General features: G+C 46.0%; 146 protein-coding genes, 1 pseudogene and 1 riboswitch (1 of these 148 running past the window's edge). Of the genes and pseudogenes, 83 read left to right on the top strand and 64 right to left on the bottom strand.

Features of this window, described 5'->3' with window-relative positions; translation table 11 throughout:
• Positions 1 to 687 precede the first annotated feature (687 nt).
• Positions 688 to 906: a VF530 family DNA-binding protein gene (locus tag R7E51_RS07125; protein ID WP_025768615.1), complete on the bottom strand. Its 219-nt coding sequence runs from the start codon at positions 904 to 906 to the stop codon at positions 688 to 690.
• 132 nt (positions 907 to 1,038) lie between these two features.
• Here R7E51_RS07125 and R7E51_RS07120 point away from each other — a divergent pair, with 132 nt between their 5' ends.
• A complete protein-coding gene (locus R7E51_RS07120) occupies positions 1,039 to 1,962 on the top strand; it encodes a LysR family transcriptional regulator (RefSeq protein ID WP_005374928.1) in 924 nt (307 codons plus the stop codon).
• On the opposite strand, the gene R7E51_RS07115 is transcribed toward R7E51_RS07120, so the two are convergent.
• A complete protein-coding gene (locus R7E51_RS07115; RefSeq protein ID WP_017820150.1) occupies positions 1,959 to 2,249 on the bottom strand; it encodes a putative quinol monooxygenase in 291 nt (96 codons plus the stop codon). The genes R7E51_RS07120 and R7E51_RS07115 overlap by 4 nt on opposite strands.
• A 69-nt stretch (positions 2,250 to 2,318) precedes the next feature.
• Entirely contained in the window at positions 2,319 to 2,972 is a 654-nt protein-coding gene (gene nfsB, locus R7E51_RS07110; RefSeq protein WP_206957646.1) for an oxygen-insensitive NAD(P)H nitroreductase, read from the bottom strand.
• 167 nt (positions 2,973 to 3,139) lie between these two features.
• Between nfsB and R7E51_RS07105 the strand changes: the two genes are divergently transcribed.
• Together R7E51_RS07105 and R7E51_RS07100 are read left to right on the top strand one after the other, a co-directional pair.
• Positions 3,140 to 4,597, top strand: a complete 1,458-nt coding sequence (locus R7E51_RS07105) for a helix-turn-helix domain-containing protein (RefSeq protein ID WP_206957644.1) — start codon at positions 3,140 to 3,142, stop codon at positions 4,595 to 4,597.
• 129 nt (positions 4,598 to 4,726) lie between these two features.
• A complete protein-coding gene (locus R7E51_RS07100) occupies positions 4,727 to 7,384 on the top strand; it encodes an alpha-amylase family glycosyl hydrolase (protein WP_206957642.1) in 2,658 nt (885 codons plus the stop codon).
• 85 nt (positions 7,385 to 7,469) lie between these two features.
• Here R7E51_RS07100 and R7E51_RS07095 read toward each other — a convergent pair whose 3' ends face one another.
• On the bottom strand, positions 7,470 to 8,627 hold the full coding sequence (locus tag R7E51_RS07095) for a D-alanyl-D-alanine carboxypeptidase family protein (protein ID WP_029803147.1): 1,158 nt from the start codon (positions 8,625 to 8,627) through the stop codon (positions 7,470 to 7,472).
• A gap of 210 nt (positions 8,628 to 8,837) precedes the next feature.
• Between R7E51_RS07095 and R7E51_RS07090 the strand changes: the two genes are divergently transcribed.
• The gene (locus R7E51_RS07090) at positions 8,838 to 10,133 is read left to right on the top strand and encodes an alpha/beta fold hydrolase (protein WP_206957641.1); all 1,296 of its coding nucleotides are present in this window, start codon (positions 8,838 to 8,840) and stop codon (positions 10,131 to 10,133) included.
• A 455-nt stretch (positions 10,134 to 10,588) separates the two neighbouring features.
• On the top strand, positions 10,589 to 11,569 hold the full coding sequence (gene trhO, locus R7E51_RS07085; RefSeq protein ID WP_005374899.1) for an oxygen-dependent tRNA uridine(34) hydroxylase TrhO: 981 nt from the start codon (positions 10,589 to 10,591) through the stop codon (positions 11,567 to 11,569).
• A 68-nt stretch (positions 11,570 to 11,637) separates the two neighbouring features.
• Here trhO and R7E51_RS07080 read toward each other — a convergent pair whose 3' ends face one another.
• Positions 11,638 to 11,943 (bottom strand): DUF6482 family protein, encoded by a 306-nt coding sequence (locus R7E51_RS07080; RefSeq protein ID WP_005374898.1) that lies wholly within the window; start codon positions 11,941 to 11,943, stop codon positions 11,638 to 11,640.
• Positions 11,944 to 12,051: 108 nt separating this feature from the next.
• On the opposite strand from R7E51_RS07080, the gene R7E51_RS07075 reads away from it, so the two are divergent.
• The 3 genes from R7E51_RS07075 (at position 12,052) to gbpA (ending at position 16,049) form a co-directional block, all read left to right on the top strand.
• Positions 12,052 to 13,533, top strand: a complete 1,482-nt coding sequence (locus tag R7E51_RS07075; RefSeq protein ID WP_017820144.1) for a cryptochrome/deoxyribodipyrimidine photo-lyase family protein — start codon at positions 12,052 to 12,054, stop codon at positions 13,531 to 13,533.
• 80 nt (positions 13,534 to 13,613) lie between these two features.
• Complete coding sequence (locus R7E51_RS07070) at positions 13,614 to 14,114, top strand: fasciclin domain-containing protein (protein ID WP_186585072.1); 501 nt, start codon at positions 13,614 to 13,616, stop codon at positions 14,112 to 14,114.
• Positions 14,115 to 14,386: 272 nt separating this feature from the next.
• Positions 14,387 to 14,487, top strand: a riboswitch (cyclic di-GMP riboswitch).
• Between the two features lie 98 nt (positions 14,488 to 14,585).
• On the top strand, positions 14,586 to 16,049 hold the full coding sequence (gene gbpA / locus R7E51_RS07065; protein ID WP_206957640.1) for an N-acetylglucosamine-binding protein GbpA: 1,464 nt from the start codon (positions 14,586 to 14,588) through the stop codon (positions 16,047 to 16,049).
• A gap of 53 nt (positions 16,050 to 16,102) precedes the next feature.
• Here the strand turns inward: gbpA and R7E51_RS07060 are convergent, their stop codons facing one another.
• The gene (locus R7E51_RS07060) at positions 16,103 to 16,975 is read right to left on the bottom strand and encodes a patatin-like phospholipase family protein (RefSeq protein WP_017634445.1); all 873 of its coding nucleotides are present in this window, start codon (positions 16,973 to 16,975) and stop codon (positions 16,103 to 16,105) included.
• Positions 16,976 to 17,165: 190 nt separating this feature from the next.
• A complete protein-coding gene (locus tag R7E51_RS07055; protein ID WP_005374889.1) occupies positions 17,166 to 17,807 on the bottom strand; it encodes a MarC family protein in 642 nt (213 codons plus the stop codon).
• A gap of 195 nt (positions 17,808 to 18,002) precedes the next feature.
• On the opposite strand from R7E51_RS07055, the gene nfsA reads away from it, so the two are divergent.
• Positions 18,003 to 18,725: an oxygen-insensitive NADPH nitroreductase gene (nfsA, locus tag R7E51_RS07050; protein WP_053307959.1), complete on the top strand. Its 723-nt coding sequence runs from the start codon at positions 18,003 to 18,005 to the stop codon at positions 18,723 to 18,725.
• Positions 18,726 to 18,794: 69 nt separating this feature from the next.
• Here nfsA and R7E51_RS07045 read toward each other — a convergent pair whose 3' ends face one another.
• Positions 18,795 to 19,688 carry a hypothetical protein gene (locus R7E51_RS07045; protein WP_017820140.1) on the bottom strand — a complete coding sequence of 298 codons (894 nt, stop codon included), beginning with the start codon at positions 19,686 to 19,688 and terminating at the stop codon, positions 18,795 to 18,797.
• A gap of 458 nt (positions 19,689 to 20,146) precedes the next feature.
• Between R7E51_RS07045 and R7E51_RS07040 the strand changes: the two genes are divergently transcribed.
• The 3 genes from R7E51_RS07040 to R7E51_RS07030 all read left to right on the top strand — a co-directional run bounded on the left by R7E51_RS07040 (position 20,147) and on the right by R7E51_RS07030 (position 24,055).
• Positions 20,147 to 21,265, top strand: coding sequence for a polysaccharide export protein (locus R7E51_RS07040; protein ID WP_017820139.1), 1,119 nt, complete (start codon positions 20,147 to 20,149; stop codon positions 21,263 to 21,265).
• A 129-nt stretch (positions 21,266 to 21,394) separates the two neighbouring features.
• Positions 21,395 to 21,835: an arsenate reductase/protein-tyrosine-phosphatase family protein gene (locus R7E51_RS07035; protein WP_017820138.1), complete on the top strand. Its 441-nt coding sequence runs from the start codon at positions 21,395 to 21,397 to the stop codon at positions 21,833 to 21,835.
• A 51-nt stretch (positions 21,836 to 21,886) separates the two neighbouring features.
• A complete protein-coding gene (locus tag R7E51_RS07030) occupies positions 21,887 to 24,055 on the top strand; it encodes a polysaccharide biosynthesis tyrosine autokinase (RefSeq protein WP_176311351.1) in 2,169 nt (722 codons plus the stop codon).
• A 65-nt stretch (positions 24,056 to 24,120) separates the two neighbouring features.
• On the opposite strand, the gene R7E51_RS07025 is transcribed toward R7E51_RS07030, so the two are convergent.
• Together R7E51_RS07025 and R7E51_RS07020 are read right to left on the bottom strand one after the other, a co-directional pair.
• Positions 24,121 to 24,492: a hypothetical protein gene (locus R7E51_RS07025; protein WP_206957660.1), complete on the bottom strand. Its 372-nt coding sequence runs from the start codon at positions 24,490 to 24,492 to the stop codon at positions 24,121 to 24,123.
• 7 nt (positions 24,493 to 24,499) lie between these two features.
• Positions 24,500 to 24,808: a monooxygenase gene (locus R7E51_RS07020; RefSeq protein WP_171344800.1), complete on the bottom strand. Its 309-nt coding sequence runs from the start codon at positions 24,806 to 24,808 to the stop codon at positions 24,500 to 24,502.
• 109 nt (positions 24,809 to 24,917) lie between these two features.
• On the opposite strand from R7E51_RS07020, the gene R7E51_RS07015 reads away from it, so the two are divergent.
• From R7E51_RS07015 to R7E51_RS07005, 3 genes are all read left to right on the top strand, one after another.
• Entirely contained in the window at positions 24,918 to 25,808 is an 891-nt protein-coding gene (locus R7E51_RS07015; RefSeq protein ID WP_206957639.1) for a LysR family transcriptional regulator, read from the top strand.
• Between the two features lie 280 nt (positions 25,809 to 26,088).
• Complete coding sequence (locus R7E51_RS07010) at positions 26,089 to 27,354, top strand: DUF1835 domain-containing protein (RefSeq protein WP_206957638.1); 1,266 nt, start codon at positions 26,089 to 26,091, stop codon at positions 27,352 to 27,354.
• Between the two features lie 389 nt (positions 27,355 to 27,743).
• Positions 27,744 to 29,048, top strand: a complete 1,305-nt coding sequence (locus R7E51_RS07005) for a dicarboxylate/amino acid:cation symporter (protein WP_206957637.1) — start codon at positions 27,744 to 27,746, stop codon at positions 29,046 to 29,048.
• A 104-nt stretch (positions 29,049 to 29,152) separates the two neighbouring features.
• On the opposite strand, the gene R7E51_RS07000 is transcribed toward R7E51_RS07005, so the two are convergent.
• The 4 genes from R7E51_RS07000 to R7E51_RS06985 all read right to left on the bottom strand — a co-directional run bounded on the left by R7E51_RS07000 (position 29,153) and on the right by R7E51_RS06985 (position 32,034).
• Positions 29,153 to 29,527 carry a YkvA family protein gene (locus R7E51_RS07000; RefSeq protein ID WP_206957636.1) on the bottom strand — a complete coding sequence of 125 codons (375 nt, stop codon included), beginning with the start codon at positions 29,525 to 29,527 and terminating at the stop codon, positions 29,153 to 29,155.
• Between the two features lie 165 nt (positions 29,528 to 29,692).
• Positions 29,693 to 30,817 (bottom strand): M20 family metallopeptidase, encoded by a 1,125-nt coding sequence (locus tag R7E51_RS06995; protein WP_042522182.1) that lies wholly within the window; start codon positions 30,815 to 30,817, stop codon positions 29,693 to 29,695.
• A 9-nt stretch (positions 30,818 to 30,826) separates the two neighbouring features.
• Complete coding sequence (locus tag R7E51_RS06990) at positions 30,827 to 31,294, bottom strand: YjiG family protein (RefSeq protein WP_005374849.1); 468 nt, start codon at positions 31,292 to 31,294, stop codon at positions 30,827 to 30,829.
• Positions 31,294 to 32,034, bottom strand: coding sequence for a nucleoside recognition domain-containing protein (locus R7E51_RS06985; protein WP_025768634.1), 741 nt, complete (start codon positions 32,032 to 32,034; stop codon positions 31,294 to 31,296). Before R7E51_RS06985 ends, R7E51_RS06990 begins: the two co-directional genes overlap by 1 nt.
• Positions 32,035 to 32,482: 448 nt before the next feature.
• Between R7E51_RS06985 and R7E51_RS06980 the strand changes: the two genes are divergently transcribed.
• Together R7E51_RS06980 and R7E51_RS06975 are read left to right on the top strand one after the other, a co-directional pair.
• Complete coding sequence (locus R7E51_RS06980) at positions 32,483 to 32,770, top strand: hypothetical protein (protein WP_049872671.1); 288 nt, start codon at positions 32,483 to 32,485, stop codon at positions 32,768 to 32,770.
• Between the two features lie 96 nt (positions 32,771 to 32,866).
• Positions 32,867 to 33,583 carry a DsbA family protein gene (locus R7E51_RS06975; RefSeq protein WP_206957635.1) on the top strand — a complete coding sequence of 239 codons (717 nt, stop codon included), beginning with the start codon at positions 32,867 to 32,869 and terminating at the stop codon, positions 33,581 to 33,583.
• A gap of 67 nt (positions 33,584 to 33,650) precedes the next feature.
• Here R7E51_RS06975 and R7E51_RS06970 read toward each other — a convergent pair whose 3' ends face one another.
• From R7E51_RS06970 to R7E51_RS06950, 5 genes are all read right to left on the bottom strand, one after another.
• Entirely contained in the window at positions 33,651 to 35,711 is a 2,061-nt protein-coding gene (locus tag R7E51_RS06970; RefSeq protein ID WP_017820128.1) for an alpha-amylase, read from the bottom strand.
• A gap of 180 nt (positions 35,712 to 35,891) precedes the next feature.
• Entirely contained in the window at positions 35,892 to 36,566 is a 675-nt protein-coding gene (gene mtgA / locus R7E51_RS06965) for a monofunctional biosynthetic peptidoglycan transglycosylase (RefSeq protein WP_017820127.1), read from the bottom strand.
• A 136-nt stretch (positions 36,567 to 36,702) separates the two neighbouring features.
• Positions 36,703 to 38,898: a 1,4-alpha-glucan branching protein GlgB gene (glgB, locus tag R7E51_RS06960; protein WP_017820126.1), complete on the bottom strand. Its 2,196-nt coding sequence runs from the start codon at positions 38,896 to 38,898 to the stop codon at positions 36,703 to 36,705.
• 267 nt (positions 38,899 to 39,165) lie between these two features.
• A complete protein-coding gene (gene malQ, locus R7E51_RS06955; RefSeq protein ID WP_005374838.1) occupies positions 39,166 to 41,346 on the bottom strand; it encodes a 4-alpha-glucanotransferase in 2,181 nt (726 codons plus the stop codon).
• A 117-nt stretch (positions 41,347 to 41,463) separates the two neighbouring features.
• Positions 41,464 to 43,917 (bottom strand): glycogen/starch/alpha-glucan phosphorylase, encoded by a 2,454-nt coding sequence (locus R7E51_RS06950; protein ID WP_053307964.1) that lies wholly within the window; start codon positions 43,915 to 43,917, stop codon positions 41,464 to 41,466.
• A 734-nt stretch (positions 43,918 to 44,651) separates the two neighbouring features.
• Between R7E51_RS06950 and malT the strand changes: the two genes are divergently transcribed.
• The 7 genes from malT (at position 44,652) to sstT (ending at position 53,374) form a co-directional block, all read left to right on the top strand.
• On the top strand, positions 44,652 to 47,360 hold the full coding sequence (gene malT, locus R7E51_RS06945) for an HTH-type transcriptional regulator MalT (RefSeq protein WP_005374834.1): 2,709 nt from the start codon (positions 44,652 to 44,654) through the stop codon (positions 47,358 to 47,360).
• Between the two features lie 578 nt (positions 47,361 to 47,938).
• Complete coding sequence (locus R7E51_RS06940; protein WP_031778872.1) at positions 47,939 to 48,856, top strand: DUF368 domain-containing protein; 918 nt, start codon at positions 47,939 to 47,941, stop codon at positions 48,854 to 48,856.
• Between the two features lie 243 nt (positions 48,857 to 49,099).
• Positions 49,100 to 49,525, top strand: a complete 426-nt coding sequence (locus R7E51_RS06935; RefSeq protein ID WP_031778871.1) for a hypothetical protein — start codon at positions 49,100 to 49,102, stop codon at positions 49,523 to 49,525.
• A 9-nt stretch (positions 49,526 to 49,534) separates the two neighbouring features.
• The gene (locus R7E51_RS06930) at positions 49,535 to 50,149 is read left to right on the top strand and encodes an SCO family protein (RefSeq protein WP_065275515.1); all 615 of its coding nucleotides are present in this window, start codon (positions 49,535 to 49,537) and stop codon (positions 50,147 to 50,149) included.
• On the top strand, positions 50,139 to 50,447 hold the full coding sequence (locus tag R7E51_RS06925; RefSeq protein ID WP_005374825.1) for a glucose PTS transporter subunit EIIB: 309 nt from the start codon (positions 50,139 to 50,141) through the stop codon (positions 50,445 to 50,447). The genes R7E51_RS06930 and R7E51_RS06925 overlap by 11 nt, the downstream gene beginning before the upstream one ends.
• Before the next feature lie 276 nt (positions 50,448 to 50,723).
• Complete coding sequence (rsgA, locus tag R7E51_RS06920; RefSeq protein WP_005374823.1) at positions 50,724 to 51,800, top strand: ribosome small subunit-dependent GTPase A; 1,077 nt, start codon at positions 50,724 to 50,726, stop codon at positions 51,798 to 51,800.
• Between the two features lie 356 nt (positions 51,801 to 52,156).
• Positions 52,157 to 53,374, top strand: coding sequence for a serine/threonine transporter SstT (gene sstT / locus R7E51_RS06915; protein ID WP_005374821.1), 1,218 nt, complete (start codon positions 52,157 to 52,159; stop codon positions 53,372 to 53,374).
• 65 nt (positions 53,375 to 53,439) lie between these two features.
• Here sstT and pdxY read toward each other — a convergent pair whose 3' ends face one another.
• From pdxY to R7E51_RS06900, 3 genes are all read right to left on the bottom strand, one after another.
• Complete coding sequence (gene pdxY, locus R7E51_RS06910) at positions 53,440 to 54,309, bottom strand: pyridoxal kinase PdxY (protein WP_042522192.1); 870 nt, start codon at positions 54,307 to 54,309, stop codon at positions 53,440 to 53,442.
• Between the two features lie 101 nt (positions 54,310 to 54,410).
• Positions 54,411 to 54,599, bottom strand: coding sequence for an AbrB/MazE/SpoVT family DNA-binding domain-containing protein (locus R7E51_RS06905; protein WP_031780908.1), 189 nt, complete (start codon positions 54,597 to 54,599; stop codon positions 54,411 to 54,413).
• A 140-nt stretch (positions 54,600 to 54,739) separates the two neighbouring features.
• A complete protein-coding gene (locus R7E51_RS06900) occupies positions 54,740 to 55,936 on the bottom strand; it encodes a tetratricopeptide repeat protein (protein WP_206957634.1) in 1,197 nt (398 codons plus the stop codon).
• 545 nt (positions 55,937 to 56,481) lie between these two features.
• Between R7E51_RS06900 and pulA the strand changes: the two genes are divergently transcribed.
• Complete coding sequence (gene pulA, locus R7E51_RS06895) at positions 56,482 to 60,471, top strand: pullulanase-type alpha-1,6-glucosidase (RefSeq protein ID WP_206957633.1); 3,990 nt, start codon at positions 56,482 to 56,484, stop codon at positions 60,469 to 60,471.
• Positions 60,472 to 60,570: 99 nt separating this feature from the next.
• On the opposite strand, the gene R7E51_RS06890 is transcribed toward pulA, so the two are convergent.
• The 5 genes from R7E51_RS06890 to R7E51_RS06870 all read right to left on the bottom strand — a co-directional run bounded on the left by R7E51_RS06890 (position 60,571) and on the right by R7E51_RS06870 (position 67,257).
• The gene (locus tag R7E51_RS06890; RefSeq protein WP_206957631.1) at positions 60,571 to 62,187 is read right to left on the bottom strand and encodes an endonuclease; all 1,617 of its coding nucleotides are present in this window, start codon (positions 62,185 to 62,187) and stop codon (positions 60,571 to 60,573) included.
• A 331-nt stretch (positions 62,188 to 62,518) separates the two neighbouring features.
• Positions 62,519 to 64,132, bottom strand: a complete 1,614-nt coding sequence (locus tag R7E51_RS06885; protein ID WP_017820115.1) for an alpha-amylase family glycosyl hydrolase — start codon at positions 64,130 to 64,132, stop codon at positions 62,519 to 62,521.
• A 120-nt stretch (positions 64,133 to 64,252) separates the two neighbouring features.
• On the bottom strand, positions 64,253 to 64,759 hold the full coding sequence (locus tag R7E51_RS06880) for a hypothetical protein (protein ID WP_017634473.1): 507 nt from the start codon (positions 64,757 to 64,759) through the stop codon (positions 64,253 to 64,255).
• A 316-nt stretch (positions 64,760 to 65,075) separates the two neighbouring features.
• Positions 65,076 to 65,885, bottom strand: coding sequence for a MalM family protein (locus R7E51_RS06875; protein ID WP_005374786.1), 810 nt, complete (start codon positions 65,883 to 65,885; stop codon positions 65,076 to 65,078).
• 100 nt (positions 65,886 to 65,985) lie between these two features.
• Complete coding sequence (locus R7E51_RS06870) at positions 65,986 to 67,257, bottom strand: maltoporin (protein WP_005374784.1); 1,272 nt, start codon at positions 67,255 to 67,257, stop codon at positions 65,986 to 65,988.
• 446 nt (positions 67,258 to 67,703) lie between these two features.
• Here R7E51_RS06870 and glgX point away from each other — a divergent pair, with 446 nt between their 5' ends.
• Positions 67,704 to 69,695: a glycogen debranching protein GlgX gene (gene glgX / locus R7E51_RS06865; protein ID WP_206957630.1), complete on the top strand. Its 1,992-nt coding sequence runs from the start codon at positions 67,704 to 67,706 to the stop codon at positions 69,693 to 69,695.
• Between the two features lie 78 nt (positions 69,696 to 69,773).
• Here glgX and R7E51_RS06860 read toward each other — a convergent pair whose 3' ends face one another.
• On the bottom strand, positions 69,774 to 71,144 hold the full coding sequence (locus R7E51_RS06860) for an L-serine ammonia-lyase (protein WP_206957629.1): 1,371 nt from the start codon (positions 71,142 to 71,144) through the stop codon (positions 69,774 to 69,776).
• Positions 71,145 to 71,155: 11 nt separating this feature from the next.
• Positions 71,156 to 72,697 carry a sodium:solute symporter gene (locus tag R7E51_RS06855; protein WP_158173274.1) on the bottom strand — a complete coding sequence of 514 codons (1,542 nt, stop codon included), beginning with the start codon at positions 72,695 to 72,697 and terminating at the stop codon, positions 71,156 to 71,158.
• A gap of 339 nt (positions 72,698 to 73,036) precedes the next feature.
• Between R7E51_RS06855 and R7E51_RS06850 the strand changes: the two genes are divergently transcribed.
• The 3 genes from R7E51_RS06850 to R7E51_RS06840 all read left to right on the top strand — a co-directional run bounded on the left by R7E51_RS06850 (position 73,037) and on the right by R7E51_RS06840 (position 76,713).
• Positions 73,037 to 74,332: an MFS transporter gene (locus R7E51_RS06850; RefSeq protein WP_005374774.1), complete on the top strand. Its 1,296-nt coding sequence runs from the start codon at positions 73,037 to 73,039 to the stop codon at positions 74,330 to 74,332.
• A 101-nt stretch (positions 74,333 to 74,433) separates the two neighbouring features.
• Positions 74,434 to 75,450: a nuclear transport factor 2 family protein gene (locus R7E51_RS06845; protein ID WP_005374772.1), complete on the top strand. Its 1,017-nt coding sequence runs from the start codon at positions 74,434 to 74,436 to the stop codon at positions 75,448 to 75,450.
• 177 nt (positions 75,451 to 75,627) lie between these two features.
• Positions 75,628 to 76,713: a porin gene (locus tag R7E51_RS06840; protein WP_017634480.1), complete on the top strand. Its 1,086-nt coding sequence runs from the start codon at positions 75,628 to 75,630 to the stop codon at positions 76,711 to 76,713.
• A gap of 69 nt (positions 76,714 to 76,782) precedes the next feature.
• Here R7E51_RS06840 and R7E51_RS06835 read toward each other — a convergent pair whose 3' ends face one another.
• Genes R7E51_RS06835 through hisD form a run of 4 tightly spaced genes read right to left on the bottom strand, consistent with a single transcriptional unit; the run spans position 76,783 to position 80,578 of the window.
• Positions 76,783 to 77,496: an alpha/beta fold hydrolase gene (locus R7E51_RS06835; RefSeq protein ID WP_182016037.1), complete on the bottom strand. Its 714-nt coding sequence runs from the start codon at positions 77,494 to 77,496 to the stop codon at positions 76,783 to 76,785.
• A gap of 1 nt (position 77,497) precedes the next feature.
• Complete coding sequence (locus tag R7E51_RS06830) at positions 77,498 to 78,502, bottom strand: cupin domain-containing protein (RefSeq protein ID WP_186585589.1); 1,005 nt, start codon at positions 78,500 to 78,502, stop codon at positions 77,498 to 77,500.
• A gap of 47 nt (positions 78,503 to 78,549) precedes the next feature.
• On the bottom strand, positions 78,550 to 79,284 hold the full coding sequence (locus tag R7E51_RS06825) for an SDR family NAD(P)-dependent oxidoreductase (RefSeq protein WP_206957628.1): 735 nt from the start codon (positions 79,282 to 79,284) through the stop codon (positions 78,550 to 78,552).
• A 1-nt stretch (position 79,285) separates the two neighbouring features.
• Positions 79,286 to 80,578: a histidinol dehydrogenase gene (gene hisD / locus R7E51_RS06820; protein WP_186585588.1), complete on the bottom strand. Its 1,293-nt coding sequence runs from the start codon at positions 80,576 to 80,578 to the stop codon at positions 79,286 to 79,288.
• A 289-nt stretch (positions 80,579 to 80,867) separates the two neighbouring features.
• On the opposite strand from hisD, the gene R7E51_RS06815 reads away from it, so the two are divergent.
• From R7E51_RS06815 to R7E51_RS06760, 12 genes are all read left to right on the top strand, one after another.
• Positions 80,868 to 81,617: an HpcH/HpaI aldolase family protein gene (locus tag R7E51_RS06815; RefSeq protein WP_053307977.1), complete on the top strand. Its 750-nt coding sequence runs from the start codon at positions 80,868 to 80,870 to the stop codon at positions 81,615 to 81,617.
• Positions 81,618 to 81,767: 150 nt separating this feature from the next.
• On the top strand, positions 81,768 to 82,724 hold the full coding sequence (locus R7E51_RS06810; protein ID WP_206957627.1) for a LacI family DNA-binding transcriptional regulator: 957 nt from the start codon (positions 81,768 to 81,770) through the stop codon (positions 82,722 to 82,724).
• 267 nt (positions 82,725 to 82,991) lie between these two features.
• Positions 82,992 to 83,987, top strand: a complete 996-nt coding sequence (locus R7E51_RS06805) for a TRAP transporter substrate-binding protein (protein WP_182016039.1) — start codon at positions 82,992 to 82,994, stop codon at positions 83,985 to 83,987.
• Positions 83,988 to 84,045: 58 nt separating this feature from the next.
• Positions 84,046 to 84,609 carry a TRAP transporter small permease gene (locus R7E51_RS06800; protein ID WP_206957626.1) on the top strand — a complete coding sequence of 188 codons (564 nt, stop codon included), beginning with the start codon at positions 84,046 to 84,048 and terminating at the stop codon, positions 84,607 to 84,609.
• Positions 84,606 to 85,886, top strand: coding sequence for a TRAP transporter large permease (locus R7E51_RS06795; RefSeq protein ID WP_005383432.1), 1,281 nt, complete (start codon positions 84,606 to 84,608; stop codon positions 85,884 to 85,886). The genes R7E51_RS06800 and R7E51_RS06795 overlap by 4 nt, the downstream gene beginning before the upstream one ends.
• Positions 85,887 to 86,399: 513 nt before the next feature.
• Positions 86,400 to 87,374 carry a nuclear transport factor 2 family protein gene (locus R7E51_RS06790; RefSeq protein WP_064376319.1) on the top strand — a complete coding sequence of 325 codons (975 nt, stop codon included), beginning with the start codon at positions 86,400 to 86,402 and terminating at the stop codon, positions 87,372 to 87,374.
• A 49-nt stretch (positions 87,375 to 87,423) separates the two neighbouring features.
• The gene (locus R7E51_RS06785) at positions 87,424 to 88,419 is read left to right on the top strand and encodes a nuclear transport factor 2 family protein (protein WP_017634491.1); all 996 of its coding nucleotides are present in this window, start codon (positions 87,424 to 87,426) and stop codon (positions 88,417 to 88,419) included.
• Positions 88,412 to 90,145 carry a sodium:solute symporter family transporter gene (locus R7E51_RS06780; RefSeq protein WP_005374733.1) on the top strand — a complete coding sequence of 578 codons (1,734 nt, stop codon included), beginning with the start codon at positions 88,412 to 88,414 and terminating at the stop codon, positions 90,143 to 90,145. The genes R7E51_RS06785 and R7E51_RS06780 overlap by 8 nt, the downstream gene beginning before the upstream one ends.
• Before the next feature lie 217 nt (positions 90,146 to 90,362).
• On the top strand, positions 90,363 to 91,370 hold the full coding sequence (locus tag R7E51_RS06775) for a LacI family DNA-binding transcriptional regulator (RefSeq protein WP_017820101.1): 1,008 nt from the start codon (positions 90,363 to 90,365) through the stop codon (positions 91,368 to 91,370).
• Positions 91,371 to 91,516: 146 nt separating this feature from the next.
• Positions 91,517 to 92,161: a recombinase family protein gene (locus R7E51_RS06770; RefSeq protein ID WP_054576561.1), complete on the top strand. Its 645-nt coding sequence runs from the start codon at positions 91,517 to 91,519 to the stop codon at positions 92,159 to 92,161.
• A complete protein-coding gene (locus R7E51_RS06765; RefSeq protein WP_158173280.1) occupies positions 92,158 to 93,342 on the top strand; it encodes a multidrug effflux MFS transporter in 1,185 nt (394 codons plus the stop codon). Before R7E51_RS06770 ends, R7E51_RS06765 begins: the two co-directional genes overlap by 4 nt.
• 77 nt (positions 93,343 to 93,419) lie before the next feature.
• A complete protein-coding gene (locus R7E51_RS06760) occupies positions 93,420 to 94,064 on the top strand; it encodes an START domain-containing protein (RefSeq protein WP_170889931.1) in 645 nt (214 codons plus the stop codon).
• 80 nt (positions 94,065 to 94,144) lie between these two features.
• Here R7E51_RS06760 and R7E51_RS06755 read toward each other — a convergent pair whose 3' ends face one another.
• On the bottom strand, positions 94,145 to 95,899 hold the full coding sequence (locus R7E51_RS06755) for a hypothetical protein (RefSeq protein WP_206957625.1): 1,755 nt from the start codon (positions 95,897 to 95,899) through the stop codon (positions 94,145 to 94,147).
• Between the two features lie 427 nt (positions 95,900 to 96,326).
• Between R7E51_RS06755 and R7E51_RS06750 the strand changes: the two genes are divergently transcribed.
• Both R7E51_RS06750 and R7E51_RS06745 read left to right on the top strand, forming a co-directional pair.
• Positions 96,327 to 97,280 (top strand): M23 family metallopeptidase, encoded by a 954-nt coding sequence (locus R7E51_RS06750; RefSeq protein WP_005374721.1) that lies wholly within the window; start codon positions 96,327 to 96,329, stop codon positions 97,278 to 97,280.
• Positions 97,184 to 97,636 carry a bactofilin family protein gene (locus R7E51_RS06745; protein WP_080659230.1) on the top strand — a complete coding sequence of 151 codons (453 nt, stop codon included), beginning with the start codon at positions 97,184 to 97,186 and terminating at the stop codon, positions 97,634 to 97,636. The genes R7E51_RS06750 and R7E51_RS06745 overlap by 97 nt, the downstream gene beginning before the upstream one ends.
• Before the next feature lie 88 nt (positions 97,637 to 97,724).
• Here the strand turns inward: R7E51_RS06745 and R7E51_RS06740 are convergent, their stop codons facing one another.
• Positions 97,725 to 100,475 carry a M16 family metallopeptidase gene (locus tag R7E51_RS06740; protein WP_033906636.1) on the bottom strand — a complete coding sequence of 917 codons (2,751 nt, stop codon included), beginning with the start codon at positions 100,473 to 100,475 and terminating at the stop codon, positions 97,725 to 97,727.
• A gap of 364 nt (positions 100,476 to 100,839) precedes the next feature.
• On the opposite strand from R7E51_RS06740, the gene R7E51_RS06735 reads away from it, so the two are divergent.
• Entirely contained in the window at positions 100,840 to 102,726 is a 1,887-nt protein-coding gene (locus R7E51_RS06735) for a methyl-accepting chemotaxis protein (RefSeq protein WP_025768674.1), read from the top strand.
• Between the two features lie 117 nt (positions 102,727 to 102,843).
• Here R7E51_RS06735 and fecE read toward each other — a convergent pair whose 3' ends face one another.
• From fecE to R7E51_RS06705, 6 genes are all read right to left on the bottom strand, one after another.
• Positions 102,844 to 103,608 carry a Fe(3+) dicitrate ABC transporter ATP-binding protein FecE gene (gene fecE, locus R7E51_RS06730; RefSeq protein WP_017634499.1) on the bottom strand — a complete coding sequence of 255 codons (765 nt, stop codon included), beginning with the start codon at positions 103,606 to 103,608 and terminating at the stop codon, positions 102,844 to 102,846.
• 2 nt (positions 103,609 to 103,610) lie between these two features.
• Entirely contained in the window at positions 103,611 to 104,582 is a 972-nt protein-coding gene (locus tag R7E51_RS06725) for a FecCD family ABC transporter permease (RefSeq protein ID WP_017634500.1), read from the bottom strand.
• Positions 104,579 to 105,538, bottom strand: a complete 960-nt coding sequence (locus R7E51_RS06720) for a FecCD family ABC transporter permease (protein ID WP_373417389.1) — start codon at positions 105,536 to 105,538, stop codon at positions 104,579 to 104,581. The genes R7E51_RS06725 and R7E51_RS06720 overlap by 4 nt, the downstream gene beginning before the upstream one ends.
• Before the next feature lie 74 nt (positions 105,539 to 105,612).
• Entirely contained in the window at positions 105,613 to 106,536 is a 924-nt protein-coding gene (locus R7E51_RS06715; RefSeq protein WP_206957624.1) for a Fe(3+) dicitrate ABC transporter substrate-binding protein FecB, read from the bottom strand.
• Between the two features lie 101 nt (positions 106,537 to 106,637).
• The gene (gene pvuA, locus R7E51_RS06710; RefSeq protein ID WP_206957623.1) at positions 106,638 to 108,776 is read right to left on the bottom strand and encodes a TonB-dependent siderophore vibrioferrin receptor PvuA; all 2,139 of its coding nucleotides are present in this window, start codon (positions 108,774 to 108,776) and stop codon (positions 106,638 to 106,640) included.
• 120 nt (positions 108,777 to 108,896) lie between these two features.
• Positions 108,897 to 110,933 carry a TonB-dependent receptor gene (locus tag R7E51_RS06705; protein ID WP_206957621.1) on the bottom strand — a complete coding sequence of 679 codons (2,037 nt, stop codon included), beginning with the start codon at positions 110,931 to 110,933 and terminating at the stop codon, positions 108,897 to 108,899.
• 250 nt (positions 110,934 to 111,183) lie between these two features.
• Here R7E51_RS06705 and R7E51_RS06700 point away from each other — a divergent pair, with 250 nt between their 5' ends.
• From R7E51_RS06700 to R7E51_RS06680, 5 genes are read left to right on the top strand one after another with little or no spacing between them, the layout of a single operon-like run.
• Complete coding sequence (locus R7E51_RS06700) at positions 111,184 to 112,395, top strand: ATP-grasp domain-containing protein (protein WP_170889926.1); 1,212 nt, start codon at positions 111,184 to 111,186, stop codon at positions 112,393 to 112,395.
• Positions 112,392 to 114,224, top strand: coding sequence for an IucA/IucC family protein (locus R7E51_RS06695; RefSeq protein WP_170889925.1), 1,833 nt, complete (start codon positions 112,392 to 112,394; stop codon positions 114,222 to 114,224). The genes R7E51_RS06700 and R7E51_RS06695 overlap by 4 nt, the downstream gene beginning before the upstream one ends.
• A 6-nt stretch (positions 114,225 to 114,230) precedes the next feature.
• Positions 114,231 to 115,436 (top strand): MFS transporter, encoded by a 1,206-nt coding sequence (locus R7E51_RS06690; RefSeq protein WP_206957619.1) that lies wholly within the window; start codon positions 114,231 to 114,233, stop codon positions 115,434 to 115,436.
• On the top strand, positions 115,408 to 117,237 hold the full coding sequence (locus R7E51_RS06685) for an IucA/IucC family protein (RefSeq protein ID WP_206957617.1): 1,830 nt from the start codon (positions 115,408 to 115,410) through the stop codon (positions 117,235 to 117,237). Before R7E51_RS06690 ends, R7E51_RS06685 begins: the two co-directional genes overlap by 29 nt.
• Positions 117,230 to 118,432 carry a type III PLP-dependent enzyme gene (locus R7E51_RS06680; protein WP_017820086.1) on the top strand — a complete coding sequence of 401 codons (1,203 nt, stop codon included), beginning with the start codon at positions 117,230 to 117,232 and terminating at the stop codon, positions 118,430 to 118,432. Before R7E51_RS06685 ends, R7E51_RS06680 begins: the two co-directional genes overlap by 8 nt.
• 82 nt (positions 118,433 to 118,514) lie before the next feature.
• Here R7E51_RS06680 and R7E51_RS06675 read toward each other — a convergent pair whose 3' ends face one another.
• Positions 118,515 to 118,961, bottom strand: a complete 447-nt coding sequence (locus R7E51_RS06675) for a DUF302 domain-containing protein (RefSeq protein ID WP_017820085.1) — start codon at positions 118,959 to 118,961, stop codon at positions 118,515 to 118,517.
• Positions 118,962 to 119,183: 222 nt separating this feature from the next.
• Here R7E51_RS06675 and R7E51_RS06670 point away from each other — a divergent pair, with 222 nt between their 5' ends.
• The 6 genes from R7E51_RS06670 (at position 119,184) to R7E51_RS06645 (ending at position 126,415) form a co-directional block, all read left to right on the top strand.
• Complete coding sequence (locus R7E51_RS06670) at positions 119,184 to 121,175, top strand: U32 family peptidase (RefSeq protein WP_017820084.1); 1,992 nt, start codon at positions 119,184 to 119,186, stop codon at positions 121,173 to 121,175.
• A gap of 105 nt (positions 121,176 to 121,280) precedes the next feature.
• Positions 121,281 to 121,526 (top strand): DUF3297 family protein, encoded by a 246-nt coding sequence (locus tag R7E51_RS06665; RefSeq protein ID WP_005374689.1) that lies wholly within the window; start codon positions 121,281 to 121,283, stop codon positions 121,524 to 121,526.
• A gap of 226 nt (positions 121,527 to 121,752) precedes the next feature.
• Positions 121,753 to 122,463, top strand: a complete 711-nt coding sequence (locus tag R7E51_RS06660) for an ABC transporter ATP-binding protein (protein ID WP_017820083.1) — start codon at positions 121,753 to 121,755, stop codon at positions 122,461 to 122,463.
• Positions 122,450 to 124,960: an ABC transporter permease gene (locus R7E51_RS06655; protein ID WP_054578598.1), complete on the top strand. Its 2,511-nt coding sequence runs from the start codon at positions 122,450 to 122,452 to the stop codon at positions 124,958 to 124,960. Before R7E51_RS06660 ends, R7E51_RS06655 begins: the two co-directional genes overlap by 14 nt.
• On the top strand, positions 124,960 to 126,069 hold the full coding sequence (locus tag R7E51_RS06650) for a lipocalin-like domain-containing protein (RefSeq protein WP_017820081.1): 1,110 nt from the start codon (positions 124,960 to 124,962) through the stop codon (positions 126,067 to 126,069). The genes R7E51_RS06655 and R7E51_RS06650 overlap by 1 nt, the downstream gene beginning before the upstream one ends.
• Before the next feature lie 79 nt (positions 126,070 to 126,148).
• Entirely contained in the window at positions 126,149 to 126,415 is a 267-nt protein-coding gene (locus tag R7E51_RS06645) for a DUF2999 family protein (RefSeq protein ID WP_004746427.1), read from the top strand.
• A 111-nt stretch (positions 126,416 to 126,526) separates the two neighbouring features.
• Here the strand turns inward: R7E51_RS06645 and R7E51_RS06640 are convergent, their stop codons facing one another.
• Positions 126,527 to 127,114: a GNAT family N-acetyltransferase gene (locus tag R7E51_RS06640; protein ID WP_017820080.1), complete on the bottom strand. Its 588-nt coding sequence runs from the start codon at positions 127,112 to 127,114 to the stop codon at positions 126,527 to 126,529.
• A gap of 91 nt (positions 127,115 to 127,205) precedes the next feature.
• Positions 127,206 to 128,069: a helix-turn-helix domain-containing protein gene (locus R7E51_RS06635; RefSeq protein WP_206957615.1), complete on the bottom strand. Its 864-nt coding sequence runs from the start codon at positions 128,067 to 128,069 to the stop codon at positions 127,206 to 127,208.
• A gap of 184 nt (positions 128,070 to 128,253) precedes the next feature.
• On the opposite strand from R7E51_RS06635, the gene R7E51_RS06630 reads away from it, so the two are divergent.
• Positions 128,254 to 129,153 carry an AraC family transcriptional regulator gene (locus R7E51_RS06630; protein ID WP_009706616.1) on the top strand — a complete coding sequence of 300 codons (900 nt, stop codon included), beginning with the start codon at positions 128,254 to 128,256 and terminating at the stop codon, positions 129,151 to 129,153.
• Between the two features lie 56 nt (positions 129,154 to 129,209).
• Here the strand turns inward: R7E51_RS06630 and R7E51_RS06625 are convergent, their stop codons facing one another.
• Positions 129,210 to 129,632, bottom strand: coding sequence for an organic hydroperoxide resistance protein (locus tag R7E51_RS06625; protein ID WP_054700584.1), 423 nt, complete (start codon positions 129,630 to 129,632; stop codon positions 129,210 to 129,212).
• Between the two features lie 137 nt (positions 129,633 to 129,769).
• On the opposite strand from R7E51_RS06625, the gene R7E51_RS06620 reads away from it, so the two are divergent.
• The 4 genes from R7E51_RS06620 (at position 129,770) to R7E51_RS06605 (ending at position 134,337) form a co-directional block, all read left to right on the top strand.
• Complete coding sequence (locus tag R7E51_RS06620) at positions 129,770 to 130,228, top strand: MarR family winged helix-turn-helix transcriptional regulator (protein WP_005374637.1); 459 nt, start codon at positions 129,770 to 129,772, stop codon at positions 130,226 to 130,228.
• Between the two features lie 305 nt (positions 130,229 to 130,533).
• The gene (gene ahpC, locus R7E51_RS06615; protein ID WP_005374632.1) at positions 130,534 to 131,091 is read left to right on the top strand and encodes an alkyl hydroperoxide reductase subunit C; all 558 of its coding nucleotides are present in this window, start codon (positions 130,534 to 130,536) and stop codon (positions 131,089 to 131,091) included.
• A 334-nt stretch (positions 131,092 to 131,425) separates the two neighbouring features.
• Entirely contained in the window at positions 131,426 to 132,994 is a 1,569-nt protein-coding gene (gene ahpF, locus R7E51_RS06610) for an alkyl hydroperoxide reductase subunit F (RefSeq protein ID WP_005374617.1), read from the top strand.
• Between the two features lie 923 nt (positions 132,995 to 133,917).
• Positions 133,918 to 134,337, top strand: a complete 420-nt coding sequence (locus R7E51_RS06605) for a VOC family protein (protein WP_005374615.1) — start codon at positions 133,918 to 133,920, stop codon at positions 134,335 to 134,337.
• Positions 134,338 to 134,410: 73 nt separating this feature from the next.
• Here the strand turns inward: R7E51_RS06605 and R7E51_RS06600 are convergent, their stop codons facing one another.
• Together R7E51_RS06600 and R7E51_RS06595 are read right to left on the bottom strand one after the other, a co-directional pair.
• Complete coding sequence (locus tag R7E51_RS06600) at positions 134,411 to 134,950, bottom strand: CAP domain-containing protein (RefSeq protein WP_017820077.1); 540 nt, start codon at positions 134,948 to 134,950, stop codon at positions 134,411 to 134,413.
• Between the two features lie 127 nt (positions 134,951 to 135,077).
• Complete coding sequence (locus R7E51_RS06595; protein WP_017820076.1) at positions 135,078 to 136,034, bottom strand: LysR family transcriptional regulator; 957 nt, start codon at positions 136,032 to 136,034, stop codon at positions 135,078 to 135,080.
• A gap of 126 nt (positions 136,035 to 136,160) precedes the next feature.
• Here R7E51_RS06595 and R7E51_RS06590 point away from each other — a divergent pair, with 126 nt between their 5' ends.
• From R7E51_RS06590 to R7E51_RS06580, 3 genes are all read left to right on the top strand, one after another.
• A complete protein-coding gene (locus R7E51_RS06590) occupies positions 136,161 to 136,847 on the top strand; it encodes a DJ-1/PfpI family protein (RefSeq protein ID WP_005383525.1) in 687 nt (228 codons plus the stop codon).
• 120 nt (positions 136,848 to 136,967) lie between these two features.
• Positions 136,968 to 137,498: a sigma-70 family RNA polymerase sigma factor gene (locus R7E51_RS06585; protein WP_255209459.1), complete on the top strand. Its 531-nt coding sequence runs from the start codon at positions 136,968 to 136,970 to the stop codon at positions 137,496 to 137,498.
• A 166-nt stretch (positions 137,499 to 137,664) separates the two neighbouring features.
• The gene (locus R7E51_RS06580) at positions 137,665 to 138,360 is read left to right on the top strand and encodes a VC0807 family protein (RefSeq protein ID WP_017820075.1); all 696 of its coding nucleotides are present in this window, start codon (positions 137,665 to 137,667) and stop codon (positions 138,358 to 138,360) included.
• Positions 138,361 to 138,433: 73 nt separating this feature from the next.
• On the opposite strand, the gene R7E51_RS06575 is transcribed toward R7E51_RS06580, so the two are convergent.
• Entirely contained in the window at positions 138,434 to 139,426 is a 993-nt protein-coding gene (locus tag R7E51_RS06575; RefSeq protein ID WP_017820074.1) for a zinc-dependent alcohol dehydrogenase family protein, read from the bottom strand.
• A gap of 88 nt (positions 139,427 to 139,514) precedes the next feature.
• The gene (locus tag R7E51_RS06570) at positions 139,515 to 140,330 is read right to left on the bottom strand and encodes an AraC family transcriptional regulator (protein ID WP_206957658.1); all 816 of its coding nucleotides are present in this window, start codon (positions 140,328 to 140,330) and stop codon (positions 139,515 to 139,517) included.
• A gap of 111 nt (positions 140,331 to 140,441) precedes the next feature.
• On the opposite strand from R7E51_RS06570, the gene R7E51_RS06565 reads away from it, so the two are divergent.
• Positions 140,442 to 141,146, top strand: coding sequence for an MOSC domain-containing protein (locus R7E51_RS06565; protein WP_206957613.1), 705 nt, complete (start codon positions 140,442 to 140,444; stop codon positions 141,144 to 141,146).
• Between the two features lie 53 nt (positions 141,147 to 141,199).
• Here the strand turns inward: R7E51_RS06565 and R7E51_RS06560 are convergent, their stop codons facing one another.
• On the bottom strand, positions 141,200 to 142,438 hold the full coding sequence (locus tag R7E51_RS06560) for a DEAD/DEAH box helicase (RefSeq protein WP_206957611.1): 1,239 nt from the start codon (positions 142,436 to 142,438) through the stop codon (positions 141,200 to 141,202).
• 265 nt (positions 142,439 to 142,703) lie between these two features.
• On the bottom strand, positions 142,704 to 143,705 hold the full coding sequence (locus tag R7E51_RS06555) for an arginine deiminase-related protein (RefSeq protein WP_206957609.1): 1,002 nt from the start codon (positions 143,703 to 143,705) through the stop codon (positions 142,704 to 142,706).
• A gap of 404 nt (positions 143,706 to 144,109) precedes the next feature.
• Between R7E51_RS06555 and R7E51_RS06550 the strand changes: the two genes are divergently transcribed.
• Together R7E51_RS06550 and R7E51_RS06545 are read left to right on the top strand one after the other, a co-directional pair.
• The gene (locus tag R7E51_RS06550) at positions 144,110 to 145,960 is read left to right on the top strand and encodes an ABC transporter ATP-binding protein (protein ID WP_005374597.1); all 1,851 of its coding nucleotides are present in this window, start codon (positions 144,110 to 144,112) and stop codon (positions 145,958 to 145,960) included.
• Positions 145,961 to 146,551: 591 nt separating this feature from the next.
• Complete coding sequence (locus R7E51_RS06545) at positions 146,552 to 147,259, top strand: DUF445 domain-containing protein (RefSeq protein ID WP_206957607.1); 708 nt, start codon at positions 146,552 to 146,554, stop codon at positions 147,257 to 147,259.
• Between the two features lie 103 nt (positions 147,260 to 147,362).
• Here the strand turns inward: R7E51_RS06545 and R7E51_RS06540 are convergent, their stop codons facing one another.
• Both R7E51_RS06540 and R7E51_RS06535 read right to left on the bottom strand, forming a co-directional pair.
• A complete protein-coding gene (locus R7E51_RS06540; protein ID WP_005374595.1) occupies positions 147,363 to 147,839 on the bottom strand; it encodes an Lrp/AsnC family transcriptional regulator in 477 nt (158 codons plus the stop codon).
• 292 nt (positions 147,840 to 148,131) lie between these two features.
• Positions 148,132 to 148,380 (bottom strand): hypothetical protein, encoded by a 249-nt coding sequence (locus R7E51_RS06535; RefSeq protein ID WP_081007959.1) that lies wholly within the window; start codon positions 148,378 to 148,380, stop codon positions 148,132 to 148,134.
• A gap of 358 nt (positions 148,381 to 148,738) precedes the next feature.
• On the opposite strand from R7E51_RS06535, the pseudogene R7E51_RS06530 reads away from it, so the two are divergent.
• Positions 148,739 to 149,014 (top strand): annotated as a pseudogene (locus R7E51_RS06530) (GNAT family N-acetyltransferase); the annotation flags it as partial.
• 5 nt (positions 149,015 to 149,019) lie between these two features.
• Positions 149,020 to 149,454 (top strand): hypothetical protein, encoded by a 435-nt coding sequence (locus tag R7E51_RS06525; protein ID WP_033906609.1) that lies wholly within the window; start codon positions 149,020 to 149,022, stop codon positions 149,452 to 149,454.
• A gap of 91 nt (positions 149,455 to 149,545) precedes the next feature.
• Here R7E51_RS06525 and R7E51_RS06520 read toward each other — a convergent pair whose 3' ends face one another.
• Positions 149,546 to 149,785: an RNA recognition motif domain-containing protein gene (locus R7E51_RS06520; RefSeq protein ID WP_005374587.1), complete on the bottom strand. Its 240-nt coding sequence runs from the start codon at positions 149,783 to 149,785 to the stop codon at positions 149,546 to 149,548.
• Between the two features lie 148 nt (positions 149,786 to 149,933).
• Here R7E51_RS06520 and R7E51_RS06515 point away from each other — a divergent pair, with 148 nt between their 5' ends.
• A complete protein-coding gene (locus R7E51_RS06515; RefSeq protein ID WP_042522265.1) occupies positions 149,934 to 150,467 on the top strand; it encodes a GNAT family N-acetyltransferase in 534 nt (177 codons plus the stop codon).
• Positions 150,468 to 150,591: 124 nt separating this feature from the next.
• On the opposite strand, the gene putP is transcribed toward R7E51_RS06515, so the two are convergent.
• The 4 genes from putP to R7E51_RS06495 all read right to left on the bottom strand — a co-directional run bounded on the left by putP (position 150,592) and on the right by R7E51_RS06495 (position 157,291).
• On the bottom strand, positions 150,592 to 152,085 hold the full coding sequence (putP, locus tag R7E51_RS06510) for a sodium/proline symporter PutP (RefSeq protein ID WP_005374582.1): 1,494 nt from the start codon (positions 152,083 to 152,085) through the stop codon (positions 150,592 to 150,594).
• A gap of 136 nt (positions 152,086 to 152,221) precedes the next feature.
• Positions 152,222 to 152,929, bottom strand: a complete 708-nt coding sequence (locus R7E51_RS06505) for a 1-pyrroline-5-carboxylate dehydrogenase (protein WP_172563667.1) — start codon at positions 152,927 to 152,929, stop codon at positions 152,222 to 152,224.
• An 11-nt stretch (positions 152,930 to 152,940) separates the two neighbouring features.
• Positions 152,941 to 156,072 carry a bifunctional proline dehydrogenase/L-glutamate gamma-semialdehyde dehydrogenase PutA gene (putA, locus tag R7E51_RS06500; RefSeq protein ID WP_138939518.1) on the bottom strand — a complete coding sequence of 1,044 codons (3,132 nt, stop codon included), beginning with the start codon at positions 156,070 to 156,072 and terminating at the stop codon, positions 152,941 to 152,943.
• A 406-nt stretch (positions 156,073 to 156,478) separates the two neighbouring features.
• Complete coding sequence (locus R7E51_RS06495) at positions 156,479 to 157,291, bottom strand: AraC family transcriptional regulator (protein ID WP_171342408.1); 813 nt, start codon at positions 157,289 to 157,291, stop codon at positions 156,479 to 156,481.
• Positions 157,292 to 158,263: 972 nt separating this feature from the next.
• Here R7E51_RS06495 and R7E51_RS06490 point away from each other — a divergent pair.
• Complete coding sequence (locus R7E51_RS06490; protein WP_206957605.1) at positions 158,264 to 158,983, top strand: helix-turn-helix transcriptional regulator; 720 nt, start codon at positions 158,264 to 158,266, stop codon at positions 158,981 to 158,983.
• Between the two features lie 73 nt (positions 158,984 to 159,056).
• Here the strand turns inward: R7E51_RS06490 and pdxH are convergent, their stop codons facing one another.
• The gene (pdxH, locus tag R7E51_RS06485) at positions 159,057 to 159,692 is read right to left on the bottom strand and encodes a pyridoxamine 5'-phosphate oxidase (RefSeq protein WP_005374570.1); all 636 of its coding nucleotides are present in this window, start codon (positions 159,690 to 159,692) and stop codon (positions 159,057 to 159,059) included.
• A 115-nt stretch (positions 159,693 to 159,807) separates the two neighbouring features.
• Here pdxH and R7E51_RS06480 point away from each other — a divergent pair, with 115 nt between their 5' ends.
• The 7 genes from R7E51_RS06480 to R7E51_RS06450 all read left to right on the top strand — a co-directional run bounded on the left by R7E51_RS06480 (position 159,808) and on the right by R7E51_RS06450 (position 170,397).
• Positions 159,808 to 161,682: a sensor histidine kinase gene (locus R7E51_RS06480; protein ID WP_017634535.1), complete on the top strand. Its 1,875-nt coding sequence runs from the start codon at positions 159,808 to 159,810 to the stop codon at positions 161,680 to 161,682.
• On the top strand, positions 161,675 to 162,898 hold the full coding sequence (locus R7E51_RS06475; RefSeq protein ID WP_005383565.1) for a sigma-54-dependent transcriptional regulator: 1,224 nt from the start codon (positions 161,675 to 161,677) through the stop codon (positions 162,896 to 162,898). The genes R7E51_RS06480 and R7E51_RS06475 overlap by 8 nt, the downstream gene beginning before the upstream one ends.
• Positions 162,899 to 163,071: 173 nt before the next feature.
• The gene (locus R7E51_RS06470) at positions 163,072 to 164,463 is read left to right on the top strand and encodes an HlyD family type I secretion periplasmic adaptor subunit (protein ID WP_005374562.1); all 1,392 of its coding nucleotides are present in this window, start codon (positions 163,072 to 163,074) and stop codon (positions 164,461 to 164,463) included.
• Positions 164,464 to 164,577: 114 nt separating this feature from the next.
• Positions 164,578 to 165,261, top strand: coding sequence for a transglutaminase-like cysteine peptidase (locus R7E51_RS06465; protein WP_005374561.1), 684 nt, complete (start codon positions 164,578 to 164,580; stop codon positions 165,259 to 165,261).
• Between the two features lie 5 nt (positions 165,262 to 165,266).
• A complete protein-coding gene (locus tag R7E51_RS06460; RefSeq protein WP_005383568.1) occupies positions 165,267 to 167,180 on the top strand; it encodes a bifunctional diguanylate cyclase/phosphodiesterase in 1,914 nt (637 codons plus the stop codon).
• Between the two features lie 15 nt (positions 167,181 to 167,195).
• Positions 167,196 to 169,310 carry a type I secretion system permease/ATPase gene (locus tag R7E51_RS06455; RefSeq protein WP_005374556.1) on the top strand — a complete coding sequence of 705 codons (2,115 nt, stop codon included), beginning with the start codon at positions 167,196 to 167,198 and terminating at the stop codon, positions 169,308 to 169,310.
• 493 nt (positions 169,311 to 169,803) lie between these two features.
• Positions 169,804 to 170,397 carry a mechanosensitive ion channel family protein gene (locus tag R7E51_RS06450; RefSeq protein ID WP_017820061.1) on the top strand — a complete coding sequence of 198 codons (594 nt, stop codon included), beginning with the start codon at positions 169,804 to 169,806 and terminating at the stop codon, positions 170,395 to 170,397.
• 300 nt (positions 170,398 to 170,697) lie between these two features.
• Here the strand turns inward: R7E51_RS06450 and R7E51_RS06445 are convergent, their stop codons facing one another.
• Positions 170,698 to 171,036, bottom strand: coding sequence for a hypothetical protein (locus R7E51_RS06445; RefSeq protein ID WP_017821886.1), 339 nt, complete (start codon positions 171,034 to 171,036; stop codon positions 170,698 to 170,700).
• A gap of 231 nt (positions 171,037 to 171,267) precedes the next feature.
• Here R7E51_RS06445 and R7E51_RS06440 point away from each other — a divergent pair, with 231 nt between their 5' ends.
• Positions 171,268 to 171,852 carry a flavodoxin family protein gene (locus R7E51_RS06440; RefSeq protein WP_017821885.1) on the top strand — a complete coding sequence of 195 codons (585 nt, stop codon included), beginning with the start codon at positions 171,268 to 171,270 and terminating at the stop codon, positions 171,850 to 171,852.
• A 63-nt stretch (positions 171,853 to 171,915) separates the two neighbouring features.
• Here R7E51_RS06440 and R7E51_RS06435 read toward each other — a convergent pair whose 3' ends face one another.
• Positions 171,916 to 173,541, bottom strand: coding sequence for an ABC transporter substrate-binding protein (locus tag R7E51_RS06435; RefSeq protein ID WP_017821884.1), 1,626 nt, complete (start codon positions 173,539 to 173,541; stop codon positions 171,916 to 171,918).
• A 141-nt stretch (positions 173,542 to 173,682) separates the two neighbouring features.
• On the opposite strand from R7E51_RS06435, the gene mpaA reads away from it, so the two are divergent.
• Entirely contained in the window at positions 173,683 to 174,393 is a 711-nt protein-coding gene (gene mpaA, locus R7E51_RS06430) for a murein tripeptide amidase MpaA (protein ID WP_017821883.1), read from the top strand.
• 19 nt (positions 174,394 to 174,412) lie between these two features.
• Here the strand turns inward: mpaA and R7E51_RS06425 are convergent, their stop codons facing one another.
• A complete protein-coding gene (locus R7E51_RS06425) occupies positions 174,413 to 175,264 on the bottom strand; it encodes an SIS domain-containing protein (RefSeq protein ID WP_021707579.1) in 852 nt (283 codons plus the stop codon).
• 242 nt (positions 175,265 to 175,506) lie between these two features.
• Here R7E51_RS06425 and murQ point away from each other — a divergent pair, with 242 nt between their 5' ends.
• The 3 genes from murQ (at position 175,507) to R7E51_RS06410 (ending at position 179,096) form a co-directional block, all read left to right on the top strand.
• Complete coding sequence (murQ, locus tag R7E51_RS06420) at positions 175,507 to 176,409, top strand: N-acetylmuramic acid 6-phosphate etherase (protein ID WP_017821881.1); 903 nt, start codon at positions 175,507 to 175,509, stop codon at positions 176,407 to 176,409.
• A 28-nt stretch (positions 176,410 to 176,437) separates the two neighbouring features.
• Positions 176,438 to 177,892, top strand: a complete 1,455-nt coding sequence (murP, locus tag R7E51_RS06415; RefSeq protein WP_017821880.1) for a PTS N-acetylmuramic acid transporter subunit IIBC — start codon at positions 176,438 to 176,440, stop codon at positions 177,890 to 177,892.
• Positions 177,893 to 178,040: 148 nt separating this feature from the next.
• A complete protein-coding gene (locus tag R7E51_RS06410) occupies positions 178,041 to 179,096 on the top strand; it encodes a porin (protein ID WP_017821879.1) in 1,056 nt (351 codons plus the stop codon).
• 89 nt (positions 179,097 to 179,185) lie between these two features.
• On the opposite strand, the gene R7E51_RS06405 is transcribed toward R7E51_RS06410, so the two are convergent.
• Together R7E51_RS06405 and R7E51_RS06400 are read right to left on the bottom strand one after the other, a co-directional pair.
• On the bottom strand, positions 179,186 to 179,851 hold the full coding sequence (locus R7E51_RS06405) for a peptidase E (protein WP_017821878.1): 666 nt from the start codon (positions 179,849 to 179,851) through the stop codon (positions 179,186 to 179,188).
• Between the two features lie 37 nt (positions 179,852 to 179,888).
• A complete protein-coding gene (locus tag R7E51_RS06400) occupies positions 179,889 to 180,800 on the bottom strand; it encodes a LysR family transcriptional regulator (protein ID WP_017821877.1) in 912 nt (303 codons plus the stop codon).
• Positions 180,801 to 180,888: 88 nt separating this feature from the next.
• Here R7E51_RS06400 and catC point away from each other — a divergent pair, with 88 nt between their 5' ends.
• A protein-coding gene (gene catC / locus R7E51_RS06395) for a type C chloramphenicol O-acetyltransferase (RefSeq protein WP_017821876.1) crosses the window boundary here: on the top strand, positions 180,889 to 180,905 show its beginning. It continues 643 nt past the right edge of the window; the window shows 17 of its 660 coding nt (coding positions 1–17); it begins with the start codon at positions 180,889 to 180,891; the stop codon falls past the right edge of the window.

The following is a 180,905-nucleotide window of genomic DNA, read 5'->3' as shown; positions in this document are numbered from 1 at the left end:
TCAATACAATCTGAGGGTAGATTCTGAATCACGCTCGTTCCTCGCGGTTCAGAATGACGGTTCGAGTTTGGCTCTGACCTCTACAAAACCATCTAAAAAAGCGATTCCAGACAAGCCTAAGTGACCATCCGAAATCTCGCTTGAGACGCATCAGCAGCGCGACTCTTCCAGCCGACGCGATAAGAAAAGCTGCGTCATTCTAGCGAGCCATAGCGAGACTAAGAATCTACTTACCGCTTGCTGCAGGCCATAGAGCTATGAATAAACTCAATACAATCTGAGGGTAGATTCTGAATCACGCTCGTTCCTCGCGGTTCAGAATGACGGTTCGAGTTTGGCTCTGACCTCTACAAAACCATCTAAAAAAGCGATTCCAGATAAACCTATGTGACCATCCGGAATCTCGCTTTAGACGCATCAGCAGCGCGACTCTTCTAGCCTACGCGATAAGAAAAGCTACGTCATTCTAGCGAGCCATAGCGAGACTAAGAATCTACTTACCGCTGCTGTAGGCCCATAGAGCTATGAATAGACTCAATACAAGCCTGAGGGTAGATTCTGAATCACGCTTTAAACGTAACAGCAGAGCGACTCTTCTAGCCTACGCGATAAGAAAAGCTACGTCATTCTAGCGAGCCATAGCGAGACTAAGAATCTACTTGCCGCTTGCTGCAGACTATAGAGCGGTTAGCAGAATGTCTCGATGTACAGCGCTTCGACTTTGTCTCTTGCCCATTGCGTTTTACGCAAAAACTTCAGAGAAGATTTGATCGACGGATCTTTCTTAAAACAGTTCACTCGAATGCGCTCATACAGGCCATTCCAACCAAAGTGTTCAACTAGTCGGGTGACGATTTTTTCTAAACTCAACCCGTGAAGTGGGTTATTCGGCTGCTGTTGGCTCATGCTATTGATCCGGTAAAGTGAAGTTTCGCGCTAATCTAACTCAAACTCGCCGTGCAACCTAATGTTTTAACCTTGAATTGGCCTACGACTCTCCCCTATAGTAGCCCAAACTTCTTAAAAGCCCTTTTCATTATGAAAGCCCTCAACGACCTCAATATTTTTGTCGAAACCGCGCGCCAAGGCAGCTTTTCAAAAGCCGCTAACAGCATGGACATGACACCAGCCGCCATTAGCGCATCGATTAAGCGTCTTGAAGGGCAAATCGGTTTCCCGTTGTTTGTGCGTTCCACCCGAAGCCTGCGTTTAACCTCAGAGGGCGAACTGTTTTTAGACAAAACCACGCAAGCGTTGGCAACATTGCAAGAGGGGTTGGATCAGATCTCAAGTGCGCGCGGGGAGTTGTCTGGTCAGCTGCACATTACTGCACCCTCCGATTTTGGTCGCAATATGTTGCTCGATTGGGTGGATGAGTTCATCGATCTCTACCCAAATGTTTCCATTAAACTAGAGCTGTCCGATAGCTTGACGGATATGTACACCAAGCCTGTCGATATTGCGATTCGCTACGGCGAACCGGCCGACTCCAATCTGGTCGTATTGGCATTATGTGGGTCAAACGAACGGATATTATGTGCATCGCCAGAGTACGTAGCTACACATCCAGAACTCGCCTCTCCTGCCGATTTAACGCAACACAACTGCTTGTGCTACATGGTCGCGGATTCGGTCTACAACAAATGGACGCTCACGCGTGGCAGCGAGAAAGAACAAATCGTGGTCAGCGGTAACTTGTTGAGCAACGATAGTGACTTGCCACACCGGTTAGCGATCAAAGGCAAAGGCATTGCGAATAAATCATTGATGGACATTAGCCGAGACTTAATCGAGGGAAGATTGGTGCGAGTGTTACCAGAGTGGGATTGCGGCCCAGTGCCGCTCTACATGGTGTGCGCCGATCGTCGGTTACTAACGCCAACGATTCGGACTTTCCGCGACTTTATCCAACAAAAATGCTGCCAGCAACGCGCCAACGTGCTGGCAACCTTCTGTCATTAGGCGATAAATCGAAGAGGACGAATCTGGGTATATTCAACCCAATCGTTCTCTTCTAATGTTTCAAGAAACGTCGCCATGTGCGGGCTTTGCAAATGCTTATCCAAGGCCTCTTGCGATGCCCAGATTTCTTGGAACATAAATAGGCCTTCAACTTTCTCGTCAAGATACAACTCGTATTGGCAACAGCCTTCTTCTTTGCGAGTTGGCTCTAGTAAACCAGAAAGCAAATTCGCCACCTGATCCTTACGGTCTGGATAGGCTTTAACTTCTGCGACTAAGTGGATCATCGTTTTATCACTCTTTTGCGATTTATATATTGATTACAGGGTTCTACGTAACCTGCAAGTAAGCTTGAATTAGATCTCGGTGAATACGGTTTCTGCGTCCCAGCGAGACTTTGGCGTTTTCGCGTTGAAGTCATCTTCCGCGTGGTAGCCAAGCGGCACGATCACAACACTGGTATAACCTTTTTCACGCAAGCCAAATTCTTCATCCAGCACTTTTGGATCAAACCCTTCAATTGGTACTGCATCAATTGCTAGCGTCGAAGCACCCAACAGCAACGTACCCACGTTGAGGTAAACTTGTTTCTCCATCCAATGGTTTGCATCTTTCAGATCAAAACGGTGCATGTTCACAAAGTAGCTACGACCACCGCGTACAGCCGCTTTCGCTTCTTCAGTTGGGAATCGACCATCTTTTTCTTCTTGCACCATTAGCGCTTCAATGTAGTCGTTATCAATGCCTGTTTTCGCACAAAACACCAATACGTGAGAAGCGTTGAGAATCTTCGCCGCGTTAAACGCGTAATTCTCTTGCGCCGCTTTAGCGATGCGCTGTTTGCCTTCTTCTGTGCTTGCCAGAATGAAATGCCAAGGCTGGGAGTTCACACTCGATGGACTAAAACGAATCAGCTCTTTAACTGCGTCGATTTTTTCTTGAGATAGCTTGCGCGTTGAGTCAAACACTTTCGTTGAGTAACGAGATTTTGCAGCTTGTACGATATCCATGAGGTTCTCCAATTAATGAATTTAAGCTGTGTAACAGCATAACCTCATGAGATAAAGGGAAAAACCGATTTCGATTAAAAACATTTTCAAAATAAATTTGAAAATAAAACGATAAGAAAGGCTTTGAGCGTTCTCACTGAATTTCTTCATCTTTTCGGCAATAATGCATGTTTGCTCGCAACCAAACTCAACTCATGCAGCCTCAAGATAACGTTATTACATCCTTTCTGTGCAAAAAGCTCGGTCACAATCACCTTCGAATTGCCGGCGAATATTGGCACATTGAGAAGTTGGTGGCCTTGCAATGCATGATGTTGAAAGAAGCGCCTAACCTCCAGGAAGGGCTGCTTTGGTGGAGTAAAAGTGTCTCATTATTCGACCGCCGTTTGTACGTCACATTTCAACATGGTGATGCCCAAATCCATCTGCAAGTAGAATGCAGAACAGCCGATATGCCAAATTGGGCGGAGTCGGTGTTTGGCTTGCTCAAAATGCAGTTGGAGACGCTTGAGCTAAGTGAATCAATACAAGTTCAAGCCAGCAATCCACTCGCGGCCGATATTTTTCTAGGGGAAACGCGAGATTCTAAAACCAGTTCAAGCGTGTTTGAACTGGTGAAACATGTTTATTTGCTGCTTTCTCACCAACCAATTGAACAGCCAGAATTGCTGAGTGTTTTGAACGCCTTGTTCATCAAAAACAGTAATTACGCGCTCAAGTTAGAGCAAGCGGCAAGGCAACTGGGCGTCTCCAAACGCACCTTGCAACGTCGACTGCAAGAAAAGCAAATGAGCTACTCTCAATGCGTTGATTTCGCTAAAAGAAAGCAAGCACTCACTTTGCTTGCCGACACCCAACTCACAACGCAGCAAATCGCCTATCAACTTGGTTATGAAGAACCTTCGAACTTTCACCGCACTTTTCGTCGTTGGTATCCGTTTTCACCCATGCAATATCGCCAGCAGTGCTTAGATAACCGCACTCATCTCAACAACCAACCCATCCGCTTGTACTACGCCAAAGCGAATACTTTAGCCGATAACGACATTGACCAACCCGTCGGTAAAATCTGGATGGAAGTGGATAATATTGCGTTTGAAAAAGTGGTCTCGGTAGAATGCCGTGACCGTGATGGCGCATGGCGGCGCTACCCCGCCTTCTTCGAGCGTTTTTTAAGTCATGGCACCGAACTCTGGGCAACGACCGAACTTCCGGTGGCGCATCCCCTGACCTTTCGCCTGTGTTACGAAGTCGATGGGGAGCGTTACATTGAGAATAACCACCAGCGTGACTATGTGGTTTCTAAGGGGCTTTTAATAGGCGCAACGGAATATATTGTCCCGACTCGGCAGCTTATTAATATTGGGGCGCAATACACGCTCTTTGTCGAACTGGCATGCCGACTTGAAAACGTTGCGAGGATAGACTGTTACGTCGATGATAACCCCACACCTCACGCAATGCGCTTGACCCAACACTCGCTACATTATGCTTGTTGGGTGCTACAATTATCGCTCACTCAAACTGCAAAGCAGTGCCGTTTCCGCCTTTATGATGAATACGACAACGAGCTCGCGAAAGAGCATTACCCGATACAATATCCTATTGTGCAACCGCTCAATTAAAACTGTCGGTCAGATCAAAGTCGCCGCTTCGTGACATCATTTCACGTCTTTTTTGGCGTGAAATGACACCCTCAATTTCAAACCTTTGCTTTATCGTTTCTGCATTGCTGCATAACGGAGGCAAAAACTGTGTTTGAAACTCTACCTAACCCAATGAATAAAATAAAAATACTTCCTTTAGCGATCGCTCTTGCTCTTTCTGGCTGTGGAAGCGACGAAACCACACCAATCGATACAGGCAGCCACGTGGCATCCCCTGATTGGCAAGATCAAATCATTTACTTCCTGATGATCGACCGTTTTAACGACGGCGACAGCGCTCTCAATGATCAAGGGCAAAACGAATTCGATCCGACGTCGGATAAAAAATTCAGCGGCGGCGACCTCGTTGGCGTGAGTGATAAGTTAAGCTACATCGAAGATCTCGGTGCCACATCGATCTGGATTACTCCGCCAGTTGCAAACCAATGGTGGGATGCAGAGCAAAACTACGGCGGCTACCACGGGTACTGGGCGCGCGATTTCCAAAAAGTGGATGAGCACTTCGGCGACCTAGAAAGCTACCAAGCGTTAGCACGCGAAGTGCATGCGCGTAACATGTTCTTAATTCAGGACATCGTGACCAACCATGTAGGCAACTTCTTCACCTACGATGATCCTTACAGTTATGATCCAAGCCTACCTTGCCAAGGCTTCCGTTTGATAAAAAATGCACTACCCGCCGGGCAAGAACTGCCATACCCACTCAACATGAACGAGTGTAAAACAGACGGCACAGGCAGCTACCACTGGACGCCAACCATCACCGACCACAACGATCCGGTACAAGAAAAAACCTGGCAACTCTCTGATTTGGATGACCTTAATACGTCCGATCCCGAAGTGCGCGCTTACTTAAAAGAGAGCTACCGAAAATGGATTCGCGAAGTCGGCGTCGACGGATTCCGTATCGATACGGTGAAGTTTGTTGAACACGACTTCTGGAACGACTTCCTACATGCCGACGATGGTGTGATGACGCAAGCGGTTGATACCGGTCGTGACAACTTCCTCACTTTTGGTGAAGTATTCGAAACATCGACGCCTTACCACACCGAAGGCGAAGAGAAGATGTTGACTTACATCGGTGAAAGTGGCTCGCCGAAACAGCTAACCTCGGTACTGAACTTCCCATTGCAAGCGACCATGACGCGCGTATTTGCAGCAGGGCAACCGACCGACTATTTGCGTTTCCGTCTTGAGAAAATGATGGAGATGTTCCCAAATCCATACATCATGCCGAACTTCATTGATAATCACGACATGCCGCGCTTTCTGTCGCAAGGTAGCGTGAATGACATGAAACAAGCACTGATCACCATGATGAGCGTGCCGGGTATTCCTGTGATTTACCAAGGTACTGAACAGGCGATGTCAGCAGCGCGCGATGCGATGTTTGCTGGCGGTTACCGTGAAGATGGCGACTACGTAGACTCATTCGACCAAAACAGTGAGATGTACTTGTTTATTCAAGAACTTGCCAAGCTACGTACTGAAAACAAAGTCATGACACGTGGCGAAATGAAAGTGATTGGCAGCGATAAAGCGGGCGCGGGCGTGTTCGCCTTTACTCGAACGTTGGATAACGACGAAGTCTTGGTTGTGATGAATACATCCAACTCGCCGATGTTGATGAACCAACTCGATGTAGAACAAGTTGGTGGCACCGTCTTCAAACAACAAATCATGTCGAACTGGGTAGACGCTCCAGAGCAGTTAATCGCAGATGAAAACGGTCACGTAACCCTTGAGCTACCAGCCAAATCTGCCGTGATTTACTCTAAAACTAACGATACCCAATCGGTAGATACCCCAGACCTCAACATCCAACTGGCGCAGGATTGGGAAGGAAAAACCATCACTGGTGATATTGTTATCGCGGGTAGTGCGAACGCCAACGAGAAGTTGAACCTTGTCGTCGATGGTAACTTAGAAACAGCGCAAGCCATTACTGCAGGCGCTGATGGTCAGTTTAGTGTCACGCTGTCGACTCGTCACTTTGCAATTGGCGAACAACAACACCGCTTCGCGATTTATTCTACTGAGAAAAAAGCTGGCATTGAAGATGTTAACTTTGTGTCGGACTTAAGCTGGTCAAACACGCCAGACGACACTATTGATGACGCGGGTGATGCGCAAGATGGCATGGGCGGTCCTAACGGTAACTATTCGCTACCAACGGATCCAACATTCGATAAAAACAATAGCCAACTCGCAATCAACAAAGCTGAGGTATTTACCGTTGGCAGTAACGTACGTTTGACCTTCACCATGGACAACATCACCGACACTTGGTTGCCACCAAACGGCTTCGACCACGTAGGTTTCACCATCTTTATGGATTTACCTGAAGAAGCCGCAACTAACTTGTCTGAGCTACCGAAGATCAACGCTTCTATGCCAAGCGGAACCTGGAGTCGTAATGCGGTTGTTTTTGGCTGGCAAAGCTCGATTTACAACACCAAAGGAGCAAATGCGACGACATGGGGAGAAGCGGTCACGCCAGCACCAACAGTGACAGTAGACAAAGCCAATAACACTATTTCGATGGACTTTGCGAGTGACGCGCTGGGTCGACCTGATTCACTGGATGGCATTCGATTCTATGTGACGACTTGGGACTTAGACGGCCTTTCGGCAACTTACCGTCCGCTAGAACAAAACAAAGGCCCTTGGAACTTCTCCGGTGGCGCATCGGATGAAAGTAAGATTTGGGACGATTTACCAATCATCACCTTGTCGGAATAAACCGTTAAATAAGACACCGCCCAGCGTTATGACTGGGCGGTCATCAACAAAAGAATGCAGAAAGAAACTTCTGCTCGTTTTTATTCTAGCTAAAGAATGATTTCACCCACAGCACCAAACTGTCCCAAAGCTGACCAAACCACGAGCCCTCTTCTACCGCTTGGCTGCTGACCAAGGGATAACTCGCCACGGTACTGTCATCGCTTTTCCAAACGACCTTACCAATCTCATCTCCTTGCGCGATCGGCGCAATCAACGGTTCATTTAACACCACACTCTTATCAAGCCCAGCCGTCATTGAACGAGGCAGAGTGAGATAGGCATCTTTAGCAAAGATCGCCTCAACTTGATTAGCATTTCCCTTCCAAACGCGAACTTTAGACTCAACTTCCCCCTGTTTAGCAACTTGCTTGGTGTCATAAAAGCGAAAACCATAGCTGAGTAGATTCTTCGATTGGCTGATCCGAGCCTGTTTACTTGGCGTACCCATCACCACCGAGATAAGGCGCATTCTTCCTTCTTTGGCCGAGCTCACCAAGCTGTATCCGGCATTGCTGGTGTAGCCGGTTTTTCCCCCGTCGACATCAATGGAATTGTCCCACAACAACTTATTGCGGTTGTACTGCGTAATGTCGTTCCACTTGAAGACTTTCTCACTGTATAGCGCGTACACATCAGGAACATCGCTGATGATCGACTGCATGAGTCTTGCCATATCGGTTGGTGAGGTTTGGATGCCATCACTATCAAGACCATGGGAGTTCACAAAATAGGTGTCTTGCAGTCCTAATTTCTCCGCCCAACCATTCATCAAGGCGACAAAGCCGCGTTCACTGCCTGCAACATGCTCAGCCAGTGCAACGCACGCGTCATTTCCTGATTGGATGATCACGCCGCGCATTAAGTTCGCAACACTAATTTCATCTTTCGGTTTGATGAACATTTTAGAAGAACCGGGAAACTTGGCCGACCACGCGTTTTCACTCACGGTGACAACATCATCCCATTTCAAACGCCCCGCTTTGATTTCTTGTCCAACTACATAAGCGGTCATCAACTTGGTTAAACTCGCCGGAGCAAGGCCTGCTCGCCCGTTATGCTCGGCAATAATGGCACCGGATTGAAAGTCCATTAATACGTAGCCTTTTGCCTGTAACTGAGGTGGGTTGGGCGTAACAACGGCAAAAGTAGGTACGCTTATTAAACAAGTCACAATTGTCCATCGAGCCAGTGACACTTTCATCCGACTTCCTCCATGCTCTTACTTTGTCGCAACTCTATTGAGCATAGCTCACTCAACCAGTTGCACCAGTCGCTAATCGTTTCATTTTCTTGAACTTACATTGATTTGATCAAGGTACAGAACTGAAGAGGCAATTGGGAAATAGCATTGGTTCTTCATGCCATTCGCAGTAAAGTAGCGCTACCCCTCAATAAGGAAATAAAGATAACAATGAACGCTCAATCATTTATCGACGCAGGATTGCATTACACTCCCCACAGTTTTACCGTTCCTCTGGATTACCAAGACGCGAGCAAAGACACCATTGAAGTCTTCGCCCGTGCGGTTTGCCTAGTTGGCGATGAAGAATCGACCAAACCTTGGTTGGTTTACTTTCAGGGCGGACCTGGCTTTCCCTCTCCACGTCAAAACGGCAATAACGGCTGGGTAAAACGCGCCCTGCAAGAGTACCGAGTTTTGCTCCTCGACCAGCGCGGTACGGGCAATAGTTCAGTGATTAATCATCAGACTCTGGCTCATTTCACACCGCAGCAACAAGCAGACTACTTGAGCCACTTCCGCGCAGACAACATTGTTCGTGATGCGGAATACATTCGTGAGCAATTTGGCGTCGAAAAATGGGCGATCTTAGGTCAAAGCTTTGGTGGGTTTTGCTCCCTCACCTATTTGTCTTTGTTCCCAGACAGCTTGCTACAAAGCTACATCACAGGTGGCGTGCCATCAGTCTCGCGTCATGCCGACGATGTGTATGAAGCCACCTTCAAACGCACCATGGAGAAAAACCAAGCGTTCTTCCAACAATTTCCAAGTGCGCAACAACTTTGCCAAAACATTGCGAATCACTTGCTGGAAAATGAAGAGTACCTACCAAATGGTCAACGCTTCACGGTGGAGCAATTTCAACAAATCGGCATCAACTTTGGTGTGAGTGATACTTTCTTGCCGACTTACTATTGGCTAGAAAGCGCGTTGATTGAAGTGGACGGCAAACCACAACTTCGCTATGAGTTCTTGAACGATATGTTGGCGCAGCAAAACTTCCAAACCAACCCGATCTACGCCATTTTGCATGAATCGATTTACTGCCAAGGCTTTGCGTCGAGTTGGAGTGCGCACCGTGTTCGCCAAACCCGACCAGAGTTTAATTATGAACTTGGCCAGCCATTTTACTTTACGGGGGAAATGGTCTTCCCGTGGATGTTCGACCAATACGTCAACCTTAAACCACTAAAAGACGCCGCAGAAATATTGGCCGCGAAAGACGATTGGGCTGCGCTGTACGATCAAAATCAACTGGCTCAAAATAAAGTGCCTGTCAGTTGCGCCGTTTACGCCGATGATATGTTTGTTGAAATGGATATCAGCCGAGAGACGCTCGCGTTAATCCCAAATTCAAAAGCGTGGATCACCAACGAGTACGAGCACAACGGTTTGCGTGCCGACGGTGAACGCATTCTCGACAGGCTCATTGCCATGGGTAAACAGACCGCAGCTGCGTTGAAATAAGCAGGACAGACGTTAGAAATACGCCTTTTTAGTATTTGATGAAAAGGCGTTTATAGCGGTTTATGAACAATGGCGATCAGTCATTCACTCTTTGTCCCTAAACCTTTATCCCTCACCACCTCATGTATAAAACTGCGACATGTCCTTTCCTTGTCAATGACTCCGGTGATTACTTGGTGCTTCTTGCGCCTAACTTTTTTGAAGGGCCCAAAACAGCATAAATTTAAACCAAAAGTATCGGCTCCAACCTACCTAACCCACTATAATTAATGATTATAATTTGAACACATAGCGGCTTCACCTGCGGACATGCTCCCCCTATCAAAGACCGCCAGGCCCCGCCTACTCATAATATCCGTATAATTTGTCCGTATTTCCGACTGGTTTAGTCAGGTATACTTCGTGCCGCTAAAATTTTAAGGTCGTTGACCACCTGTATTTTTAAAGGAAACCTCATGAGTCAGTATGTAGTTTGTGCGCTGTACAAGTTTGTTGAGCTGAATAACTATCAAGAGCTACGCGAGCCATTACTTGCGTTGATGGAAAAACACCATATTCGCGGAACATTACTACTGGCAAGTGAAGGTATCAACGGTACTGTTGCATCTGATCGTGCAGGTATTGATACGCTACTGGAGTGGCTAAACAACGAACCTCGTTTGACTGGCACCGTATACAAAGAGTCGTATTCTGAGACCCAGCCATTCAATCGCACCAAAGTGAAACTGAAAAAAGAGATCGTAACATTAGGTGTTGAAGGTATAGACCCTCGCCACGTAGTGGGTACTTACGTGAAACCTCAAGAGTGGAACGATCTTATTGCTGATCCTGAAGTGTTTGTTGTCGATACACGTAATGATTACGAAATCGAGATCGGGACATTCAAAGGCGCTGTAAACCCAAATACTGAAACCTTTCGTGAATTCCCAGACTATGTAAAAGAAAACATGGACCCGGCAAAACACAAGAAAGTTGCGATGTTCTGTACCGGTGGTATCCGCTGCGAAAAATCAACGGCTTACATGAAAGAACAGGGCTTTGATGAGGTCTACCACCTAGAAGGCGGCATTCTTAAATATCTTGAAGAAGTTCCTCAAGAAGAGAGCATGTGGGAAGGCGATTGTTACGTATTTGACGGTCGTGTTGCAGTGAACCACCAGCTAGAAAAAGCAGATTACGATTTATGTAACGCTTGTCGTCTACCGATCACTGAAGAAGACAAACAGTCAGAATTGTTCGAGCAAGGCGTGAGCTGTCCAAAATGTCACGGCACACACTCAGAAGAACAAATTGCTCGATTCCGCGAGCGTGAAAAACAAGTTGTTCTTGCAGAGCAGCGAGGCGAGCAGCATGTTGGTGGTGAAAGTGCCAAGCAAAGAGAAGCCCGACGTGCCGCTAAGTACGCGCAAAAAGAAGCGCAGCGTAAACAAGACTAAGCCCAACTCTCCTTATATTTAGCGAGCTGCCGTAAGGTGGCTCGCTTTTACTACGCAACAATACTCTTTCAATACAATTTTGTATCCCTCACCAATACCTCTAGTTGATTGTCTCTTTTGCCTTCGGGTAGCCCCACCATTTCATCATAAGCACTTTGATGTACTAAAACCTGCTTATTTGCTTTGATATTCCTGCACTTCTTTTGCATCTCGATCAGGGAATGAGCCCTCAAAAAGATACCGTTGTCATCAGTGATAAATTGCGCTTCTCCATCAATCACGACAGATGCCTGGTACAATGCGAGATCAAGCGAATGAATGACCAATTTGTCTACATAGAAGTATTTTTGTAACTTACTCAATGGTATTGCCATGTGTCACCTCCCTGAAAGTTACCTCTACGTTTTGTAGAATAAAACCGATCATTGGATGAGATTTCTTCGGTTTACTTGCGTACAACATCGGAAACAAAGAGGATTCCGATGCAAACAATCAATGTCGTGTGGTTAAAGCGAGATTTAAGGCTGACTGACCATCAACCACTAACTCAAGCATTATCAACAAAGCACCCAACTGTGCTTTTGTATATTGTTGAACCATTGCTATTGAACAACCCACACTATTCTGAGCGCCACTGGCGATTTGTTTGGCAATCACTGCAAGACATGGATGAAACGCTCAAAGCGTATGGGCATCGAATCACGGTGCTGTTTGACGATGCCTTAGCATGTTTCCAATCAATTCAAGCGCAATATCAAATCAACGCTGTTTTTTCTCACCAAGAAATAGGACTCAACTGCACCTTTGAACGAGACCGACAAGTTGCCGCTTGGCTGTATGAGCAGAACATCGACTGGTTTGAATTCGAACACGGTGCTGTAATCAGAGGTGCAATAAACCGGCAAGGTTGGGACAAACATTGGGACTCTGTCATGAGAGCCTCAATAAGCCCTATTGAGCTCCAAACCGACTTATTGCATTCATTGGATGCAGAAGCTCTCGGCTGTTCGTTTTCGCCACCATCATCCTGGCTATCAAAATGCAAAGGAATGCAAACGGGAGGAAGCCGGCTCGCTTGGAAAACACTAGAGGACTTTTTCCATCGTCGAGGTCGTGATTACTATCGAAGCATTTCTAGTCCCACAGCCTCACGCACAGCCTGTACTCGACTTTCTCCATATCTCGCTTGGGGTAACATATCCTTGCGTGAAGTTTATCAATACCTTTTGAAACACTGGCAAGTCGCTGGGTTTCGTCGCAGCTTAATTGCATTGTCTTCACGGCTTCATTGGCACTGTCACTTCATCCAAAAATTCGAATCGGAATACGACATGGAGTTTTACTGCGTTAATCGGGCTTACGAACCATTGATTAAACAAAGTAGTACTTTCGATGAAGAAAAGTTAGCAGCATGGAAATCCGGGCATACTGGCGTACCTTTGATTGATGCCTGCATGCGCTGTTTGCACCACACTGGTTACATTAACTTTCGCATGCGTGCCATGCTGGTTAGCTTTCTTACTCACCACATGAACATGAATTGGCGAGTAGGTGTAACGCATTTAGCGCAACTGTTTCTCGACTTTGAGCCCGGAATTCATTACCCACAATTCCAAATGCAAGCAGGAGTAACCGGGACTAACACAATCCGTATTTATAATCCGATCAAGCAAGCCCAAGAACATGATCCTGACGGCACGTTCATCTACAAGTGGGTACCTGAATTGCAAATGGTTCCTCCCCCTCTTTTATTCGAGCCTTGGACAATGACCCAGATGGAAGCTGTCATGTATCAGTTGCAGCCAGATAGCCGTTACCTTGCACCTATTATCACACCAGACAACGCAGCTAAGGCAGCAAGAGAGCGCTTATGGACGTGGCGGAAACGAGCCGATGTGAAACAAGAAGGCAGACGAATTCTTGCGCGACATGTTAGACCCTCAAAAGAAAGTAGGACGCGATGATCATCTCTCAATCACAATGCGTACAAATGCAAACACACTCCAGGGAACCAGTTGTACCCTCAACTAGTAAGGAACACATTATGTTCAAACGTATCTTAGTTATCGCGGCGACACTGATGGTGACGTTATCTTTTATGCTTCCCGTCAAGGCTCATGAGCATGGCATGATGAAAGCCGATATTGTCGACGTTGCCGCTGAAAACGGCTCTTTCAATACGCTTGTTGCTGCGGTAAAAGCAGCGGGCTTGGTTGACACTCTCAAAGGGGAAGGCCCATTTACTGTTTTTGCACCAACGGATGACGCTTTTGCAAAACTGCCAGACGGCACAGTCGACATGCTCTTAATGCCGGAAAACAAAGACAAGTTAGTATCTGTTTTGACTTATCACGTCGTCCCAGGGAAAGTGATGGCTGCCGATGTTGTTAAGCTAGACAAAGCGACTACGGTTCAGGGGCAAGATGTGATGATTAAAACCATGGGCGATAAAGTCATGGTTAACGATGCAAATGTCATTGCAACCGATGTGAAAGCTAAAAACGGTGTCATTCACGTGATTGATACTGTCATCATGCCGAAATAACACCATTCAAAGGGCGGTACACTCCGCCCTTTAGACAGAACTTCTTCCACCCTTAGCACGATTCCTCTCCACTTATCCCCAACAAACCCCCACTCATTCACGATGACTATAAAAAAGATAAAAACAAAATTAAAATCAATACCTTGCAAGACAACACTGCACAATATTGACGAGGTTAAGATATCGTTATCTTTCAATTTGAGAACAGGATTCCATGTCAGTGACGTTTACTTTTCCACATGTAAATTCTTAAGCTAAATTTTGGCTGCTCAATCACATTTCGGCAAACCATTCGAAAGGGTGGGACGCAAAGCTTCCGGTCTGTCAGCATTTAAAAATCTAAAAGAATGCTCATGATAGCGGGGTTACCATGACGCAGTGTTACAGAAGTCCAATTTCTGTAGAGTTGCTTTATGCTCAGCATGCGCCGGAGTGTGACATTAGTTTGTCAGCCATAACAGAGGACATGTGATGAAATCATTTCCAACCAAATCCGTACTCGCGTTAGCACTTGCAAGCATTAGCTCAGGTGCTGCGGCTCACGGTTATGTATCAGAAACCAATGGTGGTGTCGCTGCAAGTCGCTCGGCACTATGTAAGTATCCAACGCCAGATACTAACGAAAAAAATAATAACTGCGGTGCGATTCAATATGAACCGCAAAGCGTTGAAGGCCCTGATGGCTTTCCCGAAACAGGGCCTCGCGATGGTAAAATAGCGAGTGCCGAAACCGCTTTAGCAGCTGCCCTTGATGAGCAAACTGCCGACCGTTGGGTAAAACGTCCTATTCAAGCAGGCACACAAACTTTTGAATGGACATTTACCGCTAACCACGTGACGCGCGACTGGAAATATTACATCACCAAGCCTGATTGGAACCCAAACGCTTCACTATCACGAGACTCTTTTGATCTAACTCCTTTCTGTGTCGTCGACGGCAATATGGTTCAACCCCCGAAACAGGTAAGCCATCAATGTAATGTGCCTACTCGCGAGGGATACCATGTCATCCTGGCAGTATGGGATGTTGGCGACACTGCAGCCTCATTTTATAACGTGATCGATGTGAAATTTGATGGTGACAGTCCCGTTATTCCAGATTGGAAGCAAGGCGGTCAAATTATTCCTACAATGGATTTAAATATTGGGGATTCGGTTTATACGCGCGTATTTGATCAAGCAGGTGAAAACATAGCGTATAGAACTGAACTAGAAATTACCGATGCAGCAATGGGCCAAGCGAAAAACTGGTCTTACGCACTCGCGACTAAGCTAAACCAAGAACAAGCAAAACTGCAAGCCGGGCAGTATGCAGAGGATAAATTCACTCCTGTTTATGGTACTAATCCGGTGTATCTGCAAGCAAATAGCAGCCTTGAGCGAGTAGAGATCGGTTATAACATTGAAACTCCTGTTCCAGAATACTCACTCACAGTAGATGGCTTAGCAGACGAATATATCATTGAGTCAACACCGACAACGTTGGATCTGACACTAACTGCTGAAGGCGATTTAAATGCAGAACTCACCGTTTACAATCACCATCGCGAACCACTTGCAAGTTGGGCAAACGAAATGAAAGACGGCTCGGTAGAGGCGATATCGCTCGCTTTAAGTAAATCGGAGCCGGGTCACCATATGCTCGTGACACGTATTAAGGATAAAGATGGCAACTTGGTGGTTCAGCAAACACTCGACTTTCACTTAAAAGAAGAGTCAGTTACTCCGCCACCATCTGGTGAGTACGATTTTGTCTTCCCTGAAGGACTATCTAGCTACACGGCGGGCACAAAAGTGCTTGCCAGCGACGGGGGCATTTATCAATGTAAACCTTTCCCATACTCTGGTTACTGTATGCAGTGGAAAGAAAGCGCAAACCATTACGAGCCTGGAATAGGTTCACACTGGGAGATGGCTTGGGATAAAGTCAACTAAATCACCCTTCGAACGTTAAGTAAAAAGAGCCTCACTATGAGGCTCTTTTATAATCAAACGCAAAAATGACAATTTTCCCGGTCTAAACCATGAACACCAGATAAACTAGTGAGATGCGCTCGCCCCTCAATCAGCCCCATTTCATACCCTTCTAGTAAAACGGATTGTCGCATTGATAAGCGCTGAACATGAAAATTATCTGGTGGGGCAATTACCCTAACATGTGTTCCTGGTGGAGGGTTACGAATAAACTCTAATGATTGATTATAGTTATCTGCACGTCTTAACATCGCATCCGCCATTTTGGGGTGCTCCGCAAACAGTTTCTTCATCAGCCATGTGGTCTTAACTGGCTTTTTGGCATAATTCAGCGGGTGAGAGAGTACTACGGTTATGTCGCGAGCCCCTCGACGATAAGCCTCACGCACTGGTATAGAGTCAGCGACCCCACCATCGGTATAACAACCGCCAGAAAAACAAGGGGTATGCTTGTAGGCAATCGGTAATGCTGTTGTCGCTTCAATCGCATGGTGAAAATTATCACGTGTCACGCGATAGTAATCTGCCTGCCCTGTATCTACATTTGTTGTCGCTGCGAGAAAAGGAACGCCATTAAACAGTTTATTTTCATCGACGGGATACAAGCGATTAGATTCTTCAAACAACCACTTCACATCGATGAGGTCCCCACCTTTAACGAAGCGAGTCGGGTCAAAAAAGCGTTTACTTGTGGCCAGCTTAGTAATGACGTTAATACTGCGATGCGGGTAGTCGGTCAAATACCCAATCAAATTTGATGCACCAGCAGATACACCGATTGCAAAATCAAACGGTTTATAACTCTGCTCTAAAAACGCATCTAACACTCCGCTTGCGAAGACGCCTCGCATCGCGCCACCTTCTACTACAATTGCTTTTGTTGCCATATTTCCCCCATTCTCCTTGCCAAAAGAGTAATGAAATTCGTGCAATCACAACAATTGAATATTCTTATTATTGAAATAGGTGAAGTCTATTTATTTCTCTCTTAGAAAATGAAAACTAAAGTTCAAAAAATCCGTACCCGTTAGAAATGTAATTGCGGGCTTAACCAAGGTGGCAAGGTCTAAGAGAAATCTAGGAGAAAACCGTTTTATAGGCTTCGCCCGCGCCATCAATGAACATTTGAGTACCAATAACCGCTAGAATTAAGCCCATCATTTTAGTCACAACATTTAGAGCACTTGGTCCAACCGCTTTGACCAATTTGTCTCCAAATAAAAACAGTACATAGGTGATCACACAGAGGACAGCGAAAGAAACGATAGTAATAATGGTTTGATCGAAACCACCCGCTGTCGCAAAGTTCATCGCGGTAGCAATCGTTCCAGGCCCAGCTAATATTGGCATCGCCAGTGGAGACACTGCAATACTCAATGCCGCCCGTTGCTGAGCTGGTGAATACGCCTTCTCTTTGGTTTTCTGATGCGTCGAATCACCTTGAAGCATGTTAAAACCTATCAAAAACACCAAAATACCGCCTGTTATTCGCAATGCATAAAGCGTGATACCAAACAAATCAAAAATTAACTTACCGGCAATAGAAAATATCGCGATGATAATAAATGCAATAAAAACCGAGCGAAGCGCAATGGAACGGATGGTTTCTTTATCTTCATCAGCAGTTAAACTCAAAAAGATGGGAATATTGGCGATAGGGTTCATGATGGCAAAGAAGCCCATAAACACCGTAACTGTATGAACAATGAGTTCTTTCATATTTTCCACTGCATTTAAATTATTGATTCTAAAAACAGTATATACGCTCTCAAACAGAACGAGTGGTGTATTCTCGATTCGCCTTCACACTTATGCGCCAAGCATTGTTTTTCTTTTGAGATAGTTTACCGACTCATCAAATGTCGCTAAGGTGAGTCTTCAGCCTTTACACGTAACAGGGGATGTTAAGTCACCATGAACAGCACGATTCAAACAATTCTCAATCACCGCTCAATTCGAAAATTCACCTCACAACCGATTGAGAGCGAACAATTAGATGCCATTCTTCAAGCCGGCCTTGCGGCGTCCTCATCAAGCATGTTGCAAGTCGTTTCAATTATCCGCGTGACCGACAAAGAAAAACGTACGCTATTAGCTCAATATGCCGGAAATCAAGGGTACGTTGAAAGCGCGGCTGAGTTTTTGGTGTTTTGTATTGATTACCAGCGCCATGCCAGTATCAACCCAGATGTTCAAGCTGATTTTACCGAGTTAACGCTAATAGGCGCTGTAGACTCGGGGATCATGGCACAAAATTGCTTGCTTGCGGCGGAGTCGATGGGACTAGGAGGCGTGTATATTGGTGGTTTACGAAACAATGCCCCAAAAGTAGACGAATTATTAGGTTTACCTAAAAATACCGCCATTTTATTTGGTATGTGTCTTGGTCATCCAGATCAAGCCCCTGAAGTAAAACCTCGCCTACCTAAGCATGTCGTGGTGCATGAGAATCAGTATCAAGACCTAAACTTGGATGATATTCAGACGTATGACCAAACCATGCAAAACTACTATGCAAACCGTTCGAGCAATCAAAAACAGAGTACTTGGTCGCAAGAAGTCACCAGTAAACTGGCTGGCGAATCACGTCCGCACATCCTGCCTTACTTAAACAGAAAAGGGCTCACTAAAAGGTGATGACTACAATACGATAGGATCAAAAAAGGCCTCTGAAGAGGCCTTTAGAATTTATCAGCAAAAACTTGCTTAGTTACCGCCTGTCGCGCCAGTGCCTGGACCCGGTGGATCTTCAGGTTCAATTGGCTCACCGACTTCCGCATCTGGGATTTGTGGTACTTCAGGTTCGATATCTTCTAGTGGAGTGTCGTTATCAATAGCCTCTTGTACATCAGCAACAACTTTCTGAGTATCTTCAGCTGGAATCGTTACGTAGATAACATCACCCGAATCATTCTCAGGATAATTTGGGTTCGCCGCGATTACATCTTCTGTTATTGCTTTTGCAGCAACAGCTACAGCTTCAGGCGAAGCTGTTGGGTTCGCTTTGATGATATCTGATACAACGTTTGCTGTTGCAACTAGCTGAGTAGCAAGTGCGCTGTTACCACCCTCACTACCAAGTCCTGCTACTACAGATTCTGTATCACGAAGGATTTCGTCAACTGTTTTACCACTTGCATTGATATCGATACCCAAATTCTCGAATACTTTTTCAGCGATATCAGAAGAGTATACTTCACCATCTTTTAAAGAGTTAGCAACCAAAGTCGTAAATGGAGAGCCTGTTACCAATGAATCCGTCTGGGCTAGGCCTTGAGGGATTTTGTAGTCAGATGTAATAGGTTTACCATTTGACGCGTCTTTACTATCTTCTGTGTGCGTTAATACGAAAGCACAATCACCTGGCGCATTTACAACGTTGATATTTTCAAAACGCGCTTTACCAACCATACCTTCATAGTTTGTTGTATTTTCAATAGCGTCGTATGTCTCACCACCACATACTGCTTGAACTTTCATGCCGATAACAGCTGGGTCATAAGCCTGAACTGAGTATCTTTTTACCTCAGGATCGCTGTCACTACCACAACCTGCTAGTAGGACTGCTGCCACACTTGCCGTTAAAAGTTTGATTTTCAAAATTAGCTCCAATATTTGTTGTTATATCCGACCGCAACAGGAAGCATAACGGCAGTTGCATATAGTGTAAATAGGATGCATACAACTTTGGCATGAGTTTTTTCACATTCTTGCCTGTTTGCTTGTGCAAAATCATGCATTCATCTCAGTAACGTTAAATAGACACAATTTTGTCATGTATTCGTCAGTATTTTTTCAAGTAACTTGTTGCCTTTATTGCAACCAGATGGATAATAGTTGACTATTTTTTGTGGGTCGGATTTTCACACCTTCATTAATGAAACTAAGAGCTCTAAGTCGCTAGCAGCCATTTGGAGTGTTTATTACACAAATAATTCTGAATGGACTCGCTTTCTAAAGGCTTAAAACTGCAGTAAATCATCAATATTGATGAAATGCAGTTCAATTAGAATGAATCAATTTCAGTCGGCAAACTTTCTTTCGGTAGTTATAAACCAATGAACACATTTAATAAATTTTTGGGGATATCAGTACTTCCTATCCTTCTTACAGGGTGTACTTTGCCTGGTAGCCACCTTTCGGTCAGTGACAAAACAGTCATGAGCACTGAATCGAGTGATATAGAGTCTCAGGTTACCGTTTATCCCTTAACTTTGGAGCGCGTAACGTCTTTAAATTCAGTGGACCCTTTTTCAAAACCAAACCCAGAGTTAGATATTGAAATCGCAAAATATGAATACGAAGTAGGACCTGGCGATATCCTAAATATCACTATTTGGGATCACCCAGAGCTAACGATCCCAGCGGGCTCATACCGAAGCTCAGCCGAAGCGGGTAACTGGGTGCATTCGGATGGCACGATCTTCTACCCTTACATAGGTGTCGTACATGTTGAAGGCAAAAACGTACGTCAGATTCGTGCAGACATTGCAAGCCGCCTTGCAAAATACATTGAGAGCCCACAGGTCGATGTAAGCGTTGCGGCATTTCGCTCTAAAAAGACTTATGTAACTGGCGAAGTTAACAAGCCAGGACAACAACCAATTACAAACATCCCCCTTACACTTCTAGATGCTGTGAATAGAGCTGGCGGACTGGCTGCCGAGGCTGATTGGCGTAATGCGACACTGACACGCAATGGCGTTGTTGAAAACGTCTCTTTGTATGCTCTGATGCAACAAGGCGATTTAACTCAAAACCGCCTTCTAAAGCCTGGCGATATTGTTCATATTCCTCGAAACGATGCGCAAAAAGTATTTGTTATGGGCGAGGTTAACGATCCGAAATTACTCAAAATTGATCGTAGCGGCATGAGCCTTACTGAGGCTCTTAGCAGCGTTGGTGGTATCAGTGAAATCTCCGCAGATGCTACCGGTGTGTTTGTCATCAGACGTTCAAAAGAAGAAGCTAAAATGGCGGACATTTATCAGCTAGATGTTTCTGACGCTTCTGCTTTGGTGATTGGTACTGAGTTTGATCTCAACCCTTACGACATAGTCTATGTGACGGCTGCACCTGTTAGTCGTTGGAATCGTGTGATTGCTCAGCTCGTTCCAACCATTTCCGGCTTTAATGAACTAACCGAAGGTGTACTACGAGTACGCACTTGGCCGTAAAACAACGTGCCGCAAGAAAATTATCTCTTGCGGCACGTAATCGATAGCTACTCAGCTCAATTGCGCAATATAAAGAAGCCAGCAATTCAGTTGAGATCATAAGCATACAACTTAAAGTAGGGTAAGCATTTGTTTTCTAATATTCTTGTCGTCTGTGTCGGTAATATTTGCCGCTCTCCAACAGGAGAGCGGCTTTTGCAGTCTTTACTACCAAACAAACATGTCGCATCAGCAGGAATCGCAGTAGATAAGAGCCATCTAACGGGAAAAGCTGCTGACGAGATGGCAACCACTATCGCGAACGAACATGGCGTAAGCTTAGATGGACACGAAGCACGACAATTAACACCTGAGCTTTGCGCTCAATACGATCTGATATTGGTTATGGAAAAAGGTCATTTAGAAGCCTTAACCAAAATCGCTCCTGAGGCACGAGGTAAAACGATGCTGTTTGGACAGTGGATAAATGAACAAAACATCCCTGATCCATACAGACAAAGTAGAGAAGCTTTCGAACATGCATATACGCTTATAGAAAAAGCAGCAAAAGCGTGGTCTCAAAAACTATAAGCCGCAAGGCTAAATAAACGCCAATGGCAAGGTATTTAAGAAGTTAAAGTAATGACAACACAAACTATTAAGCAATCACGTCAAGCCGACGATGAGATCGATTTGGGAAAGTTATTTGGGATCATTCTCGATGCCAAATGGCTCATTCTATGTACCGTAGTCCTATTTTCAATTATAGGCGTCGGCGTTGCCATTCTATCAACACCTATCTATAAAGCTGACGCTCTTATCCAAATCGAAAGTAAGAGTTCAGGTGGTATTTCAGCGATGGTTGGTGATATGGGAGAGCTGTTTTCAGCAGAATCATCAGCGACAACAGAAATAGAGATCATCAAATCTCGTATGATCTTGGGCGGTACTGTTGATAAGTTCAACTTAACGACTGTCGTTTCTCCAAACTACATGCCAATTATTGGTAAAGGCCTAGCTCGACTACAAGGTGAGCAAATCAGTCTGAGCGTTTCACGATTTAATGCTCCTTCTTACGCAGTTGGCGTTCCTTTAACTCTTGAAGTTATTGATTCTGAAAAACAGATGTTCAGGCTCTTAGAAGATGACAATAACGTCATTTTAGAAGGTAAAGTTGGTGAACTGCTTGAGAAGAATGGATACCAGTTTTTGGCGACTGAACTTGTGGCTCAAACTGGTGACTCATTCACGGTCAGCAAAATCAGTAAATTAGATGCAATTAATAAACTTCAAGAAAACTTATCGATTAGCGAACGTGGTAAGCAAACCGGGATTATATCTTTAAGCTTCTCTGGTGAAGACCGAGCTAAGATTCAAGATATCTTGAACGACATTAGCCAAAACTACTTCTTACAAAACGTTCAAAGAAATTCTGCAGAGGCAGAGCAAAGCCTCGAGTTCTTGAAAGGTCACCTCCCAGACATCAAAACAAAACTGACCGCTTCTGAAGACGTTTTAAATCGGTTCCGTCAAGAAAATGAATCTATCGACTTAGGCCTTGAAGCTCAGTCAACGCTGAAAGTAATGGTTGAGTTAGAAGCACAGCTAAATGAGCTTACATTCAAAGAAAGTGAGATCAGCCAACGCTTCACACAGGATCACCCAGCTTATAAGTCGCTACTTGATAAACGTGAAACACTATTAAAAGAGAAAGAACGTCTTAATAAACAAGTTCAAAAGTTACCGAAAACACAGCGTGAAGTTCTACGTATGACACGCGATGTAGAAGTAAACCAACAAATCTACATCCAACTATTGAACAAGGTTCAAGAGCTCAACATTATTAAAGCCGGAACAGTTGGCAACGTTCGAATCTTAGATAACGCTCAATCTTTCTCTAAGCCAATTAAGCCGAAAAAAGCGCTTATCGTTGTGCTAGCAACACTGCTTGGCGGTATGGCAGGCGTTGCTTTCGTATTAATTCGTGCAGCATTCCACCGTGGTGTGGAAACACCAGATCAAATTGAACAGATTGGCATGCCAGTTTACGCAAGCGTTCCAAAATCTATTCAACAACTGGAATTTGCAAACAAGCTTAAGCGCAACAAAGGCAGCAACAATGAGCTAGTCCTTCTAGCGGAAGCTAACCCAGCCGATCTTTCCATTGAGGCTCTACGTAGTCTTCGCACTAGCTTGCACTTTGCAATGATGGAAGCGAAGAATAACGTTCTTATGATTTCAGGTCCTGCACCATCTATCGGCAAAACATTTGTATCGACCAACTTTGCGGCCGTCGCTGCGAAAACCGGTCAGAAAGTGCTGCTTATTGATGCGGATATGCGTAAAGGTTATTTGCAGCAATGCTTCGGTCTACGTTGGGACAACGGTCTTTCTGATTACTTGAGCGGTAAGACATCCCTTAGCAACATCATTAAATCTACATCCATTGATAATTTAGATGTTGTGACTCGCGGCCAAGTACCACCAAATCCGTCAGAACTTCTTATGCACCCTCGCTTCAAGAGCTTTGTTGACGAGATGTCTGCACAATACGATCTAGTCATCATCGATACACCGCCTGTACTCGCAGTTACCGACCCAAGCATTGTTGGCGCGCTTGCAGGAACAACTCTGATGGTCGCTCGTTTTGATCAAACGACTTTGAAGGAGATTGAAGTCGCGCAAGGTCGCTTCGAGCAATCAGGCGTTGAAGTTAAAGGTGTGATTCTCAATGCAGTTGAGAAAAAAGCATCTAACTCATACGGCTATGGATACGGCTACTATAACTACGCGTACAAAAGCGAATCATAACTTGAATTTAGATCGCTGATTAAACCAAATATGACAAAGCCCTGCTAGAAACAGCAGGGCTTTTTCTATTGCACTCTTAATTGCTTGTACGTAATCAAACTAAGCAAGACAAAGAATATTGGGTCACTCCAACCAAAACCGACAAATACTCCGATAATGCCGGCATAGGTAGTAATCACTGCCCCTAAGCCATTAGTAATCAATAATGCTTTAAACAGCTGTTTCGCAGTATGCCCTGATTCCACATTACGTAACATCAAACTCACCGCAGCGATTCCACCTAAAAAGATCGAAGTATGCTGCGATAAAAACAGCGCGTACTGGTCGTTAATTTGTACTCCATACATCGGCCACATTATGGTTGGTACAAAAAACAACGCAAAAGCGAATACCGTATATACGACAACATGAACGGTTAGAAAAGTGCGGTTGGTCATCATCTCCTTATCCTCTAATAGGCCCTTGATTGAGCGTCGTTAACGGCACATTGATATCGAAAATTTGACCTCGTACTTCGACTACGCCCATTTTTCGTAAGCGTGCGGCATGCATTTCGAGATACGCTTGCGCCGTGGCTTCATCTTCAAAAAGATAGATACCACCACCGAGTTTGTCTTTTTCGCTTTCCGTCCAGATTTTCCAAATCATGCCCGGCTCTTGGTTAATCGACTTAGCTAAGTCGACCAAAGCATTCGACATCTCTTCACCAAACGGACCATGAAATTCAAAATCAACTTGTAATAATTTCGCCATCTTGAGTCTCCTCTTCTTATTGACTCGTTTTCGATGACAAGATTATTACCTTTATAAAACTGACAGAAAAGTTCATAATTTCGCCATTAACTGTCTAAAAAATTGACTCATGAGACTAAAAACGACCTTAGAACAATGGCAAACGCTACAAGCGATTAATCAAGAAGGCAGCATTCAATCCGCAGCTTTACTGCTCAACAAGAGCCATACCACATTGATCTACTCGGTGAGGAAGTTAGAAGACCAACTTGGTATTCAACTTATCGAAGTACGAGGGCGCAAAGCGGGTTTGACAGAGCACGGCAAAACCATACTGCGTCGTGCACAATCCATGCTTGAACAAGCGCGGGAACTAGAAGTCATCAGCGAGCAGTTAAAAAGTGGGGTGGAATCTCAAATCACGGTCGCAATAGATCATCTTTGTGACCCTTGTTGGCTTTATGCACCACTCAGCCAATTTTTGGAGGACAACAACACGACCTCCGTTCAAGTGGTCGAAACGTCACTGAGCAAAACAACCGAAATGGTCGTAAATGAGCTCGCTGACATCGCAATCATCAACTTACCGATAACCAACTACCCTGCCGAAGCATTTGGCGTAACAACCATGCTGCCTGTAATCGCAGCACACCATCCACTCGCTAAAAAGCCGCATGTTTCCATCGACGATTTTGCAACCACCAGCCAAATTGTCATCCGTGACTTAGGTGATTCAGACAAAACGAAAAGAGATGTGGGTTGGTTACGCGCACGTCAGCGTATTACCGTCGATAACTTCGACCACGCTTTTCACGCCGTAGAGCAAGGCGCTGGACTTTGTCGGCTACCAGCGCACTTAGTCGCAGCCCGCAAGAGCGATAAAATTAAAGTATTGGAGATCGAACACTCCCATCAATATCAAGTTGCGCTGCACCTCACTTTACCCAAAGGAGCCAAAAGTGGTCCTGCGACTCAAGCGCTTTATCGTACTTTACTCAAAAGTGTAGAAACTCGAATCTAGCAACAGTGGTATTGAGTTGAATCGCTAGTGTTATCGCCTATTGATTCTCCCTAAATATAGAGAAACGGCCATTTTGTGACGCTACACTCTCACAAAAGGTTGCACGAAGGATAGCGACCACCTACTATCACTCTGCTCATGCCTAAAGCACCCAACACTCGCGGAAAGAACTCGGTTCACGGCAATATCCTCACCTGCTTGGTTTAGCAGGCACAATCTGTTTTTACCTTCTTTTTAGCTTCTATATAGGCGAGTGTGGAAGAGATAAGAAAGGTGAAATATGAACTCTACAAATAGCTTCTCGATCAATATCAATCAGCAAAAATCCATTGCTAAAAAAAGGCTCAAAGCTATCCGCCTATACGATGACGCCACGTTGGAGTTAGTTAAGCGATTTCACTCCAAACCAGAATCTTTGGCTCCCAATACAATTCAATTGGCTGACGTTCAACATGCACTCGCAAGAGAACTGGGCTTATCCAGTTGGAGTAAACTAAAAGCTCATGTCGAAGAGCTAGAAGCGCACAAACTAGCCATCAAAGAACAAAAACCGCCCCTAGATGCAAAAGTAAAAACGCTACACGTTCGTTGTGGCCACGACATTCAACAACAACTTAAAGCCAGCGGATTTGAAGGGACATTTTTAGCCCTGATCGATCCGCTTTGTATTGGCCCCATACCAGCAACACCACAGAACTTCCTTGCCATTCGTGCCCAATATGTCGTAGAGACTCTGCTGCCTGTGATGAAGCGTGAAGACTCGGTTCAAGATATAGTCACATTGGAACAATCAAACCTCGATCTGTTGCAAAGTGATGTATTTGAACGAATCGTCTTTTGGGTCGAACATGACAGCTATGATCAATTGATTCTAATTCGTACTCTAACACAGTTAGAGAATGTAGAGAATAAAGTGATAGAGATCATTGAGTTGAACCAGTTCCCGGGCACTGAGCGATTCATCGGCTTTGGGCAGTTGCCTGAAGAAGCTATTCGTTCTTGTTGGCGATACCGTAAACCTGTGACAGCAAAATTATTCAGTCAGGCTAAACGGTGTTGGCACGCTATTACATCACCGACACCTATTTCCATAGTTAATTTGATTCAGCAGCATAACCTGGATTGCTTGCCCAATATACTCGACGTGCTTAAACGCCATTTGCAAGAGTTACCTAATTCACAAACTGGATTGAGCTTGACACAACACCTCGCACTAAAGGTTTTGAACTCGCAAAATCGTTCAATTCCCATCAAAGATTGGTTTGAGCAATATCAACAACTAGAACCTCTTCCTTACCTAGGAGACGTGATGTTTTACGCGTTACTCCTCCCTCTAGCACAGTGTCAAACACCTTTGATCACGATTGAGTCACGTGAAAGGCACTGGTGGGAACAAAGCGTCCGTATCACTGAGGCTGGCAAGCAGTGTTTGGAGGGTTTAATACGAGCGAAACAATGCTATTGGGTTGGAGGGATTAAAAATACCAGTCAAAGTTATTGGAGCTGGGATCACCTCCAACTAACTACACTTGCCAACCATCATTGAGTTGACAAATATGAAAGCATAAAAGGTTCGTTGGCTCTGATGAACACTCAATACTAAAGTATCGCTAAAGAAGCGACCGCTAGTCTGAATACAACTTAAATAGTTATGCAGAAATGCATCCACTCAAAGAGAGTATGCACTCTATCTCTTATTAAAATTTATTGTAAATCCTCTTTGTTATCGGTTGTATATTCGATAAAAGTGTTAAAATACAAACTTTTCACCCGACCAATTCGTTAATATTTGGTTAAAATCCCATTTTTATTAGTGATAAAGTTCACATCTATTAACCATTTAGAGAATTATTCTTTCGTATTTTCTCACTCCGCTGCTAATCTGCTCGCCGCTTTGAAGTGAACTCAAGGTGCATAACTATAAGGAGTGTTCTCATGAATACCAAGAAACCGATGTCGCTTACCAGCCGCGTAATTTTAGGTATGGTTGCGGGTATCTTGACAGGATTTGCAATTCGCACACTTTTTGCCGACAACGGATTTGTCGACGCATACATTGTTAATGGATTATTCGAAGTTGGTGGACAGATCTTCGTTGCCAGCTTAAAAATGCTTGTTGTACCGCTAGTATTTGTTTCGTTAGTTTGTGGTACTAGCTCTCTCAAAGACCTCTCTACACTGGGTCGCATGGGCGGTAAAACCCTCGCTTTCTACGTTACGACAACGGCTATCGCGATTACGCTTGCTCTAACTATGGGTACTCTATTCCAGCCAGGGGCAGGGGCAGATCTAACGGCAGCAAGTTCATTCAAATCAGCCGAAGCGCCATCTTTAGGTCAGGTGATCATCGATATGTTCCCGACCAACCCAATCAGCGCAATGGCAGAAGGTAAAACTCTGCAAGTTATCGTGTTCGCCGTGCTATTCGGTATCGCGATCAGTGCAGCGGGTAAACCAGGCGAACGCATCGCAGCATTCTTCTCTGATCTGAATGAAGTGATCATGAAACTGGTCGCGATTTTGATGAACTTGGCGCCTTATGGAGTGTTCTTCTTAATGGCGAAGCTATTTACTGGTCTTGGTCTGGGCGCGATCGTCAATCTGGCAGAGTACTTCTTAGTACTGACTGGTACGCTTGTCCTACACGGTCTAGTTACTTACAGCTTAATGTTAAAAGGTTTCACAGGTCTAAACCCAATTACGTTCCTACGCAAGATGGAAGACGCGATCATGTTTGCTTTTTCTACAGCATCATCGAACGCGACGATTCCAGTGACAATGGAAACAGCAAAGCACCGCATGGGTGTTGAGAACCGTGTATCATCGTTCACTGTACCACTTGGTGCAACCGTGAACATGGACGGTACGGCGATCATGCAAGGCGTAGCAACTGCGTTTATTGCTCAAGCTTTCAATATTGATTTAACTATGGGCGATTACCTAATGGTTATCATGACGGCAACTCTGGCGTCTATCGGTACCGCAGGTGTTCCTGGTGTGGGTCTAGTAATGTTGGCAATGGTATTGAACCAAGTAGGCCTGCCTCTAGAGGGTATTGCACTTATCATGGGTGTTGACCGTCTTCTTGATATGATTCGTACCGCGGTAAATATCACTGGTGATAGTGCTGTGACCGTCATCGTTGCGAAATCAGAAGGTGCATTGGATGAAGCTCGCTTCAACGACCCAATGGCAGGCGTAGCCGAAGAAGAAGTGCACCTGAAACGCGCTGACGCCTAAATCGTTCTACGATTACCATCCTGAAATTATATAGTCCTGTCTAAAAGAAAACCCCGATGGAAACATCGGGGCTTTTGTTTTCTCCGCGTCTAGAAATGCTCTTTCTAATCCACCATCGAATTCAGCTTTTCTCTCGCTTGTTCTTCATGCTCGTCGGTGATGGCATTGCCGACCGAGTTCGCCGCCAGAGTCAGTGCCGCCATATCATCAGTAAAGCCGACGCCTGCTAGTACGTCTGGCACCATATCAGTTGGTAGGACGAAGTAAGCCAGCGCGCCACCTAGTATAGCCTTGTGGCGAACTGAGGTGTTGGAATCTGCCATCGCGAGCCATGATTTTATGCCCATTACGGCAATTTCTTCACCCGCTTTCTTAACCGACCCTTTCATTTTTCGCCAGAATGTTTTCTCATCTGGCGCTTGCATCGTTTGATCTTTGGCGTCTTTCGGCGCCGATTTTACAGACATTGTTGTGCTCATCGTTGCCTCCGAAATTTATGACTGTGGCCAACATATTAATAAATCGAACCTGAACGCAAGATTAATAACAAGAAATGATAGTAAAGTGAAACAAAAACACAGATAGAAAAATCCCCAAACCGAAGTCTGGGGATCGTGATGTTGGGAACTAAGTTGCCGAGGGCGCTACTGAGCTATCTTCTCCAGTACACGCATCAGCATTTTGATACGTGGTTCGATAGACTCAAGCAACAAGTACTCTTGGTCACTGTGGAAACCTGCACCGATAGGTCCTAGACCATCCAAAGTTGGAATGCCAAGAATTGCCGTATTGTTTGCATCAGAGCCGCCACCCACTTCTTTCCAGTTGATGTCGATAGCCAGTTCACTTGCGGCTTCTTCAACTAATGCCATCAGGCTTTCCGTTTGCGCACTTGGCACCATAGAAGGTTTGTAAGCTTCACGAACCAACTCGATACTCACACCATCAACGAATGGTGTTTCCAGCATGCCGTTTAGCTTGCTGTCGACATCATCGTATTCTTCGTTGCTCCAGAAACGTACATCCACGATCGCTTCAGCGTGCTCAGGGACGATGTTCGCACCGTTGCCGCCAGAAATAATACCGACGTTCAGAGTAGTACCAGATTCAAAGTTGGTCATTGCATTGACTGCGAGAATCCAATTCGCCATCTCAGTGATTGCGCTGCGACCGTTTTCTGGCTCGTTACCTGCGTGAGCAGCAACGCCATTAAAGGTCATTTTGTAGCGAGCCATGCCTTTGCGCGCTTTCACTAAACCGCCATCTGCACGTGCTGCTTCTGCAACCAGTACATTCTTAGCGTTTTTCGCTACTGATTGAATCCAATCCACAGAGTCCAGAGAGCCCGTCTCTTCATCTGGGTTCATGCAGATAGCGATAGACAACTTATCCAACACCGCTTGGTCTAGATTGCGCATCGCGTATACGATGTTCAGCAAGCCAGATTTCATGTCCGAGACGCCCGGACCGTAAGCTTTCTCTGCATCTTGAGACATTGGACGAAGCTCAGCAGTACCCACAGGGAACACGGTATCCATATGACCAATCAGCATCACGTCGATTTGCTCAGCTTCCGGCTTATTTCGAACTTCAAGACCGATGCCCGCTCTGCCACAGTCAATGCGTTTTACGCTCCAACCTGACATCGCTTGGTACTTCTCTTCAAATTGAGAAGCGATGTACTCGATACCATCAGTGGTGTAAGTACCACAATCCACATTCATTAGCGGACGTAGCTCTTCTAGATATTCATTTAGAGAGAATTGCATAACTCACTCCTAGACAAACAGATTCATCACCAGCATTGCGCCAAACGCGTTCAATACTGAGATTGCAATCATAACTGGGATATAACGACCTTCAGTGCCGATTGGGCCCATGATACGACCCATGTACTGAACTTGAGAGCCCATTAGGTAGATAGCAGGCGCAAGAATCGCAATGTGCGTACCGTTCAGGATACCTTGGTCAAATAGCGTAATAACTACGCCCACCGCGCCACCCATCGACATCCAAGCACCGATCAATACCGCTGCTGCTTCACCCGGAAGACCAAACACCGCCATGATTGGAGAGAACACCGTGCCCATCAGATCCAGTGCTCCCGTGATTTGTAGCGCTTTGATGATAACAAACGCCATCAATACGTTAGGCACCGTAGAGGTAGTCGCAATCACCCAACCTTTCTTAGCACCTTCGACGAAGATATCCGTCACCATTGGTTTTTTCGCTTTAACGTCACCCATTATGCCGTCTCCTCTTTTAAGTTCCCTGATTTGTTTTGGTCTTGCTTGTCTTCTTTACCTTCCGTCATGTTCAGGTAGATACGGAACAGGTTCGCGCCGATGATCTTAAATGCGAACATCACCACAACTGCTAAACCAATAGAAGACGTTACTGCTAGAGAGCCGTCAGCCATCGTCAGTGTGAACAGCACAGCACCCGATGAGAAGAAGTTCACGATGGTTGCACCTGCAGTGAACTGGAACATGGTAAATACGTCCGTTTCACGCTTAGTTAGGTGACCTTCATCTTTTAGCTGACGCGTCATTGCCGCACCTGCATCGGTACTTTGTAGAGAAGCAATTAAAGCCAGACCAGAGTTACCAGGGATGCCCATTAGAGGACGTAGAAGAGGAGTAAGAAGCTTACGAGCTGCTTCAAGTGCACCGTAGTGCTCAAGTACGTTGATCATACCTAATGCGAACATAACGGTTGGAATCAAAGTAAGTGCGAAAATGAAACCGTCACGAGCACCGCTACCGCCAGTACCACGGAAAGATGTGGTCGCAGCTTGTACCTCGCCATCCGCACCTTCCGTTACGCCGTAAGCCACTTTACCGAAAGAGCCATTAAGCGTTGTAAAATCGAATACACCGTACCATTCGCTAGATTGCATCAGGCCAGAAAAGAACACAACCGCAAACGCCAGAGCAACGTAGCACCCCAGTGTAACTTTACGCTCAGTTTGAACAGGAATTTTCATAACATTACCTACACATGTGGAACTTAACACATATGTTCACCTGAATAATGTGCTAGAGAGATGATCAAAATCAATCCGCCTGCCGAACATTATCGCGACTCAGTTATGAAGTTTTGTTTTATGATTCCAATCACAATTGAAAGATAATAAAAATTTGTGCTAACAATTAGGTATATTAATCTATGTCGATAGCTCACGACTTCTTCATCAACTCAACAAATGATTCTGACGAATATTGCTTTCTACAACATTCATGACGTACTTCATACTTTGGCATTGAGGCAATATCGATTAACTCGAAAGTAACATTCAGCCACGAAATTTAGGTTAGGATGGCCCGGTCATATGTAAACGGTATAAACCAGAATTAACAGGACTATACGACCCATTGTTACGCTCACAATATAAAATAGCCAAATGGACACTCGCCCTCGTTCTTTGGGTGGTGATGATATGCTTAAGCCAAAATTCTGGTTTCTCGAAAAGCTGCCCGAAGGCTCACCAAATACAGAGTCAGCAAGATGAAAGCGTGAATTTATCACCATCTTGCGACCTTTCAGAAAAGCTGGTTCAAGCTTACCAACATCAGTTTGATCATATTCTTATTCCATTTTTTCTGTTTGCTTTGATTGTGGCGCTGCCGATGACAACCACAGCAATTCGCTATCTGGAATACACAGAACCGATACCGGAAAAGTATCGGGTTCACCTAAAACTTTGCGTGTTTAGAGAATAAAGCCAGCAAGGCGAGAGACCTTTCTGCCTGACTTTTGTACATATTTTATTCACTTCACATAACAAACAACGAAATTTAAAAGTTTTAGGAAATATTATGACATTCACTCGTACACTTTTGGCGTTAACGATGGCTATCGTATCTGCCGTATCTTTCGCATCAGAAAAGACCGCAGAACAAAAGCTAGAGGAAGTTACTCAGATACTAAAAGAAAACCCTCAAATTCTTGATTCATTGCACCAAAACCTTCAAGAGTACATTGCGTATCAACAGTCATTTGGCGACACCTTGAAGGAGGTTCGTCAATATCTAAGTGATGGCAAACATTCCTCTTTTGGTGCTGAAAACCCTGAGTTAACCATTATTAACGTAACAGACTACAGCTGCCCTTTTTGTAAACGTTTAGAAGGAGAGCTGGTCAAAGTTGGTAAGGAATATCCGCAGGTAAAAGTGCTTAACCTCAATGTCTCTTTTAAAGAACAATACGAGAAAAACGGCTACAACTCGGCAAGTTACGCATTAAATGTTTGGCAAAACCAGCGAGATAAGTACGAACAAGTGCATGAGTTATTGGTGAAAAAACCGGGCGCACATGACGCACGTTCCTTAAATCAAATCGCGAAAAAAACGGGGACAGAAGCACAGCTTGTCGACGACAAAGAGACCAAAGCGCTGCTTGATAAAAACTATCAGTATTTCACGCAACTTGGTTTACGCGGCACGCCCGCGTTGATCATTAATGATCAGATCATTCCTGGTTATGTGCCGTTTGACGAGCTAGAAAAAGTCATCGACCAAGAACTGGCGAACTAAAACAACAAAGCCCTTCCCTGATAACTCAAGGAAGGGCTTTATATTTACCGACATAAAGAGCGTTTAGTTACTTATCACGTCCAACAAACGCCACGACGACTTTGTCATTGCCAAGCGAACGAGAGAAAACGTACGCGCCTTCCTGTGCAATCACTCGATGCTGACCTGCGCCAATGGCAGGGTGTGCTTGACGGAACTGACCAAGGATTTGCCAATGTTTCAGCAAAGCTTGTTTATCATCAGATAGCTTCCAAACCATGTCTGAACGTGTGCCTTGGTGGAAATCATCCGCGTAAGGGCCAATGTTACGGCCTACTTCATCGCCATAATAAACCTGAACCGCTCCTGGGCTAAGGAGCAATGCGTTCGCGGCGTTACGTTGCATGCCGTAATCTTTAAAACGTGAGAAAAACAACTCCGTATCGTGAGAAGACATGTAACTGACTGGGTTGAAGTCTTTCTCGTTCGCGATAGTGTCCGCATAGCTTTGGTAAGTGTCTGCCATTTGGCTAAAGCACGCCGCGCCTTTGTCTAGCTTCTTCTGCATATCGAAGTTGATCAACGCGTCAAAACCATCATCGAAATAAGGGCTACGATACGCAGTGTGTCCCCAGACTTCGCCCATCATCCAGAACGGCTGACCTGACTTACCATTCTCTTTACGCCACTGCTCAAGACTGCTTGAAGCCTCTTCTTTCAAGCGTTTCCACACATCGCCTTCAACGTGCTTCACCGTATCGACACGGTAACCATCAATGCCAAAGCGTTTCACCCAATCAGTTTGCCACTCAATCAAGTAATCCGCCACGGTGTAGTTGTCACGAGCTTCTACGCGAGTGCCAGGGTTATCCAATAGCCACTGCGCGGGCTTCACTGCTTTGTCTGATTCAGTGATGAAATCTGGCAAGCCAGCAAGAGACATCGTAATGTCGCTACTGCCCGGAGCTGGGTAACCCGGCAAGCCGGTTCTTACCCAATCGCCGCCCCACCACTTCGCCCAGTTCGGACTCTGATAATCAATGTTCTGGTGGTAGCTATGCCAATTTTCGCCTGCTTTTGGTTGCCAGTCGCCCCATTTCTTGGGCAGTTCGGCATTAGGCTTTAACACATCGATACCGTCGAACTGTAGATCTGCCAATGTTGAGTAACCAGAATGGTTGATAACCGCATCCATCAAGACTTTGAGGCCACGCTTGTGCGCCTCTTCCACCAGCGTTTTTAAATCTTCTTCGTTACCGAAGTTCTCATCAATCTTGGTGAAATCGCGCGTCCAGTAGCCGTGGTATGCATAAAACGGGAATGAGCCACTATCGCCACCACCGACAAAGCCGTGCACTTGTTCAACGATTGGCGACAACCAAATCGCGTCTGTACCTAGGCTCTTGATGTAATCCAGTTTCTCAATTACACCTTTAAGGTCACCGCCGTGGAACGTGCCAACTTCATCTTTGCCGTCTTTTTTACGCCCATAACTGTTGTCGTTACTTGCGTCTGCGTTGTTGAAACGATCAACCATCACGAAGTAAATGTTCGCGTTTCGGTAATCAAATAGCACCGCCTCTTTGGTTTTCTGCACAGGCTCTAGCAGCACTAGGCCACCAGAGTCTTTACTTGGCGTCAGCGATACTTTCTGCTCTTTCACTTCAACCATTTGACCTGAATAAGCATCGCGTAACTTGGTGCCTTCAGGAAAGCTATCCCCCACAGCGATCGTCACTTCACCGCCTTGGTAGACTTCACATTGTACTTGCGGGATCGGGCGTTTAAATTCGGTTTTTGCTGCTTTTTTCGGCTCTCGCTTAAACAGCAACGTCTTAGCCGCGTCGTCATAAGCGAAGGAATAGTCGCCAGTAAAGCGAACTTTGAGTGGCAGTTCGGTCGGCTTGCCACAATTTAGCGCGATAGGTTTGTTGAATTTGACCTTCTGGCCATCAGGCGCGACACAGTCGCCTTCAACACCCGTGATTTTGAGCGTGTATCCGTCTTTGGTTAAGGGCACAACCAAAGGCTGCTCTGCACTTAACGGAAAGTCACGGCTGTTGGTCGTGGTAGAAATGGTGATGTTAGGCTCGGCGATGGCACTTGCCGACGCAAGCAGTAAAGTAGTGGTAATCAGGTTCAGTTTCATCGTTCAGTCCATTGGTTGCGCATAGGCGCAGTATTCGTGTTGTAGTTTTATTCACACTAATAGTAAATGGATGAAAAACTGAGCACATCATTCTGAAAAGCTACGCCCTAAAGCTTGTGACGCTTCACATTTTGCTTTTATGGGGGCGTAGTTCTACTTATGAGCAGGGTAAAAAGGAGTTTAAAGCTGAACGCTACCAAGGTTACGCATTTGTCTCATCGCCCAATTGACGCGGCTGATGGTGTAAGAAGTCTGAGGGTAAACTTTGATGCGATACGGATTTGGCAGCACCACCGCAAGCCTTGCTGCTTGGCGTGTTGAAAGTTGTTTAGCAGGAATACCAAAGTAGTTTTGCGCAGCGGCTTCCGCGCCATAAATACCTGGACCAAACTCCACCACATTCAAATACACTTCAAGAATGCGTTTTTTACTCCACATTGCTTCCATCAGCAGAGCAAAATAAAGCTCATACGCTTTGCGCACATAAGAGTGTGAAGGAAACAGAAACACGTTCTTTGCAGTTTGCTGAGTAATCGTGCTCGCACCGCGAGAGGGACCGCTCTCGCCAGACTCTGAGATCACTTTAAACAAGGAATCAAAATCCACTCCGTAATGGGTCGGGAACTTTTGATCTTCTGTCGCAATCACGGCCAGTTGAATGTGTTTAGAAATATCACTCAAAGGCACCCATTCATTTTGACTCTCTTCAGGAAATCCTTCAGGAGGAGAAATCATGCGGCTGATCTTCCATCCCCAAATTGGTGGATCGATGTATTTCACTATGCCAACGAGCATCACTGGTAAAAGCAAAAGCACCAATAAGATATTGAACAGAAGGGATTTAATCTTTCTCAAAGTCCGACCTAGCCTGATTTAATAAAACAATATGATGCAAGTATAGAGTATGCAGTCTGTTTATCGTTAGTGAAAACTTGGTCAAAAAAAGCCCGATTTACAATGTAAAACGGGCTTAGAATTTGATTAGACTAAATTATTTGTGCAGCTTGTAGAACACGGTTGAAAGTGGAGGCAAACGAAGCTCAAGTGATTGAGGCAGTGATTCACTTTCAACTTTTTCCGTTTTCACACTGGTCAGCACTTTAAAATCGCTGCCGCCGTATTTGCTGTCGTCTGTATTCAGTAGCAGTTCGTATTGACCTGCATTTGGAACGCCTAAACGAAAGCGCTCGTGTGGTACGGGCGTAAAGTTGGTGATGATCAGAATACGCTCACCTTCTTTACTAATACGCTCGTGCGCTAGGATGCTCGCATCCGCTTCGTCTTGTAGACGCCACTCAAAACCAGCAGGAACACAATCTTGATCGTGCATCGCCGCTTCATTTCGGTACAAGTGGTTCAAATCTCGCATCAGCTTTTGGACACCTTGATGACGCTCATATTCCAGCAAGAACCATTGCAACTGATCATCGTGGTTCCACTCCGCCGTTTGGCCGATTTCCGCGCCCATGAAGTTCAGCTTTTTGCCCGGTTGACCATACATGTAACCGTAGTATGCACGTAGGTTTGCGGTTTGCTGCCATTCATCACCCGGCATCTTGTTATGGATAGAGCCTTTGCCGTACACCACCTCATCGTGAGAGAGAGACAAGACGTAGTTCTCGCTGTGCGCATAAACCAGCGGGAATGTGATGGTATTGTGGTGGTATTTGCGGTGAACAGGATCTTCTTTGATGTATGAAAGACTGTCGTGCATCCACCCCATATTCCACTTGAAGCCAAAACCTAAACCACCCATAAAGGTTGGCGCAGACACCCCAGGAAACGCCGTTGACTCTTCCGCAATCGTCATCGCATTCGGGAAGTGCTTGTACACTTCTTCGTTCATCCATTTTAAGGTTGCGATTGCGTCGTAGTTTTCATTGCCACCGTCGACGTTCGGTACCCACTGATCGTGGCTACGTGAGTAGTCGAGGTAAAGCATCGATGCGACTGCGTCCACGCGAATGCCATCAATATGGAATTGTTCAAACCAGTACAGCGCATTCGATACAAGGAAGCGACGCACATGTTCACGGCCTAAATCATAGATGTATGAGTTCCAATCTTGGTGCCAACCGCGACGCGGGTCCGGGTCGTGGAACAACGGTGTGCCGTCAAAGTTTGCTAAACCGTGGTCATCCGATGGGAAGTGCGCCGGAACCCAATCCAGCACCACACCGATACCAGCTTGGTGACACGCATCCACGAAGAATTTGAAATCATCAGGAGAGCCGTAACGGCTGGTTGGCGCAAATAAGCCAACGGGTTGATAGCCCCATGAACCATAGAATGGATGCTCAGACACAGGCATCAGCTCAACGTGGGTGTAGCCCATATCCACAAGGTATGGCACCAACTGCTCCGCGAGTTCGCGGTAGTTGAGGAAATCACCTTTCTCGTCGCGTTTCCATGATCCAGCATGCAGCTCATAAAACGATAGCGCTTCATCACGCTTTTGTGTCACTGCGCGGTTTTGCCACTTCGCATCTTGCCATTGGTAACGCTTGTGATCGTAAGTAATGGATGCGAACGATGGGTATTGCTCAGAGTAGAAACCCCAAGGGTCTTGTTTGTGTGGCAGCCCTTCCCCATTTGGCCCTTTGAGCTCAAATTTGTACTGAACGCCTTCTTCTAAACCAGGAATGAACAAACCCCAAATGCCATAATCTAAACGTTGCATTGGGTGACGACGACCATCCCATTGGTTAAAGCAACCCACAAGGCTAACAGCCGATGCATGTGGAGCGTAGACAAGGAAACGAACACCGGAAATGTTTTCACCGCCACGTTCTAGCGTGACAAAGTGCGCGCCCATGTAGTGATACATGTCTTTTGGCGTATGCAGATGCTCGTACTCTTGGTAGATATTGTGGTACTGGTACGGGTCATCAATAATTTGTTCAACACCATTCCAATCGACCGCTAAACGGTAGTGGGTCAGGTGTAAGTCGCGTTGCTCTTTTAAGATAAAACCGCTGTCGCCATCGCGTTCAAGCGCCACGCGAGGTTCACCATTAACAAGCAGTTCAACCTTGTTTGCGCCTGGCATCCACACTCGCAGCGAACCTTCGCCGTCATCAATGAATGGGCCCAACGCCGCAAATGGATCTGAGTAAGCCGCCTCAGCAAGCAGTTCGTACGCGCGTTCGTGTTTTTTCTTTATTTTCTTTGTTTTGGTGATTTTCAAATCTTTCTCCCTAGAGCCAATATTCGTTTGAACCGAATGTTGGTTTCTCCACAGCCAACGTTGTGAACTCACAAAAGACTCCGCTTCTCACGTTCGTCGCGTAAACGGCGTCAAAATACAAAAATGCCCGCTATTGTCGCGGGCATAATAACGGTACTTCATCCTAACGGATTGTGTGGGTTGAATGAGTGACCTAGACGGAACTTTCGTACCTCTGAGCTAACAAAATTAGTAATCCGCTCATTCTTCTACGTCACTCTACGCATCTTATTTGCTCGCCTGTGCGCGAACTTCTGTAAGGCGTTTAGAAATGCGATTCACGTCTTCACGACTGAAGATTTCATCTAGGTTCATCGACAGCTTACGACGCCAGTTTGGATACTCATCAACCGTGCCAGGAATGTTGACCGGTTGATCCATTTCTAGCCAGTCTTCAAGCTGAACGCTAAGCAGTGCAGAATCACCCGCCGCAACGTGCAATTGAAGCGCTTCGCTTAGGTATGAATCCATTGGCACGTACTGAGCATCATGACCAATGCCTTCTGGCAGATAGCCATGCCAGCGAACACTGTCTAGAATGCCTTGTTTGCACTTCAAGCGGTCAGCGAATAGGCCTTCCAACTGCTGCTCATCAGGGTACAGACCAATCTCACGCCCCATCTTCAAGTCATCACAGTGCCAGAAACCGCGTAGTGTTGGCATATCGTGCGTACACAGCGCAGCCATAGACTGCTCAGCGTAGTGCTTCGGAGAAATAAAGCCACCGTCGTCTTTTGATGTTTCGAAGAAGAAGACTTTGTACGAATGCACACCCGCATCACGAAGGATATCAACGATTTCATCAGGTACAGTACCCAAGTCTTCACCGATTACAGAACACTGATGACGGTGAGATTCCAACGCTAGGATTGCTAGCATGTCTTCCACTGGGTAGTACAAGTATGCGCCTTCTGTCGCTTTCTCGCCTTTTGGAATCCACCAAAGGCGAAGCAGGCCAAGTACGTGGTCGATACGCAATGCACCACAATGCTTCATGTTAGCACGTAGCAATTTGATGTAAGCGTCGTAGCCAGTCGCTTCTAAAACCTGAGGGTTAAGCGGAGGCAGACCCCAGTTTTGGCCTAGTGGACCAAGTACATCTGGTGGCGCACCGATGCTTGCATCCAATACTAGCGCGCCTTCATCAGCCCATGTTTCACTACCAGAATCAGCAACACCAACCGCAAGGTCACGGTACAAACCCACAGCCATGCCTTTTTCTTCGGCTAGCGCTTGCGCTTCTTTGATTTGATCGTCTGCGATCCATTGCAGGTACATGTACAAGTGAACACGATCTTGGTTATCCTTGATGTACTTCTGAGTACCAGCTGCGTCGAATGTGCGGTATTTCTCAGGGAATACAGGCCAACCCCACATGTTTGCATCTTCTGCATGTAAATCAGCATGAAGTGCATCGAATGCAGCTTGATGTAGCAAGCTGTCGCCGCCTTTTTCAACAAAGTCCAAGAAGGCACGAGCGCGATCGGTGTTTTTGTCTAAATGGCGAGCTTTAAACTCACTGAATAGTAGCGGAAGAACGCTCATTTTTAGTTGCGAAACTTCGGTGTAATTCACCCAATGAGAGTCTCGCGCTTTTTGTAAACGTTGTTGGAACTCTGCGCTACCAACACGCTGTTGTGCTTCTGCACTTAGCGCGAATTCAGGTACAGAGCTTACGTCGATGTACATGATGTTCAACCAACGACGAGAAGACGGGCTGTATGGGCTTGCCCCTTCTGGATTCGCAGGGAACAGCGAGTGAATAGGGTTCAAGCCAATGAAGTCACCGCCACGAGAGGCAATATCACTCACCAGTTGTTTTAGGTCGCCAAAATCACCGATGCCCCAGTTATGCTGAGTACGCAGTGTGTAAAGCTGGATACTAGGACCCCATAGCTTTTTGTGTTGGTTTAGATCGTCTTGTTTGAAACACGCTTTCGGCGTAATGATCAATGACATCTCGTAAGGTGTTTTACGACGCTTACGACTGATGATCAGTTTGTGATAACCCCAAGCCAAGTTCTTTGGCAATGCAAACACTAGAGGGCCACCCTCAGCACGCTCATCACGAACAATTTGGGACTGAAGATAGCCTTCAAGTACCTCTCCTTGTTCTGTTTCTAAACGCCAGCTGAATTCACTCTCACGAGCACTCGTACCTAGGTTTAGTTCCACTTCGACTGGTTCGCCGTCGCGTAAAACAAGAACAGGGGCTAGTACGTCTTTTTTATGTTTCTTTTCAGCAGAAGCCAGTAGTTTTTCATCACTGCTAGTATCGTAGCCAAGCGAAGCGAGCAAGCGGCGTAGCGTCTCCTCAGACACTTTAGCCTCATCTCCCCAAGCACTGACATAGCTATCAGCCAATCTCGCCATTTCCGCGACTTTCTTTAATGCTGTTTGTTCTTTCATCGCTTTCTCCGAAGGTAATACCAACACCTTCCATGTAGGGTTTTATTGTTATCAATAACTTCTTTTGGAAAATGACCAAAGGTAGCGCTTGGCTACCTTGGTCTTAACTAGGTTCTATTAGCGTTTCACCGCTTCAAGTTTCCAGATATTGTTCACGTAGTCTCGGATTGAGCGGTCTGACGTGAACTTGCCAACAAGGGCGGTATTAAGAATGGCCTTCTTCGCCCAGCCAGCTTGATCTTTATATTGTTCGCTCATGTCTTCGTGCGCTTTCACATACGATGCGAAGTCCGCAAGACATAGGTATGGGTCACCGCCATCCAGCAGGCTATCGTACGTTGCACGTAGTAGGCCCGGTTGACCTGGAGTGAATTCTTCACCCAGTAGTAGGTCCATGGACGCTTTGAGTAGGTGATCCGCGTTGTAGTAGTCAAATGGGTTATAACCTTGAGCTTTTAGCGCTTTCACACCTTCAACGTCTAGACCGAAGATGTAGATGTTCTCATCGCCCACTTCTTCACGAATTTCAACGTTCGCACCATCCATCGTACCGATAGTTAGGGCACCGTTTAGCGCCATCTTCATGTTACCTGTACCTGATGCTTCTTTACCCGCTAGCGAGATTTGTTGAGAAACGTCAGCCGCAGGGATAATGATTTCAGCCATGCTCACGCGGTAGTCAGGGATGAATACCACTTTCAGCTTGTTACCGATGCGAGGATCGTTGTTCACCTTGTCTGCAATCTTGTTGATTGCGAAGATGATTTCTTTCGCTAGGTGGTAACCCGGTGCTGCTTTTGCTGCGAAGAACACAACGCGTGGCGTACACTCAAAACCTGGTTCATTAAGAATACGGTGGTACAGAGACAGTACGTGTAGCAAGTCTAGATGCTGACGTTTGTACTCGTGCAGACGCTTGATTTGAACATCGAAGATTGCATTAGTATCGAGCTCGATACCCATGTTCTCTTTCACCCAAGTTGCTAGGCGTTCTTTGTTCTCTTTCTTCACTGCCATGAATTCTTTTTGGAATGTCGCGTCAGTAGCGTACTTCGCAATACCTTCAAGTTGCTCTAGTTTCGCTGGCCATTCTGGGCCGACTTTCTCAGTGATAAGCTGAGACAGACCTGGGTTACAGAACTTCAACCAGCGACGTGGCGTAATACCGTTCGTTACGTTGTGTAGACGTGTCGGGTACATTTCGTGGAACTCTGGGAATAGGTCTTTCTTAACCAATTCAGAGTGAAGTGCTGCTACACCGTTTACTGCGTAAGAGCCGATTACACATAGGTTTGCCATGCGAACCATGCGGTGGAAACCTTCTTCGATGATAGAAAGCTTCTGTTGCTTCGCGACATCACCCGGCCACATTGCACGTACGTCTTGTAGGAAGCGGTGGTTGATCTCGTAAATGATCTCCATGTGACGTGGTAGCAGGTGCTGGATTAGCGACTCTGGCCATGTCTCTAGTGCTTCTGGAAGTAGCGTGTGGTTGGTGTACGCAAATGTCTTAGAGCTGATTTCCCAAGCCGCTTCCCAAGTTAAACCTTTTTCATCCATCAGGATGCGCATTAGTTCAGGAATCGCAATCGTTGGGTGTGTATCGTTAAGCTGGATAGTCTCTTGCTTAGGTAGATCCGCTAGCGAGTAGCCCGCAGCTTCGTGGCGACGTAGGATGTCACGTACAGACGCTGCTGAGTGGAAGTACTGCTGCATTAGACGCAGTGTTTTACCTTTCTCGTGGTTGTCGTTCGGGTAAAGCACTTTAGTGATGTTACCTGCGTCGATCAGTGCGTGCTGAGCTTCGAAGTAATCACCATTGTTAAAGCTTGCTAGTGAGAATGGTGCAATCGCCTGACATTCCCAAAGACGTAGCGGGTAAACCGTGTCTGATTCGTAACCCACAATTGGAAGATCCCAAGGCATTGCTCTTACTGTCATGCCTGGTACCCATTTGCGAACTTCTTTACCGTTCTCGTTAATCACTTCAACGTGACCGTAGAAACCGATCTCTTGCGCAAGTTCTGGACGCGCAATTTCCCAAGGGTAGCCTTCTACACCGCGCCAAGCGTCAGGTGCTTCTTGCTGGCGACCATCTTTGAATGACTGTTTAAATAGACCGTATTCGTAATGTAAACCATAGCCGACAGTTGGGAATTCTTGTGCCGCACATGAATCCATGAAACACGCAGCCAGACGACCAAGGCCACCGTTACCCAATGATGGGTCGCGCTCTTCTTCTAGCAGATCAGTTAGGTTGTAACCCAGTTCAGCCATTGCTTCTGTTACTTGTTCATACAGACCCATGCTGATTAGGTTGTTACCCGTCAAACGACCGATAAGGAATTCTAGCGAAAGGTAGTTAACGCTCTTCGCACTTTTAATGCGTGGATCTTCTTCTGTCGCAAGCAAATCTAGAGTAGTAAATTCAGCCAGAGCATGCCCCATTGCTAGGTACCATGCGCGGCTGTCTGCGTTTTCAATCGTATGAGCGTAAGTTACAGATAAGTGTTTCTTTACGCTTTCTTGGAACGACTTCTTGTCAAATTGTTTTTGTTGAGTAGGTTTCATTACGAAATTCTCACGTCTTTTGGTAATTCATCTGCCATACATCGTGCATTTACCTCTGTGAATAAACATCCTCCTAATTCTCATCCTTTGAAGGAGGAGGGCTGAGGGCGTAGAGGGGGTACCATTGCTAGGTTAGTGATCCAAATCTCAACAAAGTGAACTTTGCACCAGTTCTTAGTGATTTTGATCACAATGGAATGTGAGAAAGGTTAAAACCCGTTCATGACGCTTTTTATAGTCCACTCATCTGATGATGTGAAAATTGTAATATCGGTCACATTAACTCGGTCAGCGTAGAAGAACTTTTCGTAATCTATGTGCAACGCGATCTTAACGCTAACGAAACAAACGACATTTAAGTGACGACAATCACAAATAAAGGGCGTAGTTGATGGTAAATCCATCAACCCTTGAGAATTAGGAAGTGGATCAAAGTAACGAACATTTCTGATGTCGTAACATCCCTCTCAGCTCACAGGATTGTACGCTTTTTATACAAACTAGAATTAGGCGATGTGAGTTATTTCTAGTTTTCGCTAGCTTTTATATCTAAGTGACCGTATGGAATGGTTTTTCAGACGGACGCAAGCCCCAATAGTAGCGACATTATCCGGTATTCAAACAGTGTTTTTGATGCTGATGACATCATTCAGTAAGACGGCTTTCAAGGGGGCTTTACTAGAATGATCACGTTGCTGTCATTTGGGTATACATAAATAAGGACATAACTACTAATGTGGATTCCATCTAAGCTTACTCGACCAGGACGCCTGCACAATGCCATCGTGCGCCCACGAGTGTTGGACTTACTACAGCAAGCGCCTTACTACAAATTGGTTTTATTCCGATCCCCAGCAGGTTACGGAAAAACAACAATGGCAGCGCAGTGGCTATCCGATAAGCCAAACGTCGGTTGGTACAGCATTGATGACAGCGATAACGACGGCTTTCGCTTTGTAAACTATCTGCTTCAAGCATTAAACAAAGCCACCAACTTCAGTTGCGCTAACGCACAAAAACTGGCGGAAAAACGTCAGATCTCGTCTTTACGCTCCCTATTTAGCGAAGTATTCGCTGAAATGGCTGACTTTCATCAAGAATGCTACGTGGTGCTTGATGACTACCATTTAATCACGAATGATGAAATCCATGAATCCATGCGTTTCTTCTTAAAGCACATGCCAGACAACCTCACCGTTGTGGTAACCAGTCGTGCAGCGCCGCCTCTGGGCACTGCAAACTTACGTGTTCGTGATTTAATGATCGAAATCGGCAACGAGATGTTGGCGTTTGATACCGAAGAAACCACTCGCTTCTTTAACCAGCGTATCGCCGATGGTATTGATGAAGACATGGCGAACAGCCTAAGAACCTATGTTGAAGGTTGGCCATCGGCGATGCAGTTGATCGCATTACAAGCCCAACATCAAAACCGCACATTGGCACAAACTGTAGAGTCGGTATCGCAGTTCAATCACGCGCACTTGTGGGATTACTTGGTCGAAGAAGTGTTTGACCTACTCGATCACGAAACTCGTCACTTTTTAATGCAAGTATCCGTGCTTGACCACTTCAATGATGAGCTAGTGTTTGCCCTTACCCAACGCGAAGATGCACTGGGAATGATTGAATCGCTTAACCGTTACGGCTTATTCATTTACCCACTCGAAGGGGAACAGAACTGGTTCCGATTCCATAACTTATTTGGCGAGTTTTTGTCTCATGAGCGCCAAGCTCGTATTCCTCAGCAAGAAAAAGATCTCCACCGCAATGCTGCTATCGCTTGGTTACAACAAAAAGCACCACACCAAGCGATTCATCATGCACAAAAATCGAATGATAAGGACTTAGTGGTAGAGATCCTAAACGAATTCGGCTGGAAGATGTTTAACCAAGGCGAACTCAGCACACTGGAAAGCTCAATTAACAAGTTGGACGATGATCTGTTGTTCAGCCACCCAAAACTTACGATGCTCCGAGCATGGTTGGCTCAAAGTCAGCATCGTTATAACCAAGTGGGCCACCTGCTTGAAGAAGCGGAAGAGGAACACAAAAAGCGTAACATTGCGTTAGATATTCATTATCAAGGTCAAGCAAACGCGTTGCTTGCTCAAGTGGCTATCAACAGTAACCAACCAGAAAAAGCTCTCGAATTAGCGGAGTTAGCGCTTAGCCAACTTGATAACACAATTTACCGTAGCCGAATTGTGGCGACTTCGGTTGTTGGTGAAGTTAACCACGTGCTAGGTAAACTAGACCGTGCTTTGCCGATGATGCAACAAACTGAAAAGCTAGCTCGTCAGTATCAGGTATATCACCAAGCGTTATGGGCAATATTGCAGCAAAGCGAGATTTTAATTGCACAAGGTTACGTGCAAGCTGCCTTTGAACTACAAGATTCCGCATTCCGTCTGATTGAAGATCAGCAGCTTCAGCATGTTCCTCTTCATGAATTTTTGCTGCGTATTCGCGCGCAAGTACTTTGGTGCTGGAACCGACTTGATGAAGCGGAAGAATGCGCGTACAAAGGTCTGCAAATTCTCGAAAACCATTCACCAAGCAAGCACTTACATAGCTATTCGATGTTGGCGCGTATTGCGATTGGACGCGGTGAATTAGACAAAGCCGGTAAATTCATTGAGCACATCCAACACTTGATGAAACAGTCGACTTACCATGTAGATTGGACTGCAAACGCTTCACTATCGTTGATTCTATTTTGGCAAGCGCGCGGGAATACCGATGCAATGCAAGAATGGCTCAACACTGCGGTTCGTCCTGAATCGGCATGCAACCACTTTTCTCAATTGCAATGGCGTAACATTGCTCGCGCCCACATTAACTTAGGCCAATATACCGACGCTCGTGCTGCGTTAGATTTTCTCCAAGGTGAAGCTCGTCGCACTAACCTAATCACAGATACTAATCGCAACTTAGTGGTTGAAGCGGTCCTTTCTGCTCGCCAAAAAGATGAGGAGCAAGCCAAGGCTCTGTTAAAAGAAGCATTAGTAATGACGAACCAAACTGGCATGGTCGGAAACTTCCTGATTGATGGTGCAACCATTGGCGGTCTGCTGGAGAAGTTGAGCCTCCGCCATGAACTGGGCGATCTTGAGCGTCACCGTGCTCAACAGTTAATGAAGGACATTTCATCGAATCAACGTAGCCGGTCGATTCACTTTGATGAAGACTTTATTGAAAAGTTGGTGAATCACCCTAATGTGCCAGAGCTAGTACGTACTAGCCCATTAACACAACGCGAATGGCAGGTTCTGGGGCTGATTTATTCAGGCTTTAGTAACGAGCAAATCGCACAAGAGCTGGATGTGGCAGGTACGACAATTAAAACCCACATTCGCAACCTGTACCAAAAGCTTAATATTGCTAATCGTAAAGAAGCCATTGTGACAGCTGAAAATTTGCTACAGTTAATGGGATACTGAACTGCTAGATAAACGGGTTAAAACGTAAAGTAAAACACAAGGGTTGACGTAACACGTCAGCCCTTTTTTATGACTGACAGAAAGAGAAGTGCAATTTGCAAAGCACGTAAGTAACGTTGTTCATATAAAAAAATAGCCAACCGCAATAATCGCGATTGGCTTATATTTAGTGTGAACAAATTGTATTCACTAACAACGTCAGTTGGCTAGGTGACCCTCGGCTTAAGAAGGGTCGAGCAGTATTATGCATTAATCATGCCAAAATGCAAAGACTTATTTTTGGGCACAAGATCTCATATAAGCTGGATTTACTCACGCGCAAATTATCAAAATGCAATTTTATAATGCAAATTGCAATTGCATAATGCAACCAAGATTGATAATTGATAGTAGAGTTAATCATCTCAAAAATGTAAACCAAGCATTAAAAGCTCGTTACGGCGGCATTGTCTCTTGGCGGGTAATAAAGATAGGCAACAGATTGGATATAAAACCAAGTAGTTACAGCACTATTTCATACTTTTTTCATCGCAATGTTTGTATACTCTCTGCCATCGAAACGACTTAGCATTAGAGCAATGAACTACTTAATTACTTTCTTCAAGGGAATCGCCATGGGTGCAGCAGATGTTGTACCTGGTGTATCTGGCGGCACCATCGCGTTTATCACTGGTATTTACGATACGCTGCTTGAAAGCATTCGACGCATTAACCCCTCACTTTTCTCTATCTGGCGAAAAGAAGGGGTTAAAGCCGCGTTTAATCACATCAACGGATTCTTCCTAATCGCTCTGTTTGCCGGCATTTTCACCAGTATTGCAACGCTAGCAAAGTTGATTACTTGGCTTCTTGACACACACCCGATCCCACTTTGGTCATTTTTCTTTGGTCTGATTTTGGTCTCTGTGTATCACATTATTCGTCAGGTTGAGCAACGCGATCTTGTCCGCTTTGTCATTCTGCTCGTTGGTGTCGGGTTTGCTTATAGTATTACTGTGCTCAAACCTTTACACATGGAACCAACGGCCATTAACACCTTATTCGCTGGAGCTATCGCGATTTGTGCGATGATCTTGCCGGGTATCTCTGGCAGTTTTATTTTGCTGCTGATTGGCATGTATGCTCCTGTATTAGCCGCAGTGAAAGGTTTTCAAGTCGATACATTAGCGCTATTTTTGTCTGGCTGCGTGATCGGTTTACTGTCCTTCTCTCACTTATTGTCGTGGTTACTACGCAAGTTCCGTGATTTCACCCTGATGTTTTTGACTGGATTAATGATTGGTACGTTGCCAAAGATTTGGCCATGGAAAGAAACCATCACTTGGCGCACCAATTCGAAGGGCGAACAAGTGCCATTGCTACAGCACAACCTATCACCATTTGAATTTGAACACGTGACATCACAACCTTCTCAGTTAGTACTTGCTGTCGTGATGATGCTTGCAGCCATTGCTCTGGTTTTGGGTCTAGAGAAATTCGCAGATTCAGATAAATAACTTTGGTATCAAACACATACTGAACCAAATAAAAACGGAGCCAATTGGCTCCGTTTTTATCTATTGGCTAAGGGCAAAACATCTCAATTGAAAACTCTGCTGTATTTGATGCAATAAAGTCCGTCGCGTTACTAAGAAGCTGGTCACCGAGGTATAACGCACAATTTACCGAGGTCACGAGTTGGCGAGCGGCGCATCTGTGCTACGATGCTCGTAATGTTAAGTGATAAATGCTGAACCTTAATGAAACTGTTACAAATCGCCGCTGTTTCAGCCGCATTAGTTGCGGGATTTTATGCCCCGACTCTAATAAAAAGCTTTTCTTCTTCCACTCAAAGCAAGTCAATAGATGAATACTGCTTTCTCTCTACAACCTCTTGCGTCCAAGAAAATGTTACGATGACGCTAAACTCAGAAACTGCTCAACCCTTGGTTCCTACCACTCTAAATGTTGAGTGGCATACAAGCGATGCTAAGCAACTCATCCTAAGTCTTTCAGGAAGAGAAATGGAGATGGGTGAGCCTAAGTTTTTGCTGAAGCAAATCGCTCCTGGCCAATATCAAGGTGACATCATTCTCCCGGTTTGCACGGAGGATGCAATGACTTGGGTTGGTGAACTCAGTGATGGAGAGAGTACCGTTTACCCTGCTATAAAAATGCAAAGATAAGGAATCGTTATGAGCCGCAATTGGTCCCTATTTCTCGTAGCTGCTTTCGCACTCGGGTTTGGCGTAAAGAGCTATTTAGATAATCAAAAAACGAAGCCAGAGCAAGTGGACAGTTCCACCTCTCAACAAACGGTATTGTTTGGGGAAAATAACCAAGCCGTCAATATCTTCGATGTGAATGACCCTCGCATCCGAGTCGTCTATTTTGGCTTTACTCGCTGCCCAGACGTTTGCCCAACTTCTCTTGCAATGCTGGCAGGAGCACTGAATCAAATTGACTACGCGCAAAAAGCGCAACTACGCCCGATGTTCATTTCTTTAGACCCAGAGCGTGATGAGGCCGATGCATCAGCAAAATATGCCCATTACTTCCATCCAATGATTGAAGGCCTATCGGCACCACTTGATGTAACGACACCTTTGGCACACAACTATGGTGTCATTTTCCGCAAGACAGAATTGGAAGGCTCGGAACTAAAATACACGCTGGATCATAGCTCTTACTTTTACTTCTTGAAGCCGGATGGCACGTTAATCACTAAAGTACCACATACGCTCTCACCGGCACCGATTGTTGAAGCCATTTCAAAACTAACGACCGAAGACTCTTCAAATGACGGTTAAGTCAGTGCTGAAGCAATTTTTCAATTTCCTAACTCATACCAACCCCAATGTCGAACAAGACGTCGACACGATCATTGACGCCATTGGGGGCATAGAGAACCTGCTAGAAACTGGTGCATGTGCGACTCGGCTGCGTCTTACCCTCAGAGAGACGTCCGTCATCGATAAGAACGCACTCAAAAATCATGGCGCGCATGGCGTCGTGATATTGGATGATCGTCATGTCCAAATTATATACGGCTTAAAAGCCAACACGTATTCGCAAATTGTGGAAGAGCGCATCACAAAACAAAGTTAATATTTTTGCAGTATAGCTACCCTCTTTAAAAAACGGCGGCTATACTCTTTTGGCTTAATTAACTCACTTATTTATTAACCAACGAAGAGGACACAAGATGATTGTATTGAATAACACTAACTGGGCATCGCAAGGGTAACCCTAACAGCACCAACTCTGTGGCATAACCACAACTTCCCCTTCTCTGCCCGGTCTTCACCGGGGTCAACTCTATCCGAATTAGACCCTAATGCGATTTGTATTAAGGCGCTTTGTTGCGTCTGGGATAATTCAATAATGAATCAAACACATACTTTTTGTGACACATTAGTTTCAACTTCAAACCCTCTAAAACAATTGGGTTGGAAACCATTTTTTCAGCAACAACTGACATTAGACGATTACGACAACACTATCTTTGCTCGTGTAATTGCGCATCACCGAAGTGGTTATTTATTGGCAACAGAAACTGGGCAAGTTCATCTTAATGCCCACCATTCTTTACCCAATATGACCGTCGGAGACTGGGTAATCTTAAATGAAGATCAGCAATTTGTTCGCTTACTGGATCGCTTGAGCCTCTTTAGCCGCAAAGCCGCTGGCAGCAAAGTGGCAGAGCAACTCATCGCAGCCAATGTGGATACAGTGTTTATCGTCTGTTCCCTTAACGACGACTTCAATTTAAGTCGTATTGAACGTTATCTTTCCTTGGCTCATGAAGCCGAAGTCGAACCCGTCATCGTGCTTTCCAAAGCCGATTTGTGTGACAATACTGATGAACTAAAAAGCCAAGTACAGAAGCTCGACCCTCTATTAGCTATAGAGACAGTCAACGGCTTAGAAATAGAGAGTGCTTCTAAACTCATGACCTGGTGCAAAGAAGGACAAACCCTCGCTTTTATCGGTTCTTCAGGCGTTGGCAAATCAACTCTTGTTAATGCATTACTCGGGCAACAAGAACAGGCAACTGGGCATATTCGTGAAGACGATAGCAAAGGGCGACATACAACTACATCGCGCTCTATCCATCTATTACCTGATGGCGGCATCTTGATTGATACTCCGGGAATGCGCGAGCTTCAACTAGCAGATTGTGAATCGGGGGTCAGTGAGGCATTTTCTGACATTGAGGCGCTCGCTCAGCGTTGTCGCTTTGGCAATTGTAAGCACCAAACTGAGCCAGGCTGCGCAGTTCAAACTGCGATTGCAAATGGCACACTTGAGGTTCGTCGTTTCAATAACTATCAAAAACTAACGCGAGAACAAGCCTTTAACGGCGCGACTTTGGCAGAGCAACGAGCACAAAGTCGACAATTCGGTAAACTTGCTCGCAATGCCATGAATGATAAGCGCAGGCGCCAACAAAGTTATTAATTTGTTGCGTTTGAGTTGTCAATAAAATCAAAGGAGACGAAAGTCTCCTTTTTAACAACTTTATTAAAAACCATTACTCATAACTAATGATAATTTTCAACATAAAAATCTTATTTAAATAACATTGAGCAAACATTTAATCCAAAAACAAACTAAAACTAGACACAAAATATTACCAAGCTAAGATATGTGATATTCAGCAAGAAAATGGCTGAATTTATAAAAACAGGATAATTGATAATCATGTGTCTTAGTGACCAGAAGCAATGCTCACCCCTTGCAATACAAGGGCATTATCGCCGTGTAATGATGGACTATTGCCCTGCCACTCTGGCATAAAATTGCAGGAATGATGTATGCAACACAACAGCCTCGTTGCCCGATATGCTCGTGGTAACCTCGTCGTCCAGATCCTTGTCGGTATCGTCTTTGGTATTTTGCTCGCGACAATTTCTCCAAGCCATGCCGAAAGCGCGGGATTAATTGGTAGCCTTTTTGTCGGTGCGCTTAAAGCGATCGCGCCAATTCTTGTGTTTATTTTGGTTGCCGCTTCAATTGCAAACCAAAAGAAAAACCAACACACTTACATGCGCCCAATCGTTGTACTGTACCTGATGGGTACATTCTTCGCGGCGCTATCAGCAGTGGTTCTAAGCTTCCTTTTCCCGACCAATTTAACGCTTGTCACCGGCGCTGAAGGTGCAACGCCTCCTCAAGGTATTGCTGAAATTCTACGCACATTGTTGTTTAAACTGGTCGACAACCCAGTAAATGCACTAGTAGAAGCAAACTACATCGGCATTCTTGCTTGGGGTGTGGGTCTGGGTCTTGCACTACACCACGCATCGGCAACAACGAAGGCCGTATTTGAAGATCTAAGCCACAGCGTGTCTCACATTGTGCGCTTTATCATTCGTCTTGCACCATTTGGTATCTTTGGCTTGGTTGCTTCAACGTTTGCGACAACGGGCTTTAGCGCACTAGCAAGCTACGCACACCTTCTGGCGGTTCTTCTTGGCGCAATGATGATCATCGCACTCGTTGTAAACCCAGCGATCGTGTTCGTTAAAACCAAACAAAACCCTTACCCACTTGTATTCCGTTGTCTACGTGAAAGTGGTGTAACTGCGTTCTTCACTCGTTCAAGTGCGGCGAATATTCCAGTAAACATGGCACTATGTGAGAAGCTAAAACTGGACGAGGATACATACTCAGTATCTATCCCTCTAGGTGCGACCATCAACATGGCTGGTGCTGCAATCACTATCACAACACTAACGCTTGCAGCTGTGCACACTATGGGTATCGAAGTTGATCTACTGACTGCGCTACTTCTAAGTATTGTAGCTGCGGTTTCTGCATGCGGCGCATCAGGTGTTGCAGGTGGCTCTCTACTACTTATCCCACTTGCGTGTGGCCTGTTTGGTATCTCAAACGACGTAGCAATGCAGGTTGTAGCGGTTGGCTTCATTATCGGTGTGATTCAAGACTCTGCAGAAACTGCACTAAACAGCTCAACAGACGTTGTCTTTACGGCAGCAGTTTGTAAATCAGAGCAGCAAAAAGCTCAGTAAGACTGACAGAACAAATAGAAAGGGGAGCCGATGATGGCTCCCCTTTTTTGTTTAATTGCGCTCAATTATGCGGTGACCAGAGCCACTTCTTCAATCGGGAAGTGTTTGCTTGGCTCAACAAACTCTTGCTGCGCCGCAATAGTTTGCAGCTCCCACTCGCCTGCATGGTACGTTGCACTCAACACCCCGTAACACGCGTCGTGACAATGTTGGAAAGCTTGTTTAGGAGACCAGCCTTTTAAGAGTCCCGCGGTAAAGATAGCTGAAATAAGATCGCCCACGCCAACAGGTTGTTTAGCAAACTCAAATTGAGGACGCTTCGCAAGGTAAATGCCTTCTTGCGTAGCCAATAGCATGTTGAAGCTGCCATTTTCTAGGCAGTAAAGGTGCTTAACTAGCACCACTTTTGGACCTTTCTCTAGCGCACGTTGGCATGCGGTGATCGCATCGTCTAATGAGTGGATTTCCATCTCAGCAAATTGACTTAGCTCGAATTGGTTCGGAACGATCACGTCCGCCATTGGCATCAAACGCGTTAGAAGATTTTCAGCAATGCCCGGAGCCACAATGCAGCCTTTGTCTGGCGCGCCCATCACAGGGTCGCAAACGTAAAGTGCGTTCGGGTTCGCTTGCTTCACTTTCGTCACGGTATCTTCAACAGCAAGGCACTGCTCTGCGCTACCTTGGTAGCCCGTCAATACCGCTTGGCACTTTTCCAGCGCGCCGATGTTACCAAGTCCACGAACTAACTCGCTGATGTCTTCAGCCGCAAACGCTCGCCCAGTCCAGCCTTCTTGATACTGCGTGTGGTTAGAAAATTGAACGGTATGAATCGGCCATACTTCGAAGCCCATGCGTTGCATTGGGAAAACGGCACTGCTGTTACCAGCATGACCAAAAGAAACATGAGATTGTATAGAGAGGATACCTTGCATAGTACCTTACCTCTTATTGTAGTTATCGATAGTTCAAAGACAGCGGCAAGCGCCAGTTTTGCGAAACCAGTAGTGTATCCGACAAACCAAGATTCTCTAACTCAATTCTCCTCAATATCTTCAGAGTAAGTTGGAACGTTGGTTTTCAACACCATCTTCTTAATTTCCATTTTGTCTTTATTCAGTGCGATTTCTAGGGTATCTCCTTCCCTTATCCCGAGCTGAGCCAGGATTACGCTTGGAATGACTACGGCGGTGTCGTCACCGATTTTAACAGGTTGACTTATCATCTTTCGTCCTCCAAATGTCGAAAATGAGTTTTCACGTCATTGGATGTCTAGCCTCAAATACGTTGAGCTGACTTGGATTTGGCGTAACATTTTAAAGACAAAAGAAAAGCCTCAATCTTGAGGCTTCTGGATAAGATAGGTTATGGCTGAAGGAAGTTTTGAGTGAAATCGAGCGCATCTTTAGAGAGTTTTTTTTCGTTGGGCGATGTGCTTGCCTGGTCTTCTGCTGTTACCGTTGTCATCTTAGGCTGAAAATCTAGTGTTGATGTCTCCTCCCAAGCTTCGGAGGCGTCTTTATTCTCATCATTCAACACCGCATTGAGCTCCTCTTCCGCAGGAAAATACGCTTCGCGTTTGTACACTTTGTTAAGGGCTCGAATAATAGAGTGCTTTCTCACCATTCCTGAGGCCAGTTTTCTTTGCAACGGCTTCGCTATGGACTGCAATCCAACGACAACATCAACACCAATATTGGTTGCCACTTCATCACGTAACGTACGCGCAGGTTGGTAGCCCATATTGGCAGCAAGAAACAGCCAAACGTAAGCAATTGCATTACCCGTTTTACCTTTATCCTTCCACGCTTCGCCAGCATGATACATCGCTTTAGCACTGCCACCTTCCGCGGCCCGTTCCAGCCAGTAGCAACCTTTAACCATGCTTTTTTCTGTACCAATGCCATTTAGGTAACATAAGCCGACTTGGATCTTGCCATCCGCACTGTCTTTTTCCGCCGCTTTCATAAACCAGTAAAGCGCATCTGCACTGCGTCCTGCACTATTGTCTGGTGAAAGCTGCCACTCACCCATGTAAAGCATGGCATCAATGCAGCCTTCCTCGGCTGCGGTTTCAATCAGTTGGTTACCTTTGGGAATATTTTTTTCCGTTCCGCGACCAAAAACCAACGCTTTGCCTGTCGAAAATTTCGCTTCGGTATCCCCTTCCATTCCCGCAATTGCGGTACGCCAGAAGTTTGCCTGCTCTTTTAAAATCACATCTTCGCGCATGCGTTCACTTAAGCGAACAATGCCGTACATCCCCGTCACATTGTCCAATTTAGCTGCTTTATCATACCAATACAGCGCTTGACGAATGTTGTCCTTTTCGGCTTCTTTCGCTAGAAATAAAATGGTGGGGATATGCCCGGTTTCTGCTTTGAACTCTCGCTCTTTACGCTCTTGCTCTCGCGCTTTATGCATCGCCTTTCGATAAGCGGCTTCGCGAGCTTTCCTCTCTGCCTCGAGTCTCTGTTTCCGCATCGACAACGAGATCATCCACACAAATATCAGGACGAGTGAAAGGCCAGTTGCCGCAATGGCAATGCCCATACTACTCATAAATAGCCTCTTTTGGTTTCAGGGCCCAATTTAACTCCCTTTCAGGGAAATCTTATGATTACGCGCCGACATAACGCCGACTACCTTCATTATATAACGACCACTTAGCGAAAATCTGAAGCTGCGAAGACTTAATGGCGGTATTTTATTCAACATCACTGCAACTTATTTTTAAAAGAAAAATATAGCCCTCATTTTTATAGAACTTAATCACGGTTTTGGGGCTGAGACATTCTCATCCCCTATCATCCCCCCTTACTCATCCCATAAAAATTTACATTTTAATGATGTGCAGAATCTCTCACTATGCGCCTGTTTTATTATTTAATTTGTGAACAAAATCGACTGTGACAGAAAATTTGCACCTGTAAAAAACTTAACAGCCTGCTCTCACATTTTGCTGATGATTCAGTGTATTAGCATCTAATTGAACATTTCCTTTTTTGGCATCTGCCTTTCTAGCGTGTGCAAAACCTTCTTGATGATTGAGTCAGCGAAGGCAGCGCGCAGCTCAATATCAATTCAATAACAATGGATTTGTAAACGTGGACAATAAGACATTTAAATTATCAACAATTGCCAAAACCGTACTGCCTTTGATTTCCGTCGCGGTAATCAGCGGTTGTGGTAGTGATAGCACGAACGAAGATACGACGAACCCTGGCTCAGGCTTGTACCCTGCGGGAGAGAACGAAGTCGTCATTTATTACAAACGTGATGTAGCATCAGCTTCAACAGCAAGCGACTACGAAGGTTGGGGCTTGCACCTATGGAACGGTGAGGGCTGTACCAGCACAGATTTAGACGCAATGGGCATTCCGGGAACAGGAACGGATTGGTCTGCGCCACACCCATTCGATGGCATCAACGACACCTACGGTGCTTACTACGTACTGAAAATAAACCCAGACGCCTCTGACCCACACGAATGCATGAACTTCATTCTGCACAAAGGTGATGAGAAAGCGTTCGGCAGCGCAAACTCAAAAGTAGAGTTGACGAAAATCGGCGAATCGAAAGGTTTGTTTGGCTTCCACGGCAGCAGTGAACTTTACTACGAGCCAATAGAAGAGCGCCCTGTTGATATTGATGGTCAAAAAGCCCATTGGTTAGACGCCAACACCATTGCATGGGAAGCGGCGACCAGTGCGGATTCCATGAAGCTGTTCTACAGCCTTAGCAATGACATCAAAATGGATGAAGATAAGCAAATCTCTGGTGGTACAGCGGTTGAGCTGACAAAAGCTGGTGAGTTGTCTGATGGTCTGAAATCACGCTTCCGTCACCTTGCTAGCCTTCAAGCTGCGGGTATCGATGTCGATGACGCGACCTTGCGTACGATCCTGAAGTCACAAATCGTTATGGTGGCTTACAACGCAAATGGTGACGTCATTTCTGCAACTGAAGTGCAAAAACCGGGCGTTTTGGATGCGGTGTTTGCCGATTCCAAGGCAGGTAACGCGATCGGTCAAGAACTCGGTGCGATTGTGGAAGGCGGTGCCGCAACCTTCAAACTATGGGCACCAACTGCCCAAGATGTTGATCTGATAATCTACGATGAAAACTTAGCAGAAGAAGGGACCGTTGCCATGACGGAAGACCCAGCAACAGGTATCTGGGTTTCTGAGGCACAAAGCAACGTTGTCAACAAATATTATCGCTACCAAGTTAAGGTATACCACCCAACAACTGGCGTCGTTGAAACGCGTTTGGTAACAGACCCATATTCAATGAGCTTGTCTAAGAACTCACGATACTCGCAAGTGGTTGATTTAGATGATCCAAGCTTAATGCCTCAAGATTGGAAAAACTACGCACGCCCAACGGTTAAAAAAGACGAAGACCACGTCCTTTACGAGTCACACATTCGTGATTTCAGCTTTAACGACAGCAAAGGCACACCAAGTCTTGATGGCAAATATCTGGCGCTTACAGAACCTGAGCGTGAGTCTGTATCTCACTTACAAGCTTTAAAAGATGCTGGCCTAACAACGCTACATATCCTGCCTGCGTTTGATATTGCAACCGTGGATGAAGACGCTGACAAGCGAGTCGATATCACCGACACCGTGGGTAAACTTTGTGGCATCAAGCCAGAAGCCTCCATTTGTGAGACCGAAGATGACGGCAAAGTAATTGAAGAGGTATTAAATAGCTACGACCCAACAACGGGCAAAGCACAAGCGTTGATGAACGATCTTCGCATGCTAGACAGCTTCAACTGGGGTTATGACCCTTACCACTACACCGTGCCAGAAGGCAGTTATGCGACCGATCCTAACGGGTCTAAGCGTATTCTTGAGTTCCGCGAAATGGTTCAAGCGACGCATAAAATGGATCTGAAACTGGTCATGGACGTCGTGTACAACCACACAAATGCATCTGGTGTGAACGAAAAATCAGTACTGGATAAGATTGTCCCTGGGTACTACCACCGCCTAAACGTCAACACTGGCGGCGTCGAAAACTCAACCTGTTGTGATAACACCGCAACCGAGAACTTGATGATGGGTAAACTAATGGTTGACTCATTGATGGTATGGGCGGATGACTATAAAGTCGATGGTTTCCGTTTTGACCTTATGGGCCACCAGCCGAAAGATGTGATGGTTTACGCACTTGAAAAAGTCCGTGAAATTGACCCGAATACCTTGTTCTACGGCGAAGGTTGGGACTTTGGTGAAGTCGCGCAAAACGCTCGCTTCGATCAGGCGACACAAGTCAACATGGCGGGGACAGAAATCGGTACTTTCTCTGATCGTCTGCGTGACGCAGTTCGTGGCGGAAGCCCGTTTGATGGCGGTGTAGATTCTGAAGGTAAGCACCCACTTCGCTTTAACCAAGGCTTTGGTAACGCCGCTTACCCTAACGAAGAAACCAAAACTGACGCAGAGTCGGTGAATGGTCGTTTACACAACCAAGATCTGGTTCGTCTAGGTATGGCTGGTAACTTGGCTGACTACATCCTTCTTGATTACAAAGGCGAAACCAAGCTGGGTAAGAACGTTGATTACAATGGTGCGCCTGCAGGCTACACAAAAGTGCCATCAGAGAACATCTCTTACGTGTCTAAGCACGACAACCAAACATTGTGGGATAACAACGCCTACAAGATTGCGACAGGCACTTCATCTGCCGAGCGTGCACGTATGCAGTCTGTGTCCCTATCAACGGTGATGCTTGGTCAAGGCATTCCATTCATCCACATGGGTTCTGAGCTATTGCGCTCTAAATCTATGCAGCGCGACTCGTACGATTCTGGTGACTGGTTCAACCGTGTATTCTTCGACGGAAGCGACAATAACTGGAACGTTGGTCTACCACGTGAAGACAAAGACGGTGCAAACTGGGAGCTGATCAAAACCATCGTTGGTGACAGCACGGCGAAACCAGATTCAACCGACATCGAGCTGACTAAGCAACAATTCCTAGAGCTACTTAAAATCCGTAGCACAAGCGAACTGTTCCGCCTAGATACCGCGCAAGAAGTGATGAACCGTGTGGACTTCCGCAACGTAGGGAAAGACCAAGTGGAAGGCTTGATTGTGATGTCTATCGACGATGGTACATCAGCGGGTGCCGATTTGGATTCGAACTACGATGCTGTCGTGGCCGTTGTGAACTCAACATCAACTGAGAAATCTTTCAAAGTTGCTGGCGCAACTGGTTTCGAACTGCATGAAGTTCAACAAAACTCTGCGGATGACATCGTCAAAGGTGCAAGCTTCACCAATGAAACGTTCACAGTACCAGCACTGACAACAGCGGTATTCGTGCAGCCACAAAACGGCGCACAAGGTGCTGGCCTACCAGTAAACACGGATAACAAAGACGTATCGAGCATTCCTCCTTACGGCGAAACCGTTGTTTACGTGAAAGGCACGATGAACGAGTGGTCTGATAGCAGTGATTGGGCGATGACCTTTATTGGCAACGGTATGTACTCTGTAACTGGCGTTCTTGAAGCTGGTGAACACGAGTTCAAATTCGCGGACTCTGGTTGGGCAAATCCAAACATCGGTTGTGATATTGCGAATATAGCTTCTGGTTCACTAGAATTAGGTTCAGAAGGTAACTGTAAGCTGTCTGTTGCTGAAACAGGTAAGTACAACTTCACTCTGAACGCGCTACATGTTCAAGATGAAAGCGTAGAAAAACCGGTCGTGTCAGTGACCAAGTCAGCAGATGCACCAACATTCGGTGAAACAGCACTTTACTTACGTGGCACTATCACTACATGGGATGCTCCAGCACAAGACTCAACAGCGAAGTTCAGCTATGTTGCAAATGACGTTTATTCGCTAGACATTACCCTAGCGGCGGGCAACTACGAGATGAAAGTTGCGAGCGCAGACTGGGCAGCAGACACCAACTTCGGTGGTGAAGGCAGTGTTGAGCTTGGTAAAGCGCTGACGATGGAAGCCGGTGGCGGTAGCGCAAACCTAAAAATTGCGATTGCAGAAGCAGGAAACTACAACTTCCACTTCAATGCGGCTGACAAGTCGGCGCCAATCGTGACGGTAACGAAAAACTAGTTTCATTTAAAAACATCCGTAATGAAAAAGGGGAAGCATCACGCTTCCCCTTTGTTTTGTTGGCGTCACTAAATGGTGGATACCAAAATCAAAAAGGTGTTAGTTTCCCCAAATCTGTTCAACAAACTCAGGATGATCAATGAATGGATTACGATTGCCCTGAAAATCAAACACTTGTTGATTGCGGTTTCGTTCTTTTTCACTAACGGGATCATTTTTGTGCCAACGTTTCAGCATGTTTAACATCCAAGGTTCAAAAACCGTTGAACTTGAACCATCAAGGACAGCATCCGCATTGCTTGAATTGCCTTCCCAGTTACCTACAACATTTTCATAGCGGGTTGCCATGTAGAAATAAGCACGGGCGAAGTCGCCCTTAAACTCATCAATCGGCTCAAACACCGTACCGGAGTAGCCCAGACTAGTGCTTGCTTGTCCAAGTTTAGAGCCATTACTAGACACGTAGGTCGCGGTGCCCACTTCACCAAATGGCCAATTACTGCGCTTCGCGTTTACATAACCATCAGTTGCAAACAAGTGATGACCGTCTGAGTTCATCGGCTCAACCTTACCGCCAAACCAGCTTTTCGGAAAAGAGTGCTCACGGTTGTAGCAATCCCCTTCCGTTTTGTATTGGCCACATTGGTCTGTGACTTTGGTAAAGCTTACTGTATCGCTAGCAGATGGCTTTTCAGAATACATATCGAGAATAGAGCCATCATTTTCGTAATAACGATCAATATCGGCATCTTTTACCAAGGTCCAGACCGCAGAATAGCCTCGGCTGGAGTGATTATTGATAATGTTAAACAACGCTGTTTTTAGAGCGTATCCCGTCTTACCAGATGCCGCTTGATAGTAACCATCAACCACTGGTGGGGTCGTGGTTGAGTCACCTAACGTAAAATCGGTGGTTTCACTTTTCGAGAATTCAGCGCCAGAAGCAAGAGTCTTATCTCCCACCTTCAACGCGTAAGACCCCGAACCATTGCCACAGCAAATGCCGTCGCCATAGCTGTCTTGAATCGTGAATTGGTAGTTACCGTCAGCTAAGCACATGCTCTTTTCAATGGTGATTGCTGACTCATATCCCTGACCAGAAAACAGTACTTCAGCTTGGTTGTTTTTTAACGTCCAGCTAGTTTCTGAACCATAATTATCGGTTGTGAGAGTCAAGACCACTTGGTGATCACTACAACTTTCTACAGGAGGTTGTGTACTCGTCTCAGTCGGTTGAAAATTATCGACGTAGACAACTTCTGAGCCATCAAAACTGGCTTCATCGTAAAAACGCAAACCGACGTTGATGGTCTTGTTCGAGCTCGCTGTGTAGTTGTGCGCGAGCTCTTGCCACTGGTTTATCTGTTGTGGGTTCGAGTAATTGTGATAACCATCAACCACCAGACGTGCTTTTACATTTCCTTCGGTATGATAAACCGAGACAGAAAACGGATAGGTTTTCCCTTGCTCCACATTAATGGTTTGCAAAAAGTCGGTGTTGCTTTGGGTACCTGTATTCACGACGACCTGGGCAGCCAGGCCGCCCGATTTGATTTGTTCGCTGCTTGGCGACACTGTAATGCCCGCGTCAATCTCTGACCACTGCGTAGGTACATTGCCATTCCACTGTTCAAAGTCACCGTTGATAATTTGGCTATATGCAAACGGAGAGCTAACAGCAGCAAGGAGACAGAGGGAGTTCGTTATGGATTTCATTATACTTTTCCATTAGTTATATAAATCCCAAACACGATAAACATATTAGTGGGGCATAAGTAATCCTTCAGTCACATTTTTACGTTGCACAAGTGTTAATTTACTTTTTAATGTGCAGCTTATCTCACAAATATTCACCTGCTGAAAACAAACGCCAATACAAAAAGCGAAGCAACTTGTTGGCTACATCATCGTAAAACCATTAAGGGAAAAGTAAAACAGACAGAAAAAAGCCAAGTGTGCGCCTATGGGGGTCAGCAACAACACTTGGCTTGTTTATAAGAAAGCTTGTGGTCAGCTCAACTGGTGAGCATCAATTCTGGATAATTCCTTAAGGTTTTACCGCAAAGAATCGTCCTTGTAGTGGCGACATCAGAATCTGATATTGACCATTGCTCGGAGTAATTTTTTCATTCGTGAGCAAATCCACCAACTCACCAGTACCAACACTCTCCTGAGTAAGAGTGACGCTTCTAGCGCTCTCTAAGGTATTTAGCGCAAACAAGACTTTGTCCGAACCAGATTGTTTCAAGTCCACATAACTGCCGTTACTCGCAACTAAATTCGTGCGTGACCCTTGATAAAGTGCAGGATGCGCATCGCGCATTGTCATCAGCGATGTCACATAAGATTTGAGATCGGCTTGGTTTGCATCAAGCGTCGCCGTCACGCCTTCAATTTTCGCACTGCTGCGCGCAACGTGATCATCGCACAAACCTTGAATGGCACAGGTGCTGTTGTCTTCTTTTGCGGCAAAACCATCCACTTGATCCCCGATTTCATCACCGTAGTACAACGTGATTGGCCCGGTGTACGCCGCTTGGAAAGCAAACGCGGCTTTATGGCGTAACCAATATTCTGCATCATTCACATCCGCCAAGTTTCCGCGCTGTAACAAGTCACCAAAGCGCACTAAATCATGGTTGCCGATCATCAAATTCGGCTGCGCATGTGTTGGATATTGGTTGTGTGTGCTGTAGCCGTTGTCTAACCAATCCACACCGCGACCACCCACGCCGCTCTCATTCACGGCCAAAGTTTCAACGATGCGATATCGCATAGGGAAGTCAAACGCAGAGCACAATGCTGGATCGCTGTTCGATCCATACGCCTCATTCGCAATCTCAGACTCCCCTTTCCAAATCTCTGCCACCATGTAACCCAACGGATTCACTTGATCGCCTTTGCTATTGGTGTACGTCACACTTTGTGAGGCTTCATCGACGGCTTTACGAAGTTGTGTCCAAGCGTCTGTCGGAACTTGATAGGCTTGATCTAAACGCCAGCCGTCAATCTTGAGTTCTTTGATCCAATACGTCGCCACCTCTTTGTAGAAATCGAGACTGGCTGGGTAATCCACGGGATTGCTTGAGCCTGAAGGCAACAAGCCGGAAGGCGAGGGTTTGATCAAACCATTCTTATGGTGGCCAAATACGCCATCAAAAAATACGTACAGACCGCGTTTGTGTGCTTCTTCGACTAAAGTTTTCGCGGTCGCTAAGTCACCAAATTTGGGGTCGATTTTAAAGTAATCTGTCGCAAAATAGCCGGTGGCGTCCAAACGATCCGCCCAATGATCTTGTCCTGCTATCTCTTCTGACTCAAAAACTGGCGTCAACCAAATCGCATTCATCCCTAAGTCTTGGATGTAATCGAGTGAATCAATCACTCCTTGCAAATCGCCGTTATGATGGCTGGTGCCATAACCTGTACCGTGACCAATGCTCGCATCACCATCCACAAAACTCTCTACCATGATTTGATAAGTACGAAGTTGGTTACTTTGCGCCATGACATTGGCTTGGCAAGCATAACTGGTATCCGGTAGCGGAGTGCTGCTATTAGTGTCGCCACCACCAGAAGAATTACACGCAGATAAAGCACCAATCACACTTAACGCAAGCAACGATCGAGACAGGCGATGGTTACGTAGGATATTACGCATTTTATTCTCCCTAACTTACTCAAATAAACTACGGAAATTTGAGTAATAAAATTAACCCCGACATGTGTTTCATGCAGGGGTTAATAAATAAAAATAGATTTTAAATAATTGAATTGAATATTATTGGCACTTATTTACCATGACATGAACAGGTTTGCCTTTTCCTTCAAACTGAAGACTCCATACATATTTACCATCTTCTTTAATATCAACCGAAGTATCCGTACCGTAACCACCAAATGTTAATGGTGTTAATTCACCAACGTTCATTCTATTACCTTTTGCGGTAAATTGTGGGAACCACAACTCGGTCGCATACTGCATTTTGTAGGAGCCTACTTTTTCTTGAACCACGGCTTGGTAGAAATTATTCCCTTTGTAGGTGTATTGACGCTGAGGCACGTGTTTCCAATCGGAATCCGCAAAAGTACCCACCACAAATAGTGGTTTAGAAATAGGTCCTTTCGCTGTGCTGTCTGGGTTGTCACACGCTTTCATGAAAGCAACCACTTCGTCTTGAGACATATTAACAACTGGCTCTGTGGCCGCTTCAGGTTCTGCCGTCGATTGACAACCTACTAAGGCAACAAGTAGGGCAGCAGCAAGAGAGGTCTTCATCATGTTCATTTCACGTAATTCCTTTTTAGTATATCCAAAGCAAAATAAACTCAACGGTTAAAAGAAATATTAATCGTTATTAAAATGGAAATATCAAACGCCAAATAAATATCGTCAGATTGCGAATTTAAATCACTTCGAGAAGTTTGTTTATTTCCTAAGTACACAAAATAAATTAGGAACTGCCATTAATTATTGATCCAACCTATATAAAAAACAAAGTAATAAAAATAATTATGTGAATAAGGTAACTCTATGTAGGGGTATTTTTATTGGTTTATTTTCTATGAAAAAGGTCAGCATTTCGCTGACCTTTTTTATCTGATTATTTTCTATTTACGGCTTTCACAAACACTTGTTGCGCACCTTCGATACCCAGTTCTTTTGCTTCATCAAGCAAAGTGAGCGCTTTCGGAATATCATTCGCTGCGACTGCTGCTTCAATTGAGCTGTAGTAGTAGCTAGTAAGGTCCGTACCTTGGGGAATGTTATCGTTTTTCGCAACAATCTTAGTATTCACAATATCATTCGCGGATACCGAAAAGCGGAACTGACCAAGTGGGCTATGTTTCGCTAGAGGGTCTGCAATATCTGGCGGCTGAGTGTGGCGCGCCATGGCGAAGGCTTTTGCAGGGTGTAAAACTTGTGTACTTCCTTTTAGATCGGCGGAAGTCGTGTAAACCAACACATGCAGATCGTTACCTGTCATGTCTGGAATCACATTGAGATCAAGTACGAATTTATCATTGTCCAACAGTTTTGCTGGTTCGTACTTAAACTTTGAAAAATCTGCTTGGTAAATGGTTTCTCCTGCCGAGTTCATCACTGCGACATTAGGAGCATAAAATTGAAGTTCTTTACTTACGAATGTCTCTAATTTGATATCGAGACTGCCACGGTTACCTGGAAGAGCAAACGCTGCAATAGCGCCAGCACTGTTACCATCCAACAACATTTGGCTTTTATCAGTCAAAGCGAATTCAGTAACCACAGGCACGTTAAGCGGTACCCATTGAATATCACCCGATTGCGTGATCACTTGTTGCTGACCTTTTGGACTCATCTCTACTTGTTCTACAGACGCACAACCAGTAGCCAACATGCCCAGCAGTACGGGAGCAAGCCATTTTTTCATTACTGTCTACCTCGACTCTTTATTGTTTTTTAAATAAATACAGCCAGATAAGTTCTGGCTGTATCATTCTAGGACAATTTAGGACTTAGTGGTTAGATGATTACCACCAAGCTTCAGCTTGTACACCGAACTGGAACGTATCGTCTGAACGACCGTTGTCAAATGTGTTTGAATTGTCTTCTTTGTCAGCCGTTAGGTAAGAAGCGTAAACACGGATTTCAGGACGAGCCCAGAAGCTAGAGCCAGCAGACCATGCTTGAGCAACAGTTAGCTTACCGTATTTGTTTTCTTCGCCGTCGTTATCGTCGATAGCGTAACCAGCTTCGAAGATAGTTTTGTGGTTGTCATCCCATTTGTACATTGGACGAACAACAACAGACATTGTTTCCCACTTGTCTTGGCCAGCCCACATGTCTTCACCAACACCGTACACTAGCTGGTGACCCATTTCCCAGCTGTCGCCCATGCCGATTACACCCCAGTTGATTAGGCGGTAACCAGATGCACCGTTATCAGCTTCTGCGCCGTACCAGCTACCGTCGCCGTAGAATGCCATTGTTTTTGAGTAACCTTCAGTACCGTACTGAAGCACTGTTTTGTTGAAACCAGCGTCTAGACCTTGAGTCAATTCTGCTGTGAACATTACGCCGTTTTTCGCATCTTTAGTGCCGTTTGGCGCAGCGTCAGTTTCGTTAAGAATTGCGTAGTTCAAGCCCATTTCTAGAGAACCGTTGTCCCATAGAGGAAGACCTGCGTAACGTACGTCTAGAGTGTTTACGTTTGTTGCGCCACCATCGTTGCCTGGGTCTGCGATATCGCCGCGGTCGTTACGAACCCAAGCGAAAGAAACTTTACCAGGACCAGCTTCGATACCTTCAACACCAGCGCCCGCGCCAGAGATGTTCCAGTAGTAGAAGTCAGAGATATGAATGTCGTGACGTTGGTAGTAGCGTTTACCTGCCCAAAGCGTTGCTTCAGGAGCAAAGTTTAGTAGGCCTTTAGCTTGAACGTTGAACTGACGTAGTGCGAATTGTGCATCGTCTACACATTTCACTTCGCCGTTATCCAAACCACAGTTAGCAGAAGTGCTTTCCCAGTCGTTTGAACCGTTAGAAGTCATTGCAACCATAGAGTCTACGTAGAACGTTTTGCCGTTGTTGTTGTAAACTTCTTTACCTAGTTGAATCTCGCCGTAGATATCGCTTTCATTACCTAGACGACCGATCTTGTTCTTTTCGAATGTTAATTGTTGACCACCGTCAGCGTTCACGCCAACGCCAGCACGCATGTAACCGTGGAAATCCACTGCGAATGCAGAACCAGCAGCTAAAGTTGCAGCTACAGCAGCAGCAATTGCACTTACTTTTTTCATTCTTAACTCCATTAAGGGTATTTATAATTCTGTCTTCCCTGCTCACTCTTTTAGGTGAATATAGGCAGTAAAAACACACCTAAAGAAAGAGAGGTAAGATGGGAACGAATCCCCGTTTGTTTCAACAGTTGTGAGATTACCCGAGGCGTACAAGGATGACTTCCTCCGCCCTAAACTAATTTAAGGGGGATGAGAAGGGAGTAGAAAATTTACCGAATGGTGTTTTTTCGAGTCAGATCACCAATCTAGGGAGGAATTAGTAAGTTTGTTCGGTTTTGAGCCGCTACAAAGTGATAGCCATTTCATATTTTTGACTCTAAGCCGTCACATAAAGTAATTAAATTACACGAATATTTTTATATTTAGGGTGGTTGACCTTAGTAAGACAAAGTTTTTAACTTATAGTTTCCTAAAGGTAGCAATAAATATTAAATAAAGTATCTCCGATGACACGACTTCTCTCTCGCCCCTACCCGCTGGGCGCAACATTGAATAAAGAAGGCTGCAACTTCTCTATTCATGCTCCGGGCGTAAAAGACATTCAACTGGCATTGTTTGCAGACGATGGCAGCTACGAGCTTCACGGTTTACCGAATGAATACGCTGGCATACGTCATACTTTTATTCCAGATATTAAGCCGGGGCAAAAATACGGTTACCTTGTCTCCCACAAGGACGAGCCACTGTTAATTTCTGATCCGTACGCAAAATCAATAGATAAAGCCCTCCACTATCATCCTCCCTACTCTCCAGCCAAAAGTTTCGATATGCCGAAGTGCGTCGTTATCGAAGATGATTTTGATTGGCAAAACACGGATCACCCGCGTATACCCAGAGAAGAGATGGTGTTGTTTGAGACGCACGTCAAAGGGATTACCCAACGCCACCCAGAGGTTGAGGACAAGCTGAGGGGGCGCTATTTAGGTCTTGCATCACCTGAAATGCTGGCCTTTTACAAACAGCAAAACATCAACACGCTGCAATTGCTACCTGTCGCAGCATGCATGCATGAGCCTCATCTACTAGAGATGGAAAAGGTCAATTATTGGGGATACAACCCTTATCTCTTTATGGTGCCCGATCCGCGCTACGCAGAACAAGACGCCGTTACGGAATTAAAAACAACAATTCGCGAATTGCATAAAAACGGCATTGAGGTGATTCTCGACGTGGTTTACAACCACACTGCTGAAGGTGGTGAAGGGCCTACAATTTTCAACCTGAAGGCCCTCGATTCCTGTTTTTACATCAAACATGGCAACCACTTCGCCAATTACACTGGCTGCGGAAATACAGTGGATCTCACCTACCAACCAGCCTTAAACCTTGTGATGGATACATTGCGCTACTGGGTTAGCGAATTTAAAGTCGATGGCTTCCGTTTTGACTTGGCTGCAACGTTAGGTCGACAGGGCGATGATTACAACCCAGAAGCAGCTTTCTTTAAAGCCGTTGCGCAAGACCCAATTTTGCGTGAAACCAAATTGATTGCCGAACCTTGGGATATTGGTCCAAATGGCTACCAAGTGGGTAACTTTCCATTTGGTTGGAACGAATGTAATGACAAACTGCGTGATATTTCCCGCAGTTTTTGGCGCGGTGATCAAGGCTATTTAAAAGAGTTTGCCACTCGATTAATGGGCTCTCGTGACATTTATAGTGCAGCGAACTGGCCATACAAACTCACCGTAAATTACATCACGTATCACGATGGCTTCACACTGCAAGATTTAGTGTCTTACAAGCACAAACATAACGAAGCCAATGGCGAAGAAAATCGCGACGGTCACGGTGACAATCGTTCAGAAAACTACGGTGTTGAAGGCGAGACGGAAAATCTGATGATTATCGCCACGCGTGAAAAGCAAAAACGCAACCTTATTGCTAGCTTGCTGTTTGCCTTCGGTATCCCACACATTCTCACTGCTGATGTTCTGTCTCACACCCAAGGCGGTAACAATAATGCCTATTGCCAAGATAACGAAACCAGTTGGCTGAACTGGGAAGAGACAGAACGTAAGCAACATTTCAAAGCATGGATGTCACAAATGGTCGCCAACCGAAATCAATACATGTTGCCATTTATCCGAGCTTTCAGTGGCGAGAATCGCAATAACAACCGTATTTTCTGGCGCCGTACAGACGGTCGCTTAATGGAGCACGATGATTGGAACCGTTTAAGCTCTGTCGCACTTCACCTTGGTATCGGTAAAGAAGGGCAAGAGCTGGTCTACCTCATCAACCAAACTAACGCCACAGCTCGCTTTAAGCTCCCCAATGAGCGAAAGCAAGAATGGGGGACGATCTGTGATACAAACGTACGTAATCTCAACCCAGGACATGCTGAAGGCGAAGTCTTGCTGTCACCCACCTCGATGGTGATTTTGCACTATCAACCAAACCAAAGCACACCAAAAGGTGAGCAAACGCATAGCTAAGTTATAAACGCTCCAAAAAAGGAAAGCCGATGCATCTCAGTGCTTCGGCTTTTTTGTTGGTTAGATGTGCCTAACTCATTATTCGCAAGGCGGCGCTAGGTGAATCAAAGCTAACCCACCCAGTGACGTCTCGCGGTATTTCTTGTTCATGTCCTTGCCCGTTTGGTACATGGTTTCAATCACCTTATCCAACGAGATCAAACATTTACTATTACGCTTTAATGCCATGCGAGAAGCATTGATCGCTTTCATTGCCCCCATCGCATTACGCTCAATACACGGTACTTGCACTAAGCCACCAATTGGGTCACAAGTCATGCCTAGTGAGTGCTCCATGGCAATCTCAGCCGCAATACAAATTTGCTCATTGCTGCCACCACGTAGCGCGGTCAAGCCAGCTGCCGCCATAGAGGAAGATACACCGACTTCACCCTGACAACCCACTTCGGCACCCGAAATAGACGCATTGGTTTTGTACAAAATGCCAATCGCACCGGACACAGCAAGGAAGTCTTTAAGCTGTTTAGCATCAAGCTCTTTGATGAAGCGATGATAGTACATCAATACCGCTGGAATCACACCCGCCGCACCATTGGTTGGCGACGTTACGACTTGTCCACCAGCCGCGTTTTCTTCACTCACAGCAAAAGCAAACAGGTTAATCCAATCCATGATTTCCATTGGATCGTTTTCAATTGCTGCATTTGCTTCAAGCTTCTTCAGCAAGTTAGGCGCACGGCGGGTCACGTTCAAGCCGCCGTCCAAGATACCTTCTGTCTCGAAACCACGCTCCATGCAACGCGTCATCACACGCCAGATCTGTTCTGCGCGTTGATTAATGGCTTCCATATCCTGAAATGCTTGTTCGTTTTTCAGAATCATGCCGCCGAGGCTCATGCCATTCTTCTCAGCCTGTGCCAACATTTCGTCTGCACTGGAGAATGGGAACTCTACTTCTACGGGTGCAGTCGCACTGCCATTTTGCAGTTCATCCGCCGTTGCGATGAAACCACCACCGATAGAGTAGTAAGTTTCAAACCCAACCTGATTGCCGTGCGCATCTAACGCAGTAATCGTCATTCCATTCTCATGCAGAGGAAGGTTCTCTTCATGGAACAACATGTCCGTTTTGTAGTTGAATTCGATTTCATGACGGCCATCGACAGACATCATGCCCTCTTCAATCGCCTTGCGCATCGCTTTATTCGCAGAAGCGATTTTGATGGTATCTGGTTTGTTACCCAACAGACCCAAAATGGTTGCACGGTCAGTATGGTGACCAATCCCCGTTAACGAGAGTGAGCCGTATAAATCGACCTGAATACGAACCACTTTTGCCAAGTTCGATTCAATCAAACGAGTGAAGTGGTAACCCGCGATCATTGGACCATTGGTGTGAGAGCTAGAAGGGCCCACACCAATCTTGTAAATATCAAAGATGGACAGCATAAACTTACCTATTACGACAATGCAGCATAAAGCCAATCAGGGAGAACCATACAAGCAGCGATGGTCGCCACGGCGAACACCAACAGCCCGTAATGGCTTGCGGTTGGCTTTGCAAAAAGATGTTTTTGATTATTGATAAAAATTTGTTGCTCGGCAGTCACAGCGCCCCAACGACGGCTCACTAACACACCAAACAAAAGGAAGACAAACGTACCAATTGGCGCGAACCACGGCCAAGCCACGTCGAGATACATTGCAGTAAACACCGCAATCACACTCATGATACTGCCAACGATCACGCCTTTCTCATTGGCTTTTGCCCAGAATAAGCCAAGCACGAATGACCCAAGACGGATACCAACAAAGATGGAAGTCAGGCTAGCGATGGTTTTGAGTACCGATTCATTCGATACCGCGAGAAGAGCTGGCACTACCACCATGGCCGCAGCAAGCAAACTCATCTTTCTTGCGACTTTTTCGTAGTGCTCATCATCGGCACTTTTGCGAACGAAACGCTTGTAGATATCGAACGTTGCGACAGTCGCAATTGAGTTGTAGGTCGAATCCAAGGTCGACATTGCGGCCGCCGCCAATGCGGAAATGATCAAACCAACGACGATGGGGTTAGTGTGGTTGAAGACGAAATCCAAAATCACTTCGTTGCTGTTTTCAAACGATTGATCTTGATAGAAAACACTCAGAAGGACACCGAGTACCGCGAAGAACAAGTACACGAAAAACGCACCGTAACCACACAACAGCATCGACTTCTGCGCCGTCTTTTCACATCTCGTCGCTAACGTGCGTTGGATGATCAATTGGTTGGTGCCGTACACACTCAAATGCAAAAAGCTCACGGCAACCACGCCAGCCCAGAGTGTGGTATCCACGCCCAAATCAAAGTCTAAGTTGATGATATTCAGGTGATCACGAGAAAGGTAATCTGCCGCATTAATCTCTGTCATTAGAATGGCAAAGATAGCGATGCTGCCTGCTACCAATACTGCAGATTGCAACATATCGGTCCAGATAACCGTGGAAATTCCGCCCGCATAGGTATAGCAAGCGGTGAAAATACTGATGTAGATAATGGCTTCAGAAATACTGATAGGCAGAACTTGCACTAAGATCAGCGCCACGGCATACAGAATCACACCCGCAGATATACATTGAACCACAATGAACACAATCGAGTTGATGGTTCTTGCATACACCCCAAAGCGGTGCTCAAGATATTCATAAATCGAAGTCAGACCCAGCTTATAAAAGACAGGCACAAAGAAAATAACAGTGAAAAAGATAACGATGGGATAGTTAAGGTGAATACTCATCGCTTCCATGCCAGAGCTATAAACCCAACCAGGCATCCCTACAAACGTCATCGCACTAATGTAAGTCGCAAGTATCGAAACACCTGCCGTAAACCAGCCAAATTGCTTTCCACCCGTGGAAAAGTCGCCACCATTGCTGTAGCGCTTATTCACTAAATAGCTGATTAATATGGTGATTAACACGTATAACGCAATCACCACAAAACTTGAGTACGTAACCATTTCAGGGTTTCCATAATTCTGGGTGCTAATTATTTGTGCTTGGATATTACTTTAAAAAAGCATATCTAAACGATAATCCCGCCATAACTGTGACTATAATCACCAATATAGACGGTTATATATTCAAAAACGCCAAAAAGACCGATTTAATGAGACTCCCATCACTAAAAACCACTTATTGGGTACGCATTCATTTTAAAATTGATATTGATCACGGATCTAATGACCTTAAAAAAACTATGATTCACCACGACACGAAATCGAAGATGATCCCAATAAGATCGTATTCTTTAAGTTTGAATAGCAACAAATCCTAAGTGAAATAGAGGTTTATCGGTCATGAATGCCAAAAGACACATGAGCGAAGTTCCTATGATTCAAAGGGTAGCTGCCTATCTAGCGATACTGGTTGGTTACTTTTTCTATTGTTATAACTTTGTAATTATTGACTACGTACGCCCATACATCGTTGAAGCGTATGATGGTATTAGCCTGTCAGACACTGCCCAGTTCTATACATGGCAGTCGGTTGGTGCACTTATCGGTGCATTGAGCTGTGCTTGGTTCGCAACAAAATTTGGTAAGAAATCCACTCTTATTACCATCACAGCCCTAAACGGTGGCGCAACGATCATCAATATGATGTTCACCGACTACACAACATGGGCAGCAATGCGTTTCATCATTGGTTTGTCACTGGGTGGTTACTTCACCGTGGCAGTAAGCCTAATGATCGGCCTATTTACGCCAACGGTACGTGGTAAGTTGACGGCATTCGCGTCTTCTATGTTCTCTGTAGCACTGATGGTAATGGGTGCGTATGCAGCATTTATTGCAAGCATTGATGCACCATGGGAAAGCCTAATGCTTGTTGGTGGTATCCCACCATTGGCAGCCGCTGTTGTCATGATCTTTGTACTACCTAGCGACAGCAAAGTGATCGCTTACGGTGAAGAAGAGCAAGCAAAAGCAGAAGAATCAGATGCACCAGCGAAAAAAGGCTCTTGGGGCGAAATGCTAAGCAAGCCTTACCGTAAGATCACTCTAACGTGTCTATTACTGGCTGGCCTTAATTTCTACGGTTTCCAATTCTTTGGTGGCTTCGTAACCACTTACCTACGTGATGTACGTATGTTCGACGGTGCAACCATCGGTCTCATCTTCTCTATCTCAGCATTTGGTTCACTGTTTGGTGCGTGGTTCTGGGGTTGGGTAGCTGACAAATTCGGTCGTAAGGTGAACGCATTTGGCTTCATCCTAGCGGGCATCATGGTTTCAATCTTCTTTGTTGCACCTGGCGACATGGTGATTGGCGGCCTAAACATGCTGGCTCTACTTGGTCTGATTTACAACTTCGGTCTGTCTTCTTCAGCGGTATGGGGTGGTTACTTCTCAGAACTGTTCCCAGCACACCTACGTAGCTACGGCGCGGCGCTATTCCACGGCGGTCGTATCCTCGGTATGTGGGCACCAATGGTACTTATCTTCATCCAAGAACGTACCGACCTACAAACCGCAATGTGGGGTTCACCAATCGTATGGATCCTTGCTGGTCTTCTATGGCTATCACTGCCAGAGACACTAAAAGGCGGCGTGTTCGATAAGAGCAAAAAAGCCGAAGCAGCAAAAGCGTAACTGAATTTCAAAAACTCCGGCTGGCTCCCCGGCCGGATGAAAAAACTTAATTTCGAGTCCTGTTCCCAAAGCCGACTCGACAGCAAATAAGAGAGTTTATTATGTCTAAATATCAAGAAGCGAAACGCGTTGTACGTGAATACTTCAGCGCAATGGAAAACGCAACTCACGAGAACGTGGCAGAAGTACTAAAAGCACACACTTCAGAAGATTACCTATGGCGTGGTGTTTACCCATTCCGTGAGCAACAAGGCGCTCAAGCAGCGGCTGACGTTTTCTGGGCTCCTTTGATGAAATCAATGACTCGCATGCAGCGTCGTCAAGACATCTTCATCGGTGGTGAGAACGAAGTAACATCAGGTGAAATCTGGGTAATGAGCATGGGTCACTTCATGGGTCTATTCGACGCTGAATACCTAGGCATGCGCCCAACTGGCAAAATCATGAACATCCGTTACGCAGAATTTAACTGTGTTGAAAACGGCAAGATCACTAAGACTGGCCTATTCCTAGACCTTCTAGGCGCGATGGACCAAGCGGGTTGTTACCCACTACCACCATCAACAGGTAAGCACTTCGTATACCCTGGTCCTCGTAACCACGACGGTCTACTGTTCGAAGACGCAGCACCAGAAGAAGGCGTAGCAACACTAGCACTAGTGAACAAGATGGTTGATGACCTATCTGCACTGAACGACAGCGGCGCTATGGGTTGCCCACCAGAAGTTCTTGAGAAGAGCTGGTCTAAAGACATGATCTGGTACGGTCCATGTGGTATCGGTGCGTCTTACACAATTCCTCGTTACCAACAGCAGCACCAATTGCCGTTCCGTAACAACCTGAAAGACAAGAAGTTTAACGGCCACGTATGTCGTTTCGCAGAAGGTAACTTCTCTTGTTTCTTCGGCTGGCCAAACCTATCTAACACGCCAATCGGTGGTTTCCTAGGTATGACAGGTGGTGAAGTACGTGCAGACATGCAAGTGGTTGACGTTTACTACCGTGACGGCGACAAGCTATCTGAGAACTGGGTACTGATCGACCTTCCTTACTGGCTAAAACAGCAAGGTCTAGACGTGTTCGAGCGTACTCAACAGATCCTAAACCCTTCTCTATAAGAAGTCCTAGGGGCGGATTGTCAACCCGCCTTTATGTTGCCTGAATCCCCTCTCGGTTCAGGTGACATGCTCCCAACTCGTGCCTCAAGGATGGGGCACAACCTCAAGATAGAACCCTTATTCAAAACGGGCATGAACGCACGGTGGCTTTCTGCGCCCTGAATAATGAGATTGATGATGAAAAAGTCGACCCTTTCTGCAGTGATTTTAGCAGCGCTTACTTCTAGCTCAGCCTTTGCTGCACACACTTTTGTTAATGACGCTGGCGACAGCCTAACCATCGATGGCCGTTTCGATCTTCGCTACCAAGACCGTGGCGGTGATGACAACGGCGAATGGAACAGCGGCAGCTCACGTTTCGGTTTGAAAGGCCAAATGGGTCTGGATAACGGCTGGACTGGTTTCGGTCACGCGGAATGGGGCTACAACTCTGGCGCGAACGGCGACAACATTTACGACCGCTTGCTATACGCAGGTGTTGATCACGAAAAATACGGCAAGATTGCTGCGGGTACTAAGCAGTGGTCTACCTTCTACGACGTAGCATGGTACACCGATTTAGGTCGTGTATTCGGTACTCGTGGCTCAGGTGTTTACAACCTAGCTGACTGGGGTATCGCTTCCGGTGCTGGTCGTGCAGAAAACTCAATTACGTACCGTAATTCAATCAATGAAAAAGTGAGCTACGGCTTTACTTACCAAACCACGCGTGAAGATGTTGCTCTAGCAAGCAATGCGACAGCCTCACTGAAAAACGGCATGGGTGCGTCGATCACTTACAAACCCGTTGATGGCGTAACACTTGGTGCGGCTTACCATCAAAATGAAGTTGCGGATCTAGACGCAAGCGTGGTTGGCGTAGAAAACGGCGACAACATGCGCATCATGCTATTGGGCGCAAACTACAGCAACGGTGGCTTCTACGCGGGTGCGACATTCCACGTTGGCGAAAACTGGGAAGCAGTGAGCCAAGGCGGTACGGACGTAATGTTCGATACCCTAGGTGGCGAAATCTACACTTACTACCACTTCGATAACGGCCTACGCCCAACGTTGAACTACAACTACATGGAAGATCGTGGTGACGAGACACAAGGTTACGAGCGTAACTTGCTGATCCCTGGTCTTGAATACCACTTCCAGAAGAACAAATTCCTAGTTTGGACTGAATACCAGTTCGATCTAGGTAAAGATCAGTACGATGGCAGCAAATTCGAAAACCGTGATGATCAATTCGCGGCAGGTATTCGCTACTACTTCTGATAATACTCATCGCTCACCACCTATACCCAAGTAACCTTAAGGTGGTGAGTGATGAAGTTCTTATCAACACTAAGCAAAGTTATCTTGAAGCCAAGTAGTCATCACTTCACTAATAATTAAAGGCTGCTCAAGCGTAGATAGATGCCCACACTCAGGGATAACATGAAGCGTGACGTTTGGGATGCATCTCTCCATGAGCAGATGATTGTCTAGCGGACAAAGCTTATCTTCTTTACCTGTTATCACCAACGTAGGAACTTGAATGTCCGCCAATAAAGGTCGCGCATCCGGGCGAGTGGCTAACGCTTTAGCATGTGCTTCAAATGCCTCCAAACCTACATTGACCGCCATGCCTTCTATACGCTCAGTTAACGCTTTGTCTTGCAAACGGCTTGGATGAATCAGCACAGGCATCAGAGTGTCAGGCGTAATGCGTTCAAACTCACCACTTAACGCACGGCTAACCAGTGCATCACGCTTTTGTGTCACCTCTGGCTTTTCATCTGCTGCATTGGTATCCATGAGGATCAAGCCTTTGACTCTGTTTGGCGCTTGACGGTACACCTCAAAGGCAAGAATCCCACCCATTGATAAGCCCCCCAAGACAAACTCCCGCGGTGCGTCTTGCAACACTCTCTGCGCCAGCTGTTCCATTGACGGCAATGAAGCCAGCGTCGGGCATGTAGGCTCAACCCAACTTGGCAACGCTCGGTTGATATCCTCAAACAATGTGCCATCACAAAGTAGTCCGGGTAGCCAAACTAACGAGGTGGGTTGCGTCATTTTATTCTCCTGCCAGCGGCTTTGGTTGATCAGAGCCAAGAATGCAATACGTCAAACTATTACCACGCAAGTTCGTCAGTGAGTATGACGCACCTTCTGGAACATTCAGCACATCACCGCGCGTTAAAACAACACTCGCTTGTTCGCCTTGATGCGTGAGGACCACTTCAGTATCGCCATCAAAGTTGATAAGCACTTGTTTTTCTTCTCGCCAGTGTTGAGGAATCGAGCCACCTTCAGAAAGCTCATAAGCCATGATGCTCACTTCATCTTCACTCTTTACTTGGAAGTCATAACTCGCCAAAGGATGACCCGTTAAGGCGTATTGTTTCACGTTGCTTCCGCTGAAATCGCCTTTGATTTCACGATAATCTTTTTGCAGAGCGACAAATGGCATCATCTCTTCTGCGGTATAGGTATCGAAGGTCGCGAGCTCTTCTTCGGTAAGCAGCGGCATCAATTCTGATTCTTGTGGCACCGGGTCGCCATTAATGGTGTCCACGAGTGTGCCATCGGCTTTGAGGTATAAACCATAACCTTGACTGTCTTTAATAACGTTTGGATGCCAAATAACGCCGCCACCTGAATCGTCGCCGCCAAGTACCGAGAACATAAAGCCGTAATCGCGGCCAACCACTTCAAATCCACGGAAGAGATTGGTTGGAATCGAGATGACGTCACCGTGAGACAACACCGCTTCATGCTCTCCATCGTTCCCCCAATAAAAACGGAACTGACCTTTGAACACCAAGAAAAGCTCGGCGGTACGATGAGAGTGCAACGAATTTTTGATGCCCGGCGGTTGGCCTGCGGCACCAATGTTAAAGCCCGCCGTATCGCGAATATGAACATGCTGACGACTGCTCTCTGCCACCCCTGCACCGATAATGCAAAAGTTATCTTTGAGATCACTGCCTGGCGTGCGCGCATCAATAAACGCACTCGTACCCGGAATCAGTTCCATGTAGCGGACCAGGTTATTATTCATTTTAGATTGTAGAGTCATTGTAAATCCTTGTTGTCCTTGTTTGGACCTAGCCTTTGAATTGTTAGTTACAGACCTAAAGGTCGCCCACCATCAACCGCGATGGTATTGCCTGTCGAGAAGGTAAGAAGATCTGCCGCGGCGTACACGGCTTGAGCGACTTCTTCATCATTGGCTAAACGCTTAAGCGGTGTGGATTGTTCTTGTTGATTACGCCATGCGTCATCCAAGCCTTTGACAAACTCAGTGTCGACAAGCCCTGGAGCAACAGCCAGAACTCGAACCTCGGGAGACAGAGCGCGAGCTAAAGAACGGGTCATGTTCTCCGCGGCAGATTTACTTGCACAGTAAGCAATGTTGCTCCCCATCGCAGTCTGTGCCGCGATAGAAGTAATGTTCACCACACAACCATTGGCTTGCTTAAGCCAAGGCTCAAACGCTCGAACCATGGCAAAAGGCGCACGGACGTTCACTTGGAAAATTTGGTCAAACAGCTGGTCATCTAAACTTTGCAAATCAGAGTGCGCGACGAATTTCGTCATCCCCGCACAGTTGACCAACAAATCCAGCTTGTCGCTTATTTCACTGACTTGATGTTTAAGCTGTTCAATCGCACTAGAATCTGTCACGTTCAATTTGAATGCTAGATGCTCGTTACGTGGCAGCGAGGAAAGCACATCCTCGGCCGCTTTCTGATTACTGTTGTAAGTCAGAATTACGCGATATCCCGATTCAGCTAGCTTGCGACAAATGGCGGCACCCAGTCCGCCACTGCCGCCTGTGACTAAGGCAAGTTTCGACATATTACGCCTCTTCCACTTTGCCTTTGTAACGGCGCACACGAATATCCGCTTGCTCTTTGTGGCCAGCAAAACCTTCGAGTGCACACAAGCGAGAGCAGTACTCGCCGACTTTTAAGGATGCCGCTTCCGTCACACGCTGGTAAGTACAAGTCTTGATGAACTTCCCTACCCAAAGACCACCGGTATATCGTGCCGCTTTCTTCGTTGGCAGTGTATGGTTGGTACCAATACATTTGTCGCCGTAAGAAACGTTGGTTTCACGACCTAGGAATAAGGCACCGTAGTTGGTCATGTTATCTAGGAAGTATTTAGGATCTTCCGTCATCACTTGAACGTGTTCAGAAGCGATATCGTCTGCCACTTCCACCATTTCTTCGTAGCTATCGCATACGATCACTTGTCCGTAATCTGCCCACGCTTTACCCGCAACTTCCGCCGTTGGAAGAATAGTTAGCTGACGTTCAATCTCTTTGATAGTTTCTTTTGCAAATGTCTCGCTGTTGGTCAACAAGACAGCTGGGGAGTTGTAACCGTGCTCGGCCTGACCAAGCAAGTCCGCCGCTGCCAATTCAGGGTCACAGCCTTTCTCATCAGCAATGACTAAGGTTTCAGTTGGGCCTGCAAACAAATCGATACCGACGCGACCAAACAACTGACGTTTTGCCTCTGCTACAAATGCGTTACCCGGCCCTACAATCATATCGACCGGTGCAATAGTCTCCGTCCCCAGAGCCATTGCACCTACCGCCTGAACACCACCGAAGCAATAGATTTCATCCGCACCCGCCATTGCCATCGCAGCGACAATCGCCACATTCGGCTGGCCATTAAACGGTGGCGCACAAGCAATAACACGTTTTACGCCCGCGACTTTCGCCGTCAGTACACTCATGTGAGCGGATGCAACCAATGGGTATTTACCGCCAGGGATGTAACAACCCACGCTGTTGACTGGAATATTTTTATGCCCCAGTACCACACCAGGCATGGTTTCTACTTCGACGTCTTTCATTGAGTCACGTTGAATTTGAGCAAAGTTTCGAACTTGTTGCTGAGCGAACTCGATATCATGACGAGTCGATTCATCAAGCGCATCCACACAGGCCTGGATTTGCTCTTCTGACAGGCGGAATTGCTCCGGCGACCAGTTATCAAACTTTTCAGACAACTCACGTACAGCGCTATCACCTTTCGATTCAATATCAGCAAGAATGTTTTCAACAATCTGACGCACTTTTGCGTCGTTTGATGCTGATACTTCTTCAGTGATTCCGTTTTTTAAAATGCGTGCCATTGGGTTTCTCCTTGAACATTGAGGCTGACGAACGGTTATTTTTATGCTTTTGGATACGAATGCAAAATCAGATTAAACACTTAATTAACATTTGACAAGTTAAGTCAACAAACCACAAAAACAATCCTTAAGCCTTTGCATTTATTAGTTTAAACAAATAAAAGCAAGTAATAAGGACCTTAATTGAGTTTAATTTTTAATCAAAAATGAGTTTTAGATCACATCATTTTTACTCATCATTTACATTTCTACATGTTAGCTTTTGCATACCTTTGCAAAGGAGAGAATCATGAGCAATTTTAAACAACGTCTGAATCAAGAAACGATATTAGGTACATTTGTTAAAACCCCTCATCCTCACATTATCGAGGTATTGGCACTGGCAGAGTTGCCTTTTGTGGTACTGGATGCAGAGCACGCACCTTTCGATCGTTCCTCGCTTGATCTGTGCATCATGGCGGCCAGAGCGAATGACCTCGCGTGCGTGGTACGAGTACAAGACAGCGCCCCTTCAACCATTTTGAACGCGCTTGACTGTGGCGCGGCGGGTGTACAAATTCCCCATGTTTGTACTGCTGAGCAAGCGACGCAACTGGCGAAAATCTGCCATTACGGAGAAGGTGGCCGAGGGTATGCTGGTTCCAGTCGAGCAGCGCAATACGCCACTAAGCCCATGGTTGAACACTTAAAAGACAGCCGTGCGAATACGATTGTCATTGCACAAATTGAAGACCCTCAAGGGGTTGAAAATGTTGAAGCGATTGCCAATGTTGAAGGAATTGATGCGCTCTTCATTGGCCAAGTTGATCTCACTGTCGCTTATGGTGCTGATAGCGTTCATGATGAGAAAGTCGCACAAGCAAGTATGCGAGTAATCGAAGCGGCCAGAGCCGCCAATAAACCTGTTGGCATGTTTGTCGCGACGGCTCAACAAGCTCGGGAATGGCGTGAACTCGGCGTTAGCTTCTTTTGTGTTGGGTCTGAACACAAAATGATCATTGATGGCTTCAAACAAGAGAGAAATGTGATGAATTCTTGAGTTTTCTCTGATATTTACGCCTTATCAATGTAATGCTCTAGACACAGAAATCCCCTAGCCCATACACTCAGCACGTATGAGCAGGTTCAATGGCCTTAAATAAGGAGTATCACCATTAAAGCGAAAGTAACTTCGATCGACGTCGCGAAGATGCTCGGCGTCTCTCAATCGACGGTATCTAGAGCATTCAGCCCGACTGCGAGTATTAGCGAGAAGAAACGCAAAATGGTGATGGATGCCGCAGCTAAGCTCGGATACACACCGAATGCCATCGCCCGAGGTCTGATTTCGAGTCGTTCAGGCTTAGTGGCGATTGCGTTAGATAGCGAATCAAACCCAATGTACGACATGCAATCTCGTGCTTTGGCTGTCGAAATTCAAAAGCGAGGCGGACAAGTTGTGCTTTGCCCTATCGACAAGGACGACCTCGATCTCGCCATTTCACGCGCCATTGAATACCAAGTGGACGGACTCGTTATCGCCACCAGCCGTTTAACTTCACGCGCGTTTGCCCAATGCGAAAAGTTTGGCGTTCACTTAAGCTTGATCAACCGCTACGCCGAAGGCATTAATGCCAACAGCTCTGGTATTGATAACCGCTTGGCGGGCCAACAAGCAGCCGAGTATTTAACGCAGAAAGGCGCAAAACAGTGTGCTTACATCAGTGGCGATGCTGGCTCCATGACCAGTGAAGAGCGTTGGCTGGGTTTCTCTTCAAAATTGCAAGAACTCGGCTCCCCGTCACCAACCTTTATCCAAGCCAAGTACAGCTTTGAAGCAGGCTTAAAAGCGGCGAAAGCGATCTTGTCGCATACCAGTAAACCCGATGCAATTTTTTGTGCAAACGACATCCTCGCCATGGGTGTGATGGATGGCTTGCGACAAGCCGGAGCAAAGATCCCCCAAGACTTCTCTGTGATGGGTGTAGATAACATTCCGATGTCTGCATGGCCGAGCTATGATTTGACCACCATTGCTCAACCAGTCGACAAAATTGTTAAACGAGCGGTTGAAGACTTGATGAATCGAATCAACGGCAACCTGGATGCAACTGGCGAATACCTTTTCGAGCAAGGCACCTTGATCGAACGTAGTAGCACCATTTAATAAATCCATTTTTATTCATTCTTCATAAACAAAATGTCTTACTTTCAAGTAAGGCATTTTCTGTGATCGCGATTAAATTTTCACCAATCGTTATTTAATTCCTCATCAATTCATCAATTTTGTTATTGACTTGTTACTTTAATGTTTTATTTTGGATTCGTATGCAAAATGGATATGAATTGCTCAACTAATTTATAAAAACATAAAAAGTTGTGTGACTTGCCGACGAATGCCCATGGCAGGTCATACCAGAAACAAGGAAGAACGATGAAGAAAGCAATCCTTACTTCACTTACCGCACTGGGGCTTGCATTTAGCAGCATGAATACGTTTGCAAACAGTGTTATTCGTCTTGCTCATGACAGTCAAGAAACCTCTCCCGTACACAAAGCAATGCTCTATTTCGAACAAGAAGTGGAAGCTCGCTCAAACGGTGAGATAGAAGTTGAAATCTATCCGGCAAGACAACTAGGCGATGTGCGTGAGACGACTGAACTCGTACAGCAAGGCAACTTACAAATGACGTTTGGTGCGTCAGTTTTACTCTCTCCCTACGTCCCAGAGTTTAACGTGCTCGACGTGTTCTACCTTTTTGATAGCGAAGAGCAAGCACACAAAGCGCTCGACAGTGAGAAGATCGGACAACCATTGTTGAATGCTATGGAATCAAAAGGCTTTCATGGACTTGGCTTTATGGAGGTCGGCTTTCGTAGCGTGACCAACAACAAACAGCCAATTGATAGTATTGAGGACCTGAAAGGGCTAAAGATTCGCTCGGCATCTAACCCCACTCAAATAAGCGCGTGGAAATCTATTGGTACTGCGCCAACACCTCTGTCTTGGGGAGAAATTTTTACCTCGCTCCAACAAGGTCTGATTAACGCTCAAGAAAGCGGCATCTATTCAATTTATGCCGAACGCTTTTATGAAGCGCAGAAATACCTCTCTTTGACTAACCACATTTACACTAACTACGTGCTGTTCATGAACAAATCGTTTTGGGATTCACTTCCTGCAGAGCAACAGGCGCTGATCAGTGAAGTAAGCAAAGAAACCATCGCAAAACAGCGTGAGCTCGCCGCGCAGCAAAACCAAGAAGTAATCAAAGAGCTCGAAGCAAAAGGCATGACGGTTAACATCGTCCCAGACGAGGTACGCAGCATCATGAAAGAGAAAATGAATGCGGCCGTGTACCAGGACTTGCGCAGTAAAACGGGTAAAGACTTGTTTGACAACGTGATGGCCGAGATAGAACGCCTATAACTCCCACTCTTTTGCACGATCTGGCAACAGGTCGTGCTTTCTCGTTTTGGAGGTGAACATGAAGTGGTTTCGCTTACTAGACAAATACCTAGAACCAACCCTTATCGTTATCGCGATCTCAACGATGACAACTTTACTGTGCTTGCAAATCGCCCTACGCCTGTTCGATGCAACGATCGCGTGGGCTGAAGAGCTGGCTCGTTATTTATTCGTATGGGCGATGTACCTGAGCATCAGCTACTGTATCCGAGATGATCGACACATCCGCATTCGTGTGTTCATCGATAAACTTCCGGGCAATTGGACGCAATTCAGTTTGATTGTCTCTGATCTTATCTACCTTGCCTTTAGTGCAACTGTCGCCTGGTTTGGATTTAAGGTTATAAACCGCAGCCTGCAACTCGGTCAGATTGCACCCGCAATGGAAATTCCTATTGCGTGTTTGTATGCCTCTGTTTTAGTTTGCGCACTATTAAGCTGCGTGCGCCTAGTGACAAGCATTTATCAACGTGTGAACGCGTGCTCCACCAGCAATGAACGAGTTCGCTTTTCTCGCCAACGCTATCGCCATATCAAAGCAAAGTATCGTACTTCTAACCGACTATTGGAGTTTAACGCATGACGTCTGCACTTTTGTTTGGCAGCTTTGGTCTGCTTCTGCTCATTGGCGTTCCGGTCGGTATTGCTCTGGCGGCAGCCAGTATGGTCGCGATACTCAGTCTGCCGTTTCTTAACATTGAGTTTTTAGTCCAAGGAATGGTAACAGGGCTCGACTCTTTCCCTCTCCTCGCCGTCGTTCTATTTACCTTGGCAGGTAACCTTATGAGCCAAGGAGGGATCTCAAAACGATTATTACACGTGGCGGAGGTCTTCTTTGGCCACTTTACTGGTGGGCTTGGCATCGTCGCCATTGTGGCGTGCATGTTCTTCGCTTCCATCTCTGGTACAGGGTCTGCCACCGTTGCCGCTATCGGCCTGACGATGATTCCCTCTATGGTGAAGAAAGGCTACGACCGCAGCTTTGCCGGTGCCTTGATCGCCTCTTCCGGCGGGATTGGCGTCATTATTCCACCCTCTGTGGTGATGATCGTCTACGCGATCACAGCTGAAGTCTCGGTCACCAAGATGTTCATGGCGGGCATCATTCCTGGCTTGGTCGTCGGTATGGTATTGATCGGCTACTGTCTAATTGTCTCAAAAATGCGGGGCTACACAGGTAACGAGCGCAAAGCGACCTGGGCAGAGCGTCTTGATGCGCTAAAAGAAGCCAGTTGGGCAATGCTACTACCCGTGATCATTCTCGGCGGTATCTATTCCGGTATCTTCACACCTACCGAATCAGCCGCCATTGGTGTGCTCTATGGCTTATTCTTTGGCATGTTTGTTTATAAAGAGCTCAAACCAGCGCAAGTGGTGAAAATCATTCTAGAGTCGTCACTGTTAGTTGGCGCTGTGCTCGTCATTGTGGGTGCGTCCGTGACGTTTGGCCGCATATTGACCCTAGAACGTCTACCGACCGAGATCGCTCAGTTCATTCTATCGATTACCGAAAACAAACTGCTGATACTGCTTTGCATCAATGTTCTGTTGTTGCTTGTCGGTACCTTCATGGAAACGCTGGCGGCCATTGTTATTCTCACACCAATTCTGCTACCCATTACGTCAGCACTCGGCATGGACCCCGTTCATTTTGGTATCGTGATGATCGTGAACTTGGCCATTGGCTTTGTTACGCCTCCTTTAGGTGCCAACTTGTTTATGGCAAGTCAGGTAGGCAAAGTACCGATAGAGTCGCTCTCTAAAGCCATTATGGGCTGGATTGGGGCAATGATAGTGGCCTTGATGTTGATTACCTTCATCCCTGCCATCTCGCTATCGTTACCTGCGCTTTTATCCTGATCGTTGCACTCATAGAGCGCTTATGACTGTTATAGCCACTAGATAAACACCTTTCTAGTGGCTTATTCGTTATTTACTTCCGATTTAATAAAAAAGCCTTTAAGCATTCGTATGCAAAAGGAAAATTTGAAAGATATAAGGATAATTGACACCAAAATAGCTGAATATTAGCGATAAAGTCTATTTGGGTGCCTTGATCTGCATGATTATCAGTTTTGGCTTAATCATTTGTTTCCATTCAAACAGATAAAAATAAATTAAGCGATTAAAAAACAATAAGATATTAGGAAATTCATACAAAAAACTTTGACCTCCTTTCTTATTAACACGTCTCGATAAGAGATAGCTTCCATCTCTCCTGTACTTTTTTAGTTTGTTTTCCGCTCAATTGTTAAAAGTCTGATCATCAGCACGCTATTTAAACAATCAAAAAACAATCCGTTGACAAAATGGCAACATGATATATTTTGAATACGTAATCAAAACATAATTATTCAATTACGGAGGTGATTTATGGCCATGGTTGGCTTCGATGAAAAGTGGCGTGATTTTCCCGACTACATTCTTGGTATCACAAAAGAGATTTGGGAAGACCGAGGTTTAAACACCTTAGAACACTACTACTCTCCCGACATTGTTGTGCGTACTCCACTCTCTATCGTTCAAGGAAACGAAGGGGTGATCAGTGCAACAATGGCGACACTGGCCGAGTTTCCCGATCGCACGCTATATGGCGAAGACGTCATTTGGTCAGGCACCCCGGAACAAGGCATGCTTTCTTCTCATCGAATCATCTCTACTGCAACACACAGTGGCAACGGCTTCTACGGGCAAGCCTCGAACCGCAAACTTCGTTTCCGTATTATCGCAGATTGCCACGCTATCAATAACCAAATCAATGACGAATGGTTGGTTCGCGATCAAGCCGATATCGCGAACCAACTGGGCATGACGTCAGAAGAGTTTGCACGCCAACAAATCGAATTTGAAGGTGGCGTGGAATCAAGCCCATTTCCGTTCACACCTGAAGTCGACATTCCTGGACCTTATTTGGGCGTAGGCAACGACAACGAATATGGTCATCGATATGAAGCAATTCTCAGAAGCCTTATGAATGCCGAGTTCTCAATAGTACCGAAAGAGTACGACCGCGCTTGCATCGGCGAATACACTGGCGGTCAAACTGCCCTATCACACTCGGAAGTCGATCATTTTTGGATGGCACTTCGTGCGTCTTTCCCAAATGCTCAATTTACCGTTCACCATCGTATTGGCCGAGATGACGACATGATGTCACCACGCGCGGCAATTCGATGGTCTTTGCACGGTAAGCATGAGGGATATGGGATGTTTGGTAAGCCTTCAGGAAAAGAGGTTTACATCATGGGGATCAGCCACGCTGAGTTTGGCCCTTGGGGTCTTCGTCGCGAATTCACTTTGTTTGACGAGACCGCAATCTGGAAGCAAATCCTGCTTCAGCAAGGCTAACGGCTGACTAAACACTATTTATTAAAATCACGGACAGTAAGGAAGCAACATGTCACTCAACATCATCGAACAGTTCTACCAGAACTACTTCAAAGCCGCAGACATCGAGCAAAAACAGGCCGCTCTGCAAACTTTGAACCCTGACGTAAAATGGTGCGTGGCGCACCCTGTGAACGATCTTAATGGCCCAGATGCAACCCACGAATCTTTCCTCTCACCACTTGTTAATGCTTTGCCTGACGCCGAGCGCCGACCAATAATTGTTATGCACGGCGAATACGAAGGCCGCACTTGGTACAACTCTACCGGCTACTTTATCGGTACATTTGAACAACCACTGTTTGGCATCCCAGCAACAGGGAAAACACTCTACTTGCGTTACACCGAAATGGTGTGTGTGGAGAACGACCAAATCACCGAATCTTACATGATCCCAGACTTCATCGACGCGATGAATCAAGCAGGCTGCAACCCTCTTCGTAAAAGCTTAGGTCACGATGGCTTGGTTCCTTCTCCTGCAACTTCTAACGGTATTCAACAATCTGTTGTGTCTTTGGAAGAAAGTGAAAAGAGCGCCCAGCTGGTTGAAGATATGCTGTCTTGCTTGGGTCGTTTTGATGGCAAAGATCTTTTCTCGATGGATTTAGAAAACTACTGGCACAATGACTTTATGTGGTACGGCCCTGCTGGTATTGGTACTACGCGCGGTATCAAAGGTTTCCGTAACCACCATCAAGCGCCATTTGTGTTTGCCTTCCCTGACCGAAGTGTCGATATTGAGGTCAATTTTTTGGCCAAAAATGACTACGTATCCACAGGTGGTTGGCCACATATGCATGGTACTCACACTGGTCACAGTGGCTGGCTCGGTCTCGCCCCGACAGGAAAACACATCGAACTTCGCGTTATGGACATTTGGCGACGCGAAGGCGATTTACTGAAAGAAAACTGGGTGGCGATCGACATCGTTCATATCCTGCTGCAACTTGGCTATGACGTGTTTGCACAAATGAAAGAACAGTTAGAAGGACCTAATTATGCATGAGTTTGGCGCACTTAACTGGAGCATCCTTGGGGGATACATAGCCCTAACGCTAGTATTGGGTGCGGTGATTGGTAAGCGAGTAACTTCAGCTAGCCAATTCGCTTTGGGTGATAAGAGCATCCCTTGGTGGGCGATCGGTATTTCTGTCGTTTGTACTTACGTGAGTGCCATGTCTTTCCTTGGTGGGCCAGCTTGGTCTTACAAAGAAGGCCTGTCGGTTATCGCGATTCACCTCAATTATCCGCTGGTGATCTTCTTCATCGTGGCTGTGTTTATGCCGTTTTTCTACAACAACGGTTTAACCTCTATCTACGAGTATCAAGAACGACGCTTCGGCAAGGCTTCACGACTGACTTTGTCGTTTATCTTCCTTATCAAACAAGCATTGAGCTCGGCAGCCGTACTCTACGCGACAGCAATGATTTTAGAGTTCATTACTGGTATCGACGTGATGTACTGCATCATGATCGTCACTGCAATTGCCCTTATCTACACCGTAATGGGCGGTATCGCGGCTGTCATTTGGACCGATGTGATTCAAGCAGTAATCTTATTTATTGGCGCATTCATCATCATTGAAGCCGTTTGGAATGGCATGCCTGCTCCAATGACGGAGGTCATGGCAGAACTCAAAGCGAAAGGAATGACCGATGCCCTACAAACAAGTTTTGACCTAAGCCAAGTAACGACTGTATGGGCCGGCGTTATCGCAATGACGATGTTCCACACCACCGTGTATGGCGGTAACCAGATGATGGTACAACGTTGTATGGCCGCGAAAAACATGGGCGATGCGAAAAAGGCAATGTTGATGATGGGCTACGTGGCCTTCTTTATTTACTTTGTCTTTATCTTGCTTGGCGTCCTATTCAACGCTTATTACGACGGTAAAGAGTTTGAAAACGGCAACACCATCATTCTTCATTATGCGAGTGAATATGGAATGCCAGGCTTGATGGGCATCATTGCCGCTGCGATTCTGGCGGCAAGTATGTCGAGTCTCGATTCCGCATTTAACTCAATGGCGACCGTTTCTGTGGCTGACTTTTACAAACGCTTCTACAAGCAAAACGAGTCGGAAGAGCATTACTTAAAGGTATCGCGTTTCTTCACGGTGGCGTGGGCGATTTTGGTCATCATTCCAGCGATCATGTTTGCCACCAGCACAGGCTCGGTACTGGAAGTGCTGAGTAAGGCAGGCTCTTACTTTGTCGGTGCGAGCTTCTGTATGTTCGTCCTTGGTTTCTACTCAAAACACATTACGGAAAAAGGCTTGTTAATTGGCGTTGCTGCTAGCTTCTTGGTGATTTGGTATGTAGCCGTTGCGACCGATATTGCGTGGCCTTGGTATTGCGTGATTGGAGTCCTTGTGAATGCCGTTGTCGCTTACATTGCTAGCCTTCTCCTGACGGGTAAACAAGATGAAATGCATCTTTACACAGTGAAAGGCCAGCAAGCGGAATATGCTCGTCTAAATAAACCAATCAAGGAAGATGGTTGGTATGTCGTTCCCGGCAAAATCGATGCTCCATGTTATGGCTTACTAGTGATGTTTGTATTCTCGATCGTGATGCTTTGGGGGATCAACGCGTTTACCGACAACGCTCCTATGCTGATTAACTTTATGCGTGGCTGCTCTATTCTTGTCGCTACCGCTTGCATCGGATACATGGGGTATTCACTCCTCTCCCCAAAACGTAAAGTTGCAGTCAAACAAGCAAATTAATGTTCTTTACGCAGATACTGTACGTCCAACAAACGGACAGTATCTACGCTCTAGATCTAGTGCTAGCTCAAAGCAAACCAAATGGGTTAACCCACATTTTGCTTTTTAACACTCCAAAGCCATTATTCTACTTAGGATACCCCGTCAGAACATTTATGAATACGTACCTATTTATGCTAGTCTTATGACCTCAATTACTGGCAACTAAGTTTTATTCATGAAATCAATTAAACACGTAGTCACATCAAAAGATGTGGCAAAGATGGCAGGCGTCTCTCAATCTACTGTATCGCGCGTGTTTGTTCCGGGTAGCTCAGTATCCGAAAAGACCAAGCAAAAAGTCTTTGAAGCGGCTAAAGCCCTTAACTACCGCCCTAACGCCTTTGCACGTAGCCTGACCACAAACGAATCGAAATTGATAGGTTTGGTGTTTCCTGATGCGGATTACCCTATCCATATGAAAACACTGCAATTAATTTCCAGTGAGTTACAGAAAAAAGGTTATTCTGCCGTATTGATTCCATGGCAAGTGGATGAAGAAGAGGGCCACTCAATCCCAAATATCTTCCAGTATCGCGTCGATGGTGTCATTGCTGCTTCCGCAACCTTCAATAAGTCCCTTTATGAAGAATGTGAAGAGTTTAATATCCCAATTGTTCAATACGCACGAGTTGTTGAAGGTACTAGGAGTAGCTACGTTATCAGTGACAACTACGAAGCAGGCCAACAAGCCGCGCAACTTCTGCACAAAAGTGGCGTGAAGAACGCGGTTTATTTGACGGGAGAAGTGCCAACCTTTACGAATGACGAACGCCAAAGCGGCTTCTGCTCTGAATTTGAAGACCTAACCGGCAAGACGCCACGCATCATTGAAGCCAGCTATGACTACGCGAGCTCACTTGATAAAGTCCGTGCCATACTGGCAGACAAAAATCGGCCTGAAGCAGTGTTCTGTGCAACCGATAACCTTGCGATGGCGGTCATGGATATCGCCCGTATAGAATGCGGGTTGAGGATTCCTCAGGACTTACAAGTCATTGGTTTTGATAATATTCCTCAGACAGAATGGTTAAGCTATCAATTAACCACGTTCCGCCAGGATTTCCGTCGCCTCGCTCGCGAGTGCGTGAAGATCATTGTTGATCAAATTAATACGAAAAACGGCAGCCTAGTAAAAATGATGGTGCCAGTGAAGTTAATCGAGCGCCAGACAACAAAAGCTTAAATAGCTATAGCCAGCCATTCGGTTGGCTTTTTTATTTGCCTCTGACTCCCAAACGGCTCATTTAGTGTTGTAAGCATTAATGAACCCATGTATATTTATGAGCTATTACACTATATGAACCAAACAAAAAAAGGCTCATAATCCTTATGACCACGTATCTTTACACTCGTTATTCGCCAAAAAATCGAGCTTACCAAGAGCACCTTAATACTCTAAAAGCTTTTGCTCCCGAAGCTCAGCATTTTGAGGATAAGGTTCGTGGTTGCATGCCTCCAACCGAGAGAGAGGCATTCTTACAACTGCTCGATTCCGTCAGAACTGGGGATACGATTGTGCTCTGGTGGCTGACCGCATTTGGTCGCGACTTTAGTCAAGCATTGAACACAATAAAAATGCTACTCGATAAAGGGGTAACATTGAAAACCGTATGTGAATCACTAACTTTTGAGCCAGGTTCTGTTCAAACTCAAACACTACTCACAGTGTTATCTGGATATGGGAAAGTGCAGACTGAACATCGCCTGTTTGCCGCAGAGCAAGGGCGACAGGCCATTAAAGAGCAGCCAGAATTATGGAAACAGAAGTTTCGCGGCCGCCCCGCAAACAAAACCAAACACCAACAGATCGCAACGTTACTGCTAGAAGGCTACACATTGCAAAACGTGGCAGAGCAATGCGAAGTCAGTCTATCGACTGTGAAGCGGGTCAAAGCAAAGCTAAATGAAGTGGATGACGAAGGCGGCTTAAGATCACGACGCCAAAAAGGTTGTTTGAATGGAGACCAGTCATGAGTCGCCCAATCAACTTTCATACTATACTACTCGCCTGTCTTATTATTAGCGTTGGCCAGTTGAGCATGGGGCTAGTCATGCCCTCTTTGCCATGGATAGCAAAAGACTTTTCCATCTCCCTCGACCAAGCTCAACTACTTGTGAGTATTTATTTGCTCGGCTTTGGCCCCTCTCAATTTATCTACGGGCCAGTGTCAGATGCTTTAGGACGAAAAAGAGTATTACTTACCGGTTTACTCATCGCGATGTCTGGTCTGCTGATGATTATTTTCTTCAGTGACACATTTACAGGGATGGTAATGGGGCGCTTTTTACAAGGGTTAGGTACAGGATGCTGCGCGGTACTCGCGAGGGCGTCGACTCGAGATAGATTTAGCGGGGATGAACTCCCAGTGGCAATGTCTTACATCGCCATGGCGGCTTCAATCACGCCACTTATTGCACCTGTGATTGGCGGCTTTATCAACTTCCACTTCGGTTGGAGTATGGTGTTTATTTCTCTATTGGGCTATGTCTCGCTGGCCTGGGTAATCATCGCCTTTAAGTTCACAGAAACCATCACAAAACGTTCTGTCATTCCGTCACCCCGAAAAATGTTACTCCAATACAAGAGCTTACTTACGTCTCGTTACTTTATGAGTTTCGCCAGTATCAGTTGGTTAAACTTCAGCTTAATGATTACGACAGTCTCTGTGATGCCATTTATCATGCAAGATCAAATTGGCATGACCTCCGCTCAATACGCGATGTGGGCGCTCATTCCCGCTTTGGGTATGTTATGTGGTACCACGATTTGTAACCGAGTAAGGCCAATTATTGGCAATAAAAAAATGCTGCTCTGCACCCCATTTCTTCACCTCGCTGCCGCAATATGGTTATTTTTCTGTCCTGTTGAGCCTCTATTTCTGATGCTAGGACAGCTATTAATGATCTTGGGTAATGGTATTGCCCTACCTTGTGCACAAGCGATGGTAATGCAACCTTATAAAAAGCAAGCAGGTGCCGCAGCGGCAATGTCTGGTGGTGGACAAATGGTCGTCTCCTCATTGGTCAGCTTAACTCTGGTGCAGCTTGGATTGAGTCAAGCATGGCATCTAGCGATCGTTATCGTAATATTTGCATCGCTTACCTTCACCAACATTCAACGTGGCTTCAGTGCAGAGCAACCTTCAGAACGATAACAAAAAACATACTATTGTCCTTATAGTTACGACAAATCGTATAAACTTAAATTTAGGAAAAGTTGGTGGATACTAACATGATGTTGCATTTAAGAATGGGCGCCTTAACACTCGCCACATTGATATCCGCTGGCACTGATGCGAGCGCCAACGAGAACTGGCAGTTCGAGAGTGACAAGAATGGAATCACAATTTACTCCCGAGAACATAGTGACGGTTTAGTTGAGATCCGTGCCCGGATGTTCACACCCACCAGCTATGGTGCATTTTTAACGCTACTGGAAGACAGTGACAATATCCCGAACTGGATTGACAATGCCAGTCATAGCCGGGTTTTAAATCAAATATCGGCCACCGAGAACATCGTTTACACCCAGTTTAAAGCACCATGGCCTGCCAAAAATCGGGATATGGTCACCTACTCAAAGTACTGGGTCGATGAGCTGGGATTCACGATAGAAATCAAAAGCGCACCTGACTCATATATTGCTGAACAAAATGGTTATGTTCGAATTCGCTCGGTTGATGCGACTTGGGAGTTACAAAAACTCACAAACGATACAACACTCGTGGAATACAAGGCGTTTGCTGACCCCGGAGGTCTATTGCCAAACTGGCTGATCAACAAACTTTCAAAAGAAAGTGCATGGGCGACATTTAGTAACTTAAGAAAAGAGTTACCTGAATATCAGCAATACTCTCATCCTCAAATAGATGAGTAAGCGTCGCTCTTCCCACTCGCTTTTTAATGCGGTACATAATAACAAAAGGCGGCATATGCCGCCTTTTTCTACGCAATGTGTTACTGCTGTGCAACCGTTACAGGTTTAGTTGCACCGCGGTAATCAAACTCAAAACCAATACCTTGGTCTGTCACGTCCATCGTCATACCACCAACAAGCTCGCCTTGTAAGCTTTTGACAACATCATCCGGAACCGGCTCCCCTGTGATTGACGACGCACTCTCTAGCACTTCCAAAATACGCTCTGAATCAAAATCAAAGCTGAACAAGCCATTTGGAGAAAGTGATTGCGCCATCACTTCTTTGCTTGCTTCCGCAGCACTATCACCACTGTAAAGGGTGAAATGGTTTTCGTTTAGACGAGCAAACACGTCCACCTTCATGCCAGTATGCATTTCTAATAGCTCACTGACATTAACAGGTTGGTTATCCGGTTGAATTTGCAATTGAGCAAGTTCAGGAACGAACATTTGCGCAGTTTGAATAAGCATCATTGGATCATTGGCAGAAAGAGACAACATACCATCTAGCTGGCTAAATACTTCACCATGCTGAGCATTAGTATCTACTTTGATATCAAACATTTGCAGGCTTAACCCTTTAAGGCCGTTAACCATGCCTGACCCCATGCTTACAGCGGCTGCTGGATTCTGGCCGCCCATCTCTTGCTGCATTTGTGTCAATAAAGAGCATTGGTATTGAGGCTGGGTCAAGTCAGCCCAAATCTGACCAATCGATGGCGCTAGCGTATTAATGTCTAAACCAAGCGCCATACTAAAGAAACTCTTATCACTTTTAGACTCTGCCAATACACCACGAATCGACTTGAGCGCATCTAGAATCACTTTATTGTTGGACTCAACAACAAAAGAACCTTTAATGAACGCCTGATCGCCTTTCATCTTGTATTCTGCAAACGCGACGGACTGAGGCCAGTTTTCTGCAACTTGAGTAAGCTCAGTATGGCAGGCTGGTGAACGCATTTCCTCAATCGTTGGTTCAGGATCTATTGCATCCAACGTGCTGATTTGACGAGCAAACATATTGCCATCTTTCGTCGTCAAACCTTTAATCACTTCGCGATGATCAAAGTAACCAAAAGAGTTGTTGTTTTCACCGTATTTGGCTTGCAACGCCTCAAGACGTCCACTGTCAGCAATATTTTGACTTGGTGCTTCAAGCCCTAATGCCATTTTAATCGGGTTTTGAACGCCCAGTTGCGGAACATCAACCGTTAACGTAAGCACGTTATCAACCACGGCTACAACCAAGCCAATACCGTCCTGCGGGTCAATTGAATCAGTCATCTCGTAACGACGATACTCGACGTCACCAAGCTTAACCAACTCATGCTTAGCGCCGCTCATCTGCTCTTCATAATCCAGTGTTTTCCATAACGCGGCAGGGTCTTCAATATCCACTTTGTACACGGGTACCATACCAATTGTGTACAACACAGGATTAATGTTTTCCCCGGTGCCCAAATAAGCTTTTAATGTTTCTGGCGACGCAGCACTCTCTAGGTATCCATCGAATAAGTTAACTGCAAACTGCTGTTGTGGAGACAGTGGTTCATCGGCAAAAAGTTCTGCAATCGAGCCTTGATTCGCCGTACCGAATGCGTTCATGTATTTATAATGGTTAAAAGGTTCTGTCTGATACGTCACCATAAGTGAATCTGCAGGAACTTGCGTTAACAGTGAGCCTGCATCACTCGCGGTAGTATTGTTTTGGTACAGGTAGCCAGCGCCCCCTGCTGCTGCGACCACTGCTGTAGCCAATAGTAGTTTTTTCACGACCAACTCCGTTGTCATAGTTATGTGTTCCTAAACGAAATGTAACGCTTAGGTTTAAAGCCAATGAATAGTGCTTTATATCAACCGCTATCATAAACAAGTTATCGATGTAATGAATGTCGGTTTGATAAATTATCCAACATTTATAAGGCAAACCGTGAAGTAAGTTGAATTGCGTGCGGATGCTATTGGCAATATTCACAATCCAATTTCTCGGATAACCGCCTTAAAAATCATAATATTCAGTTAAATGAAGCGATTTGGAGTAATTACGACCAAAATCAGCAGAATATTAAATCTTTATTGAGTCTTTTATCTAATATCTGAAAACGCCTCACGACCTGACACTTCTTTCCAATTTGCCTCTGGCGGTCCCTACTCGTTTTCCTTACATTCCTACTAACTCAGTGACGAGACGTATACCAAATACGAGCAATAGAAGACGATGAAAGACCAGTTGACGATCTCTATATCAACTATCAATGGCTCAAGACATTGGTACTTCAGTAAAAGGATGCAACGCAACATAAAAACGTTTTTCGTTTTTTTTGTGGTTGCTCTGGCCGCGACCGTAATCTTAATTCATCACTTGTACACTCGCGTTGATAATGCAGCGTTAAAACAAGCTGAATTGACAGAGCATTCACGCACCATGGGTGAAGAGCTCAGCACACTGAAAACACTTAAATCAGAGCTAGAAAATGACCTTTCAGAACGTGAAGAACGGGTACAACTTGTTTCGGAACGTTTGGGTGAATTAGAGAAAGTGCTTGGGGTTGGAGAACATACCTCGACAAATAACTTGGATGCTAGGCTCGATGCAGCAGCGATAACCTCAAACGTTCGCATGGTGTTATTAAACCAAATACCAAGTGGCTCTCCAGTCGGCAACGTACGACTATCTTCCGGATTCGGTAAGCGTATCCATCCGGTGACAAAAGTTGCCAAGATGCATCGTGGGCTCGATTTTGCCGTAAATATCGGCACCAAAATTTATGCCCCTGCCGATGGGGTAGTGGAAGTCACCCGCCGCAGTAATAAAGGCTCTGGTAACTTCCTCAGGCTGCAACATTCTTTCGGTTTTTCGAGTTCTTATTCGCACTTGAAAGCGTTCAAAGTAAAAAGTGGTCAGTTCGTCAAAAAAGGGCAGCTGATTGCAATTTCCGGCAACAGTGGGCTCTCTTCTGGCCCTCACCTGCATTACGAGGTGCGATTTGTTGGGCGAGCACTGAATCCGAAACCATTTGTCGATTGGAGCCTTAATGATTTCGAAGACATTTTTACTAAGGAGCGAAGAATACGATGGGAATCTTTAATCAAAACAGTGGAACAACGAGTAGCTCAGCAGCTTCAACTCTCATCGCCAAAGGCTGTTCTCTTAGCGGAGAACTCAAAGTAGAAAACGATGTCCAGATTGATGGCATCGTCGATGGTCAAATTAACGTGGAAGGCACTCTCGTTGTCGCAGAAAGCGGGCGAGTAAACGGTGAAATCTACGCTAAACAGCTGATCATTAACGGCATGATGGACGGAAACTGTCACGCAGAACACATTCAAGTGCTTGCCAAGGGACGCGTAAGCGGTAGGATCTGGAGCAATAACCTCAGCATTGAACCTGGTGGCAAATTCTTTGGTGAAGCAGCCGAATTACCTGAAAAGGAAGTGGTAACGTTAAAGGGTAAGGCTCAAGACAGTGCGAACACAAAAGAAAACAACACCAACAATGAAAAGCGACTTGCGCGTAAATCAGCATAAAACGCTCTGATTAAAGTGCTTAAAAAAGACGGCTTTCACGCCGTCTTTTTTATTACTATTGCCACGATTTTCGTCAGAAACTACGTGATTATTCGGCCGGATTTAAAACCATCACCGAGCGTTTTGCTTGTGGACCAAAAGCTGATTTTGCATGCGCTTTCACTTCATCTAACGTCACACTCTTAGCCACTTTCTCAACGTCAAGCAACACATCGACGCCGTAATCATGCACCAAATAACGAGTATATGCCCATGATCTCTGTGCTGGGTTGTCATCCAATCCTTGCATCGCGACTGCCAGTTGTTTCGCGGCCGTATCCACTTCTTTTTGGGTAATATTTGACGCTAAACCATCAAACACTTTGCCCAGTTTACTCTCTAAAAGTGCCACGTCTTCGGGCTCAACTTGAGACTCCAAGAGCCAATCAGAGATGGGTTCGCGATCTTGTGTCATGGTGTAAATGCTCGGGCTGTAATCAAGGCTAGACTCTTCTCGCACAATATCCAAAACACGTGCATTACTAATACGTTGCAAAATATCTTCGATAACCGTGTCTCTTGCCGTACGTTGGTAATCGCTCGTATTAGTCAAACGCATTACATACAACGATGAAGGTTCATGCCCATCCGCAACCACAGTTCGCTCCGGCACTTCCGGGTTAAACGCAACGTGATAATCAATCGAACGACTCGGTTTCATTTCGATAGAGGCCACATACTTACGCAAAAGTGGTGTAATTTCTTCCGGCTCTACGTTTGCAACAATAACCATCTTAAAACCATCATTGGTTTTGAAAAGTTGCTCATGCACCGCTAGTATCTGCTCGGAAGTCACTTGTTCAACATCATCACTGGACACTATACGATGACGACTACCCGGCAAATAAGAATTGCCGTTTGCTTTTTGAATCAGTTTTCCCATCGGTGATTCAAAAAAAGCGCCGCTCTGCTGTTTAAACTCTTGCTTCGCTGCTTCCATCTGGCGCTCGTCGACTTTAATCTCCGTCGCTAGGTTGTATAGTCCATTCAAAGCATCAGTTAGGTGCGTATTTGGCGCCGTAATTTGCGCTCCGTGACTGGTCGCATCAAGCATCGCGCCAAGCGCAATGTTGTTTTTGCGTAAGTAGCTATCTAGCTCTGAACCAGAAAATGTCCCTAACCCACTGCGTATTGCCGTTGTTGCTGCGATTTCATAAGCGGCATACAACGTCGGATCAACAGCGGCTTTACCACCTTGGCTCGCATAGTAAATATACGCTCGACCACCCGCTTTAGTATCTTTTTGGAACCACACTTCGATACCGTTTGATAGCGTATAGACTTGAAAACCACCCGCTTCCTGACGCATGCTCGTGATGCTGCCTTCCTGGGTAGGCTTTAAGAATCCATCCACTTTGTCATACATCTCTAACGGTTTTTCGCCAGTTTGAAGATAGGCACTGTTTAGAGCGGCAAATACACCATTGAACTGTTCTGACGTTTCGCTTTTCCCCAAACCAATAAAAAAGCTTGGCTGCTGAGATAACAAAGCCGTCAATTGTGTGTTAATGCTCTCTAAATTCTCGTTGTTGATGAATTCTGCCAAACTCTGGGCATAATTCTCTTTTGATTGGCTGACACTGTCTTGTCCAATTTGAAAAACACGTGCTTCTGCGTAACTGTTTGGCTTACGCTGACTCCAATCTGAATCAATATTTGCAAGTTCACCTTGCCAATTTGACATAACGCTATCTAACTCGGATTGAGTCGCACCATAATCTCTTAACGACGCCAAGGTACGAATGAAAGTCTGGTGCATTTGTTCGCGGCGATCTGGTGCAAACGAAATCCCTGCCGACATCATACGCTGATAGTTAGAGTAATAGGGCTCTGCATAAGCGTATTGAAAAGGTTCAGCGGCATCACTGAGTACACGGATCAAACGCTGTTGAATGAGTTGTGTTGCGACTTCATCACGCCACACTTCATGTTGTTGCTCAATCGTCGCGCTGCCACTTAGACCACGCTCAATCACTAAATGAAGACTTGGTGATTCCATCGTGTTACTTGGCAAGATTCTGTTTTCGTTGTTCACTCGAATATCACGGCGCTTCTCTATTACCGTATCCGAGGTACTTTCCCAGTTCGAGAACTTGCTTTTGATAATCTTGGACAGTGAATCTACGTCGATATTACCAGTCACAATCAACTCGGCATTTTGTGGCTGGTACCACTTGTCGTAAAACGCCTTTAACTTACTCGAGGAAGCGTTTTGAATCGCTTCGCGAGTACCAATTGGGTCATGTTCACCATACATAGTGCCTTCAATCGAGGCTTGGTAAGCATGCATAGAAAAGGACTTATCATCTGGATTAGCACGTCGCCATTCCCCAAGAATCACCCCTTTTTCTTTCTCTACTTGCTCAGGAGCAAACTCAAGTCCGTTACCGATATCTCTCATCCACTTCAGGGCATCTTCTAGCTTCGTATTATTCGCAAGGTCAAGTTGGTAAGACGTTTGCTGATAACTGGTAAAAGCGTTGATATCAGCGCCAAAGCTACCACCAGATTGCTCAAAAAGTTTGACAACGTCGTTACCGGTAAAATGCTCACTACCATTAAACGCCATATGCTCAACAAAGTGAGCGTAACCCTTTTGAGAAGATGTTTCTTGGAATGAGCCGATATTCATCACCAAACGGACCGAGACTTCTTGGTCTTCTGTTGGATAGAGATGGTATTTCATACCGTTCGATAACTGGTCCACGTGCCAGTTGGCGTCAGGTTGAATCGGCGTCGACTGTTGTATCAGAGCACACCCTGACACTAATAACGCGGGGACTAACAATATACTGCGCATAACGATTGCCCATAACAATGATTAAGCTAATCAATATATATCCGGTGCTATAACCTTCACATTTTTAATGGATTATCAGACACGCAAATGTGATAAAGATCACCATTTATTGAAATCAATTCTCATTTACAAAAATCGACAAATCCTTACTTTACAAATACATAAATAATATCGTCCCAAATGCTTTTGCTTATTTGATGTAAAACTCAAATTCGCGACATGGAGTCAGTATTTATTTTGAGCAATAAAATATAATTATTGAACAGATTCGAATCTGACTTTCTGCTGCATATTCAACAGCGCAGAGAGCACTGATGAGAATAAAAACACAACAACTATTATTCAAAGATCTATTATTCGCTTTATGTTCAAAAATCTATCATTAAAAAACAAACTGGCAATCTCTGCCAGTGCCGCCATCATTCTAGGGGGAGTGCTGGTAGAGGGGCTGTCTTTTCGAGATTCATTAAATAGGCTCGATGTCGAAGTCGCACAGCGACTAGAAAGCACTAGCGCATCTTACAATCAATACGTAAAGGACTGGCTACTCTCTAAAGAGCGCGCACTAACTTCACTCTCTTCTGATTCAGAGAAACGTTCTCTGGTTACGCATTTGAAACAAGTCCGAGACTCTGGCGCGTTCGATAACGTTTTCCTCGCTTACCCGGACGGGTCACAAGACAACGCTAATGGGGTGGTTTTGCCACCAGGTAATAACGATCCTCGTAAGTGGGGCTGGTACACCAATGCAATCGCCAACCCATCGAAAGTCTTTATGGATAACCCGACCGTCGCAGCTGCCACGGGGGCTAACGTCGTGTCGCTCGGTAAAGCCCTGCAATTGCATGGTCAAACCGTCGTTCTGGGTGCTGACGTAGAGATCGGTGATATCCTGAACAGTCTCAACCAAGTGATCCTACCGGGTGAAGGTTATATGTTTATTGCCAATGAACAGGGCAATATTTTCACTCATAACAACGGTAAACTGCTGAATCAACCGGTTAGCAAGCTGGGCCTCAACAACAACGACATTACGTCTGCCGCACGTTCAGGTACAGAGCGTCGCGTCTCTATTAACGGCACCGAATATGTGATTTACGCGCGCCACATAGAGGGTACCAAGCTCACAACAGTGACGGTGTTAGATCAAAACTCGTTGGTTGCCCCACTTTACGATGCTGTTTGGGATCAGATCATCGCAACCACCATCGTCGTCGTTATCTGCGTAGCTTTGTTTAATCTGCTATGTAACATCTTGTTCCGTCCGCTCTACAACGTTTCGAATGCGCTTGCACAAATCGCAAACGGTAGCGGCGACCTAACTCAACGCATCAAAGTAGAAAACCGTGACGAAGTTGGTGAGCTGGCTGAAAACTTCAACCAGTTCGTTGAAAGTTTGCAGCAACTTATTGGTCACATTCGTCACCAAGCGGAAGAACTGAGCCAACAATCGGAGCTGAGCACGAATCGCGCGAATCAATCGGTTTCCGATCTGAACCATCAGCAACAAGAAATCACGATGGTGGCGACCGCTGTGACTGAAATGGCATCGGCAACGCAAGAGATTGCAGCACATGCAGAGCAGACGGCTAAAGCCGCTCAAGACTCTTCAGCGAGCACACAAAATGGTCATGAGTTAGTGATCAACTCCAAGTCATCCATCAACAATTTGTCTTCTGAAGTCAACCAAGCGAGCGTTGTCATCGGCGAGCTCAACCAGCACGCGCAAGACATCTCAACCGTACTATCAACGATTCGAGACATCGCAGAACAAACCAACTTACTGGCTCTGAATGCGGCGATTGAAGCGGCGCGTGCAGGTGAACAAGGTCGCGGTTTTGCCGTTGTTGCAGACGAGGTTCGCGTGCTATCACAACGCACACACACCTCAACCGAAGAGATTCGCTCGACGATCGAGACCTTGCAGCAAACCACACAACGCGCTGTGACCATCATGGATACAAGCTCTCAGCTCGCGCAAGGTTCGGTGGAAGATGCAGATCGCGCAGCACTGGCTCTGGATGAAATCAACGCGGCCGTTGCGCTGATCAGCGATATGGCAACGCAAATCGCGACCGCCGCCGAAGAGCAAACGCACGTAACCAATGAAATCACGCAAAATGTCACGTCCATTAAAGATGTGACCGATCACTTGGTAGTTGGTGCCGAAGAATCGATGAATCAATCTGCTGAGCTGAAATCGCAAGCTGAGGATCTCAACTCGAAAGTGGCGACGTTTAAACTGGCTTAAACGCCACATTAAGGACGCTCTTAAAAACAACAAACCCCGCTAGCAACTTTGTTACTAGCGGGGTTTGTTTTTATGGATCGACGTTTTTATTGCAGATAGCTTTCCAAAGACGTAAACCTACACCGCCACACACATCGGCGTGCCTGAGATTGGGTCATTAAATACTCTCGCTTGTAAATCAAACACCGATGACAACATGCCTTCTGTCATTACCTCTTGCGGTGTTCCCTGCGTGACTAACTGACCTTTTTCCAACACCACCAAATGATCGCAGTAACGGCACGCTTGGTTTAGATCGTGCAGCACTACGACCACTGTTTTGCCTTTGTCGTTCATCTGCCTCATGAGTTTCATCAGCTCAACTTGGTGAGAGAGATCCAAGTAAGTGGTTGGCTCATCAAGCATCACTACGTCGGTATCTTGCGCCATTACCATCGCAATCCACGCCCTTTGCCTTTGACCGCCAGACAGCGATTCAACTGGCTTGTCAGCAAACTCAATCACGCCAGTATCTTGCATTGCTTGCTCGACTAAGGTCTTGTCTTGTTGACTTAACCGGCCCCAATGAGAGAGATAAGGCGAGCGGCCATATTCGACCAGTTTTCTGACGGTAATACCTTCAGGACTGACAAGAATCTGCGGCAGCAAAGACAACGAACGCGCCAAGCGTTTATCACCGTAGCTGCTTAGTGGTTTGTCGTCATACAACACTTGGCCAGAAGCGGGTTTATTGATGCGTACCAAGGTTTTTAATAGTGTCGATTTACCGCAACCATTTGGACCAACTAGTGCGGTAATTTTACCTTGAGGAATCGACAAAGAGAGATCTGGAATGATGGTCTGTTTGCCGTACGCGACGGATAAGTTCTGCGTTCGTAACATGCTTACCAACCTCTATAACGATACAAAAGAAAAATGAAATATGGTGCGCCAATAACAGATGTCAGCACTCCCGCTGGTAGCTCAATTGGTGGCTGTAAGCCTCTCGCTAAACCATCGGCGCAAATCACCAACAAAGCGCCAAGGGTTGCAGCGGCTGGAATCAACAACTTGTGGTTGTGGCCAAACAGCAAACGCGCAAGATGCGGCGCAAGCAGGCCAACAAAGCTGATCGTGCCTGCCACAGACACACTGATACTCGCCAATAGCACGGCAGCAATCAACGCAATAATTTGGATCTGTCTTGGTTTCGTGCCAAGTGTAGTGGCGCTTTCTTCTCCCAGTCCCATAACATCTAGCCGCCAAGCCAGCCAAAACGCCAATGGTAGTAGCAGCAATAAAGCACTCCAAATAAACGGCACTTGTTGCCAGTTTCGTCCCCACAAACTGCCGGTTAGCCATACCATCGCCGTGTTGATTTCAATAGGGTGCACAATCAGAAGAAAATCGATACCGCTGGCTAAAAATGCGCTGACAGCAACACCAATCAGCGCCAAACGTGCTGGTGTTGGTTTCGACCAGTAAGCCAGCACAGCAATAAAGCCAGCAGCAAGCAAGCCTCCCGACATGGCGACCATCGGCAACATTGCCACTGGCGCATTCGGATACAGCACCAAACAAGCGGTAGCCGCCAGTCCTGCTCCGGCGCTTATCCCCATTAAATCTGGTGAGGCAAGTGGATTACGGATGACGCCTTGAACTAAAACGCCTGACAGCCCCAACCCAGCGCCCACGCCAATGGCGAGCAACATTCTCGGTAATCGATATTGGTGAATCACAAAGTCCGAGTCAGAGAAAGAAAACAGCAATGCAAAAACCTGTTGAGCCGACATGTTCGCCGCGCCAACAAACAGCGTGAGAGAAGACGCAATCAGCAACAATCCAACTAATGCAAACAGTTTGGTTTGATTCATCATGATGATTTCCTCATTGCAATCGCGATAAAGCAAGGTGTGCCCAACAGCGCGGTAATCACGCCCACTGGCGTTTCAGCCGGAAAGGCAATCGCGCGTGATAAAGCATCTGACCACGTGACCAATGCCGCGCCACACAAGGCGGAAACCGGAATGAGAATGTGATAGTTGTGACCAACAATCGGGCGTACCAAGTGCGGCACTAACAACCCGACAAAGCCAATTGGTCCAGCAATCGCTACGCTAGTTCCTGCCAACAGCACAACCGCTAAACCACTGATTAATCGCGTAAGACGAATGTTACCACCCAACCCGACAGCAACTTCGTCCCCCAACGCGAGTAAATTTAAGTTTCGCGCTAAGCCCATGGCGAGCACCAAACCTAAAGTCGCAAAAGGCCACAGTTGCTGCCACTGCTCAGAATCTACCGCGGAGAGTGAACCCGTTAACCAATGCAACACGCTGTAAGCCATGTCATCCGCCAAAATTACCGACGCACGAGTTAACCCTATCAGCAGTGCACTGATGGCAATGCCCGCTAGCACTAAACGCAATGGGTGAGAACGCGCGGAGAAAAAACCGCCCAACAACATGACCGCACCACCACTTAGTAGCGCGCCGAGTACTGCGTTGATGATTGGGTTCAATTGACTAAAGAATGGTACGCCGATGGACGCCAAGGCCATAAAACACGCCGCACCTGCATTAATGCCGAGAATGGATGGCGACGCCAAAGGGTTACGAGTCAATCCTTGCATCAGCACTCCGGATACCGCAAGCGAAGCGCCAATTAATAACCCAGCATAGGTACGAGGCGCACGCAGCGTCGCGAGGATTTGATGCAGCATATTGCCCTCATCAAACGCAAACCAATAGCTTGTCAGATCATTAACGCTCAAAGAAAAGTTGGACCAGCCAATCATTGAGGCTGCATAGCCTGAGAGCGTACACAACGCCATAGCACAGACAAACAAGCTCGCTTTCCAATGCGATTTGCTAACCGAAGACGCGCTTTCCGAGCTTATCGCCGAACTCATGAGCGCTCCAATAACGCTTCAAGATTGCGGGCAATTTCTTCCGCAGCCAACATGCCGCGATTTAACGACCACAGTTCAGGAGATACCTCAACAAGTTGCTGTTTTTTCGCAGCGGTTAGCAGCTTAAATAATGGGTTTTTGCGCCACTCATCCACAATATTTGGTTGAGAGTAAAGTCCAACTAACAACCAATCAGGGTTGGTTCTTAGTAAAAGTTCGAAACTGGTTGGGATATACGCTTTTTGCTCAGATGGAGCCAGCGGGCTTTGGATGCCCAGCGTACTCAAAACGCCCCCAGCGTAAGAAACCGGGCTATGCAGCCACATCCCTTTGTCAGAAACCACACCAAACTGAATGGTTTCTTGTGTCGCAAAATGCTGTTTGAACTCCGCCATTGTCTGTTTGTGCTGCTCAATTCGTTGTGTCATTTTCGCTTGCTTGCCAATCGCAACCCCGATTTTCTGTGCAGATTCGAGGTTTTCTTTATACGTCTCTCCACGGCTTTTTAACAGCAAGGTTGGCGCAATTCGCTGCAAATCTTGATAAATCGCGCGATGACGTTCGGCATCGGCAATGATCAAATCCGGCTTGAGCACCGCAATCGCCTCTAAACTCGGTTGTGAACGCATGCCGACCGATTGCCAAGGACCAACCTTGGCACGAACAGCAGGAATGACTCGTGTGGCATCGTTGTCATCGGCGACGCCTACAGGTGAGACATCGACTGCCGCTAATGCATCGACAAACGAAAATTCTAAAACCACAATACGTTGAGGTATCGCTTCTAGCTCAAAAGTGCCTTGCTCATCTTGCACGCTGCGCGCCTGAGAAAATGCGCTAAATGACATCAAAGCTGAGCTCAACAGCATCAGCAAAACGGTTGAAAAGTGTTTGATCGTAAATTGTTTTTTATTTTTCATCTTGCTTTTTTCCAGTGCTAAGAGTTTTCCATTACCTAAGATCGGCAAAGTCGCCAAGGTAAATTGGCGACTTTTCTTTTCAAACTCGGTGAACGAAACGCTTAAAACTGATAGTTCAGATCCAGTGTGTAAGAGCGTCCCGGAGCTGGGTACCGACCAACTGGGCTTGTATCAATCCCGCGGAAGTAATACTCCTCGTCAAACAAGTTGTTCACCGCAACATTCATGCGTAACTTGCCTTTGTCGTCTTTGTATAAATCCGTCCCCAAGTTGAAGTTCCACACCATGTAAGATGGTACTTTACCCGTTGCGCCAGTTGCATCTTCGGCACTGGTGTTGGCGTTATCGGTATACGAATCACTAAAGTAGAAGCCCGATAGCGTGGTGTCCATGCCGTAAAATGCGTAGGTTGCATCCCAACCAAGCTGATGCTTAGAGGTGTAAGGCAGTTGATTACCTTTATTCGCGCCTTCTTCTTCAAGCGTAGCGTCTAGATAGTTGTAGCTTGCGCCTAAACTCAGTGCAGGTAGTGCTTCAGGCACGTAACGAGCAGAAAGCTCTATGCCTTGGTGAAGTGTTTTTCCGATGTTATCGAAGGTCTGCGTTGAGCTTTGCCATTGCAATTGATCTTCAAAATCGATGCGATAAAGTGCAGCGTTAAAACTGGTCGTATCTTGGGTGTAACGCGCGCCGACTTCGTAGTTCCAAGCCAGTTCGCTCCCTTCTTCACCCAAGCCTCGGATGTAGGCAATTTGTGGCGCACGAAGTGATTTTTGCGCGTTCGCATACGTCACCCACTGATCAGTTAAGTTGTATGCCACCGTCAAACCTGGCAACCATTCCGTCACGGTGTTGTCTGCTGTTTGTTTTTTACCACGATCGGTAAACGTCATTCGAACCGACTCAACACGCAACCCAGGCGTTACCTTCAATGTATCATTGAACAAACCAATTTCGTTGCTAACGTATCCAGCAAACGCGTCCGTATCTAGATGCCAATCACGCGGAACGCTGGTTGCACCACCGGCGATTGGAGTCTGAGTGAGTTTGTAGTCAATGTCTTCATTAACATAACGGGTACCCACGATCCAGTTTTGAGTAACGGATTTACCTTCGCCAAAGTACATCGCCATTTTTGGCTCTATACCATACACGGTAAATTCACGTGGAGAGGTACGAACGTCCGTCGCTGGCAGAGCCGGATCCGCCCAATGGCCACCCGCGCTGTTAAAGCCCCACTTGAAAAGACGCTCTGACTTATGGCCAAACGTTAGCACTTCTAGCTCGGCACTGTCGGCAAATGGCAAATCGTGGATGTACTTAACACTCCAGCGTGTCGACTTACCTTCATAATCATCGTAAGGACGTTTCGATTGGTGACGATCTTGTTCGTAGTCTTGTGGCGAAAGTGCGCCCGGCATTTGCGTTTCAGCATCGTAACGTTGCAGGAATGCTTGAATCTCTTGAGTGTCACTCAATAGCCACTGTGCTTTAGCTTGAAAGTTCTTCACGTCCGTATCGGAATGTTCACGGAAGCTTTCACCTTTTAGGAAGTTACCTTCCAACTGTAGTGCAAATGTGTCGCTTAACCAGCCGCCCGTGCGTAGGTAAAAATCATTCAGCGGCGCATCACCGCCATCAAACACGGTAAGGCGGTTACTGATTTCAGTTTGCCACGTGTGTGGAATCGGTTTGGTCACTAAGTTGATCACACCACCGACGTTGTTTGGGCCGTACTGTACTGCAGCACCACCGCGTACAATGTCAATACGATCAAGCATCGACAGTGTTGCTGGGAAGATCGACTGACCAGTGTGACCATATGGCGCAAGTGTTAGCGGTACACCATCCATCAAGAACTGAGCATGACCACTACGGCTTGCTTTCAAACCACGTACGGAAATGTTGGGCAATACGCCCGTTCCGCTTTCATCCTGAACTTTAATACCCGGCACGCGCTGTAGCGCGTTATCAATCGAGCCTGCGGCGGTTTTCTCGATTTGCTCGCGGGTAATGACGGTACGAGCACCTGGGTACTCTTTGACGTCTTCAATTTCAGATTTACCAATCACGCTACCAGTGACAACGACGGTTTCCATCGCGGTAGTTTGTTCTTTTTTAGCAGGAGCGGCAACCGCGCTCATGGATGTGGCAGAAGCGATTGCAATCGCAAGCACACTGTAAGTGGTAGACAAACCAGCACGTACACGCACTTTACCATCCAAATTCTGGTAAGACATTAAGATCTCCTTTGCGAGAAATTGAGCCTCGGGCAGAATACATCCCGTAGGCTCTAGGGGCTAAACATCCTCAATATGAGGAAAAAATCGGCTAACAGGCGCTAACTACGCACAAAAAGCCTAGAACTGATATCCGTAGCTGAGCATAAACTCGGCTGGTGCGCCGTAGCCAATCTGGTTTAAGCCAGACGTGCCGTTTGTTGCGCCAAGAATGTATTTCTCATCCAAAATGTTGTAAGCGTTCGCTTGGATTTTATGACGACCAGTGGTGTACGCCGCCATCAAATCCACCGTTGTGTAATCGCCAAGTGCGACAGCTTCGTCGTTACCTGCGTAACGGTCGCCCACGTACTTCACACCACCGCCTAAACGCCAGTTGTCATTCAATTGGTAAGTGCTCCAAAGAGAGAACAAGTGGTCTGATACATCGTTCGGCTTTTTGCCTGTGGCTTTGTCTTCCGCGTCCAAGTAGCTGTAACCCACAGAGATGTCCCACTGTTTGGTGATTTGACCGCGAGCCTCTAATTCAATACCTTGGTGACGCACTTCAATTTTATCGATCACATCGCCGTCCACGTTAGTTTGTGGTTGCTCTTGATCAATCTGGAACAGTGCCGCATTCAACATTAATGCGTCATCCAAAAGGTACGCTTTCGCACCCACCTCTTTTAAGTCGGTGTGGAAGAATTCCGCCAATTTTGGATTGATGTAGATACCAGCGTACGGTAACTGCCAAGAGCGCGCTAAACTGGCGTATACGGATGTGTCGGAATTGATGCGGTATACCAAACCAGCACGGTAGCTGACTTTGTCATCATCCAATTTTTCCTTATCTGAGCCCGCTTTTTGTTGTTCGAGCTCCATCGAGTCGTAACGCACGTTACCGATCAAAGAAAGGTCGCCCCACGTATAGACGTCTTGCACATACAAACCTGTCGTGGTGGTGGTATTGTCACGAAATGGCTTAAAGCCCGGTTCAGGCGTTGGACCAACGACTGGGTCGTAGATATTTTGCGGAGGAAGCGTTTTGTCACTTGCCAACGTTAGGTCGATATCGATCTGGTTGAAATCTGCACCCACCATCAATTGATTGTCCCTGGTTTCCCAAACCAACTCAGATTGTAAAGTGGTCGTAGTACGTGGATCGTAACCAAAGTTGTTGACGGTTTGAGACACTTCATTACCCGTCACTTTGCCCTGACGCGTGCCTTTTTGCTCAAGTTCGATATGGTTGAATGCCGCTCGGTTGTTCCATACCCATTGATCATTCAGACGCCATTCGTAATCCACCGCAATACGGAGACTGTCTGACTCCTGATAGTCGTTTGTGCCGCCAAAGTAAGTGCTTACTGGCAAATCAACTGGCTTGCCATTTTTTGATGGCACACCACGATACGGCACTAGTTCTTGATGGGCGTATTCCACGTCAACATCAATGGTGTGACCTTCCGCTGGTAACACACGAATGGTCGGTGCAATGAAGAAATCGTTTGAATCAACATGATCAACGTACGAGTCGGCTTGACGGTATTCCAAGTTAATACGCCCGTTGACCTTATCTGTAAACGCCATTGAGCTGTCGACCTGACCGACATACTGGTTGTTGCTACCTACACTGCCGTTTACGTGAGTAAAATTCTCACCGTTAGCGCGTTTCGTCACCAAGTTGATGATGCCCCCAGCCGAGCCACGGCCATACAAAGCGCCCGCAGGGCCTTTCACAATTTCAACGCGTTCAACATTCGCTAAGCTGCGGTAAGACTGCAACGTACCGTCATCTCGCAAGCCATCACGGTACATATCGTTGAGTGAATCAAAACCACGTATCATGAACTGATCGCGGCTGCCTTCGCCCAAGGTGTTATTGACCCCGGCTACCCCATCTAGCGCATCCACTAAGCGCACCGCGCCTCGGTCTTGCATTTCTGTTTTCGTTACTACGGATACCGCTTGTGGCACATCAAGCCATTCCACATCGGTTTTGGTGCCTGATTGAGGCATGTGTTCAGCATAACCTTCGTACTGATGACCGAAGACTTGAATCGTTTCAGTTGCTGATGGGGTTGAGTTCGTCTCTTCTGAAGCCACTGCGCTTGGTGCTACTAATGAAGAACCAATCGCGACCGCCAAGGGGGTCAGGGTCAATAATTTATTCATTCCATAATTCCGTTTAGTTGTTATAAAGCCAACGGATGGAAATAAGAACAAATATTATTTCTATTTGCAATATTAATTTTATGCTCTATATTTATTTACCCTAAAAACACAACTAACAACAAAAAAAACCAAATATCATAACAATAAACACTAAAACTTCTGCCCTCCGTCTCGAGAGAGGCACATTGGAAGACGACCGTGAGCGACTTTATCAACGTTAGAAGAAAATGTTAGAAAATTAGGAAAGCTCATGAAATCTACGATGATTATCGTAAGTCATGTCGTTAACGATGCAGTCACTCACGGCTTTGTGCCTGCAGCTAAAGCGATGGACCTTCACGTCGTTCTTATCACCGACCACAAGCTAAGCCATTTAGAGCTGGCGAGTCGTGATAGTCACTTTAATCCGGATACCATTCTAGAATGTGATGTCTTCAACCCATTAGAACTCATCGAAACCATCACGGAGCATGAATTAAAGCCAGACGCTATTTTCAGCAATAGTGATCACTTACAAACTTCCACCTCCATCTGCGCGCAATTTTTTGGCCTCCCATCCAAAGATTGGTCTGTCACGTTAAAGGCCAAAAACAAACACTTAACTCGACAGGTGTTAAATGAAAAATCCTTACCCAACACACAAAGCTGTTTGCTGCATCGCCATTCGAATGTGGCATTAGGCATGGCCTTCCCTGTCGTAGCAAAACCCAAAGAAGGCGTGGCAAGTTTAGATGTACAGCGCTGTGACTCCCAAAGCGAGCTCGATGCTTACTCCGAGGCGTTTTGGCAAAAGCACCCAAACGCCGCCATTCTGGTGGAGCAGTTTCTTCAAGGACCGTTGGTTACGCTCGAAACTTTAGGAGACGGTAACCAACTTATCGCCGTGGGCGGTTTTGATGTGTCGCTCTCTGAGCCGCCTTACTTCATCGAAACCGCCGCAGACTGGAACGGACCAAACGGCATTGCTCACCGAGAAGCTTGCTTGGCTCAACTGAAAGCGTTCGGCGTTGGTTTTGGAGTTTGCCACAGCGAATTTATCATTACGGAAAATGGCCCGGTTCTGGTGGAAATTAACTACCGCAGTATTGGAGATGGCCGCGAATTCTTGCTCAACAATCTCGCTCACTTCGGCTGGTTTAGCACGATTTTGGGTCTGCATCTGGGTCGAAGATTGGACGGCGATTACCAAATTCATGGGTCAGCGCACGTGCACTACGTAGTTGCGGGACACAGTGGTGTGATTGACGGAGGTTCGACGTCGTTCATCCAACACGATGACGATATCATCACCCAGCAACAGGTACTAAAAACCGCTGGAGAACACTTCCAACAGAGTTATTCCAATAAGGATTATCTCGCCCGAATTTCGATTGTCTCACCATCAGGGCGAAACCTCGACCAAGCGCTGCAGAACGCGCTTAGCAATTTCGATCTCGCTCCGACTCGTGAGGTGGCAGCATGAATGACAACGCTTTGTATCTAACGCAACGATTGATCGACACTTGCTTGCGCGAAGACATGTTTGGCATTTTGTCGAAGGCCAAGTTCAGTAGAGACGCGCCAAAAGGGGTAATTGTTCCTCAAGACGAGCAAGTCTGGCTGATATTTGCCAACTCTGATTTCACGTTGTATTTACCTGTTGCGCCAACGTATTACATGCAGCACTGGCGCTACGGTCACGCCAATGACGAAACACCACCAGGTTGGTGGGTGGAGAAAAATGGCCAAGTCGAGCATCAACAGCATTACAAAGAGTGGATTGCGCTACTAACGACACTGGCGCACGAGAGCTCTCACGAGTTGCTGGCGGGATACCTTCAAGAACTGGAATGTGCAGAGCAACACAAAGCGCTGTGTGACCAAGCGTTTCATCATCATGCAGACCACATTTCTCAACCAATATCCGAGCTTGGTTCTTGGCATCAAAAACTGCTGCTAGCCGATCAGATCGCTTCTTACCTTGACCACCCGTACTATCCAACTGCGCGGGCGAAGTTTGGCCTGAGCGATGAAGACCTTGCTAAGTACGCGCCCGAGTTCGCACAAAGCTTTGCTCTGCATTGGATTGCGATTGAAAAATCACTGGTGACATTAACCAGCGGACAACCTGATTGCTGGCCAACAATGGAGCAAGTGGGGCTTCCTGCTGATTTTGCACTGAGCCACGTTCTGTTCCCTGCACATCCGCTCACCCTGCGATCTTTAGAAGCCTTACCCGAAGGTGTGATAGAAGCGCCTTTAACGTATCTAGACGTGACGCCGACGCTTTCCGTTCGTACTGTGGTCGTCAACGAGGCACCGCACATTCACATCAAGGTTCCGCTGATCATGCGATCGCTAGGCACGAAAAATATTCGCTTAATCAAGCCTTCAACACTGTATGACGGCCACTGGTTTGAACGCCTACTCAGCCACCTTGAACAAACGGACGCCGATTTAAACAGTCGCTTGTTCCATTGCAACGAAAAACACGGTGGACACATCGGCGAGGATAAAACCTTCGCGTACATCGTACGTGAGTACCCACTTACTCATTGCGAAGACAAAGCGTTAGTTCCGGTTGCAGCACTAGCAAGCCCAATGCCTGACGACCGCTTGTTCTTAGAACATTTGGCAGAACATTACTATCAACAAGATACGCTGGCGTGGTTCCAAGATTACGTCGATCTATTATTCCAAGTGCACCTCACCTTGTGGCTTCGTTATGGCATCGCATTGGAGTCCAACCAGCAAAACGCCATCATTGCATTTGATCAACAGGGCAGAATGACGCTCGCGATGAAAGACAACGACGCGGCGCGAGTTTGGCCAGAGCGCTTCCGCTTTGCAACAGACCATGCTGCCGAAAAACACGGCGCAAAAACAATTCCAGTGGATTGCGATGAACTGCTCGACCAACGCATCAAAGTCGACAATGAATTGGCGCTCGGTCAGATGTTTACCACCATCACACTGCAACTGGATATCGCAGCGATTGTAGAATCTATGGCAGCGAAGGGCATTGCCTCTTCAGCATCGCTTTACGCCATCGTGGCCAAAAGCATTGCAGAGCAACTCAACCGATTGGAAGGCGAAGGGTTAGAGACAAAACTGGCACGCGAGTTACTGCAAGAGGCGCCTGATTTGTACGCCAAGTACTTGTTGAGCTCTGGCAGTTTGCTCTCGAAAGAAGCCTCCGGCGCGAGTGACATCAATAAGTTCTATGGTTTGTCGGCTCCGAACTTCTTGCTGCTTTCTAACGAAGAAGCGCAACGCGCCTACTTAGAAGCCATCAAAAAAAGCGTACGTTAAACGATTATGACCAAACTCATCTACAGTGTGTTGTTGTGCCACTTTATCGCTGCGTTTGCCGCGTTAGGTATGCCGCTATTTCTACCCGTCGTGTTGCCAACGTTAGGCGCAAGCATTGATGCGGACTGGGCAGGGGTATTGTTTATCCTACCTACGTTTTGTACTGCGTTGGCGGCGCGATTTTGGGGCAACTTTGCCGATCGCTACGGTCGCCGCCTCTCACTCTTGCGTGCGCAACTTGGCCTTGCAGCAGGGTTTGCGCTGTGCGGCTTGGCAGACAACCTCGCCATGTTTGTGTTTGGTCTTATTGTTCAAGGAACCTTTGGCGGCACCATGGCCGCCTCGAACAGCTACTTATCTAGTCAAATTAAAGAAGCCAAAACACTCGGCAAGTCACTCAATAAAACCCAACTATCTGCTCGCTTGGCGCTGATCGTTGCGCCCATTGGGCTCGGCTGGAGCTTGTCAGAGACCAACCCGCTCAACGCGTACCTGTGGTTATGCGTTTTGCCTTTGATTGCGATGGGCATCACGCTAACACTGCCAGTGGATAAACCCGCCGACCAAAACCTCGAAAAGCCAAACTCAGAACCTCAGCAAGAAAAACCGGTTGCACAGAAAAACGCAATGCATGCCATTCGTTGGATCTTCTTTGCTCAGTTCGGGTTTGCGTTTTCTATGGTGGTGACCTTTCCTTATTTCTCGCCGTTTGTGCAGCAATATGGCATCACTAACCACGCATGGATCGGTTTTTTGTACGCACTGCCGCATGGTGTCTATCTGTTGCTGGCAGGCAAAATCCACGTGTTGTCAGATGGGCTGAATCGGCATCAACCGCTGCGCACGTTGTGGCTTGGGTTTGCATTGCTTGCCGTGAGCTCTGCCTTGCATTTGATTGCATCCGAAACCGCACTCATTGCTGCGAGAATTATCTTCGGCATCGCGATGGTGTGTTGTTATCACGGATTGCATCAGCATCTTGCGAGCAATCTGGATCGCAAACTCAGTGGCAAAGTATTTTCTCGCTTTGATGCCATGTCCAAATGGGGGGGCGTGGCAGCGGGATTTTGCGCTTCTTTCATTTCTAGCTTGGGGCTACTTGAGGTTCCTTTCCTACTTTCTGCGATAGTCAGCGTAATCACCTTGATCGCGCTGGTTCTCCATTCAAAATTTGGAAATCAACATGTTACAAACTCAATCCTCTCAGACTAGCGAGTTGCGCGCGCATGATGTGCAGCTCAATCGTGAGAAGGCCCAACTCAACACGATAATGGGTGTTCTTAATTGTTACTTACGTGAATTTGCGCTACCGAATCAACAAGTGGAATGGCACTACCAATCGACATCGCTACCCCAAACGTTAAAACGCAACTATTCCGCCAAGCAGCGGGTAGCCGTTCATCTTTCTCAACAAAATGACGTGCTGGTTTTGCCGATTCACTACGCGAGCAAACTGGGCAAAATCAAATTGGCAGAACTGCCGTGGGCGAAAATGCCGGGATCTGGTTGGGCGAAATTGGATGCCACGCAAACTCTTACGCTTTTGCTTAACTATCTCAAGCAGGTGTTGGCGATCCCGTTCAACCATGAGCTGATCGAACAACTGGAAAATAGCGTGCTGGTTACCGAGCAGTTTCTCAACGTCGCGCCCAAATCGCATCACAACGAGTTTATCGCTTCGGAACAATCTCTGATTTGGGGGCATACTTTCCATCCGACCCCGAAAAGTCGTTCGGGCGTCACCATGGATGATCTCTTGGCGTTTTCTCCAGAAGTCGGCGCGCAAGTCCCGTTGTACTGGTTTGAAGTGGATACGTCCTTACTTGATGTGCTGAGTTCCGACGGAGAAGCTAACCCTGCGCAACGCATGCTACAACAGCTCGCGCCACAACACACCACCAGCAATGGGAAGATCCTCTACCCTTGCCATCCTTGGGAAAGCTACACCATTTTGAGCAACCCAAGCGTGAAGCGTGCCATTGAACAAGGCAAGATCACGCCACTGGGTTTAGGTGGTGAAAAGATGCAGCCGACCTCTTCAGTTCGTACCCTCTACCATCCAGATATGGATTGGTTTGCGAAATTCTCCATCAACGTACGATTAACCAATTGCGTGCGAAAAAACGCGTGGTACGAACTCGACAGCGCCGTGCAGCTCACGTCGATTCTCAAACCAATTCGAGAAAACGAACAGCTGCACAACCCCGTATTTAAAGTGATGACAGAGCCTTACGCCACCACATTGAATCTAGAAAGTGTCGCTGAGCGTAATTGGGATGACAACACCAAAGCGCGCGAATCGTTTGGGATTTTATACCGCGAAAATTTCTCGCTGAGCGAAGTCGACATCTTAAAACCAACCCTCGCTGGCGCTCTGTTTGCTTACGACAAAAACGGCAACAGTTGCATTGCTCAACGCCTTAAAAACAAAGCGCGTACTACGCAAAATCGCTATTCCGACATCGCGACACTGTGGTTTGAACGCTATTTGCATTGCCTAATTCCAGGTGTGTTTAACTACTACTTCAAACACGGGGTGGCGTTTGAGCCGCATTTGCAAAACACCTTGATTGGCTTTGAACAAGAGATGCCGTGTTGTGTTTGGATTCGTGATTTGGAAGGCACCAAGTTACTGCCAGAGTTTTGGCCAGCAGAAACATTAACTGACTTGTCTGAACGCGCGCGACAATCGGTTTACTACAGTCGCGAACAAGGCTGGAATCGCATCGGATACTGCACCTTTATCAACAACATCAGCGAAGCGATTTTCTTCATCGCAGAAGGTGATGAGCCACTAGAGCAAACGCTGTGGAATGCGGTGCAAAGTGCCATTGTGCGTTGGCAGTCAGTGAATGGAAAACAGCCAGAACTAGAAGCATTGCTGAATGGCGGTCACTTCCCAAGCAAAAATAATTTCACCACGCGTTTGATGCAAAAAGCCGATAAGGAGTCGGGCTATACCCAAGTCGCCGCGCCTTGGCAGCAACACGAAAAAGGAGCGCAACATGTCTAATTCACTCTCCCTATCGACACGCGTTAGCCAGCAAGTTCACACGCTCGCACAGCAGCAAAATCAACCCTTGTGCGCGTACGTGTATGACCTAAACGCCTTAGAAGAACACATCAAACAACTGCGTCACGTTTTGCCGAAAAATGTCGAGCTATTTTACGCAGCCAAAGCCAATCCATCGGGCCCTATTCTCAAAACGCTCGCGCCGTATGTCGATGGTTTTGAAGCGGCGTCTGGCGGGGAGTTGACACACCTCCACCAGCAACAACTCGATAAGCCATTGATCTTCGGTGGCCCCGGAAAAATGCTAAGTGAATTGCAACAAGCGATTGAGCTGGATGTCGATGGAATTCATGTCGAAAGTCTCACCGAGCTAAAGCGCATTGGAGCACTAACCGAGCGCCTCAACCGCCCTACTTCGATCTTTTTGCGTATGAACATTGATATTGGCGACATCACGCTCAGCAAGTTGGCGATGGGTGGCAAGCCGACTCCATTTGGCTTGGACGAGTCCGAACTGAGTAATGCTTTAATGTTGCTGCGCGATTTCCCGCAAGTGTCACTGAAAGGTTTCCATTTTCACTTGATGTCGCATCAGCTCGATGTTGAACGTCACTTAGCGTTGATGCAGCGCTATTTCCAAGTCGTGAAGGCGTGGCAACAGGAGTTCGAACTCGGTGAGCTGATGATCAACTTGGGCGGCGGCATGGGCATCAACTACCAAAACCCTGAGCAACACTTTCCGTGGATGGAGTTTTGCGACAAGTTGGAATTCCTCATCGCTAAAGAGCAAGTGCAAGATTGGACACTGCGTTTTGAATGCGGACGTTTCATCACGGCGGCATGCGGTTATTACGTAATGGAAGTGCTGGATATTAAGCAAAATCTTGGCGAAAACTTTGTCATCGCGCGCGGAGGAACCCACCATTTCCGCACGCCAGCAGCGCAGAGCCATGATCATCCATTCGTCATCCTGAAAAGCGAGCAACACCATGAGATTTCTCACCCAATTCAGCATGCACAAGCGACCTTTGTCGGCCAGCTTTGTACGCCCAAAGATGTGCTGGCACGCAATCAACACGTCGCCCACGTCGATATTGGTGATTACGTTGTGTTTACCTTAGCGGGCGCGTATGCGTGGAACATCTCCCATCAAAACTTCTTGATGCATGAACCGCCGATCTTCCACTATTTCTAAACGGCATACTTCGCTTCATTCAAGCCCCAATCATTGGGGCTTTTTTATTCTTCAACATAACAAGCAGCCCTAATACTGCACCCTACTTCGCCGCCGCGTTGGTTAAATTGCCCAGCACGCCGCTGATTTTGTTCAATACCTCGTCACAGCCTTCAATATGATGGCGCTGCTTTAAATACATAGGATCGTTATAAGCTAACCACGTTTTGCCTTCAGCATCTTCATACACCAACACTTTTTGGGGTAAATCGAGCGCCACTTCCTGCGCACAGATCATCAGTGGCGTGCCCACTTTAGGGTTTCCAAACACGATAACTTCGGTTGGTCGCAACGTCATATCGACTTTCGCGGCATTCTCTTGATGGTTAATGCGCGCAAAGACGTTCAACCCTTTTTCTTGCGCGATAGCGACAAATTTATCCGCTGTATCTTTTGCTGAATGCGTGCTCGCAACGGTTACCACGCCCTCACCAGCCAACGCACTCAATGACGTCAACGCCACGACCAACCCGATGATTACTTTTTTCATTTGTCGTCCCTTCCTCTCTATCTGAGTCGAAAACTGTAAATATAGAAAAACCAAGTGTATAGAAGTCAGATTCCGCTATCGCGAATTGCACTCTACCCACTCAAGAGTCGACCGTGTAACACGGATAAATTGATTCAGATTAATAAAGCATTAACTAGCCGAGCATCAAAAGCGTGAAATACGTAACATTTGCAGCCTATTTTAGTAAGAAAGAGAAAAGTAGTGACACGCGATCAATTTGAGTTATTAGCACCCGGTGGTGATTTAGATTCCATCAAAGCCGCCATTGCCGCTGGCGCCGATGCAATTTACTGTGGGCTCGACCGCTTCAATGCTCGTAACCGAGCGACCAACCTCACCTTAGATAACTTAAATGGCGTGTTAACGTTGGCCCATCAGCACAGCTGTAAGATTTTCCTAACGTTGAATGTGCTGATTTTAGAAAGTGAAATTCCAGCGATTGTTCGCTTGCTCAGCCAACTGAACACCACCAAAATCGATGGCGTGATCGTACAAGATCTCGGTCTGGCCTACATTCTCAAACATCACTTTCCCGATTTGGATGTGCACGCTTCAACGCAACTGAACACGCATAACGAAGGCCAAATCCTCTTTCTCAACCAGCTCACCGCAAGCCGAGTAAACTTATCTCGCGAACTTAACATCAGTGAGATAAAACATCTGGCGCAATTTGGTCGCGAGCACAACGTAATGATGGAAGTGTTTGTCCACGGCTCATACTGCATCGGATTCTCCGGAATTTGCTACATCAGTTCCGCTCGCAATGGCGCATCTGGTAACCGTGGACGCTGTAGCCAACCTTGTCGCGAACAGTACGAAACGACCAAAACAGGCAACAACTACCCACTCAATATGAAAGACAACTCCGCCTTTGGGGACTTGGAAGCGCTTGCCGATGCTGGCGTGTATTCATTAAAAGTGGAAGGGCGAATCAAGAAATCGCACTACGTCTATACCGTGGTCGACAATTGGCGCCAGCAAATCGATCGCTTGTGCGAGGGTTTGGAACTCTCTGAAGACACCACAGAGTTATACACGGTGTTCAACCGTGATTTCTCCAACGCATTTTTGCAAGGTGATTTCGGCAAGGCGATGTACATCGACAACCCGCGCGACCATGCTGTAAAGCATTTTTCGAAGGTTTACCAATGCCAGTCTGCTGATGATGTACAAGCGGTGAAAAAGAAACTCTACGATGACAAAACCGCGATCATTGAGAAAGTGGCAGAGCAAACTAAGTCGTTCGATGTCACTTCAACACAAGTATCCGGCAGCAGCTTGAAAGGGTCGATTGATGTGCCAACTCTGCCAACGTTACCTCAACCAGAACCTCGCCAAGGTGCGCCAAAATTATCGGTTCTGATCTCGTCAGCACAAGAAGCCATGCTGTGCGAATACCACGACGTTGATGTTTACTATCAATTGCCAATGGGATTGTCTGGTGAACTGAGCGCGATGATTGAATTGTTCCAAGCCAACCCAATGCTCAAACCTTGGTTCCCAGCCATTTTGATTGGCGAAGACTACCACGCCGCGCGCGTATTTTTGGAAACCATCCAACCTGAGTGGTTGATCACCAACAACTCAGGTGTCGGCATGATCGCAAAAGAGCTCGGCTTAGGCTGGGTGGCAGGCCCACAACTGAACACGGTGAACTCATACGCGTTTAAATGCCTTCAAGACGAGTTCGCGGCAAGTGGCGCGTTTGTTTCTAACGAGCTGAATATGAAGCAGGTGCGTCACATAAAGCGTCCGAAAAACATGCGCAGCTTCTACAGCATTTATCACCCGAACACTCTACTCACGAGCCGCCAATGTTTGTTTCAACAAACCGAAGGATGCCGTAAGGTGAAGGTCAACAAAAGTTGTTTGAAACGCTGTGATAAACGCACGTCTATCATCAACTTAAAAGACAATCCTTACTTGGTGCAAAAACAAAAAGGCAGCCACAATTCAATCTACAGCGAGCACAACATCTTAAACCTGCAAGTGCTGCACGATCTGCCGCAATTGTTTACCGATGTGTTGATCGATCTGCGTGATATCCAGACCGAAACGAAAGTCTCAGCAAGCAAACCTGAGTTGATTGACGCGTTCTTAGCTCTACTTGAAGAACACAGCGAACAAACCGTCCAAACGCTGAATGCCATGATTCAACCAACAGCCAACGCGCAGTATTTAAAGGGGTTGTAGGAGTTACTTGAAAGTTAAACAACGCATCGACTCTCAACATATCTTGAACACACACAGTGCACTGACTACAATAGCGCACTTTTTACGGAATTTAGGTCACACAAAATGACAGACACAGCTAAACCAGCTCTACCAGATCGCCTAGCGGGTAACCCACGTAGCCCATTCTTCATCAAAGAATGCTTCGAGCACCAAATCGGTATTCGTATCAACGGCCAAGAGCGTACTGACGTAGAAGAATACTGCATCAGCGAAGGTTGGGTAAAAATTGCTTCTCCTAAAGCAAAAGACCGTTTCGGTAACCCAATGCTAATCAAGCTTAAAGGCGAAGTTGAAGCGTACTACGTGTAAGCTGACTACGCTGAATGTATTTGAAAGCTCGAGTCTGACTCGGGCTTTTTTAATGCCTGTCATATCCCCTTCTCGTTTAATCTATTCCCTCTTCTTTTCAGTACAAGTTATTAAGAAATCGATGTAAATCGCTGTTTTTATCTGATTGTTGTCTAAAGTTTCTAAAGAACGAACAGCAATAAGCATTGCCAAAAGAAACGACACCTTTTGAATACAGGGAGAGGAAATGGAAAGCCCACTTGTCACACTCAAACACGCCAGCAAAAGCTTTGTCGATGGCAAAGAGACACATCGCGTGTTGGAAGGCGTCGACTTCACGTTGAACACAGGAGCGAGTGTTGCGCTGACGGGCGCAAGTGGCAGCGGCAAAAGTACTTTGCTCAATGTCATCGCTGGCTTTGAGCCGCTTTCCGATGGTGAGTTGTGGTTAGATGGCGATAACACGGCGGCTTGGAAAGACCCACAATGGAGCCGATTTCGACATCAAAAACTCGGTGTTATCTTCCAGCAATTCAATCTATTAACGCCGCTCAACGTGCAGCAAAACATCGCCTTCCCTCTGCATTTGAATCAACAGAAATGGAACGACTGGTGCGATTATTTGGTCGAGACTCTAGGTATCAGCCAACTTCTCGACAGGCATGTTTCTGCCCTTTCCGGAGGTCAACAACAACGAGTCGCGATTGCGCGCGCATTGGCACACAAACCTAAGCTTCTACTCGCCGATGAACCCACAGGTAACCTCGACCAAAAAGCAGGCTTGGAAGTGATGAAACTACTCAGTGAAATCACCACCCAAGGCAATACCGCCGTGCTCTTGGTGACCCACAGCCATGAATGCGCTGAATTTATGAAAGCACGGCTGCGATTGGATAACAGTCAGCTACAGAACAGCCATCAAGTAAACAAACATGAGCTTCACCATGAAGCAAACTAAGCCATCAAACAACAGATTCACTCATACTCGACTCGCCCTGAATCTGTTTGCAGCGCACTATCGGCAGGCGCCACTGCAAGCCGCCGCGATTCTGATCGGTATCGTGTTGGCTGTGACCTTATTCGTTGCGGTGCAAGCCATCAACCTCAATGCCAAACGAAGTTATGCGGAATCTACCGAGCAGCTTAGCGCACAAGCTCAGAACTTAATTATTCCACCAGCAGGGCAAAACTATCTGCCCGAGTCTCTTTATTTCACCCTTAGACAAAACGGGCTCAGTGCAGCACTACCTGTAATCGAAGGGCGAGTGAGAGACGAACAAGGGCGTCGCTGGTCAGTGCAAGGTAGTGAGTTGATTGCCGCAATTTCCTCACGTTCGCGCTATTCGTCAGAAAACCAACAAAACGTGTCTTTGTTCGACAGTGCTTTACCTTTACCTGAGCTTTTGGCCGGTAAGCCGATCGTGATGATGAGCCAATCTCAACATCAAAACTTAGGGGAAGTAGAAACCCTAACTCTGGATGACATTCCAACCCAAGTGGTGGTGCTACCAGACGAATGGCAGTTAGGTAGCCGAATGTTGATGGACATTGGCTTTGCCCAGCAACTGCTCAATAAACAAGGGCAGCTCAGTTACATTGCAGTTTTCCATTCGGGTGATAAAGGGGATAAAGACACGCAGGCAAATTGGCAGAAGCTGATTAGCGATCAAGGGCAATGGATTTCCAATAACCAAAGTACAGACCTTGGTTCGCTGACCGACAGCTTTCACCTCAACCTCACCGCAATGAGCTTACTCGCGTTTTTAGTCGGGCTGTTCATCGCTTACAACGGCGTAAAGTACAGCTTGCTGAAACGCAATCGGCTGTTAGTGCAAATTCAACAAGCGGGTGTTGCGCCGAGCATTGTGTTCTCTGCGCTGTTAGTTGAGCTCACTCTTCTCGTTACCATCGGCGCTTCCCTCGGTTTTGTATTGGGCATGCAGCTTAGCCACTGGTTACATCCGACCGTGGCACTGACTCTAAAGCAACTTTATGGCGCGACACTGCTGCCCGGAACTTGGCAGTGGCAATGGTGGGCACAAGCATTGCTACTCACGTTAGTCGCCACCCTGCTGGCATGTTGGCAGCACTTTAAACAGCGAGTGCGCCAGCCGCTTTCCTCTCATGGCGGATTTTATCAAGCGCCGGAAGCCTCTAACGAAAACCAATTGTTCGTGATAGGTGCTTCGTTGACGGCTCTCGCACTCGCAGGGTTATGGTTGAGTGAGCATCACCGCTTCACCATGGCGTGGCTCGGCGTGCTTGTGGTGTCGATTCCTTTATATCTACCCAAAACACTCAGCGTCTTAGCCAATTGGTGTGAAAAACGCACCAATTCCGGTTTGATGCAGTATCTTTTTGCTGAGTTGCGCGAGCTGATTTCTCCGCTTTCTCTCGCCATGATGGCACTGCTACTCGCCGTTACAGCCAATATGGGGATGAATACGCTAGTGGGCAGTTTTGAATCCACCTTAAAACAGTGGTTAGAACAAAGGCTACACGCCGATATTTACGTCAGCCCTGCCCAAGGAGAGATCGCTGATGTAGAGCGCGCGTTAGGGCAGTTCAATAATGTTGAGACCGTCTACAAGCAATACTACGTCGACGATAACCTGCAAGGCTTACCGATTTTGCTTGGTACCAAAGACAAAGACACCTTAGAACAAACCATGGTGTTCAAATCGCATTTGGAGAACTTCTGGTCACGCTTTTACCAAGGTGAGTTGGTCGCTATCAGTGAACCAACCGCGGTCAAACTGGGTTTATCACTGGGTAGCGCGCTCACGCTTGATGCCGTTCCAAATAAGAACCTGCTTGTGGGTGCGGTATTCCACGATTACGGCTCACCCAACGGTGAAGTGTTATTGGCACCCAAATTATGGCAAGAGAGTGGCTTTACCGACCTGCCAACAAGCCTTGGCATTAAAGTATCAGGAGACCCACAAATCGTATACGAGCAACTGCGCGAGCAATTGAATCTGCATCCAAGTCAGCTCTACGATCAGGCGCAAATCAAATCCATCGCGTTGGATATTTTCTCGCAGACCTTCGCCATTACACGCGCACTCAACGGCGTGACGTTGATGGTCGCGGTGATTGGTTTGTTCAGTGCTTGTTTTATGTTGCTCGACGCGCGCAAAGCCGCCATTGCAAGGCTGTATGCACTTGGCGTCAGCCGTCGTAAATTAATGACCATGGTGGTCGGGCAGATCGTCGCTTTGGTCAGTTTTACGCTGGTCATTGCCCTGCCCCTCGGTGCGATGGTGGGTTATGTACTGACAGACATCGTCACCTTACGAGCTTTTGGTTGGAGCTTAAATTATCTGTGGAATTGGAGTGATGCGCTGAGCATTGCGGCAATCACCATCTTGGTGGCAGTGATCGCAACCTTGATTCCGCTGTGGCGATTGGTCAGTAAGCCTGTCGTCTCCAGTTTGCAAAGCGAGGTCTTGTGATGGTTCGATTGGCAAGCAAGCTTACTCTACTCATAAGCAGCTTATTCCTATTCGGTTGTGAAGATGCGCAGCAACAAAATATGGGAACTTTTCTGGGCAGTGGAGATATGCAAAGCGAAAGCAACCTATTCACACCCGTAGAAAAAGGGGTTGAACTCACCTTTCCTACCGATCATCAAGCGCACCCAAACTTTCGTCATGAATGGTGGTACTTAACCGCTAACTTAATTGATGAAGAAGGCAACCCACTTGGCGTTCAATGGACACAATTTCGCTTTGCTGCTGCGCCGCCAACGGGCGAAGATGACGTGAAGAAAACCGAGTGGCAAACTCAGCAAATCTACATGGCGCACAGCGCAGTCACGACAACCGACAAACACTATGCAGATGAAAAATGGTCACGCGCTCAAGCGTCCTTAGCCGGCGTCGATAGCTCTCCATTTCGTGTTTACCTCGATGATTGGCAGTGGACCTCTTCAACCAACGACCTCTTCCCTGCCACGCTAAATGCCAATTCAGAGCAGTTTGGCTACTCACTAAAACTGACCAGCAGCGCACCTTATCAAAAGCAAGGCGAGCAAGGTTACAGCACCAAAAGTGCCGATGGTCAGGTGGCTTCGTATTACTACAGCCAACCGTTTATTGATGTCTCCGGTGAAGTCACCATCGACGGCGAAACTCATCAAGTGTCGGGTGAAGGCTGGATAGATCGAGAGTGGAGCTCGCAATTCTTACTCGACTCACAACAAGGCTGGGACTGGTTTGCTCTGAGGTTGAGTGACAAAACCAGCTTGGTGGTGTTCCAGTTGCGGGATTCCAAAACCGGACAAGCTAGTTACGCCAGCGCAAAGCTGATGCAGCAAGATGGCTCTGGCATCGCCATTTCTCAAAAAGACATTCGCTTAATAGCAACCAAGCAAACAGAAATCCAAGGGCGAAAGTATCCAACCCAGTGGCAAGTGTCGATTCCAAATCAGCAAATTGAGCTTACCGTTTCTGCTCTCAACCCGAACGCGAAAATGCCGCTTTCGGTACCTTATTGGGAAGGCCCAGTACGTATTGAGGGCTCTCATTCTGGGACTGGTTACATGGAGCTAACGGGGTATTGAAATGTTGAGCGGGAGCCCCAATTATTCTACTAGAACAAATACTGGCAACCAAGTCATACACTGATTGAAAGGAAATATGATGAACCCAATTATCGCCTTGCTGAAAGAGAACAACATCAGCGATGAGCAAATCAACGAGATTTTTCAGACTCTGACGCAAAACCCTCTAGCGGCAATGGCAACAATCAGCCAACTAGGTTTGCCACAAGACAAGCTACAAATGCTGATGGCGCAAGTGATGCAAAACCCTGCGCTAATCAAAGAAGCCGTAGACGAGTTGGGATTGGATTTCTCAAAGGTTGAAGAAGCAAAAGAGAAGCTTCAAAGCCAAAACCAAGGCAACTAAGTCTTAGCCATTTAGCGCTGAATATAGAAAAGGCCGTTAACCCGAGCATGTGGGTTAACGGCCTTTTTTGTTCGCTACGTTGTTGTTAGCTACTTTTTTGTCGGCTAATTATTAGCGATTTAAAGACGCGAATTGCTCTGCGGTCATACCGTAGTAGAGCTTGTCGTCAAAGCCTTGCTCTAGTTTATAGTAGTCTTTCTGACGGCCTTCTTGAGTAAAACCATTTTTCTCTAACGTCTTGTAAGAACCAGCATTAGAAGCGTAGCAATCGGCACTGACTTTATGGGCGTTTAACTCAGTAAATCCAATCTCGGTCATCATTTGGCAAGCGCGAGTCGCGACGCCTTTGCCCCATGCGCAAGTAGGTAACTGATAACCCACTTCGTAGTTGCCAGTTAAGAACATCACTGCGGTCACCGCACACATTCCCATGTACTGACCTTGCTGGTCACGAATCACGAACGTTGGGCTATCTGACCAAACACCGTCTTTAATCGCTTGTGCCGTATTTTCAATAATAGGGCCAAAGAAGCCTTCATACAGGTTGTTATCAGCAGGTGCGAAGAACAGATACTGATTGACCTTATCGTCGTTCAGCATCTCGATAATATCTTGTAGATCAGAGCCTTGAATCAGTTGGATAGTCAACGATTCATTAAATGGAATGGCTTCGCCTTGTTTTAGTTTTTGATATGACATGTGTTACCTCGTTATCTGCTGAAAATAGTAGCCCAGCGGATAAGAGAAAAATTGGATTTTTGCGACAACTTTCGGGCTGATTAGCAATGTATTACGACTCAAAATCGCCATAGATATCGATGGTTAAGTCACGTTTTTTCAGGTATTTGCTCGGCGTTTTTCTTAGCTGATGTTTGAGGGTACGAATCAAATGCGATTGGTCACTGAAACCAAATTGTTGTGAGAAACTCGCCCAATCAATCGCTTCTTGTTGCTTGTAGAGAGTCAAAATCATCTGCTCCAGACGCGCCATTTGTTGATACTGCTTAACGCTCAACCCCACCACTTGTTTGAAACTGCGCTCAAGCGTTCTGCGAGAACAGGCGCACTGTTTGGCTATCTCATCAATATCCATCGCTAACTCAGGTGAACGTAGCGCTTGAGCGTCCATCACGGATACCGCTTTTTGTGACGCCAAAAACGGTTTGGTACGGCAAGGTTCGATATCTAACGCATCTAAATGTTGTTTGATGTAGCTCAGCAAACATTGCGATGAACCTTGCAACTCTAACTGCCATAAGCCTTGTTGAAAGCGCTCATCAAACGCCGCGTTAAGCCAATCAAACCATTCGCATTGGTTAATTGCACTAACTTGGGATGCATCACTAAACCGTGATTCAATGGCATAAAAACCCTCTGGGCGAAAGGTGATACCAATACGCTTGATGGGAGCCGTATCTTCCAACAACAGTAAATGTTCGTTAGCCATTAACAAGTGGCAGCCTTTGCCAGCAAGCTTTGTGTGTCCCGTGTCGTAGCTGTAGCCTTGCTCTGGTGGCGTAAAGAGTAAATGAGCACGCGGGTTTGGGATAAGGTGCGGCTTGGGGTCAATGACTTCACCCTCTGGCACTTCCAAGTACCAAACTTGATGAATGAGCCATTCGTACTCTGGCAGAGACTGTTTCCAAGCTATCATGATTGTCCTAGCGGTTAGTAAAGATAATGGGCGCAACGTTTTTGCTTAAACATCTGCTCGTTGAGTGTGACTGATTGACGCTCATCTCGCCACGCATTTCTCACGCTGCTCCCTTGCAAGCTTGTTGGATTGCGGTAGGCTTTGAGCAGAGAAAACAAGCTGAACAGAACAAGGAAATCCCCCGATGCGCGTCGACTACCACCAACGACTGGTTCCTGTGATTCGTTATTTAGAACAACACTTTAATGAACCACTCAATCTGCCAGAAGTGGCCGCGCTGGCGAACCTTTCTCCTTATCACTTTCATCGCACCTTCAAAGCCGTGCAAGGCGAGACATTGGCTGATTTCATTCGACGTTTGCGTCTAGAAGCCGCCGCCGATGACTTATTCAAATCCAAGCAACCGGTATTAAACATTGCCTTAGAGTACGGATTTTCTAGCTCACAGAGCTTAGCCAAAGCCTTCAAGCAACATTATGGCGTTACACCTACGGCCTTTCGCGACTGCGAAAACTACCAGCAGTTTTCTGAATTAGCACGAAACAGCAAGATTGGACACACGTTGCGCAAGAATGGAAACGAAGTAACACCAAGCGATTCATATACTGGCTCTGAACTCACCAAATGGAGCATGACAATGGAAACGCAAAACTTTGAAAAAGCAAAACTGGCTTACATTCGCGTAAACGGCCCTTACGGCCAAGGCTATGAGGAGCCATCAGGTCGCTTGTATCAATGGGCAGGAATGAAAGGTTTGGCAGGCAATACCTGCATCTTCATCTACCATGACAATCCAGAAATCACGCCAGACGAGAAGTGTCGCACTGATATCTGCTTGATGGTGCCAGAAGATACGGAAGTTCCAAAAGGCATTGAGCTGCAAGACTTCCCCGGTGGTCAATATGCGGTGATGCGCCAGCACATTACTGACCCGAGCCAATACTCAAAAGCATGGGATGATGTCATGAGCAAGGTAATTGAATCCGGTATTGAGAACGACGACCGTCCTTGCTTTGAGCTTTACCACAGCTTCGACCCACAAACGCACCATGCAGACGTTAGCTTCTGCACCGCCATCAAATAAACCAAAAGCCTGCGTACTTGCAGGCTTTCTTGTCTTTGTAACGTGGTAAGAACCGCTTAAATCGCTTCGCCGTTTACCGTTACTGCTACATCAATGTTGCCACGAACTGCGTTTGAGTATGGGCAAACTTGGTGTGCAATGCGCGTTAGTTCTAGCGCTTGTTCTTGTGGCATGTCTAGCTCTACCGCTAGGCTCACTGTCAATGCAAAGCCGCCGTTGTCGTTCGGACCAATGCCCACTTGCGCTGTTACGGGTGCACTTGTCAGATTTACTTTACCTTCACGCGCTACGTGCAAAATCGCGTTAGAAAAACACGCAGAATAACCCGCTGCGAACAGTTGCTCTGGGTTAGTTGCTGCGCCTGTGCCGCCCATTTCCTTCGGGTATGACAGCTCTAGATCGAGAAGACCGTCATCAGTTTTTACTTGACCATTACGACCAGCCAAAGCGGTAGCTTGAGTTTTGTATAGAGTAGTCATGCGAGTGTCCTTCTTAATTTAAGTTGCGCACAATTTAATTGCTTGCAATCTTATATCGAAGTAAAGGTCGTTTGCAACTATATTGTGCACAACTTATTTTATGACTCTCTTTCCCTGTGAGCAGGTAGGCAACGCCAATGAGCCAGTGTTACACCGACAACACCATGACCGACGACGATAAACTCTTACTCGAAAACCAAGTCTGCTTCCCGCTCTACAGCGCAGCAAATGCAGTGATCCGAGCGTACCGCCCGTTGCTGGACGAGCTTGATCTGACTTATTCGCAGTACTTAGTGATGATGGTGTTGTGGGAGAAAGATGGTGCCAGTGTGAAAGAGTTGGGGTCACAACTGCATTTGGACTCAGGCACACTCACACCGCTGCTTAAACGCTTAGAAGCAAAAGGCTATGTAGAGCGTGGTCGCAGTGAAACCGATGAACGCGTTCGCGTACTCAACCTAACCAAGCAAGGTCGTGACCTTAAAGAACAAGCTAAGTCGGTGCCAAATGCCATGATGTGTAAAATCACATTAGAGCTGGATGAAATGATCATGCTGAAGAAGCTGTGCGGCAAAGTGCTCGACAATCTGAGCTAACAAGATAGAAGCATCCGCTTCACCACTTCCTATTAGAAAGAGCCTGCCGAGATGCAGGCTCCTTCGATCTTAGTTAGACGATCTACTCAAAGTAATCATCGGTATTCTCTATTGCTAATCTGCCTTCATCTTCAATAAAACCTATCAAAGCAAACTCATCTACATCGGATATGCCTATCAAGTGAAATAGGAAATGGCTATCAATAGGATAGTTACAAGCGATTTTCCTTAAACACACTCCGATGAGAATATACTTTCCGAAAGCAACAACAGCTCAGCTTAAAACATTCAAAGGAAAGTAAATTATGATTAATACTCAAATCAAACCATTTGCAGCTACAGCGTACAAAAACGGTGAATTCGTTGAAGTAACAGAACAAGACGTTCTAGGTAAATGGGCAGTATTCTTCTTCTACCCAGCAGACTTTACGTTTGTATGTCCAACAGAACTGGGCGACCTAGCAGACCACTACGAAGAGCTACAAAAACGTGGCGTAGAAGTTTACTCAGTATCAACTGACACACACTTCACTCATAAAGCATGGCACGACAGCTCAGACACAATCGGTAAGATTCAGTACTACATGCTTGGCGACCAAACAGGCAACATCACAAACAACTTCGGTGTGATGCGTGAAGGTCAAGGTCTTGCAGACCGTGCAACGTTCCTAATCGACCCAGAAGGTACTATCCAAGCAATGGAAATCACTGCTGAAGGTATCGGTCGTGACGCAGAAGACCTACTACGCAAAGTGAAAGCAGCTCAATACGTAGCAGCACACCCAGGCGAAGTTTGCCCAGCAAAATGGAAAGAAGGTGAAGAGACACTAGCTCCATCACTAGACCTAGTTGGCAAAATCTAAGCCACTGAAATTTAAGTTCTAATCAGTTCCGATTTCCTTTTTCTGATTAGAACTGAATTAGAGAGCACTTCAGGTTAGATACCTTGACGACCTTCTGCCTGATTTGCTCTCTCCCCCTCAGGTTTTATCTACAGTAACCACTTTTTATTACCTGTCTGAATAAGTAGGTGTGCAGTAATTGCGTAGAAAAAATCGTTTAGAACCAGGCATAGATTTTCGATAGCTAGTTACTCTAACTACAAAATCTATAACGCAGTTATCAACGATTTTAGCTAGCAAGAATGAACAAATACTTGTTTTGATTGGTAACTATTTAATTAAGGTAGTAACAACTATGTTAGACCAAGCGATCCAACAACAACTCAAACAATATCTGGCTAATGTAAAAGAAGAAGTTCGTTTAGTGGTTAGTCTAGATGAAAGCAAAGCATCGAATGACATTTTGTCTCTAGCGAACCAAATCGCAGAGATGAGCGACCTAATCACTGTTGAACGTGACGACAACGCAAGCGCACGTAAACCAGTGATGGCGGTAACTAACCCAGCTAAAGGCACAGCACTACGCTTTGCAGGCTTGCCAATGGGTCACGAATTTACCTCTCTAGTATTGGCACTGCTTCACTCTGGCGGTCACCCAATCAAACTAGAACCAGAAGTGATTGAGCAAATCGCAGCACTAGACAAAGATCTAGACGTAGAAATCTTCATTTCACTGTCGTGTCAAAACTGTCCGGACGTGGTTCAAGCGTTCAACATGATGGCGGCGATCAACCCGAAAGTAAAAGCAACCATGATCGACGGTGGTTTGTTCCAAGATGAAGTGAAACAACGCGACATCATGGCCGTACCAAGCGTATTCGTGAACGGTGAGCTATTCGGTCAAGGCCGTATGTCTCTGACTGAAATCCTAAACAAAGTGGATGACGGAGCAAGCGAGAAAGCCGCAAAAGCACTGAGCGAAAAAGACCCATACGACGTGCTTGTTGTCGGCGGTGGTCCTGGTGGTAGCGCAGCTGCACTATACGCTGCTCGTAAAGGTATTCGTACTGGCGTTGTTGCTAAGCGTTTTGGTGGTCAGGTTATGGACACCATGGCAATCGAGAACTTCATTTCGGTAAAACGTACTGAAGGTCCAAAACTAGCAACTGACTTAGCAGAACACCTAAAAGAATACGACGTAGACGTCGTGACTGAGCAACAAGCTGAGAAGCTAATGGGCGCAGCACACACAGAAGATGGTTTGATTCACATCCAACTTGAAAGCGGCGCAACGCTGAAGAGTAAGAGTGTTATCCTAAGCCCTGGCGCACGCTGGCGTGAAATGAACGTTCCGGGTGAGCAAGAGTACCGCAACAAAGGTGTCGCGTACTGCCCACACTGTGACGGCCCACTGTTCAAAGGCAAGAAAACTGCGGTTATCGGTGGTGGTAACTCAGGCATCGAAGCTGCTATCGACCTTGCTGGTATCGTAGAACACGTAACGGTTCTTGAATTCGCAGACGTACTTCGTGCAGACCAAGTGCTTATCGACAAAGCGAACTCACTACCAAACGTAGACATCATCACGATGGCGCAAACAACAGAAGTAGTGGGCGACGGTACTCGCGTAACAAGCTTGAAGTACAAAGACCGCAACACAGATGAAATCAAAGAGATTGAATTATCAGGTATCTTTGTTCAAATCGGTCTAGTACCAAACACAGAATGGCTAAAAGATTCAGAAGTAGCCCTATCTGAGCGCGGCGAGATTGAAGTCGGTAGCCGTGGCGATACTAGCTTAGAAGGTGTGTTCGCAGCGGGTGACGCAACAACCGTTCCTTACAAGCAGATCATCATTGCGATGGGTGAAGGTGCAAAAGCAAGCTTAGGCGCATTTGACTACCTAATCCGTAAGCAAGGTTAATCTCCAATTTCTTGAGCACAAAGCGCATGGTGCTGTGTTTTCTTCCCCGGAAAACCAATCGGGGCACCGTGACAGCGATGAGTAACAAGAAATAAAATCAAAAAAACCTAGAAGCCCAAAGACTTTGCCAGCAGGTATTAACTGCTGGCTTTTTTGGTTTGGGGAGAGGTGTAAGCAAATCCCTCAGCGCTCCGAGTTCAAACTGGAGGGAATGGCTCTACAATCACGGATAATTCAGTTCACTCCACCAGCATCACAACGCGATGCGAATAGATTCTGAATACTCGCTTAGGCTCCTTCAGAATGACGCTGTCCGTTTAGCGTTCTCTTCCCGTCATTCCCGCGAACCTAGGTGAGACTGGGAATCTACTCACCAAAAACTCGATCGAAAATGATTAGCAAGAACACGAACAAACAAAAGGTGAAAGAAGGTTGCAAACACCTAACCCAACATTCAGCCTCAAACCAACGACCCCACCTAACCTCCCCCTTATATCAAACTCTTAAGATCTCATCATTCCGAGCGCAAGGTGGCAAGTTTTACAGTCACAGATAATTCAATTCACTCCACCGGCATCAAAACGCGCTGCAAATAGATTCTGAATACTCGCTTAGGCTCCTTCAGAATGACGCTGCTCGTTTAGCTCTCTTTCCGTCATTCCCGCGAACCTAGGTGAGACTGGGAATCTACTCACCACAAACTCGCTCGAAAATGATTAGCACGAATAAACAAAGGGTGAAACAAGGTTGCAAGCCCCTAACCCAGCTCTCAGATTCAAAGCACCAAACCCACCGAATCTCTCAATGTATCCAGATCCAAAGATATCAATCCTAAAAAATTTTAAAAAAGCCCTTTACCTCAACTTTACTTGAGGTTTTAGCATATTCATCGTTGGCTAGAAAATGACAAAAAGGAGCACATCATGATCCAACTAGAACATATTAACTTAGTCGTGAAAGATATCCCTGAAATGCTGAAGTTTTACCAAACTGCATTTCCACATTGGTACGTGCGTGATGAAGGTAAAGGCGAATGGAGTGGCAAACCAAGAAACTGGCTACATTTTGGCGACGAGTATCAATACATAGCCATGAGTGACCATGGCGAAGGAGAAAACCGCGAGTTGAGCGGGCACCAAGTTGGGCTAGCGCATTTTGCTTATGTGACCAACAACGTCGATGCAATCATCAAAAGACTAACCGATGCAGGTTATCCGATTGCCCAACCTGGTGCTGATGAACCATATCGCAAAAATGTGTATTTTGTTGACCCTGCAGGTTTTGAGATTGAATTTGTTGAATACCTGGCGGATGACCCAAAACTTCGTAACCTGACAAGCTAAAAGAGATGTAAATAACAAAAACGCCAGCAGATAGTGACTGCTGGCGTTTTATTTTATCTATCAGGCTTCTGCATTAGCGCTGTTTGGCAAAAACCTGAGTCCAGTAATACCCGTAGCGTGCAGAGTGATTTTCGACAAGCGACGCGCCCATCTGATCAAAATCCGCACTCATGATATTAAGGCAGTGACCTTCACTCGATAACCAAGCATTAACGACGGCGTTAATGCTGCTTTGCCCTACGGCGACATTCTCACCAATGGCGCTCCAAGCATAGCCCGTTGCGTTAACTCGATCTGACATTTTGCTGCCATCAGAGCCTGTGTGGCTCATGAAATCGCTGTTCGCCATGTCGCTTGAATGTCGATAAGCGGCGCTTTCCAAATCGTAGCTCCAAGTCAGGGCCCCAACAGGTGGCATGGTGGTTGCACCACACTGTTGTGTAGTAGAGCGGGCGCTGTTGACCGCTGCAAGCATCTGCTCGGCAAATGTGCCTTGTGACGATGTGGAACCTGTGTTTTGTGAGCCGCTTTCTGCTGGGGCTGACGACTCCCCATCGCCGCCACATGCGCTGAGAAGTAGGGCCAAAGCAGGCACTAAGATCTTAGTTGGCATTGTCTTTCCTTTATGAGTGACGAAGAGCAAACTGCGCTTTTCGATAATAACGCCCAATAAACTAACAAAAACCAATAAAAGCACCATATAGCTTAGGGGTTTTTAACCAAAGACTCACATGAAGTTTTCAATCGCCTTGGTTCGGTCGATAAATCGGCAACGTTTCAGCCCAAGTATGGAATGGCGTTTCATCCATATCCTGTATTGCTTGAGTGATAAAATCGATGAACACCCTCACTCGGGCAGGCACATATTCCCGGTTGGCATAGAGAAGATACACGCCATTTCCTGCTTGGCGCATGCTTGGAAATATCGGCACTAAACGCCCCGCTTTAAGCCAGTCTCTCGCGATAAAATGAGGAATCTGAGTTAATCCTAAGCCTTCTGCGCAAAGCTCTGCCATGGATTCACCGTCATTTACAATATAGTTTCTTTCGGGGTCATATTCACTCGCACCGTCTGGTTCTGGCATCCGAATCGGCAACAGTTTCCCCGTTTGTTTAAAACGAAAACGAACCCAAGAATGGTCATTGAATACATCCGGGCCACTCGGAACACCATGGCGCGCTAAGTAATCCTGACTGGCACAAATGATAAAATCGATAGGGCTCAGCTGACGCACAATCAATTGACTATCGTGAACGACACCAGAGCGAATCGACACATCAATACCTTGCTCAATAATATCAACGTAGGCGTCATCGTAATGAATATCGATAGTGATGTTAGGGTAGCGGCGACAAAACTCTTTTAATAAAGGACGAATATAGAGGCGACCGTACGAGACTGGCACATTAATCTTAAGCTGCCCTGAAAGCGCATCATTGTGACTTTTTAATGAATCCTCACATGCCGCCAGCTCCTCCAGTACAAACCTAGCAGTATTTGCGTACCTACGACCAGCTTCTGTCAGGCGGCTCTGTCGCGTAGAACGTTGAAAAAGCTGTATACCCAAATCGCTTTCAAGACGATGTATGGCTTTACTCACGGTCGAAGGGTCAGTGCCATACACTTTGGCAGCCGCAGCAAAACTACCGCCATCTAAAGTGGCAATAAAAAATCGTAGGGACCGTATCTTATCCATATAACCAATGAACTCTATTCATGAATTTTATTCACTTTAGTAAAGACAAACTGGCTCTTCAATCACTAATTAGCCTAAATATAATGAACCTCAATAACTTGATGCTCTGTTAACGAGGAAAAAACCATGGGTAAAAACGGATTGAAGAATGCACTACAACTATTGATAGCGACACTAGTCCTATTCTTTGGGATGCTTCAAACAGCACATGCCGCAGATAAACGAATTGGTATTCTGGTTTACGATGGCGTACTGACCTCTGATGTTACTGCTCCTTTAGAGGTTTTTGGCGTCGCAAGTCGTCTCACTTGGTTTAGTGATTATGACGTGCTCACCATTTCCGTCTCAGATCAGAAAACCATCACCACTGAAGAAGGATTAAAAATTGGTGTGGATGCTTGGATTGGTGATCTGCCGGAACTCGACGTATTGGTTTTAACATCCAGCTATGACATGGATGCACTAATCGAAAATAAAGATCTCATTCACTTTATTAAAACTACCTCAAAGGCGGCAGATTGGATGGCAAGTAATTGCTCTGGCGCGTATTTGTTAGCCGAAGCTGGCCTTTTAAACGGCAAAAAAGCAACAACTTGGGCCGGAGGTGAAAACGGCTTTCAAAGAGATTACCCAGCAGTCAAAGTACAAGTCGACCAGAATTTTGTCATTGATGATGGCGTTATCACTTCGAACGGTAGCCTAGTTAGCTATCAAGCTGCTCTTAAGCTACTTCACCTTATGACTTCAGAGTCTAAAGCTCAGGAAGTCGCAGATGCCATCCAGTACTCACGCTTTTCCAACCAACCATTTTAAGCGTGTAAGAAAGAAATCAGAGTCACCCTTCGATATTTGGAAGGTTAACTCTTCGAATTTGTCTTCCTAATCGAACAACCCTTTTTATCACTGTAAAAGCGATAAAAAGGGTTGTCGTTCATCTGGCAGACACAACGTGCTCTCCAAACTTTTTATCTTAATGCTATGGAAAAACATAAACGTTACGAAGCACTGACGAAAGATCGATACCAAGAGATTTACCGTCTCGCGTATTGGTTATGCAAAGATCACCACCTTGCTCAAGATTTAGCGCAAGAAACCTTTCTGAAAGCGTGGCGATTCTTTGATAAATTAAATGACCCCAACGCCGCGAAGTCTTGGCTCATTACTATTTTGCGTCGTGAGAATGCTCGGCGCTTTGATAGAAAACAGTACGATTTTGTCGACATTGATGAGTGTGCAATACAGACAAAAACCTACCCTGGCAGTGACTACGACATGGCCCAAGATTGGCTTCAAAAACAAATGATGATTCTCGAACCCAAATACCGAGAGCCGTTGCTCTTGAGCTTAGTGGCTGGGTTGAATCATGATGAAATTGCCCAAGCCTTGAGGCTCAACCACAACACAGTGGCGACTCGATTATTCAGAGCGCGTAATCAGATCATCGCACAGAAGGAGAGTCATTAAGACACAAAAAGTAGTCAATCATGTAAACTAACTGGCTATGCTCCGGTCTATTTCATAAGTCGTTACACAACTCGACGCTTTAACGCTTTACATCAAGCGCGACTAGATGAACACTTCTTGTCAAAGTACAATAACAGCCGACATAGAGTAGAGTCAGTAAAACATTATGAGTAACACGACGGCGAAAAAGCCGAATCCCTTATTTGAAATCCTTTTCAACGTATTTATCCCTTCCTTCATTTTGATGAAGTTTAGTGGCGATGAGCATCTAGGGACAGCAATGGCGCTGGTTGTCGCTTTGCTATTTCCTATCATTTATGGCGGTATGGACCTTGTCCGTAACAAGAAATTTAACTTTATTTCTGCTCTGGGCTTTATCAGTGTTCTACTAACTGGTGGCATCGGCTTGTTAGAGCTTGATACACGCTGGTTAGCACTAAAAGAAGCCCTGATTCCTGGCCTGATCGGTTTAGCGGTTTTGGGTTCAACGTTTACCCGCTACCCACTGATGCAGAAGTTAGTACTGAATAACACAGTGTTGAATCTCGCGTTGATTAACCAACGTTTAAAAGAAAATGGTAAAACCGATGCGTTCGAACGTTGCCTTATGTCTTCTAACTACCTGTTTGCAAGTACTTTTGCGTTCTCATCTGCAATGAACTACTTCCTTGCGACTTGGATTGTGACTAGCCCTTCTGGTACTGCTGCCTTTAACGAAGAGTTAGGAAAAATGACGCTGTACAGTTACCCAATGATTGCCATCCCAAGTATGTTGATGATGTTCGGTATTTTTTATTACATTTGGCGTCAAGTACGTGCGATGACATCGCTCGAAACAGAGCAAATCTTCCATCTAAAATAGCCCAATCATTACAAGTAAACCCATAAAAAAGGGAGGATTTTATCCTCCCTTTTCTCAACAGGCTCACTGTAATTCACAGCGTCAAAATGATTTTTCCTGACACTGCTGACGAGCGTCGCTCAACCATTTCAATCGCTGTTTGAAAGTCCTCTAACGGCAGATCATATGCAACGTTTAACTTTATGTCGCTGCTAATAAAGTGTTCTAACATTTCAGCGAACACCGTCTTTCTCCCGCCTTTACCTACCGATTCTTCCCAATACCGCAAAAAGAATGTACTAAAGTCGATGTTGTTGGCCTTCATCGATTCAAAAAACTCAGGCGTATAAGGCGTTAACGACAATGTTCCGTAGTTGATGTATTGGCCATTTTCTTTCAAGGTACGAATGAGATCCGTGCCAGCCTCACCACCTATCGCGTCCAGAGCGACCGTTGGTTGTGGCAGTTGGCGCGTTTGCAGCTGCGCTTGTAAGTCTTTCTTCGCGTCCAACACTGGAATAGTATCGTACGGATACTCGTCTGGCTTTGAGGTCACAGCAATCAGTGTAAAACCCAGTGAATGGGCGAGCTGGGCAAATATCTTACCGATCGCTGACCCTGCTGCATTGATGATCACCACATAGTCTTTGTTCAACTTAGCTACTTTAGTGGTGATCACCCACGCGGTTAACGCGTTGATGTACAACTGACAGGCATAGCCGTTCTCCAAACTCTCAGGTAGCGGAAAAAGATTCTCAGGCGAGGCATCTATGTAGTATTGCCAAGTACCACTCATCGCCACCAACACCTTTTGCCCAACTTGAAGGTCAGTTTGACCAACTGCACTGACTTCCACCACACGCCCAACCGCTTCAAATCCCGGCACGCGAGGTGGTATGTGAACGCGGCGGTATTGCCCAACACCATGAATGGAAAGCAAGTCACTTGGGTTAATATTGGTGGCCTCCAGTCGCACCCGAACCTTGCCCTGAGCAAGCGGTTTGAGGGGCTCTTTTTCCAACGACAGCGACGTTTGGGGCTGACCAAAACAGAATTGATTCACTCGAGTATTTATCGTTGGTGCCATTGTTATTCATACCATGTAATTGAAATTCAAAAAGGAAGTTTCGCGACTTCTACTCAAAAGCATTAAGTGAAGTCGAAGCTCTGTATTTCTACCTGCGCGATGCGCCGTTCACTCTAAACTGTTGTGGCGTCATATCAAAATAGGCTTTAAATGCTTTGATGTAGGATGAGTCATTTTGATAACCCACTAGGTCTGCAATGGCTTGGATTGGCAACGATTCATCTAACAAAGAAAGCGAGTAAATTAGCCGAATTTGTTGCCGCCAAAGCAGAAATGAAGTGTTGAATTCCTTGGCGAACAGCCGTGATAAAGTACGCTCAGACGCCCCAATTTTCTCCCCCCACTCTTTTAGCGAACAGCTCAACGCGGGCTCGTCAGTCAATTGCTCGAAAATCAGTTTTAGTCGTCTGTCTTGTGGCAGCAATAACTGAAATGTCTGCACGTTGCTTTTCAAAATTTGATCATGCAACACCGCCAGCAAATGCAGCACTTCTTCGTGGCTTGTCTCACCTTCACACTGTCTGCGGATCTCTTGTAAAAGCTCATTTAAAAACGGCGTTAAAGCAATGGTTCTCACTTGTGGCTCGTACGTCGCACCAAACTCAGGGTTGAGGTAAATACCAACAAATATCGTATTGCTTAGAGCAATCGACTCGTGTTGAACACCCGCAGGAACAAATAACGCAGAGGTGTGCGGAACCAAATGCTGATAATGCTCAGTTTGTGTTTGCAATAACCCTTTGATAGGAAAGATGATTTGATGCCAAGTGTGTTGATGCAGCGCATCAATGTAACCTTTTGGCATGTCGATGGTTTTCACCAAAACAGGAGAATGGGGATTCGCGTCCATCATCTCATTGGAGGTGACGACGCCTGACTTCGAATCAATTTGGCGAGTTAGCATTGTTAGTTGTCTTTTCATCCCTACACCGACACAAGTTTACTAGGCTATCATGCTCCGCATCGCGAATGAAGGTAAACACTTTATCTCTCATTCAAATAATAAGGAGGTTATATGAAGAAAATCGGCGTCGTAAAAGCTGTGCTAGCAGGGAAAACCGTCCCTTATGCTCATGGAGCGCAAAGCGCAATCAACAAACAAGTGCTACCTGAGCGCCAGCACGCAACAGAGCTTGGTTTTACCAGTGATGAGCAAGGTGATCCGCGCTTTCATGGTGGCATTCAAAAAGCGCTTCATATTTACCCAAGCGAGCACTACCCAATCTGGCAACAAGAATTAGGCAAAAGACCAATTTTCCAATCCGCCGGCGGCTTTGGCGAAAACATCGCCTCCGAAGGCGTCACCGAATCCACGATTTGCTTGAAAGATAAAATTCGCATCGGCTCAACACTACTGGAAGTGTCGCAAGGTCGCATGCCTTGTTGGAAACTTAACGTACGTTTTGACCAACACGACATGGCGAGAAGACTGCAAGATACGCTTCGAACAGGCTGGTATTTCCGAGTGTTGGAAGAAGGCGATATCGGTGCAGGTGACGAGATTATTCTGTGCGAAAGACCTTATCCAGAATGGCCACTGGCTCGTATCATGGGTGCGGTTTTCACTGGCTGTTTAGATAGAAAAGAACTCACTAAGCTGTCTGAGCTGCCGTTAGTCGAGTCTTGGGGCAAGTTGGTCGAGCGCCGTCTAGAAACTGGCGAAGTTGAAGATTGGGAAATGCGCTTGGTTGGCCCAACTGCCGTTAATACTCAAAAGTAAAATTTGTAAGCCATGCTCTGAACCGACTATGCCGTCAGAGCGTGTTTTTTGTTTTACTTCGCACTCGGGGCTGGGCGTTTCGACTTACCTTGGAACTGCTTAATGCTCTTCTTAGCATTAGTTCGGCGGTTGGCTTTTTTATCGCGTGGCGCGCGTTTGCTCTCGCCAGTTGATGGCTTATCCGTTACTGGAAAACCTGCCAGATCTTGCACTGGTAATACACGTTGAGTCAGGTGACGAATCGCGCTTAGTGCGTCCATTTCACCATGACAAACCAATGACATCGCGACACCTTGTTCGCCTGCGCGAGCGGTACGTCCTACTCGGTGAACATAGGTTTCTGCATACATTGGCAGTTCAAAGTTGATCACTACAGGTAATTGCTCAATGTGAATGCCACGCGCTAGTAGATCGGTGGCAATCAACACCTGAATTTGCCCAGATTTAAACTGCGCCAGTGCTTCTTCTCGCTCATCTTGACTCTTATTGCCATGCAACGCATTGGTTGAGATGCCCGCTTTATTCAGCTTCTTCGCTAAGCCATCGGCGTTCTCTTTCGCACCAATAAAGACTAATGCCTTAGTCCACGCGTTTTTTTGAATCAGTTCAATCAATGCCTTGGTTTTACTGCCTTTGTTGACGAGGTACAGCGTTTCAGCAATATCTTGGTTGGTGCTGTTTTCTTGATGCGCTGCAACTTGCTTTGGTGCCTGCATAAGCAGCTTCGCTTTACCCTTCAACTCATCTGAAAACGTTGCCGAGAACATTGCGGTTTGACGCTGGTTTGAAATAAGCCCCGCAATATTTTGTACGTCAGGCCAAAAGCCCATATCCAACAGACGATCCGCTTCATCCAACACTAGGTAATGGATATTGCTTAAGTCTAAACCGTTGTTTGCTAGGTCAACCAAACGACCAGTCGTCGCGACAAGGATATGAGGATTTGTCGCTAGCGCCTGCTGTTGTTGCTCTTTATCAACGCCGCCACACAAACACACTGCGTTGAGTTCAAGAACTTGACCAACTTGGTTAATTGCTTCACTCACTTGCATTGCCAGCTCACGAGTTGGCACAAGAATCAGCGCTTTTTGCTCTGGATTGACACCCAGCTTTTCCAACAAAGGCAAACCATAAGCAAGGGTTTTGCCGCTGCCTGTATTTGCCAAAGCCAATAGATCTTGACCAGCCAACAGCTCAGGAATGGCCAACGCTTGAATATCGGTCGGTTTCTTGAAGTCTTTTGGCAGTGCGTGAATCAGCTCAGAACTCAATGAGAGAGTAGAAAATGGCATTAACGAAAACCTTGTACTTTGGGTTGAAGAAGCAATAAAAATAATGAAGATGCGGTAAAACGCAGGCGCGGACTTTACCACAATCTGCTAGGTGAACCATCCTATTTTAGGTGCTTAAACCAAGCGTCGCCTACGCAAATCGTCAGAAAACTAAAAAGCGCAAAAAAGCCGTTAGTCTGTACTGCCACAGAGCTAACGGCTAAAAACCCTTGAAGAGAACGCTTCATCAGCCTTTCACTGCGGCTGAAAAGAAATGTGCAGTTTATTAAAGCACAGCTTTACGATTCGGTAAGAACACTTCACCCAACATGCAACGAACCGAACCACCACCAATAGATTCTATGGTAGAAACGTCGAATGGCAGCAATTTACCGTGCGTTGCCAATTGGTTTCTTTGTGCTGGTGAGAATGCATCGTACGCCGATTGCGACATCGCAATCACCTTGTCGCCGTTGATCGTTTCCAGTTGCAGAATGTTACCGCAGAACTGGTTCATCTGATCAAGCGAAATTGAGATGACTTGCTTGTCTTTGGCGAGTGACTTCATTACAAAACGACGCTCAAATTCTGGGATCACTTCGTCACAAATCACGCAAAACTGTTCGCCAACCGCCATCATCACATTGGTGTGATAAATCGGCGCACCAGACGGCAAACGAGTTTGGAAAGAAATCACTCGTTCATAGCCAATACGATCGGCGTAATCTTCTAAAACCAGACGATCACAACGTTGTGAGAGTGCGGCGTAGACCGTTTTATTTAGGTGGTCAAACACCATCACACCCGTGCTTTCTAAATACGCTTGCTCGTCAAGATATTCAGTTAGACTGCTGCGTCGATGAACTTCTCGCCCTGCTTGCGCTAGTGCTGCCACAAGTGCATCGGGACGTACTTCTTTTTGACGGTTTTCACAGGCCATTGGAAAGGTGTACAACGTGCCATCTGGCGTAGTGCTAAACCAATTGTTTGGAAATACCGCGTCTGGCGTTGCAACACCTGAAGTTGGATAATCAAATTCAACAACTTGAACGCCCTCTTGACGCAGCGTTGCAACCATACTCGCGAACTCGGCCATTGCTCGACGTGAGACTTCTTCTTGGCTGAGTGACACTTTATGTTGGAACTCATTATCTTGTGCGGTTTCTTCATTAAAACGAAACTCTTTCGGTGGCACCATCACTACGCAGTTCGCGGTTTGGCGCTGAGCACTTTGCGTGCTTTCTTCTTTCCCATTAGCAAATTGGGTCACTGATTCGTGTAATAGCATCCAATACATTCCTTATCACTAGAATGAGGAGATTGTAAATTTATTGTTAACTTCAGTTTTGCTGTTTTGACAATTAATTTAATTGCCCAAAAGTAATTTTTGCTGCATTAAGTTCATTTTTCCATAAATTTTATTGTCACTTTGCAGGTTTAAGCTTTTATTGCACCGTGATGAACATGATAAGAATTCATCATAAGAATCAGAACCATAGACAATCACACTCATAACCAACTAGTTACATTTAAGACACAATCGGTTAGACTATTTTTTCGCCCCTCTCGTCAATCGGTCTGCTTTATCGAGGAGCAGGCAAGAAACTCTCATACACGCGGTTTCGCCCAAAGCAGCGTGAATCGATGGATTTAGCCACCCCAAATGGCACTGTTTTAACTTTAGGATGAGTTATGTTTAAACGATTTGAAGGCTTTACAGAGCCATTCCCCAAATCTACACCGGATCAGCCTCCTTCAGGGATGTTCGCTTTTCTGCGTTATTACACTCGTGGTTATGAAAAGCCTTTGATCATCATGTCTTTGATGGCCACAATTGTGGCTGTTGTTGAGGTAATGTTGTTTGGCGCCATGGGACAATTGGTTGATTGGCTGTCTACCAGCAATCCAGAAACGTTCTTACAAGACAATAAATCGGATTTGATTTTCTACGGAGCCTTATTGCTGGTTGTCATGCCTATATTGGTGATCTTGTACTCGTTGCTCGTTCATCAAACGTTATTGGGCAACTACCCAATGTCTATCCGCTGGCTTGCACACCGGTATTTGCTCAATCAAAGCTTGAACTTCTATCAAGATGATTTTGCAGGCCGAGTCGCAACGAAAGTCATGCAAACCTCATTAGCTGTGCGCGAAACCGTAATGAAAGCTATGGATGTGTTTGTTTACGTTACGGTTTACTTTACCAGCATGATCATTATGTTAGCGACGGCAGACTGGCGTTTGATGATCCCAATGATCGTCTGGCTACTCGCTTACATCGCTATCCAAATCTATTTTGTCCCTAAGCTCAAAGACGTCGCTTCAGCGCAGGCCGATGCACGTTCGACAATGACAGGGCGTATCGTCGACAGTTATACCAATATTCAAACCGTCAAACTGTTTTCTCATAGCCAGCGCGAAACCCAATATGCCGAGCAAGGCATGAAAGGATTTTTGAATACGGTCTATCGTCAAATGCGCCTAGTGACCGGCTTCGACGTCGCTGTAGAGATCTCAAACTATATTTTGGTATTTTCCGTTGCTGCTTTATCGATTTACCTGTGGTTGGATAGTGCCATTAGCGTTGGCGCGATTGCGATTGCTGTTAGTCTTGCATTGCGCGTAAACGGTATGTCGATGTGGATAATGTGGGAAGTTGGCGCCCTCTTTGAAAATATGGGAACCGTTGTCGATGGAATGAAAACGCTCTCTAAGCCTATTGATATTAAAGATAAACCAGGCGCAAAAGACTTGGTTGTCACTGAAGGAGGCATTCACTTTGATAACGTCAGCTTCCATTACGGTGAGAACAAAGGCGTGATTAGCCATCTCGACCTCAACATCAAACCAGGAGAGAAAGTAGGCTTGGTTGGGCGCTCCGGCGCCGGAAAATCGACTTTGGTGAACTTGTTACTTCGTTTCCACGATGTCGAAGACGGCAGCATTAAGATCGATGGACAGAACATCTCAGAAGTCACACAAGACTCTTTGCGTTCAAAGATCGGTATGGTGACCCAAGATACTTCTCTGCTACACCGTTCAATTCGAGACAATATTTTGTATGGCAATCCAGATGCGACAGAAGAAGATTTGCTGAAAGCCACTAAGCAAGCGCATGCCCATGAGTTTATCGAAACTCTGACCGACCCATTTGGTAATGTCGGATACGATGCGCAAGTTGGTGAACGTGGTGTGAAACTGTCTGGCGGCCAACGTCAGCGTATCGCAATATCTCGTGTGCTACTCAAAGATGCACCATTGCTGGTACTGGATGAAGCAACATCGGCTCTGGATTCAGAAGTCGAAGCAGCGATTCAGGAAAGCTTGAATGAATTAATGCAAGGGAAAACGGTTATTGCTATCGCTCACCGATTATCGACCATCGCACAAATGGATCGCCTCATCGTGCTAGATAAAGGCAGCATCGTTGAACAAGGTTCTCATCAAGAACTCATTGCGAATAACGGTATTTACGCCCAGCTCTGGGCGCATCAAACTGGCGGATTTATCGCTGAAGAGCTAGACAATCAACACGCTTCTTAACGAGTGATAAGCTCAATAAAAACGGCGCTTTAAGCGCCGTTTTTTATTTTAATCCATGGCTAGACGCTCATATAGCCATTATGGTTTCTCATATATGAAACACTCTCCATGATAAAGCTCACACTTTTTCTGCTAATATACCGCCTCGTTGCGTATCCATTTCAATGAACACAATACAGAGTATTGAGCCGTCTTCATTTGTCATTTCACTTTTTGAGAAACAGCTATACTCAATAGATGGCTTAGTTATTATATTAACAATAAGGTAATTAGCTTATGTGTAAATGTGGTTCAATGCAGATCGTACAACTCAAACCAAGTTGGGCTGACAAGCTATTTGGCTACTCAGAAAGATGGAAATGCCAACTTTGTTTTAAGATCTACCGCATCTAAAATTAAAAATAGAATCTTAGTTTTTCTAAGAAAAAGCAGTGGCCCGACAATGATTGTCGGGTTTTGTTTTTCTGTACATCCATTTTTATCCCTTCGCAACACGGTCACTCATCACGGCAAAACCTAGCATCTCAATGTGACTTAGGTATAGAATCAGGCCCACTTATTCTTTCCGATATTCACATATAACTGGTCACTATGAACAAAAGTTTGCTAACGAATGTCCTCGCTATCGCTTTGATGGCTGGAGGTCATCAATTACAAAACGACTATCTTTGGTATGCGGGGCTATTTGCGTTCTCAGGCGCCATCACCAACTGGCTTGCCATCCATATGCTGTTTGAGAAAGTGCCTGGATTATACGGTTCTGGCGTGATCCCCGCGCGATTTGAAGAGTTTAAACTGGCTATCAAAAACCTGATGATGGAACAGTTTTTTACTGAAGCGAACATTGACCGATTCTTGAATAAAGAAATGGCGGGCGGTGTGAACATCGATCTTCAACCAGTAATTGAGAAAGTAGATTTAAATCCAGCATTTGATTCCCTAGTGGAAGTAATTGAAGGCTCTCAGTTTGGTGGCATGCTAGCGATGTTTGGCGGCTCGGAAGCGCTACAACCCATGCGCCAACCTTTCGTCGAAAAGATGCAAGAATCCATCATTGAGTTGAGCAAGAGCGATAACATCAAAGAAGCACTGAAAGAGCAATTCGAATCTCCTGCAATGATGGATGAGATAAAGCAGAACATTGAAGGTATCATCGATCAACGTTTAAGCGAATTAACACCGGCATTAGTTAGAGAAATGGTGCAAAAGATGATCAAACAACACCTTGGCTGGCTAGTCGTTTGGGGCGGTGTTTTTGGTGGTTTAATTGGCGTTATCAGCACCTTTATCGGGGCATAATCGCTCACCGATTTATTAAAAAAGGAGCTTCGGCTCCTTTTTTAATCGTGAAAAAGTAATATACCAAGCCACGCTAAATAAGGAGGATCAACACATGCCTCGCCTAACCAAGGAGCTCGGGATTAACACCAAATCCCGTTTTATGTTCTTCTATGACCACTTCACTACGAGTTTGAATCACGCCCGGAAGCGTGCCTAACTTGCTCGACATAAACTCCTGATACGCTTTCATGCTCTTAACACGAACTTTTATCATGGTATCGAAATCTCCAGAGAGCGAGTAGCACTCTTCAATTTCAGGCATCAATTCCACCGCTTTCGCAAACTTTTCAAAAATAGAAAAACTGGTTTGGTCTAAACGAATATGGATGAATACTTGCACATCCAGCCCCAACTTTTCCGCATTCAACTCCGCATGATAACCATTGATATACCCTTCTTTTTCTAGTCGCTTTACACGGTCAGAACATGGAGAAGTCGTTAAGTTAATCAGCTTTGCTAGTTCTACAACCGGAATTCTGCCTCTCGAATGAAGCACTCTCAAAATATGTAAATCAATCCGGTCCAATTGATAACTCATTAACCCACTTCCTTGTAACCACTTAGAAAGCATCACATTAATCGTTGCTCAAACAATTGCAAACCATCAAATGCACAGCATGTGAAATTCAGCAGAGAATAACCAGAAAACAACGAAGGAGGGAAAGAGCTATGATTATTGCCGCTCACTTAGTAACCGTGATATGAAGAGAAAAAGCAACCTATCGGCTCCCGCGGAGTCGCAAATTTGAAAGCGCATGACACGCCTGTATAGATATGTCGTTCGGGCAACGCCGCCCTATTTAGCCATTAATCATGGCTATCACTCAGAGTTAGAGTGCGGCCGATGTATGCCGTGCAGGATGTGGAACAACCTCTCCAATTGCACGATGATTACAACAACGGCAGTAGTATTGAGGCTCCATCTCGTAATAATGTTCACCTGATACAAATTTCGCCATCAGCTGTGTAAAACTCACCATTTTGCCTGTTAACGAGTCAACAGACTGAGGCTCGCAACGCTTCATAATCACTTTATGTTGCGTTGATTTTCTACAAGCTGCGCAATATATATCCGGCATTTCTCTTCTCCCTACTTTTTCGTCCTACTGACAATTGACATATTTTGTTCAAAATAATTCCACAATTAAAAAGCTCCTTTAATTTTTTGTGCCCTATCTTCAAAAAATTGAACGAAAGTATCAAAAAACTGAGACATTGGTCAGACCTCAACTTTTGTACCATCAATATGAGCAAACGTGCTTATGTGTGTAATGATACGACACATTACACATAAGCAATTGTTCGGGCTTATTATTTAGTAAGGCGCATGACAACTTTACAGCTGGCTAGATCGAGCTTTCGAGACGCCTTGTTATCTTGATTTACCCCGCAAACCAGTTGCTAGCAGCTATAGCCGTCTCATCAAGGAAGAAATGCATGACGATACAACCGATTCTCACTACCGAAAGACTCGTCCTCCGGCCATTCAATATCGATGACTGCCAACAAGTGGCTTTACTCGCTGGAGATAAGCGAATTGCCGACATGACAGCAAACATCCCTCATCCTTATGAGCGACCGATGGCGCAAGCATGGATAGATAGGCACGATCCGATGTATCAGCAGCATCAAGGCGTAGCGTACGCTATTACCTTGCGAAACACTGAGGAGTTACTTGGTGCGGTGAGTTTACCGCGTATAGAAGAGGGATATGTCGGATGATCATCCATGAAACTTCACAAAATCTGCCCAAGAACAACCCTTTCTTGCTAGGAGCTGTATTGTTGTCGCTGTTCTATTTTTCCTACCTAGCAGACAAGATCGTCGAGTTTGGACTCGTAGCACTCACAATAATAGGATTGAAACTGCTCTCAACGTACTTCACGCGCCGCGCGTTCAATCCTAAAACGCTAGATATCGATGCAAGCACCAACACCTTGAAGTATCGCCAGGGCTCAACGGTTTACTTCCGTCTACCTCTTGATGACATTGTCAAAGTCCAAATACAGAAAGAGTTCTTCTCTAGCAAAAGTTTGATGCTCTACACAGTCAACGACGCTTACCAAGTGCCGAATTCAGACAATTTCGATTCTCTACAGTTAAAGGATTTAATGAAACAACTTGAAGAGAGAATTGATGATCAATCTCGCTAAAACGAAAAGAGAAGACATTCTAGAATGTTGCCAATTTGGTCTCTAAATAGAAAGACAAAAAAGCCAGCAATAACGCTGGCTTTTCTCTGTATTAGTCTTGTGCGACTTTCACGCGAATTTTGCTTTTTTCTACGTTCGTCAAATTCAGTGCTTCAAGAGCAGAAATGGCTTCTGCTTCGTCCGGCATGATGACAAAACCGAAGCCTTTCGACAAACCCGTGTCTTGATCAAGCACTAGCGAACACAGTTCTACTTTGCCGTACGCTGAGAATAATTTGCGGATATCTTGCTCGGTCATGTGACGAGCCAAGTTTCTTACTAAAAGTTTCATAATGAACCTAGTTGGTTTGATAACGGTTCGATTCTCTCAGTTTCTCTCTGGCAAACCAAGTGAATAATATGACGGCGTTGACTAGATCATTCTAAGTACATCTGTTTAAATGATTTTCCGTTCATTTTTCACCCATAGGAGAGTCGGCATGGAAACGAAACGTCTCAAACTCATCCCTGCTTGTTTAGAACGAGCCGAAGAGGCGCATCAAGCTGTCGTTCGCAGCCAAAAAACTCTCGAAGTCTATCTGCCGTGGGTGCCTCATGTGCTGACATTAGAAGCGATGATAGAAGGGACAGAGAAAGCCATCGCAAACTTTGAAAACTTCGAAGAAGAGCTGCGTTACTACATGATTGAAAAGGAAAGCGATCGCTTACTGGGTGCGGTCGGCCTGATGATTCGAGATCCCGACGTACCGTCCTTTGAGATAGGTTATTGGTTAGATAATGCTGCCGTTGGCAATGGTTATGTTGCCGAGGCTGTGCTCGAAGTTGAGCGCTATGCGTTTGATGACTTGGGCGCAAAGAGAATCGCAATTCATGCTGATAGCACCAACCAAAAGAGCAGGGCTGTAGCCGAGCGCTGTGGTTATGAGTTCGAAGGAGAGCTCAGAAACGAACGTCTGACTACATCGGGAGAGCTGAGTAACACCGTTATTTACGCCAAAATTCGTCGCGACTAACACTCCAATCTAACCGAGCAATGCTAAGCTCTGATCTCAAGCTACCGCCACTAACGTTAATTAAGTTTCAGATAAAACAAAGCCCGCTAAAATAGCGGGCTTTGTGTTCATATACGGGAAGTTACTAGTCTAGTTCAACCAGTTTTTTCTCGAACGACTGGTGTTGGTCTAACACGTCTTGCGCAGCACCGCCCGTTGCTTTACTTACCACAATGATGGCAAGCGTAGAGAAGATGATGCCCGGTACGATTTCGTACACATCAAACCAACCGCCAGTTAGCTGCTTCCAAACTACGATAGTGATACCACCAACAAGAATACCTGCTAACGCGCCGTTACGGTTCATACCGCTCCAGTAAAGGCTAAGTACAACCGCAGGACCAAATGCCGCACCAAAACCAGCCCAAGCGTAAGATACAAGACCAAGTACTGAGCTATCAGGCGTCATCGCTAGGAATAGCGCAACAAGCGAAATAACGATAACACCGATACGACCAATCATTACGATTTCTTCAGAAGACGCTTCTGGCTTGAATACTTGCTTGTAGAAGTCTTCTGCAAGCGCTGAAGATGAAACAAGGAGCTGTGAGTCAGCGGTACTCATTACCGCCGCTAGGATTGCTGCTAACAACATACCCGCAACGACAGGATGGAATACTGCGTTAACCAATAGCATGAAGATCTTCTCACCGTCCTCTAGTTGAGTACCCGGATGACCCGTAACCCAAACCAGACCAACAAGACCAACAAGCATTGCACCAACCATAGATAGTGCCGTCCAAATCACTGCGATACGACGTGCAGTCGTTAGATCTTTGTTTGAACGAGACGCTTTAAAACGCGCTAGGATGTGTGGCTGACCAAAGTAACCAAGGCCCCACGCCGCTAGAGAGATAATGGCAATCGCAGACAATGGTTCGCCTTTCGCGTCATTCCATAGCGTTGCAAGTTCTGGGTTGATGTCATGTAGATCAGAACTTAGCTGACCTAAACCACCGTCCATTACCGCTATAGGAACAATCATTAGCGCAGCCGCCATTAGCAGACCTTGCACTAAGTCAGTCCAAGATACCGCTAGGAAACCACCGAATAGTGTGTAAGAAACGACACACACCGTACCGATGATAACAGCGTAGGTATAATCTAGACCGAATACCGTCTCAAACAGTTTGCCCCCTGCGACCAAACCTGAGCTGGTGTAGAAAAGGAAAAATAGAAGAATGAAAAACGCAGAGATTGTCTGAATCAGTTTCGACTTATCGTTGAAGCGACGTGACAGGAACTCTGGCAACGTTAGCGCGTCAGTTTGGATACTGTAGGTACGGAGGCGTTTTGCACTGATGAGCCAGTTTGCCCATGTACCAAGAAGTAGACCGCCGGCTAACCAGAAGGCCTCGATACCCGCAGCGTACGCATAGCCAGGCAAGCCTAGCAGCAGCCAACCACTCATGTCTGAAGCACCTGCAGATAATGCAGCAGGCCACGGACCTAGGCTACGGCCACCTAGGAAGTAGTCAGATGAATTGGAAGTCCTCTTATACGCGTAAACGCCAATAGCAACCATAATCAGTAAATACGCCACAAAAGTGGACGTGATAGCAAAGCTATTTTCTATCATTAGATAGTCCTCGTTATAATTATTTCCTTCCTTGCCTGCCCTGATATTTTACCGTCTCAGCAATACATCAGAGTATAAAAAACCAATCTGGACCGGCTCTCAGTCCAGTTACTCCAGATTGGCATTACAAGTCAGGTTAGTGAGTTTCGTTCCCCAACTCGAGTAGAGTTGCGTTACCACCCACCGCGGTAATATTTATCGTTCGAGTGCACTCAGTAATGAAGCGCAACGAGAGATGAGGATCATGAGCCAATTTCGGTGACTCTAAATCCGTTTCAGAAACTAAGCCGACGATTGCACCGTCACGCTTAGCTAGTTGAAGATTGAGCGCATGCTCAACCTGTGAACGCCCAACATAACCCACACTACGTACATCGCTCTCAAGCAACGGGGCAGACGCATCGTACGCAACAACCTGGACTAAGTTAGATGGGAAGTTTGCCAACGCTACAGCTTGCTTAACCAGTTGGTTTAGCTCTGCATTGTCACTGCAAACGACCACACTGTTGCCTGCAATTAAGGCACAGGTGATCATCGCAAAAGCACTGTATAACGCATTATCAGCAGGCTCGATGTTGTTTTCACAAATCACCAAAGCCACACCGCGTCCTGCGGCATACAGTTCGTTAGTTTCCCCTGTAGGGCCAACTAACTGGTGAGTTTCTGCAAGAAGAGTTGATGCTTGTTGCAAGTGGTAAGAAACCACTTTGGCAACGGTAGACTGCTGCCCTTCTAGTGCAGATTTAAATGCCAGAACATGCTCGCATTTGTAATCAAAATCAGTCAGATTCCACTGCTCCCACGCAGAGAATGCATCTTTAAAATAGGTGATCTGATGAACCATAATGCGACTCCTTATGCGTTTTCTGCTTGAGCAAGAAGATGTTGAGTAAAGCGGAATAGGTAGTGTGGACCACCAGCTTTCGGGCCAGTACCCGACAAGCCTTGACCACCAAACGGCTGTACACCAACCACAGCGCCAACTTGGTCTCGGTTGATGTAGCAGTTACCTACTCGAGCATGTTTCTCAATCCAACGGTACGTGGTTTCGTTACGGCTATGGATACCCATCGTCAAGCCAAAACCCGTTTTGTTGATCTGCGCAACCACGTTCGGTAATTCAGACGCTTTAAAGCGAATAATGTGCAAGATTGGACCAAATTGTTCTTCTTTCAGCACATCGATGCCCGAGATTTCAAACGCACTTGGTGAGACAAAGTCACCATGCTGGCACGATTCATCCAGCTGTAGCTGAGCGACTTTAGTCTGTGTTTTGCTCATTTGCTCAAGGTGAGCGAGGAGTTTTTGTTTTGCATTGCTGTCGATAACCGGACCAACATCTGTTTTGTGTAGGTAAGGTAAACCAACATGCAGTTCATTCATCGCACCCTGAATCAGGTTGATCATACGGTCTGCTACATCTTCTTGTACAAATAGAACACGAAGGGCAGAACAACGCTGACCAGCAGATGCAAACGCCGAACGAATCACATCACGCACCACCTGCTCTGGCAATGCAGTACTGTCCACAATCATTGCGTTTTGGCCACCTGTTTCCGCAATAAACGGAACTGGTTTCGCGCTGCGCTCCGCGAGCGTGACGTTAATGCGTTGCGCCGTTGCCGTTGAGCCAGTGAATGCCACACCAGCAATAGCATCATGAGAAGTCAGTGCATGACCGATCTCAGCGCCGCGACCAGTAAGTAACTGAATCACACCAGCAGGGAAACCCGCATCAAGCATTAATTCAATAGCACGAGCGGCAATTAAGCTTGTTTGCTCAGCAGGTTTTGCAACCACAGTGTTACCCGCAATCAGTGCTGCCGTTACCTGACCAAGGAAGATAGCCAACGGGAAGTTCCAAGGGCTGATACACACAAACACACCAAGACCTTCACGGCTAGAAATGCGTTTCACACCGTCAAAGCCTTCTAGCTCAAATGGCTGTAGGTTTTGCGCTTGTTTCGCGTAATAACGACAGAAATCCACTGCTTCACGAACTTCATCAATACTATCGTGAATCGTCTTGCCCGCTTCTTTGTGACAAATCGCCACCAGCTCAGCCAGATTTTCTTCCATTAAGTCAGCAAGCTTTTCTAAACAAGCCGCTTTTTGCTCAACAGGAACGGTTTTCCAATCAGAGAAAGCAGTTTGCGCCGCATCAATTGCAGCGGAAACATGATCAAGTGTTGCAAATGCCACTTTGCCGACTTCAATTCGGCGATCGTACGGTGCGGTGATGATCTCAGCCGCATTTTCCTTGATCATGCTTTCGGCAAAACGCTCACCATTGATCATCGGGCCTGCAACCCACTGATTGTCCATGAAGCTTTCTACCTGCGCTTCAAATGGCTTCGCCTCACTGTCGATATCAATGTTGACGCCATATGAGTTCTTACGCTCAGGGAAAATATCGGCAGGCAATGGAATTTTGTCGTTGTGTATCGTGTCAAAACCCGTCAACACATCCACAGGGTGATGGGTCAACTCATAAATCGGACAACGCGCATCAACTAGACGGTGTACAAACGAGCTGTTCGCACCATTTTCAAGCAAACGACGAACCAAGTACGGAAGAAGATCAGCATGGCTACCGACAGGAGCATAAATACGTACTGGCTGACCGTACATTTTCATAACATGGTTATACAGTGAATCACCCATACCATGCAGGCGCTGGAACTCGTATTCTTTGTGCTCCGCCATGACAGCAATTGCCGTCACCGTGTGAGCATTGTGGCTTGCAAATTGTGGGTAGATATTACCGCGAACACCTTCGCTAAGTAGGAAACGAGCACAAGCTAGGTATGCAACGTCCGTCGCTTCTTTGCGAGTGTATACTGGGTAATTTGCATAACCCGCTTGTTGAGACCACTTGATTTCGCTGTCCCAGTACGCGCCTTTAACCAAACGCAGAGGAATAACGTCACCTTGTTCTTTTGCGAGTGCATTTAGCCACACCAAGACTGGTAGCGCACGTTTTGAGTAGGCTTGAATAACCAAACCAAACTTGCCCCAACCCTTCACAAGATCGCTACGGTATACTTTCTCAAATAGCTTCAGGGAAAGCTCAAGGCGATCCGCTTCTTCTGCATCGATTGTGATTGCAACGTCGACTTCAATTGCACGTTTCAATAGCTGCATTAGTGAGTCATACAACTCTGTCATTACACGTTCTTCATTTGCGACTTCGTAGCGCGGGTGTAATGCAGAAAGCTTGATGGAAATCGAAGGCGCAGGGCTGGTGTCGTTACCGTAAGTCTCGCGACCCACCGCTTCGATCGCCATTAGGTAATCTTTGAAGTACTTGTTCGCGTCCGCTGTAGTTAACGCCGCCTCACCCAACATATCAAACGAGTAGGTGAAACCTTTGTCGCGCATTGGACGACCGTTCTTCTGCGCTTCTTCGATCGTACGACCACGAACAAACTGGTGACCCATGATCTTCATTGCCTGATACATGGCTTTACGAATCACAGGCTCAGAGAATTTATTTACCAGACGGTTTACAGCCTGACCTGGGCTCTGGGTGCCTTGCTCACCAAGACCAACCACTTTACCTGTTAGCATGAGGCCCCATGTTGATGCGTTAACAAACACAGAGTCAGAGTTCTTCAGGTGAGATTTCCAGTCTGCGACACTCAACTTATCTTTAATCAAAGAATCTGCTGTCGCGGCATCTGGGATGCGCATTAATGCTTCTGCAAGACACATCAGCAAGATACCTTCTTGAGTATCTAAGCTGTATTCCAGCAATAAAGCATCAATCATCTGGATTGACTTCTTATCGGCACGAATGGCTTCGATAAGGTGGGTCGTTTGGGTAGTGATCGCCGATTTTTCATCCTCTGTCGGCGTCGCTAGTGGCAATAGTTGCTCTAGCCATTGAGACTCGTCCACCATATATAATGGCGAGATCAGTGACCACAACTTATCAAGCGGCTGCCCGATAAATTCCGGTGTCAACACGTTCGTAGCTGTAAACATGTGTGTTCCTCAATCTCACTCCTCGAAAACCGCTTCGAGGATTATCAATGGCTGGCAGTGTATTTTGAGGCCGATAAGAATACTTGTCAAAAACTACGACATTTTTGCCAAAAACTCGCTTTTATAACAAAACATCCACATAGTCACATTCAAATAGGTAATATTTTGTGTTGTAAATTTTAATTTTTTCATTGCATTCACAACAAAATATCAAGAATATCAATAAGATTTTTGTGAAGAGCTCGTTCTAAGAGAAAATGTAGGATCAAGTGGCATATCAACCACTGCAAAGAACAGAGAATTTAAAAAAACGAGAGATAGGTCACGTGAATAAAACATAAAAAAACCATGCATAGTGCATGGCTTTATTCTGATTGATGATTATTTGACCTAAAAAAACGCGTTGTTATCCAACTTGTTTTTTATAACGGGAAGGTGATATTCCCTGTAAGCGAGTAAAAGTATGAGTAAAAGTACTCTGGCTTGAGAAGCCAGTAAACTCGGCAATTTGCCCTAAAGAAAGGTGCCCTTGCTCGATTAATTCACGAGCCATGTCGATACGCTTTCCGAGAACATATTGATGAGGTGTAATCCCCATCTGCTCTTTAAACAAGCAATGGAACTGACTTTCCCCAAGAAACACTCGCCCGGCCAATTGAGCCACACTAATCTTATGACTCAGGTGCTGCTCAATGTAACGATCAATCGCCTCCAAATCAAAGCGCGACTCTTTTCGACTGGTCTCAAATGCCGAGATATGGCGCTGCATTAATGCAATCACAGTGTCGTTACACGCACGACTTAACAGCAGGTCATCCGGATGGTTTCGCATTTCCTGAACCAACATCTGTATCAGCTTCTGAATTTGACTATCTAACTGGAAGTAGACATGGTCTCTCTCCAGGTTATTGATTTTTTCAAGCATTTCAGGATCATCATTTGTCGGTTTGGGCATATTCAGCACCAAAATATCCGATTGATTGATGACGCCACCGAAAGCATGATCAGAGCATGCGGTAACCACACAACCTTGACCAGGGCCGACAAGATTACCTCGCCCGCGCACTTCAAATTCGGCTTGCCCTTTTAAACCAATCACGATCTGCGTATAAGAATGATCGTGGCAATCCATATAAGACGGAAGTGTGATCAGCTCCGCCGGCTTTGGCAGAATAATCTCTTGATATGAAAGGATTTTTTGGTTATCTGAATCACTCATTTTAAACAGTCGTCTTTACACGGTCAGCTTACGTCTTCGCATCATATACCTTCTTTGTTGGGTTGCAACTTTTACCCAACTCAATCGACAAGATCAAATCAGCATGCTCAAGTTCATTTACATGATCATAGTTCCGGAACGATGATCATGCGAGGTTACTTTACGGTCAGTGAGCAACCAATTTTATTAACAAAAACGGATAGATAGGCAACACCTTACGTATACATAATCAATCAATGTAAAGATCCTTATTACCGAACAATCTGTTATTTTGTAAAACACCGTGCTCCATATTAGATAACTCGTCCCTGAAACGGATCGAAACCCACTCTTAAACTCAACATAGAGGGATTTCCCCCCTTACTAATATGCTTCTGATTCAATACATTAGTTATCGAGCTTTAAGATGCATACGATCTAAAGCTCTCGGTATCTCATTGATACCTCTAACTTACTTAGCAGACCCTCGCTAGGTAATTTAGAACCTCTTCTACACGTCGACAAGATTATATCTTGTGTTGCCAGCCCGTCTTCAGGCTGGCTTTTTTTTTCGCTTCTCAACAATGAAAACAATGGCATAAGCTGATATCATAGCGTTTGTCTCACTGTCCCTCTCATATGCTTAGGTGCTGCTCTTTCGCTCACAAGTGATATGAACGTCAACCACATTACAACTGAGTTGTAGGAAGCATGATCAAGGACGATACGAGTTGTAAGCCGAACATTGGCGGACATCCGTGAGCGCACATATCTGTAATGAAACAGACCATTTTCCCAATTAAACTCTTCGTTCCATTTCGTCGTTGTCTATGACTACCTGACGAAAACATCGAACACCACGAATTTAATTGGATTGAGCGCCAATCAACGAACGTGTTCTAGCAACGTAACTGCCTACTTGGCAACATCAATACGAGCCATGTAACACGGACGTCTCTGTATTGGTAAAAGCAGTATGTAGTGAGTCCTTTTGTGAATATTTCAGTCGATACCATAGAACAATCCCTCCTTAAACAGCTACCAGGTTGTTGGGGATGCAAAGATAAAGATTCGGTATTCCTATACGTAAACCAGGAATACGCAGAACTGTTAGGGCACACGTCGCCCGAGGAGTGCTTGGGTAAAACTGATTTTGATATGGCCAGCCCAACCACTGAATGCGCGCAAGAATTTCAACGCCAAGATAAACACGTTCTCGAAACTGGCGAGTCACTAAAAATTCTCGATATCCACCCTTATCCAGATGGCCGCTGGCGAGCACATATATTTACTAAAACACCGTGGCGAGATGACAAAGGCGACATCGTAGGCACCATTTTCTACGGAAGGGAACTCACCGACACCGCCGTGATTGAAGTCGGGTATTGGGTTTGTCGTGCAATCAGTACCAACCCAAATCAACAATCCATCTTTCGTTTTTCTGACTTACAACCAAAACCAGAGAAGCTCACATGCCGCGAGCAAGAAACGCTTTTCCTCTTGCTCTATGGCAAAAAGCCTCAATTTATCTCTCAGGTCATGGGCATATCAACAAAAACCGTTGAAGGTCACGTCGCACGCTTACGTAATAAGTTTGCAGCGAACAGCAAGAACGAGCTAATAGATAAAGCAATGGAAGCAGGCTACGGCTCTGTTTTACCCAAAACGCTGCTTAAGCATCAATTATCGGTTGTGTTGAATGGAGAGCGATAATTCGCATCGCTTCTACCTACAAAAACACCGCCCCAATTCGGCGGTGTTTGTTTATTCATGAGGGACCATAAGCCTATGGCGCTAAACGATCAATGTCCCAACTTCCATCATGCTGGGAGAAAAGAAAACGATCGTGAAGGCGATGTTCGCCACCTTGCCAAAATTCGATGCTCTTTGGTTTTACGCGAAAGCCACCCCAAAAGGTTGGTACTGGTATTTCACCCTTAGCAAACTTCTGTTTTAGCTCTAAAAACTTACCTTCCAACACACCTCTGGCAGAAATACGGCTACTTTGTTTGCTCGCGATTGCGGCCAACTGGCTCTCTTTAGGACGAGAAGTAAAGTATTTCATATTCTCTACGGCGGTAAGCTTTTCAGCCACACCAGTAATATGAACTTGGCGCTCTAACGGGTGCCAAGGGAAGTGCAAACTAATATTGCTGTTATGCTCTAGCTGCTGGGCCTTGCGACTGCCTAGGTTGGTGTAAAACACAAAACCATCTTTGTCGACGTTTTTCAATAGAACAATGCGTTGAAACGGCATGCCATTTTCATCAACCGTTGCAACTGTCATCGCAGTCGGGTCCGTTAAACCCGCTTCAACTGCTTGCTCTAGCCACAGATTAAATTGATCAATAGGATCAGCTTTCAAATCTTTACGACGCAGCCCACCTTTGGTGTACTCACGACGAATATCAGCAAGTTCCATCTTTACTCCTTCACTCGTTTTTGTCGATTGTGCTCCCGATACTGAGGAAATACAAGGACATCATTGTGCTTGTTATCGTTGCCGCTCACAGCATCACAGTGCGTCATTTGATACCATGACACAAAAAACCAGTGAGCCGATCGTGAACTTACTCAACCCCAAAGCCCTACGTCATTTTTTACTGCTACTGTGTGCCGTTGGCATTTCAGGGCTTGCGCTTACTCATCATTACGCAACTCAATACCAACATGATCAATGGCAACAAAAGCTAGAGAGACAAGCCGCGCAAGTATCACAAGAAGTGGACTACGAACTGGCAAAGTTTGAACAGATACCAAACCTATTAAGTCACGACCCAAGACTACTCAAAGCAGTCGAGCGCGGAACGCCCTCTCAAGAGCTCAACCTACTGTTATCAGATTGGTTGAAGCAAAGTTTGGCCGATACGATTTACGTTCATGACCGTACCGGGTTAGTCATAGCCTCAAGTAACTTTCAGCAAGAAGATACGTTTGTTGGCTCTAGCTTTAGCTATCGCCCCTATTTTAAAAATGCGCGACGCGGTGAGCCCGCTCAATACGTTGGATTAGGCGTACGCTCGAATAAACGTGGGTACTTCTTCTCATCTCCGCTGTGGGTAAATGAGGAAGTCGTTGGCGTGATCACAGTAAAAGTGAATTTGGAGCAATTAGAACAGCGCCTTTCGCAAACCACGACTGACGTACTCATTACAGATAAACACAATGTCGTGTTTATGAGCAATTTACCAGACTGGCGCTATCGTGCACTTTTCCCACTGTCATCGAGTGCAATAAATGAACTTACCGAAACGCGTCAATATGGCGATACCTTACCCGAATATTTTGGTGAGTTAACGGCACACAGTGGTGTCACGGAGTTTGATGACAATCAATTGCTTCTATCACCGAATTACCTCGCATACGCAACACACTTATTGGATAAAGGGTTTCGCGTCGTTGCCTTAATTAACCACAACAGCGTTCTTGCCGCCGTTTTACAGGCCGATATCGTCTTCCTGATCTTATATGCGCTCATTGCTCTAATTGCGTTAGCGTGGTTCCAAACCCTAGTTAACAAAGCACGCCTTGCCCATCTCAATGTGAGCCTAGAAGAAAAAGTAGTGCAACGAACACTAGTTCTGAGTGAAGCCAACCAAAAACTACAACAGACCATCCGCCAATATGAGCAAAGCCAACAAGAGCTTAAACAAACACAACAAGAGCTGACGCAAGCCGCGAAATTGGCACTGTTGGGCGAGCTATCAGCCAGTATTAATCATGAGATAAATCAGCCACTTTCCGCACTAAGAACCTATACCGAAAACTCGCAGCGTTTGTTGGCAATGGAAAAATACCCAATGGTCGCTGACAATTTGGGCAAAATGCTGACACTCAATGACACCATTTCGGAAGTCATTGCCCGCTTAAAAGTCTTTACTCGGAAAGCCACACACGATTCACACAATGAAATCTCAGTACTGCACGACGCGGTACATACTGCCACCAGCATTTTGAGCAACAAGCTTATTAAGCAAGGAGTAACACTAAAAGTTCCGGCCATCGACTATGATGTGAAGCTGGCCATTCACAGCGTTGAATTAGAACAAGTGCTGATAAACCTCTTCCACAACGCCGCACAAGCGATGGAAAACCACTGTATCGATCCGCAAATATCCATTGCTGTTCAGTGTCATGATGACAGTTGCGACATTCTTGTTTCCGATAACGGACCAGGGATGTCAGACGAAGCCCTAGCAAAAGTGTTCGACCCATTTTTTACGACTAAGCCGGAGGGTCTTGGATTAGGTTTAACAATCTCCAAGCGGATTATAGAGAGCTATCACGGCTCCCTCTGTGCCTATAAACATCAGAACACAGAACAACAAGCAGGAGGGATGACCTTTATCGTGACGCTACCAATAGTCAATCAGAATAAACGTACCCCAGAAGTGGAAAACGACCATGAATAACCCAGTTTTCTTTGTTGATGACGAACCACACATTCGTGATGCCGTGTCTCAAGCCCTGCTGATTGAAGGGATAGACGTCACCTGCTTACCAAACGCAGTAGAAGCCTTACGCGTAATCGACTCAAATACGCCTGCGATTATCATTACCGATATCCATATGCCCGTGATGGATGGCTTGGAGTTTATGCGAACTTTGCGAAGCAAAAACGATCACTTTCAATTCATCGTACTTACTGGACATGGAGATGTGAAAACCGCGGTAGATGCGATGAAAAGCGGCGCGTACGACTTTCTAGAAAAACCGTTTTCAACGGAACAGCTCATGAAATCGCTCAACAATGCCAGCGATAAACTGAACTTGTTGCAAGAAAACATCTGGCTTAAGAAAGAGCTCGACATGCAAACTCATGTTGGTCCGAAAATGATTGGTCACAGTAAGGCCATGGTTAGTATTCGTCGCGCCTTGATCAGTGCGCCCACAAGCCAGCCGCTCATTTTTGTAGGTCAAGATGGTACGGGTCGGCGACTCGCTGCACAATTTGCCCACGACATACATGCAACACCGGATAGTGAGCTAATCGCCGCTTCTGGTGAAGACCTCTATGAGCTTTCATTAGAAGCGCTCGACAAAGCCATACACCGCTTAAGTGAAGGAAAACGCCACTGCAGTTTGTACTTACATAGCGCAGAGCATGTATCATTTGAGCAATGGGAATACTTATTCAAGCACCCAAAACTTGAACGTGTTTTTGGCGCGACCACCCAAGCCGAGCCGCCTCTAAAATCCCTGGCGACTCTAATTCACTTACCGACGCTCGATGAGAGAAAGGAAGATATAGGGCCTTTATACAAGCACTTTGTGCGCCACACCGCGAGCCGATATCAGTTACAGCCGCCACATATCAGCCTAGAAGAGGTCAAACACCTCACCAGTCTCGAATGGCCAGAAAACGTTAAGCAGCTACGCCAATTTGCTGAACTTCGTGCCCTCAAGCCAGATACTTTTAGAATGGAAGATTGGAACAGTGAGAAAAGTCTTGAAATTCAGAGTATGACTCAGCGCACAGAATACTTTGAATATTGCTTGTTATTCGATGCATTGCAAAGACATCGCGGCAGACTCAAAGAGGTTCAACTAGAATTACAGGTATCACGCAAAACCTTGTACGACAAACTAAAAAAACATCAGTTGGATAAAGCCAAGTTCAAGGCGTAATAGCTATACTCCGGCGCTAATTATGCTTTTGTTTGATTTAGAAAGTGTAAGAAAGCTCATTTGAAGAGAGAATAACCCTCTTCTCATATTTTGTTAGCCGAGCATGCTGACATGATCGGTTAATAATAATAAGATCATAAAGATAATCCGTAATTATATAAGCAGGGACTGTGATGAGCCGAGATAACTACAACAAACTCAACGATGAAGAGTTGGATTTTGTTGATGACAAAACTGCAGCATTGCTCCTCAATACCCCCAACAGCGCGCGTTTTATGCTCTGGGTTATGGTGCTATTTTTCATTGCAGCAATAGGTTGGGCATCTTGGGCTGAAATCGACAAAGTCACGGTTGGTCAAGGCAAAGTGATTCCCTCCTCACAGATACAAGTAGTCCAAAACTTAGAAGGTGGCTTAGTCAAAGAAATCTTGGTCAAAGAAGGTCAGTTGGTTGAAAAAGGCCAACAGTTACTGCTTATCGACGACACCCGCTTTCGCTCGGATTTTCGTGAACGTGAGCAACAAGTTGCCAACCTTACCGCATCTGTGCTGCAACTATCCGCTTCTATTAACAGTGTTGCCGTTAATCGTGATTTTGAAACGGAAAACTGGCGTCAAAGTGTACTACTTGATTACGGTAAACTGACCTTCCCACCAACCTTGGAAGAGACTCGACCTCAACTCACACAGCGTCAAAAAGCAGAATATCGCGAAGATCTAGATAATTTACGCAACCAACTTTCTGTTATTGACCAACAAGTGCAGCAAAAGCAGCAGGACTTGGTAGAGATCCAAGCACGAGTAAGGAACTTGCGTCAAAGCTACCAATACGCGAAAAAAGAACTCGATATCACCAAACCTTTGGCAGACGAGGGCGTTGTTCCTCGTATTGAACTGCTCAAATTACAGCGCCAAGTCAACGATACCCGTCGTGAAATGACGTCCAGTGAGCTCAAGATTCCCGTATTGCAATCAGCGATTCGAGAATCCATGCTCAACCGTATTGATGTTGCACTCAAATTCCGCTCTGAACAGCAAGAGAAACTCAACAGCGCCCAAGACCAGTTATCTGCCTTGGTTGAATCAGCGGTGGGCTTGGAAGATAGAGTAAACCGAACGGTTGTGAATTCGCCAGTAACAGGCAAAATCAAAACACTGAACATCAATACTGTCGGTGGTGTTATCCAACCTGGTATGGATATCGTCGAGATCGTACCAACAGAAGACACACTATTGGTAGAGGCGAAAATTGCGCCAAAAGACATCGCATTTTTACGCCCAGATCTTCATGCTATCGTGAAATTTACAGCTTACGACTTCACAAAGTACGGCGGTTTAGAGGGAGAGTTGGAACATATCAGCGCGGATACCACTCAAGATGAAGAAGGCAACAGCTTCTACATTGTTCGTGTACGCACCGAAAAAACAAACTTTGGTCAAGATGCAGATTTACCAATCATTCCAGGAATGACAGCATCGGTCGATATCATCACAGGGAAGCGAACCGTTTTGGAATATCTACTTAAACCGATTTTAAGTGCCAAAACGAACGCCTTGAAGGAGTAAACCACATTAAGATACTCGCGATAGGGAGTATTGAGCGATAAGTAATTAAATAAAAAGCACTTATTTCTCACTGACGAACTCTCTAGAAGAGTATACTTGTGATACGAGTCGAATATGCGATCCAATTTGCAGCGTAAAGTTACATTATTAATCAGCTTAAGTTGTTTGTCGTTCCAACTTGGTGCGCTGAACAGTAAAGAACAACGATGGGTCAATACGGTCACAGCGGTGTACGGCGAACGTGCGGGATTGCGCGTAAATACATGGCGAAAGAACCTCGACTTATTTAAACAATTAGAGACTCATGAACAGCTCGCTGGCGTTAACGACTTTTTTAATCAGCTGTATTTCGTTGACGACATAAAACTGTGGGGAAAGACAGATTATTGGGCTACGCCACTCGAATTTTTAGGGAGTAACGCAGGAGACTGTGAGGATTTCACTATTGCTAAGTACTTCTCTTTACTCGAGCTAGGAATACCAGATTCAAAGATGCGGTTAATATACGTAAAAGCCATCGAACTGAATCAGTTTCACATGGTATTAGCTTACTACCCTACCCCAAGTTCTGAGCCGCTCATTCTCGATAATATCAATCCTGACATTGTCCGAGCCTCTAAGCGTAGCGACTTGCTACCGATATACAGTTTTAATGGTACAAACCTGTGGTTGATGAAGTCATCTGCTAGCACTGGAGAGCTGGCAGGGAAAGCATCACGGTTGAGCCTTTGGAATGACTTACGCTCGCGCGAACGTAAGTTGCAGTTAAATAAACCTAAAATTAACTATGACGAGTGAGAAACATGACCCTATATAAGAAGCTTGTGGTGGGGATGGTTACGGTCTTTATACTCTTGTTGGCATCAGTATTCGTAATCCAATTCAACACGACTCGAGACAGCTTGGAGCAACAGCAACGTTCAGAGGTCAACAACACTATTAACACCGTAGGTTTGGCACTGGCTCCTTACCTAAAGGACAAAGATAAAGTAGCGGTTGAGTCCGTGATTAATGCTCTGTTTGACGGCAGCACCTACTCCGTTGTTCGTCTTACAGCATTAGATTCTGACTACCAGATCGTGCGTACCTACCCAGTTAAACCAAGTACGGTGCCACAATGGTTTATCGACATGAATCTATTTAAAGCGATTCACGATAAGCGTGTTGTGACCAGTGGTTGGATGCAGCTCGCCGAAGTAGAAATCATTAGCCACCCAGGCGCAGCTTACGAGCAGCTCTGGCAAGGTTTTATTGGGTTGCTGTCTGTATTCAGTGTCATTTTTCTGGCTGGTTTAGTGGCAATTTCATACATCCTACGTCGCTCGCTAAAGCCGTTAACGGCCATCGTGAATAAAATGCATGAAATCGCGAATAACCAATTTGGTGAACCGCTTGCTCGTCCAAGAACCAAAGATCTTATCGCGGTGGTAGATGGCATTAATATGATGTCTGCTCAAATCGAGCTATCATTCAAAGAGCAAGCCAAAGAGGCTCAACGTCTGCGTGCTCAGGCTTACCTCGATCCTATATCTAAATTGGGTAACCGCTCATTCTACATCAACCAAATCGACCAATGGCTTGCAGAGCAAACGCAAGGGGGTATCGCGCTACTCCATGCTGAATACATTGGCGACATTTACGAGACCAAAGATTACCAACGCGCAGATGCCCACGTTAAAGAACTGTCTCAACGTTTGAAAAACACCATTGATGTACCGGGTGCCACTATTGCTCGCTTGTCTAGTGATGAGTTCGGCTTGCTTTTCCCTCATATGGATGAGAGCGAGTTACGCATTTTATCGGACAGCATCGTCAATTGTGTGAACGGCCTAAATACTGACCCAACAGGCTTAGCAAAACCTAAAGCGTCACTAGGGGTTGCACACAGCAAAGATCAGAAAACGCGTTCTGAAATCCTCTCGATGGTGGACAACGCACTATCGAAAGCCAAAGCGCAACCAGACAAGCCATACGGCTTCATTGGCAGTGATACACCTTCTAGTTTGATGGGTAAACAGCAATGGAAAGCGTTGGTTGAAGAAGCCATTCATAGTGATTGGGTTAAATTCCGTTTCCAAGCTGCGAAAAACACATGGGGTAAAGTATTCCACAACGAAGTATTTTCAAGCATCGAAAAAGATGGTGAAACGTATCGTGCGAATCAATACCTATTCGCACTAGAACAGTTAGACGCCACCAACATCTTTGACCAGTATGTCATTGAATCAATGATTAAGATGCTAGAAAGTGGTGAACTTAATGACCCAGTCGCGATTAACATCGCGCAAAGCAGCTTGTCTCAACCATCGTTTATTCGCTGGACAACTAGCATGCTGGAAAAACATGCCAAAGTGGCCTCTAAGCTACACTTTGAAATTCCAGAGGAATGCTTTATCGATCAGCCTCACCACACAGCACTGTTATGTAATGCCATTCGCCAATCAGGTGCTGAGTTCGGCGTAGATAACTACGGACGTAACTTCCAATCTTTGGAATACATCCAAGAGTTCCGTCCGAACTATGTGAAGCTCGATTACCTATTCACACACAACTTGCACGACGAAAAACAGAAATTCACGCTAACGTCGATCTCTCGTACTGCCCACAACCTTGGTATTACGACTATCGCATCGCGTATCGAAACTCAAATCCAGTTGGATTTCCTCACTGAACATTTTGTTGAGGTATTCCAAGGATTCATCGTCGACAAGGAATAAAAAGGTTTATCAACGATGAAAGACCCTTTACTGAATTCGCTCATCTACGTTAGCCGTTACTATGGGTTAGCTAACTCGCCAGAAGCGCTAGTCAACGGACTACCGCTATCTGACGGTAAACTGACCCCATTTTTGCTACCAAGAGCAGCGGAAAGGGCCGGATTGGTTGCCAAGGAAAACCGCGCAGAGCTGGAGAGCATCTCCAGCCTAATTCTGCCGGCAATCTTAGTTCTTAAAGGCGGTGACTCTTGCGTTCTCAACAGCATCAATATGGAGAAACGCGAGGCCGAAGTCACCACCCTAGAAAGTGGAATGGTGCCGATCTCTATTCCATTAGAAGACCTACTTGAGCAATACACTGGTCGGTACTTTTTAGTTAAAAAGCAATTCCGTTTCGATGAGCGCTCTCCCGAAGTGCTCAAAACCAACGAAGGCCACTGGTTCTGGTCCACCTTGTGGCAGTCAAAACGCATCTACCGTGATGTTTTAATCGCATCACTTCTCATCAACCTCTTTGCGGTTGCCGCTCCGCTATTCACTCGCTTGGTGTACGACAAAGTGGTTCCGAATCTTGCGTTTGAAACCCTATGGGTACTAGCAAGCGGCATCTTTGTCGTGTTCCTGTTCGACTTCATTCTCAAGTCGCTGAGAAATTACTTCATTGATGTGGCGGGCAAGAAGTCTGACATTCTGATTTCATCCAAACTGTTCAGCAAAGTGATGGGGATTAGAATGGAATCGAAGCCGCCTTCGGTCGGTGCCTTCGCTCGCCATTTACAAGAATTCGAATCTATTCGAGAGTTTTTTACTTCAGCGACCGTCAGTGCTCTCATTGATTTGCCTTTTGCCATTTTGTTCTTAGTGATTATATGGCTAATGGCTGGCGATCTTGTGTATGTACCGATGGTGGGCGTGGTCATTTTGATTATTCACTCGCTACTGATACAAGGGCCGCTGCGCCGCTCCATTGAGGAGGGTTCACGCCTAGCATCGCAAAAATATGCCAATTTGATAGAGAGCTTGGCTGGGTTAGAAACCGTAAAAATGCTCAGTGCGCAAAGCCAATTCCAATACCGCTGGGAAGAGGCAGTTGCGCACATGGCGAACTGGAATATAAAAAGCCGCCGAATTACGGATAGCATTCAAAACGCAGCAGGTTTTGTGCAGCAAAGTAGTAACGTAGGGATGATCATCCTAGGCGTTTACTTGATTGCAGAGGGCGACTTAACCATGGGTGGTTTGATTGCCGCAACCATGCTTAGCGGCCGCGCGATAGGTCCTTTGGTTCAGTTATCCTTACTCTCTACGCGCTACAACCAAGCGAAGTCTTCTATGACAATTATCAATCAAGTCATGGAAATGCCGGATGAACAAGAAGAAGGTAAACGTTACATTCACCGTCCAATAGTACAAGGCAAAATTGAACTTGAACGCGTGACCTTCCACTACCCAGATTCACCGGTGGCGTCGATTCGAGATTTGAGCTTGACCATTAACCCAGGCGAAAAAGTAGCGATCATAGGCCGTATCGGTTCGGGTAAAACCACGTTAGAGCGTCTCATCATGGGCTTGTATCAGCCGACGGAAGGTCATGTTCGCATTGATGATACCGACATCGCACAGCTGCATCATGTCGACATTCGCCGTAATATTGGTTGTGTGCCGCAAGATTCGAATCTGTTCTTTGGTTCTATCCGCGACAACATTACGCTAGGTCGCCCATTAACCGATGACCGTGACGTACTAGACGCAGCGAATCGTGCCGGTGTTACTGCGTTTACGCAATCTGACCCAGCGGGCTTAGAACGCCAAGTTGGTGAAGGTGGTGCAATGCTTTCGGGTGGTCAACGTCAAGCAGTCACGATCGCTCGTGCATTTTTGGGTCGTCCTCCTGTTCTACTCATGGATGAACCAACCAGTGCGATGGATAACCGCTCAGAGATGCACATTAAGCATCAATTAGCACAGTTGAAACCTAGTGAAACGCTGATTCTGATTACGCATAAAACGTCTATGCTCGACATCGTTGATCGCGTAATTGTGATGGAAAAAGGCAGCATCATTGCAGATGGTCCTAAAGCGCAAGTGCTGAACGATTTGAAACAAGGCAAAGTGCGTGCGGTTAGCTAGCCTGAATTCACATTGATAAAAGACAAGGGCCCCGTTTAACTTGTGTTTAACGGGGCTTATTTTATTGGGAGCCCGAGATAATTAAGTTCTTCAAGCGCGACCCAAACGAGTACAAGGCCAACAATCACGAATAAAATCATAATCGCCTTTTCATCTTCTTCCATTTTTCAACGCCCTAAAAGCTATTTCAATTAATACACCTTAGGTTATCAGGACAAAAGTCATATTCAGCTCGTTTATAGGGAACTAGCGTCATAGAATGTCGGATATGGGATACAGCTCAAAGATTGCTCTCTTCAAAATCACGTCAGCTTTGATTGAATATAAGTAATGAAGCCAAAGAGTTCGTAATACTCACTAAGTCTTTGATTAACTTATATAGTACTCTGTGGAACCTCAACACAGAGACAAATGGTGTAAAGAAAAATTGTGATTACTTACAGCAAAAAATCAGCTATAAAAGCCGCTTTCTAGATATCGTCGAGATGAAGAAATGAATGATTGGATCCAATTAGAGCAAGTGAGCCAGTATTTCACTACGGGCTCCCTCGGTTACAAACTATTGATGGGCATTTTTGTCCTGATCGCGTATCGCATCCTGAAGAGGATTGTAAATAGAGCCATCCTAAATTTGGCAACAACGAAAGGTGTAAAAAAGGCTCGTTTGAGTTTTATTCAGCGCTGTTTCAATGTCGCGCTGCTATTTTTGACCGCCTCTATTTTTGCCATTATCACAGGTATTGGCTATGGCGATGTGTCTTTGTTCCTATCGTCCATTTTTGCCGTATTAGGTGTGGCGTTTATTGCGCAGTGGTCAATTCTGAGCAACATCACAGCCAGCTTTTTGATCTTTTTTGTCTTCCCGTACCGAGTGGGTGACCGAATTAAAGTCGTAGACAAAGATGAAGACATCTGCGGTGAGATTCAAGAAATCAGCATGTTTCACGTGTTAATTAAGCACGACAACGGTAACTTGATCACTTACCCAAACAACCAGATTTTGCAAAAAGCAGTGCTAAAGCTGGCAAAAAACAAGCCAGAGCCAAGTAAAGCAAAATCTCGGATTTATACTCGCAGAAAGAAATAACCCACTAAAAAGCCGATGTATCTACATCGGCTTTTTAGTATCACTTGGTGGTCACAAATAACCCAAAGTTAATGGCGAAAAACAGTGAAGAGACAAAACGTATAAGCTGAAGGTCACCACTGTATTCTTTCATGATAAAAACATGACACATCGCCGAAACCAAAAGCGCCACTTTAACCAAAGGAAGCTTCTTATTTACGAACCTTAAATAAATACAAAAAATAGAGATGGTGCAAGCAAAGAAAAAATCGTCACTAGTTCCATCTTCCTTAAAATACAAGGACATGGTTTTAGTTAAGCTTATATTTTTAGCTTCATTATGAGCCACCCACTAATATTTAGCGAGATAAGGGCATAAAAGAGGTAAAAAACAAGACTGACCGAAACAAAAAGTAGTGCATGCACTTTTTCTTCTAAGCTCTCTGGATGAACATTCATATCCACATCAAACACCCCCGCTATAAAGTGTGCAAATACCGTGGAAGAGGCTGTAGAAAGGCCTCCTACCATAATGATAATAATCCCTCGCCTTAAGAAACGATGAAATGTACTTTTCCCGCCTTGGATCAGGTCTGAGTTTACATATTTTAATCTATTTTTCCGCCTATTAATCATCACTAGCATCGGTACCTTTATCATTGTTTCCAAGAGAGTTTTCTACATCTTTAAGATCTTCCTTTAACGCTTTTATACACGACATTCATCGTCGTTGCATTCACTGTAGTTATGCCGTCGACTTACCCTATAAGAAAGCTCTTTAGATACCAATTCGTACTTTATCTATCTCAAATCTCTTCTTGACCTCAACTTATCTTGAGGTTTTAGCCTTAGTCGCACGATTAAAAATCAACAATGAAAAAAGGAACCATTGTGTCCAAAATTGCGATTATTTATTTCTCTAAAACCGACGTTACTGGTCAGCTTGCTCGCGCGATTGCCGCAGGTGTTGAACAACAAGGCATTAAGCAGCAAGATGAATGTGAAATCCTCTCTCACCGAATTGAAGGCAGTGAGATTATTGAGGGACGTTTTGTGAACCCTAAACTAATGGATGAACTTGCTGAGTGTGATGCGATTATCTTTGGCTCACCGACCTATATGGGCGGTGTAGCAGCGCAGTTTAAAGCATTTGCAGATGCAAGCAGTGAATCTTGGTATTACCAAAAATGGGCGAGCAAAATCGCGGCTGGCTTTACCAGTGGTGGGGCAATGAATGGCGACCAATCTTGCACATTACAATATCTACAAACGCTCGCTAACCAACACGGCATGATGTGGGTCGGGTTGGATAAGATCAGCAATTCTGGGGAGCAAAACCTGAATCGTTATGGTGTACAAGGTGGTATTGTTGCACAAGGTGGTGAAGGTGGTCAGTTGCATGCTTCTGATGTTGCAACAGCGGAGTATCTTGGCAAACGAGTCGCTATGCTCGTGAACAAGCTCTCCACTCGCTAACAATAAAAAGAAGCCCCGTAAGATACATCTTCGGGGCTTCATATTTATCGCTTGTTTTGAGCGCTACTTCTTGATGTAGAGATCTTTCGAGTAGATGCGCCCTTCTACGTTATTCTTTGCAAAGCCACCCACGGTTGGACGAACCAAACGTGCTTGCATGTAGTAATAGATTGGCGCGATAGGCATATCTGTCGCCAGCAACTGTTCAGCTTGGTCGTAAAATCCTTGGCGCGCTTTCTCATTGGTTGCAGCCAATGCACTGTTCATCGCGTTGTCATACGCTTCACTGCTGTAACGTGCAAAGTTACCCGAAGAACCTGAGCGAAGTAAGCTCAGGAAAGTAGACGCTTCATTGTAATCACCACACCAGGAAGCGCGCATCACATCGAAATTGCCTTGTTTACGCGCCACTAAGTACGACTTCCACTCTTGGTTTTCTAACTCCACGTTTGCACCGAGATTTTTTTGTAGCATCGACGCTATCGCAACCGCGATCGATTTGTTTGCCTCACTGGTGTTGTACAGCAATTTAAAATCGAGCGGCTTGTCTTGGCTGTAACCCGCTTCTTTTAACAACTGACGCGCTTTCTCGTCACGTTGTTGCTGACTCCACTTACTATACTCAGGGGGAGTCGCATCAAAACCGGCAGTGTACTGATGCGCAAAGGTATACGCAGGAAGGTTGCCCACTTGCGTGACACCATTCGTAATCACATCACGCATGATGGAGTACGACACCGCTTGACGCACTCGCGCATCATCAAATGGCGGACGAGTGGTATTGAACGCGTAGTAATACGTGCACAGTAATGGCACCACCGTGTAAGCCTGCTTGTAATCTTGTTTAAGCTTCTGCGCCATATGAGTCGGCACATCTGACGTGATATCCAGCTCTCCTGCCGCATAACGATTGATTGACGCGTTTTGGTTTTCAAACGGAATGTAAGTCACTCTGTTTAAATGCGTATCTGCGCTGTCCCAGTAATTTGGACTCTTAACCAGTTCAATGCGCTCATTCACGACCCACTTATCCAATGTGAATGCACCGTTGCTAACAAATTGGTCTGGATCGCTCCACGGCTTGTCGCGGTTTTCCACTGTCGCTTGATGCACTGGCATCATGGACGTGTGCCCAGTCATAGCAACAAAGTACGGCACTTGACTGTCCAACTCAAAACGTAGGGTGTATTTATCCACTGCCTTGATACCGAGATCGTCCAAAGGCTTTTTGTCCTCTGCTACATCGGCGATGTTTTTGATCTTGGTGAGTTTGAGATACCAAACATTTGGAGAAGCGGTCTTCGGGTCCACCGCTCGGCGCAGTGAATAGACAAAATCATCCGCCGTCACAGGCTCGCCATTCGACCATTTCGCGTCTTTGCGCAAGTGAAAAGTAAAGGTTTGGTTGTCGTTGGTTTCCCATGATTCTGCCACACCGGGAATAATGTTTCCGTCACGATCTTGAATCACAAGCCCTTCAAATAAGTCACGAATCACATGCATTTCTGGCAGACCTTCGGCTTTCGCTGGGTCAAGCGTCGCCGCCTCTGCGTCATTCGCACGTACTAAATGCTGTTCTGCGGCAAGTTGAATACCTTTAGGTAAGGTCTCCGCAGCAACTGATGTAGCAAGAAAAGGGGTGAATAAAGAGGAAATCAGCAACGCCGTTGAATGTTTTTTAAAATCCATATCGTTTTTCGTTCTCCTAACGCGTCTTGTGAAGCAAGTGCCACAATTAACATTTCAACCATTGACGAGTTTAAACGGTTCAGTTTAGCTAGGTGTAATTAGCTTAGATATTGATACTACTTCATCAATCAGGAGATTACGGTGAGTCTAATTCCAAGAACGGAAAGAGCGGCATTTTTAATTCGGCCAACATCATACGGTCAATCCGTGCTTGGTGCGCCATTACTGTATTTTCCGGCTCAAGTCGAAAGTGCTTTGCGAGGTTTGATTTTGGCAGGCACTCACGGGGACGAGACGGCCTCGATTGCAGGTTTGTCCTGCGCGCTAAGAAGCTTGCCTGCTGAAAACTTACGACATGATGTGATTCTGTCAATGAATCCTGACGGCAACCAACTAGGCACACGCGCAAATGCAAACCAAGTGGATCTCAATCGCGCGTTTCCAACCCAAAATTGGACTGAGCATGGCACAGTGTATCGATGGAGCTCTCACACACCCGTTCGAGACGTACAGGTGAAAACTGGCACTAAAAACCAACTAGAGCCTGAAGTTAGCGCATTAATTAACTTGATTGAACTGCGCAAGCCAAAGTTTGTGGTGTCGTTTCATGAACCGCTTGCTTTTGTGGATGATCCCAAACATTCCGACCTTGCCAAATGGCTCGGCGAGCAGTTCCAACTGCCAATCGTTGACGATGTCGACTACGAAACACCCGGCTCATTCGGCACTTGGTGTAGTGAACGTGATTTACCTTGCATCACGTTGGAATTACCCGCGATTTCTGCCGATCTCACCATTGAAAAACATCTCTCTGCTTTTATTGCTTTGCTGAGGCACGATCCGGATCTCTAGTCCGCTGTTGGTTAAGCGATCATGTGAGGATCTGTTTGATGTCGGTACTGATATCGCTGATCAACTGACGGGCACTGTCGTCTCTTTGCTGAACCAAGATGATAAACAGCAAATCGGTGATCACGTTTTGCGCGGTACGCGAAGCAATGGATGAGCTGCGATGTTCCGTTTCATTGGCAATCGTATCAAACGTAATATCGGCAATACCGCGCAAGCGACTTCTCCCAGGAGCAGATAACGCAATCACCTTCGCGCCCTGCTCTTTTGCCGCTTCTGCCGCGACGAGAATTTCTTTGCGTTCGCCCGAATACGAAATCGCAATCTGCACATCTTCTGAAGAGAGGGTACGAGCAACAGCAATCTGCACGTGGCTGTCTTGTTCGGAAAGCGCCGTAATACCGAGTTTAAGCAGTTTAAAGCTTAAATCCTTCGCGGTCAGGGCTGAGCCCCCAATCCCGACCACTTGCACTCGACGCGCTTCGCTCAACCATTTCACCGCTTGGTGACACGCTTCATAAGACAGCGCATTGGTGGTTTGAAACATAGCATCTGTTTTTGCTTTCACCAGTTTCTGTGAAATAACCGCGATGGGATCATCTGCCAAAATATCACTGTGCAACGGTGTCGACTGCATCGCATGCTTACGGCCAATCTCTTCATTCAGAGCTAACTTAAACTCGCTGTAGCCTTTAAAGCCAATACGCTGAGTAAATTTCACAATGCTCGATTGACTCACTTTTACTTGCGCCGCAAGTTCTTGGCTAGTGAGCAGCGCCGCCTTTTCTGCGTTTTCAACAATCCAATCGCCGACCAAACGACCACTTTGCGAAAGCTGAGTACGCCTCGCGACTATCTTATTGACAACTGACACAACAAAAACCTCAAAAAATTTAAATAATTTATTCCAAAACAAAAATAATTGGAGTTTGATTTAACTCCATGATTATTCTAACCAAGCCAGTTTATATCGGATGTAATAGACATATATTTTCTCTCATTATTCCAAATTTCTCCTGCACAAAGAATAACCTCAAGTGTGATTTTTATCACCAAAACAGAATATTTTATTCCATAGAATCGCCCTCAGATTGAACATTACGAAGAGTGTAAAACATGAAAATTGATTTAAGCCGATTGGTGACAGAAAGCCGTAATCCAGTCAGTGCAGAGATTGATACGCTTTCGACCATCGAGATGCTGCAAGTCATTAATGAAGAGGATCAAAAAGTCGCGCTCGCGGTCAAAGCAGTGCTACCACAAATTGCAAAGACGGTTGATGCAATTACTGCAGCGTTCGCCAATGGTGGCCGTTTGGTTTACATGGGAGCAGGCACATCAGGCCGCTTAGGAATTCTTGATGCGAGCGAGTGTCCTCCTACCTACGGCACGCATCCAGATATGGTGATTGGCTTAATTGCTGGTGGACATCAAGCGATTTTAAAAGCGGTAGAAAACGCAGAAGACAACGCGAAAATGGGTCAAGACGACTTAAAAGCACTTCACCTCACCAAGCATGACGTGGTTGTAGGCATTGCAGCGAGTGGCCGTACACCTTATGTACTAGGTGGTTTGGAGTACGCTAAATCCATCGGAGCCACGACCGCATCTATCGCTTGTAATCCAGAATGTGCCATGGCAGAAGCGGCCGACATCGCGATTCTGCCGATAGTTGGCGCAGAGGTTGTCACTGGATCTTCTCGCATGAAAGCTGGCACCGCACAAAAACTGGTGCTAAACATGCTCACGACAGGCGCAATGATTCGTAGCGGTAAGGTATTTGGCAACTTAATGGTGGATGTAGAAGCCACTAACGCCAAGCTCATACAACGCCAAACCAACATTGTTGTGGAAGCAACCGACGCATCAAAAGAAGAAGCAGAGCGAGCATTAAATGCCTGCGGTCGCCACTGCAAAACCGCCATCTTAATGATTTTGGCCGATTTGGATGCCGAACAAGCCAAATCACGCCTCGCCGCGCACAACGGCTTTATTCGCGCAGCACTAAATAATAACTAAATAATCCGAGTTCTGAAGGATAGACCCTATGGCAAAAATAACTTCAAACACAGTATCGCAGTTGCTGTCCGCAGTGGGTGGCAGTAGCAACGTAAGCAAATGTGGTAACTGTATGACGCGTTTGCGTTTATCGCTCGCCAACAATGGCTTGGCTGATCAATCAGTTATCAAGCAAATTCCCGGCGTAATGGGTGTGGTGGAAAGCGATGAGCAGTTTCAGATCATTCTCGGTCCCGGAAAAGCTCAACAAGCGGCTGAGATGATGAATCAATTGATCTACAGCTTAACCTCTGGTGACAGTGAAGAAGCAGATATGCCGCAACAAGATCTTTCTGCCGTCGCAGCCGAGCAGAAAAAACAGATGAAGAGTAAGCAAACCAGTGCGGTTCAGCGTTTTTTAAGCAAGTTTGCTACCATCTTTACGCCGTTGATCCCTGGTTTTATTGCCGCTGGTTTGTTGCTAGGTTTTGCGACGTTATTGGAACAGATGTTTGTTCTCGACCAGACACCAAGCCAGTTTATGCTGGATTTGATCGCCTACATGAAAGTCTTTGGTAAGGGTCTGTTTGCTTTCTTAAGTATTCTGATTGGTTACAACGCGCAGCAAGCGTTTGGCGGCTCTGGTGTTAATGGTGCCATTCTCGCCTCTTTGTTTGTGCTGGGTTACAACCCAGAGGCTACATCCGGTATTTACTCTGGCATGAACGAGTTTTTCGGCTTTGCGATTGATCCGCGCGGCAACATTATCGGCGTACTTTTGGCGGCGATCATCGGTGCGCAAGTCGAGCGTAAGGTTCGTCAATACATGCCAGATGATCTGGACATGATCTTAACGTCCGTTATCACTCTGTTGATCATGGGTGCGGTAACCTTCTTGATCATCATGCCAATCGGCGGCGAGCTGTTTAAAGGGATGTCTTGGTTGTTCCTCAACTTGAACGATAACCCATTAGGCGCTGCGATCTTGGCAGGTTTGTTCTTAATTTCTGTGGTATTTGGCATCCACCAGGGTTTTGTTCCAGTGTACTTCGCATTGATGGAAGCACAGGGCTTTAACTCGCTATTCCCTATCCTGGCGATGGCTGGTGGCGGTCAGGTTGGCGCGTCAATGGCGCTGTATTTCAAAGCCAAAAAAGACGCTCTACTGCGCACTCAAGTTAAAGGCGCTATTATTCCTGGCCTTCTAGGCATTGGCGAACCATTGATTTACGGCGTGACATTACCACGCGTAAAACCATTCGTTACCGCTTGTATTGGCGGCGCTGCGGGCGGCTTCTTTATCGGTTTAGTTTCTTACCTTGGCTTACCAGTTGGTCTTAATACGGTGTTTGGCCCGTCCGGTATCGTGGCGATTCCTCTCATGACATCAGAAAATGGCATCTTCCCGGGAATGATGGTGTTTGTTGCTGGCCTGCTTATCTCTTACATCGTCGGCTTCCTCGCGACTTACTTCTTTGGCTGCAAAGACGTCGATTTAAGCTAAATCATTCTTCCCCTATAGGAATGGACTAGCTCGCGCCCTTGGCAAACAAGGGCGCACCCTCTCTCTACTTCACGATAATTTTTCTTATTCCGTTACTCGGAAGGGGCTTTGTCGTACCTAAAACAATAGAAATGAAAGGTCGTTAATCATGAAAAAGCACATTTTGACTCTACTTCTCCCTACATTGATGGCATCAAACGCAATGGCAGCGCAGCTGTATCAAGCGGAAGATGGGTCAGTTTTAAATATTTACTCTCGTCTTGGTTTCAATGTCACCAGTAAAAATAACGAGCACGGCGATGCAAATGGCGAGTTTGATGGCCGTATTGGTTTAAACGGTTCACAAACCATCAACGAGTACGCGTCGATCATCGGCCAAGCGCAATACCAAGTGGGTGCCGCTGAATACGCAAACCAAGTAAACGACAAACCGTCTCTGACCGCACGTTATGTATGGGCGGGTATTGATGCGAAAGATTATGGTCGCATTACTGGTGGTCGCGTGGCATCTGGGTTGATTATGTTTACCGACATTGGTGATGTGTTCGCCTCTTCCGATGTTTCTATGGCGCGCCAAGCGAATAAAGTCGACAAAACCGCAACGCAAGTTTTCCGTCAAGATGGCACGCTGCAATACCAAAACAGCCTAGGTAATGTCGATTTTTCTGTCGCGTACATTTTAGGAAACAACACTTCTGAGCTCGACTACGGTTACAACGCTGCACTGCGTTATACGCTAGACATGGGGAATTTGGGTACCTTGGCACCAGTGATAGCGATGCAGAAGAATAAAGGTGATGCACGTGAAAGCAACGACACCGATTACACATTCTGGGGTGCAGGTACGCGTTACTACCTAGGTGATTTGATGTTGGGTGCGTTGTACTCGGAAGATGAACTAGAGGGCTATTACTCACAAACCAGTACCGACAAAGTGATGGAACTAACGGCGGTTTACAGTGTAAATGACAAATGGGCACTGCGTGCTGGTTATCGTTCTTTAGAAAATAGTGATGGTGACGAGCTAGAGCTGAAAGATACAACGCTAGAAGTGCAATACAAACTGACGCCTCGTTCTTCTATCTACACAAACTACGTTGATCGTAACGGCTCGCGTGGCTACAGCAATGGACAAGAAGTCTCGTTTGGCGGTGCACACGCAGACGAAAGCTACTACCACTTAGGTCTCCGTTACGAGCTGTAAGCACGATACTTAATGTAAGTTAGCTGAATCCATGAGCTTCTTCTATGTCCGGTCAGTAGTTATTGCCTTTAATGCTGATTTGAAGAAGCTCACCCTCGCAATATGTTTTCTTCGTTACCTGTTTTAACCAACACGCCTGCATCAGGGAGGCTGGTGACAGTAGCTAACAATTTTCCATCAACAAAGTGCAATGCCGCATAATCGTGAATGCCATAACAAGTGATGCTCGGTTGAGAACGAGCAAAGGCTTGGAAAACCTCGAACTTCTCACCTACATGAGAAAAATGTGCCGCAGCCAAACCGTCAATAAATCCAAGACAACGCATAACTTGGTATGCTTCGGGATCACTGTCTGTCACCGCAAACTCAAACCAACAAATTGCACCTGCGCTCATGCCACAAATGATGATGCCTTGTTCATAACACTGCTTGAGTATTCTATCGATTCCCCATTCGCGCCAAATGGCCAACATCGAACGCGTATTACCGCCACCTACGTAAATGATGTCTTGTTCAAATAGCGTTTCTTTCCAACCAGCTTCAAACTTAAACAGCGGAAAATGGGTCACGTTTTCACTAAGCTTCGCATCGTAAAAACGTTCAATCACTTCATCAGCATCTCCCGTGGCTGTAGGTATAAAACAAATGTTTGGATTCTCCTTACAAGACAAAGACAAAATGTATTGATCGAGCGGGCTCGGATTCTCTCCCATCATCCAGCCCCCACCGCCAATCGCAATACAGTGTTTTCGCATTCCTTTGCTTCCTCAATTGTTGCTAAGTTTGTTGTCGCTATTCGCCGACAGAATATATGTTCCTAAAGTGTTCGATGAACGCTCGCGTTCTTCTTGGTAAGTGCTCACGTTTTGGGTAAAGCAGATAAAGCGGCAAAATCGCATCCGTTTGCCATTCTGGCAGCAAACTCACGAGTTGTTCTTTTTGTGCAGGGTCGAGTTTAGCCAGTGCAAATTCATCTAACATGGCTACACCACAGCCAGTCAAAGTAGCATCCAACATGGACTGGACAAGATTAAAACTCAGCGTACTTTCTAACTCAATGCTGCACTGCTGTTGAGTTTGCTTATGCGTAAACGTCCACTTGTCTAACACCAAGTCACGACTTTTATAAAGGATGTGCTCTAAGTCACCAAGCTCCTCTGGCGTACTTACATTTGGTTTATCAGCTAAATACGAGCGATGAGCGATCGGTTTACAGTGTAAAGTGCGTAGCTGATGGCCGACGTATCCCTCTGGAGGAGTATCGGTAAAGTAGAATGCGATATCAAACCCAGCCTCAATCAAGTCGAGAGGCGTCTCTGTGAAGATCACTTCGACGCTCACTTGTGGATGTTGCAATCGAAACTCGATCAATGTTTGGCTGAGTAACGCAGATCCGAAAGAAGCGGACGCCGCTATTCTCAATTTTCCCGATACGATCTCGTTTGCCATGACTTGCTCATTGATCTGCTCAGCGCCTTCGAGCAGTTGCTTTACCTGCTGATAAAACCGCAAACCATCGTAGGTCAAATTAAACTGGCGCGTAGTTCGCTGAATAAGCTGCACCGACAATATGTCTTCAAGCTGTTTAAGTTGCCGACTTACATGCGCATTCGAACAATTCAGTCGCTTTGCTGCACCAGCAATACTCCGTTCCTCACACAAAGCGACGTAAAGTGGTACGTAGCTGAGCCATTTTATTTCCATACAGTAATTCTGAATCTCTAAAATCAAACTACTGGAAATAATAGAAAGCCTCTAAACTCTGTACAACCTAAATTTGAAAGGATGAGTTATGAGTGTTTTCGACAC

It is taken from the genome of Vibrio sp. Vb1166, from assembly GCF_033338695.1.
Classification (GTDB): domain Bacteria; phylum Pseudomonadota; class Gammaproteobacteria; order Enterobacterales; family Vibrionaceae; genus Vibrio; species Vibrio alginolyticus.
The sequence above is the reverse complement of the archived record's forward strand: the minus strand, read 5'-3'. Positions and strand labels throughout refer to the sequence as shown.

Excerpts from the sequence above, each read along its gene's own strand:
- R7E51_RS07105 (WP_206957644.1), top strand. The coding sequence starts at position 3,140 with ATGTTTGCTCGCAACCAAACTCAACTCATGCAGCCTCAAGATAACGTT.
- R7E51_RS06720 (WP_373417389.1), bottom strand. The coding sequence starts at position 105,538 with ATGGCGTTGTGTACGCTCTCAGGCTATGCAGCCTCAATGATTGGCTGG.
- R7E51_RS06940 (WP_031778872.1), top strand. The coding sequence starts at position 47,939 with ATGAACTACTTAATTACTTTCTTCAAGGGAATCGCCATGGGTGCAGCA.
- R7E51_RS06835 (WP_182016037.1), bottom strand. The coding sequence starts at position 77,496 with ATGACGCAACCCACCTCGTTAGTTTGGCTACCCGGACTACTTTGTGAT.
- R7E51_RS06970 (WP_017820128.1), bottom strand. The coding sequence starts at position 35,711 with ATGAAACTGAACCTGATTACCACTACTTTACTGCTTGCGTCGGCAAGT.
- R7E51_RS06765 (WP_158173280.1), top strand. The coding sequence starts at position 92,158 with ATGAGTCGCCCAATCAACTTTCATACTATACTACTCGCCTGTCTTATT.
- R7E51_RS06980 (WP_049872671.1), top strand. The coding sequence starts at position 32,483 with ATGATATGCTTAAGCCAAAATTCTGGTTTCTCGAAAAGCTGCCCGAAG.
- R7E51_RS07115 (WP_017820150.1), bottom strand. The coding sequence starts at position 2,249 with ATGATCCACTTAGTCGCAGAAGTTAAAGCCTATCCAGACCGTAAGGAT.
- R7E51_RS06725 (WP_017634500.1), bottom strand. The coding sequence starts at position 104,582 with ATGATGAATCAAACCAAACTGTTTGCATTAGTTGGATTGTTGCTGATT.
- R7E51_RS06655 (WP_054578598.1), top strand. The coding sequence starts at position 122,450 with ATGAAGCAAACTAAGCCATCAAACAACAGATTCACTCATACTCGACTC.
- R7E51_RS06995 (WP_042522182.1), bottom strand. The coding sequence starts at position 30,817 with ATGCAATTCTCTCTAAATGAATATCTAGAAGAGCTACGTCCGCTAATG.
- R7E51_RS06690 (WP_206957619.1), top strand. The coding sequence starts at position 114,231 with ATGACCAAACTCATCTACAGTGTGTTGTTGTGCCACTTTATCGCTGCG.
- R7E51_RS06495 (WP_171342408.1), bottom strand. The coding sequence starts at position 157,291 with ATGAGTGATTCAGATAACCAAAAAATCCTTTCATATCAAGAGATTATT.
- R7E51_RS06470 (WP_005374562.1), top strand. The coding sequence starts at position 163,072 with ATGAGCCGAGATAACTACAACAAACTCAACGATGAAGAGTTGGATTTT.
- ahpC (WP_005374632.1), top strand. The coding sequence starts at position 130,534 with ATGATTAATACTCAAATCAAACCATTTGCAGCTACAGCGTACAAAAAC.
- R7E51_RS07060 (WP_017634445.1), bottom strand. The coding sequence starts at position 16,975 with ATGGCAACAAAAGCAATTGTAGTAGAAGGTGGCGCGATGCGAGGCGTC.
- malQ (WP_005374838.1), bottom strand. The coding sequence starts at position 41,346 with ATGAAAGAACAAACAGCATTAAAGAAAGTCGCGGAAATGGCGAGATTG.
- R7E51_RS06540 (WP_005374595.1), bottom strand. The coding sequence starts at position 147,839 with ATGAGTTATCAATTGGACCGGATTGATTTACATATTTTGAGAGTGCTT.
- R7E51_RS06850 (WP_005374774.1), top strand. The coding sequence starts at position 73,037 with ATGAATGCCAAAAGACACATGAGCGAAGTTCCTATGATTCAAAGGGTA.
- R7E51_RS06855 (WP_158173274.1), bottom strand. The coding sequence starts at position 72,697 with ATGGTTACGTACTCAAGTTTTGTGGTGATTGCGTTATACGTGTTAATC.
- R7E51_RS06930 (WP_065275515.1), top strand. The coding sequence starts at position 49,535 with ATGAGCCGCAATTGGTCCCTATTTCTCGTAGCTGCTTTCGCACTCGGG.
- R7E51_RS06885 (WP_017820115.1), bottom strand. The coding sequence starts at position 64,132 with ATGCGTAATATCCTACGTAACCATCGCCTGTCTCGATCGTTGCTTGCG.
- R7E51_RS07120 (WP_005374928.1), top strand. The coding sequence starts at position 1,039 with ATGAAAGCCCTCAACGACCTCAATATTTTTGTCGAAACCGCGCGCCAA.
- R7E51_RS06905 (WP_031780908.1), bottom strand. The coding sequence starts at position 54,599 with ATGATAAGTCAACCTGTTAAAATCGGTGACGACACCGCCGTAGTCATT.
- R7E51_RS07095 (WP_029803147.1), bottom strand. The coding sequence starts at position 8,627 with ATGAAAGTGTCACTGGCTCGATGGACAATTGTGACTTGTTTAATAAGC.
- R7E51_RS06575 (WP_017820074.1), bottom strand. The coding sequence starts at position 139,426 with ATGGCACCAACGATAAATACTCGAGTGAATCAATTCTGTTTTGGTCAG.
- R7E51_RS07075 (WP_017820144.1), top strand. The coding sequence starts at position 12,052 with ATGCAAACAATCAATGTCGTGTGGTTAAAGCGAGATTTAAGGCTGACT.
- R7E51_RS06830 (WP_186585589.1), bottom strand. The coding sequence starts at position 78,502 with ATGACTCTACAATCTAAAATGAATAATAACCTGGTCCGCTACATGGAA.
- R7E51_RS06695 (WP_170889925.1), top strand. The coding sequence starts at position 112,392 with ATGAATGACAACGCTTTGTATCTAACGCAACGATTGATCGACACTTGC.
- R7E51_RS06550 (WP_005374597.1), top strand. The coding sequence starts at position 144,110 with ATGTTTAAACGATTTGAAGGCTTTACAGAGCCATTCCCCAAATCTACA.
- R7E51_RS06715 (WP_206957624.1), bottom strand. The coding sequence starts at position 106,536 with ATGAAAAATAAAAAACAATTTACGATCAAACACTTTTCAACCGTTTTG.
- R7E51_RS06465 (WP_005374561.1), top strand. The coding sequence starts at position 164,578 with ATGCGATCCAATTTGCAGCGTAAAGTTACATTATTAATCAGCTTAAGT.
- R7E51_RS06600 (WP_017820077.1), bottom strand. The coding sequence starts at position 134,950 with ATGCCAACTAAGATCTTAGTGCCTGCTTTGGCCCTACTTCTCAGCGCA.
- R7E51_RS06800 (WP_206957626.1), top strand. The coding sequence starts at position 84,046 with ATGAAGTGGTTTCGCTTACTAGACAAATACCTAGAACCAACCCTTATC.
- R7E51_RS06825 (WP_206957628.1), bottom strand. The coding sequence starts at position 79,284 with ATGTCGAAACTTGCCTTAGTCACAGGCGGCAGTGGCGGACTGGGTGCC.
- R7E51_RS06660 (WP_017820083.1), top strand. The coding sequence starts at position 121,753 with ATGGAAAGCCCACTTGTCACACTCAAACACGCCAGCAAAAGCTTTGTC.
- R7E51_RS06505 (WP_172563667.1), bottom strand. The coding sequence starts at position 152,929 with ATGGTTCATCAGATCACCTATTTTAAAGATGCATTCTCTGCGTGGGAG.
- nfsA (WP_053307959.1), top strand. The coding sequence starts at position 18,003 with ATGAACAGCACGATTCAAACAATTCTCAATCACCGCTCAATTCGAAAA.
- R7E51_RS06625 (WP_054700584.1), bottom strand. The coding sequence starts at position 129,632 with ATGACTACTCTATACAAAACTCAAGCTACCGCTTTGGCTGGTCGTAAT.
- R7E51_RS06975 (WP_206957635.1), top strand. The coding sequence starts at position 32,867 with ATGACATTCACTCGTACACTTTTGGCGTTAACGATGGCTATCGTATCT.
- R7E51_RS06555 (WP_206957609.1), bottom strand. The coding sequence starts at position 143,705 with ATGCTATTACACGAATCAGTGACCCAATTTGCTAATGGGAAAGAAGAA.
- R7E51_RS06650 (WP_017820081.1), top strand. The coding sequence starts at position 124,960 with ATGGTTCGATTGGCAAGCAAGCTTACTCTACTCATAAGCAGCTTATTC.
- R7E51_RS06890 (WP_206957631.1), bottom strand. The coding sequence starts at position 62,187 with ATGAAATCCATAACGAACTCCCTCTGTCTCCTTGCTGCTGTTAGCTCT.
- R7E51_RS06445 (WP_017821886.1), bottom strand. The coding sequence starts at position 171,036 with ATGATAAAGGTACCGATGCTAGTGATGATTAATAGGCGGAAAAATAGA.
- R7E51_RS06795 (WP_005383432.1), top strand. The coding sequence starts at position 84,606 with ATGACGTCTGCACTTTTGTTTGGCAGCTTTGGTCTGCTTCTGCTCATT.
- nfsB (WP_206957646.1), bottom strand. The coding sequence starts at position 2,972 with ATGGATATCGTACAAGCTGCAAAATCTCGTTACTCAACGAAAGTGTTT.
- murQ (WP_017821881.1), top strand. The coding sequence starts at position 175,507 with ATGAAAATTGATTTAAGCCGATTGGTGACAGAAAGCCGTAATCCAGTC.
- trhO (WP_005374899.1), top strand. The coding sequence starts at position 10,589 with ATGAGTCAGTATGTAGTTTGTGCGCTGTACAAGTTTGTTGAGCTGAAT.
- R7E51_RS06880 (WP_017634473.1), bottom strand. The coding sequence starts at position 64,759 with ATGAACATGATGAAGACCTCTCTTGCTGCTGCCCTACTTGTTGCCTTA.
- R7E51_RS06525 (WP_033906609.1), top strand. The coding sequence starts at position 149,020 with ATGATCATCCATGAAACTTCACAAAATCTGCCCAAGAACAACCCTTTC.
- R7E51_RS06435 (WP_017821884.1), bottom strand. The coding sequence starts at position 173,541 with ATGGATTTTAAAAAACATTCAACGGCGTTGCTGATTTCCTCTTTATTC.
- R7E51_RS07010 (WP_206957638.1), top strand. The coding sequence starts at position 26,089 with ATGAACTCTACAAATAGCTTCTCGATCAATATCAATCAGCAAAAATCC.
- R7E51_RS07015 (WP_206957639.1), top strand. The coding sequence starts at position 24,918 with ATGAGACTAAAAACGACCTTAGAACAATGGCAAACGCTACAAGCGATT.
- R7E51_RS06455 (WP_005374556.1), top strand. The coding sequence starts at position 167,196 with ATGAAAGACCCTTTACTGAATTCGCTCATCTACGTTAGCCGTTACTAT.
- pvuA (WP_206957623.1), bottom strand. The coding sequence starts at position 108,776 with ATGTCTTACCAGAATTTGGATGGTAAAGTGCGTGTACGTGCTGGTTTG.
- R7E51_RS07125 (WP_025768615.1), bottom strand. The coding sequence starts at position 906 with ATGAGCCAACAGCAGCCGAATAACCCACTTCACGGGTTGAGTTTAGAA.
- R7E51_RS06875 (WP_005374786.1), bottom strand. The coding sequence starts at position 65,885 with ATGAAAAAATGGCTTGCTCCCGTACTGCTGGGCATGTTGGCTACTGGT.
- R7E51_RS06925 (WP_005374825.1), top strand. The coding sequence starts at position 50,139 with ATGACGGTTAAGTCAGTGCTGAAGCAATTTTTCAATTTCCTAACTCAT.
- R7E51_RS06845 (WP_005374772.1), top strand. The coding sequence starts at position 74,434 with ATGTCTAAATATCAAGAAGCGAAACGCGTTGTACGTGAATACTTCAGC.
- R7E51_RS07055 (WP_005374889.1), bottom strand. The coding sequence starts at position 17,807 with ATGAAAGAACTCATTGTTCATACAGTTACGGTGTTTATGGGCTTCTTT.
- R7E51_RS06665 (WP_005374689.1), top strand. The coding sequence starts at position 121,281 with ATGACAGACACAGCTAAACCAGCTCTACCAGATCGCCTAGCGGGTAAC.
- ahpF (WP_005374617.1), top strand. The coding sequence starts at position 131,426 with ATGTTAGACCAAGCGATCCAACAACAACTCAAACAATATCTGGCTAAT.
- R7E51_RS06780 (WP_005374733.1), top strand. The coding sequence starts at position 88,412 with ATGCATGAGTTTGGCGCACTTAACTGGAGCATCCTTGGGGGATACATA.
- R7E51_RS07090 (WP_206957641.1), top strand. The coding sequence starts at position 8,838 with ATGAACGCTCAATCATTTATCGACGCAGGATTGCATTACACTCCCCAC.
- fecE (WP_017634499.1), bottom strand. The coding sequence starts at position 103,608 with ATGTTACGAACGCAGAACTTATCCGTCGCGTACGGCAAACAGACCATC.
- R7E51_RS06620 (WP_005374637.1), top strand. The coding sequence starts at position 129,770 with ATGAGCCAGTGTTACACCGACAACACCATGACCGACGACGATAAACTC.
- R7E51_RS06640 (WP_017820080.1), bottom strand. The coding sequence starts at position 127,114 with ATGTCATATCAAAAACTAAAACAAGGCGAAGCCATTCCATTTAATGAA.
- gbpA (WP_206957640.1), top strand. The coding sequence starts at position 14,586 with ATGAAATCATTTCCAACCAAATCCGTACTCGCGTTAGCACTTGCAAGC.
- rsgA (WP_005374823.1), top strand. The coding sequence starts at position 50,724 with ATGAATCAAACACATACTTTTTGTGACACATTAGTTTCAACTTCAAAC.
- R7E51_RS06685 (WP_206957617.1), top strand. The coding sequence starts at position 115,408 with ATGTTACAAACTCAATCCTCTCAGACTAGCGAGTTGCGCGCGCATGAT.
- R7E51_RS06675 (WP_017820085.1), bottom strand. The coding sequence starts at position 118,961 with ATGAAAAAAGTAATCATCGGGTTGGTCGTGGCGTTGACGTCATTGAGT.
- R7E51_RS06755 (WP_206957625.1), bottom strand. The coding sequence starts at position 95,899 with ATGACAACGGAGTTGGTCGTGAAAAAACTACTATTGGCTACAGCAGTG.
- R7E51_RS06985 (WP_025768634.1), bottom strand. The coding sequence starts at position 32,034 with ATGAAAATTCCTGTTCAAACTGAGCGTAAAGTTACACTGGGGTGCTAC.
- R7E51_RS06740 (WP_033906636.1), bottom strand. The coding sequence starts at position 100,475 with ATGCGCAGTATATTGTTAGTCCCCGCGTTATTAGTGTCAGGGTGTGCT.
- R7E51_RS06405 (WP_017821878.1), bottom strand. The coding sequence starts at position 179,851 with ATGCGAAAACACTGTATTGCGATTGGCGGTGGGGGCTGGATGATGGGA.
- R7E51_RS06450 (WP_017820061.1), top strand. The coding sequence starts at position 169,804 with ATGAATGATTGGATCCAATTAGAGCAAGTGAGCCAGTATTTCACTACG.
- putA (WP_138939518.1), bottom strand. The coding sequence starts at position 156,072 with ATGTTTACAGCTACGAACGTGTTGACACCGGAATTTATCGGGCAGCCG.
- R7E51_RS07080 (WP_005374898.1), bottom strand. The coding sequence starts at position 11,943 with ATGGCAATACCATTGAGTAAGTTACAAAAATACTTCTATGTAGACAAA.
- glgX (WP_206957630.1), top strand. The coding sequence starts at position 67,704 with ATGACACGACTTCTCTCTCGCCCCTACCCGCTGGGCGCAACATTGAAT.
- R7E51_RS06400 (WP_017821877.1), bottom strand. The coding sequence starts at position 180,800 with ATGGAAATAAAATGGCTCAGCTACGTACCACTTTACGTCGCTTTGTGT.
- R7E51_RS06580 (WP_017820075.1), top strand. The coding sequence starts at position 137,665 with ATGAGTAACACGACGGCGAAAAAGCCGAATCCCTTATTTGAAATCCTT.
- murP (WP_017821880.1), top strand. The coding sequence starts at position 176,438 with ATGGCAAAAATAACTTCAAACACAGTATCGCAGTTGCTGTCCGCAGTG.
- hisD (WP_186585588.1), bottom strand. The coding sequence starts at position 80,578 with ATGGCACGCATTTTAAAAAACGGAATCACTGAAGAAGTATCAGCATCA.
- R7E51_RS06570 (WP_206957658.1), bottom strand. The coding sequence starts at position 140,330 with ATGCTAACTCGCCAAATTGATTCGAAGTCAGGCGTCGTCACCTCCAAT.
- pdxH (WP_005374570.1), bottom strand. The coding sequence starts at position 159,692 with ATGGAACTTGCTGATATTCGTCGTGAGTACACCAAAGGTGGGCTGCGT.
- R7E51_RS06860 (WP_206957629.1), bottom strand. The coding sequence starts at position 71,144 with ATGCTGTCCATCTTTGATATTTACAAGATTGGTGTGGGCCCTTCTAGC.
- R7E51_RS07030 (WP_176311351.1), top strand. The coding sequence starts at position 21,887 with ATGACAACACAAACTATTAAGCAATCACGTCAAGCCGACGATGAGATC.
- R7E51_RS07070 (WP_186585072.1), top strand. The coding sequence starts at position 13,614 with ATGTTCAAACGTATCTTAGTTATCGCGGCGACACTGATGGTGACGTTA.
- R7E51_RS06735 (WP_025768674.1), top strand. The coding sequence starts at position 100,840 with ATGTTCAAAAATCTATCATTAAAAAACAAACTGGCAATCTCTGCCAGT.
- R7E51_RS06750 (WP_005374721.1), top strand. The coding sequence starts at position 96,327 with ATGAAAGACCAGTTGACGATCTCTATATCAACTATCAATGGCTCAAGA.
- R7E51_RS06815 (WP_053307977.1), top strand. The coding sequence starts at position 80,868 with ATGAGCAATTTTAAACAACGTCTGAATCAAGAAACGATATTAGGTACA.
- R7E51_RS06870 (WP_005374784.1), bottom strand. The coding sequence starts at position 67,257 with ATGAAAAAAGTAAGTGCAATTGCTGCTGCTGTAGCTGCAACTTTAGCT.
- R7E51_RS06515 (WP_042522265.1), top strand. The coding sequence starts at position 149,934 with ATGGAAACGAAACGTCTCAAACTCATCCCTGCTTGTTTAGAACGAGCC.
- R7E51_RS06680 (WP_017820086.1), top strand. The coding sequence starts at position 117,230 with ATGTCTAATTCACTCTCCCTATCGACACGCGTTAGCCAGCAAGTTCAC.
- R7E51_RS06810 (WP_206957627.1), top strand. The coding sequence starts at position 81,768 with ATGCTCGGCGTCTCTCAATCGACGGTATCTAGAGCATTCAGCCCGACT.
- R7E51_RS06990 (WP_005374849.1), bottom strand. The coding sequence starts at position 31,294 with ATGGGTGACGTTAAAGCGAAAAAACCAATGGTGACGGATATCTTCGTC.
- R7E51_RS06840 (WP_017634480.1), top strand. The coding sequence starts at position 75,628 with ATGAAAAAGTCGACCCTTTCTGCAGTGATTTTAGCAGCGCTTACTTCT.
- R7E51_RS06700 (WP_170889926.1), top strand. The coding sequence starts at position 111,184 with ATGAAATCTACGATGATTATCGTAAGTCATGTCGTTAACGATGCAGTC.
- R7E51_RS06900 (WP_206957634.1), bottom strand. The coding sequence starts at position 55,936 with ATGAGTAGTATGGGCATTGCCATTGCGGCAACTGGCCTTTCACTCGTC.
- R7E51_RS06775 (WP_017820101.1), top strand. The coding sequence starts at position 90,363 with ATGAAATCAATTAAACACGTAGTCACATCAAAAGATGTGGCAAAGATG.
- R7E51_RS06950 (WP_053307964.1), bottom strand. The coding sequence starts at position 43,917 with ATGAAACCTACTCAACAAAAACAATTTGACAAGAAGTCGTTCCAAGAA.
- R7E51_RS07025 (WP_206957660.1), bottom strand. The coding sequence starts at position 24,492 with ATGACCAACCGCACTTTTCTAACCGTTCATGTTGTCGTATATACGGTA.
- sstT (WP_005374821.1), top strand. The coding sequence starts at position 52,157 with ATGCAACACAACAGCCTCGTTGCCCGATATGCTCGTGGTAACCTCGTC.
- R7E51_RS06805 (WP_182016039.1), top strand. The coding sequence starts at position 82,992 with ATGAAGAAAGCAATCCTTACTTCACTTACCGCACTGGGGCTTGCATTT.
- R7E51_RS06630 (WP_009706616.1), top strand. The coding sequence starts at position 128,254 with ATGCGCGTCGACTACCACCAACGACTGGTTCCTGTGATTCGTTATTTA.
- R7E51_RS06705 (WP_206957621.1), bottom strand. The coding sequence starts at position 110,933 with ATGAATAAATTATTGACCCTGACCCCCTTGGCGGTCGCGATTGGTTCT.
- R7E51_RS06770 (WP_054576561.1), top strand. The coding sequence starts at position 91,517 with ATGACCACGTATCTTTACACTCGTTATTCGCCAAAAAATCGAGCTTAC.
- R7E51_RS07000 (WP_206957636.1), bottom strand. The coding sequence starts at position 29,527 with ATGAGCACAACAATGTCTGTAAAATCGGCGCCGAAAGACGCCAAAGAT.
- R7E51_RS07005 (WP_206957637.1), top strand. The coding sequence starts at position 27,744 with ATGAATACCAAGAAACCGATGTCGCTTACCAGCCGCGTAATTTTAGGT.
- R7E51_RS07020 (WP_171344800.1), bottom strand. The coding sequence starts at position 24,808 with ATGGCGAAATTATTACAAGTTGATTTTGAATTTCATGGTCCGTTTGGT.
- R7E51_RS06785 (WP_017634491.1), top strand. The coding sequence starts at position 87,424 with ATGTCACTCAACATCATCGAACAGTTCTACCAGAACTACTTCAAAGCC.
- R7E51_RS06645 (WP_004746427.1), top strand. The coding sequence starts at position 126,149 with ATGAACCCAATTATCGCCTTGCTGAAAGAGAACAACATCAGCGATGAG.
- R7E51_RS06935 (WP_031778871.1), top strand. The coding sequence starts at position 49,100 with ATGAAACTGTTACAAATCGCCGCTGTTTCAGCCGCATTAGTTGCGGGA.
- R7E51_RS07040 (WP_017820139.1), top strand. The coding sequence starts at position 20,147 with ATGAACACATTTAATAAATTTTTGGGGATATCAGTACTTCCTATCCTT.
- malT (WP_005374834.1), top strand. The coding sequence starts at position 44,652 with ATGTGGATTCCATCTAAGCTTACTCGACCAGGACGCCTGCACAATGCC.
- R7E51_RS06545 (WP_206957607.1), top strand. The coding sequence starts at position 146,552 with ATGAACAAAAGTTTGCTAACGAATGTCCTCGCTATCGCTTTGATGGCT.
- R7E51_RS06635 (WP_206957615.1), bottom strand. The coding sequence starts at position 128,069 with ATGATAGCTTGGAAACAGTCTCTGCCAGAGTACGAATGGCTCATTCAT.
- R7E51_RS06520 (WP_005374587.1), bottom strand. The coding sequence starts at position 149,785 with ATGAAACTTTTAGTAAGAAACTTGGCTCGTCACATGACCGAGCAAGAT.
- R7E51_RS06535 (WP_081007959.1), bottom strand. The coding sequence starts at position 148,380 with ATGCCGGATATATATTGCGCAGCTTGTAGAAAATCAACGCAACATAAA.
- R7E51_RS06410 (WP_017821879.1), top strand. The coding sequence starts at position 178,041 with ATGAAAAAGCACATTTTGACTCTACTTCTCCCTACATTGATGGCATCA.
- R7E51_RS06760 (WP_170889931.1), top strand. The coding sequence starts at position 93,420 with ATGATGTTGCATTTAAGAATGGGCGCCTTAACACTCGCCACATTGATA.
- R7E51_RS06590 (WP_005383525.1), top strand. The coding sequence starts at position 136,161 with ATGGGTAAAAACGGATTGAAGAATGCACTACAACTATTGATAGCGACA.
- R7E51_RS06560 (WP_206957611.1), bottom strand. The coding sequence starts at position 142,438 with ATGCCATTTTCTACTCTCTCATTGAGTTCTGAGCTGATTCACGCACTG.
- R7E51_RS06790 (WP_064376319.1), top strand. The coding sequence starts at position 86,400 with ATGGCCATGGTTGGCTTCGATGAAAAGTGGCGTGATTTTCCCGACTAC.
- putP (WP_005374582.1), bottom strand. The coding sequence starts at position 152,085 with ATGATAGAAAATAGCTTTGCTATCACGTCCACTTTTGTGGCGTATTTA.
- pdxY (WP_042522192.1), bottom strand. The coding sequence starts at position 54,309 with ATGCAAGGTATCCTCTCTATACAATCTCATGTTTCTTTTGGTCATGCT.
- R7E51_RS06595 (WP_017820076.1), bottom strand. The coding sequence starts at position 136,034 with ATGGATAAGATACGGTCCCTACGATTTTTTATTGCCACTTTAGATGGC.
- R7E51_RS06475 (WP_005383565.1), top strand. The coding sequence starts at position 161,675 with ATGAATAACCCAGTTTTCTTTGTTGATGACGAACCACACATTCGTGAT.
- R7E51_RS06565 (WP_206957613.1), top strand. The coding sequence starts at position 140,442 with ATGAAGAAAATCGGCGTCGTAAAAGCTGTGCTAGCAGGGAAAACCGTC.
- R7E51_RS06745 (WP_080659230.1), top strand. The coding sequence starts at position 97,184 with ATGGGAATCTTTAATCAAAACAGTGGAACAACGAGTAGCTCAGCAGCT.
- R7E51_RS06480 (WP_017634535.1), top strand. The coding sequence starts at position 159,808 with ATGACACAAAAAACCAGTGAGCCGATCGTGAACTTACTCAACCCCAAA.
- R7E51_RS06605 (WP_005374615.1), top strand. The coding sequence starts at position 133,918 with ATGATCCAACTAGAACATATTAACTTAGTCGTGAAAGATATCCCTGAA.
- R7E51_RS06460 (WP_005383568.1), top strand. The coding sequence starts at position 165,267 with ATGACCCTATATAAGAAGCTTGTGGTGGGGATGGTTACGGTCTTTATA.